This is a genomic window from Cognatundibacterium curvum (assembly GCF_014284235.1).
Lineage (GTDB): Bacteria > Pseudomonadota > Gammaproteobacteria > Burkholderiales > Burkholderiaceae_D > Undibacterium > Undibacterium curvum.
On the sequence record NZ_JACOGD010000005.1, the window covers coordinates 57,672 to 288,357 of the forward strand.

General features: G+C 52.5%; 212 protein-coding genes (2 of these 212 only partly in view). 124 read left to right on the forward strand and 88 right to left on the reverse strand.

Going from position 1 to position 230,686, the window contains the following annotated elements; translation table 11 throughout:
• From H8K43_RS10450 to H8K43_RS10465, 4 genes are all read left to right on the forward strand, one after another.
• Positions 1 to 406 carry the 3' portion of a LemA family protein gene (locus H8K43_RS10450; protein WP_222611010.1) on the forward strand. The gene continues 188 nt to the left of window position 1, outside the view, so 406 of the gene's 594 nt are visible here — the last part of the coding sequence; its start codon lies beyond the left edge, outside the window; the stop codon is at positions 404 to 406.
• 29 nt (positions 407 to 435) lie between these two features.
• On the forward strand, positions 436 to 2,415 hold the full coding sequence (locus tag H8K43_RS10455; protein WP_186903791.1) for a M48 family metallopeptidase: 1,980 nt from the start codon (positions 436 to 438) through the stop codon (positions 2,413 to 2,415).
• A 250-nt stretch (positions 2,416 to 2,665) separates the two neighbouring features.
• Entirely contained in the window at positions 2,666 to 2,968 is a 303-nt protein-coding gene (locus H8K43_RS10460; protein ID WP_186903792.1) for a hypothetical protein, read from the forward strand.
• Between the two features lie 15 nt (positions 2,969 to 2,983).
• Positions 2,984 to 5,191: a TonB-dependent receptor plug domain-containing protein gene (locus tag H8K43_RS10465; RefSeq protein ID WP_186903793.1), complete on the forward strand. Its 2,208-nt coding sequence runs from the start codon at positions 2,984 to 2,986 to the stop codon at positions 5,189 to 5,191.
• 57 nt (positions 5,192 to 5,248) lie between these two features.
• On the opposite strand, the gene H8K43_RS10470 is transcribed toward H8K43_RS10465, so the two are convergent.
• From H8K43_RS10470 to H8K43_RS10490, 5 genes are all read right to left on the reverse strand, one after another.
• Positions 5,249 to 5,674 (reverse strand): BLUF domain-containing protein, encoded by a 426-nt coding sequence (locus tag H8K43_RS10470; protein ID WP_186903794.1) that lies wholly within the window; start codon positions 5,672 to 5,674, stop codon positions 5,249 to 5,251.
• 72 nt (positions 5,675 to 5,746) lie between these two features.
• Entirely contained in the window at positions 5,747 to 6,472 is a 726-nt protein-coding gene (folE, locus tag H8K43_RS10475; RefSeq protein ID WP_162019117.1) for a GTP cyclohydrolase I, read from the reverse strand.
• 52 nt (positions 6,473 to 6,524) lie between these two features.
• A complete protein-coding gene (locus H8K43_RS10480) occupies positions 6,525 to 6,767 on the reverse strand; it encodes a cysteine-rich CWC family protein (protein WP_186903795.1) in 243 nt (80 codons plus the stop codon).
• Entirely contained in the window at positions 6,764 to 6,976 is a 213-nt protein-coding gene (locus H8K43_RS10485) for a zf-HC2 domain-containing protein (protein ID WP_230403861.1), read from the reverse strand. The genes H8K43_RS10480 and H8K43_RS10485 overlap by 4 nt, the downstream gene beginning before the upstream one ends.
• Before the next feature lie 67 nt (positions 6,977 to 7,043).
• Positions 7,044 to 7,604, reverse strand: coding sequence for a sigma-70 family RNA polymerase sigma factor (locus H8K43_RS10490; RefSeq protein ID WP_186903796.1), 561 nt, complete (start codon positions 7,602 to 7,604; stop codon positions 7,044 to 7,046).
• A 133-nt stretch (positions 7,605 to 7,737) separates the two neighbouring features.
• On the opposite strand from H8K43_RS10490, the gene argB reads away from it, so the two are divergent.
• The 5 genes from argB (at position 7,738) to H8K43_RS10515 (ending at position 12,124) form a co-directional block, all read left to right on the forward strand.
• Positions 7,738 to 8,670, forward strand: coding sequence for an acetylglutamate kinase (argB, locus tag H8K43_RS10495; RefSeq protein WP_230403863.1), 933 nt, complete (start codon positions 7,738 to 7,740; stop codon positions 8,668 to 8,670).
• A gap of 3 nt (positions 8,671 to 8,673) precedes the next feature.
• Complete coding sequence (locus H8K43_RS10500; protein WP_186903797.1) at positions 8,674 to 9,414, forward strand: pyrimidine 5'-nucleotidase; 741 nt, start codon at positions 8,674 to 8,676, stop codon at positions 9,412 to 9,414.
• A 390-nt stretch (positions 9,415 to 9,804) separates the two neighbouring features.
• On the forward strand, positions 9,805 to 10,647 hold the full coding sequence (locus H8K43_RS10505; RefSeq protein WP_186903798.1) for a PhnD/SsuA/transferrin family substrate-binding protein: 843 nt from the start codon (positions 9,805 to 9,807) through the stop codon (positions 10,645 to 10,647).
• Positions 10,648 to 10,919: 272 nt separating this feature from the next.
• The gene (gene slmA / locus H8K43_RS10510) at positions 10,920 to 11,495 is read left to right on the forward strand and encodes a nucleoid occlusion factor SlmA (RefSeq protein ID WP_186903799.1); all 576 of its coding nucleotides are present in this window, start codon (positions 10,920 to 10,922) and stop codon (positions 11,493 to 11,495) included.
• Between the two features lie 173 nt (positions 11,496 to 11,668).
• Positions 11,669 to 12,124, forward strand: a complete 456-nt coding sequence (locus tag H8K43_RS10515; protein WP_186903800.1) for an Mpo1 family 2-hydroxy fatty acid dioxygenase — start codon at positions 11,669 to 11,671, stop codon at positions 12,122 to 12,124.
• Here H8K43_RS10515 and H8K43_RS10520 read toward each other — a convergent pair.
• Complete coding sequence (locus H8K43_RS10520) at positions 12,118 to 13,419, reverse strand: sensor domain-containing diguanylate cyclase (protein WP_186903801.1); 1,302 nt, start codon at positions 13,417 to 13,419, stop codon at positions 12,118 to 12,120. The two genes, H8K43_RS10515 and H8K43_RS10520, sit on opposite strands and share 7 nt — an antisense overlap.
• A 265-nt stretch (positions 13,420 to 13,684) precedes the next feature.
• Between H8K43_RS10520 and pabB the strand changes: the two genes are divergently transcribed.
• A complete protein-coding gene (gene pabB, locus H8K43_RS10525) occupies positions 13,685 to 15,544 on the forward strand; it encodes an aminodeoxychorismate synthase component I (RefSeq protein WP_186903802.1) in 1,860 nt (619 codons plus the stop codon).
• Between the two features lie 2 nt (positions 15,545 to 15,546).
• Here the strand turns inward: pabB and H8K43_RS10530 are convergent, their stop codons facing one another.
• Genes H8K43_RS10530 through gpmA form a run of 6 tightly spaced genes read right to left on the reverse strand, consistent with a single transcriptional unit; the run spans position 15,547 to position 21,431 of the window.
• Positions 15,547 to 16,335: a spermine/spermidine synthase domain-containing protein gene (locus tag H8K43_RS10530; protein WP_329604512.1), complete on the reverse strand. Its 789-nt coding sequence runs from the start codon at positions 16,333 to 16,335 to the stop codon at positions 15,547 to 15,549.
• A complete protein-coding gene (locus H8K43_RS10535; protein ID WP_186903803.1) occupies positions 16,332 to 16,979 on the reverse strand; it encodes a glutathione S-transferase family protein in 648 nt (215 codons plus the stop codon). Before H8K43_RS10535 ends, H8K43_RS10530 begins: the two co-directional genes overlap by 4 nt.
• Before the next feature lie 46 nt (positions 16,980 to 17,025).
• A complete protein-coding gene (locus H8K43_RS10540) occupies positions 17,026 to 17,787 on the reverse strand; it encodes a HesA/MoeB/ThiF family protein (RefSeq protein ID WP_186903804.1) in 762 nt (253 codons plus the stop codon).
• A 42-nt stretch (positions 17,788 to 17,829) separates the two neighbouring features.
• Complete coding sequence (locus tag H8K43_RS10545; RefSeq protein ID WP_186903805.1) at positions 17,830 to 19,326, reverse strand: S41 family peptidase; 1,497 nt, start codon at positions 19,324 to 19,326, stop codon at positions 17,830 to 17,832.
• Between the two features lie 14 nt (positions 19,327 to 19,340).
• A complete protein-coding gene (locus tag H8K43_RS10550; RefSeq protein ID WP_186903806.1) occupies positions 19,341 to 20,678 on the reverse strand; it encodes a murein hydrolase activator EnvC family protein in 1,338 nt (445 codons plus the stop codon).
• Positions 20,679 to 20,684: 6 nt separating this feature from the next.
• Entirely contained in the window at positions 20,685 to 21,431 is a 747-nt protein-coding gene (gene gpmA, locus H8K43_RS10555; RefSeq protein WP_186903807.1) for a 2,3-diphosphoglycerate-dependent phosphoglycerate mutase, read from the reverse strand.
• 211 nt (positions 21,432 to 21,642) lie between these two features.
• On the opposite strand from gpmA, the gene H8K43_RS10560 reads away from it, so the two are divergent.
• The 5 genes from H8K43_RS10560 (at position 21,643) to H8K43_RS10580 (ending at position 24,636) form a co-directional block, all read left to right on the forward strand.
• Positions 21,643 to 22,044 (forward strand): rhodanese-like domain-containing protein, encoded by a 402-nt coding sequence (locus H8K43_RS10560; RefSeq protein WP_186903808.1) that lies wholly within the window; start codon positions 21,643 to 21,645, stop codon positions 22,042 to 22,044.
• 13 nt (positions 22,045 to 22,057) lie between these two features.
• Positions 22,058 to 22,324, forward strand: coding sequence for a glutaredoxin 3 (gene grxC, locus H8K43_RS10565; RefSeq protein WP_162019102.1), 267 nt, complete (start codon positions 22,058 to 22,060; stop codon positions 22,322 to 22,324).
• 208 nt (positions 22,325 to 22,532) lie between these two features.
• Positions 22,533 to 23,006 (forward strand): protein-export chaperone SecB, encoded by a 474-nt coding sequence (secB, locus tag H8K43_RS10570; RefSeq protein ID WP_162019101.1) that lies wholly within the window; start codon positions 22,533 to 22,535, stop codon positions 23,004 to 23,006.
• A gap of 49 nt (positions 23,007 to 23,055) precedes the next feature.
• Positions 23,056 to 23,505, forward strand: a complete 450-nt coding sequence (locus H8K43_RS10575) for an SH3 domain-containing protein (RefSeq protein ID WP_186903809.1) — start codon at positions 23,056 to 23,058, stop codon at positions 23,503 to 23,505.
• 120 nt (positions 23,506 to 23,625) lie between these two features.
• Entirely contained in the window at positions 23,626 to 24,636 is a 1,011-nt protein-coding gene (locus H8K43_RS10580) for an NAD(P)H-dependent glycerol-3-phosphate dehydrogenase (protein ID WP_186903810.1), read from the forward strand.
• Here H8K43_RS10580 and H8K43_RS10585 read toward each other — a convergent pair.
• The 10 genes from H8K43_RS10585 to H8K43_RS10630 all read right to left on the reverse strand — a co-directional run bounded on the left by H8K43_RS10585 (position 24,622) and on the right by H8K43_RS10630 (position 34,403).
• Positions 24,622 to 24,840 (reverse strand): hypothetical protein, encoded by a 219-nt coding sequence (locus H8K43_RS10585; protein WP_186903811.1) that lies wholly within the window; start codon positions 24,838 to 24,840, stop codon positions 24,622 to 24,624. The genes H8K43_RS10580 and H8K43_RS10585 overlap by 15 nt on opposite strands.
• 68 nt (positions 24,841 to 24,908) lie before the next feature.
• Positions 24,909 to 25,433 carry a GAF domain-containing protein gene (locus H8K43_RS10590; RefSeq protein ID WP_186904029.1) on the reverse strand — a complete coding sequence of 175 codons (525 nt, stop codon included), beginning with the start codon at positions 25,431 to 25,433 and terminating at the stop codon, positions 24,909 to 24,911.
• Between the two features lie 215 nt (positions 25,434 to 25,648).
• On the reverse strand, positions 25,649 to 26,983 hold the full coding sequence (gene hslU, locus H8K43_RS10595; RefSeq protein WP_186903812.1) for an ATP-dependent protease ATPase subunit HslU: 1,335 nt from the start codon (positions 26,981 to 26,983) through the stop codon (positions 25,649 to 25,651).
• A 51-nt stretch (positions 26,984 to 27,034) separates the two neighbouring features.
• Entirely contained in the window at positions 27,035 to 27,571 is a 537-nt protein-coding gene (gene hslV, locus H8K43_RS10600; RefSeq protein ID WP_162019096.1) for an ATP-dependent protease subunit HslV, read from the reverse strand.
• Positions 27,572 to 27,764: 193 nt separating this feature from the next.
• Entirely contained in the window at positions 27,765 to 29,216 is a 1,452-nt protein-coding gene (locus tag H8K43_RS10605; RefSeq protein ID WP_186903813.1) for an STAS domain-containing protein, read from the reverse strand.
• A gap of 284 nt (positions 29,217 to 29,500) precedes the next feature.
• Positions 29,501 to 31,492 (reverse strand): TonB-dependent receptor, encoded by a 1,992-nt coding sequence (locus tag H8K43_RS10610; protein WP_186903814.1) that lies wholly within the window; start codon positions 31,490 to 31,492, stop codon positions 29,501 to 29,503.
• A gap of 91 nt (positions 31,493 to 31,583) precedes the next feature.
• Complete coding sequence (locus tag H8K43_RS10615; RefSeq protein ID WP_186903815.1) at positions 31,584 to 31,979, reverse strand: hypothetical protein; 396 nt, start codon at positions 31,977 to 31,979, stop codon at positions 31,584 to 31,586.
• 214 nt (positions 31,980 to 32,193) lie between these two features.
• Positions 32,194 to 32,598 (reverse strand): RNA polymerase-binding protein DksA, encoded by a 405-nt coding sequence (gene dksA / locus H8K43_RS10620; RefSeq protein WP_162019428.1) that lies wholly within the window; start codon positions 32,596 to 32,598, stop codon positions 32,194 to 32,196.
• A 207-nt stretch (positions 32,599 to 32,805) separates the two neighbouring features.
• Entirely contained in the window at positions 32,806 to 33,888 is a 1,083-nt protein-coding gene (locus H8K43_RS10625) for a CobW family GTP-binding protein (RefSeq protein WP_186903816.1), read from the reverse strand.
• A gap of 47 nt (positions 33,889 to 33,935) precedes the next feature.
• Positions 33,936 to 34,403 carry a Fur family transcriptional regulator gene (locus H8K43_RS10630; protein WP_186903817.1) on the reverse strand — a complete coding sequence of 156 codons (468 nt, stop codon included), beginning with the start codon at positions 34,401 to 34,403 and terminating at the stop codon, positions 33,936 to 33,938.
• A 253-nt stretch (positions 34,404 to 34,656) separates the two neighbouring features.
• On the opposite strand from H8K43_RS10630, the gene H8K43_RS10635 reads away from it, so the two are divergent.
• Positions 34,657 to 36,624: a PhoX family protein gene (locus tag H8K43_RS10635; protein WP_186903818.1), complete on the forward strand. Its 1,968-nt coding sequence runs from the start codon at positions 34,657 to 34,659 to the stop codon at positions 36,622 to 36,624.
• Between the two features lie 108 nt (positions 36,625 to 36,732).
• Here H8K43_RS10635 and H8K43_RS10640 read toward each other — a convergent pair whose 3' ends face one another.
• Genes H8K43_RS10640 through dapF form a run of 3 tightly spaced genes read right to left on the reverse strand, consistent with a single transcriptional unit; the run spans position 36,733 to position 39,235 of the window.
• A complete protein-coding gene (locus H8K43_RS10640; protein ID WP_186903819.1) occupies positions 36,733 to 37,671 on the reverse strand; it encodes a tyrosine recombinase XerC in 939 nt (312 codons plus the stop codon).
• Between the two features lie 6 nt (positions 37,672 to 37,677).
• Positions 37,678 to 38,337 (reverse strand): DUF484 family protein, encoded by a 660-nt coding sequence (locus H8K43_RS10645; protein WP_186903820.1) that lies wholly within the window; start codon positions 38,335 to 38,337, stop codon positions 37,678 to 37,680.
• A gap of 46 nt (positions 38,338 to 38,383) precedes the next feature.
• Positions 38,384 to 39,235 (reverse strand): diaminopimelate epimerase, encoded by an 852-nt coding sequence (gene dapF, locus H8K43_RS10650; protein WP_186903821.1) that lies wholly within the window; start codon positions 39,233 to 39,235, stop codon positions 38,384 to 38,386.
• Positions 39,236 to 39,446: 211 nt separating this feature from the next.
• Between dapF and H8K43_RS10655 the strand changes: the two genes are divergently transcribed.
• On the forward strand, positions 39,447 to 39,941 hold the full coding sequence (locus H8K43_RS10655) for a porin family protein (RefSeq protein ID WP_186903822.1): 495 nt from the start codon (positions 39,447 to 39,449) through the stop codon (positions 39,939 to 39,941).
• 77 nt (positions 39,942 to 40,018) lie between these two features.
• On the opposite strand, the gene H8K43_RS10660 is transcribed toward H8K43_RS10655, so the two are convergent.
• A complete protein-coding gene (locus H8K43_RS10660; protein WP_186903823.1) occupies positions 40,019 to 42,334 on the reverse strand; it encodes a methyl-accepting chemotaxis protein in 2,316 nt (771 codons plus the stop codon).
• A 310-nt stretch (positions 42,335 to 42,644) separates the two neighbouring features.
• Here H8K43_RS10660 and H8K43_RS10665 point away from each other — a divergent pair, with 310 nt between their 5' ends.
• The 6 genes from H8K43_RS10665 (at position 42,645) to H8K43_RS10690 (ending at position 51,650) form a co-directional block, all read left to right on the forward strand.
• Entirely contained in the window at positions 42,645 to 46,226 is a 3,582-nt protein-coding gene (locus H8K43_RS10665) for an indolepyruvate ferredoxin oxidoreductase family protein (RefSeq protein ID WP_186903824.1), read from the forward strand.
• Positions 46,227 to 46,479: 253 nt separating this feature from the next.
• Positions 46,480 to 47,949 (forward strand): peptide MFS transporter, encoded by a 1,470-nt coding sequence (locus tag H8K43_RS10670; RefSeq protein WP_222611011.1) that lies wholly within the window; start codon positions 46,480 to 46,482, stop codon positions 47,947 to 47,949.
• A gap of 73 nt (positions 47,950 to 48,022) precedes the next feature.
• Entirely contained in the window at positions 48,023 to 48,970 is a 948-nt protein-coding gene (locus H8K43_RS10675; RefSeq protein ID WP_186903825.1) for a glycosyltransferase, read from the forward strand.
• Entirely contained in the window at positions 48,967 to 49,359 is a 393-nt protein-coding gene (locus H8K43_RS10680; protein ID WP_186903826.1) for a GtrA family protein, read from the forward strand. The genes H8K43_RS10675 and H8K43_RS10680 overlap by 4 nt, the downstream gene beginning before the upstream one ends.
• A 60-nt stretch (positions 49,360 to 49,419) precedes the next feature.
• On the forward strand, positions 49,420 to 51,228 hold the full coding sequence (locus tag H8K43_RS10685) for an ArnT family glycosyltransferase (protein WP_186903827.1): 1,809 nt from the start codon (positions 49,420 to 49,422) through the stop codon (positions 51,226 to 51,228).
• Positions 51,229 to 51,263: 35 nt separating this feature from the next.
• Entirely contained in the window at positions 51,264 to 51,650 is a 387-nt protein-coding gene (locus H8K43_RS10690) for a DUF423 domain-containing protein (RefSeq protein WP_222611021.1), read from the forward strand.
• Positions 51,651 to 51,707: 57 nt separating this feature from the next.
• Here the strand turns inward: H8K43_RS10690 and H8K43_RS10695 are convergent, their stop codons facing one another.
• Positions 51,708 to 52,319, reverse strand: a complete 612-nt coding sequence (locus H8K43_RS10695) for a glutathione S-transferase family protein (RefSeq protein ID WP_186903828.1) — start codon at positions 52,317 to 52,319, stop codon at positions 51,708 to 51,710.
• Between the two features lie 230 nt (positions 52,320 to 52,549).
• Between H8K43_RS10695 and H8K43_RS10700 the strand changes: the two genes are divergently transcribed.
• Together H8K43_RS10700 and H8K43_RS10705 are read left to right on the forward strand one after the other, a co-directional pair.
• Positions 52,550 to 53,845 (forward strand): acetyl-CoA hydrolase/transferase family protein, encoded by a 1,296-nt coding sequence (locus tag H8K43_RS10700; RefSeq protein WP_408058525.1) that lies wholly within the window; start codon positions 52,550 to 52,552, stop codon positions 53,843 to 53,845.
• A 95-nt stretch (positions 53,846 to 53,940) separates the two neighbouring features.
• On the forward strand, positions 53,941 to 54,195 hold the full coding sequence (locus H8K43_RS10705) for a DUF4124 domain-containing protein (RefSeq protein WP_186903830.1): 255 nt from the start codon (positions 53,941 to 53,943) through the stop codon (positions 54,193 to 54,195).
• On the opposite strand, the gene H8K43_RS10710 is transcribed toward H8K43_RS10705, so the two are convergent.
• From H8K43_RS10710 to H8K43_RS10720, 3 genes are all read right to left on the reverse strand, one after another.
• Complete coding sequence (locus tag H8K43_RS10710) at positions 54,192 to 54,782, reverse strand: hypothetical protein (RefSeq protein ID WP_186903831.1); 591 nt, start codon at positions 54,780 to 54,782, stop codon at positions 54,192 to 54,194. The two genes, H8K43_RS10705 and H8K43_RS10710, sit on opposite strands and share 4 nt — an antisense overlap.
• A 162-nt stretch (positions 54,783 to 54,944) precedes the next feature.
• Entirely contained in the window at positions 54,945 to 55,799 is an 855-nt protein-coding gene (locus H8K43_RS10715; protein WP_186903832.1) for an AraC family transcriptional regulator, read from the reverse strand.
• 54 nt (positions 55,800 to 55,853) lie between these two features.
• Positions 55,854 to 56,288: a GyrI-like domain-containing protein gene (locus H8K43_RS10720; RefSeq protein ID WP_186903833.1), complete on the reverse strand. Its 435-nt coding sequence runs from the start codon at positions 56,286 to 56,288 to the stop codon at positions 55,854 to 55,856.
• Between the two features lie 251 nt (positions 56,289 to 56,539).
• On the opposite strand from H8K43_RS10720, the gene H8K43_RS10725 reads away from it, so the two are divergent.
• From H8K43_RS10725 to H8K43_RS10745, 5 genes are all read left to right on the forward strand, one after another.
• Positions 56,540 to 57,505: an alpha/beta fold hydrolase gene (locus H8K43_RS10725; protein WP_186903834.1), complete on the forward strand. Its 966-nt coding sequence runs from the start codon at positions 56,540 to 56,542 to the stop codon at positions 57,503 to 57,505.
• 149 nt (positions 57,506 to 57,654) lie between these two features.
• A complete protein-coding gene (locus tag H8K43_RS10730; RefSeq protein ID WP_186903835.1) occupies positions 57,655 to 60,063 on the forward strand; it encodes a TonB-dependent receptor plug domain-containing protein in 2,409 nt (802 codons plus the stop codon).
• A 177-nt stretch (positions 60,064 to 60,240) separates the two neighbouring features.
• Positions 60,241 to 60,810: a hypothetical protein gene (locus tag H8K43_RS10735; RefSeq protein WP_186903836.1), complete on the forward strand. Its 570-nt coding sequence runs from the start codon at positions 60,241 to 60,243 to the stop codon at positions 60,808 to 60,810.
• Between the two features lie 9 nt (positions 60,811 to 60,819).
• Positions 60,820 to 61,062 carry a helix-turn-helix domain-containing protein gene (locus H8K43_RS10740; protein ID WP_186903837.1) on the forward strand — a complete coding sequence of 81 codons (243 nt, stop codon included), beginning with the start codon at positions 60,820 to 60,822 and terminating at the stop codon, positions 61,060 to 61,062.
• A gap of 68 nt (positions 61,063 to 61,130) precedes the next feature.
• Positions 61,131 to 62,522 (forward strand): CoA transferase, encoded by a 1,392-nt coding sequence (locus H8K43_RS10745; protein ID WP_186903838.1) that lies wholly within the window; start codon positions 61,131 to 61,133, stop codon positions 62,520 to 62,522.
• A gap of 15 nt (positions 62,523 to 62,537) precedes the next feature.
• Here H8K43_RS10745 and H8K43_RS10750 read toward each other — a convergent pair whose 3' ends face one another.
• A complete protein-coding gene (locus tag H8K43_RS10750; protein WP_329604513.1) occupies positions 62,538 to 63,080 on the reverse strand; it encodes a DUF2726 domain-containing protein in 543 nt (180 codons plus the stop codon).
• Between the two features lie 575 nt (positions 63,081 to 63,655).
• The gene (locus tag H8K43_RS10755; RefSeq protein ID WP_230403866.1) at positions 63,656 to 64,819 is read right to left on the reverse strand and encodes an agmatine deiminase family protein; all 1,164 of its coding nucleotides are present in this window, start codon (positions 64,817 to 64,819) and stop codon (positions 63,656 to 63,658) included.
• 115 nt (positions 64,820 to 64,934) lie between these two features.
• On the opposite strand from H8K43_RS10755, the gene H8K43_RS10760 reads away from it, so the two are divergent.
• Positions 64,935 to 65,852 carry a LysR family transcriptional regulator gene (locus tag H8K43_RS10760; protein WP_186903839.1) on the forward strand — a complete coding sequence of 306 codons (918 nt, stop codon included), beginning with the start codon at positions 64,935 to 64,937 and terminating at the stop codon, positions 65,850 to 65,852.
• Here H8K43_RS10760 and H8K43_RS10765 read toward each other — a convergent pair.
• From H8K43_RS10765 to H8K43_RS10775, 3 genes are all read right to left on the reverse strand, one after another.
• Complete coding sequence (locus H8K43_RS10765; RefSeq protein WP_186903840.1) at positions 65,785 to 66,516, reverse strand: alpha/beta fold hydrolase; 732 nt, start codon at positions 66,514 to 66,516, stop codon at positions 65,785 to 65,787. The two genes, H8K43_RS10760 and H8K43_RS10765, sit on opposite strands and share 68 nt — an antisense overlap.
• An 87-nt stretch (positions 66,517 to 66,603) precedes the next feature.
• Positions 66,604 to 67,293 carry a DUF1045 domain-containing protein gene (locus H8K43_RS10770; RefSeq protein ID WP_186903841.1) on the reverse strand — a complete coding sequence of 230 codons (690 nt, stop codon included), beginning with the start codon at positions 67,291 to 67,293 and terminating at the stop codon, positions 66,604 to 66,606.
• Positions 67,293 to 68,177: an amino acid ABC transporter substrate-binding protein gene (locus tag H8K43_RS10775; protein ID WP_186903842.1), complete on the reverse strand. Its 885-nt coding sequence runs from the start codon at positions 68,175 to 68,177 to the stop codon at positions 67,293 to 67,295. The genes H8K43_RS10770 and H8K43_RS10775 overlap by 1 nt, the downstream gene beginning before the upstream one ends.
• Positions 68,178 to 68,572: 395 nt before the next feature.
• On the opposite strand from H8K43_RS10775, the gene H8K43_RS10780 reads away from it, so the two are divergent.
• Together H8K43_RS10780 and H8K43_RS10785 are read left to right on the forward strand one after the other, a co-directional pair.
• Positions 68,573 to 69,727, forward strand: a complete 1,155-nt coding sequence (locus H8K43_RS10780; RefSeq protein ID WP_186903843.1) for an alpha-D-ribose 1-methylphosphonate 5-triphosphate diphosphatase — start codon at positions 68,573 to 68,575, stop codon at positions 69,725 to 69,727.
• A gap of 140 nt (positions 69,728 to 69,867) precedes the next feature.
• Positions 69,868 to 70,428, forward strand: coding sequence for a hypothetical protein (locus H8K43_RS10785; RefSeq protein WP_186903844.1), 561 nt, complete (start codon positions 69,868 to 69,870; stop codon positions 70,426 to 70,428).
• Between the two features lie 105 nt (positions 70,429 to 70,533).
• On the opposite strand, the gene H8K43_RS10790 is transcribed toward H8K43_RS10785, so the two are convergent.
• From H8K43_RS10790 to queC, 3 genes are all read right to left on the reverse strand, one after another.
• Entirely contained in the window at positions 70,534 to 71,961 is a 1,428-nt protein-coding gene (locus H8K43_RS10790) for a bifunctional serine/threonine-protein kinase/universal stress protein (RefSeq protein ID WP_186903845.1), read from the reverse strand.
• A 2-nt stretch (positions 71,962 to 71,963) separates the two neighbouring features.
• Positions 71,964 to 72,707, reverse strand: coding sequence for a metallophosphoesterase family protein (locus H8K43_RS10795; RefSeq protein WP_186903846.1), 744 nt, complete (start codon positions 72,705 to 72,707; stop codon positions 71,964 to 71,966).
• Between the two features lie 240 nt (positions 72,708 to 72,947).
• A complete protein-coding gene (queC, locus tag H8K43_RS10800; RefSeq protein ID WP_186903847.1) occupies positions 72,948 to 73,670 on the reverse strand; it encodes a 7-cyano-7-deazaguanine synthase QueC in 723 nt (240 codons plus the stop codon).
• Between the two features lie 106 nt (positions 73,671 to 73,776).
• Between queC and H8K43_RS10805 the strand changes: the two genes are divergently transcribed.
• Positions 73,777 to 75,078, forward strand: a complete 1,302-nt coding sequence (locus tag H8K43_RS10805; RefSeq protein ID WP_186903848.1) for a lipopolysaccharide biosynthesis protein — start codon at positions 73,777 to 73,779, stop codon at positions 75,076 to 75,078.
• Here H8K43_RS10805 and H8K43_RS10810 read toward each other — a convergent pair.
• The 9 genes from H8K43_RS10810 to H8K43_RS10850 all read right to left on the reverse strand — a co-directional run bounded on the left by H8K43_RS10810 (position 75,026) and on the right by H8K43_RS10850 (position 85,360).
• On the reverse strand, positions 75,026 to 76,849 hold the full coding sequence (locus H8K43_RS10810) for a serine aminopeptidase domain-containing protein (protein ID WP_186903849.1): 1,824 nt from the start codon (positions 76,847 to 76,849) through the stop codon (positions 75,026 to 75,028). The genes H8K43_RS10805 and H8K43_RS10810 overlap by 53 nt on opposite strands.
• Positions 76,846 to 79,413, reverse strand: coding sequence for a glycoside hydrolase family 2 protein (locus H8K43_RS10815; protein WP_186903850.1), 2,568 nt, complete (start codon positions 79,411 to 79,413; stop codon positions 76,846 to 76,848). The genes H8K43_RS10810 and H8K43_RS10815 overlap by 4 nt, the downstream gene beginning before the upstream one ends.
• A complete protein-coding gene (locus H8K43_RS10820) occupies positions 79,410 to 80,405 on the reverse strand; it encodes a DUF1839 family protein (RefSeq protein ID WP_186903851.1) in 996 nt (331 codons plus the stop codon). Before H8K43_RS10820 ends, H8K43_RS10815 begins: the two co-directional genes overlap by 4 nt.
• Positions 80,402 to 81,313: an amino acid--[acyl-carrier-protein] ligase gene (locus tag H8K43_RS10825; RefSeq protein ID WP_186903852.1), complete on the reverse strand. Its 912-nt coding sequence runs from the start codon at positions 81,311 to 81,313 to the stop codon at positions 80,402 to 80,404. The genes H8K43_RS10820 and H8K43_RS10825 overlap by 4 nt, the downstream gene beginning before the upstream one ends.
• Positions 81,314 to 81,326: 13 nt before the next feature.
• Positions 81,327 to 82,490 (reverse strand): acyl-CoA dehydrogenase family protein, encoded by a 1,164-nt coding sequence (locus tag H8K43_RS10830; protein WP_186903853.1) that lies wholly within the window; start codon positions 82,488 to 82,490, stop codon positions 81,327 to 81,329.
• A gap of 2 nt (positions 82,491 to 82,492) precedes the next feature.
• Positions 82,493 to 82,732: an acyl carrier protein gene (locus H8K43_RS10835; protein WP_186903854.1), complete on the reverse strand. Its 240-nt coding sequence runs from the start codon at positions 82,730 to 82,732 to the stop codon at positions 82,493 to 82,495.
• A complete protein-coding gene (locus H8K43_RS10840; protein WP_186903855.1) occupies positions 82,729 to 83,256 on the reverse strand; it encodes a holo-ACP synthase in 528 nt (175 codons plus the stop codon). Before H8K43_RS10840 ends, H8K43_RS10835 begins: the two co-directional genes overlap by 4 nt.
• 221 nt (positions 83,257 to 83,477) lie before the next feature.
• Positions 83,478 to 84,212: a DUF3108 domain-containing protein gene (locus H8K43_RS10845; RefSeq protein ID WP_186903856.1), complete on the reverse strand. Its 735-nt coding sequence runs from the start codon at positions 84,210 to 84,212 to the stop codon at positions 83,478 to 83,480.
• Positions 84,212 to 85,360 (reverse strand): DUF3108 domain-containing protein, encoded by a 1,149-nt coding sequence (locus H8K43_RS10850; RefSeq protein ID WP_186903857.1) that lies wholly within the window; start codon positions 85,358 to 85,360, stop codon positions 84,212 to 84,214. The genes H8K43_RS10845 and H8K43_RS10850 overlap by 1 nt, the downstream gene beginning before the upstream one ends.
• Before the next feature lie 211 nt (positions 85,361 to 85,571).
• Here H8K43_RS10850 and H8K43_RS10855 point away from each other — a divergent pair, with 211 nt between their 5' ends.
• Positions 85,572 to 86,474 (forward strand): PhaM family polyhydroxyalkanoate granule multifunctional regulatory protein, encoded by a 903-nt coding sequence (locus tag H8K43_RS10855; RefSeq protein WP_186903858.1) that lies wholly within the window; start codon positions 85,572 to 85,574, stop codon positions 86,472 to 86,474.
• 99 nt (positions 86,475 to 86,573) lie between these two features.
• Here the strand turns inward: H8K43_RS10855 and H8K43_RS10860 are convergent, their stop codons facing one another.
• From H8K43_RS10860 to H8K43_RS10870, 3 genes are all read right to left on the reverse strand, one after another.
• Positions 86,574 to 87,494 (reverse strand): hypothetical protein, encoded by a 921-nt coding sequence (locus tag H8K43_RS10860; RefSeq protein WP_186903859.1) that lies wholly within the window; start codon positions 87,492 to 87,494, stop codon positions 86,574 to 86,576.
• Positions 87,495 to 87,567: 73 nt separating this feature from the next.
• Positions 87,568 to 90,417, reverse strand: coding sequence for a serine/threonine-protein kinase (locus H8K43_RS10865; protein ID WP_186903860.1), 2,850 nt, complete (start codon positions 90,415 to 90,417; stop codon positions 87,568 to 87,570).
• Between the two features lie 135 nt (positions 90,418 to 90,552).
• Positions 90,553 to 91,104 (reverse strand): ECF-type sigma factor, encoded by a 552-nt coding sequence (locus tag H8K43_RS10870; protein ID WP_186903861.1) that lies wholly within the window; start codon positions 91,102 to 91,104, stop codon positions 90,553 to 90,555.
• Between the two features lie 212 nt (positions 91,105 to 91,316).
• Here H8K43_RS10870 and H8K43_RS10875 point away from each other — a divergent pair, with 212 nt between their 5' ends.
• Entirely contained in the window at positions 91,317 to 92,132 is an 816-nt protein-coding gene (locus H8K43_RS10875; protein WP_186903862.1) for a substrate-binding periplasmic protein, read from the forward strand.
• Here H8K43_RS10875 and H8K43_RS10880 read toward each other — a convergent pair.
• Entirely contained in the window at positions 92,119 to 92,670 is a 552-nt protein-coding gene (locus tag H8K43_RS10880; protein WP_186903863.1) for a PadR family transcriptional regulator, read from the reverse strand. The genes H8K43_RS10875 and H8K43_RS10880 overlap by 14 nt on opposite strands.
• Positions 92,671 to 92,982: 312 nt before the next feature.
• Here H8K43_RS10880 and H8K43_RS10885 point away from each other — a divergent pair, with 312 nt between their 5' ends.
• On the forward strand, positions 92,983 to 94,998 hold the full coding sequence (locus tag H8K43_RS10885) for an NADPH-dependent 2,4-dienoyl-CoA reductase (protein WP_186903864.1): 2,016 nt from the start codon (positions 92,983 to 92,985) through the stop codon (positions 94,996 to 94,998).
• A gap of 103 nt (positions 94,999 to 95,101) precedes the next feature.
• Here the strand turns inward: H8K43_RS10885 and H8K43_RS10890 are convergent, their stop codons facing one another.
• From H8K43_RS10890 to H8K43_RS10925, 8 genes are all read right to left on the reverse strand, one after another.
• A complete protein-coding gene (locus H8K43_RS10890; RefSeq protein ID WP_186903865.1) occupies positions 95,102 to 96,403 on the reverse strand; it encodes an MFS transporter in 1,302 nt (433 codons plus the stop codon).
• Positions 96,404 to 96,592: 189 nt separating this feature from the next.
• Positions 96,593 to 97,024 (reverse strand): nuclear transport factor 2 family protein, encoded by a 432-nt coding sequence (locus H8K43_RS10895; protein ID WP_186903866.1) that lies wholly within the window; start codon positions 97,022 to 97,024, stop codon positions 96,593 to 96,595.
• A gap of 82 nt (positions 97,025 to 97,106) precedes the next feature.
• The gene (locus tag H8K43_RS10900; protein WP_186903867.1) at positions 97,107 to 97,874 is read right to left on the reverse strand and encodes an SDR family NAD(P)-dependent oxidoreductase; all 768 of its coding nucleotides are present in this window, start codon (positions 97,872 to 97,874) and stop codon (positions 97,107 to 97,109) included.
• The gene (locus tag H8K43_RS10905) at positions 97,871 to 98,449 is read right to left on the reverse strand and encodes a DUF3833 domain-containing protein (RefSeq protein ID WP_186903868.1); all 579 of its coding nucleotides are present in this window, start codon (positions 98,447 to 98,449) and stop codon (positions 97,871 to 97,873) included. The genes H8K43_RS10900 and H8K43_RS10905 overlap by 4 nt, the downstream gene beginning before the upstream one ends.
• A gap of 38 nt (positions 98,450 to 98,487) precedes the next feature.
• Positions 98,488 to 99,126, reverse strand: coding sequence for a chalcone isomerase family protein (locus tag H8K43_RS10910; protein WP_186903869.1), 639 nt, complete (start codon positions 99,124 to 99,126; stop codon positions 98,488 to 98,490).
• Positions 99,123 to 100,367: an SAM-dependent methyltransferase gene (locus H8K43_RS10915; RefSeq protein WP_186903870.1), complete on the reverse strand. Its 1,245-nt coding sequence runs from the start codon at positions 100,365 to 100,367 to the stop codon at positions 99,123 to 99,125. Before H8K43_RS10915 ends, H8K43_RS10910 begins: the two co-directional genes overlap by 4 nt.
• On the reverse strand, positions 100,364 to 101,203 hold the full coding sequence (locus tag H8K43_RS10920; RefSeq protein WP_186903871.1) for a DUF1365 domain-containing protein: 840 nt from the start codon (positions 101,201 to 101,203) through the stop codon (positions 100,364 to 100,366). Before H8K43_RS10920 ends, H8K43_RS10915 begins: the two co-directional genes overlap by 4 nt.
• Positions 101,204 to 101,229: 26 nt before the next feature.
• Positions 101,230 to 102,540: an NAD(P)/FAD-dependent oxidoreductase gene (locus H8K43_RS10925; protein ID WP_186903872.1), complete on the reverse strand. Its 1,311-nt coding sequence runs from the start codon at positions 102,538 to 102,540 to the stop codon at positions 101,230 to 101,232.
• A gap of 239 nt (positions 102,541 to 102,779) precedes the next feature.
• On the opposite strand from H8K43_RS10925, the gene H8K43_RS10930 reads away from it, so the two are divergent.
• Positions 102,780 to 103,403 carry a TetR/AcrR family transcriptional regulator gene (locus H8K43_RS10930; RefSeq protein ID WP_186903873.1) on the forward strand — a complete coding sequence of 208 codons (624 nt, stop codon included), beginning with the start codon at positions 102,780 to 102,782 and terminating at the stop codon, positions 103,401 to 103,403.
• 70 nt (positions 103,404 to 103,473) lie between these two features.
• Here H8K43_RS10930 and H8K43_RS10935 read toward each other — a convergent pair whose 3' ends face one another.
• On the reverse strand, positions 103,474 to 103,827 hold the full coding sequence (locus H8K43_RS10935) for a hypothetical protein (protein ID WP_186903874.1): 354 nt from the start codon (positions 103,825 to 103,827) through the stop codon (positions 103,474 to 103,476).
• Between the two features lie 199 nt (positions 103,828 to 104,026).
• On the reverse strand, positions 104,027 to 104,587 hold the full coding sequence (locus tag H8K43_RS10940) for a glutathione peroxidase (RefSeq protein ID WP_162019040.1): 561 nt from the start codon (positions 104,585 to 104,587) through the stop codon (positions 104,027 to 104,029).
• 281 nt (positions 104,588 to 104,868) lie between these two features.
• Here H8K43_RS10940 and H8K43_RS10945 point away from each other — a divergent pair, with 281 nt between their 5' ends.
• The 7 genes from H8K43_RS10945 (at position 104,869) to rfaE2 (ending at position 111,473) form a co-directional block, all read left to right on the forward strand.
• A complete protein-coding gene (locus H8K43_RS10945; RefSeq protein WP_186903875.1) occupies positions 104,869 to 105,897 on the forward strand; it encodes a sulfate ABC transporter substrate-binding protein in 1,029 nt (342 codons plus the stop codon).
• Positions 105,898 to 106,033: 136 nt separating this feature from the next.
• The gene (locus H8K43_RS10950) at positions 106,034 to 106,888 is read left to right on the forward strand and encodes an EAL domain-containing protein (RefSeq protein WP_186903876.1); all 855 of its coding nucleotides are present in this window, start codon (positions 106,034 to 106,036) and stop codon (positions 106,886 to 106,888) included.
• A gap of 135 nt (positions 106,889 to 107,023) precedes the next feature.
• Positions 107,024 to 107,884 (forward strand): sulfate ABC transporter permease subunit CysT, encoded by an 861-nt coding sequence (gene cysT / locus H8K43_RS10955; RefSeq protein ID WP_186903877.1) that lies wholly within the window; start codon positions 107,024 to 107,026, stop codon positions 107,882 to 107,884.
• The gene (cysW, locus tag H8K43_RS10960) at positions 107,881 to 108,786 is read left to right on the forward strand and encodes a sulfate ABC transporter permease subunit CysW (protein ID WP_186903878.1); all 906 of its coding nucleotides are present in this window, start codon (positions 107,881 to 107,883) and stop codon (positions 108,784 to 108,786) included. The genes cysT and cysW overlap by 4 nt, the downstream gene beginning before the upstream one ends.
• Positions 108,787 to 108,807: 21 nt before the next feature.
• On the forward strand, positions 108,808 to 109,872 hold the full coding sequence (locus H8K43_RS10965) for a sulfate/molybdate ABC transporter ATP-binding protein (protein WP_186903879.1): 1,065 nt from the start codon (positions 108,808 to 108,810) through the stop codon (positions 109,870 to 109,872).
• 86 nt (positions 109,873 to 109,958) lie between these two features.
• Positions 109,959 to 110,900 carry a CysB family HTH-type transcriptional regulator gene (locus tag H8K43_RS10970; RefSeq protein WP_162019033.1) on the forward strand — a complete coding sequence of 314 codons (942 nt, stop codon included), beginning with the start codon at positions 109,959 to 109,961 and terminating at the stop codon, positions 110,898 to 110,900.
• A gap of 81 nt (positions 110,901 to 110,981) precedes the next feature.
• Positions 110,982 to 111,473 carry a D-glycero-beta-D-manno-heptose 1-phosphate adenylyltransferase gene (rfaE2, locus tag H8K43_RS10975; RefSeq protein WP_186903880.1) on the forward strand — a complete coding sequence of 164 codons (492 nt, stop codon included), beginning with the start codon at positions 110,982 to 110,984 and terminating at the stop codon, positions 111,471 to 111,473.
• Positions 111,474 to 111,497: 24 nt separating this feature from the next.
• On the opposite strand, the gene H8K43_RS18855 is transcribed toward rfaE2, so the two are convergent.
• The 3 genes from H8K43_RS18855 to H8K43_RS10990 all read right to left on the reverse strand — a co-directional run bounded on the left by H8K43_RS18855 (position 111,498) and on the right by H8K43_RS10990 (position 115,586).
• A complete protein-coding gene (locus H8K43_RS18855) occupies positions 111,498 to 114,281 on the reverse strand; it encodes a GGDEF and EAL domain-containing protein (protein ID WP_222611012.1) in 2,784 nt (927 codons plus the stop codon).
• An 85-nt stretch (positions 114,282 to 114,366) separates the two neighbouring features.
• Positions 114,367 to 114,837, reverse strand: a complete 471-nt coding sequence (trmL, locus tag H8K43_RS10985) for a tRNA (uridine(34)/cytosine(34)/5-carboxymethylaminomethyluridine(34)-2'-O)-methyltransferase TrmL (RefSeq protein WP_186903881.1) — start codon at positions 114,835 to 114,837, stop codon at positions 114,367 to 114,369.
• An 8-nt stretch (positions 114,838 to 114,845) separates the two neighbouring features.
• A complete protein-coding gene (locus tag H8K43_RS10990; RefSeq protein ID WP_186903882.1) occupies positions 114,846 to 115,586 on the reverse strand; it encodes a ComF family protein in 741 nt (246 codons plus the stop codon).
• A 146-nt stretch (positions 115,587 to 115,732) separates the two neighbouring features.
• On the opposite strand from H8K43_RS10990, the gene H8K43_RS10995 reads away from it, so the two are divergent.
• The 7 genes from H8K43_RS10995 (at position 115,733) to H8K43_RS11020 (ending at position 121,537) form a co-directional block, all read left to right on the forward strand.
• On the forward strand, positions 115,733 to 116,644 hold the full coding sequence (locus H8K43_RS10995) for a methyltransferase domain-containing protein (protein WP_186903883.1): 912 nt from the start codon (positions 115,733 to 115,735) through the stop codon (positions 116,642 to 116,644).
• Positions 116,645 to 116,880: 236 nt separating this feature from the next.
• Positions 116,881 to 118,053, forward strand: a complete 1,173-nt coding sequence (gene coxB, locus H8K43_RS11000; RefSeq protein WP_186903884.1) for a cytochrome c oxidase subunit II — start codon at positions 116,881 to 116,883, stop codon at positions 118,051 to 118,053.
• 23 nt (positions 118,054 to 118,076) lie between these two features.
• Positions 118,077 to 119,672: a cytochrome c oxidase subunit I gene (gene ctaD / locus H8K43_RS11005; protein ID WP_162019026.1), complete on the forward strand. Its 1,596-nt coding sequence runs from the start codon at positions 118,077 to 118,079 to the stop codon at positions 119,670 to 119,672.
• Positions 119,673 to 119,710: 38 nt separating this feature from the next.
• Positions 119,711 to 119,824, forward strand: a complete 114-nt coding sequence (locus H8K43_RS18860) for a cytochrome oxidase small assembly protein (protein ID WP_408058254.1) — start codon at positions 119,711 to 119,713, stop codon at positions 119,822 to 119,824.
• A gap of 12 nt (positions 119,825 to 119,836) precedes the next feature.
• Positions 119,837 to 120,424 (forward strand): cytochrome c oxidase assembly protein, encoded by a 588-nt coding sequence (locus H8K43_RS11010; protein ID WP_186903885.1) that lies wholly within the window; start codon positions 119,837 to 119,839, stop codon positions 120,422 to 120,424.
• A gap of 7 nt (positions 120,425 to 120,431) precedes the next feature.
• On the forward strand, positions 120,432 to 120,644 hold the full coding sequence (locus tag H8K43_RS11015) for a DUF2970 domain-containing protein (RefSeq protein WP_162019024.1): 213 nt from the start codon (positions 120,432 to 120,434) through the stop codon (positions 120,642 to 120,644).
• Between the two features lie 32 nt (positions 120,645 to 120,676).
• Positions 120,677 to 121,537, forward strand: a complete 861-nt coding sequence (locus tag H8K43_RS11020) for a cytochrome c oxidase subunit 3 (protein WP_186903886.1) — start codon at positions 120,677 to 120,679, stop codon at positions 121,535 to 121,537.
• Positions 121,538 to 121,659: 122 nt separating this feature from the next.
• Here H8K43_RS11020 and H8K43_RS11025 read toward each other — a convergent pair whose 3' ends face one another.
• A complete protein-coding gene (locus tag H8K43_RS11025; RefSeq protein ID WP_186903887.1) occupies positions 121,660 to 121,860 on the reverse strand; it encodes a twin transmembrane helix small protein in 201 nt (66 codons plus the stop codon).
• A 141-nt stretch (positions 121,861 to 122,001) separates the two neighbouring features.
• Between H8K43_RS11025 and H8K43_RS11030 the strand changes: the two genes are divergently transcribed.
• The 5 genes from H8K43_RS11030 to H8K43_RS11050 are packed head-to-tail and all read left to right on the forward strand — an operon-like array spanning position 122,002 to position 125,865.
• The gene (locus tag H8K43_RS11030; RefSeq protein ID WP_186903888.1) at positions 122,002 to 122,721 is read left to right on the forward strand and encodes an SURF1 family protein; all 720 of its coding nucleotides are present in this window, start codon (positions 122,002 to 122,004) and stop codon (positions 122,719 to 122,721) included.
• Positions 122,696 to 123,298: an SCO family protein gene (locus H8K43_RS11035; protein ID WP_186903889.1), complete on the forward strand. Its 603-nt coding sequence runs from the start codon at positions 122,696 to 122,698 to the stop codon at positions 123,296 to 123,298. Before H8K43_RS11030 ends, H8K43_RS11035 begins: the two co-directional genes overlap by 26 nt.
• 2 nt (positions 123,299 to 123,300) lie before the next feature.
• Positions 123,301 to 124,389: a COX15/CtaA family protein gene (locus H8K43_RS11040; protein WP_186903890.1), complete on the forward strand. Its 1,089-nt coding sequence runs from the start codon at positions 123,301 to 123,303 to the stop codon at positions 124,387 to 124,389.
• A 4-nt stretch (positions 124,390 to 124,393) separates the two neighbouring features.
• Entirely contained in the window at positions 124,394 to 125,278 is an 885-nt protein-coding gene (gene cyoE, locus H8K43_RS11045; protein ID WP_186903891.1) for a heme o synthase, read from the forward strand.
• The gene (locus tag H8K43_RS11050) at positions 125,275 to 125,865 is read left to right on the forward strand and encodes an SCO family protein (protein ID WP_186903892.1); all 591 of its coding nucleotides are present in this window, start codon (positions 125,275 to 125,277) and stop codon (positions 125,863 to 125,865) included. Before cyoE ends, H8K43_RS11050 begins: the two co-directional genes overlap by 4 nt.
• A 90-nt stretch (positions 125,866 to 125,955) precedes the next feature.
• Here H8K43_RS11050 and H8K43_RS11055 read toward each other — a convergent pair whose 3' ends face one another.
• The 3 genes from H8K43_RS11055 to H8K43_RS11065 form a co-directional block, all read right to left on the reverse strand.
• Positions 125,956 to 126,543 carry a hypothetical protein gene (locus H8K43_RS11055; protein WP_186903893.1) on the reverse strand — a complete coding sequence of 196 codons (588 nt, stop codon included), beginning with the start codon at positions 126,541 to 126,543 and terminating at the stop codon, positions 125,956 to 125,958.
• Positions 126,540 to 127,598, reverse strand: coding sequence for a M48 family metallopeptidase (locus H8K43_RS11060; protein WP_186903894.1), 1,059 nt, complete (start codon positions 127,596 to 127,598; stop codon positions 126,540 to 126,542). The genes H8K43_RS11055 and H8K43_RS11060 overlap by 4 nt, the downstream gene beginning before the upstream one ends.
• 98 nt (positions 127,599 to 127,696) lie before the next feature.
• Positions 127,697 to 128,422: a hypothetical protein gene (locus H8K43_RS11065; RefSeq protein WP_186903895.1), complete on the reverse strand. Its 726-nt coding sequence runs from the start codon at positions 128,420 to 128,422 to the stop codon at positions 127,697 to 127,699.
• Between the two features lie 372 nt (positions 128,423 to 128,794).
• Here H8K43_RS11065 and H8K43_RS11070 point away from each other — a divergent pair, with 372 nt between their 5' ends.
• Positions 128,795 to 129,889: a patatin-like phospholipase family protein gene (locus tag H8K43_RS11070; protein WP_186903896.1), complete on the forward strand. Its 1,095-nt coding sequence runs from the start codon at positions 128,795 to 128,797 to the stop codon at positions 129,887 to 129,889.
• 107 nt (positions 129,890 to 129,996) lie between these two features.
• Here H8K43_RS11070 and rpoH read toward each other — a convergent pair whose 3' ends face one another.
• The 4 genes from rpoH to ftsY all read right to left on the reverse strand — a co-directional run bounded on the left by rpoH (position 129,997) and on the right by ftsY (position 133,941).
• Complete coding sequence (rpoH, locus tag H8K43_RS11075; protein ID WP_186903897.1) at positions 129,997 to 130,887, reverse strand: RNA polymerase sigma factor RpoH; 891 nt, start codon at positions 130,885 to 130,887, stop codon at positions 129,997 to 129,999.
• 298 nt (positions 130,888 to 131,185) lie between these two features.
• Positions 131,186 to 132,100, reverse strand: a complete 915-nt coding sequence (locus tag H8K43_RS11080) for a cell division protein FtsX (RefSeq protein WP_186903898.1) — start codon at positions 132,098 to 132,100, stop codon at positions 131,186 to 131,188.
• Between the two features lie 23 nt (positions 132,101 to 132,123).
• Positions 132,124 to 132,798 (reverse strand): cell division ATP-binding protein FtsE, encoded by a 675-nt coding sequence (locus H8K43_RS11085; RefSeq protein WP_162019013.1) that lies wholly within the window; start codon positions 132,796 to 132,798, stop codon positions 132,124 to 132,126.
• 12 nt (positions 132,799 to 132,810) lie between these two features.
• A complete protein-coding gene (gene ftsY, locus H8K43_RS11090; protein ID WP_186903899.1) occupies positions 132,811 to 133,941 on the reverse strand; it encodes a signal recognition particle-docking protein FtsY in 1,131 nt (376 codons plus the stop codon).
• 102 nt (positions 133,942 to 134,043) lie between these two features.
• On the opposite strand from ftsY, the gene rsmD reads away from it, so the two are divergent.
• From rsmD to H8K43_RS11105, 3 genes are all read left to right on the forward strand, one after another.
• Positions 134,044 to 134,712, forward strand: coding sequence for a 16S rRNA (guanine(966)-N(2))-methyltransferase RsmD (gene rsmD, locus H8K43_RS11095; RefSeq protein WP_186903900.1), 669 nt, complete (start codon positions 134,044 to 134,046; stop codon positions 134,710 to 134,712).
• A gap of 174 nt (positions 134,713 to 134,886) precedes the next feature.
• Complete coding sequence (gene coaD / locus H8K43_RS11100) at positions 134,887 to 135,381, forward strand: pantetheine-phosphate adenylyltransferase (protein ID WP_162019011.1); 495 nt, start codon at positions 134,887 to 134,889, stop codon at positions 135,379 to 135,381.
• A gap of 56 nt (positions 135,382 to 135,437) precedes the next feature.
• Positions 135,438 to 135,692 (forward strand): YfhL family 4Fe-4S dicluster ferredoxin, encoded by a 255-nt coding sequence (locus H8K43_RS11105; RefSeq protein ID WP_162019010.1) that lies wholly within the window; start codon positions 135,438 to 135,440, stop codon positions 135,690 to 135,692.
• Between the two features lie 38 nt (positions 135,693 to 135,730).
• Here H8K43_RS11105 and H8K43_RS11110 read toward each other — a convergent pair whose 3' ends face one another.
• From H8K43_RS11110 to H8K43_RS11120, 3 genes are all read right to left on the reverse strand, one after another.
• Positions 135,731 to 136,858, reverse strand: a complete 1,128-nt coding sequence (locus H8K43_RS11110; protein WP_186903901.1) for a GGDEF domain-containing protein — start codon at positions 136,856 to 136,858, stop codon at positions 135,731 to 135,733.
• 23 nt (positions 136,859 to 136,881) lie between these two features.
• Positions 136,882 to 137,727 carry an MOSC domain-containing protein gene (locus tag H8K43_RS11115; protein WP_186903902.1) on the reverse strand — a complete coding sequence of 282 codons (846 nt, stop codon included), beginning with the start codon at positions 137,725 to 137,727 and terminating at the stop codon, positions 136,882 to 136,884.
• Positions 137,728 to 137,890: 163 nt separating this feature from the next.
• Positions 137,891 to 138,889, reverse strand: a complete 999-nt coding sequence (locus H8K43_RS11120) for a GlxA family transcriptional regulator (RefSeq protein WP_186904035.1) — start codon at positions 138,887 to 138,889, stop codon at positions 137,891 to 137,893.
• A 146-nt stretch (positions 138,890 to 139,035) separates the two neighbouring features.
• Here H8K43_RS11120 and H8K43_RS11125 point away from each other — a divergent pair, with 146 nt between their 5' ends.
• The gene (locus H8K43_RS11125; RefSeq protein WP_186903903.1) at positions 139,036 to 139,680 is read left to right on the forward strand and encodes a cysteine hydrolase family protein; all 645 of its coding nucleotides are present in this window, start codon (positions 139,036 to 139,038) and stop codon (positions 139,678 to 139,680) included.
• Positions 139,681 to 140,373: 693 nt separating this feature from the next.
• On the opposite strand, the gene H8K43_RS11130 is transcribed toward H8K43_RS11125, so the two are convergent.
• From H8K43_RS11130 to H8K43_RS11145, 4 genes are all read right to left on the reverse strand, one after another.
• Positions 140,374 to 140,937: a hypothetical protein gene (locus H8K43_RS11130; RefSeq protein ID WP_186903904.1), complete on the reverse strand. Its 564-nt coding sequence runs from the start codon at positions 140,935 to 140,937 to the stop codon at positions 140,374 to 140,376.
• A gap of 366 nt (positions 140,938 to 141,303) precedes the next feature.
• Complete coding sequence (gene ychF / locus H8K43_RS11135) at positions 141,304 to 142,395, reverse strand: redox-regulated ATPase YchF (protein ID WP_162019006.1); 1,092 nt, start codon at positions 142,393 to 142,395, stop codon at positions 141,304 to 141,306.
• A gap of 23 nt (positions 142,396 to 142,418) precedes the next feature.
• Positions 142,419 to 143,819 (reverse strand): MATE family efflux transporter, encoded by a 1,401-nt coding sequence (locus H8K43_RS11140; RefSeq protein WP_186903905.1) that lies wholly within the window; start codon positions 143,817 to 143,819, stop codon positions 142,419 to 142,421.
• A gap of 100 nt (positions 143,820 to 143,919) precedes the next feature.
• Positions 143,920 to 145,632, reverse strand: a complete 1,713-nt coding sequence (locus H8K43_RS11145; RefSeq protein ID WP_186903906.1) for an SgrR family transcriptional regulator — start codon at positions 145,630 to 145,632, stop codon at positions 143,920 to 143,922.
• A gap of 213 nt (positions 145,633 to 145,845) precedes the next feature.
• Between H8K43_RS11145 and H8K43_RS11150 the strand changes: the two genes are divergently transcribed.
• The 4 genes from H8K43_RS11150 to H8K43_RS11165 all read left to right on the forward strand — a co-directional run bounded on the left by H8K43_RS11150 (position 145,846) and on the right by H8K43_RS11165 (position 148,851).
• Positions 145,846 to 147,225, forward strand: coding sequence for an MFS transporter (locus H8K43_RS11150; RefSeq protein WP_186903907.1), 1,380 nt, complete (start codon positions 145,846 to 145,848; stop codon positions 147,223 to 147,225).
• A gap of 110 nt (positions 147,226 to 147,335) precedes the next feature.
• Positions 147,336 to 148,247, forward strand: coding sequence for an SPFH domain-containing protein (locus H8K43_RS11155; protein WP_230403869.1), 912 nt, complete (start codon positions 147,336 to 147,338; stop codon positions 148,245 to 148,247).
• A gap of 80 nt (positions 148,248 to 148,327) precedes the next feature.
• Entirely contained in the window at positions 148,328 to 148,609 is a 282-nt protein-coding gene (locus tag H8K43_RS11160) for a hypothetical protein (protein ID WP_186903908.1), read from the forward strand.
• Between the two features lie 2 nt (positions 148,610 to 148,611).
• Complete coding sequence (locus H8K43_RS11165) at positions 148,612 to 148,851, forward strand: type II toxin-antitoxin system antitoxin (RefSeq protein ID WP_186904050.1); 240 nt, start codon at positions 148,612 to 148,614, stop codon at positions 148,849 to 148,851.
• A gap of 9 nt (positions 148,852 to 148,860) precedes the next feature.
• On the opposite strand, the gene H8K43_RS11170 is transcribed toward H8K43_RS11165, so the two are convergent.
• From H8K43_RS11170 to uvrA, 3 genes are read right to left on the reverse strand one after another with little or no spacing between them, the layout of a single operon-like run.
• Positions 148,861 to 149,958: a patatin-like phospholipase domain-containing protein gene (locus H8K43_RS11170; protein ID WP_186903909.1), complete on the reverse strand. Its 1,098-nt coding sequence runs from the start codon at positions 149,956 to 149,958 to the stop codon at positions 148,861 to 148,863.
• A 28-nt stretch (positions 149,959 to 149,986) separates the two neighbouring features.
• The gene (pth, locus tag H8K43_RS11175) at positions 149,987 to 150,562 is read right to left on the reverse strand and encodes an aminoacyl-tRNA hydrolase (RefSeq protein WP_162018995.1); all 576 of its coding nucleotides are present in this window, start codon (positions 150,560 to 150,562) and stop codon (positions 149,987 to 149,989) included.
• 24 nt (positions 150,563 to 150,586) lie between these two features.
• Positions 150,587 to 153,454, reverse strand: a complete 2,868-nt coding sequence (uvrA, locus tag H8K43_RS11180; protein ID WP_186904037.1) for an excinuclease ABC subunit UvrA — start codon at positions 153,452 to 153,454, stop codon at positions 150,587 to 150,589.
• A gap of 480 nt (positions 153,455 to 153,934) precedes the next feature.
• Between uvrA and H8K43_RS11185 the strand changes: the two genes are divergently transcribed.
• The 11 genes from H8K43_RS11185 to H8K43_RS11235 all read left to right on the forward strand — a co-directional run bounded on the left by H8K43_RS11185 (position 153,935) and on the right by H8K43_RS11235 (position 170,555).
• Positions 153,935 to 155,119, forward strand: a complete 1,185-nt coding sequence (locus tag H8K43_RS11185) for an MFS transporter (RefSeq protein WP_186904038.1) — start codon at positions 153,935 to 153,937, stop codon at positions 155,117 to 155,119.
• 75 nt (positions 155,120 to 155,194) lie between these two features.
• A complete protein-coding gene (gene ssb, locus H8K43_RS11190) occupies positions 155,195 to 155,686 on the forward strand; it encodes a single-stranded DNA-binding protein (RefSeq protein WP_162018994.1) in 492 nt (163 codons plus the stop codon).
• A gap of 105 nt (positions 155,687 to 155,791) precedes the next feature.
• The gene (locus tag H8K43_RS11195; RefSeq protein ID WP_186903910.1) at positions 155,792 to 156,079 is read left to right on the forward strand and encodes a hypothetical protein; all 288 of its coding nucleotides are present in this window, start codon (positions 155,792 to 155,794) and stop codon (positions 156,077 to 156,079) included.
• 14 nt (positions 156,080 to 156,093) lie between these two features.
• Entirely contained in the window at positions 156,094 to 156,561 is a 468-nt protein-coding gene (locus tag H8K43_RS11200; RefSeq protein WP_186903911.1) for a hypothetical protein, read from the forward strand.
• 547 nt (positions 156,562 to 157,108) lie between these two features.
• Positions 157,109 to 158,818 carry a S41 family peptidase gene (locus H8K43_RS11205; protein WP_186903912.1) on the forward strand — a complete coding sequence of 570 codons (1,710 nt, stop codon included), beginning with the start codon at positions 157,109 to 157,111 and terminating at the stop codon, positions 158,816 to 158,818.
• A gap of 125 nt (positions 158,819 to 158,943) precedes the next feature.
• On the forward strand, positions 158,944 to 159,177 hold the full coding sequence (locus tag H8K43_RS11210) for a hypothetical protein (protein ID WP_186903913.1): 234 nt from the start codon (positions 158,944 to 158,946) through the stop codon (positions 159,175 to 159,177).
• A 126-nt stretch (positions 159,178 to 159,303) separates the two neighbouring features.
• The gene (locus tag H8K43_RS11215; RefSeq protein ID WP_186903914.1) at positions 159,304 to 163,578 is read left to right on the forward strand and encodes a WGR and DUF4132 domain-containing protein; all 4,275 of its coding nucleotides are present in this window, start codon (positions 159,304 to 159,306) and stop codon (positions 163,576 to 163,578) included.
• The gene (locus H8K43_RS11220; protein ID WP_186903915.1) at positions 163,575 to 164,705 is read left to right on the forward strand and encodes an ATP-binding protein; all 1,131 of its coding nucleotides are present in this window, start codon (positions 163,575 to 163,577) and stop codon (positions 164,703 to 164,705) included. Before H8K43_RS11215 ends, H8K43_RS11220 begins: the two co-directional genes overlap by 4 nt.
• Positions 164,706 to 164,760: 55 nt before the next feature.
• A complete protein-coding gene (locus H8K43_RS11225) occupies positions 164,761 to 167,298 on the forward strand; it encodes a DUF5682 family protein (RefSeq protein ID WP_186903916.1) in 2,538 nt (845 codons plus the stop codon).
• Between the two features lie 70 nt (positions 167,299 to 167,368).
• Positions 167,369 to 168,493 (forward strand): VWA domain-containing protein, encoded by a 1,125-nt coding sequence (locus tag H8K43_RS11230; protein WP_186903917.1) that lies wholly within the window; start codon positions 167,369 to 167,371, stop codon positions 168,491 to 168,493.
• Between the two features lie 7 nt (positions 168,494 to 168,500).
• Positions 168,501 to 170,555, forward strand: coding sequence for an SWIM zinc finger family protein (locus tag H8K43_RS11235; RefSeq protein ID WP_186903918.1), 2,055 nt, complete (start codon positions 168,501 to 168,503; stop codon positions 170,553 to 170,555).
• 219 nt (positions 170,556 to 170,774) lie between these two features.
• On the opposite strand, the gene H8K43_RS11240 is transcribed toward H8K43_RS11235, so the two are convergent.
• On the reverse strand, positions 170,775 to 173,651 hold the full coding sequence (locus tag H8K43_RS11240) for a DUF4132 domain-containing protein (protein WP_186903919.1): 2,877 nt from the start codon (positions 173,649 to 173,651) through the stop codon (positions 170,775 to 170,777).
• Between the two features lie 402 nt (positions 173,652 to 174,053).
• Between H8K43_RS11240 and H8K43_RS11245 the strand changes: the two genes are divergently transcribed.
• Positions 174,054 to 174,461: a lysozyme inhibitor LprI family protein gene (locus tag H8K43_RS11245; protein WP_186903920.1), complete on the forward strand. Its 408-nt coding sequence runs from the start codon at positions 174,054 to 174,056 to the stop codon at positions 174,459 to 174,461.
• Positions 174,462 to 174,527: 66 nt separating this feature from the next.
• Here H8K43_RS11245 and H8K43_RS11250 read toward each other — a convergent pair whose 3' ends face one another.
• Positions 174,528 to 175,319, reverse strand: a complete 792-nt coding sequence (locus H8K43_RS11250; RefSeq protein ID WP_186903921.1) for a 4'-phosphopantetheinyl transferase family protein — start codon at positions 175,317 to 175,319, stop codon at positions 174,528 to 174,530.
• Positions 175,320 to 175,469: 150 nt separating this feature from the next.
• Here H8K43_RS11250 and H8K43_RS11255 point away from each other — a divergent pair, with 150 nt between their 5' ends.
• The 14 genes from H8K43_RS11255 to H8K43_RS11320 all read left to right on the forward strand — a co-directional run bounded on the left by H8K43_RS11255 (position 175,470) and on the right by H8K43_RS11320 (position 197,151).
• The gene (locus tag H8K43_RS11255; protein WP_186903922.1) at positions 175,470 to 177,410 is read left to right on the forward strand and encodes a TonB-dependent receptor plug domain-containing protein; all 1,941 of its coding nucleotides are present in this window, start codon (positions 175,470 to 175,472) and stop codon (positions 177,408 to 177,410) included.
• Between the two features lie 312 nt (positions 177,411 to 177,722).
• Positions 177,723 to 178,994 (forward strand): isochorismate synthase, encoded by a 1,272-nt coding sequence (locus H8K43_RS11260; protein WP_186903923.1) that lies wholly within the window; start codon positions 177,723 to 177,725, stop codon positions 178,992 to 178,994.
• Positions 178,991 to 180,658 carry a (2,3-dihydroxybenzoyl)adenylate synthase gene (locus H8K43_RS11265; RefSeq protein ID WP_186903924.1) on the forward strand — a complete coding sequence of 556 codons (1,668 nt, stop codon included), beginning with the start codon at positions 178,991 to 178,993 and terminating at the stop codon, positions 180,656 to 180,658. The genes H8K43_RS11260 and H8K43_RS11265 overlap by 4 nt, the downstream gene beginning before the upstream one ends.
• Before the next feature lie 32 nt (positions 180,659 to 180,690).
• Positions 180,691 to 181,581 (forward strand): isochorismatase family protein, encoded by an 891-nt coding sequence (locus H8K43_RS11270; protein ID WP_186903925.1) that lies wholly within the window; start codon positions 180,691 to 180,693, stop codon positions 181,579 to 181,581.
• Positions 181,582 to 181,591: 10 nt separating this feature from the next.
• Positions 181,592 to 182,425 (forward strand): 2,3-dihydro-2,3-dihydroxybenzoate dehydrogenase, encoded by an 834-nt coding sequence (dhbA, locus tag H8K43_RS11275; RefSeq protein ID WP_230403871.1) that lies wholly within the window; start codon positions 181,592 to 181,594, stop codon positions 182,423 to 182,425.
• Positions 182,426 to 182,524: 99 nt separating this feature from the next.
• Positions 182,525 to 182,803 carry a hypothetical protein gene (locus H8K43_RS11280; RefSeq protein ID WP_186903926.1) on the forward strand — a complete coding sequence of 93 codons (279 nt, stop codon included), beginning with the start codon at positions 182,525 to 182,527 and terminating at the stop codon, positions 182,801 to 182,803.
• Positions 182,793 to 183,134, forward strand: a complete 342-nt coding sequence (locus H8K43_RS11285) for a hypothetical protein (protein ID WP_186903927.1) — start codon at positions 182,793 to 182,795, stop codon at positions 183,132 to 183,134. Before H8K43_RS11280 ends, H8K43_RS11285 begins: the two co-directional genes overlap by 11 nt.
• Complete coding sequence (locus H8K43_RS11290; RefSeq protein ID WP_186903928.1) at positions 183,131 to 184,768, forward strand: PepSY-associated TM helix domain-containing protein; 1,638 nt, start codon at positions 183,131 to 183,133, stop codon at positions 184,766 to 184,768. The genes H8K43_RS11285 and H8K43_RS11290 overlap by 4 nt, the downstream gene beginning before the upstream one ends.
• The gene (gene fes, locus H8K43_RS11295) at positions 184,765 to 186,051 is read left to right on the forward strand and encodes an enterochelin esterase (RefSeq protein ID WP_186903929.1); all 1,287 of its coding nucleotides are present in this window, start codon (positions 184,765 to 184,767) and stop codon (positions 186,049 to 186,051) included. The genes H8K43_RS11290 and fes overlap by 4 nt, the downstream gene beginning before the upstream one ends.
• Before the next feature lie 60 nt (positions 186,052 to 186,111).
• A complete protein-coding gene (locus H8K43_RS11300; protein ID WP_186903930.1) occupies positions 186,112 to 186,348 on the forward strand; it encodes an MbtH family protein in 237 nt (78 codons plus the stop codon).
• A 10-nt stretch (positions 186,349 to 186,358) separates the two neighbouring features.
• Positions 186,359 to 193,894, forward strand: coding sequence for a non-ribosomal peptide synthetase (locus H8K43_RS11305; RefSeq protein WP_186903931.1), 7,536 nt, complete (start codon positions 186,359 to 186,361; stop codon positions 193,892 to 193,894).
• Between the two features lie 87 nt (positions 193,895 to 193,981).
• Entirely contained in the window at positions 193,982 to 195,220 is a 1,239-nt protein-coding gene (gene entS, locus H8K43_RS11310) for an enterobactin transporter EntS (protein WP_186903932.1), read from the forward strand.
• Positions 195,221 to 195,544: 324 nt separating this feature from the next.
• Complete coding sequence (gene phnD / locus H8K43_RS11315; RefSeq protein ID WP_186903933.1) at positions 195,545 to 196,528, forward strand: phosphate/phosphite/phosphonate ABC transporter substrate-binding protein; 984 nt, start codon at positions 195,545 to 195,547, stop codon at positions 196,526 to 196,528.
• 278 nt (positions 196,529 to 196,806) lie between these two features.
• The gene (locus tag H8K43_RS11320) at positions 196,807 to 197,151 is read left to right on the forward strand and encodes a hypothetical protein (RefSeq protein ID WP_162018976.1); all 345 of its coding nucleotides are present in this window, start codon (positions 196,807 to 196,809) and stop codon (positions 197,149 to 197,151) included.
• Positions 197,152 to 197,226: 75 nt separating this feature from the next.
• On the opposite strand, the gene H8K43_RS11325 is transcribed toward H8K43_RS11320, so the two are convergent.
• The gene (locus H8K43_RS11325) at positions 197,227 to 198,909 is read right to left on the reverse strand and encodes a methyl-accepting chemotaxis protein (RefSeq protein WP_230403872.1); all 1,683 of its coding nucleotides are present in this window, start codon (positions 198,907 to 198,909) and stop codon (positions 197,227 to 197,229) included.
• A gap of 233 nt (positions 198,910 to 199,142) precedes the next feature.
• On the opposite strand from H8K43_RS11325, the gene H8K43_RS11330 reads away from it, so the two are divergent.
• The 27 genes from H8K43_RS11330 (at position 199,143) to tatC (ending at position 223,674) form a co-directional block, all read left to right on the forward strand.
• A complete protein-coding gene (locus H8K43_RS11330) occupies positions 199,143 to 199,850 on the forward strand; it encodes a transposase (RefSeq protein ID WP_186903935.1) in 708 nt (235 codons plus the stop codon).
• Between the two features lie 190 nt (positions 199,851 to 200,040).
• On the forward strand, positions 200,041 to 204,723 hold the full coding sequence (locus H8K43_RS11335; protein WP_186903936.1) for a glutamate synthase-related protein: 4,683 nt from the start codon (positions 200,041 to 200,043) through the stop codon (positions 204,721 to 204,723).
• A gap of 116 nt (positions 204,724 to 204,839) precedes the next feature.
• Positions 204,840 to 206,303 carry a glutamate synthase subunit beta gene (locus H8K43_RS11340; protein WP_186903937.1) on the forward strand — a complete coding sequence of 488 codons (1,464 nt, stop codon included), beginning with the start codon at positions 204,840 to 204,842 and terminating at the stop codon, positions 206,301 to 206,303.
• A gap of 318 nt (positions 206,304 to 206,621) precedes the next feature.
• Positions 206,622 to 207,425, forward strand: coding sequence for an ABC transporter ATP-binding protein (locus H8K43_RS11345; RefSeq protein WP_186903938.1), 804 nt, complete (start codon positions 206,622 to 206,624; stop codon positions 207,423 to 207,425).
• Positions 207,422 to 208,192, forward strand: a complete 771-nt coding sequence (gene mlaE / locus H8K43_RS11350; RefSeq protein WP_186903939.1) for a lipid asymmetry maintenance ABC transporter permease subunit MlaE — start codon at positions 207,422 to 207,424, stop codon at positions 208,190 to 208,192. Before H8K43_RS11345 ends, mlaE begins: the two co-directional genes overlap by 4 nt.
• A gap of 114 nt (positions 208,193 to 208,306) precedes the next feature.
• Complete coding sequence (mlaD, locus tag H8K43_RS11355) at positions 208,307 to 208,783, forward strand: outer membrane lipid asymmetry maintenance protein MlaD (protein ID WP_162018969.1); 477 nt, start codon at positions 208,307 to 208,309, stop codon at positions 208,781 to 208,783.
• On the forward strand, positions 208,780 to 209,553 hold the full coding sequence (locus H8K43_RS11360) for an MlaA family lipoprotein (protein ID WP_230403874.1): 774 nt from the start codon (positions 208,780 to 208,782) through the stop codon (positions 209,551 to 209,553). The genes mlaD and H8K43_RS11360 overlap by 4 nt, the downstream gene beginning before the upstream one ends.
• Positions 209,554 to 209,639: 86 nt before the next feature.
• Positions 209,640 to 210,278, forward strand: a complete 639-nt coding sequence (locus H8K43_RS11365; protein ID WP_186903940.1) for an MlaC/ttg2D family ABC transporter substrate-binding protein — start codon at positions 209,640 to 209,642, stop codon at positions 210,276 to 210,278.
• 10 nt (positions 210,279 to 210,288) lie between these two features.
• On the forward strand, positions 210,289 to 210,576 hold the full coding sequence (locus H8K43_RS11370; protein WP_329604514.1) for an STAS domain-containing protein: 288 nt from the start codon (positions 210,289 to 210,291) through the stop codon (positions 210,574 to 210,576).
• A gap of 151 nt (positions 210,577 to 210,727) precedes the next feature.
• A complete protein-coding gene (locus H8K43_RS11375) occupies positions 210,728 to 211,648 on the forward strand; it encodes an ABC transporter ATP-binding protein (RefSeq protein WP_186903942.1) in 921 nt (306 codons plus the stop codon).
• A gap of 5 nt (positions 211,649 to 211,653) precedes the next feature.
• Positions 211,654 to 212,409, forward strand: coding sequence for an ABC transporter permease (locus H8K43_RS11380; protein WP_186904041.1), 756 nt, complete (start codon positions 211,654 to 211,656; stop codon positions 212,407 to 212,409).
• A 122-nt stretch (positions 212,410 to 212,531) separates the two neighbouring features.
• Positions 212,532 to 212,768: a BolA family protein gene (locus H8K43_RS11385; RefSeq protein WP_162019418.1), complete on the forward strand. Its 237-nt coding sequence runs from the start codon at positions 212,532 to 212,534 to the stop codon at positions 212,766 to 212,768.
• A complete protein-coding gene (gene murA, locus H8K43_RS11390; protein ID WP_186903943.1) occupies positions 212,768 to 214,018 on the forward strand; it encodes a UDP-N-acetylglucosamine 1-carboxyvinyltransferase in 1,251 nt (416 codons plus the stop codon). The genes H8K43_RS11385 and murA overlap by 1 nt, the downstream gene beginning before the upstream one ends.
• Complete coding sequence (gene hisG, locus H8K43_RS11395) at positions 214,018 to 214,671, forward strand: ATP phosphoribosyltransferase (RefSeq protein ID WP_162018964.1); 654 nt, start codon at positions 214,018 to 214,020, stop codon at positions 214,669 to 214,671. Before murA ends, hisG begins: the two co-directional genes overlap by 1 nt.
• 18 nt (positions 214,672 to 214,689) lie before the next feature.
• Positions 214,690 to 216,003 carry a histidinol dehydrogenase gene (gene hisD / locus H8K43_RS11400; RefSeq protein WP_186903944.1) on the forward strand — a complete coding sequence of 438 codons (1,314 nt, stop codon included), beginning with the start codon at positions 214,690 to 214,692 and terminating at the stop codon, positions 216,001 to 216,003.
• A gap of 16 nt (positions 216,004 to 216,019) precedes the next feature.
• On the forward strand, positions 216,020 to 216,796 hold the full coding sequence (locus H8K43_RS11405) for a DNA-methyltransferase (protein ID WP_162018962.1): 777 nt from the start codon (positions 216,020 to 216,022) through the stop codon (positions 216,794 to 216,796).
• 84 nt (positions 216,797 to 216,880) lie between these two features.
• On the forward strand, positions 216,881 to 217,966 hold the full coding sequence (gene hisC, locus H8K43_RS11410; RefSeq protein WP_230403875.1) for a histidinol-phosphate transaminase: 1,086 nt from the start codon (positions 216,881 to 216,883) through the stop codon (positions 217,964 to 217,966).
• Positions 217,963 to 218,565 carry an imidazoleglycerol-phosphate dehydratase HisB gene (hisB, locus tag H8K43_RS11415; protein WP_162018961.1) on the forward strand — a complete coding sequence of 201 codons (603 nt, stop codon included), beginning with the start codon at positions 217,963 to 217,965 and terminating at the stop codon, positions 218,563 to 218,565. The genes hisC and hisB overlap by 4 nt, the downstream gene beginning before the upstream one ends.
• 50 nt (positions 218,566 to 218,615) lie before the next feature.
• The gene (gene hisH / locus H8K43_RS11420; protein WP_186903945.1) at positions 218,616 to 219,254 is read left to right on the forward strand and encodes an imidazole glycerol phosphate synthase subunit HisH; all 639 of its coding nucleotides are present in this window, start codon (positions 218,616 to 218,618) and stop codon (positions 219,252 to 219,254) included.
• An 87-nt stretch (positions 219,255 to 219,341) separates the two neighbouring features.
• Entirely contained in the window at positions 219,342 to 220,133 is a 792-nt protein-coding gene (hisA, locus tag H8K43_RS11425) for a 1-(5-phosphoribosyl)-5-[(5-phosphoribosylamino)methylideneamino]imidazole-4-carboxamide isomerase (protein WP_186881963.1), read from the forward strand.
• A complete protein-coding gene (hisF, locus tag H8K43_RS11430) occupies positions 220,130 to 220,894 on the forward strand; it encodes an imidazole glycerol phosphate synthase subunit HisF (RefSeq protein WP_186903946.1) in 765 nt (254 codons plus the stop codon). Before hisA ends, hisF begins: the two co-directional genes overlap by 4 nt.
• The gene (gene hisI, locus H8K43_RS11435) at positions 220,891 to 221,292 is read left to right on the forward strand and encodes a phosphoribosyl-AMP cyclohydrolase (protein WP_162018957.1); all 402 of its coding nucleotides are present in this window, start codon (positions 220,891 to 220,893) and stop codon (positions 221,290 to 221,292) included. The genes hisF and hisI overlap by 4 nt, the downstream gene beginning before the upstream one ends.
• Positions 221,289 to 221,642, forward strand: coding sequence for a phosphoribosyl-ATP diphosphatase (locus tag H8K43_RS11440; protein WP_186881960.1), 354 nt, complete (start codon positions 221,289 to 221,291; stop codon positions 221,640 to 221,642). The genes hisI and H8K43_RS11440 overlap by 4 nt, the downstream gene beginning before the upstream one ends.
• A gap of 55 nt (positions 221,643 to 221,697) precedes the next feature.
• Positions 221,698 to 222,069: a histidine triad nucleotide-binding protein gene (locus tag H8K43_RS11445; protein ID WP_186903947.1), complete on the forward strand. Its 372-nt coding sequence runs from the start codon at positions 221,698 to 221,700 to the stop codon at positions 222,067 to 222,069.
• Between the two features lie 38 nt (positions 222,070 to 222,107).
• The gene (gene tatA / locus H8K43_RS11450; RefSeq protein ID WP_186903948.1) at positions 222,108 to 222,320 is read left to right on the forward strand and encodes a Sec-independent protein translocase subunit TatA; all 213 of its coding nucleotides are present in this window, start codon (positions 222,108 to 222,110) and stop codon (positions 222,318 to 222,320) included.
• Positions 222,321 to 222,356: 36 nt separating this feature from the next.
• Positions 222,357 to 222,851 (forward strand): Sec-independent protein translocase protein TatB, encoded by a 495-nt coding sequence (gene tatB, locus H8K43_RS11455; RefSeq protein WP_186903949.1) that lies wholly within the window; start codon positions 222,357 to 222,359, stop codon positions 222,849 to 222,851.
• Between the two features lie 58 nt (positions 222,852 to 222,909).
• Positions 222,910 to 223,674 carry a twin-arginine translocase subunit TatC gene (tatC, locus tag H8K43_RS11460; RefSeq protein ID WP_186903950.1) on the forward strand — a complete coding sequence of 255 codons (765 nt, stop codon included), beginning with the start codon at positions 222,910 to 222,912 and terminating at the stop codon, positions 223,672 to 223,674.
• Positions 223,675 to 223,687: 13 nt separating this feature from the next.
• Here the strand turns inward: tatC and H8K43_RS11465 are convergent, their stop codons facing one another.
• Both H8K43_RS11465 and H8K43_RS11470 read right to left on the reverse strand, forming a co-directional pair.
• A complete protein-coding gene (locus H8K43_RS11465; protein ID WP_186903951.1) occupies positions 223,688 to 224,356 on the reverse strand; it encodes a DUF2461 domain-containing protein in 669 nt (222 codons plus the stop codon).
• A gap of 3 nt (positions 224,357 to 224,359) precedes the next feature.
• A complete protein-coding gene (locus tag H8K43_RS11470; RefSeq protein WP_186903952.1) occupies positions 224,360 to 225,526 on the reverse strand; it encodes a Do family serine endopeptidase in 1,167 nt (388 codons plus the stop codon).
• Positions 225,527 to 225,535: 9 nt separating this feature from the next.
• On the opposite strand from H8K43_RS11470, the gene H8K43_RS11475 reads away from it, so the two are divergent.
• Complete coding sequence (locus tag H8K43_RS11475) at positions 225,536 to 226,303, forward strand: Nif3-like dinuclear metal center hexameric protein (protein ID WP_186903953.1); 768 nt, start codon at positions 225,536 to 225,538, stop codon at positions 226,301 to 226,303.
• Positions 226,304 to 226,394: 91 nt separating this feature from the next.
• On the opposite strand, the gene mscL is transcribed toward H8K43_RS11475, so the two are convergent.
• Complete coding sequence (gene mscL, locus H8K43_RS11480) at positions 226,395 to 226,817, reverse strand: large conductance mechanosensitive channel protein MscL (RefSeq protein WP_162018948.1); 423 nt, start codon at positions 226,815 to 226,817, stop codon at positions 226,395 to 226,397.
• 481 nt (positions 226,818 to 227,298) lie between these two features.
• Here mscL and petA point away from each other — a divergent pair, with 481 nt between their 5' ends.
• From petA to H8K43_RS11500, 4 genes are all read left to right on the forward strand, one after another.
• Positions 227,299 to 227,913: a ubiquinol-cytochrome c reductase iron-sulfur subunit gene (petA, locus tag H8K43_RS11485; RefSeq protein ID WP_162018947.1), complete on the forward strand. Its 615-nt coding sequence runs from the start codon at positions 227,299 to 227,301 to the stop codon at positions 227,911 to 227,913.
• Positions 227,913 to 229,325 (forward strand): cytochrome b, encoded by a 1,413-nt coding sequence (locus H8K43_RS11490; protein WP_186904044.1) that lies wholly within the window; start codon positions 227,913 to 227,915, stop codon positions 229,323 to 229,325. The genes petA and H8K43_RS11490 overlap by 1 nt, the downstream gene beginning before the upstream one ends.
• 25 nt (positions 229,326 to 229,350) lie before the next feature.
• A complete protein-coding gene (locus H8K43_RS11495; RefSeq protein WP_162018946.1) occupies positions 229,351 to 230,115 on the forward strand; it encodes a cytochrome c1 in 765 nt (254 codons plus the stop codon).
• Positions 230,116 to 230,263: 148 nt separating this feature from the next.
• A protein-coding gene (locus tag H8K43_RS11500; RefSeq protein ID WP_162018945.1) for a glutathione S-transferase N-terminal domain-containing protein crosses the window boundary here: on the forward strand, positions 230,264 to 230,686 show its 5' portion. Its footprint extends 189 nt past the window's final position; only the first 423 of its 612 coding nucleotides appear in the window; its start codon is at positions 230,264 to 230,266; the stop codon falls past the right edge of the window.

The window sequence follows — 230,686 nt, forward strand, 5'->3', positions numbered from 1 at the left end:
GCATGAGCGTGAAACGCTGGAAGCGGTGATCCACGCACGTAATCAGGCCGTCAGTGCCAGCAGCAAAGCGGTACTGGACCCGGCCGATGGCGCCTCAGTGCAGCAACTGGCGGCAGCGGAAGGCACACTTACGGCTTCGCTGGGTAAGATGTTTGCGCTGTCGGAAGCCTATCCTGACCTGAAGGCCAATCAGAACATGATACAGCTGACCGAAGAGCTGACCAGTACCGAAAATAAAATCGCGTTCACCCGTCAGGCATATAACGACAGCGTGATGCAGTACAACACCAGCGCTGAGCAATTCCCGGGTTCTGTGATTGCCGGTATGTTTGGCTTCCACACCGCTGAACTGTTGCAGGCAACTGAGGCACCGGAAGAGCGCAAAGCAGTCAAAGTGTCGTTCTGATCTACTCCTGACTCTTGCGCTGACAGCCTATGAATTTCTTCGAACAGCAGGATCACGCTCACCGTGAGAGTAAGAAGCTGATTTTTCTTTTTATTCTCGCGGTGATCGCCATCGTGATCACCATTAATCTGAGCCTGGCCTTGCTGTGGCAGTGGTATAGCGCCGGAACGCCGGGCGCTGGCCGCTTGCCAGCCGGTTTTTATTTGATGACTTCGGCTGCGGTATTGTTGTGCATAGGTGCCGGTACCGCGTTTGAAATGTTTCGCTTGCGCGATGGTGGCGATGCGGTGGCACAAATGGCTGGAGGTCGTCTGGTGGCACCTGATTCACGTGATATGCACGAGCGTCGTTTGCTCAACGTGGTCGAGGAAATGTCGCTCGCTGCCGGTATCGCCTGCCCGAACGTGTATCTGCTCGACGAAGAAGATGCGATCAATGCCTTCGCGGCCGGTTATCACCAGAACGAGGCAGTGGTGGCGGTCACGCGTGGCACCTTGCATCGGCTGACGCGGGATGAATTGCAGGGCGTAGTCGCGCATGAATTCAGCCATATCCTGAATGGCGATATGCGCATGAATATTCAGTTAATCGGGGTTTTATTCGGCATACAGATGCTGGCCTTGTTTGGCCGTGGGCTGATTGAATGGGGCGCACGTTTCGGTGGCTCACGCAGTCGTGATGACAAAGGGCCACCTATCGGTCTGGTGATGCTGGCGGCTGGCGTAGTGTTATTTGTGCTTGGCTATCTGGGTATTTTCTTTGGTCGCCTGATCCAGTCCGCCGTTTCACGTCAGCGTGAATTTCTGGCCGATGCCAGCGCAGTGCAGTTCACACGTAATCCTCAGGGCATAGGTGGGGCTTTGCAAAAGATAGGCGGCCTGACAGAAGAAACCGGTTGTGGCTCGCGTATCGAGAGTCAGCGTGCTGAACAGTTATCGCATTTATTCCTGGGCGCAGCCAGACCCAATTTTCTGTCTGGCCTGTTTGCCACCCATCCGCCGCTGGAAGAGCGGCTGCAACGCGTGTACGGCCGTCAGGTACGCTTTGTGCAGGCCGAAGAACTGAACGACAACGAGTTTGGTGATACACCGGCCGCCGCATCCGGTTTTGCCGCCGCAGGTTCAGCTCCAGCCTCAGCCTTCACATCTGGTAGCAACCAGGATGCGCAATGGGGACATCACGGCAGCACTACAGCCGCATCGGGTGCAGCCTATCCACAAGCTGCAGTGTCAGGCTCAGACGATATGAGTTTGCTGCAATCCGCCTGCCGTGAGCCGCAATCTGCACGTGCGCTGATGTGTGCTTTGCTGCTGGATGTGACGCAACTACAGGCGTATCAGTTGCAATGGCAATCCATACAGCAAGCAGCACCAGAACTCGCTGCGCAGGTCAAGACCTTGCAGATCGCGCTTGCCAACAACGCCAACAGCGGCAACAGTGCGCGCCTGCATTGGATCGATCTGGCCATGCCCGCACTCAAATCCTGTTCTGACCAGCAAAAAGCCAGCTTGCTACAACTGGTCGGGCAATTGACCGGTGCCGATGGCAAGCTCAGTGAAAATGAATTTGTCTTACAAACTGTGCTGGAACGTCGCTTAAGTCCGAATGCCGCGCGTGCAGTGAAAGTGCGTTATGCCGGTCTGAGCATGCTCAAAGGCGAAACCGCATTGCTGATTTCGCTGCTGCTCAGCGGCACTGCCAGTCAGCGCGCACAGGGCTTCGCTGCGGCCAGTACCGTGTTACCGGAATTGGGTTTACGAGCTACAGATTTGCGCGAATTCGTTCAGCCGGGTCAGCTCGATTATCAGGAAGTCAGGCAGGCACTGGCGCAGCTTAATCAGCTGGCGCCCCTCGCAAAACCACTGCTGATCCGCGCCATGTTGACTGCCACTCAGGCACAGCAGGGACTGGATGATCAGCGCAAGCAGGAATTATTGCGCGGCGTCTGTGCTGCTATCGATGTACCTGTCCCCGATCTGCACAGCATGCGCGATGCGCTGCTACCTTGATTGTTCTCTCACCGTCGCTGCCAGACAGCGGCGCAGTGACGGTGATGTATCTCCTCTTCCTGTATCCCTGTTACAGACATCGTGCTTAGCATGATGTTTGCAATAGGGTATTGCCATGCGCGCCAGCACGTCGCGTGAATTGCGCTATTTCAAGTAGGAATGATTAATAAAATGCAATATGATTTAATTTAGTTACTTACTTTTAAATTAATATTATTGCCTCATCGGTAATTAAACTGCAGGAGACAGCATGAAGAAAATATTGGTCGCGCTACTGTGCCTGAACTGCTTGGCAGACGTACAGGCACAAATAGACCTGACTGGCAGAAAGGCGCGTCCGCGTGCTGATTGTGAGCGTGTAGGCGAAGAGCGCATCACTGAAATATATAGCAAAAAATCCAAAGTGCTGATTCAGATCCGTGCCGATATCGATGCCGAAAAAGACGCTGGCAAATTAAAAATTCTGAAAGAAAAAGAAAAGAAAGAGTTGGACAAAATTGCGGAACGTGCGCGTGAAGATGCGATAGATATTTGCTCAGAAAATCCGGAATAAACCAGGAGCAGGAGCATGACAGGTGTGAAAGTCGTTCCGGCGCTGGCTGGTGTGCTTGGTTTGTCCTTCGTCAGTGTTGCTTATGCGCAGACTGCAGTACCGGCGCCGAGTGGCACACAGCAGGTTGTGGTCAATGCGGCGCAGGATGAAGCCAGTCGTGATTTTGCTGCGGCAAAAATCATTATCGGTCGCAAGCAGATCGTGGACAGCGGTGTGCAGAATGTGAATGAGCTGTTAAAAAAAGAGCCTGCGGTCACGATAGGTAAAGATGGCAAGCCGGGTTTGTTGGGTTTGCCTGGCTACACCCAGATATTGGTAAATGGTTTGCCACCGTCCGGCAGGGATGTGATGTCGCTCGACCTCAGTGAAGTCGAGCGCATAGAAATCAGCAAATCCACCACGGCTGAGAATGGGCCATTCAGTATTGCGGGAACGATCAATGTCGTGTTGCGCCAGCATGTGCGCCAACAGCAGCAAACTGCCTCGCTACAAATGCGTGCCGATGGTGCTTCGCCGGGGCTGAACGGATCGTGGACACTTAGTCAATCTGAAGCAGCCAGTCCATTCAGCAGTACGCTCAATCTGACTGCAGGACAAAGCGAGCGGCGTAGCAGCGGCAATGAGCAGCAAGTGCTGAGCAATGGCAGCGGCGTACTCCCGCAATATCAGGCTCAGCGTACGCGTTGGGATCGCAATCAGTATGTCAGCTTAAGCACGGAAATGGTGCTGCAGCTGGAGCATGGCAGCGCCAGCTTCAAACCCAATTTCGGGCATGTGCAGACCTGGAACGATAAAGAGGAAGCGCGGCAATGGCAAAACGGACGTCACTGGCAAGTGCAGGGACAGGCTAGCTCTGGCTTGTCCGGTCTGATGTTGCCCCTGAACTGGCAGCGTGAAGATGAAGACTGGGGTGAGTCGGAATTCAATCTGCGCTGGTCGCGGAATGTGATCAGTAATGAGCAGCGCAGGCTGGAGCAGGAAAGCATCACCAGCAATAACGGTAGCAATAACGGCAGCAGCGCCTTGCGTGAACAAAGTGCGCAAGAGATCAATTATGACTGGTTGTTGTCGCTGACCCAGCGCAAAACACTGCGTGGTGGACATCGCCTGCGTGCGGGGCTGGAGTTGCAGCAAAATCACCGCGAGCCTGTGACGCTGTACCGCCTGAATGGTTTGCCCGATACCAGCCTGGTGGCATTGGGCAGCCAAATCAGCCAATGGACGCAAAAGCGGCGCGTGTTTGTGCAGGATGACTGGCGCGTGTCCCCTTTGCTGGCGCTGAATGCCGGCGTGTCGCTGGCGGATCAGTTGAGTGAGGCGCAGGAAGTTTCAGGTGCCAGTCAGTCGCGCTATCGCGTGCTTTCTCCCTCGTTACACCTGGCAAAAAAACTGGAGCATGACCCAAAGAGCCAGTTTCGCATATCGCTGGCGCGCAGTTTCCGTGAACCGGATGCGGATGCCTTGCTGTTAAAGCCATCTGTGAATCCACTGGCCGCCTGCACACCCGCCAGCGGTTGCGCTGGCAATAGCATCGATACGGCGGACAGTAGCGGCAATCCAGCCTTGCGTCCGGAACGTGCACTGGCGCTGAATGTCAGCTATGAGCAGCATCTGAAAGGTGACAGTAAGCTGACGCTGGAAGCCTATCAGCGTCAGATTCATGGCAAAACCGGCACGGAGTTGTTATTGCTGCCAGTCGCTTGGGCAAATGTGCCACGCTGGGTACAACGGCCAGCCAATCTGGGCGACGCCGATGTGACCGGCGTGAATCTGGATTGGCGCCTGGGCCTGAAAGACTGGCAGGCCGACGCGCCGAAACTTGAAGTACGTGGCAATCTGGGCTGGGCCCGTTCTGAATTGAAAGACTGGCCGGGACCAGATAACCGGGTCGATGGCAGCCTGCCATGGCGCGCCAAGCTGGGCCTGAGCTATAACGCTGCCAGCCTGCCCTTGCGGCTGGATCTGGATGCGAGCTGGCTGCCGGGTGACTGGTTGCGCAATAACCTCAGCCGCACGACCTACACCTCACATCAGACTTCGCTCGCCATGACCGCCGCCTGGACTGTGAACCGCAATGCCAAGCTGGTTCTGAATCTGGATAATCTGCTGGCGCAGGACAGGACCGGCATTAGCCGTTACCAGACCAGTGCAGGGACGCTGGAGACGCGCAGCCTGAGCAGCAGCCATCTGCGTTTGAGTCTGCGTGGCGAGTTCCGTTTGTAATTCGCTTAAAAAAACAGGCTGCCCGCAGGCAGCCTTGTTGACTATGTTTGAAGAAACTCAGGTACGCCCGACGATAGACGCTGTCGCCATCAATTCATCGATCAGCGATAACAGCATTTTGCCGGACATGGTGTACGGGTCCAGCACCGGCAGTGGCGAGTATTTGAGCACGGTAGATGGATTGATACGCGCCATATTGGCCTGACCCATAGTCCAGCTTGGGTAGCGGCGCTCCTGGATTTCTTCATAATCGAGCAGCATAACATCTTTGTGGCGAGTGTCTTTCAGAATCTGGCCGTACAGCGCGTTGACCGCTTCGCGGCCGCCTTCCAATACCTGAATAAATACCTGATCGGTATGGCATAGCACGCCGGTGATGCCATGCGCCGGATTATGGGTGCGTGAAGCTTGCAAGATCGATTGCACCAGGTCGCAGGGACTGGTTTCGGTCGGACGGCTGGCGTATAACAAACGGACTAGCATGATAATTCCCTGTCTGGTTGAGCGTGGAATAGAGTGGATCAGCGCATAAGTACGGTATCAGGCGCAACAGATTCAGCGTTTGATCAGCGATAAGAATTCACGGCGCAGATTCGGGTCTTTCAGGAAGGAACCGTGCATCACGCTGTTAATCATTTTGGATTCGGAATCCTTCACACCGCGCCAGTGCATGCAGAAGTGATCGGCTTCCATCACCACCGCCAGACCATCCGGCTGCATTTTTTCCTGCAGCGTGTCGGCCAGTTGCACGACTGCTTCTTCCTGAATCTGTGGACGGCTCATGATCCATTCGGCGATGCGCGCGTACTTGGACAGGCCGATCAGATTGGAATGCTCATTCGGCATCACACCTATCCAGACCTTGCCGATGATGGGGCACAGGTGATGTGAGCAGGCGCTGCGCACGGTGATCGGGCCGATGATCATCAGCTCATTCAGATGCGAGGCATTCGGAAATTCGGTGACGGATGGCATAGGCACATAGCGGCCACCGAACACTTCATTGATAAACATTTTGGCGACACGGCGTCCGGTATCCTGAGTGTTGTGATCGCTTTCGGTATCGATCACCAGGCTTTGCAGCACGGCGCGCATTTTTTCTTCTACCTCTGCCTGCAGTTCAGCCAGTTCGCCAGCCTCGATGAAGCGCGCGATATTGTCGTTGGCGTGAAAGCGCGTATTGCTGGCGACGATGCGCTCGCGTATGCGCTGCGACACAGGGATATTGACCGCTTTATAAGCGATCGTTGCGTTGGGAGCGATGGGGGTCTCGTTAGACATACTGAATTCCTATCAGGAAGGCCGATTTGCCAGAGCGCGTATGGTAACTGAATTAATCTGTTTGTGTTTTTTCCGCTTGCGCTTTCTGTTGTTGCTGCATTTCCTGCTGTTCTTTCAACTCCTGCAGCAGCTGTGGCAGACAGCGCGGACACAGGCAACTGCTGAGGCCACGTGCCGCCAGAATTTGCAGGCTGTCGGCATCGATGGCGGGCAGGCTCACACACCAGCAATCCTGCCCGGTCTGGTCGGCCATGGCGCAGGTGAACGGCTCAGCACAACGTGCACACTGGCTCATGGCGGATCCTGACGCTGATCAGCGCCCAGATGTTTGGGCAATTCGCGCATGGCATGCCTTAAGCTTTGCATCTGTTGATTGAAATTGGTACATGCCTTGCACATAGACAGATGGAGCTGCAGGCGGGTACGTGCGGAAAACGGCAGACGCCGGTCCATGCCTTCAGACACCAATTGATGCGCTTGTTTGCAACTGAGCAGGATACGCATGGCTTGCTTATCTTTTGTTAGTAGTTAGGGACGAGTGAATAATCTATGCAATGTTGAGGGCTGCGCTTTAGCTGGCGTACCAGTTCAGATCCAGGCATTCACGCAGGCGCAGCCGGGCGCGATACAGCACTACCCACAGATTAGACGCAGTTAAGCCCAATTCCTTACAAATTTCTTCGGTATCGAGTTCCAGCCACTCGCGCATCATGAAAACTCTGGCCGTTTTTTCCGGCAGTTTTTCCAGGCAGGCTTCCAGCACGCGGAAAAAATCCTTCTGTTCCAGCTCGCTGTCGGGGCGTGCCCAGGCTTGCGGCTGCGATACCGTATGTCCGTTGGCCAGAAACAGCTGGTCGATCAGATCGCTGTCATCCGCGTCTTCATTGGTCTCCAGCCGGTTTTCCTTCTGTAAGGCGCGTAAATGGTCGATGATCTTAAATTTCAGGATGCCGGTCACATAGGTGCGCAGACTGGATTGTCCGGCATAGCTGTGCGGTTTTTCCAGTACCGCGAGCAGCGCTTCCTGCACCGCATCTTCGGCGGCGGCTTCCTGTCGCAATTGTAAAAAAGCAAAGCGCAGCAAGGCCGGACGTAATTCTTCTAATTGTTGATGCAGACGGGTCAGAGGCATGATGGCGGCGATTTCAGAATTTGCGTCAGGTTAAGCAGAAGTTTCCTGTAAAATTCGGGGCGAACAAGAACTCGTATCAGGCTACCCGGTCAACAGAGTTCCTACCCTTCATGATATTCAGGATACCGTCATTATGAGCGATTTGAACCCAAACGCGGCTGCACCCAACGCACCTATCGATAAATTAGCTGGTGTTGAACCTGCTATTAAAGCAGAAATTCTGGCAGAAGCGCTGCCGTATATCCGTAAATTCCACGGTAAAACTATCGTCGTGAAATACGGTGGCAACGCCATGACAGAAGAGCGTCTGAAGCATGGCTTTGCACGTGATGTGATTTTGCTCAAGCTGGTCGGTATGAATCCGGTAGTGGTGCATGGCGGCGGCCCACAGATCGACAATGCGCTCAAAAAGATGGGTAAGCAAGGAACCTTTATTCAGGGCATGCGTATCACCGACGAAGAAACCATGGAAGTGGTGGAATGGGTACTGGGCGGTGAAGTGCAGCAGGATATCGTGATGCTGATCAATCATTACGGCGGCCAGGCAGTAGGTCTGACCGGTAAGGATGGCGGCCTGATCCGTGCACGTAAGATGATGATGCCTGACCGTGAAAATCCGGGTGAAATGCTCGATATCGGTTATGTCGGTGAAATCGACGCGATCAATCCGGCCGTTGTCAAAGCGCTGCAGGATGATGCCTTCATTCCTATTATTTCCCCTATCGGTTTCGGTGAAGACGGTCAGGCATATAACATCAATGCCGATCTGGTGGCCGGTAAGATCGCGGAAATCCTGAAGGCAGAAAAACTGATCATGATGACCAATATCCCTGGCGTGCTGGATAAACAGGGTAATCTGGTAACGGATTTGTCTGCGCGTGAAATCGATGAGATGTTCGCTGACGGTACCATTTCCGGTGGCATGCTGCCTAAGATTTCCTCGGCACTGGATGCCGCCAAATCCGGCGTGAACACAGTCCACATTATCGATGGCCGTATCGAGCACTCACTGTTGCTGGAAGTATTGACCGAACAGGCGTTCGGTACCATGATCCGCAGCCACTAAGCCATGCTGGTAGTCCGGCAAGCGGCCTTGCGCAGCACAGGATCTGCGCGGCGCCGCATCTGGTTATTCGATCTGGACAATACGCTGCACAATGCCTCGCATGCGATTTTCCCGCAGATTAACCGTAATATGAATGCCTGCATCGCCCGTGTACTGGGCGCTGCCGGCCAGCCGGACGACGAAGCCAGTGTCAACGCCTTACGCCAGTTGTATTACCAGCGCTATGGCGTGACCATGCTGGGCATGGTCAGACATTATGGCGTCAGGGCCGAAGAGTTTTTACAGCAAGCCCATCAGTTCGATGATCTGCCTGCCATGATCCGTGCCGAACGTGGGCTGGCGCGCCGCCTGCGTGCGCTGCCTGGCCACAAAATCCTGCTGACCAATGGGCCGCAGCAGTATGCGCGTCAGGTGCTGCAGCATTTGAAGCTGCATAAGCATTTTTCTCACCATATCGCGGTCGAGTCCATGCGTGTGCATGGCAAGCTGCAACCCAAGCCATCCCGCCCTTTTTTACGTCGTTTGCTGGCCAGACATCGCTGGTCTGCGCGTGACTGCATCCTGGTCGAAGACAGTGTCGACAATCTGCGTGCCGCCAAGCGCGAGGGGCTGAAGACAGTGCTGTTGCATGGCTATGTGCCGCGGCAGCAGCAACAGCGCCCGCCTGCCAAGCATCGCGCTGCCTGTATTGATTACCGCTATGCGTCGGTCCGGCATTTACTACGTGCTGTGGGGCGCATGTAGTATTATTTTTTAATGTCTTGTCAGAAATGACACTGATAACATTTGTTACAGTCATACACTAAGCTTATAACAGACATGTGACAATAAAATGCTTAAATTTTGAGCAGAAGCTTGATTTATCCCTTAAAATCCCTGCTGTAAGTTTCCATGTGGAAATATCAAATTCAGACTGGACAGACGCAAATTTGTTCCGGCAAGGAAAAACCAAGCACGGACGACCCCTGGCCTCAACATCGTTGTCGTGTTACTGCGGCTGTCCTCAGAATCACCTAGCTGCAAATTGCAGACCCGCTGTACGCCTACGCGCAAAACGCTGATTCTCCTGATTATCCGACCTCGCCCGGTATTCCTGACCGGGCGTGGCCCATTTTTTTTAAATTTATTGAGACGATGAAATTAAACTTAATTAAATCCCTGTCCGCCAGCCTGTTAGTTCTGTGTGCCTCCGTACCTTTACTGGTCAATGCGGCACCGGCACTGCGCATGGTGGTGCAGGAAGGTACTTCAAGCAGTGGCGATTCCGATTACAGCACACGTAAATACCAGCAACTGGCCAGCGTGTTGAGCACTTATCTGAAACGCGAAGTTCAGGTATCTGGTTTGTCGCCATCCCGTCAGTATGATGCGGATCCTCTGCGCCAGGCTGATATCCTGATTGCGCGTCCGAATGCAGTAGCGGGTATGGCGATACAGACGCTGGGCTATACCACCGTGGTTGGTCTGGATTCCGGCATAAAAAGTCAGACTGTACTGATAGGACCTGCCAGTCTGAAGAAGCATTTTAAGTCGCCCGAAGAATTAAAGAAGCTGCGTTTCGCGATGCCACCAGCCGATAGTGAAATCTCGCGTGAAGCGCTGCGCATGTTGAGCGCGATGGGCGTTAACCCGGAAGCATTGACCGTGTATAACGTGAATTTGCAGGCAACTATTCCTTTTGCGCTCGACAATAAAATGGCCGATGTTGGTGTAGTCAGAACCGACGCAACAGTGTTTGCCAAATTGACCGCCGCTGGCAACGTGGTATTGGCCGATGGCGAAAAAACCGCTCCTTGGGTGATGTTAGCCAATAAGAAAATGGGTGATGAGCAGGTGGATCAGTTACGCATGGCAGTCATGAGTATGATGAATAATGCAGAACACAAAGCCGTGTTGCAGAATATCCGTGTTCAGAATGTAGTGGATGTGGATCCTAAGCTGTACGTCAATGCTTACCGTCGCTACAGCCTGCGCTAAGCTAAGTCTGAAGGTGGCACGCTGAAAATTTGCCGGATCTGGCGGTATTCTGCGCTGTCAAGTGCCGCAGGAAAATTAAAGTTTGCAAGATTGCTTCACACAGACCGTGGGTTTCACATAGAATCTGGAACCCTGCTTGATTCATGCTGCCAGCTACAGATGGCAGCACCGGTTGCCGGAGCAAGTAGCGGAGCAGCTGAACATGCATGCATCTTAACGGTGCATGCATGTTCTTCGTACATTTAGTACCCAGTTAAACAGATCAGAGAAAAATGGCTAGTACCAAACCCGGCGAGCGTAAACTACAGATTTTGCAGACGCTGGCAGCAATGTTGGAAAATCCGAAAGGCGAGAAAATCACTACGGCGGCCTTAGCTGCCCGGGTGGCGGTGTCGGAAGCGGCACTGTATCGCCATTTCGCGAGTAAGGCCCAGATGTTTGAAGGCCTGATTGAATTCATCGAAGCTTCGGTGTTTGGACTCATCAATCAGATTACTGAACAGCAGGAAGAGGGCATTCTGCAGGCACAGGCAATTGCCCAGATGTTGCTGAACTTTGCAGAAAAAAATCCGGGCATGACCCGGGTGCTGACCGGTGATGCGCTGGTCAATGAAGATGAGCGTTTGCAGGCCAGGATGAATCAGTTTGCAGACCGCATAGAAATGGCATTCCGCCAGGCTTTGCGGATTGCCGTCAGCCAGGGCAAGATCGCTGATGCAGAAGCTGCTGCGCGTGCCAGCATGCTGACCAGCCTGGTGTTCGGACGCTGGTTACGCTACGCCAAAACTGGCTTTAAACACTCCCCGACCGAGGGCGCTGCATTACAGATCGCCATCTTATTACACTGAGTTTCAGCCGCAGACACAAAGCTGGTCCTGCTTTGTGTCATGTTGCGTTGCATGAAATCTTTTCTCCCTGTAGTTTCCGATTCCCCAGTATGATCGTGCACATTGCCTGAAAAACAGGCAATGTTTCGTATTTCAAGATCAAACCTGCACAGACGGGCATATCAGGAGACAACATGGAAACCACAGGACTACCCGCCAAACGGCGTCAAATCGATGTACTGCTCAGCAAATACGCAGAGAGTCATCTGCATCCCACCAATGAATTAATACACTGTGTCTGCGTACCGGCTATCGTATTTTCCTTGCTGGGCCTGATCTGGGCGCTGCATCCGCTCGCAGCCTATGCGATGGTGATGACCAGCCTGATTTACTACTTTTCTTTATCTACCCATTTTGCGCTGGGGATGTTGCTGATGTCGGCTGTGATGCTGGCTGTATTGCAGCAATTGCCGCAGCAGGGCGTCTGGCAAATTTCACTCGCCGTCTTTGTGCTGGCCTGGATCGGACAGTTTATCGGTCATCGTATAGAAGGAAAAAAACCTTCGTTTTTCGATGACCTGCGGTTTTTGCTGGTGGGTCCCTTGTTTGTACTGGGATTGTTGTACCGTCGTCTCGGTATCAGTTATTGAGCTGTTTCTCCGTCTGGCAGCGTGCTGTTCGGGTCATACAGGCGCCAGGTATTGCGGCCGGCAGCTTTTGCTGCCTGCAATGCCAGGTCAGTATTGCGCAGGAACAGACGCTGTTCATGTGCATGTAAAGGGCAGCAGGAAATACCGATACTGCCTGTGATCAGCAGTGAACTGCCATTCAGTATCAGTGGCCGGCGCAAGGCCTGCAGCAGACGTTCCGCCAGCTGACGCACGGTATCCAGCGGGCCAGCAGCTGGCAAAATCACTGCGAATTCATCAGCCCCGACCCGGCACAGGGTATCGGTATTACGCAACACCTCCATCAGACGCTCAGACATGGCAATCAATACCTGATCACAGACGTCATATCCGAGCTTATCCGAAATCGTTTTGAACTGATCAAGGTCGATAAACATCAGCGCCATCATCTCATTATTGCTGATCGCTTCTTCCACGCAATTGGTAATCAGTTTGTGGAAATAATGCCGGTTGGGCAGCTTGGTCAGGCTGTCGTGATTCTCAAGGATGCTGATACGGTTTTCCATATCGCGTCTTTCTCTGGCTTCCGCATGCTGATCGGATTCCCAGCTTTCCATCCTTGCCAGCATCAGGTTGCAATGGGTATGCAAGCTGCCAAAGTCGCGTATCCGGTCGGCCGGTGCGCGCAGGCTGTAGTCATTCAGTGTGGCAGATTTTTCTAAGACTGAGGCCAGATCGGCGACGGGTTGCAAGGCCTGCAGATGTTTTTTGGTCAGCAGATAAGCAGCACCCAAAGCGCTGGCCAATGCAAACGGCAGGCCGGCCAGCAGGATCAGCAGCAGATGCAGGTAGAGTGCTGTCTGACTGATTTCGACATACAGGTGGCCGCGTACATCGACCGAATCCTGTACCGGGGTGCGTATCGTCATGGTCGTCAGCTGAGCCGACAATTCGCTCTCTGTACTCAGCTCCACGGTCTTCATCCCATCCGGGTTCAGCAGATTGCCCTTGTCCCACGCGACGATGGCGGCACCGTCTCTATTGAAGACGGCGATCGACAGCATGCGCTTATCATGGGCGGCATTCAGCGTCAGATTCTGTACCCCGCGCAAATCACCGGTAATGATGCTGTCAGACAGATTGCTGGCCAGCGTTTTCGCAGTTAACAGAAATTCTTCCCGCATATGCTGCTGCATCAAAGCGGCACTGACCAGGCTGATACTGAACAATGCGGCCAGCGCTGCGCTGATGGTATAGATCAGATTGTAGCGGAGTAGCTTCTGTCCGACTGGTAATCCGAAGGGAAGTATATTCATGTGAAACTCTGGTAGGGCGGTAACTGTATTATGGCTGTTAAGCAATGCGCTGATTTGGCAATTGCGTGCGCAATATACCTTGCTGTGGTTTCTCTGTCACATGATCATTTGTAAAAATGACCTCACTCCGTAGTTTCCCTTATCGGATTGGCGTCAAATTCTCGCTGACGGATGCCGCCGGCAGCGCTGCACAATCGGCCAACTGCAGGTAAACTGCGTACCACTTTTCAGATTTTTCTTAGCCGTGACCACCACTAGCCTCCCCATGAATCCTGTGTTAGCTGCCGTTTCTGCCTCCAGCTGTTTTGCTTTGCTCGATGATGCGCAATCTGCACAAGCAGATTCCCGTTTGTATCACACACTGCATAGCGTGCTTGAATGCCGCGACCCGGCCAGCTGGCCGCTGTTTCTGCAGCAGCTGGAGCAGGCTTTGCAGCAGGGCTTGTATGCGGTCAGTCTGCTGTCGTACGAAACCGGCGCAGAATTACACGGTATCGCCGCACGCGAACAGGCACCACTGTCGCGCATCCTGCTGTTTTCCGCTTGTCTGCGCCTGACCTCACAACAAGTGCAGGATTGGCTGCAGCAACAGCCGGAAAGCCGCGATGTGGCGGGGATCGCGGGAATCCGCGCTAATGTGGACGAGGCCAGCTTTAGCGCAGCCATTGCGCAGGTGCAGGATTACATTCGTGCCGGTGACACCTATCAGGTGAATTACACTTACCGCCTGCATTTTGACAGTTTTGGTGAGCCGCTGGCGCTGTATCAGCGGCTACGTGCACGCCAGCCGGTACCGTACGGCGCGCTGATACGCTTGCCCGATGGCGGTGCGATCTTATCGATGTCGCCGGAACTGTTTATCCGCCATCAGGAGGGCCAATTGCTGGCACGTCCTATGAAGGGCACTGCTGCAGCGACGGGGGACGCGACGCGCGATGCGCAGATTGCCGCTGAACTCGCAGCGGACAGCAAAAACCGCGCTGAAAATCTGATGATCGTGGATTTGCTGCGTAATGATTTGGGTCGTATCGCAGAAACCGGCAGCGTAACTGTACCGCGTTTGTTTGAAGTGAACCGCTTTTCCAGCGTGTTGCAGATGACGTCCACCATACAGGCACAGCTGCGCAGCGGGCTTGCGCTGACTGAAGTGCTGACAGCTTTATTCCCTTGCGGCTCCATCACCGGCGCCCCCAAACGTCGCACCATGCAGATTATCCGCGAACTGGAAACGGAGGCACGCGGCATCTACACTGGTGCGATAGGCTGGTTTGATCCACCCTCAGCCAGCCAGGCAATCGGTGACTTCTGCCTGTCGGTACCTATTCGCACGCTCCAGCTTGCGCCGCCTGAACTGCAGCAGGGCAGGCAGATACGGCGCAGTGTGATGGGCGTGGGCGCAGGTATTGTGTATGACAGCGTGGCGACTGAGGAATTTGCCGAATGCCAGCTCAAGGCACGTTTCCTGACCGGTTTGCAGGCACCGCTGGCGCTGTTCGAAACCATGCATGCCACGCGCGAGCAGGGCATACGTCATCTGCAACGGCATCTGCAGCGCTTACAACATTCCGCAGCTTACTTTGGTATCGCACAGGATCTGGCCGGCTGGCAGCAGGCGCTGGAACAGGCTTGCGCCGGGTTGGCGCCTGCCTGTGCACACAGGGTCAAATTCCAGTTACAGCCGGATGGCAGCTGGAGTATCAACAGCGCAGCGCTGAGTCCCTTGCCAGACGCGCCTAAGGTCTTAATTTCGCCCCATGTGATGCAGTCGGATCAGTTACTGCTCAGGCATAAAACCAGCTGCCGCGAGATTTATGATCAGGCCTGGCAGGCGGCAGAAGCGCAGGGTGCGTTTGATATGCTGTTTTTTAACCAGCATGGTCACCTGACCGAAGGCGGGCGCAGCAATGTGTTCTTGTGTATCGATGGTCAGTGGCTGACGCCACCGTTACAGGATGGCCTCTTACCCGGCGTGATGCGCAGTGTATTGTTGGAGGACGTGCAGCTGGCGGCGCGTGAACAAACGCTGACACGCGCTGATCTGCAGCGCGCCACGCATATTATGCTGTGTAATGCCTTGCGCGGTGCATTCAGTGTGCAGTTGATATCGGCAGAAGTTCAGCACTGAAGTTAAGCACTGACGTCGGCCATCCAGGCTTGCAAGCCTTTGACCCATTTGGCGGCTGGCAGCTTAGTCTGCATACGGATCTCGAGTGCACGTTCATACAGAGCGTCGAAATCCACCACCGGCGCCTGTTTGAATGCAAGTGCAATGGTATTGGCATCATGCACGATAGGCAGCCAGACCACCGCATCAAAGGCCTGTTCCAAGGCCGCGATATTGGCATCGCAGTTTTGCCGGTAATTGCGCGGATTACCAAACAGATTGACAGTCAGCATACCGTCTGCACTCAGGGTATCGGCACAGGCTTGATAAAAGGCCGGGCTGGATAAGGCAGGTGCTTCCGCTGCCGCATCGTATAAATCCACTTGCAGGATATCGACACTGCCCGCATGAGCAGGATCGCTCACGTAATCCAGCGCATTCATGTTCAGTACCTGCAGCCGTTCATCATCTGGCGGCAAACGGAAATGCTGGCGGCAGGCTGTGATGACGGCTGGATTCAGTTCCACCGCTGTGACCCGGCTAAGCGGGAACTGGTGATAACAGAATTTAGTCAGCGCCGCGGCTCCCAGTCCCAGTTGTACAACATGGGCAGCCTGCTCGCGAAACAGCAGCCACATCATCATTTGCTGCACATATTCCAGCTCTATCTGATTCGGCATAGCGAGCCGCATTGCACCTTGTATCGCATCCGATGACAGATGCAAGGTGCGTACGCCTAAGTGTTCCTGGATGGTGACGGCCGGTGCGGATTCCAGCTGCTCCTGCCGGTAAGCTTGTTCAGCGCCGCTCACGACTGAAGGTCCCTGGGCCAGGGATCAACCGCTTCAATTTCCATCATGCGCTGCCAGGCAGGGCGCTGTACCACACGTGCAGTCAGTGCGCGTAAAGCTGGCCATTCTGTCGCAGGATGCGGCATATTGCGCGACCAGCGCATCAGCATGGTCAGATACAGATCGGCGCTAGTGAATTGCTCGCCGAGTAAATACGGACCCTGCTGGCTCAAATGCTGGTCGAGCTGATCCCAGATGCGCGCGATTTTTTTTTGTATCGCCTGACTCAGCACTTCCGGATGGCTGGCATGGCCCAGCTCTTGCGGATAAAACCAAAGCCGGAAACTGGCTTGCAGATTATGGCTGAGCGACAGCATCCACTGACGCCATAAATCATAGGCGACCGTGCCGCGCACCGGTGCCAAACCACTTTCAGGGTGGCGCTCTGCCAGTAGCATGGCGATTGCTGCAGCTTCGGTATATGGCTGTTCATCCAGCACCAGAGTCGGTACTACCCCGTTGGGATTCAGACGCAGATAGGCCGGATCTTTTTGCTGCTGTTTGTCGATATCGACCAGCTGTAAACGATGCGCCGCACCGGTTTCCAGCAGCATCAGGTGGACCAGCATGCTGGCAGTGCCGGGGCTGTAGTACAAGGTGTACATGATGTTCCTTTCGTGTGAGCGAATTTGTGGTGGCGGATCTGCAGTCTTAATCTTTGCGGTGTCTGGCATCGCATACGCAGCATTCGGGGTCGCGCTGCATACTGATGCTATTCCATTGCATGCTCATGGCATCGAGCAATAGCAATCGCCCCTGCAAAGTCTGCCCTATCTGTAACAGCAGTTTCAATGCTTCAGCGGCTTGCATGGTGCCTATGATGCCGACCAGCGGTGCGAATACACCCATTTGTGAACACAGCACTTCTTCAAATTGCTGGTCAGGCGGAAAGACGCAGGCATAGCAGGGCGATGCCGGGAGCGCTGGCTGGTACACGCTGATCTGGCCATCAAAGCCTATTGCCGCGCCCGACACCAGCGCCACGCCATGCTGTACGCAAGCCTGATTCACCGCATGACGGGTCGCGAAATTATCACTGCAATCGAGTACTACGTCAGCGGCAGCAATCAGTTCAGACAGGCGTGCTGCGTCTGCTTTTTCCTGTAATGCGGAAACCTGAATATCGGGATTAATTTGCTGCAGGCTGAGACGGGCTGATTCCACTTTGGGCATGCCGACGCGCGCTGTGCTGTGCAGTATCTGTCTTTGCAGATTAGTCAGATCGACTTCGTCATGATCGACGATGCTGATGTGGCCTACGCCCGCGCTGGCCAGATACAGTGCGGCCGGTGAACCCAGACCACCGGCACCGATGATCAGTGCATGCGCATTTAATAGTCGTTGTTGCCCTTCTATGCCTATCTGCTCAAGCAGAATATGGCGCGAGTAGCGCAGCAGTTGTTGGTCATTCATAGGATAAAAAAAGGCCGCACCGGGCGGCCTGATTGAAGCGGATTATTTTTTCTTCGTGTCGGTTTTTGCGTCTTTAGCTGACTTGTCAGCTTTATCGGATTTATCTGATTTATCTGATTTATCCGCCGCCTTGTCACCGTCTTTGCTGTCTTTCGGTTCGGTGACTTTAACTGGCAAACCTTTCAGATGATTCAGTGCCTGCGCTAACTGGAAGTCTTCCTTGCTGCCGTATTCCAGCGGTTTGACTTTTTTCGCGAGCGCGATCAGACGTTGCTCTTCTTCCAGCTCATCGACCTTAGGACGGGTGTTTTCTTTTTCCTTGTCATTGCTCAGATGCTTTTGCAGATCGGCTTCGCGTGAGCGGAAGCTGTTCAGGCCATCGCCTTCTGCGGTTTCTTCCACGTTCAGATCCGGCACGATGCCTTTGGCCTGAATAGAGCGGCCATTCGGTGTGTAATAACGTGCGGTGGTCAGCTTGACTGCAGTGTCAGCAGAAATCTGGCGTATGGTTTGTACCGAGCCCTTACCGAAGCTTTGTGTACCGATGACGGTCGCGCGCTTGTAATCCTGCAGGGCGCCAGCCACGATTTCAGACGCCGACGCAGAGCCGGTATTGATCAGCACCACCATAGGCACTTGTTTGATCGCGTCCGGCAGTTTGGCTAAAGGATCAGAAGCTGTGCGGCCAGCGTAGAATTCACGTTTTGCATAATAGGTCGCTTTCTGATCAGCCAGCTGACCATTGGTGGATACTACCGCCACGTCTTTAGGCAGGAAGGCGGCTGAAACACCAATCGCACCTGGCAGCACGCCGCCCGGGTCATTGCGCAAATCGAGGATCAGACCTTTAATATGCGGGTTTTGCGCATACAAGGCCTGGATTTTTTTAGACATGTCTTCGACCGTTGGTTCCTGGAACTGTGCGATACGCACCCAGGCGTAATCCGGTTCCACCAGTTTGGCTTTGACACTCTGTTGTTTGATGAGCTCGCGCGTAATGGTGACGACGATAGGTTTATCTTCGCCTTTGCGTGCAATGGTCAGCGTGATCTTGGTATTGGGTTCGCCGCGCATTTTTTTAACGGCTTCATCCAGCGTCAGTCCTTTGACCGTTTGTGAATCGAGGCGGGTAATCAGATCGCCTGGTTTCAGGCCAGCGCGGTAAGCCGGTGAGTCTTCAATTGGCGACACGATTTTGACATAGCCATCTTCCATCCCTACTTCGATACCCAGTCCGACGAATTTGCCCTGGGTGCCTTCTTTTAATTCCTTGAATGCTTTCTTGTCCAGATAAGCTGAGTGCGGGTCTAGCGAGGCGACCATGCCGGAAATGGCCTCAGTCAGCAGTTTATTGTCGCTGACCGGTTCCACATAGTCGGTTTTGATGAGGCCGAACACATCGGCCAGCTGGCGCATTTCTTCCACAGGAAGTGGGCTTCCCGCATTTTTTTGTGCCAATGCGGAGAATTGCATGGAGACGGCTACGCCAGCTACCATGCCCAGGCCGATAAGACCGAAATTCTTAAATTTGCTGCCCATGTTTCACCTAAAGCCTATTTAACGACGATCCAGTTCAGCGGATCAAATGCCCGTCCCTGATGACGGATCTCAAAGTATAAACCTGATTCTTCATTACCGCCGCTGTTACCTGCGCTGGCAATCACATCGCCAGCCTTCACGGTATCACCAACGTGTTTTAATACGGACTGATTGCTGCCATAGATACTCATATAGGAATCACCGTGGTCGACGATCACCATATTGCCATAGCCTTTATACCAATCGGCAAAAATCACTTTACCCGGTGCTACGGCGCGCACTTCTGCGCCTTCGCCAGCCTTGATGAATAAGCCTTTCCAGCTAGGTCCATCACCGCGGCGGCTGCCAAATTTCGCCAGAATATCGCCTTTGACCGGCAGGCGCATTTGTCCTTTGAGCCTGTCAAATTCACCGGCTGGCGGCAGATTAGACTTAGCCTGCTTGGGCGGCTCTTCCGGTTCAGCCGGTTTCACTACGACTGGTTTACCGGTTTTTTTGCTCTCCAGCGCAGCGAGTCTGGCTTTTTCTTTTTGTGCTGCGATTCTTTCCTGGCGCTGTTTTTCTTCCTGCTCGGCGCGCGCTTTTTCAGCTTTGGCCTGTTCTTCAATTAACTGATTCAGACGTGAGACCAGATTGCTGAGCCTTTGTTCATCTTTTTGCAGGCTGTCCGCCTGTTTTTTTTGTGCGTGTAATTTATCCGACAACTGAACGACCAGGCCGGCATGTTTTTTCTTTTGTTTTTCCAGCGCCGCTTTATGTTCTTTTTCTTCTTCGGCGATTTCGTCCAGCTCTTGTTTCGCCTGTTGTGCTTCCTTGGTATTCTGCTCAACTGCTTTCATACTGCTGCGCAGGCTTTCTATCATTTTGGCCTGAGTTTGCGACACATAGCCCATGTATTGCAGATCGCGGTTGATGCGGTTGGGATTGTCGCCGGACAGCAGCAGTTTCAGGCGATCACTGTCGCCATGCATATACTGACGTTTGAGGAAGCTGGACAACTGCTCTTTTTGCCGCGTGACTTGCGCCTGTAGAGCTTGCTGCTGCTCTGTCAGTTGTTTCAATCTGGTTTCAGTGTCGGCTTGTTCCTGCTGCAGATCGCGCAAGGAACGATTCGCTTCGGAAATCGCCTTTTCGGATTCAGCCAGTGCATCTTCTGCGTGATCTTTGGCATTTTCCGTTTTGTTGATATCGGTTTTCAGTGCCTTGAGCTGCTGCTGTAATTCTGCACGATCCGCTTCAGCTTTTGATTTTTGCTGCGCGCGCGTCGGCGTTGCCGCCGACACGGATGCGCTGCCGCCTGCCAGTGACAGGCACAGCAACGCACAAGCCCATAAAAGTGTGGTCTGACGCATCCGTACTTACTTGGCTTTACCCTGGCTGGCAACGGCATTCAGCGCTGCTTCAATTGCAGACTGGTCGCCCAGATAGTAGTGGCGTATCGGTTTCAGATCTGCGTCGAGTTCATAGACCAGTGGCTGTCCGTTCGGAATATTCAGATTGACGATGTCATCATCGCTGATACCGTCCAGCATTTTGATCAGTGCACGCAGGCTGTTGCCATGGGCAGAAATCAGGATCTTTTTACCGGCGCGGATGGCGGGTGCAATGCTGTCGTCCCAGGCTGGCATCACGCGTGCGACGGTGTCTTTCAGGCACTCAGTCAGCGGGATTTGAGCACGGCCCAGGCCTGCATAACGTGGGTCATGGAAAGAGGTGCGCGCATCATCAGCGGCCAGTGGGTTAGGCGGTGTGTCATAGCTGCGGCGCCATACCAGCACTTGCTCATCGCCATACTGGGCAGCTGTTTCAGCTTTGTTCAGACCTTGCAGGGCGCCGTAGTGACGCTCATTCAGACGCCAGTCATTGACCACAGGCAGCCACATCATGTCCATTGCATCGAGTGTGCCCCACAGGGTGCGGATCGCACGTTTCAGTACCGAAGTGTAAGCCAGATCGAAAGTGTAACCCGCTTCCTTAAGCAGTTTGCCAGCCTGGGCAGCTTCTGCCACGCCTTTTGGTGTCAGATCAACGTCGGTCCAGCCGGTGAAACGGTTTTCCAGATTCCAGGTGGATTCGCCATGGCGCATGAGAACAATTTTGTACATGATGTCAGTGAGTGAAAGTTCGTCAAATAATAAAAAAGAAAAGCATCACGAAAAAAGCCTGTGCTCAGCCCGGTGGCAGGGGCGGTTCAGCTTGATGAGCCGAACTGGAATCAGGCGCTGTTTTCGTGATGCATATCTGGAATAATATGCAGCGTCGCCATCTATTTTATAATGACGCGCTTCTGATAACCATTTTTACTACTGGAAACCTGTGAAATTCATTATTGATAATATTTTTCTGATTGGCATCGCCCTGATTTCCGGTGGCGCTTTGTTTTTTCCTATGTTGCAGCGCCGTGGTGCAAAAGTAACACAGCTGCAGGCGACGCAGTACATCAATCAGGGTAAAACGCTGATACTGGATGTCAGAAATGCTGAAGAATTTGCGGCTGGTCATTTGCCGAATGCGAAGCATATTCCTTTGCCTGATCTGGCTAATCGCCTGAAAGAGATAGAAAAATCTAAGAATCAGGTGGTGATCACTGTCTGCGCTTCCGGTGTGCGTTCAGCCAGCGCAGCCTCCGTATTGGCAAAAGCAGGTTTTACCCAGGTATTCAGCCTGGAAGGTGGCACGAATGCCTGGCGTGAGCAGGGCTTGCCTATCACTAAATGATCTGGAGAATACTGTGAAACCTCAAGTCACTATGTACAGCACTGCAGTTTGCCCTTACTGCACCATGGCAGAACGTCTGCTTAAATCCAAGGGCGTGGATGACATCGAAAAAATCCGGGTTGATCTTGATCCGGCAGTACGTGAAGCGATGATGCAGAAGACCGGACGTCGCACTGTGCCGCAGATTTACATCGGCGACACCCATGTGGGTGGCTTTGACGACTTGTCCGCACTCGACCGCGCGGGTAAATTGGATGGTTTGCTGAATCCTGCGACTTAAAAAGCAGTTTTTGCAAGATTTTCTTCATGTTTGTACTGCAAATTGCTGAATTTGCAGTCTACTTGCTACAATAGCTGCGCGCGATCTTGAAATGGTCGGAAACGGCCTTATCTGTGGCTCGTTGGGAAGAGATGGAGATCAAGCTTTTCAACAGACCTAGGCGTCTCGCTGTTCATTATTAATCTTTTAGAAATTAAGAAAGTCTCACATGTCTGACGAAAATCTGCAGCCCGTATTCCAAATTCAACGCGTTTATCTGAAAGATTTGTCGCTTGAGCAGCCTAACTCTCCAGCTATTTTCCTGGAACAGCAAAACCCAGGCATCGAAGTTTCCCTCGATGTAGGCTCTGAAAAACTGGCTGATGGCATCTACGAAGCCACAGTTACAGTCACAGTCACTGCAAAAATTGGCGAAAAAGTAGCATTCCTGGTTGAAGGCAAACAGGCTGGTATTTTCGAAGCACGCAATATCCCTGAAGATCAGCTCGATCCTCTGCTGGGTATCGGTTGCCCGAACATCATCTATCCTTACCTGCGTTCCAACGTAGCGGATGCGATCACACGTGCCGGTTTCCCACCGATCCACCTGTCTGAAATCAATTTCGAATCGTTCTACGCACAACGTCTGCAAATTGCTGCAGAACAAGCCAACGCTGCTGAAGCACCGGCAACTATCCAGTAATCGCTGTTTTGAGCCTGGTCTGACCAGGCTCAATTGTTTGAAGCCTGCTATGTCTGCACACATTCCCCGTTACCTGATCGCTTTGACCGCGCTGCTGTCTGTTGGACTGGCGCATGCGCTGGAATTCCGTTCCGTGGGTGCGGCTCCGGTGGTGATGTATGATGCGCCCTCGGTTAAAGGCGGGAAACTGGCGGTCGCTCCGCGTGGTATGCCAGTTGAAGTCGTGTTCACGTCGGGTGCCTGGAGTAAGGTGCGTGATGCATCCGGTGAGTTGAGCTGGATAGAAAGCAAAGATTTAATCGCACGTCGTCATCTGGTGATACGGGTCGCGAATGCGAAAGTGCGTGCTGCAGCCGATGAGAGCGCTGCGCTGGTATTCAGCGCAGATAAGCACGTATTGTTGGAAATGGCTGAACCTGCCACTGCCGGCTGGGTGAAAGTCAAACATCGCGATGGTCAGCTGGGATTTGTTAAAGTCAGCGAGGTCTGGGGTTTATAATTCCGGGACTGTTCGCAAACCCGTCCAGGCGGTGTGTAGCAGATAAAAAAGGACAGCATGCTGTCCTTTTTTTATCTGCCTCATGTCCCCGGACATCATTATTTTTCATTTGGATAGCACATGAATATCAGCGTTTTAGGTGCCGGTGCCTGGGGAACTGCGGTCGCGATTGCGCTGACCGCGAAAAATCAGGTTCTGATGTGGGGCAGAAGTCCGCAAGCCATGCAAACCATGCTGGAGCAGCGCGAGAATACCCATTATCTGCGCGGCTATCCATTGCCGGAGTCTTTACAGCTGACCGCTGATTTTGATGCGGCAATCGCGCATGCCAGCGGGCCGGATGGCTTGTTGATCATCGCGACTTCGGTTTCAGGTCTGCGTCCCACGCTGGAGGCATGCAAGCTGCACCGGCCGCAGCGTGTGGTCTGGTTATGTAAAGGCTTTGAGGAAGGCACGCAGTTGTTGCCGCATCAGGTGGCGGAACAGATACTGGGTCAGGAATGTCAGTTGGGTGCCTTGTCTGGCCCCTCGTTTGCGCAGGAAGTAGCACAGGGCTTGCCATGTGCGCTCACGATTGCGTCCAAATCACAGGATTTGTGTCAGCGTGTGGTGCAGGCTTTGCATGTGAATGCGATGCGGGTGTATTCCAGTGATGATTTGGTCGGCGTTGAAGTTGGTGGTGCCGTCAAAAATATACTGGCGATTGCTACCGGTGTGGCCGATGGCCTGGGGCTGGGGCTGAATGCGCGTGCTGCACTGATTACCCGCGGTCTGGCGGAAATTACCCGGCTCGGCGTGGCACTCGGTGCGCGTTCGGAAACCCTGGTTGGTCTGACCGGCCTGGGCGACCTGATACTGACTTGCACTGGCGATTTGTCACGCAATCGCAAAGTCGGGCTCGCTCTGGCACAGGGCAAAAGCCTGGCTGTGATCGTTGAAGAGCTGGGACATGTGGCGGAAGGTGTGCGTTGCGCACAGGCAGTGCGTACATTGGCAGCCAGTCTGGCGATAGAGATGCCAATTACCAATGCGGTTGCCAGTGTCTTGTTTGATCAGGTTCCGGCGCAGCAAATGATACGTCAGTTAATGGCGCGTGACGCCAAACATGAGATCAGTTCAAAACCGGTGTGAGACCCTGGCAGCGGGTAGTAGCAGTACCCGGCTGATGACCGCTTCCGGTATCGCTTGCCGGCGCAGAAACACGGCCGCCAGTTCGGTGCCGAGTATGCTTGCATAATGAATCCCGATATCGACCAGCATACGTGTGGTGATATCGCGCCGTCTCAGTGGCTGCAGATGTTTTCTGCGGGTTTTGCGGTGTCGGCATCCGGGCATGGCTTCCTCCTGCAAGCAGTGTAGAAGTCAGCCCGGGAAAATTCCAGTGCTGTTTGTCGCAATCGGACTCAGACGGATGGCAGTGAACTGAAGTCGGTTGCTGCTACGAACGCAGCCAGCATGCTTTCCAGACCTGCCTGATCTTCTGCATTGAAGCGTGCCAGACGCGGGCTGTCGATATCGAGTACGCCATACAGCTTGCCATCTTTAATCACAGGAATCACGATCTCTGAGTTTGATGCGGAATCACAGGCAATATGGCCAGGAAATGCGTGCACGTCCGGTACCAGGAAAGTCTTGCGTTCTTGCGCTGCCGAGCCACACACACCGCGACCGAAAGGAATGCGTACACAGGCTACCTTGCCCTGGAAAGCGCCGAGTAATAAATCACAGGGCTTTTCCTGAGTTGGAGTTTTGGCTTCGCTGCAGAAATAAAAGCCTGCCCAGTTCAGATCGCTGATGCTGTTAAAAATCAGCGCAGAAAATTGCGCAGCATTCGTCATCAGTGCGCGTTCGCCTTCCAGTATGCTGGCAAGCTGTTTGTTCAGCAGGTCGTAGTCAGGTTGGTCACTGGCTGCGGAGGTTTCAAACATAGGTATCCCGGTAGTGGAAGATGTTGAATGAAATGTCGTCAGCAAGGCAGTTAACTTACCGACGGTTTTAGGTACTAAGCGTGTTGCTGCGGGATGGCTTTTCTGCGCTGGCCGCGCCACATGGTGACGCGGCGCCAGCTGAGACGGCTCAACCCTGTGCCGCATTCTCTGACGCGTTGCCAGCGCCTTATTGGCCATCCTGTTCTGCCTGAAGCTTATAACACATAGCGGGACAAGTCTTCATCAACCGACAAGGCGCCCAGCCGCGCTTCGACATAAGCTGCGTCAATGCTGATGGTTGTGCCGGAATTCTGATGTGCATCAAAAGAAATCTCTTCCAGCAGCTTTTCCATCACAGTGTATAAACGGCGCGCACCAATGTTTTCCGTGGTTTCATTGACGGAAAAGGCGATGCCTGCGAGACGTTCCACACCTTCCGGCGTAAATTCTATTTGCACATCCTCGGTGGCCAGCAGGGCTTGATACTGACGGGTCAGGCAGGCATCCGTACTGGTCAGTATGCGTTCAAAGTCCGCGATGGATAAGGATTCCAGCTCAACCCGGATAGGGAAGCGCCCCTGCAACTCTGGTATCAGATCTGAGGGTTTGGCCAGATGGAAGGCACCGGAGGCGATGAACAGAATATGGTCGGTTTTGATCATACCGTACTTGGTATTGACCGTAGTTCCTTCCACCAGCGGCAGCAAATCACGCTGTACGCCGGCGCGCGATACTTCACCACCGCCAGTTTCCGAGCGTGAAGCGATCTTATCGATTTCATCCAGGAATACGATGCCGTTCTGTTCCACATTACGGATGGCTTCCTGTTTCAGCTCTTCTTCATTGACCAGTTTGGCTGCTTCTTCCTCAATCAGCAGTTTGAAGGCTTCTTTGATCTTGAGTTTGCGTGCTTTTTTTCGACCACTGCCCATGCCGGAAAACATGGTTTTAATCTGTTCGGTCATTTCTTCCATACCAGGTGGCGCCATGATTTCCATTTGCGCTGCCGGTTCTGCTACTTCCAGCTCGATTTCTTTGTCGTCCAGTGCGCCTTCACGCAGACGTTTACGGAAAGTCTGACGGGTGCTGTTATCGCCAGCATTCTGTTCACCTTCCGGATGGATGCCGAAATCACGTGCCGGTGGCAGCAGGATGTCGAGAATGCGGTCTTCTGCCGCGTCTTCTGCGCGCAGGCGGACTTTGCGGGTTGCAGATTCGCGGGTTTGTTTGATGCCGATATCGACCAGATCGCGGATGATGGTGTCCACATCGCGGCCCACGTAGCCGACTTCGGTAAATTTAGTGGCTTCGATTTTGATGAACGGTGCATCTGCCAGCTTGGCCAGACGACGTGCGATCTCGGTTTTGCCGACGCCGGTCGGGCCTATCATCAGGATATTTTTTGGTGTGATTTCGTGGCGCAGCGGCTCTTGCACCTGCTGACGACGCCAGCGGTTACGCAAGGCGATGGCAACTGCACGTTTGGCCTTGCCCTGTCCGACGACATGTTTATCCAGTTCGGACACGATTTCCTGTGGTGTCATATTCATGTTTTTTCCTGTCTGCTTCTCTGTCAGCCTGCGTTACGTTGCAGGCGAGGATTATTCCAAGGTTTCTATGGTGTGCGACAAATTGGTATAAATGCACAGTTCACCGGCAATCGTCAGTGATTTCTTGACGATGTCTACCGGTGATAAATCGGTATTTTCGAACAAGGCAATCGCAGCCGATTGGGCGAAACTGCCACCGGAACCGATCGCGCCTATGCCCTGATTCGGTTCCAGTACATCGCCATTACCGGTAATGACCAGAGTCGTGTCTTTATCTGCTACCAGCAACATCGCTTCCAGACGGCGCAGCATGCGGTCGGTACGCCAGTCCTTCGCCAGCTCAACGGAGGCACGCATCAGGTGACCCTGGTGTTTTTCCAATTTGGATTCAAAGCGTTCTATCAGGGTGAATGCATCAGCCGTGCCGCCAGCAAAACCTGCCAGCACTTTGTTGTGATACAGCTTACGTACTTTACGCGCCGTGCCTTTCATGACGATATTGCCCAGCGTGACTTGTCCGTCGCCACCGAGGGCAACGACATTACCGCGCCGCACGGTCAGTATGGTGGTACCGTGAAATTGTTCCATATGAACCTCTCAAAAGGGGAAAGGCATTCGTTACACAAGGAATGCCACAGGAAGCGAACTTCCGAATTGCTAGAAAATGGGGGGGAACTGCAGAATTACAAGAAGTGTAGGGCAGGTATCTGCTGTTTGCAGGGCTAATTCCGGTCAACTTTGTGCTGACATGCAAGAAAGGGCAGTGGGAATTGTGCCGAAATTAATGTTTACGCAAGCTGATGCTGGCGATGTTTTTGAGGCCCATGGCGTTGAATAGCATCATGACCAGGTAATTCACCTCGGTAAACTGGATGGACATACCAGGTTTGCCCGCGATGGGTGCCAAACCATTGAGTAATTCGGCCGTTGCACTGAATTCCACCCGTTCCAGGCGCGAGCAATCGAGTATCAGAGGATTGGTGTGATTGGCCTGATCGGCAATTTTTTTGAGCAAGCCATCCATTTTCCCCTGTATGAAGGCTGGCATCGTGAAGCGGTCAGAGCGAGCGGCCTCTTCCTCGTGGTCTTCCTTTAGCGTGATTTCCGGGAAGGCACTGGTAATATTGTTTTTTGGTGCTTCAAAAGAAGGCGGCGACACCTCAAAGGTGACGCAGTAATCCATGCTGACTTCTTCAAACGCGCGTTCAAAGTGCAGCAATTGCAGTATTTCCAGCAGCAACAACCATGGTGCTTCGGTTTCGTCACGGCGGCCAACTTGCAAAATACCGCGTATGCGGTCCGCCAGATCCTGTGCTCCCGCCAGCATCAGGTCGTGATCGGATTTTTTTAAATTCTTCAAACAGCGCAACAACAGGCCGCAGCCTACCGGATCGACTTCTTTGATACGTCCAAAGTCCAGTTTCAGACTCTGGCTTCTGACACCCTGAGTGTTAATTTTTTCGATGACTTTGATAATGCCGGCATCGAGCTTGGCTGGAAACAGAATGGTCGGAGTTGCAACGTTGCTCTCCTGGCTGACTTCCTGGTCCGCCGGGCTGCCGAGTTCTGGCCAAAGCGGTGGCGATGTTTCAAACTTATTGGCATAGTCCAGCGACAGGCTTTCAAACATGTGCTGGTTATTGGTCAGGCGATACAGGTCGAACAGCATTTGCCAGCCGATTTCAGTCGCACTGCCGAGATTCTGGTGATGGACCGCTGCCTGCAACATATGCTCAGCGACCTCATTCTGGCCATTGGCGAACAGTATGGCGGCCTCTTCCAATACCGGTACCGACTCACTGTAGGCAATCGCATTACCGTGAATTTCAGTGTGCCCGCCGAGCAGATAATCAGACGGCATCGTCATAGGCAGGGTCGTCTGGAAATCCATGACGGAGGCGCGTTTCTCTATCGGCAGGGTATTTGCGGTGAGCGTTACCTCACCAGTCACCGTGCCGTTGCCAGACTTGTTCAAATCGATTTTAGTCGCAACCGGTGGACGAGTTTTCACGATGTCGCGTGACATCTCGAACTCTATTGCGTCAATTTTTCTTTCGGTGGCACGTGCAATATGGCGTTGTGCAATGATGGAATTGGTAAACAGTTCACTATCCTGGAAGCCTGTGATCACAGTATTTCCAGTTTTAGCGCGGGTTTTTTTAGATGTACTGCGCTCTGAGGCGCGCTCATCTTTTTTTCCACCCTTTTTACCGAACAGAGAAAAAATCCCCACTTTGATCCCGAAAAATTGTAGCTGAACTGTAGCTGTTAAACGACAAAATATTTACCGAGGTTCAAGTATATTCTGATTTAGAAGTGAAATGTAATCAGACTCCAAGCCTGTCAGAGATTTTTAACTAAAGTTAAAAGTTGTTTTATGGAAATAAACAGCAGTTAGGAGACAATCCTGTTGATTTCCCGCAAATTGGGGCGGTTTTTCACGCCCCAATTCGATTTCAGGGTTTACGGCAATGTACTGGAATTACAATTCGTAACAAAAAGCTGGGTAGTCCTCACTTAAAAGCTGGTCCTGACACCTGCAATGAAGTGGCGCCCTGGCTGAGGCACGCTGTCACGCAAAACCGAAGTTGAGATGCGTATATCCTGATTCAGCAGATTTTTCGCCATCACAAACCAGGTCAGTTGCGCCCCTGAATAGAGCTGGGTATAGCTGAGGTCCAGATCGACTTTAGTATAGGAGGGTGTCACATAATTTTCAAAGCTGGCCAGTCTGTCCTGTTTCTGAGCGTGCAAAACTTTGACTGAACCACGCCAGGCGCCTTCGCGATAGCCGAGATCAAAGCCGGTACGGATCGCTGGTTGCAGTGGCAGATTGCCGGCATTTTCCAAACGTCCGCGTGACATGTCTGCAAATGCACGCGCAGAAAAGCCTTCACCCGTCTGATTAAAGCTCAGTTCAGCTTCTGCGCCATGGATATTAGCGCGCGCTTGTGACCAGTAACGGCGGCTGAATTCAGCGTCATCGGCTGGATTGCCTTCTTCATCCACTTTCACGCCATCGGTGTGCCCGTAGACGTAATTTTGCACCTGGTTGTAGAAAGCATTGATTTTCCAGCGTACCAGGCCGTTTGTTTTCTGCAGACTTAATTCCAGATTGCGTGATTTTTCTTTTTGCATATTGGGATTGCCAATATCAAAAGTCGCTGTGGATTCATGCGGTCCATTGGAGTACAGCTCTTCGGTAGCCGGTGCGCGTTGGGCCAGCGAGTAGCTGAGGCCAGCAGCGTAGCCTGGCGTGAATTGCCAGAGTCCGCCTAATGATGCCGAGTACAGGTCAAACTGACGCGCCGGCAAGCTGGCGATGGCCTCAGGTGTGCGTTTGACGTTTTCCAGACGCAGCCCGGCACTGGTCAAGACTTCGCCGATTTGCTTTTGTTCGACCACGAAGGCAGCTACAGAATTCGATTTTGTCACGGGAACCGTATCAGCGCGCCCGGTGGCAGCGGATAAGGCAGAGAATTTGACTGTTTCAAATTGCATTCCCCAACTGCCCTGCCAACCTTGCCAGGCGTGGTGATTCAGGACCAGGCGTCCTTCTGTGGACTGGTTTTTGAAGTTGGTGTTAGCGATGCCTTGCTCGGTTTTTTCCGTGTGCTGATAATCGGTTGTACTCAGTTTCATACTGAGTGACTCAAAACCTGCCCAAGGTGCCAGCACTTTGCTGTCCAGATCCAAGCGGTTCTGCCGCATGTCGATAAAGGATTTTTCTGCGGTCGGAATGCCGTAATGATCGTTCAGCGTTTGCACTGCAGCGCCGACATATCCCCATTTCTGAATATACGAGCCGCCGAGCGTCAAGCTGTGTTCACGGGTAAAACTGGATGGCAGTCTGCCTCTTGCAGTATCCGGGTTGCCCGGGTTTGCCTTGCCGGGAATTGCGTAGTTATCAGTCTGACGGGCATTGCCATCAATATGCCAGGCCAGCGCACCACTGGATCCGTCAAGGCCAAACGAGCCGCTTTTTTCCTGATTCCCGCTGCCGACGCGTAATTCCGCTTCGCCGCTTACTTGTTTGCTCAGGGTGGCAGGGATACGTCCGTCGATCACATTCACCAGGCCGCCTATCGCGCCGCTGCCATACAGTAGTGCCGCCGGACCGCGCAGAATTTCTATTTGCTGGGCGGTTGCACTTTCACTGGCCACCGCATGGTCATTCGACAGACTGGAGACATCTGCGACGCCCATGCCGTTTTGCAGAATTTTGATGCGTGGTCCTTCCAGGCCGCGAATGATAGGGCGCGAGGCACCGGCACCAAAGCCTGACGCCGACACACCAAGCTCACCGCCCAGCGTATCGCCCAAAGAAGTACTGATTTTATTGCGTAATTCCGGGCCGGCCAGCACCTTGGCAGGTGTCAGCACTTGCATATCCTCGCCCTTACCCAAAGGATTTGAGGTGACGGTAACAGTGGAGATGGTTTCTGCAAAAGTTGGGCAGGCGAAGGCACTGAGGACTGCCGCGGCAGCCAGACGAAGTTGGTAAGACATAGATTTTCCTGAAACACGAATACGAAATGATGGCGCGCGGCGCTGTACGCAGACAGGCGCGCTCCTGAGGTGGCAACAGCCACCCGCTAGCTCAGATGAGGGTATTTCGTGTGACAGGTGGTGCGCGGGAAGCGAATGCCAGCAGCAACTGTGCCAGCCAATCGGGTTTGGCAAGCTGAGCAAGCGCAGGCGGCTGCACATTTAACAGCGGCACAACCGGTGGTATGAAAGTCAGATAGTCGGCGCAGGTACTGGCATCGGTCAATGCGCAGGAGTGCAGCAGACTGTCATCGGATTGGCTTTCAGTGATATTCCAGACTGAATACGCCTGGCTGATCAGTTGTAATTGCGGTTTACCACCTATCCAGTTCGCATGGGCGAGCCGGTGCGACAAGCCCGTCCACTGAGCCAGCAATAATGCGGGCAGCAGACACCAAAGCAGCCACAGGCGGCGTTGGTGGTGGGGACGTGCATGCGGTAAAGACATGTTCAGTGTGATTCAGTCAGAGTCGGGTTCCGTTATTAGCGCTAACAACAAACGCTTATATCAATACAATCCTGGCGTCCTGGATGAGACGCCTGCATTGGGTCAAAGTTCCGCTACTTGCGAAAGATATGCAACAAAGTTGCGGTATCTGCCCAGAAAAAAGCGTGTATTGAATACACGCTTTTTATTATCCCGGTCAAAAATGACGCTAAGATTAATCGCCGTACAGTTTTTGTTTCATTTCGCGTCTTTGCTGCGCTTCCAGTGACAAGGTCGCTGTCGGGCGTGCCAGCAGACGCGGAATGCCGATCGGTTCACCGGTTTCTTCGCACCAGCCGTAATCACCTTCATCGATGCTGGCGATGGCTTGCTGAACTTTTTTCAGCAGCTTGCGTTCACGGTCGCGGGTACGCAACTCTAACGCGTGTTCCTCTTCTATCGTGGCACGATCTGCCGGATCGGGAACAAGCACGGTTTCGCGAAGATGCTCGGTCGTTTCGTCGGCATTCTTCAATAAATCCTTTTCAAGCTGCTGCAAACGGGCCTTGAAAAATGCCAGTTGAGCAGCGTTCATATAATCCTGCTCTCCCATCGCGAGGATTTGTTCCTCGGTGAGCAGAGCTTCGGGGGCGCTGACTGTAGCAGTCGATTTAGTTGATTTGGTTGCCACTTCGCTTACTTTCGATACAACGGGTTAGTACATAGGACACGCTGAACACAGTGTTGCTTCAGCAGGAATATCCTCCCCTTACCAAACAGGCAGACGCATTTTGCAGCATCTGTCACTTGCAGTCCAGACAAGAATCGCTATTGGTAGCCCGTTAGTTTATACCAAACACTGCTGCAATCCTTGAATAAATATCTCTTTTGGTAGATTTTTGCCAATAAATACCATTTTGCTTTGCTTAATTTCACCTTCCGCCCACTTCATGCCGACATCTGTGCCCATGATTTGATGTACTCCCTGGAAAATGACTTTGCGGTCGGCGTTTTGCATATACAACACCCCTTTATAACGCAGCATACGCGGGCCAAAAACTTGCACCAGGCCGCCCAGAAATTCATCCAGCTGACCAGTGTTGAACGGCCGCTCGCTGGTAAATACGAAGGCTGCAATATCGTCTGAGTGATGGCTATGATGGTGGTCATGTGCGCTACTTGTATGCCCGGCCTCATGCGTATGATGGTGATGCTCATGGCTGCAGTGTTCGTTGCAATCCGCATGTTCGTGCGTATGTTCGTGCGCTTCTTCGGCTTTCAGAAAGTCGGGGTCCAGCTCCAGTTTGGCATTCAAATGAAAGCCCTTAAGATCCAGCACTTCTTTGATGGCGACCTGACCGAAATGGACTTCGCTGACGGTAGCGCGCGGATTCATGCGCAACAGCCGTGCGCGTAAAGCGGACACCGTGTCAGCGTCGACCAGATCCGTTTTAGAGAGCAGGATTTTATCGGCGAATCCGACCTGGCGCTGGGCTTCTTCATGCTCATCAAGTTGCTGCATGGCATGTCGCGCATCTACCACAGTGACGACCGCATCGAGCATGTAATGCATGCCAACTTCTTCATCAACAAAAAAAGTCTGGGCGACCGGACCCGGATTGGCCAGACCCGTGGTTTCTATCACCACATGATCAAAATCGATCTTGCCTGCCTGTTTTTGTTCTATCAGTCTGGCCAGCGCGACGATCAGATCGCCACGCACAGTGCAGCAAATGCAACCGTTGTTCATTTCTATGATCTGCTCATTACTGTCTTGCAGCAGAATTTCATTGTCGATATTTTCCTGACCAAATTCATTTTCAATCACAGCGATGCGCAAGCCATGCTCTTCCTGCAGGATGCGGTTGAGCAGGGTCGTTTTACCAGCGCCGAGGAAACCAGTCAGTATCGTAGTGGGAATAAGTGCCATACAGTCTTTCTGCTTAATTTTTGCTTAATGATTCAGGAATAGGGTCATCAGGTCTGCGCACAGGATGCACACCAGCCTTTGATCGTCAGTTCAATTTCGTGACTCTGAAAGCCATTGCCCAGGGTGGCTTGCAGGCTATGTTGTAATTGCTTTTGTACCGCCAGTGGCGCCTCGGTTCCGGTCAGACAGAACACACGGGTACAACGGGTACATTTGAAATGTCCATGCTGATGCTGTTGCGGCGCACCTTGCACCTGTGCCTCATGGCTGGCGCTGTAGCGGAACACGCGGTCATCGCCAGAAATTTTATGGATCAGACCCGCCTCGGTCAGACAGTCCAGCGTGCGGTACAAAGTCACTCTGTCCATAGACGGAAAATCTTCCTGTACTTCCAGATGTGTCAAGGCGCGGCTGGCACCCAGCAGCATGCTCAGTACATTGCGCCGGGCATCGGTGTTGCGGATACCGCTGGTTTCCAGCAGGTGTTGCGCCAGTTGGAGAGGTGAGTGCTTCATAGTACAGCTCGAATTCAGAGAGGAGGTCTATTATGCCTCAAAATGCAATTGAGTTGCAAAATTGAAGCCTGCTCATGTACTGTGCGCAGACTCCAAATAATCAAACCAGCCTTGTCAATTCATGAACTTGTCATATTGGCTTCTTATACTCTGCGGCGACTTCTCCTGTTCCGGATATCCATATTTCCATATTTCCGGACAATTTCTTTATTAACCGCGTTCTGACGCTTGAGTGCTTTTTTTGGGTTGAATCATGTCTGATCAAATGAAAGCTGGCCGTCGCCAGGCATTAAAATTTCTCGCTGGTGCCCCTTTGTTTCCATTGGGTGCTATCTCTGCATCTTCTTTGCTGACCGCATGTGGCGGCGGTACCGATTTGCCTGCTGGCTCCGTGGTGCCTGTGCCGACTTTTGCATCCGCTGAGTTTGCCCCTATGGCTGCGCCAAGTCTGGCGAATGCAGCAGCGATGGCAACGACTACTGTGACGTCTGCATTAAACGTCAAGTTCAGCGACAATTCCGTACAGACTTACAAACTCGCTTACCAGCCTTTCTTCCTGACCGGTGACATGGTACCAGGCACTTCCGGTGCTAATGTGCTGGCGGGCGGTTATTACGATATTAATAACAAACCAATTATCGACAAAACGGTCGCCGGTAAAGAACGTCAGTTCTTTTCAGATTCGCCAGATGGTACTTCTTTGCTGAGCGTTGCTAATCCTACGGTCACTGGCATTAAAGGTAAGGCTGTGTTTGCCGTGGTTCAGTTTGAGTACACCACCTGGGCGCAGGATGGAAAAACCGATATGTACGGTGCATTGCCTTCCCCGATTGCGGTACTGACACTGGATCAGGATCAGACGACCGGTAAGCTGAGCCTGGTTAAGTATCACAATGTGGATACATCGAAAGTGAATGGACTGTGGATTACTTGCGGTGCCAGCCTGTCTCCCTGGGGTACACACCTGTCGAGTGAAGAGTATGAGCCGGATGCATTTACCATCGCCAGCAACACCATGTTCAGCGCCTACAGTACCAATCTGTACGGTGACGCGACTAAGGCCAATCCATACAATTACGGACATTTGCCAGAAGTGACGGTTAATCCGGACGGTACCGGCACCATCAAGAAGCACTACTGCCTGGGCCGTATATCGCATGAGTTGATACAGGTAATGCCGGATAACCGTACCGCACTGATGGGTGATGATGCGACTAACGGCGCTTTGTTTATGTTCGTGGCTGACAAGGAAAAAGACCTGTCTTCCGGCAGTCTGTACGTAGCAAAAGTTGGTGCCGGATTCTCATTAGATGTGACGGCTGCCGGTGCGCCACTGAGCTGGATCAAATTAGGTTCCGCCACCAGTGCGGAAATCGAAGCATTGGCGCAGACCGTCAAGGCAACGGATATCATGGATGTACGCACTTCCGATCCGGCAGATGCGACATTCACTAAGATCAATTTCAGTGGCAAAGTACAATGGGTACGTTTGAAAGCTGGCATGGAAAAAGCGGCTGCTTTCCTGGAAACGCATCGCTACGCAGCATTGATGGGCGGCAGTATGGCTTTCACTAAGATGGAAGGTACGACCGTTAATGCGAAAGACAAGATCGCTTACTCTGCCCTGCAAAACATGCAAAGCTCTATGGTGCGTGGCAATGCAGCATGGAATGAAGCGCATGGTGTGACCATAGACAAAGCCTTGAATGCGGGCGGTATTCTGGCGCATACCCTGGCTGGTTCTCAAAAGGACACGAAAGGTGCAGCGATCAACAGCGACTGGGTACCTACAGTCACCAAGACCTTGCTGATCGGTGAAGACATCACTGCGGATGCACTGGGTAATACGGCGAATCCGGACAAAATCGGTGCGCCGGATAATCTGAAATTCTCGGAAAAACTGCGTACCCTGTTTATTGGTGAAGACAGCAGCTATCATGTCAATAACTTCCTGTGGGCCTATAACGTTGATACCAAGCTCTTATCACGCGTTGCGTCGATGCCAGCTGGTGCGGAAGCAACTGGCTTGTCCGTGGTCGATGATCTGAATGGCTGGACTTACATCACCAGCAATTTCCAACATCCGGGTGACTGGGGTAGCATCCATAAAGTGGTACAGCCTACGCTGGATCCTTTGGTACGTGCTAACTACAAAGACCGCTTTGCCGCAGCGGTTGGTTATTTGACTGCAGATATTAGCAGTGTGAAGTTAAACAAATAATTAAATCTTGGTATTGCTTTGAATCCGGTGTTGGAGATATTGGCTCCGGATTCAATTTGATAATTTAAGTTAAAAAATGGGGAACTAAGTTCCCCATTTTTTTTGCATTCAGGTGTCGGAAGACTTTTTTGCTCTGGGATGTGCCTGATCGTAGACCTTGGCTAAATGCTGAAAGTCCAGTGCGGTATACACTTGCGTCGCAGCCAGTGAGCTGTGTCCCAGCATTTCCTGAACTGCGCGGATATCGCCGGAAGATTGAAGCACGTGCGCCGCAAATGAATGTCTGAGCATATGCGGATGCACATTGGCAGGAATATCCAGTGACTGCGCATGCGCCTTGATTCTGAGCTGTACCAGCCGGGCTGACATGCGGGTGCCGCGTTCAGTCAGGAATAAGGGATGCGGATCGGCTTTTAACAATGCGCCGCGCACAGCAATCCATGCACGCAGCGCTGTCAGCGCATGGCTGCCCACCGGTACGATGCGCTGTTTATTCCCCTTACCGGTTACATGTACTTCGGCTTGCTCCAGATCGACATAGGCTGCAGACTGGTAATTCCCTTCGTGCACAGCCTCTATATCCAGACTGACCAGTTCTGACACACGCAAGCCACTGGAGTACAGTAATTCAAACATGGCACGATTGGCATACGCGGTGGGACTATCCTTGCTTTGTTGTGATACCAGGCGCGATGCATCATCCGGCCCCAGCGCCTCAGGCAAAGGTGCGCTTTTTTTGGGAGCACGCAGGCCCTGCAGAGGGTTGATCGTTATTTTCTGCTGTTCACACAGCCATTGAAAATAACCACGCCAGCTCGATAGCTTGCGTGCAATGCTGCGCGGATTCAGGCCGGTGCCATGCAATTTCGCCGTGATGCGGCGTAATTGCGTGGTGGTCAGTGTGGCGACAGGGTGGGGCTGAGCGAGAGCTGCTAATTCCTTCAGATCCAGTGCGTAACTGTCCAAAGTGTGTGCAGACAAGCGGCGCTGACTATGCAGGATATCCAGATAAGCGGAGATATCTGCTGCAGACTCAGCTTCGCTCATGGCAGATCACTGCTGTATCAGGCAAGCCAGCGCCGCGCTGGTGGTGTCAGCAATCTGCACCAGGAAATCCGTTGCCATTTCTTTGGTATAGCGTGCCGGATCGGGAGAACCCAATACCAGCAAACCAAACACTGTGGCACCGGCCTGCGTGCGCAGCGGCAGCATTGCGATGGATTTCACCGCGGCGTCGCTTTCTATCCAGTTGGCGGCTTCAAATTCCTGATTCGCGCCGCAAAATGGTGCTTGCAAGCCTTTGGCGAACAGACGTGCATCGTCATTGACGGATTCTGCAAACCAGGTATGGGCAAATTCCGGTGCCACATTCCACAAACGTAAGGTCGCATGCGGCAAATCGAAGATATCCTGCAAGCCACGGGTCAGAATATGCGGCAGATCAACGTCATTACGCGCCATTAGCAGTTCCCGCGTCCAGCGTTGGAATTTCCTGGTGATGTCGTGATTTTCTTCAGCGTTGCGCATCAGATCAGACAATTTCAATTCCAGCGTACGGTATTTTTCACGCACCACTTCCATCTGTCTTTCCTGCAACGAGATGGCACGACCCATCACCGGGCTGGTTAGTTTGATGGCACTCAGTAATTCAGCATGTTCTTCGAAAAATTGCGGATGCTGGATAAGATAGGTTGCGATATCAGTTGGATTCATGGGCTATAGCTATACACAGAGTTGCGACAGGCAAAACGCTGCCATCTTACAGATTAATTTCACCTTCAAATACGGTCACAGCAGGACCACTGAGCATGACCGGCTGCTCAGGTCCGGCCCAGGCGATCGACAGTTCACCACCACGTGCCGAGACCCGGACCGGGCTATCCAGCAGGCCGCGCCGGATGCCAGCAACCACCGCAGCACAGGCACCGGTGCCACAGGCCAGGGTTTCACCTGCACCACGTTCAAATACGCGCAGCCGGATATGATGGTGGTTCATGATTTGCATGAAACCGGCATTGATACGTTTCGGGAAGCGTTCATGGTTTTCGATTAGCGGACCATCCTGACTGACCGGCGCATTGTCTATATCGTCCACCACCTGCACTGCATGGGGATTTCCCATCGACACCAGCGAGAACAGCGTGGTCTTGCCGTGTATCTGCATTGGCCATAACAGATCATCACCCTGTGGCGTGGCAACTAAGCCATTGACATCAGCCGGGACCCTGGCTGGCTCAAGTACAGGTGCACCCATATCCACGGTGATGCTGCCATCGGCTTCCAGGCGTGGTTCTATCACACCGGACATGGTTTCTACACGTATGCTGGATTTGTCAGTCAGTTTCTTGTCTGTGACAAAGCGTACAAAAGCGCGCGAGCCGTTACCGCATTGCTCAACTTCTCCGCCATCGGCATTAAATATACGATAGCGAAAATCGACGTCAGGCGTGGAGCTGGCCTCGACCACCAGGATTTGGTCAGCACCGATGCCAAAACGGCGATCACCAATATGCCGGCATAGTTCTGTGCTCAGCGGTATGTTCTGGTTGATGGCGTCAATGACGACAAAGTCGTTGCCTGCGCCATGCATTTTCGTGAATTTGAGTTTCATGCCTTCATTATATCCCGTGAAACTGTACTCAACGGGAGACGCTCATGCATTTTCCAGCCCGTCAATTCAGGGATCCGGAACAAGCTGCATGAGTGTGTAAATAAAACAACGTATAATTGTTTAAAATTGTGACTTTTTTTATGCTTTAGCTGTAGAATCGACGCCTGTCATTTTTATGTGATTGTTTTGTTAATAATTGTTAGGGTAAAAAATGTTGAAAAAATTGAGTATCGCTGCAGCTATCGCTGTTTTGTCTATTTCCGCACAGGCACAGACAGCTAATGCTTTTTACGTTGGTTCGGATATCGGTTCCACTAAAGTTGACGGTTTGGTTGACAACAAAGTTAGCTATGGTGCATTCGGTGGTTATAAATTCAACGAGAATGTTGCTGTTGAATTGGCTTACCGTCAATTGTTCAAAACAGATATCGGTCCTGTATCCGTAGACGGAACACAGACCGCAGTATCCGTTCTGGGTATCGTGCCAGTGAGCAAAGAATTCCAGGTAATTGGCCGCCTGGGTTACAACCAATTGAAAGCCAATGCGTCTTATCGTGGCAGCTCTGGTTCGGGTTCCCAAAACGGTACATTTGTTGGCGTTGGCGTTCAGTACCAGTTCACAGCGAACATCGGTGCACGTCTGGAATTCCAAAAGCCAGCTAGCGACACCAAAAACTTCAGCGCTGGCGTAACTTACTCGTTCTAAGAGCCAGTTCTTCAGTCTGGGTTTGGTCAAAAAACGGCTACTGTACTTCAGTAGCCGTTTTTTTTGCTCTATCCTGTTCAGTGTTTATATACACCGCAGCCAATGACCAGATCTTCGCTTACCCGCTCGATGTAAGAAGTTTTGTGCTCGACTTTCTGAGTCAGAGGATTGATGATGCTGTAATCCACCCAGCCGCCTTTGGCGGGCAAGGCAAACGCATCCTGTACCAGCTGGCGCCCGTTCAGTCCGGGGACATTGAATAAATTGACCTTCAGTTTTTCAGCGTTGCCACCAAAGGCGCGGTACTGACCCTGGCGGTCAAACGCAAACACATACATATCGCGATCGGCAAACTGCCGTTGCTGGTTGGCGGTTATCAGTGACAAGGCTGTCTGGGATTTGTCACGATATAAGGCAACCGCAATTTTCACCATTTGCAATGCTTCATCAGCGGTGCCCTGACGCAGGGTAAAGGTGGATACCGACCTGGCCAGCAAGCCAGCCCGCTCTTCCAGCTCCATTGCATTAAACTTGGCATGATCTGCCATCTGGCCATTGCTTTGTGTGATTTCGTCCAGATGATGTAAGGCTTCTGAAATCTGTGCCAGCCCATTACTCTGCTCGACAGAAGCGACCGAGATTACATTGATATTACTGGCCAGTTCGCGGATACCGGTCACGATATCGGTCAGAGTTTGATTGACCTGATTGATTTGTGCCACGCCCTGTTTAACCTGATGAACAGATTCTTCTATCAGCTGCCGGATCTGACGCGAGGAATCTGCACTGCGTTGCGCCAGGCCGCGTACCTCTGAGGCGACCACAGCAAAACCGCGTCCCTGTTCACCGGCTCTGGCGGCCTCAACAGCTGCATTGAGCGCAAGGATGTTGGTCTGGAACGCGATGCCATCAATGATGCTGATGATATCCTGTACTTTCAATGCACTGCTCTGTATGCCTTGCATAGACAGCACCGCTTCCTGCATGGTGCTGCCGCTGGACTCTGCAATAGCCTGCACTTTTGAGGCTAAATGGTCGACTGCGGTCGCGCTGTCGGCATTTTTGCGTACGGTATCTGCCAGATCTTCCACGCTGGCAGATGTCTGTTCCAGACTGGACGCCTGCTGCTCTGTGCGTGCAGATAATTCGCTGATACCGGAAGCGAGGTCTTCGCCGAGTTGCGAAACCATGCAGGAGTTACTACGCACATTGGCTACCAGTGTCGATAACTGATCATTCATGCTTTCTAAATTGCCGCCAGTCAGCGCCAGTTCATCTTTGCCATTGATATGTATGCGTTGGGTCAGGTCGCCCGTTGCCACTGCCTGCGCCGAGATATTGAGTGATCGTAATGCCGACATAAAGCCGCTATAAAATGCCATCAGTGCGTAGATCGCCGCGATAAAACTGAGCGTAGTTGTGATCACGATAGTATTGCGGCTGAATTGCAAATCGCTGACGCGCTCGCTGAGTAAGCCAGTCAGCCTGTCTTCCAGCTTTTCCTGTAGTGCCAATGCCAGTTCTATGGTTTTAGTACCTTGTGCAAAGTAAGCCTTGGCATCACCATTTACCTCTTCTGCAAGCAGTGATTTGGTTGCCAATGCAATATAGGTTTCACTTGCTTCAAATGCGTCTTTGCGATTTTCCAGAATAGTCTCGCCAGCACGTTGTAGCGGCCCGTCGAGGCTGGCCAGTGCCTTCATCGCTGCGCGCAACGCGTCGATTCGCGAATAGGTAGCTGCTTTATCGACGAATTCCATTTTACCGGAGCGGATATAGCCTGCACCCAAGCCACGCAGCAAGGCCAGATGCTCGGTCCAGACCGGGATTTTTAAGATCGTCGCATCCATCAGAAAATAGGTATTGGCTGCAGGATCAAGCAGCAAACCGCTTTGCTCAGCGACCAGGGTGGAAAATTCCAGAATACGGCTGACTAAGGCATTGTGTTGACGGATGCTGTCAGCAGCAGTTGCGGCGATCTGGCCGTTGGCGAGCTGGGTCAGTTCAGTGTGCAATGCGGCCCAGTCTTTATCCAGACTCCAATCCGGATGCTGACTGACATCCTGACTGATGGATTTCAGGCTGGCAGAGAGTTGCGAGCGGGTGGCACTCAGCGCATCATCGACCGGTTCAGCTGCGAATTTCAAATTCACCAGACCACGGTGCTTCTGGGTTTGTATCACCAGCGTCATGATATGACGGCTCACTGCGACGCCCATGTGTTCGTTTTCTGCCACACTGAGTTCGGCATTGATTTTGCCCAGTATGAACAGACTGAGACCGAATATGGGAATGATCAGAATGGCGAACATGCCCAATAATTTCACGCGCAGACTGAGATGGCTCATCAGGGCAACTGCGGGTGCGAGCAGACGACGTAACAGCGTGGACATCAAATCCTCCTGTTGTGTACAGAGTAGCGCGGGTTGCTAATTGTTACATATTTCAATGTGGAAAGGCGCATAGTGACAAAAAACAACATGCCTGAAATTTAAGCAGTTGATCCATGCTGCAAGACCAGTACACTTTCATAGAGTGTCAGTCATACTGTACTGGTCATTTTCTGGGTACCTGTACATGGGGATGGCTGAAACAGCATGTTAATGTGCGCGCGGACTGAACAGGATATGATGCACCCACAAGGTGATTCTGCAGCAGGGCGAAGACCATTCGCCACTAAATATATAAAAGCACGGAGACCCCATGAACGCACCCCACCAAGCCGAGCAGCAGGCGCTGATCGACAATTCTATTTCCCTGGACGACAAATACACGCTGGAGCGCGGACACGCGTTCATGACGGGCACGCAGGCCTTGATACGCCTGATGATGTTGCAACGTCAGGCGGATGAAAAAGCGGGTTTGAATACCGCTGGCTTTATCAGTGGTTATCGCGGTTCACCGCTAGGAAATGTCGATCTGACCGCAGCCAAAGCGAAAAAACATTTAGGCAAATATCACGTCAAATTTCACCCTGGTGTGAATGAAGATCTGGCCGCTACTTCAGTCTGGGGTACGCAGCAGGTCAATATGTTCCCCGACGCGAAATACGATGGCGTATTTGCGATGTGGTACGGTAAGGGCCCAGGGGTTGACCGCTGTGGTGACGTGTTCAAACATGCGAATCTGGCGGGCACGTCCAAACATGGTGGCGTATTGGTGGTGGCGGGCGATGACCATGCTGCTAAATCCTCGACTGCAGCGCATCAGTCTGAGCATATTTTGAAAGCCTGCGGCATACCGGTGTTATATCCGTCTACCGTACAGGAATACCTGGACTACGGTCTGCATGGTATCGCTTTATCGCGCTATACAGGCTTGTGGGTCTCGATGAAATGCGTGACCGACATCGTGGAATCCGGCTCTGTGGTGGAAATCAATCCTGACCGCGTACAGCCTGTGATTCCTGAAGATTTTGTATTACCTGCTGACGGCGTCAATATCCGTACCCCGGACCCTGTGCTGGCACAGGAAGTCCGCATGAATAACTATAAATGGTATGCCGCGCTGGCCTATGCGCGCGCCAATAAACTGAACCAGATTATTTGGGACAGCCCGCATGCCAAGATCGGTATTATCACGGCCGGTAAATCTTATCTCGACACCCGCGAAGCGCTGGCAGATCTGGGCATCGATGAGCAAATCGCCAAAGACATAGGCATCCGTCTGTATAAGATAGGCATGACCTGGCCGCTGGAGTCGGAAGGTGTGCGTGAATTTGCTCAGGGCCTGGAAGAAATTCTGGTGGTCGAAGAAAAACGACAGATTTTGGAGTATGCGCTCAAAGAAGAATTGTATAACTGGGCCGATGAAGTCCGTCCACGCGTAGTCGGCAAATTTGATGACAGCGGTGAATGGAGCAATCTGCATGGTTCCGGCCATGGCGAATGGCTGCTGCCAGCGACCTATGAACTGAGCCCGGCTCAGATTGCGCGTGCGATTGCTTCGCGCGTCACCCGCTATTTCGCCGGTCATCCGGTTGAACAAAGCGTTAAGAAGCGCGTTGCCTTCCTGGAAGCCAAAGAAGCGGCGCTGGCGAATGTTGGTAAGCCTGATCCTATGAAGGATCGCGTACCTCATTTCTGTTCCGGTTGTCCGCACAATACCTCGACCCGTGTACCGGAAGGCAGCCGCGCGCTGGCTGGTATCGGTTGCCATTACATGGTGACCTGGATGGACAGGGAAACCTCCACCTTCACCCACATGGGCGGCGAAGGTGTGACCTGGGTCGGTGCGGCGCCGTTCACCAATGAAAAGCACGTGTTCTGTAATCTGGGTGACGGAACTTACTATCACTCCGGTTTGCTGGCGATCCGCGCTGCGGTATCCGGCGAAGTCAACATCACCTATAAAATCCTGTTCAATGATGCAGTCGCCATGACAGGTGGCCAGGAATTCGATGGCCCACTGGACCCAGGCATGATCTCGCGTCAGATCGCTGCTGAAGGTGTGAACCCGATTATCGTGGTCACCGACGAACCGGAAAAATATCCGGCGGGTTATCCTTGGGCGGCCGGTGTGACGGTACGTCACCGTTCAGAACTCGATGCGGTACAGCGCGAACTGCGTGAATGCAAGGGCGTGTCGGCCATGATTTACGATCAGACCTGCGCTTCCGAAAAACGCCGCCGCCGCAAAAAAATCGACAAAGATGGCAAGCCTGGTTTTCCTGACCCGGCCAAACGTGCCGTCATCAATGAAGCCGTATGCGAAGGCTGCGGCGATTGCTCAGTACAGTCTAACTGCTTGTCAGTCGAGCCGCTGGAGACCGAATTTGGCCGTAAGCGCCAGATCAATCAGTCTTCCTGTAACAAGGATTTCTCTTGCGTGAATGGTTTTTGCCCTAGCTTTGTTACGGTGGAAGGCGGCAAGCTGAAAAAGCCAGCCAAGCTGAAAATTGAAGCTGGCAATGCGCTCGATGTGAAAACCTTGCCATATCCGTCACTGCCATCGACAGCCACGCCGTTTGGGGTATTGGTGACTGGCGTGGGTGGTACCGGTGTGATCACAATTGGTCAGATCATGGCGATGGCTGCGCATTTGCAAGGTAAAGCCTGCTCCGTGCTGGACATGACAGGTTTGGCGCAAAAGGGTGGCGCGGTGATGTCCCATGTGCGTCTGGCAGATAAAGCCAGCGATATTCAGTCGACCCGGGTTGGTACTGGCATGGCGGATCTGGTTATCGGTTGCGATCTGATCGTGACAGCTGGCAAAGATGCCTTGTCACGTATGGGTGAGGGCCGTACTTTCGCCGCCATCAATGCGAATGGCACGCCGACCTCGACCTTCATTAAAAATCCTAACTGGCAGTTCCCGGGTGAATCGGCAGAAAACGATATCCGCAAAGCCTGCGGTGCTGATCGCGTGGATCTGATTGATGCAGCCTCGATTGCGACGGCCTTGATGGGCGATAACATCGCGACCAATATGTTCATCCTTGGTTATGCCTGGCAAAAAGGCTGGGTACCGCTGGAAGAAGTCGCGCTGATGCGTGCCATCGAACTCAATGGCGTTTCTATCGACTTCAATAAACAGGCATTCAACTGGGGACGTCTGGCAGCGCATGATCTGGCGGCTGTCAAACGTCTGGCGACACCGACGCAAGTGGTGGAAATCAAACGTCAGCCTACGCTGAATGAAGTCATAGAAAAACGCCTGGCCTTCCTGACTGATTATCAGAATGCCGACTACGCAGCAATGTACAAAAACTTTGTTGAGCAGGTCAAAGCGGCGGAAGAAAAAGTCGTGGCAGGTGCACCATTACGTCTGACGGAAGCCGTGGCGAAATATCTGTTCAAACTGATGGCGTACAAAGATGAATATGAAGTCGCACGTCTGTACACCGATGGTAAGTTTCAGAAAAAAGTGGCCGATATGTTTGAAGGTGATTACCAGTTGAATTTCCATCTGGCGCCACCGATGTTTGCCAAGCGCGATGCCAAGGGTAATCTGCTCAAGAAACAATATGGCCCCTGGATGATGAAAATGTTCGGTCTTCTGGCAACGATGAAGTCTTTGCGCGGTACTAAGCTGGATGTGTTTGGCTATACCGAAGAGCGTCGCACAGAGCGCGAGTTGCCAGTCGCGTACCGTCAAACCATCATGCAGTTACTGCCTTTGCTGAATGCAGATAATCTGGCCAAAGCTGTGGCGATTGCTGCGATACCGGAAGATATCCGTGGTTATGGTCACGTGAAGGAACGTCATCTGGCAGCGGCGAAAAACAAAGAAGCGGGCTTGCTGGCTGAGTTTCACAGCGCTGGACAGCAACAGCGCGCAGCCTGATGCTTAGGGCGTCCGGGATGTGCAGTCCCGGACGCGCGTGCAACAGTATCTGTGTTAAGCATCAAAATAATTTAACTTCAAAAGGTCAGCCATGCTGACCTTTTTTTCGTCCAGGCTGGCATGATCAGGCTGGAAATAATAAGTATAAAAACCACACTGTCTGAATACGCATGGCCGCCGCAGTGCTTTACAATGCTGCGCAGCTATAGCGCGGGCTGACACGCGTACGCAAAGACATTTTCAGGAGACCAACTTGTCTATCGCCAAATTTAAACAAGCATCGATACCGGAAGGTTCGGCAGCCTTATTTTTTATTCAGATTTTCGCAACGCTGGGTTTCGCCGTTCTGTATTCGACGCTGGTCTTATATGCGACCAAAAAACTCAGTTTCAGCGTGAAGGACGCAACTGCCATCATGGGCGTGTTTGGCGCCTTCAATTATGGCTTGCACTTGTTTGGCGGTTATCTGGGGGGACGCTTCATCAGTAATCGCAATCTGTTTGTCGGTGGCATGTTGTTGCAGGTGTTGGGCTGTGGCTGCATTTCCCTCGGTAGTGCGGAGCAGTTGTATTGGGGGCTGGGCTTATTTCTGACCGGCAGTGGCCTGAATGTGACTTGTATCAATATGATGCTCACACAGCGCTTCAAGCCTGAGGACGACCGACGTGAAAGCGCGTTTTTGTGGAATTATGCGGGCATGAATCTGGGCTTTTTTGTCGGCTTTACCGCAGCTGGTCATTTCCAGTTGCAGGAAAATTATTCAGGCCTGTTTATTTTTGCGACCATAGGCAATTTCATGGCGATCGTGCTGGCACTGGCTAACTGGCGGCGCCTGAAAGACTTGAATACGCCTTTGCTGGAAGCAGGAAAAGAAGAGTTCAATAAACGTTTGCTGGTCGGCCTGGCCGTGTTGGTTGGTCTGGTGCCGGTGATTTATTTCATGCTGCACAAAGCGGAGCTGACCGGTAATCTGGTGCTGATCATCAGCATTATGATAGGCCTGATCCTGGTGTTCCTGACAGCGAAGCATGAAGACCAGCGTGAACAGCGCAATATGATTGCCTACCTGTTGCTGACGCTGGGTTCGCTGGTATTCTGGACTTTGTATCAGATGGCACCGATGGGCTTGCAGCTGTTCGCCGTCAACAATGTGGACCGCATGGTGTGGGGTGTCGAAGTCGCACCGCAATGGATACAGAATATCAACAGCTTTGTGATCATGGTTGGTGGTCCACTGATGGCGATGTTGTTTCAGTCGCTGAGGAAAAAAGGCTGGAATGTGGATGTGCCTGCACAGTTCTCGACTTCACTGATCCTGATCGGCATAGGCTTTCTGGTGTTACCGCTGGGGATTACGTTTGCCGCCCAAAACGGTATGGTCGCTTTCAAATGGATCTTCATCAGCTACCTGTTACAAAGTGTCGCCGAGTTACTGATTTCCCCTGTTGGTTACGCCATGATAGGTAAGCTCGCACCAGCCCGTTATCAGGGCGTGATGATGGGAACCTGGATGCTGACTACCGGTACCGCGTCGATACTGGCCAGTTATTTCTCCGGTCTGATCCCTGAAGCTGGCGAAGGCATGGCGGTGGCGACCAATCCGACTTACCACCATATCTTCTCTATGCTGGGCTGGGGCAGTGTCGGCGTTGGCGTACTGATGGTGGTGGTGATTCCTTTCCTGCGTAAGTTGATCAGCGCTCATGAAGTGCGGACAAACTGAAGCTATAAAGGGACATCTCTAAAGTATGGGGAGCTTGTCTCCTGAAAAGTTTGATTTTTAAAATGGATTAACGATGAAACAATGTGAGCCACGTGTAGCGATTTTGATTCCTTGCTACAACGAGGAGGTTGCGATCCCTAAAGTGATAGCAGATTTTCGTTTGGCAGTGCCGGATGCGATGATTTATGTTTTTGATAATAACTCAACCGATCAAACGGCAAAGGTTGCTATTGAAGCCGGAGCTAAGGTTATCCTGGCACCCTATCAGGGAAAAGGCAATGTGGTCAGACGTATGTTTGCGGATGTTGAGGCCGATGTATACGTCATGGTGGATGGAGATGCAACCTATGATGCAGGAGCGGTCAAAAAGCTGATTCAGGAATTAATACAGCAGGATCTGGATATGGTTGTCGGTTGCAGGGTTGACCATGGCGAAGCGGCTAATTACAGGCGCGGACATCGTTGGGGAAACAGGATGTTAACCTCCGCTGTATCTCACATTTTTGGTGGAAAGTTTACCGATATGCTATCGGGTTACCGTGCATTTTCACGTCGTTTTGTAAAATCCTTTCCAGCCTTAACCCGCGGATTTGAAATAGAAACGGAACTCACCATTCATGCCTTGGAACTTCGTATGCCTTACGGAGAGATACTGACTCAGTACGGTTCCCGTCCTGAAGGGTCGGAAAGTAAGTTGTCTACGTTCAAAGATGGCTTCCGTATTTTGAAGACCATCATACGTTTTTACATGACGGAACGACCAATAGGTTTTTTTGGAATACTGGCATTTTTATTGATGCTGACAGGATGTGTGTTGTTTTTTCCGGTATTGGAGCAGTATTTAATGACGGGCCTGGTGCCACGATTGCCAACAGCAATACTGAGTCTGGGATTGATATTGACGGCATTTTTATCAATGACATGCGGCTTAATACTGGACACAGTAACCAGAGGGAGACATGAGGTCAAAAGACTGGCTTACTTGTCGATTCCCAGATATCAGAGTGAAAAAAACAAATGATTTCTTCTCAATTTGCCCGGTTTGCCTTTACCGGAGTAATTGGATTTTTGGTCGACGCAGGCTTCTTGATGCTGCTTAAAGGGCCGTTAGGCTATTTCGGCGGAAGAGCCTGTTCTTTTTTTCTGGCTGTCTCTGTGACCTGGATTTTCAATCGTTACCTGACATTCCACAATTTTAAATCTGAAAAAAGTCTGTTCAGAGAATACCTGCACTATTTCTCTTTGGCGATGACAGGGGGGCTGGTCAATTATTTTGTATATACGATATTCATCATAAATTTTCTGAGTTGCAGGACGTATCCTGTCCTCGCGGTCGCTGCTGGCAGCATAGCAGGCATGCTATGTAATTATGCGGCATTAAAGTACGTATTGTTTGTGCACAAAAAATAGTCCGGCAAAAATTGGCCGCTTCCTCATCTTGCTTATTTAAGATACCTCTGTGTGGTATACATGCAAATCATTTATTACATTATCAGTTATTTTTTAGTATTTCTTTTCTTGTTCAGCTGTTATGGTCTGGGTCGGAAAATCCTGACTTTTCATAAAGACATAACATGCCTGCCCTACGATTTCCGATTGTTATCAGCAGTCGTTTTGGGAATAGGTATGCATATTCTGGGCTTGCAGTTACTGGGGATGTGTCGCTTATTTCAGCCTCTGTATATTGCAGGTTTTTGCGCAATAACATTTTGTATTGCAATGGTTCAATACAAGGGTATCTGTAGCGAATTCGGGAATCTGGCAAAACTGTATCGGCATTCGTTCAAAGATGTGCACTGGACACTTAAGCTGATCTTACTTCTTGTCAGCTTGGAATTGATTCTTAGGCCATTGCAGCTACCTTTATCATTTGATGAAGTGATGTATCACTTGCCACATGTGAAACATTGGTTGAATGATGGGCAGGTGGGTATCAATCCATGGTTACGCTACCCGTATTTTCCCTATAATTTTAACTTGTTGTATGCGTTAGGCCTGGCGGCAAATAATGAAGTTCTTCCACATCTGATTCATGCTGCAGCCGGATGGCTGGTACTGTTCGGACTGATCGCCCTGGGGCGTGCCTGGGCTAAGCAAGAAGTCGGCTTACTCGCGGCATTTATATTTGCAATTCTTAACTTCAATCAGTTCGGGACAGCAACTATCGATTTGGGAGTGACTCTCTTCATTTTTTATGCGGCTGCACTTTTTATTTTCTGGTGGAAATTCTCGGATAATACACTGTTGCTGAATGCTGTATTTTGTTTTGGTGTTGCAGCCGGGATTAAATATCAGGCCTTGATTTTCGCTCCTTTGTTACTGCTCACTACCTTAATCAAAGAGCGTCGTCCCAAGTGGATCGCTCTTTGTGTAGTCGTTGTGTGTCTGCCTTCAGCATTTTGGTACTTACGAAACTATCTGTTGACCGGTAATCCGGTAGCGCCCATGCTGCCAAAATTTTTTGGTGCGGCAGACTGGAACGCGGCAGATATGGCTGCGCAATTTGCCGATATACAAACCCACAAGGACTGGCCTAGTTTGTTATTTGTCCCAGCGATATTGAGTTTGTATGTGTGGTATCGCAAGCGGGAAAATCCATGGTTGTCTGGAGCAATCATTTTTTCTTTGTACGGCTTCATTACCTGGCTAGTCAGCTCTCATTACTCAAGATACTTCATGCCTGTAGAGCCCATGGTTGCGATCTTATCGGCTTACTCCCTGGCGCACTGCTATCAGTTCGTGATTGGCGACAAAAAATATGAGAAACCTGCGCGCTTTGCTGTAAATGTCCTGGGCATATTAATGTCTTGTCTGCTCAGCTTGGCGCTGGTTAAGTCGTTTCCTGAGAATTTGAAAAAAATGCATACAGATGTTGAAGCAAAGGCAACCTACTTAAGGACTCAGGTGCGGTCTTATGATGTCGGACAGTTTTTGCAGCAACATCCCGAAATAAGAATTGTGCATTTTGATTTTACGTCGGACGTCTATTATTTGCCCACGTCTGCTATTGGTGATGTGTTTGGTCCGGGCAGGGCGAAGAATTTCACAGACCTATCCACCGCCTCCTTAGTTTGCAAATTAAGGTCTGTCGGGGCAAATTCTTTACTTTTTGCCGGACATCAAAGAGAAATTGCAAAGCGTCGCGGTTATCCGGTTCAGGCAGTTTCTGACAGCTTATTAGCGAGGCCTGATTTTGCAGATTTTTTTCATCTCACCTATAGCACGCCTGAGGCCGATTTATATACAGCCAATCCGGCTGCGCCCGGACTATGTAATTAACCTCAATTGGCCTTGTATTGATCGGAACAATGATGTTGAAAGTAGAGAAAGTTGTTTTCCTCGCTGCATTGACTATGCTGATCGCGGTTGCAGCAGGTGCGTTTGGTGCACATGGCCTGAAAGCTGTCTTAAGCGCAGAGATGTTGGCTATCTGGCAGACCGCAGTGCAGTATCAGATGGTGCATGGGCTGGGTTTGCTGGCAGTTGGCATACTGATGCAGCAATGGCCGCAGGCAAAAAGGCTGGCGTGGGTAGCGACCGCCTTCGCCGTTGGCATATTCCTGTTCAGCGGCAGTCTGTATGTGCTGGCGCTGAGCGGCATACGCTGGCTGGGTGCGGTCACGCCGCTGGGCGGGGTGGCTTTTCTGGCGGGTTGGTTGCTGCTGGCAATCAGCGCCTGGCAGCACCCTGCAAAGGAATAAAAAAACCGGCCTGGCCGGTTTTTTTATGTAGGTATCAGATATTTGCCGGGATGGCGTTTACTCGCCGTTCTTCGCCACTGCACGCTGATAGGCAGGTCTGGCCTCGATCAGTTCTGTGAAGCGGGTCAGGTTAGGGAATTTGTCCTTACCCACGGTACGTACGATGGATTGGATGGCAAAAGACAATTGGATGTCGGCGCCGGTCAGATGATCGCCGACAAAGAAATCACGCCCTTGCAGTTCCGCATTCAAATAACCGAAGTGATTCGCGATTTCGCTGTGTATGCGCGGATGTAAAGGGGTGCCGGCTTCACCCAGACGACCTACATACAGGTTGAGCAGCAGTGGCAGCATGGCGGAGCCTTCCGCATAGTGCATGAATTGCAGATAGCGATAGTAATCCGGGGTACCGGCTGGTGGTGCAAACTGGGCGCGTCCATAAGTGTTGATCAGGTATTCCAGTATCGCACCGGATTCAATCAGTACCAGCCCTTGATCTGCCAGCACTGGCGCTTTGCCGAGTGGATGTATCTGCTTCAGTTCAGGCGGTGCCAGCCGGGTTGTCGGATCACGGTCATAGCTGATGACAAGGTAATCCAGGCCCAGTTCTTCCAGCATCCAGGTAATGCGGCGTGAGCGGGATTGTTTCAGGTGATGGACTTCTATCATGGATGGTCTCCGGTTCTGTCAGGCAGGATTTGTATTATGCCCATAAAGCGCAATGCTTGCTGAGTGGAAAACATTTCGTCTTTGATGCGACTTCAGACTCATGGCGCACAGTTGCGCTTGCGATACAACAAAGCCAGTGCAGAAATGTCGTTGAACTGACTGCGCCATATCCCGATGCGTCTTAGCATATCTCATCCTATCCAATACCCATACAATCAGGAGGAGCTATGTTGTCAGTACAGCAGCAGTACACAGAAAAGCATTGCATGCCGGAGGAGGCTTTACAGGTCTTGCATAATGGTGACTGGATCGTAGTACCGACTGGTGTGGGTGAGCCGCCAGCCTTATTGACTGCCTTGTCAGAGCAGCGACGGCATTTTCAGAATATCCGTGTGGCACAGATACTGGCGGTACGCAAATACGGCTATTTCGATCCAGCCACCGAGCAGCATGTACGGCATGTAGCTTATTTTTTTGGTGCGGCTTCGCGTCCGGGTGGACAGGCCGGGCAGATCGATTTTATCCCCAGCTATTTTTCTGAAATGCCGATGCTGATAGAGCGCGGGCTGATGCCGGTCGATGTGGTATTCGCAATGGCTTCACCGATGAATGAAGAGGGCTATTTCTCGCTGAGTCTGGCGGCTGATTACACTATGGCAGCAATCGCGAAAGCGCGTGCAGTCGTGCTGGAAGTCAATCCTAATGTGCCTTTCGCTTACGGCAATTGCCATGTCCATATTTCTCAGGTGACGCGCCTGATTGAAAGCACAGAACCGGTCACTGAAGTCGGCTTGCCGGTGATCGGTACTGTGCAACAAGCCATAGGTCAGTATGTGGCGGAGATGATAGAGGATGGATCGACTTTACAAATCGGTTATGGCGGGATACCGGATGCCGTAGTCATGCAGCTGGTACAGAAAAAAGATCTGGGCATCCATACCGAAATGATAGGCGATGGCATTTTGAAGCTGATAGAAAGCGGCGCGGTCACTAACCGGCGTAAGAATTATTTGCCCGGAAAAACCGTGGCAACCTTCGCACTGGGTTCGCGCAAACTGTACGACTACATGCATCAGAATCCTGCGCTCGAAATGCATCCGGTTGACTTTACCAATGACCCGTATCTGGCCGCAAAAAATGATCATCTGGTAGCGATTAACGCTACGCTGCAAATCGATTTATTGGGGCAATGTGGTTCTGAAAGTCTGGGACATCTGCCGTATTCCGGTACCGGTGGTCAGGTCGATTTTGTGCGCGCAGCCAACCGTTCGCGTGGTGGCAAAGCCTTTATTGTGTTGCCGTCCACGGCTAAAAATGACAGCATCAGCCGTATCGTGTCCACACTGACGCCAGGCACGCATGTCACCACTGGCAAGAACGATATCAATTATGTGGTCAGTGAATATGGCGTGGCCCAGCTCAGAGGTAAATCAGCACGTCAGCGTGTGTTGGAAATGATCGCTATCGCCCATCCTGACTTCCGGGCAGAGTTGCGTGATCAGGCGCGTCATCTGCAGTTGCTGTAAAAAAAACCACAAAATATGGCAAATTCAGGCACAATCGCAGCGGTGCTGCCTGTACACACAGGCGCGATTGATCAGCGTAAAACTAAAGGCAGATAATGGAAAAAATCATCGGTTGCGGTTTGTTTTTGCTGGCTGCTGTTGCTCACGCGCAGACGCCGGTGTTCAAATGCGAATCAGGTGGCAAAGTCACCTGGTCAGACAAACCTTGCGGTAGCAATAGTAAGGTGGTCAAGGTCAAGCCCTTAGGATCGGGCGAGCATAAGAACCCCGCTGCTGGTAAATATACACCACAGCCAGTCACCACCCCATCTCCGCAGCAGCCGGCACGGCCTGCTGGCGGTAAGTCTTAAGCCGTATTCACACTATGCATCTGGCGTGCCAGCAGCGCCGCCAGTATCAGTAAGCGCAAGGGCGATTCCGGGGCCAGCCCGGGATTTAATTCCAGCAGATAGGCATGGTGGTGATTGCGCAATTCCTGCGGTAGTGACCATGGATTATCCGACACACAGGCCAGTTCCTGGCCATTCTGCACAAAGCGGTACAAAAAATTGTCCTGGTCGCTGTGCAGTTCCCCGATAAAGCGTTCATCCGGATCGAGGATACGAAAACTGCCAGTTCGCTGGCGCATGCGCTGGCAATACCCAACCAGCCCGCCATTGCCATCATAAATAGCAATTTTGACTGCCAGTAAGGAAAAACATTTCTGCAAACGCAGTACGCGTTTGCCTTCCGGTGTACGCAGTTCCGCATGCAAAGGACGCAATGCCTCCCAGTTCAGGATGCGTAATAGCCGCGTGAAGTGCCTGTGTTCTAATTCTCTGCATTCGATAATCGGTTGCTGAGTCAGCGGATCAAAGATGTCAAAATGCTTGCCCATCTCCAGCAAACCCAGTTGTTGCTGAACAAAAAATTGGTTTTTGCGTAAAACGGCATGCATGGAAACGGAGACTTTGCGCTGAAAGGCGCAAAGATAGCCGCGTTCAGCAGCAGGCATCAAGTAAGAAAATGTAAGTTAACCGCATCAAACATGACAAGGTGTGAGAGTCATGTCTGAACGCCCGGGAACAGGACCGCAAGCCTCAGAGCGCAGGTATCAGGTTCAGCGCAGTGGCAGGTAGATGTCGGTCAGTAAATCGGCTGGCGCCGTACAGCGCGGATTGTTCAGATAGTCTTCAAATGGTGGCGCATCGGCCGCTTCCAGTCCCGACGCGGGCAGCCACTGGCCACAGAACCATTGGTAGACCGCTTGCATAGCCGAGTACGGCCCCTGATAACGCAATACGGCGTATTTACCGCCCGCCAGACGCTGCTGCGTAAAAGGCGCTTCCACCGCATCCTGCCAACCGGCCGGCAGAGAAATACAGGCGAAAGAACGTAGCTCCGCTTCCGGTGTCACCACCGGATCGTCCAGAAAAATCCCCAGCCAGCGTGTTTCCACATTCATCCAGCCGCGTGCACCCGCATGGCTGTTGAGCAGATCAAATGACTGGCTGATGCCCATATAGCTGCCACGATGGGCGAGTTGTAAAACAGGGATGGCGTCTATTTCGCGGATACTGACCGGATATGCTGCGAGCTCGGGCGCAGTTGTCGGTAAAGTCATGGTCACTCCTTGTTGACGAAAGCGGGCGGGTGGCAAACCGTAACTCTGTGAAAAAGTACGGGTGAAGGATTGCAGATTCGGATAACCAACCTGTGCTGCGATCTGGCTGATGCGCAGGTCGCTGCGCAATAGCAAGGCAGCTGCCTTTTGCAGGCGCAGACGTTTGACGGTGGCAATCACACTTTCACCATGCACGCCCTGATAAATCCTGTGCCAGTGATAGACCGACATGCAGGCCAGATCAGCCAGTTGTTGCAGATCTAAAGGCTGATCCAGATGTTCATGCAGATAGGTGGTCACGCGCGCTAATCGGCGCTCGTAACTTTGCTGCAGCGGACTGAGCGATGTCATGGAATGCGGTTCTCCGGAGTTTGCAGGTGCATTGGATCTTGGCACTGCCAGTTATCACAGGCTGCGCGGTTTGATGCCTATGTAAATCATGCCAGATTCAGGCCCCAGGTATTCTTCAAAATCTGTGCCATAGGCACGCTCATACTCGTGCTGGTGCGCAAAGTGTTCCCATATCGTCTGCCATGTCTGGATAATCGCGTCAGGCATGGCACCTTGTGCAGGAAAAGCCAGATAGCTGCCGCTTTGTATATGAACCCCTGGCTGCGTATCTGTGCCAGCCTTGACGCCTGCTGTGACATTGAATTCGCCATGCAGGTCCGATTCATAATGCGAATACACGCCATACATTCTCTGGCTGAGGTCGGGCTGGCTGGCAAAGAAGCTGCCCCATAAGCCCGGGATGCGGCCACCAGGGCCGGTCTCGGCCGCGTTGCTGGTGCGGACACAGGCGCCACTGACATAAAATCCTGCTATCTGTTGTTGTTTCATTGTTCTGCACTCCGTTTTTTGATGTTATCCGGTGTAGTCAGTGACTAAGCCCGGATGCTTGTGGTTGCAGCGTACGGCTCAGGACTTACCAGTTCTTCTGGCTGCATCAACACTGCGTAAAAAAAGCATAGCACGCCATGATTTCACAAATCTTGCGGAGTTTTTTGCTAAGGATACTGTTTCCTGTGTGAATAGCATGGGAAAATAGCAGCCGCTGCCAGTTCTGGCCTGTTTCCCTGAAAGTAAGTTGCATGAGTGTTCGTTTTCGTTTGCCTGTCGTGATGGCAGGTATTGCTGCTGTATTTGCGTTGTGTGTAGTCGCTGGTATCGCCTGGAACTGGGCGCCTGACCGCCCACTGCAGGACCTGACACAGCAATGGGCACCACCTCCTTCCCGTTTCATCGACGTAAATGGCTTATCCGTTCACATCCGCGATGAAGGGATTGCCGATGACCCTGTGCCGGTCTTGCTGATACACGGTACCTCATCCAGTCTGCATACCTGGGAAGGCTGGGTCAGTATTTTGAAAAAAGACCGGCGTGTGATCAGCATGGATTTACCCGGCTTTGGCCTGACCGGGCCGAATGCGGAACAGGACTACAGCAACGCCGCTTATACCCGCTTTATGCTGGATCTGATGGATCAGTTACATATTCGTAAGGCCGTCCTGGCTGGCAATTCGCTGGGCGGTGAAATCGCCTGGAACGTGGCGGTGGCGGCACCGCAGCGCGTCGATAAACTGATACTGGTGGATGCAGCGGGTTATGCGTTTAAACCAATCTCGATTCCTGCCGGATTCCAGATTGCACGCATTCCGATTTTATCCTGGTTCATGGACCATACCTTGCCCGCTTCCATGCTCGAAGAAAGCGTCAAAGATGTGTATGGCAATCCGGAAAAAGTCAGTCCCGCACTGCTGGCGCGTTACCGTGCGATGACGGTGCGCGCCGGTAACCGTGCCGCTTTGCGCAAGCGTATCCGTACCCTGAATCTGGGTGAAAATGCGGCCGATATTCAACGTATCCATGTGCCTACGCTGATACTCTGGGGTGGCAAAGACAAACTGATCCCGCCTGAAAATGCAGCCTGGTTCGCACGTGATATCGTGCAGTCAAAACTCATCATGTTTGATGAACTGGGCCATGTGCCGCAAGAAGAAGCGCCATTCGTGACTGCCGCCGCCGCCAGAATTTTCCTGGCACGCGACACGCGCTGAACACGTAACAGCTTATATCTTTTAACTATGTCGACATAAAAATAAGGTCGTTTGCAGACCACATCTGTGCCCGTATGATCTGTTATCCCTCATGCCTTGAAGCGCATGGCAACACAGATTCCATACTTAAATTTCAGCAGAAAGCACAGATGAAGCCAGATACAACGACCCGCGTTACGACCGACGCCATTCCATTTTCCCGCTTGCAGTTATCGAGTCTGATTGCGACCCTGTTTATCACTGGCCTGAGCCCGGCCGCTTTCGCTCAGGTCAGCGCAGACAACGATGCAGCACAGGTGATTGTGACCGGTACCCGCAGCGTTAAACGCACCGTGTCTGATTCCGAAGCGCCGATTGATGTACTGAGCAATAAAGATTTGCAGAATACCGGTAGCCTGGAATTAGGAACCGCGCTCACTAAACTCTTGCCTTCACTGAATTTCCCGCGTCCGGCTGTCGCCGACGGTACTTCTTCTAACCGTCCGGCTCAGTTGCGCGGTTTGTCGCCGGATCAGACGCTGGTGCTGGTCAATGGCAAACGCTGGCATACTACAGCGGTAGTCAACGTGAATGGCACCGCCGGACGCGGTTCGGCACCGGCTGATCTGAATACTATCCCGGTATCGGCGATTGAGCGGGTCGAAGTATTGCGTGATGGCGCTGCTGCGCAATACGGCTCGGATGCGATTGCTGGCGTGATTAATATCATCCTCAAAAAAGGCGCACAAGGTGGTGAAATCCAGCTCGGTGGCGGACGTACCAGTCAGGGCGATGGCAATCAGCGCAGTATCAGCGCCAACTTTGGCACGCAGCTGGGCGACAAGGGCTGGGCACGCTGGACTGTGGAACAAAAACACCAGGGTGATACCAACCGCGCTGGTCCCGATTTGCGCAATCCTCTTGAACCCTTGTATGGCCGCGTGAATCAGAAACAGGGTGATCCTGATCTCGAGCAAATCCAGTTCGGCGTGAATGCAGGTCTGGCATTAAGTGACGATCTGGAGTTATATGGCTTCCTGCAATACAGCCAGCGCAAGACCGATGCCGCCGCTACCTGGCGCACTGCTTACAGCAGCGGCACCACACTGCGTTCGCCTTTGTACCCGCAAGGATTTTTGCCGAATCTGGCGGCTAATAATGAAGACGTATCTGCGGTATTGGGTTTAAAAGGTAAGACCGCAGGCTGGCGCTGGGATACCAGCCTCAATAGCGGCAGCAATAGTTTCAGTCTGGATGTGAACAACACTGCAAACCTGAGTTTAGGTGCCGCCAGCCCGACCAGTTTTTACGCCGGTAAGCTGAAAAATACCCAGACTCTGCTGAATCTGGATGCGGCCACCGATCTCGATATTCCTGGTTTGTCGAACCCGGCCACGCTGGCGCTGGGCACGGAATACCGGCGTGATCAGTATGCGATTTCTGCCGGTGAAGCGAATTCCTACAGCGGTAGCGGCGCCCAGGGTTTTTCTGGTTTTCAGCCTTCGAATGCAGGTAATTTCCAGCGCCATAACCTGTCCTTCTATGCGAATCTGGAAGCAGAAATTTCGCGCCAGCTCAGCGCCTCGGTGGCAGTCCGTCATGAAAACTACAGTGATTTTGGTAATGTGACTTCGGGCAAATTATCGGCGCGCTATGTCGTAGTGCCTGAACTGGCTTTCCGTGCCGCCGTGTCTAACGGCTTCCGCGCACCTTCACTGGCGCAGCAGAATTACACGATTTCCACCACCAATCTGATCACCATTAATGGCAGCTCGCAGCTGGTTGATACCGGTACGTTTGGTGTCGCCACGGCTGCTGCTAAAGCGCTGGGTGCGAAACCCTTGCAGGCTGAAACCTCGCGCAATCTGAGTCTGGGTGCTGTGTGGCAACCAGCGCGTCAGGCTTCTTTGAGTGTGGATGCCTACCAGATAGATATCGATAAACGCATCCTGTATTCAGGTAATCTGGTGTTACCAGCCAGCCTGCAATCGGTACTCGCCAAGCAGGGCGTGCTGGTCGGCGCCGCGCGGTATTTTGCGAATGCTTTTGATACCCGCACCCGTGGCGTGGATGTAGTCGGCACCTATCAATGGCAACTGGCGGATAAAGACAGTCTGGGCCTGACCTTTGGCTATAACCGCAACACGACCAGCGTCAGCGGCGTCGTTGCCAACCCTGATATCCTGACCCAAAATAATCTGACTCTGATCGATAAGCAAACTATAGAACGTGCCACCCTGAGCAGCCCGAAAGACAAACTCAGCCTGAGTGCTGACTATGCCAGCGGTGCCTGGAGCCTGCACACTCAGGTTACACGTTATGGAAGCTTTGTGTCGCCGCAAAATAATCCTGCACTGGACCAGACTTACAGCGCGAACATTGTGGCCGATATCGCCGTCAGCTATCGTACCGGCCGCTGGAAACTCAGCGCGGGTATCGATAATCTGAACGACAAATATCCGGATAAAGTCACGTCCAACGGCAACCTGAACACCGGCGGCACATTGCCTTACAGCACCTTCTCTCCGTATGGTTTTAATGGCCGCTATCTGTACGCCAAAGCCAGCTACGCTTGGTAAGCCGTAGCTGCGATAACGTCAGAAAAAAGCCGCTGATGCGGCTTTTTTCTTTACTGCTCTGCAACAGAAGATATTTAGTAGATTTAAAAATTATCGATAAACAGTAAATTTATATTGAATTGCATATTTACTTTGCTAATATGACTCCATTTATTACATATAAATGGAGTTTGGCTCATGTCTCTTACTTCTCGCCCTAAAGCGGCACATATCCGTCAATTAAGCCGCTATTTCCTGTGGCTCACTACACTGGTGATCTGTCTCGTGCCGCTGAGCACTTTAGGGTTTGTCGTGCAAATCTGGACGGCACCGCAAGGACAGCAAGGCATACTCAGTTTTCTCTCTCAAATCAGTCATTTTAAGGAAGTGATGGACCTGACACGGCAAGGGATAGCGCAGGAAGACCGATGGATGGCGACGACGTTTGTTTTGCTAAGCAGTGCCTGCCTGGTCTGGATTTTCATACAGATCAACAACATGCTGAGTTTTTTCTATCAGGGTGAAATATTTAACCGACAGGCACTGCGTTGTGCACAGACTGGATTCTGGGTGTATCTCGCCTTGACTTTGTGTGTCTATAGCTTGCAATTGATTGCGATTATTTCGACGAGCGGGTCAGCGCAACTATGGACAGACTTTGCAGATGCATTGTTTTCTGAGCTGGTGATTTTGGGTATCGCTAAGCTGCTTGTTTGGGCTTTAGAAATCGGAACAGAGCTGAATGAAGATGCAGCACTGGTCATTTGAGGAACAGTAATGGCGATAATTGTGAATCTGGACGTGGTACTTGCTCAACGTAAAATGCGACTCAATACACTGGCTGAAGCTGTGCAAATTACGCCGCAGAATCTATCGGTCTTAAAAACGGGCAAGGCTAAAGCGATACGCTTTGATACCCTGGAAAAAATTTGTGAAGTTTTGCAGTGCCAGCCAGGCGATATCCTGGCTTATAGTCCGTCAGCATCAGACCATGAGAATTCAGACCCTAAAGAAAACTGATCTGTATTCAGTAGCTTCATTTATGCGATCATCAATACTCACAGCTTTTTATCTTCACGGAGGATGGTATGGCGCGCGCATTGCTGGAGCAGTTGTGGACACAGGCAGGAGCGGATGTTGATTTTTGTCAGCGCCTGCAATTCACTGGAAGTGATATCCAGTTACCGTCGACTTTTGCGGTTGGTACGCTGGCTTCGGCCAGTATTGCGGCACAGGCACTGGCGGCGCAGCAGCTATGGGAAACGCGTGGCGGTGTAGAGCAGCAAATCCGTGTCGACCAGCGTCATGCTTTGGCGATGTTTCGTAGCGAACGCTATCTGCGTATCGATGGCCAGGTGCCTGAGGATACCTGGAGTCCGCTGACCGGCTACTATCCGACCGGTGATGGTCGCTGGATACAGCTGCATACTAACTTTCCGCATCACAGCGCCGGCGTTTTGCAGATATTGGACAGTGCTGCGACACGGGAAGCGGTGGCGGCTGCCATTTTGCGCTGGAAGGCAGAGGAATTGGAAGCGGTGTTAGCGCAGGCGGGTATGTGCGCTGCCATGATACGCACTGAGCAAGAATGGGCGCAGCATCCGCAGGCGCAGGCCATTGCAGCTTTACCCGTAGTTGAAATTCGCCGTATCGGCGATGCGCCAGTACAGCGTTTGCCATCTGCCACCCGCCCTTTGTTGGGGATTCGGGTACTGGATTTATCACGTGTGATTGCGGCACCGGTGGCAGCCCGTACGCTGGCGCAGCATGGTGCCGATGTGCTCGCGGTCGGTGCTGCCCATTTGCCGGAAATTCCCTTGCTGGTGATGGATACCGGGCGCGGTAAACTTAATACCCGCATCGATTTACGCAGCACACCAGGACTGCAGCAAATGGCACAGCTGATGCAACATGCCGACGTATTCCTGCAAGCTTATCGTCCAGGTGCACTGGCACAGTTTGGATTAGATGCAGAAACCCTGGCGGCACGTTATCCCGGCATCGTGGTGGTTGGTTTGTCGGCCTATGGACAGCAGGGGCCATGGTCGCACAGACGTGGTTTTGACAGTCTGGTGCAGTCGGCCAGCGGGATCGCGGATACGGAGGGGCAGGCTGCACCTCTGAGCGGACCTGGCAAGCTGCCATGTCAGGCACTGGATCATGCGACTGGTTATCTGGCAGCATTCGCTACGATGATCGCTTTACAGCGCAGAGCGACCGAGGGCGGCAGCTGGCAGGTCCGTGTATCACTGGCCCAGACCGGGCAATTGCTGCAATCCCTGCCCAGACAGACCCTGAACACTCAAGACGCCGAGTTATCGGCCGCAGAGATTGCTGCGTATTCTGAAATCACTACATCTGGCTTCGGTCAGATGCAGGCGATCCGACCGGTGGAACACATGCCGGCTTGTCAGCCTTACTTTTTCCTGCCAGCGATGCCACGTGGTACCCACTTACCAAAATGGGGGCAGGGTATATAAAGTAGCGGGTCTGGCCTAATGGATGTGGGCCACGATCTGTTTGAATTCGCGGTCTATCTGTTCGGGGTGGGCGCTGCGTGTGATCACAGGTTCAGAAAAGGCAGCGCGGATTGCAGCTTCATCGGGCAAGAGTTTGACGTGCCAGTGTATCAGTCGCAGGCCTGCATCTTTACAGGCCTTGGTTTTTTGAAAGTCAGTTTCGTGACGATGTGCATTGCCGTTGCCATCATTCAGTTCTATGACTGCCAGCACAGAAAAATCTTTTTTGCAGATCACGTAGTCAAAACTCAGCTGATTAATACGCTGATGCCATTCCAGCAAATTAGCCCCCTTTTTCACACCAAGTATGCGTGACATCTGTACCTGGGTCAGCACGATATGCTCGGGTAAAGCAGTCGTCAGGCGGTGAAATAAAATCTGTTCTGCGGCACCAAGCGGACGCCGTACGTAATAAGGCCAGTTCGTATCAGCAAGCTCAGGTTGCTCTTGTTTGCGCAGCAGACGGCTGGCTATCCACATCAACAGCAGCAGCGTCAGGGTAAAAGCAAGGTATTTCACAATACACTCCAATCCCGAGTTAGTTAAATAAAAGACATTTGATGCATATTGAACTATTGCTAACTAATTGGCAATGTCAATATTGCAATAATCTCTATTTTTCAAAAAAATATTTCAACTTTTCTTTTGAATATTTGTTTTTTATGAGGTTTTTAAGGAATGGATATGACTGTTTGCCATATTTAATACGTATTTATGCGTATTTCAGGGTGGTTGTGAATTTGTGGTGAAAATGATAAAAAGATAATTTTATCTGCTTGATTCAGAAGGAGGATTGCTGAATATGAGCGGTGTGCGATCAGGGAAAATCCAGAGCCAGACGCAAACTTCGCTGTGTGCCCCGGTGCAGCCGGGACCACATATCAGCCTATGCAGTATGGAGAGGAGGTGAATTGCTGTGTTACACAAAGATAAGACCAGTTAACACTTGGTGCAGGGTAGTATGCAGGCTCCGGAGCTAAATAAATCCAGCGACAACTGCTTGTGCGTTCTGCTTGTCCGGGGGCTGACATATGGCCGTAATTATCCGTAAGGTGGCAGACTGCATGCATTGCTGCAGTCTGCACATGTCAGTTTCAGCTTGCTATTTCGTGTTGTGTCGCGCAATGGATACCGCCACCACCCCAGGCGATAGGATCGATATTGAGCATGACGATTTTTCTCTCAGGATACAGGCCTGCCAGCGCAGAACGTGCAGCCTCATCCGCGCTACGGTCACCGAATTCCGGACACAGGACCGCACCGTTGAGCAGGTAGAAATTGATATAGCCTGCCGCAAAATCCTTACTGGAAAACTCAGGCCGTATCTGCGCCGGTGGACTCAGGGTTGTGATTTGCAAACGCTGATTATTCACATCGGTCGCATTGCGCAGTATATCCAGATGACGGCGCGTGAGGGCATAATCATAGTGCGCAGTATCTTGTTCCAGATTGGCGACTACCACCCCGGGCCGTATGAAACGTGCATAAAAATCGGTGTGGCCATCGGTGATGTCTTTACCCGCTATGCCAGGCAGCCAGATCACTTTACGTATGCCTAGCGTGGCCAGCAATTCAGCTTCGGCTTCTGCTTTGCTCCAGCCGGGATTGCGGTTGGAATTCAATACACAGCTCTCAGTAATGATAGCCGTGCCCTGACCATCCACTTCTATGCCGCCACCTTCGAGCACTAATCTGCTGCGTAGCATAGGTAACTGACTGTTACTGCTCATGGTGGCAGCGACGGTCGCATCCTGCTCATGACGCTGCTTATTGCCCCAGCCATTAAAATTGAAACTGATTGCACGTCGCTGACCCTTGCGATTGCGCACAGTCAGGCAGCCTGTATCCCGTATCCACAAATCATCCGATGCGGCGATGACTAATTGTATGCGTGGGTCAAGTTTAGCCTTTGCTGCAGCCAGATTCGCAGGGCTGACGATGACTTTGAGTGCTTCGAACTGGATGATGGCATTCGCAATTCTGGCTAAGGCATCCTGTACCGGCGTCAGCATACGGCTACCCCAGATATCTGCAGAAACATTGAAACTCATCCAGCTGCACAGGTGTCTGTCTCCTTCGTCCGGCAGCAGCCAGTCTGGCTGTATTGCGACAGGCTGCTGCGGGTCCGGTGTTGCTGCGGCCGCGTCACTGCCACCACCACAGGCGCTGAGTGCAGCGGGCGCAATGGCGCTGCTTGCCAGCATTGAAATAAAGCGCATGAATTGACGGCGGGTAGGGGGTTGGTAAATTGTTGGCATAAGAAAGTGCAGAGAAAGTTATCGATACGCTGAAGAACCTAAAAAGGATATTCGATTTGATATTTGAAGAAAATTGATATTAACTGCAGCTATTAATCAGTTTTATTCATGAATTATGAGCAGATTACCTTCCTTACGTTTGCTGACTGGATTTGAGGCAGCTGCCAGACTGGGAAATTTTTCCCGTGCTGCCGAAGAACTGAGCTTGTCGCAATCAGCCATCAGTCATCAGATACAACAGCTGGAACAGCAATTGGGACAGCCATTGTTTCACCGGGTCGGACGCGGCGTGGAGTTGACGGTGGCAGGTGTGGCTTTACTGAAAACAGTACAGACTTCTTTGCGTAACCTGCACCAGGGGATTACGCGGATTTCCACTTATCTGGAACCCGGCATCGTCACCGTGGTTTGCCCTTCCGGTTTAGCGCAAGGCTGGCTGCAATCCCAACTATCAGCACTGCAGGCAGACATACCGGATTTATTGCCCATCATTTCTGTCGATGAGACAGCGCGCTATATCGATGAACTGGATGTGGATATGGTCATCAGTGAGCTGCCCTTGCAGCAGCCAAATTTGCATGAACAAAAACTGTTTGATGAGGTCTGGCTGATGGTAGCAGCGACAGCTCACAGCAGACAGTGGCGATGTGATGACGCCGCTCAGTTACGTCGCGTAGCACCGCTCATTTGTCTGGAACAGAGTTTTGCGGATGAATATACGGCCAGTTTTCTGATGCAGGAATTGGCAGGCTGCCGCCGTCTTGCCATCTATGATGATGCCAGTCTGGTGTTGCAAGGCATACTGCGCGAACCGGCGATGGCTTGCCTTCCGCTGAGTGTGGTGTGGCACAGCCTGCAAACAGGTGTATTGCAGGTACTGCCTGGTTTTCCGCAGATAGCGGGAAAGTCCTGGTGGATTTCCCGCATGCAGGGTGATACCAGGGATGTGCGTGTGCTGAAGGTGTTTACTGCCTTGCTGAGGTCGGCGCCGCAGTTGAAGAGCGTGTCAGAAAATCCAGCAATAACTGACTGACGCGCTCAGCTTGTTCGAGTACCGACATATGGCCGCAATCATCCAGAATGTGGCAGACCGCATGCGGTGCTGCGGCTTGCATATTGTAAGTTTCCTGCAGCGTGCGCATTTGATCGTTGCGGCTGGCGAGCAGCAGCAAAGGGCAGCGCAGTGCCGCCAGCTCGGCATGGCCGTCGGCACGAATGACACTGAGTTGCTGACGGAATCGCTCAACGCCTAAATCGAGTGACATGGTCTGCAATAAATCCAGTAAAGCTTCGCGCTCAGGATGGGCCGGATGGACCGCGCGTTGCAATGCAGTGCGGGTTTGCCCACGATATGGAAAAGTCAGCAGCATACGGATTTGCTGCTGATTGCGTTGTACTTCTTCCACACTCGAAGCGCGCGCCGAGGTATTGAGCAGACTCAGGCTGCGCACCCGCTGTGGTGCGATAGCGGCTAAATGACGCGCTACATAGCCGCCCATAGAAAATGCTATCAGGTGACATTGCTCAGGTAATTGCGGCAGTAGCTGCTGTGCCATCGCCTCTATGCTGTCGCCCTGCAGTGGTTCGCAAAGTATGAGTGGACTGATTGTGGAGAGCGCTGGCTGTACCGCATGCCAAAGACGCCCGTCACACATGAAACCGGGTATCAGGACCAGAGGCAGGGAGGTAGCAGTCATCAGTAAAATCAGGGCCGGGCGCAGAAAAACGGCTATTGTAACCGCAGCCTGTACAGGTCAGACTGACAGCAGCGTGACTCACTTTGCTTAGTCTGCAGCGAATGGAAATTGTTGCAGCAAGATAAAGGGCGCGCCAGCTTCGCTTTCATAGCATAGCGAAATACCTTCTATGCGCAGCGGTTCTGTGAGTGCGAAATGCCGTAGCGCTGCCTGATAAATCGCACTGGCAGAATCCGTGTTATCGAGCGCATCGGTCAGGGTCAGATGAAAGCGAAATTCTTCTTCGGTATAGGGATAACCCCAGTGCGATAACAGCCGTAACTGGCGCGCACTCAATTGCTGTTGCTGCCGTTTTGCCAGTTCTTCCGGTCGCAGTGGTGCACGCAGATGATCGAACTCACGCACACTGTGCATGGCCAGGGCATTGATCTGGCTTTCATCTCCTTGCGGCCGTAAGGCCAGAAACTGACCCATACGGCTGACCTGAGGCGAGGGAATGGTGATAGCACTGCGGCTGGCACAGAAGGCTTGCAGCGCCTGTTCCAGATCGGCACGCTGATATCCTTCAGCCAGCCGGAAAGGCGCTTTCAGCGTGGCGTGAAAGCCATAGCGTCTGGCATCACGCGTCAGGGTATGCAAGACCTTGGGTGCGACATCTGTTACGCGCAGTTGCTGTCCCTCCCGCATATCACGGATATCGCGACCCAGCCACAGATTACCGGCTTGCAGCCAGGCCGGGTTGGATACGGGGGAAAAGTAAAGCGCGTACCTGGCCATTAATCACCTACCTGATCACTTGGAAAGCGCAATGAATCGCGCAATAAAAAACTCATAGGCATGGACAGATTCGCGCCTTTGGGCGGAATTGCGCGCATGAACCAGCGTTCGTAAATCTTATAAATTTCACCGTCGTGGATGATGCGCAGCATTTCCGTATCCACGATTTTTTTAAAGGCCAGATCATCTTTTCGCATCATGATGGAATACGGTTCTATCGATAAAGGATCGCCGATCACCATGAAATCCGCAGGCTTTTTCGCTTCGGCTTTCAGGCTATAGAGCAAGACATCGTCCATAGGAAAAGCATCGGCTTTGCGCTCCTCCACCATACGGAAAGATTCCTGATCACTATTGCCTTCGATCAGGCGGATATTGAGAGAGTTGATGTCGTTATGCTGGGCCAGCAATTGCACGGTAGTCGTGCTTTTGGTGGTCACGATAGTCCGGTTACGGAATTGATTCCAGTTTTTGATGCCGCTGTCGGTGCGTACCAGTGCTTTGACTGAAGAAAAGAAATGCGGAATCGTGAAGCCGTATTTTTTGCGCCGCTCGGCATTATTGGTGGTGCTGCCACATTCCAGATCGATTTTATCTTCCGTCAGCGCACTGAAGCGGGTAGTCGAATCGACGGGTACATAAAGTACTTTCAGATTGGGCAGCTTTAATTCTTTTTTCAGCGCATCTGCGACTTTATTGCACAGCTCTATCGCATAGCCATTCGCCTGCTGATTGCTGTCGGTGAAAGCAAACGGCGGCGTCTCGCGCACGCCTATGCTCAGGGTCTGGGTTTTGCGGATTTTACTGACGGTGTCTGCAGCATACGTTAAGCCGCCAGCGAGCAGGGTGCTGAGTAAGACTGCGATGTATAGAGAGCGTTGCATACTATATCCTTGTGAACAGCTTAAGCGTTGTACAAACAGGTATGCGCAGTGTCATCGAATTTCCGTGTTGGACCTTTGATACAGCTCAGTGAAGTTCTGGCCAATACCAGCTATAAGCAGACGTAACTGGTACAGACTGCGCGTATTCTTGCTGCCATTCGCGCCCGCCCTGCATCTTCCCAAAGTTATCAGCCATTACAAGAAATAATTCACGAAAAAAATGCACAAAGCACAGTAAAAATTCTGCGGATAAAGATACCAGTCATTAAGAATTATTAGACTGACATTTACAAATATTACAATATTTGCAAATATAAACAATATTCATTCATAGACATATTTCCGTCAGGAAAATATGTTAGTGTTTTTTGCGATAAATTTTAGATAGGCGTGCTATGCAGACTCTTTCGCTACCCGATATTGCGATACGGAACGCCCGTATTGTGACTGCGACTCAGGCCATCACGGGCAGTCTCTTAGTCAGCCAGGGTAAGTTTGCTGACATCCATGCTGGCAATGCGGGCCTGAGCGGGGAAGACTGGTATGGAGACTATTTATTGCCGGGGCTGATAGAGCTGCATACCGACAATATGGAAAAGCATCTGATGCCGCGCCCCAAGGTTAACTGGCCGGTGTTGCCAGCGATTATTGCGCATGATGCGCAGATCGTCGCAGCCGGCATTACCACCGTACTTGACGCCATTGCGGTTGGTGATATCGAACCGGACAGCCTGCGCACCCAGACCTTACACAGTTGCGTTCAGGGCTTGAGCAAGGCGGCGCAGGCTGGTGTGTTGCGTGCAGACCACTTGCTGCATCTGAGACTGGAACTGGCTGAGCCGGAGCTGCTGCAATTGTTTACGCCTTTCCTGGATGATGCGCGTTTGCGGCTGGTGTCGCTGATGGATCATACGCCGGGTCAGCGTCAATGGACGGACCTCGATCATTACCGCACCCATGTGACTGGTAAGCGTGGCTGGAGCCATGAAAAAGTCGATCAGATGCTGACGCTGTCATTGCAGCGGCAACAGCGTCATGTGGCGGCAAACCGGCAACAGATCGTGCAGTTATGCCGCCAGTCGGCGTCCCGTATTCCGCTCGCTTCACACGATGATACGACGCTCGCGCATGTGCTGGAAGGTGTGGCCGATGGTGTCACGATTTCCGAATTTCCGACTTCGCTGGAAGCGGCACAGGCAGCCCGTGCACATGGTTTAGCGATCGTCATGGGCGGGCCAAATTGCGTGCGGGGCGGCTCGCATTCCGGCAACGTGTCGGCTATGGAGCTGGCCAGACTGGGCTTACTCGATATTTTCTCTTCCGATTATGTGCCCGCCAGCTTGCTGCAGGCGGCGTTCCAATTGCAAAATGCGGATTACCGCCTGCCCGCTGCAATCGCCACCGTCAGCCGCAATCCGGCCCAAAAGCTAGGGCTCACGGATCGCGGTGAAATTGCACCTGGCTTACGTGCCGACTTCCTGCGGGTACGCCTGATCGATGGCATGCCAGTTGTGCTCGGCGTCTGGAAACAGGGCCAGAAGTTGTTTTGAGTTGCGAAAGCAGCAGTGCTGTTATTTCTGGTTTATTTTGCATAAAATAGTGCGATTGTATTAATTTTAATCATTGAACGAAGCTGATTGATGCAGAAATTTGTAGCACCACATTTCAACTATTGAGCGGAGGAGAAAAAATGAAAATCATCGCAGGTACTATTGTCGCTGCATCTTTACTGCTGTCAGCCTGTTCCACGACTACGTACTCCAACCTGAATGCGGAGACGCAGCCAGTTGCAGGTATGGGCTATATCGGTGGTGAATTCGTTTCACAAAAAAGCAATTTCAATCCAACGCTGGTACTGATACGACAGGGTACCCAAGAAGAAATTCCGGTACATTTTTCCACTGCTCTACCGACTGAATTACGGCATACGGAAGTGGGCCTGATGCGTTTGCAGCCAGGTAGGTATAAGGTTAAAGGCTGGGTGCCAATGGCAGGGAATAATGACAGAGTAGTCGGCAAGGTTTTTTCTGATACATTATTCCAAAAAGAAATTGAAATCCGTGCGGATACCGTCGTTTATTTAGGTAAATTCTTTACCACATCAAAATGGACACCTTCTTATCCTCAGGAAGTGATCTCGGTCCGGGTGGAAGCTGAAAAACTCAGCACTGAAAATGCTCACAATAAGCTGAGTCAGGAATTTCCAAAACTCGCAGCTTACAATTTCGACTGTCTGCTCTGCGCTAAATAGACCTGCAGTACTGCGCTGACTGTTGCCATGGTTCGCAGTCAGCGCTAGTTCAATACCGATACCCCGCAGATATGCGGCTGTTGGGGCAAAAATGCCCTGAACGCCTTATTTATCGCTGTTCTTCACTACCGTGACCGTGCAATTAGCTTCCGCCACCACCTGGGCCGATACGCTGCCCAGATAGCGCCGCAAAGCTGAACTGCCGCGTGAACCTATGATGATGTGGTCGACATCATTGTTATGCGCATACTCGATGATGGCAGTCGCCGGGTCGGGCGCTTCCAGCACGTGAAAAGTGATTTTGTCGGCCGCCATCTGCAAAGGCCGCGCCCAGTGTTTCAGATCAACCAGTTGTTTGACATGGATATTCTGACCTTGTTGGATCAGGCTTTCATCCATACCTATGCGGCTGGTCTTGCGTATGGTGAGGCAGGCCAGTCGCGCGCCGGGTTCGGTTTGCAGCATGCGGCGCGTGATCTGGCGCAGCTGTTCAGCCAGCGCCTCTGAGCCATGGGTCAGATCGAGTGCGGCCACGATGATGGGGGCCTTGGCTAATTGTTCCGATACCGTGTGCTGCAACAGCGGTTCCGAGCCGGCCACCTTTAAGCGCCGTTTAAACATCGCCAGATAGCCATCCTGTTGCTGCTTGCCAGCGCGTGCGGTCAGGGTCAGCTGATCGGGATTCTGCAACAGAAAGCCGAGCTGCGCAGCAGTATCAAAGCGGTCCTGAGGATTGACTTCCAGACAGCGCAGGATAATTTCCTGTAGCCAGGCCGGCAGGTCGGGGCGATGCTGACGCGGCGGAACAGGATCGCGGTACAGCCGTTTCTTCAGTCCAGCCACCGAGGTCGGATGACCGTAAGGACGTTCGCCGGTCGCCAGGTGATACAGCAGTACGCCAAGTGAAAACAGGTCACTGCGTGGTTCATTGCGTACGCCCAGTACTTGCTCGGGCGAGATATACGGCCCGGTTCCCATCGGCAGGCGGAATTCTTCATCAAGCAAATCAGGCAGACGGTCGTGACGCGATAAACCAAAATCGATCAGCACTGCCAGGCCGTTGCGGAACATGATGTTGCTGGGCTTGATATCAAGATGGATCACATGCTGGCGATGCAAATCATGCAGCGCATACGCAATCCGTATGCCGGCGCTGACCACTTCTTCTATCGGTAACGGCGCCTGTTCAAAGCGGCTGCGCAGCGATTCGCCTGCGATCTGCTCCATCACGATATAGGGCTGGGCATCAAAGTCACCGGAGCCGAAATAGCGCGGCACATGCGGCCCTTTGAGTTTGGGCATAATCATCTGCTCAACTTCAAAGGCCACAATTGCGGTCGGATCATCGCTGGAATACAGCAGTGGTACCTTCATGATCAGTGGTGGCACACCCTGTTCCAACCCGGGTTTGCCAAGATGGCGTGCACGCAGATCGGTGATACGCCATAACGCTGCCATGCCGCCGGTATGGAGTTTTTCTTCCAGCCGGTAGCCGTCGAATTCCATCCCTGCCTGCAGGCTGCGTGCGTTCATGCCTAATTTCCTGTCAGTAAACGGTTCGCCAATGCTGCCGGTAAGCCAGCTGCCAGCACTTTTTGCGCCGCGCTGTCGTGGTCATAGGGTACGCGGAAAAAAGTCAGCTCCTGGGTTTCGGTATCAAAGCTGGCATAGCAAGCAGCCGGATTGCCATCACGTGGCTGCCCGACTGAGCCAGGGATGGCCAGCCAGCGCCGCTGACGCGACAGCGGGATACTGTTTTCCGGCGTAGGCAGAAATTCGCCAGTCTTGCCGGTCATGGTCATGTGATACAGGGTAGGTGCATGCACATGGCCGCAGAAGGTGATCTGGGCTTTGCACGCATGCATACTGCGCATCGCTTCCATCACGCCATCGATGTATTCCCATTTATCAGGTGCCCAGGCATTTGCATGCACCAGCAAGACTTCGTCCAGCTCTACCCGGTAAGGCAGGGCGCGCAGGAAATCGAGTTGTGGCTGGCTGAGCTGAGAGCGGGTCCATTCGACTACCTGACGCGCGACCGGATTCATGCCTTGCCGCTCTTCCTGAAACAGACCCGCATCATGATTGCCCATGACTACCCATGCCCCGCGTTTTGTATACTCCATCACGGTTTGTACCACCCAGCCCGGGTCTGCGCCATAGCCGACCAGATCACCTAAAAACGCATATTGGGATACGCCTTGCTGTTGCGCATGCGCGAGGCAGGCTTCCAGCGCTTCGCGGTTGGCATGGAGATCTGTCATTAAGGCAAGCAGCATGGTGATCCGTCAAAAAAGTGATAAAAACCAGAGTCTGTCAGTCTGCTCACTATGCATTCTGCAGACTGATACAGCTTCTTCTTAGGACTGACGCAAAATTGTCCCGGCAAGGCATGGCGACGCAGGCAGTACGCAGTGTACGACAAGGAGCCATAACGCAGCTGGGGCGGTTTTGCGTCAGTCCTACCTTAGGCATCAGTGTAGCGGCGCAGCCTAACACCAGACTTACATGGTGTTTGGTCAGGCGGCGCTGTATTGCTGATAACCGCGCGCACGTAATTCACAGGCCGGGCAAGTGCCGCAGCCATATCCCCAGTCATGCAGCGCGCCGCGTTCACCCAGGTAGCAGGTATGGGTATCTTGCCGTATCAGATCCACCAGCGGCTGACCGCCAAGCTGCGCAGCCAGTGACCAGGTTTGGGCTTTATTAATCCACATCAGCGGTGTTTCCAGTTTCAGGCGGGTCGCCATGCCCAGGTTCAGCGCGACCTGCAGCGCTTTCATGGTGTCATCGCGGCAGTCGGGATAGCCGGAAAAATCAGTTTCGCACATGCCGCCGACCAGCACATTCAGACCACGGCGGTAAGCCAGGGTCGCTGCCACCATCATGAACATCAGGTTACGGCCTGGTACAAAGGTATTCGGTAAACCGTTTTCCTGCATCTCGATCGCGATATCTTCCGTCATCGCGGTGTGGGATAGCTGGGAAATCAGGGCGAGATCGATCATATGGTCTTCGCCCAGCCGTTCACGCCATTCGGGCTGGATGTCACGAATACGCGACAATAACTGCGGTCTGACCGTGAGTTCTATCGCATGACGCTGACCATAATCAAAGCCTATGGTCTCCACCCGCGCATAGCGCTCCAGCGCCCAGGCGAGGCAGGTGGTCGAATCCTGACCACCACTGAATAAAACCAGTGCGCGATCAGACTTGTGATGAGAAATAAGCAAATTATTCATGTCGTAAAGTAAAAAACCGGCAAGGAGTGTAAAAGATCGAAACTTACTTCACAGCACCCTTGCTGAATGTTATGGTGAGCGTTGAGACCAATGTTAACGCAAGCCCATGAGTTTTCATAAAAAATTTCTTTCTTCCTCCATCTTATCTGTCATTGATCAGGGCCTGCTCAGCGCACTCAATTTTCTGATTGGCGCCTTATTAATCCGTTTAGTAGCCAAAGAAGACTACGGCTTATATGGACAGCTGTATGCGGGTGGTTTGCTGGCAGGTTTGCTGGTGGACTCCTGGATTGCCGGGCCGCTGACCACAGTGACCAGTGTGGTCAGCGAAAACACGCGTCGCCATTTGCTGCGTACTTTCTGGATGCGCCAGATTATCTGGACTTTAGTGATGGCGGTGATCGCCTTTGTGGTCGTCGAATTTATTCCTGCAGCCACCCATTATGGTGAAAAAAGCTGGGGGCTGGGCGCAGCATTTGGCCTGTACGTGATCGGCAATGGCTTGCGTGAATACGGCCGCACTGTCGGCTTTATCCAGTCTGCGATTCCTCAGGTGCTGCGTCAGGATGTGGTGTATGTCTTGCTGGTGCTGACCGGTCTGACCGGCTTACTTCACTTTGAATGCCTGGCGTTGCTGCCCTTGTTTCTGGTCTTGTCCGCGGCCTCCCTGCTGGCTGCTTTATACGGACGCGGCGCACTGATGCAGCTGACAGCGACCCAGGTAGCGATCGAAACGCATGACCAGGAAACCCTGCGTGCGCATCAGGAAACGATACGTAGTCATGGACGCTGGGCGGTCGCCGGTGCGCTGGTGGGATGGCTGTCCAATTACAGTTATGTTTATTTGTCTGGCGCCATACTCGGTGCGGCAGCGATTGCGGATCTGAATGCCTCGCGTCTGTTGCTGATGCCGATTCCGCTGGCAGTGGCAGCCTGGACCCGGGTAGCCCGGCCGGAAGCCGGGCGTCTGATGCAGGAGCATAACTGGGCAGGCTTGCGTAAGCTGACTTTGATGTCGGTGGTCGGTATTGAGTTGGTGGTATGCAGTTTTGTGATTGTGCTTTTGTTGGCATTACCCTGGTTGCACGAGCATTTCATTGATAAAAACAAATACGCCGGACTGGATTTGCTGATCATGTTGTGGGGAGTCTATTTTGCGGTGAATGCAGTACGTACTATCGGCACTTCATGGCTGATGAGTGGCGGCGCATTCCGCTCCATGTTCAAGCTGGGCATGGTGACGCTGGTACTGGTGATTGCGATCACTACGCTGACCATGCCTTACTGGGCCAGCGCGGGTGCGATTGTGGCCTTAATCTGCGTCGAGGTGTTTGAGACGGTGGTGGTGTGGCGCTTTATTCTGCCTTCGTTGCGGAGGCAGGCAGAAAACGCGCTTGCAAATGGCTGACCAGCAGATCGCTCACATATTGTTGCGCCCATAGCGGTGTGAACGTGTGGTCTGCGCCTTTGAATATGCTTAGACGTATCCGCTCACTGTCACCCAGCAAAGCGCCATGTCGCCCCAGATTTTCTGTCATCAGGTCGACACTGGCGTCACCCGCATCCATAATCAGCATGATTTCCACGCCGCGCGCATCGAGCTGGCGGAACTGACGCGCCACCTTGCCTAAAAAATGGTGATTCTGGACTAGTTTCCCGATCAAAGCCTGAGAAATGTTACTCAGGCGTTTGGCCACTCTTGCACTGAGTTTGCGCATGATCTGACGCAGTTTGATTTCACCTTTAAACAAGCGCTTCCAGGTATGCAGATTGCGTACTGCCTTTACATAGAAATGGGTGGATTTGATCGATTCCTGTTTGCGCGCCGTAATGGTGTCGCCCTCATGCCATTCAAACACCAGCTGATTCATCAGCACGACACCACGCACCCTGACATCCTTGAGTGCACTCAGATACGCGAAGTAGGCCCCCGAGCATAAACCAGCCACCACAAAGCCTTCGCAATACACGCTGTTTTCCATGAAGTGCATGGCATGTTGGATATCATCAACGCCGCTATCGGCATACACATCGTTTTCCCGGTCTTGCGGCGTGGGCTTGCTGTAGCCGATGCCGGCTTTATCAAAACGCAGCACCGGAAAGCCAGCCTGGGCCAGGGCACGCGCAAAGCGCACGTACAGCCTATGCGTTCCAACCCGGTGATTGGCGCCTATATTACACAGTAAAACCGCAGGCAAGTGCGGCGTGATCGCCTGCACAGGCAGCGTTAACACGCCGCTGTAGCCAGAAAAAAACACCAACTTTTCTTCGATCTGTACCTGCCCTGTATTTAAAATTTTCCGGGTCTCTTTGGGGACACTGGGCATGACTGTTTTACTGCCTATCGGAAAAGCAGGGCTGAGCCAGGACACGATTTCGTGCAGGATCTCATCCGGCAGCACGCTTTCATAGGCATCACCCGGCATCATGGCGGCATAACCCGGCGTGCTGCTCAGGGTGACAGGTACGCCGGCATCCTGCCAGTGTGCGCACAGTTTTTCTTCCTGAGCGCTCACATCATCACGTGCGATCAGCAATACCGGACAGGCCGGAACCGTCATGTTCATCATGTCCAGTTTACCCAGACTGGCACGCATATCGGCATCGAATATATAGCCGGTCAGCTCATCTTCGCTCACTTGCCGCGTACTGTCCGTCTCTGTTGCACTGCTGGTCGCACCCATGGTGCGCAATACCCGTAATTCACGGCTGTAGGCGCGGCCTGAAATGACCGGTGCCAATCCTATGAATGCGCTGGCCTTGCAATCCTGCGTAACGCTGGCAGCCAATAAGGCGCCCAGTCTTAAACCAAACAGTGCAATCTGACTGACCTGCGCTATGTCACGCAAGGTCTGACTGGCAGTGCAAATATCCTGCTGCCACTGTAGTATGCGGTTACCAGCCTGATCGGCCGCATCGCCGGTATTGCGGTAATCAAAAAACAGCACATCGAAGCCAGCCCGTGCCAGCCGTTCCGCCAGATGGCGGTAGCTGCGGTAAGCCACCATATACTCATGCCCAAATGGTGCGCATAGCACCACGCCGCACTTCCGGCTGCCCCCCGCTTCACGCTGATGCGCGGGATGGTACCAGCCCATCAGTGGCGCTTCCGGATCGCCGAACCAGAAAGCTTCTGGTCTGCACAGAATTTGCTGGCTTGGAAATTGTTGCGAATTCAAACCTGGCTCCCATTGTGTGCGTGATGAATCGAGGTACTTGTTTCAGCCGGTGGCCGCAGCCGCTGGACTGACAGCAGATTCATCGCCTGCAGTTGTACTTTGACCTGCCCGGGCGCGGCATGCAGGCGCAGTCTGACGGTATAGACGACACCCGGACTCAAATGAAAATAATTATCCAACGCATCCGCACCACTGACTTGTAGCTGCACCCCATGTAAGAAGCGGCGGCAGCTTAAATGCAGACGCAGCATGCCATTGCCTTCCGGCTGCCAACCGGCATCCAGTCCGGCATCGCTTTCCATACCGGCTAAGCGCGCCGCCGGAAAATGATGATCATGGCTGCAGGCTGTGCTTTCACCATCCCGTGTCAGATGGACGCTGGCCAGATGATGGCCGGGCGGGCCGAAACGGTAGGCATAGCTGGTATCCATGAAATGCGGCAGCAAGGCATCGGCACGTAACATGATGCTGCTGTGCGGCGCTACCTGAACTGGCACGCTGATGTCCGCGATGTTGGTATCGGCATGACGTGTCAGACGCAGATGCAGACTGCCATGCAGGCTGCTGGCCGCATCATTTCTGACGTGGATGGCCAGACCGTTCAGGCCTTCATCCGTGAAGAATACCAGCTGCGCTGCCATTGCCCGTTTGACGAAGTAATAGGCTGCTTTCGGCTGGCCCGATGCATCGACCAGACCCCAGCCTGCACCAGCCCACAGATCGCGCCAGAACCAGATCAGCGCACCATGACAAGCGGAACCGTGACGACGCCATTCATGCAGAGCCTGTGCCATGACTTCACCGCTAGTCAGGCGTGACAGTGCGATGTAGCGTTCACGTTCGGCATAGCGCAGCCGCGCCGGGTCTAATCCATATAATTGCTGCAAATAGTGATCGCGTACATCTTCAAAATCCCAGCCTGTGCCATGGTCACGTGGCACGGCTTTTTTCCAGGATGGATGCAGACCTGGGAAGTCGCCCTGTCCAGACATGCTGTCGAGCAGACTATCTTCCGGCATATTGGAAAAACCCAGGCATTCGGAAGTGAAGCGTACACCGCTGCGACGTGCGTCATCCAGCGGGCGCAAATAGGCGCCAACGCCAAAATAATGCGCCACGCCGCTGTCGACCTGAAATGGCATCACGCCGCCGCTGGGGCTGGAGGGCCAATAAATACAGTCAGGCCGCAGCTCCTGACAAATTTGCGGCAAGCTTTCACTGAAAAATGGATTGCTCCAGTTTTCACGTGGCTGGCCCAGCATGGCGGCCTGTTGTTCGATTTCGCTATTGCCGCATAAGACGGCGAGACAGGCAGAAGTTTGGGTGCGGCTTAAAAAAGATTTTGCTTCCTGACAGACTTGCAAACCGAAAGCGAGGTCGGCTACAGGATAGTCCATATTGGCAAACATAAAGTCTTGCCAGACCAGGATGCCGAGTTCATCGCACAGCCGGTAAAAGTGCGCGTTTTCATACACCATGGTACCGACTACGCGCAGCATATTCATACCGGCGTCACGCGCCAGTGTCAGCATCTGACGCTGCTTTTCTTCGCTTGCATTCAAAGACAGCAGATCGGCTGGTGTCCAGCAGGCACCGCGACAGAAAACCGGTACATCATTCACATGCAGTGAGAAATTGCCATCGCGGGTATCAACATGGATGTGGCGGAAACCAAGCTCGCCGAGTGCAATCAGGCTTTGTCCGCGTGCCGTGGTCAGTGCCAGGCAGGCGGTATATAACTGTGGTCTGCCATGCGTATGAGGCCACCATAACTGCGGTGAGGGAAACAGCAATTCGCCTTGTATAGCTGTGCCGCAGTCGCTCGTCTGGTGCAGATCCAGTTGCTGGGTATAGCTGCCTACATGCAGACTGGCTTGCAGCAGCGGCTCATCGCTGACACAGCGAGCAGAAAAACTGACCACGCCATCCTGCGCTGACAGCCGCGTCTGCAGTTGCACTTCGCTCAGGCGTACAGGTGCCGCATACTCTATCCAGATATCGCGGTAGGGTCCGACCGGTGGCACCGGTGGCGACCAGCCCGGCATACGCCCCAGCAGACTGGTGCGTAACCAGCGCAATTGCTGTTGTTCGACCAGGCGGGTTTTCCAGCGCGGACGCGGGCGTTTTTTTGCCAGTTCAGCATTCAATGCGCAGCAACGTATGGCCAGCGTACCCTGACCATGTACCTCGAGTTCTTGCAAATTCAGCGTATAGCGCAGGAACATATTATCGGTACGCAGCAGCAGTCTGTCATTCCAGAAAATTTCTGTATGCGTGGCTAAACCATCGAAATGCAGAAACTGCGCCTCAGCTGGCAAATCCAGCTGGCAGCGGAACCAGACATCCTTATCATCCAGCTGTAAATCCTGAAACTGAAACTCACCCGCCTGTGCCAGTGCTGACAGGGCGGTACACGGAAGCTGTACCGGATAGCCATTCAAAAATTCCTGTTCCGCCTCACTGGCCAGCGCATAGCGTCCGGCATGGACGATCGCCATTTGCCACGCTGCCTGCAGCGCTTGCAGGCTAGGCGCAGCGGTGGCTGAAGTGTAATGCCCGTTCATGTGGAAGTTAACTGATCCAGACTATGTTGTAAGGCGTGCATACCCTGATCCCAGTGCTCTGCCATCTGGCTGACCAGCGGCGCTAAATCAACTGCGCGCTTGCCCATGACGGCTCTGGCAGTTTTCAGCAGCAGGGTTTTACAGCTTTCGGAAATCGCCTGAAACTCCTGTGCTGCCACACTGAAATCGTTACCGGTACTGGCTTGCAGCCAGTGCAAATGCTGGCTGCCGAGGCTGAAGCCGGCACCCAGCTGGCGCAGGGTGGCAAATGCATACGCATGATAAGCTGCCATGCCCTGTTCTTTGAGCGCTTCCACATCCTGTACAAAAACCGGCAGGAATGCAGAAACCGGGTTGCCGTGTGGACGGCGCGCCAGATGTTTGCGCAGCAGTTGCAATGCGATCGCGGCAAGCTCAGGCTCGGTTTTGATTTGTACCCGGTCCAGGCGCACGAACTCAGCAAACAAAGGCATAAAAGCCGGATCATAGGGCTTGCCGAGGCGGAAGGTCTCAATGAAATCCTCGCCCTGCAATTCATGGTAACTGCTATTGTGGAAATAGCCCATGCGCTGCTGCTCCAGGTCGATTTCCTGTATTGCTATCGTGGTTTTGACGTGATTGCTGCGATAGTCAGTACCGGCCGTATCCGGAAGATAAAACGAATCGGTTTCGGTCAGCACCAGCCGCCCGCGTCTGAGCTGCTCACTTGCATTGGGCAGCAAACCGCGCCAGACATTGAGCTCCTGTACATCGATGCCGTATAGCGCAAACAAATCTTCATGCGGTGGCTTGTAAAACGTCCACTGGTCACCGTCGAAATCATTCGCAAATACCATAGACAAACAGGCCAGCGGATTGAGGCCTTGCGCATGCAAAACCTCAACCCAGACATCGATGTAGCAATTGGTTTCCGCCCAGTCGCGATCCGGACCGTGCAGACTGTGCTGGCGGTACTCGCTCAGTACGATAGGGGGCAGGGCGTGCAGAGTCATAAGCCTAAAATATCGCGTGTCGCTGCAGGCCAGCCAGCGGTATCCATACCATGGGTTTTAAACAAGGCCATCACGATGCGTTCCAGACCAAAACCCAGGCAGGCGGTATGCGCCACTTCACCATCGGCAGTCTGAATTTCAAACAATTTGCCGAAATGATCCTGATGGTAATTGAAGGAGCATACTGCGGTCGGTTTTTCCTGAGAGATGACAGGAATCACGACTTCAAATTTCAATTGCTGTTCACGCTGATTCGCTGCCAGCATACGGCCACCACGGCCAAAGAAAGGATCAGAAGCGACTTCAGAGTGCGCAGGCAGTCCCAGCGATTGCAGGATATCGAGGCCACGTTGCAGCCACAGATCACGCCATGCCACCACCATATCCGGCGTACCTACGCGCACAAACTCGCGCACACGGAAGGATTGCATACGGGTTGGTTCCGGCGAGGGTTCATTGCGGAATACCCAGTTTTGCATATCGACCAGACGACCGCCTTCGGGCAGGGTGCCGGTGAAGCTTGGATATACCGGATAGCAGGCCGCTGGCGTCAGGCAGACGCCGGTCATGGTTTGCAGATGGGTCCAGGGACGGCCTTCATGCACATTTTCTATCAGTTCCTTGTGCTGGGCTTCATTGCCGGTAAAGCTGAATATGGTGCCCGCCAGCTGCGGGAAGGAGTCCAGATATTCGCTGCGTTCCAGCACTTTGCGGTCGAGGCAAGGCGGGAAGGACATGCGTGTTGCCTGATCGGCTGCCGCGACGCGCGAGACATAATCATCAAAGCGGCGCAGCACTTCTTCAAATACGGGGCCGCGGCCAAATATGCCTTGTACGCCGACAGGAATAATATGACCGGCTGCAATCAGGTCATTGCTCAGTACTTCAGGAGAAAAATCGATAGACATGGCGCTTCCTTTATCAGTCGTCTTTGAGAACCAGCAACAGGTTGGCATTAGTCGCCAGTATTCTGTCATTACCCACCATCAGCGCGGCAGACAGGCCGTCACGCAGATGACGGCTCATGCTGAATTTGCTGTCATTTTTATAGGCCAGGATGCCGCAGATGGACAGCGCTTTAATCACGATTTGTGGCAAGGCCTGGGTCGCGTCCACTTTCAGATTATTCATTTTGAGCGAATACGCAATCGAAGAAAGCGGGCCGGTAGCGGCATCGCTGGCAGCGGATAATTGTTCGTATTCAGTCAGGCAAGCCTGTACTGAAGTGCGCAGGCTTTGCAACATGCTGACTAATTCCGCCAGTCGCAGCGCCGTTGGCGGCACGGTGCCGGGATTGGATCTCGCTTGTCCGCGTACAAAGCTGCGTGCCTTGTTGACCGCCGCAGTGGCGCAGCCCAGCCAGCAACCGCCCCACAGCAGATGCGATACCGGCACTACAGTACGCGCAGACATGTCACCGAAAGGCACTTCCATAATCTGATCGCGATGGCCGCTGGCTGTCATCAGGAAGGGCGGGCTGCAAGTGCCACGCATACCCATGGTATCCCAGTTTCCTTTTTGCTCCAGCGTGTAATCTGCTTTGCGCACCAGAATCAGCGACTGATCGCTGTTGGCAGCGTCAGCATGGCGGCGTGCCGTAACCATCAAATCATCAGCCTGGGCACCATAGGAAATCGTGGTCGCATCTTTCACCAGACTGAATTGATCGCCATTGAGCTCGACTGCGCAACGGCTGCGGCGCATTTCGCCACCGACACCGACTTCCGAGGTCACCGAAGCAATCAGATACTGATGCTTCACCAAGTCCTGCAGATATTGTCGGTACCAGGGGTGATCGGCAGCATGTTCGACCAGGGTGATGACCTGAATCTGATGCATCGCGAATATCATGGCGGTGGCGGCACACTGACGCCCCAGAATTTCACAGATCTCCACTAATTCACTCAGGCTGGCACCTGCGCCACCGAGTTCAACCGGTATATAGGCGCTCAGCAATTTTTCTTGCTTTAATGCGTCTATCGCTGCTTGTGGAAAACGTGCATCACGATCCACTGCATCCGCATGGGGTGCAGCAAAGTCTTTGGCTATCAGGCGCGCTGTTTGAATGAGTGAAGAGGTTTGCATGATCAGGCGCTCAATTCTTCAACTGCAGCATGAATCGCATTGATACTTTCAAATACGCTGCGTTTCAGCATACGGTCAGGGAATTCCAGATCGAAAGCGTCTTCGAGCGCCAGCATCACATTCACGCTGGCGTGTGAAGTCATGCCAGCTTCATACAAATCTGCATCATCAGACAGACTGTCGATGTCAGTGCTGAATTTACCTTGTTCTTTAAGAACCTGACGGATTTTTTCTTTACTCATGGTGTAACCTTTTTAGCGTTGAAATGGGAGGGGCGATAAACTTGACGCGGTCTGCGACCTTGAGTCTGCCTGGTTTGCCGGGTTGCAATTACCGTGGCTAACGCATATTCGTGCTCGTGACTCAGGCTGAGCGAGCAATGCAGGATGCCTGCCTGTCTGGCGAACAGAGATGCCGGTGGGTGCAAGCGGATAGAAGGAGACTTTCCTGCTGGACGTATTACTTCAATTGCACGCCACGGGAGTGCGCTGTTTTTGTCCAGACCCAGGATTTTCATCACGGCTTCTTTTGCAGCAAAACGCGCTGCGAGACTGGCGTTGCGGCGTTCTGGTATGCCCGCACAGTCGTTTAATTCAGCGGCGCTGAAAACCTTGTCCAGGTAGCGTTGGCCGAACTGAGAAATGGCCTTGCCGACCTCAGGTATCCATACCAGATCGTTTCCTACCAGCAAACTATCATCCCGCTTGGCCTGTACATTACGGCAACAGCGAATTGAAAAATTGGAGAAAACCGGAGCGCTGTACATGGCAGCCTGCGAAAGTGTAACTGAAAGTAATAGGATAGCCGAATAGCAATTTCTTTTAGTTAAAAAATGTCAAGTTTTAATAAAAAAAAGACGAATTAATTCTAATAAGAAATTAACTCGTCTTTGTTTTTTGTTGACTCAGGCAGTGCATTCGCTTTTTATTTCCATGTGGAAATTAATTGTGCCCAGCGCGGAATAAGTTTGCTCCGCTGCCTTCCGTTTCAGAGCTTGTTGACGCTCTCCAGCAACTGATCCACAAAATCCCCATCCGCATCATTAAAGCGCAGCCGCACCGGATACCAGTTGAGTCCAGGTGCGAGCCAGATATCGAGTTGCTGATCTTTGGAGTCATGCGGTGGCGCCTTGCTGATATGGATGCACTGGTATTCTCCGAGTGCTGTGCGGATGGTTTCTGTACCAATAACTTTGAAGGTCCAGGTTTCTGCATCGCGGCGGCCGGCAACAAACATTTTCCATTCGCTGCCTGTCGTGAAGCGCGCACTGGCGGCCCTGGCCTGAGCCACCAGTTGCCAGGTCGCGCTGCTGCGATCCTGTTCCCCGCCTTTAATCGGATAGGTTTCAGCTGAAGCGCTGAATTTTATTTTTTTATTCTGGCGTTCAAAGACAGTCTGGGTTTCGGGCTTACCGAAGCGTTTCTCTGTGAACAGTTCCGGTGCCAGACCCTGTTCATCTATGCTACCCTGACTGCTGGTGTTGAGGATTTTTCCAACCAGTACCGCACGGGTTTCGCTCTGTATGCTGTATTTTCCATCTTGCTGTTGCCAGCGCACCAGCGCTGAGCCGCCTATGTTTAAGCCGCTTTGTCTGGCCTTAATGCTGTATTGAAGTTCTGCCGCAGGTGCCAGCTGGGTGGCTGGAAAACTGTCTGCTGCTAACGCTGCCAGACTTTGCCAAAGACATATACCAAGCAGACTGCGGATGATTGCGTGAGACATCAGGAACTTCCTTTCTCGGGGTTGAGGATGGCGGTCACATATTGACTGGTGACCGTACCATTCGATTCAGTATTACGGATTTGCACCGGATACCATTGCCAGCCTGGAGCCAGCCAGATTTCCAGCGTGGAATTATATTTTCCGGCGCGCGGCGGACGGATGATATGCCAGGTCTCCAGCTCGCCCATGCGGGTTTTCAAGACTTCTTTGGCCTGTACCTGAAACAGGAATTCCTGCGCCTCGCGGTCTTCAGCCACCTGTACCCGCAATTGCTGTCCAGCCTGAAATAACTGCGGTGAACCTTTACCAAGTGCACTCAGTTGCAGGAAAATACTGGCACGGTCTTGCGCGCCAGCCTGTAAAGCGGTGCTGCGGTTGCTGGATGAGAAACTGATGGTCTGGCTGTCGTGTTGAAAATGGGTGGCGGTCTCGCTGCGGTTACGCCGTTTCTCACTCATGGTCTGCGGCTGTAAACCAAATTCTGTCCAGTTTCCCTCGCTTTGCATCTGATACAAATTTAATGTAGTGAGCAACAAATCAAGCCCGGCCTGGACTTTCACCTGATAACGGCCATTCTGAATATGAAACGCAATTTCACCCACCCCATAAACCGGATTTTTTCCCGGACTTTCGCTGACCAGCTTAGTCTTTAATACGGCGCTGTCCGGTGCTATCGCCGCATAGCCATGTAAGCTCAGACTTTGATCAGATTCGGTCAGTGGTGTCAGCACCGTGACCGGATCGAGCGTGATACTGCTGCTGAGCTCATTGAGTTGATGGAGCGAACCGGTTTGCGCACTTGCTTCCGATACCGTACTTGCAGCGCCGATATTCTCGCTCAAGCTGATAATGGCCGCAGGTGGTGCAGGCATGGCCTGACTGCGCGCTGTGATCTGGGGCTGTTTACTTTCACCTGCAGGTGCACGTGGTGGTGGAGTCGGCGCAGCCCTTGCTGTAACTGTTGGCTTGACAGTCAGTTGCACCGTCACTGGTGCCAGCTTAGGGCTGACCGCTGGCGCAGGCCGTATGGCTGGTGCACCCCATTGCCACAGCAGCAGATGGCCCGCCAGCGCCAGGCCGGCAAACCACAGGTAGTACATGCATCCGGGCGGCGTCGCGCTCATCATCTGGCTGGGTGTGAAAGACATACGCGCAGTGTAAACCGAGTTAGTTCTGATCGCGATCAGAATTTTCCTGAGACTTCATGATGGCGCGTCAGGGTGCATGACATGCTCCCGACTTGAGCTTTCATAGTTGACGGACTGTCATTGCTGGTGCAAGATGAAATCTGCTCTTATGTCTGCTGCAGTGCTGTACTCCGCTGTATGCGGCTATCCATGATACTAACCGGAGTAATCCATGCAAAATCCTTTTACCGGCGCAGAAGCGCCTGGCCTGTCTCAGATGGCTGACCCGCTGGGTTTTATTAAAAAGCTGTGGGGCAGTATGCAGGTACCTGGCATGGTCACGCCACCGATGTCGCTCGATGAACTGGATAAGAAAATTCAGGATTTGAAGACAGTGGAATCCTGGCTGAATGTGAACATGAATATGCTGCGCGGTACCATACAGACGCTGGAAGTGCAGCGCGCCACGCTTGCTGCCTTACAGTCTCTGGGTGATAGTTTTGTACAGCAAACGCGAGAGGCGCAGCAGGCTGCCGCAGAAACCGCCGCTGCGGCCAGTGCCGGAGCTACATTTTCGAACGCAGGCTGGCCGATGTCAGCGGCCAGTGACAAGAATGCTGAAGCAGCCAGTGACAGCAGCAATGAGGCATCGCCTGCCGCAGCCGCAAAAGCAGCCGATGCCGCTAATGCAGCGGATGGAACGCACGCAGCAGACACCGCAGCCAGCCGGGAAACATCTACAGCTGAAGAGTCCGCCAACGCATTTTCTAATCCTGCGGTCTGGTGGAATTTGCTGCAGGATCAGTTTAAGCAGGCTGTCAGTAAGGCGATGCAAGCTGAATCCGTTAGCAGCGAAAGCAATGCAGCAGAAGCGCAGCCGGAAGCTGAAAAAAAATCGCCCTCAGTCAAACCAGCCGTTAAGCCCGCCAGCACGAAGAGTGCGAACACTGCCAGGCCAGCTGCGGGCAAAACGGCGGCGCGTGCAAAAGTCAGTAAAGCCAGTTCAGCAAAACCTGCATCAGCAAGCAAAAAGAGCGGCGCCGCCGCCCCGAAAAAAACGCAGAGCCGTTCCGCTGCCAGCACCCAGATTAAAACCAGAGTACCGCTCAAGACTAAGAAGCAGTCTGTGAAATAATCAAATAAGCAGCTCAGCAGATCAGCGAACGGCTGATTAGACATGGAAAAAACGCTGGTTTAGCTCAGCATGCGCTATCCAGCGTTTTTTGTATCTGCTTCAGTTCTGTGCTGCGCTCAGTGCCGCTTTCAGATCGCTGTCAGTCCAGTTCAGCGTACGGCTTTCTTTCGTCGCTTCACAAGTAATGGTCAGCTGGCTCAGGCTGATCAGTTGTACGCTCACATTCACACAGGCTGTGCTGCTGCCACCGACGGCGACATTGTATTTACCGGCGGTAGGACGGGTCGTCATGCCATTGGATTCAGAACCAAATACGATATTGCCCAGATTGACCACACGATTTGCCGCGCCATTATTACGGGTATAGAAAAACCCATTGGCGATGCTCAGACTGCTGCCAGTATTGCTGGCATTGCCTGCTACTGCGGTCATACTGTAATTGCCAGTGCCCAGGCTGAAGCTGGCAACACCGCTGCCGATCTGGGTCACATCTTTACTGCTGTCGCTGGTGTCATCGGTGGCGGTGAAGCTGGCGCTGCTGATCTGGTATTGGGTCACCGCCAGATTGTCACCGACATTCACCTTGATCGCGCCGCTGCTTTGGAAGTTAAGCATTTTAATGCTGCCGATCTGATTAGGCACACCGCTGAAGGCACCCTGATACGCGTTATCGGCCGGGAAGCGGCGTATGCAATTGTTCATGCTGGTGGTGCCACCGGCATAGCTGACGCTGCCACCCTTAGGGCAATTACCGGTGTTGCCGGCAATGACGGCAAAATCATGCAGGCCTGCGACCATTTGTGATGCAGTCCAGCTCTCAGCAAACACTTTCAATGCCTCGGTCAAACCCGCAGAGCTGCCTGCACCCGAACTGCCGCCAGAGCTGCCACCTGAGCTGCTGCCGCTGGAACCGCTGCTGTTGCTGCTGGCATTTCCTGCATTGTCACTGCCGCCGCCACAAGCGCTCAGTGCAGCGATCAGACTCAGAATAAGCAGGCTGGATGGAATACTTTTTTTCATACTGTCCTCGTTGTGAATGAATCAGAAATAATGGGTCTTCATTCGCTAAGACGGTGTAGCGAGAAAAAAAGCGTCACAGGCTCTGATTTTTTTCCAAGGCTTGCTGTAATGCTGTGCGGGTTTGCTGTTGCCAGACACTGTCGGCAGGATCATCCATACCTGCACGCATTTGTAATGCGAGCCTGAAAGCAGCGATGGCTTGTGGATATTGCGCACGCTGCAAATAAATCCATCCCAGCGCTTCTTGCAAATTCACGCTTTGACCACGCCAGTAGTCAGCTTGCTGCGGTGTTTGCAAATCCTGATAGTCAGCCTGGATGCGTCGTAAGTCTTCATCTGTTTTGCTGACGGGCAGGCGTGCCAGTTCGCGCCAGGCCAGACTGCGCGAATAATCAGCACGGTTGTTTGCATAGCTGATGCTCTGGCGATAGAGTTGAGCGGCCAGTGCAAAATCCCGCTTGCGCAGTGCAAGCTCACCCTGTACCAGCAGACCGCCAAGTGCGCGTTTTTTTTGATCTGGCCAGTATTGTTCACGTAATTGCTGGCTGTGGCGCACATGTTGTTGTGCGAGTTCAGTCTCGCCCTGCATGGCCCAGGCTATGCCACAGTGATCGGCTGCCATTAAACGCAGTCGCGGATAACTGATGGTTGCCTGCATATCGATGTTGCGGCAGACTTGCAGCATCTGTGCCAGATTACCTGTTCTGAGCAAAAGCCGTAAATAACCGACCTGTGCGCTCTCCAGATAGTCGGGTTTTTGGGTGCGCCATTCTGGTAGCAATACAATGTCATAAGCGGTGCGCGCCTGTTGCAGCGCCTCGGATCTGCGCGTTGAATCGGCCAGTACATTCGCGATATACAGTCTGGCTTCCGATACGCGGTAATGATGTTTGCCCCAGACCTGTTCCATATTGTGCATGGCCTGGATCGCGACCTGGCTGGATTCGGCCGGGCGTCCGAGTTTATCCAGACAGATCGCCACGCCCTGACGCGCTTCCGCAGTTTGCCAGTTATTTTCGCCGAATTCCAGCAGCCGCACTTGTAAGGCTTCCTGATACGCGGCCAGTGCCTTGTCGGTCTGGTCAGAATTCAAATAGGCCATCGCCATACTGACCAGTGCATAGCCCAGCTCATTCCGGTTTGCACTGTTGCGTGCCAGTGTGATGGCCTGTTCCAGATGCTGGAAAATCCGTGGGTCATTCGCTGCATATAATTTGCTCGCACATTGCCCGGCCTTTCTGTGGGCTTGCGCCAGTTGCTCGCCGCTGGCTGCTGCATGCCGGAATATAGCCAGTGCCTGCGTAGTTTGCTGACACGCGCGCTGATGCTGACCGACACTGGCCAGCCAGTCCACGCTGTCGATCAGTGCATTCGCATACTCACTGCTTTGCTCTCCATACACCTGTTTTGCCAGTGCCAGATTATGCTCATATAGGGTGCTGGCTGCGTCGCTCAGACCAAGCTGAATAGCGAGTTGGCCCAGATCATGAGTCAGCTTGCTACTTTCGGTAGGCAGTGCAGAAAAATCCCTGACGGCGTTTTGTATGCCGGTTGCGACCAGATCTTTCAGACTCAGATCGCGTCTGGCCAGGTCAGGGTCCGGTTTTTGTTCAGGATTAAAAATACGCAGCACGAATTGATACATGGCTTGCGCACGATCCGCCTCCTGCCGTGCCTTATTCGCCTGAAACAGCGCGATTGCACCGGTGCTGAGTACCACGCTGAGTAACAGCACACTCAAGGCAGTCAGCGCGCGATAACGCTGTACAAAACAGCTACTGCGATACCAGAAATTGTCTGGCCGCGCACTGACGGGTTCCCGGTTCAGATAGCGGCGCAAATCGCTGGCCAGCGCATGCGCAGTCGGATAGCGCAGCTCAGGCGATTTTTGCAGCGCTTTATGCAGGATGGCGTCCAGATCCCCCTGCAATTGCTGACGCAGTTTACGGTCATTCGCACGGCTGGACGCAGACGCAGCCGGCTGCTGCAAAATGGCATACTCGAGCGCGCGTCGTGAACGGTCTTCCGGCTGATATGGACTATGTCCAGTCAGCAGTTCGTAGAGCACCACACCGAGTGAGTACACATCGGTGGTAATACCGACTTCTTCGCCGCGCAGCTGCTCCGGCGACGCATAGCGCCAGGTCACGGGCTTGCCCTGAATTGCTTTGATACCTGTCAGTGCCTGTGGTTCGTCACTGTGATCTGCCTGCAAAATATGGGCAATCCCAAAATCCAGCAGACGTACATACCCTTCGCTGGTGACCAGAATATTGGAGGGTTTCAGATCGCGGTGTACCACCAGACGCGAGTGAGCGTACTGCACAGCAGAACAGGCCTGCACCATCAGTCTGACCCTTGCAGCTGTATCCAGCCCCTGGCTGTGACACCAATCCTGGATATGCATGCCTGCTACATATTCGAGTGCGAGCCAGCTTTGCTGAGCGTTATCCATACCGGCATCGTACAGACGTGCAATATGCGGATGTACCAGTTGCGCCAGGATGTCGCGTTCGCGCGCAAAGCGCTCCACTACCCGTTCTGACAGCGTATCGGCATGCGGTAATTTTAAGGCGACTTCGCGCCGGAACTCGCCTTCTTTGACTGCCAGCCAGACGCTGGCCATGCCGCCTTCACCGAGTTTGCGCAGCAGGCGCCAGGGGCCGATCTGGCTGTCAGGCTGGTAATTGCGGCGCAGGCTCAGGCTGCCGTCATCCGTCAGCGTGATTTTCGGAATCGTCGACATGAAATCGTCTTGTTCCGCTTGCCAGTGTGCCTGTGCCAGGCTGTACAGACGCGCGCGCAAGTGTTGCTGTGGCGGCGGCAGATGTTGCAGGAATTCGCGCTGCTGATCTGCGGAGAGTTCCAGCAGTTCATCGAGCAGGGCAGAGAGGATGTGCCAGTCTTGCGTCTGGGTGCTCAAGGCTGAACTCCGCTTAGTTTCCGTTGTGTCTGGATTTGCATATGGCTCATAACGCACTGACCTGCAAAAAAGCGCCATCGCGTGAAAAAAAAGAGCATGGGCGACGAAGATAGGCTAACAGTTTGGGCAGATGGCTTAGCGGCGCAAAGCTTCATACAGCCAGGCACGTGCTTTCAGCCAGTCACGTTGCACAGTACGTCTGGCGATGCCAAGGAATTCAGCTGCTTCTTCCTCAGTGAGACCGGCGAAATAGCGCAATTCGACCAGCTGGGCCAGCCGTGGTTCCAGTTGTTCCAGTTCAGACAAGGCTTCATGGACACGCAATAGTTCAGAGGTATCGGGATGGCTGATGATCAGCTCTTCATCGAGCGAAATATGATCCACGTCACCGCCATGCCGCTGCGCCTGACGTTTGCGTACATAATCGATGACTATTGTACGCATCGCTTTGGCGGCATAGGCCAGAAAAAAATGACGCTGAGCGCCTGGTAATTGCTGCAGATTCTGTAAACGCAGCCATAACTCAGCGATCAGTTCCGTGGTGTTGAGCAAGGTCAGATGACCGCTACGGCGCAGACGTGATTTCGCGAGCTGACGCAAATCCGGATAAATCATTTGCATCAGGCGCCCGGTCGCGTCAGGATCACCCAGACGTGCTTGTTGGAATACCGTGGCAAAGTCCTGCATAGCGTGTAAGCAGATTAATAAAATGGCTATTGTATCGGACTTCACTGTCTGATCTCATATTCTGCGCGCCGGCTGTGGTACATCCTGCACGTTTGGCCCCAGGTCTGACCTGAGATTTGGTGAATCTGCGCAAATAAGGTATGTTCACGCACAATATGGCGTTACCCGGATAGAGCGATATAAGCGGGCTTAATTTACACCTTAGACGAACAATGAAAATCAGACTGATACCGCCTTTATTTAGTCGTATTCTGTTGCCAGCGTTTGTAATGCTGTTTGTGCTGCTGACTGTTATCAGCGGAAGTGCCCGCGCACAGACGAAGCCGGTAGCGCTGTTTTTGCAGGAAAATCTGGATATCCATGGAACGCAGTTACCCATCGATAAAGACCTGGAAAGAATCCTCATTTATTTCGAACGCGAATCGGGCTTGCGTTTTGACTGGCGTATGTTGCCCTGGAACCGCGCCCAGATGTTGGGTCGCAATGGCGATGGCATCGTATTCGGACTATCCAAATCACCGGAACGGCTTAAGTATTTTCAGTTTTCCCAGCCTGTCGTGAGTGAAAAAATCTGGGCCGTTACCTATGGTGAACCACGTCAGAATTTCCGTACGCTGGAAGACTTACGAGGCAAAGTGGTGAGCATAGGCCGGGGTTTCAGTCATGGGATGGATTTTGAAAAAGCCAGGAATGTAGTTTTTACGGTGCAGGAGGATTCGGCTTCGTCTGGTGCGCGCTTCAAAAAGCTCATGAATAAACGCAGTGATCTGATGCTGTGGCCAGTCCGCCAGCTGAATACTGCGGCGCAGGTCGAGGATTATCTGAACAATAAACTGATCCCTGGTTTCAATGATCCGGAATTGAAGGGCAAGCGTTTTCATGTGTCGCAAAAGCCTGTGTTCTACGATACCGTGCATTTTGCGGTCGCTCAGGGCCAGTATCAGGAAGAATTAGCCCGGCTCAATGAAGTAATACGGCGCGGTACTGAGAGTGGCGAGCTGCCGAAGCTGATGGCTAAGTTTTATTAGTAGCTTGAGCTAGCTGCTGCAAAGTCTGTAAGGCCTCTTTGGTCCAGGCAATGCGGCCTTCTTCATAGGCGATACCGGCTTTCAGGATCAGATAATGAATCTGCGCTTCGCGCCCGGCTTCGAGTGCGCTGAAATCGCGCTGTTCAATAGCGCGGTAAGTGGCTAATTCCTGCTCATGTAATTGCAGTCGTTTTTCCAGTTCTTCCAGCATGCCCAGTGGCCCAACCGCCGCATCTGCCCTGAGTTTCAGCATCAGTTCATCCCGCAGGCGCAGTGGCGCGCTGCTCTCGGCAGCCCAGCGTTGTAATTCAGCACGCCCGGCTGGCAGCACATCAAATTGCTTTTTACCGGCGCGACCACCTTCGACTTCACTGGACGAAACCCAGCCCTGCTGCTCCATCCGTGCCAGCTCACGGTAAATCTGCTGATGCGTGGCATGCCAGAAATAGCCTATCGACTTATCAAAGCGACGCGCCAGCTCATAGCCTGAGCAAGGCTTTTCTATGATCGAGGTCAGCAGGGCGTGTTGTAAAGACATGGATGGACCTTAGAGTAAGTCTTCGAGGTGGTGTGGCTACATTTTATATGCAACTGGTTGCATAAACAAAATTTGTTCGCTATTCTGCCATCCACAGTCAGAATACTTCGCTCTATCGTTCATACCAGCTCGGCAGGTGTCGCTCATCAGCGCAACATCCGCTGCGGTATTCGTTCTGACCGTATTAACCCTTCGCGCTGTCGCCATAGCGATACGGTACCTGGAATGATTGCAGAGCGGCTGCGCATGCCGCCTGCATCCTCCTGCTGCCATAAGACTGTGGCTGTGGCCCAGACTCATTGAGGAAAACCCATGGCATTCTATCCCCACCTGACCAAACCGCTGGACCTTGGCTTTACGACTTTACCGAATCGCTTACTGATGGGCTCCATGCACGTGGGGCTGGAAGAAGTGGACAATGGCTTCGAACGCATGGCCGCCTTTTATGCCGAGCGTGCACGTGGTGGTGTGTCGCTGATCGTCACTGGCGGTATCGCACCGAATGAGCGTGCGCGTCCTATGCATGGCGGCGCCATGCTGACCACGGAAGAAGAAGCCAGTCATCATAAAATCGTGACTGAAGCGGTGCATCAGGCCGGTGGCCGCATCGCTATGCAGATCCTGCACTTTGGCCGCTATTCTTATCAGCCTTCACTGGTGGCACCAAGCGCCCTGAAAGCGCCGATCAATCCTTTCACACCGCATGCACTGAGTACTGCCGAAGTTGAAGAAACCATCAGTGACTTCGTCCGTTGCGCCGGTCTGGCGCAGTTCGCTGGCTATGATGGCGTCGAAGTCATGGGTTCCGAGGGTTACCTGATCAATGAATTCATCGCTGCGCGTACCAATCAGCGCGATGATGAATGGGGTGGCGCATATGAAAACCGTATCCGCTTCCCGGTAGAAATCGTGCGCCGTATCCGTGAAAAAGTCGGCCCGGAATTCATCATCATTTACCGCCTGTCCATGCTGGATCTGGTGGAAGGCGGCTCGACGCTGGAAGAGGTGATACAACTGGCGCAAGCGATAGAAGCGGCCGGTGCCACCATCATCAATACCGGTATAGGCTGGCATGAAGCGCGTATCCCGACGATTGCGACCAAAGTACCGCGCGCAGCGTTTGCCTGGGTCACCAAAAAACTCAAAGGCCATGTCTCGATTCCGCTGGTCGCGACTAACCGTATCAATACGCCGGAAGTGGCTGAGCAATTGCTGGCAGACGATTATTGCGACATGGTGTCGATGGCGCGTCCGCTGCTGGCTGATCCACTGTTCCTGCGTAAGGCCGAGCAAGGCCGTGCCGATGAAATCAATACCTGTATCGGCTGTAATCAGGCCTGCCTCGATCATACCTTCGGCGGTAAACTGACATCCTGCCTGGTCAATCCACGTGCCTGCCATGAAACCGAAATCATTGATGCGCCTGTGACACAGGTTAAACGCATCGCGGTAGTCGGTGCAGGACCGGCCGGACTGTCGTTTGCAACTACAGCCGCCAAGCGCGGACACAGCGTCACTCTGTTTGATGCTGCATCCGAAATCGGCGGACAATTCAATATCGCTAAACAAGTACCGGGCAAGGAAGAATTTTACGAAACCCTGCGCTATTTCGGTAAGCAAATAGAACTGACCGGCGTACAACTCAAACTCAACACTAAAGTCAGTGCAGATGATTTGCGTGACTTTGATGAAGTGGTGCTGGCAACTGGCATCACCCCGCGTGTACCTCCTATTCCGGGTATCGATCATCCTAAGGTACTCAGCTATCTGGATGTATTGCGCGATAAAAAAGCCGTTGGTAAATCGGTCGCGATTATCGGTGCTGGCGGTATCGGCTTTGATGTGGCGGAATACCTGAGCCACAGCGGTACCAGCCCTAGTCTTGATCCGGCCAAGTTCTTTGCTGAATGGGGTGTGGACACCAGCTATCAGCAGGTAGGTGGTCTGACCACGCCACATCTGGAAGCACCTGCGCGTCAGCTGTTCCTGTTGCAGCGTAAAACATCTAAAGTCGGTGACGGTCTGGGTAAAACCACAGGCTGGATACATCGCACCGGTTTGAAAAACCGTCAGGTGCATATGATCGCCGGTGTGTCCTATGACTGCATCGACGATGCTGGTTTGCATGTGACGGTCAATGGTGAACAAAAGCTGATCCCGGTCGATAACGTGGTGCTGTGTGCTGGTCAGGAACCTAAGCGTGATTTGCAGGCCGGTCTGGAAGCGCTGGACAAGAAGGTGCATCTGATTGGCGGTGCGGACGTGGCGGCAGAACTGGACGCCAAACGCGCGATTAACCAGGGTACACGTTTAGCTGCTGTGATCTGAGTCGCGTATTTATCATCCGCTAAACACGTAACAAAAAAGGGAGCGCAACAGCGCTCCTTTTTTTTCATGCCGGACTTTTGCTGTCCTGACCGCATGCCTTTACTCAGGCATTGGCTGCTGCTTTTTTATCGCGTATCAGCAGATATACACCGATCAGGAAACCCAGTACGCTCAGGCTACATACATAATAAGCCGGAGCAAATCTCTCGGTTTTCAGCCACAGCGAGACCATCATCGGCGTCAGACCACCGAAGATCGCATAGGCCACGTTATACGAAAACGACAGACCGGTAAAACGCACGGTGGCCGGAAAAGCATTCACCATCACATAGGGTACCGCACCGACCAGACCAACTGAAAAACCAGCCAGTGCATAGGCGCCGTACAACGTGGACGGGTCTTGCAATACCGTAGAGTAGAAATAGTAAATCACCGTGCCAAGCAGGCTGCTGCCCAGAATAAAGGTCCAGCCGCCTCCGATTTTATCGATCAGCCGTCCCGCCAGTATGCAACCCAGTGTGAGTGCAATTGTGGCCAGCGAGTTCGCCTGCAAGGTCACGGCCGGTGCCAGTCCCAGCTGCTTTTGCAGATAGGCTGGTGTCATCAGTATCACCACCACTATCGCGGCCGATAACAGCCAGGTCAGCAACATCGATAAGACGACGGCGCTTTTATGATCCCTGAGTACGGTTTTGAGCGGGAACTCTGCTGCCAGCGCTTTTTTCTCTTGCAGTTCTTTGAACACCGGCGTTTCATGCAGCCAGCGGCGCAGATACATCGCGATAAAGCCAAACACACCGCCGACGATGAAAGGAATACGCCAGGCCCAGGCTTCGATCTCAGCCGGGCTGTAGCTGGTGTTAATCAGTGTCGCTACGATAGAGCCCAGCAAGATACCGGCCGTCAGTCCGGCAGTCAGCGTGCCGCAAGCATAGCCGGTATGCTGACGCGGCACATGCTCTGCCACAAACACCCAGGCACCCGGTACTTCACCACCGATCGCAGCACCCTGCAGAATGCGCAAAGCCAGCAAAGCCAGCGGCGCTGCGATGCCTATCGTTGCATAGGTCGGCAGCAGACCCATGGCAAAAGTGGGTAAGGCCATCAGGATGATACTCAGGGTGAACATCTTTTTACGCCCCAACAAATCACCGAAGTGGGCCATGATGATGCCACCCAGCGGACGTGCCAGATAGCCGGCTGCAAAAATACCGAAAGTCTGGAACTGACGTAACCATTCCGGCATATCAGGCGGGAAAAACAGCTTGCCGATGACGACAGTAAAAAAGACGAAAATAATGAAGTCGTAAAACTCCAGCGCGCCGCCCAGTGCAGCTAATGCCAGTGTTTTCATATCCTGTCGGTTCAGTGGCCGTGCGGCCTGAGAGGTACTGCTGATTGCCATTGCATGTCTCCTGGTTGGAATGGCTGCGCTTGGGCAGACAGACCATCAGCAGCGTATTGCAGCCTCAGGTGTGCCTTGCGCAGTGTCGTATTGGCAAAGCAGCATAACGAGGCTGACCCAGAATTGCAATCGTGGATACATGCAAGATTTTCACGCCAGCCAGTGCTGCACCAGGCGTCATCGACAAATTTATTGATTCGCCGCTTTTTTCAGCAGGCGCATCAGGCCACCAAGAACCGGTAATTTTTCATACAATTCTTCAGCCGCATCCCAATAATCGCGGTGCATTTCAACCTGACCCTGCGCATTGAAGCGTACGTGAGTCGCACCGCGTATGCATTGCTCTGCGCGGTCAAATCGCTTCATACGGAAATAAAATTCCCAGCACAAGAAGGCCGTATTGTCCTGTAATACGGTGCTAGTGACTTTAAAGCGCGGCTGATCGACTTGCACAAACATGTGCTCAAAAATGCGCGTGATGGCCGGCAGGCCACGCACTTCATTGAACGGGTCTTTAAAACTTGCATCCGCACTGTAAATCACAGTGAGCTGACTCACCGTCGCCGGGCTGATGTGTTCAAAAAACTGTACCAGGTTATGCAGACTGGTCTGATAAGACATGTGCTACTCCGGGAAAAATGGACATGTGTAAGGCAAATTGCTTCAGCGCTGAGATCTGTCGGCTGAGAACCCTGCGCATAGCTTAAAGTCCTGTGACTTTATGCACCAGATAAAAATAACTACGGTACGGCAGTATGCGTGCCAGCCGCAACCAGTTGGTGAAACGGTGAGGAAAATGGATATGAAAATCACCGCGTTCCATGCCCTGTACAATCGCACTGGCCGCCTGAGGCGCCGTCATCAGCGCGGGCATCGCAAAGTCGTTGTTGGCGGTCAGCGGGGTATCGACAAAGCCGGGATTAATCATATACACCGCGATATTTTTAGGACGCAAATCCAGAAACAGGGACTCACATAAATTGATCACCGCCGCCTTGCTCGGACCATAGGCCAGCGCCTTAGGCAGACCCGACAGACCAGCGACTGAACCAACTATGCCTATGCCGCCTGATTGCTGTCTGAGCAGCTCAGGCAACACCACATCGAGGCAATGATAAACCCCGCGAATATTGATATCGAGAATGCGGTTAGCCGCACCCAGATCAAAGCTGTCTGCCCGCATTTCATTGTAGGCACCAGCCACAACCAGCACCAGATCGATGCCCTGCCATTGCTGCATCAGACGCGCATGTACCGCGCTGACACTGGCTGCATCGGTGATGTCCAGCGGTGCCACACAGGCAGCGGAAAACGGTGCCGCCAGCAATTGCAGTGCAGCTTCGTTGCGCGCTGATACGGCGACCCGCGCGCCACGCTGTAGCAACAGGCGTGCGGTTTCAGCACCGATACCGGTTGAGGCACCGATAATCCAGATGCGCTTTCCCTGCCAGTCGTGGATGCGCGGGTTCATGGCCGTGGTCCGTCGCGTTTAGTGAAAGACAGGGTCACGCTGCCCAGATGCACACCGAACTTACTCATTTGTGCGCGGTTCAGCATCACCTTGTCGTCCATCTGCACCATCAGATCATCAAAATCGACGTTGATGATGCGTCCATCCACCGGTAAGGCCAGCACATAATTCCAGTGCAGAGTATTACCGGAAACGATGCCTTGTGCTTCACCCACGACGTCAGGCGCAGTGCCAGTGAAGCGGCCAGGTCCGGTTTTTTTCAGCGTCCAGATGCGGGTTTGTTTGCTGCCATCGGAATAGCTGAAATCTTCATGCAGGGTGCCGGTATCACCTTGCCAGTCGCATTGCATGACGACGGTAAAGCGTTTCACGATTTCGCCTGAGCGGTTTTGAAACATGCCCCAGGCATCCAGCTTGCCATTGAAGTAGCGCTGTAAGTCCAGCACTGGCTGTTCCTTCGCATACAGCGCGGGATCATAAGTGCTGGCGCAGGAGCTCAGCAAAACGGCCAGCGTCAGTGCGCCAGCCAGCTTCAGGCCGGGCAGCGCCCATGTGCGTTGCGGACGTGTTTTCATGTGCGTTTCCTTCAGCCAGTCAGTGAGCGTGTTCAGAATCAGGGTGTAGTGCCAGCGTTGTTGCCATTACCGGCCAGTAATTGCTTGCGTAAGGCCGGTGCGGAGGTATTTGTATGCAGCCAGATCGCAAAGAAAGCCTGTGCAAATTCGCTGTCTTTGACTTCAGCGAGCAGTTTTCCATCCAGATAAAAACGTGCGCCATTTGGACCATCATAGATGCCGGTGATACGCGTGCCTTCTTTCACATCCGGGAAGATTTGCTGCATAGTGCTCAGCCATTGTTGCCGTTTTTCCGGTGTGCCGACCTGCAGTTTTTCCATTTCATCCAGACTGGCTTGCGCAATCTTTTTACCGACCAGACTACGCGCATAGCGCAAATCCAGCGCATAGCGTTTCAAATCGGGACGCCAGCCTTCCGGGCCTGTCCACAGACTGGCCTGATAGATCGCCAGTCCAAACCAGCGGTAGCTGCCGCTACCGGACAGCCGCGCCTTGCCTAACTCTTGCTGGATATGGGATGGTACGCTTTCGCTCTGGGTCTGCGCTGTAGCCGGAGTTTGCCCCTGAGTCTGACTGCTGGCATGCAGCGGACTGAAGCAGCTAAGCAGCAGCAAGCCAGTTGGCAGCCAGCGTCGCAGCAAGGCTGGCCGATGAGTGTGTATGGGTTGCGGTTTCATCGTTTGCGCAGTGTGAATTGAGCGACATCGATATTCCCGGCGCGGAAGCCGGCTTCGCAATAGACCAGATAAAATTCCCAGGTTCGCAGGAAGGCCTGATCAAAACCCTGAGCCCGGATTTCCGGCAATTTTTCGAGGAAGGCCAGCCGCCATTCCTGTAAGGTTCTGGCGTAATCCAGCCCGAAGGTAAAGGTGTCTTCCACCTCCAGACCGTATTCCTTCGCCAGTGCGTGGAAGCGTGCGATGGAAGGCAGCATGCCGCCCGGGAAAATATATTGCTGGATGAAGTCAGTGCCGTTGCGATAGCGTGTAAACAAATCGTCGGCAATCGTAATGCTTTGTATGCAGGCGCGGCCGCCACGCTTCAGGTTACGCTGCAGGCAGGCGAAATACGAAGGCCAGTATTGTTCGCCGACCGCTTCAAACATTTCTATCGAGGCGATTGCATCAAACTCGCCGCGTGCATCGCGGTAATCAAGTATTTGCAGATCGCTTTGCGCATGCAGTCCGGCACGCTGCAGCCGCTCGCGCGCAAAATGCAATTGCTCGGTAGAGAGTGTCAGCCCGGTCACGTGGGCACCTGCTTCACGCGTCGCCATTTCAGCAAAACCACCCCAGCCACAGCCAATTTCCAATACCTTGGCGGAAGCTGGCAATTGCAGCTGATTCAGGATGCGCCGGTATTTCATGAGTTGTGCATCATGCAGATTGCCGACCTGATCGCCATCGAACAAGGCACTGGAATAGGTCATGGAAGGATCCAGCCACAGCCGGTAAAAATCATTTCCTATATCGTAATGCGCATGAATATTTTTCTTGCTGCCGGTGCGTGAATTACGGTTGAACAGATGCTTGATGCGATACAGCAGGCTGCCCCACCAGGTGCCGTAAATCACCGATTCCAGCTGCGTCCGGTTGCGTGTGATCAGCTCGATCAGGCCGACCAGGTTTGGGCTGTTCCAGTGCCCGGCGATAAAGCTTTCGGCAAAACCGATATCGCCAGACTTCAGTACAGAACGTATCATTTGCCAGTCATGCATATGCAGCTGCACATGACGGTTGCCATCATCGGCACGTCCAAAACAGGCACTTTGCCCGTCGGGAAAATGCAGGGTCAGGCTACCGTGCTCCAGCTTGCTCAACAGGTTCAGTACGATACGCATTTCAGCCGGAAAGTGGCTGGTATCCAAATGGGCGATGGCCTGGTTTGCGCTGGACAGGGTGGGGTGTAGACTGCTCATCGGCTGACCTCTTGTTGGGGTGGACTGGGTTTAGTAAAAAAAGGAACGCGCTTGATCCACAGACGCAAAGCCTGCCAGTGGATACGCCACATGACAGCTAAAGTCATCAGGGGATAGCGCAGCATGACAAAGGCGATGTGGCGGTCACTGAGTGGCCCGGCCTGCCCGGATACGCTGGTGAGTAATAAAGGACCGGCGGCATCGTCGTAATCGATTTTCGCCAGATAGCGCGCTGCGGTTTGCGTTGAATCTGCAGCCTGCATTTGCTGTGTTGCTTGACGGTGCAGGAAACGGAAACGATAGCGTCCCTGCACTTCGCAGAATGGCGACACATGGAATACTTTTTCAGCCTGACTTTCCTGACCATTTGTCAGCGCGGCATCCTGCGCCAGTAAATACACATGCTTTTCACCGAAGGTATTATTCACCTCGCACAGAATCGCGCGCAATGCACCGTCCTGACGGTGACAAAACCAGAATGAGACTGGGTTAAACACATAACCGAAAACACGCGGAAAGCATTGCAGCACGATCTCACCATCGGCATCATGTATGCCATGCGCATGCAGTAATTGCTGCGCCCAGGTCAGCAAGGCACCCTGACCATCGCCGTGATCGCGGCTGTAAAACGACAGGCAATTCCAGCTGTTGAGTGAGAACAGGCGACAGCCGGTATCTGCGCTTTGTTGTTCCAGATTTTGCAGTGGTATGCGCAGAAAAAACACGCCGTAACGGAAGGCATGCACGGCAGGACGCAAGCGCTGATGGATTACCACGCCGCGGCACAGTTCTATCTGACTCGCGCCGCGATTGGCTGTGGTGTGCGAGTTATCCATAGTCGCTCTGGCTTCCATATTCAGATTCAGGCTGCGGCCGACCAGGTGTCGCCAGTTTCAGAAGAAGCGACACGCGCCAGGATGTTTTTCGCCACATATAGTCCCGATTTCAGGCCATCTTCGTGGAAGCCATAACCTGTCCAGGCACCGGCAAACCAGGCTTGCCGCTGGCCTTGTAATTGCGTCAGTGCCTGTTGTGCAGCAACGGCTTTGCTGTCAAATACCGGATGCGCATAGTCGTAGCGTGCCAGTACCTTATCTGCTGCCGGTTCACGGATAGGATTGAGCGTCACGATAATCGGCGTCTCACAAGGCAACGGTTGCAATTGATTGATCAGATAGTGCACACAGACACGTGGTTCAGCCCCATTTTCGCTTTCATAATTCCAGGCCGACCAGGCTTTGCGGCGCGTCGGCAGGAAGCTCGCATCGGTGTGCAGTACCGCGTGATTTGGCTGATAGCCAACCGCCGACAACACGCTGCGCTCTGCGCTGCTGGCATCTTTCAGCAAGGCCAGGGTCTGGTCGCTGTGGCAGGCGAAGACGACCTGATCAAAGCTTTCCATACCGCGTGTTGATTCAACGATCCAGCTGCGCTGCGCATTTTGATACACCGCATGGACCGGCGTTTTCAGATAGCTGTTGCTGATCACAGGCAGCATTTTTTCTACATACTGGCGCGCACCGCCTTTGACGGTTTGCCATTGCGGCCTGTCATTCACTTGCAGCAAACCGTGGTTATGGCAGAAATTGACAAAGGAGGACAAGGGAAACGCCATCATGGTTTCGGTGGGGCAGGACCAGATGCAGGCCGCCATAGGCAGCAGATACCAGTTTCGGAATTCGTCGCTATAGCGATGCTGATCGAGGAATTGTCCCAACGGTGTGTGGAATTCTTGCTGGCTGGCCGACTGGGCGAGTGCAGTCGTCTGTTGATTGAAGCGCAGAATATCGCGCAACATGCGCAGAAAGCCGGGATTGAACAGATTTCTGCGTTGTGCAAACACGGTATCCAGATTGGCTCCGGCCCACTCCAGCAAGCGTCTGCCTTGCGGCATTTTGACCGAGAACGACATATCGGTTGCCACAGTCTCTATCTGCAAATCCTGAAACAGCCGCACCAGATTCGGATAGGTTTTGTGATTAAACACCAGGAAGCCGGTATCGACGCCGAAGGTTTTGCCTTCCAGATTGACATCGACAGTATGCGTATGTCCGCCAAAATAATCGTTTGCCTCAAACAGGCTCACCTCAGGTTTGACTGCAAGTTTTGCCTTGGACAATTCGTAGGCGCAAGACAAGCCGGAGATGCCGGAACCGATGACAGCGATTTTCATAGGGGCAGAGATCGTTGTTGAAGTTTCATTATCACACCTTGATGTGACGCTTAGTTTGCATTGCTGTTATTTCTTGCAGGAACGTTGTTATTCGCGCCTGACGCCATCATTTTTTGTGTTTTACCCCGGATTTCCTGTGCATCTTGCTATGCTGGAGTAAAATATGACTATTAATTTCAAAACGTGACTCATCAGTCACAAAATATACTACAAAGTTTTATTTTGTGCAGAAAAATATCATGCAGATAAAAATTCCCTTTAAAAAACAACAGTTTGATGCGCGTGAAGAGGCCATCATCGATGCCGTGAACCGGCTGTTATCGGAAAAAGGCTATGACCTGATGACCATGGATGATGTGGCCGATGCGGTGGGAATTGCCAAAGGCAGCCTGTATAAGCATTTTTCTTCAAAAGAAAAACTGGCTGCCGCAGCGCTGACCCGATTGTTGAATGCCATCGTGGCCGAGCTCGATGGTCTGTCCGCCGACTTGCCAGCGCTGGCGCAGATACGGCATATCCTGGCCTGGTCACTCAGACTGCGGCTGCAGGGCGGCGTGCCGCATTTACCTTCGACCAGCCTGACTTTGCAGCGCAGTCTGATGTTGAACCTGGAATACGTGATGGTGGCGCTGAAAGTGCATAAGCGCTTTCATGCCATGGTGGCGCGTGCGCGCGAACAGGGCGCACTGACGCCATTGGTGCCGGATGATGTGCTGGTCTACACCCTGTATTCACGCGCCTGTGATCCGACCATGGAATTCCTGCTCAGGGATAAAAAATTCAGCCATGAACAAATCGTAGATGCGATGGTGCATGCGACCATAGGTGGATTTTTATCAGAACAGGCGCGTGCGCAGTTTTGACTTGTGTCTGAATAAATTTGGTGAGCAGGCTAAGTCGAAAAAATGAATGTGAAAAGCTGACAGTGCTTAGCTAATGACCATTAAAAAAATGTTCTATTTTCCCTTGGCGGCATTGAGGACATTCGATGCCGGCATAAAGAGCAGATTGAAGTGGGCCTTGTCCACAGCGTGTACAGTGCGTTTGCGATAAATCCAGTTCCTTGGGTAGAGATGTAACAAGCCAGTGTTTATCATCACAATACTGATTTGTTTTTAGCCAATAAAAGCTTGCAAGTCTTTTGCCCTTTGGCTTCACCTTGCGCAGGAAATAAATAAAATTCTCAGCAGGTGGCCCATAGGGATGAGCTGCCAGGTGAATTTCACCGCAGTGGCAGCAAACACACATTTCTCCCCAAAGCGCCGTAGCAGATGCATCACCTACCATATATCGATCAGCCCAAACCTGAAGCCAAAAGTTACATGCTGAGCAGGAAAATACGAAGTGCGGGAGACTCATCGCTGAGAAGACAAATTCTTGAATTGGCTGAAAAGGGGGGGAGTCTCCCAAGTGTACAAAAACTGACCTGTCTCGACATAGCGTCTGAATCATGGGCCAGTCTTTTTCAATTGGAAATCAGTTTCTCTTACTGCGCCAGCGCCTTTTCAATATCGGCCACCAGTTTCTTATCATCCGGTGTCGTCATGCTGGAGTAAGCCGCGACCACATTGCCTTTGCGGTCGATCAGGTATTTATAGAAATTCCATTTCGGGGTGGTGCCGGTGGCTTTGACCAGTTCGGCATAGAAGGGATTGATATCCTTGCCGCTGACTGCGGTTTTGGCAAACATGGGGAATTTCACGCCATAGGTGTTAAAGCAGAAATCGGCGATTTCCTTGCTATTACCCGGTTCCTGTTTGCCGAAATCATTCGATGGGAAACCCAGCACCACCAGACCCTTATCGCTGTATTTGGCAAACATCTTTTCCAGACCTTCATATTGCTTGGTGAAGCCGCAATAACTGGCGGTATTCACGACCAGTGCTACTTTGCCTTTGTACTGGCATAAGTCCTGTGGCGCGTCATCCTGCAAGCGGTTAAAACTGTGTTTCAGCACTGCCGGGCAGGCATCCTGTGCGCTGGCATAGCCACTCGCCAGACTGAGTCCGGCAAAACTGATAGCAAGCAACTGTGTACGTAGCAACATGGCGAACTCCTGGATAAAGATGTATGACCGCAAGCGCGGTCTTATGGTTCCTGCTTGCCAGCCAGACCAGATGCGAAGTGCACAAGCTGAATATGGCTTCGATGTGGATAGAAAATCAAAAACGGCTTAGTGTAGCCGAGCCATGGATTTTGTGCTGTGTGTTCCTTTATGTGAAATTTGAATATTGAAAATCAAAAATCTTAGTTTTCAAATATATAGCCTGACTTTAAGCTGGATTTATTGATGATTCAACCCTTAAAGACGAAATGGAAGGTTTAAGCATGATCACTACTCGATTTTCCTGGGCAATACTGGCAACTGGTGTCGTACTGAGTTCAGCACTGGGGCTGAGTGCGACTGCGCAGGCCGCCGATATCTCGTTGTTGAACGTCTCCTATGATCCCACCCGCGAGTTGTATCAGGACATCAATCAGGGATTTGCCAAACAATGGCAGGCGAAAACCGGCGATAAAGTCACCATCAAACAATCGCATGGCGGTTCCGGCAAACAGGCGCGCGCCGTGATAGACGGGCTCAATGCCGATGTCGCCACGCTGGCACTGGCCTATGACACCGATGCGCTGGCAGAAAAAAATCTGCTCGATAAAAACTGGCAAAAACGTTTGCCGCACAATGCCTCGCCTTACGCCTCTACCATCGTATTCCTGGTGCGTAAAGGGAATCCAAAAGCAATTAAAGACTGGAATGACGTGGTGAAACCGGGTGTGGCAGTCATCACGCCTAATCCTAAGACTTCCGGCGGCGCGCGCTGGAATCATCTGGCAGCCTGGGGCTATGCTTTGAAACAGCCGGGTGGCTCCGAAGCGAGTGCTAAAGAATTTCTGAGCAAGCTGTACAAAAACGTACCGGTACTCGACTCTGGCGCACGTGGTGCGACCACCACCTTCGTAGAACGCGGCATCGGTGATGTGCTGCTGGCCTGGGAAAATGAAGCGCTGTTAGCGATCAAAGAACTGGGCCCGGACAAGGTGGAAATCGTGGTGCCATCTACCAGTATTCTGGCTGAACCGGCGGTATCCGTAGTGGATAAAGTGGTTGACCGGCGCGGTACCCGCAAAGTCGCAGAAGCTTATCTGCAGTATCTGTACAGTGATGAAGGTCAGGACGCAATTGCTAAACACTACTATCGTCCGACCACAGAAAAAGCGACGAAAAAATATGCAGCGCAATTCCCGAGTGTGAAGTTGTTCACGATTGACGATGTGTTCGGCGGCTGGACCAAAGCGCAGAAAACCCATTTCGCAGATGGCGGTATTTTCGATCAGATTTATCAGCCAGGTAAGCGTTAATCGCAATAGGACTGACGCAAAACCGCCCCAGCGGCGTTATGGCTCCCCTTCGGATGCGCCTGGTACAGCTTGTACTGCCTGAGTCCTCTCATGCAAAGTGACTGCCTGTGATACGGCACAATCAGGAGAAAAATTTATGCATTATCCAACCCTGCAACATTATTTGAGCCGTTTGCAAAGCGCGCTGTCGAATTCCCAGTTGTGGCTGGATGAACAGGGACGCGCGCGCGGACGCTATTTCAATGCCAGCCTGAGCACTGCTTTTCAGGCGATACGCAGCGGCCAGGATCAGCAAGTGATTGCTTACGAAGCCTATGCACGCAGTTTCGATCCAACTGACCAGGGCTTAAATGTATGGCGCTTGCTGGAGTTTGTCGCGAATGATGAAGAGTCGGTTGAGCTGGATCGTTTGTGCCGCTTACTGCATACCATGAATTTTTATCGTCAGTCCGGGGTGCGTCAGCTGGATCTGTATCTGAGTGTGCATAGCCGTTTGCTGGCGGCGATAGAGGGCAATCACGGCATGGCATTCCGCCGTATTCTGGATGTGCTGGAATTGCCGCATCAGCACATCATATTGCAGATGCCTGCCGCCACCGCCAGCCAGCGTTGGGTGCTCGCGCATGTAGTGGAAAACTACCGCCGCAATGGCTTCCGGGTCGGGGTAAATGCGGCCAATCTGGAGCAGGCCATCGATTTACTGCAAAGGGTCAGACCAGATGCGATCAAGATCGATATTTATGCAGCGAACCGGCCTGAATTACAGATCAGTTTGCTGGAACAGGCTGAGCGTGCGCAATGCCAGGTCATCTTCAAACGCATAGAGCAGCAAGAAAAATTCGACGCACTGCAAAACAGCCATGGCACAGCCAGCCCCTACCTGGTACAAGGTTTTTTATTCGATATCCCGGCCGCGGAACTGCCGGTCACATACAGCTTTACCCAGCCCTTGCCCAGAGCGGTATATGCACAAGCCAGACCATTGGCCTGAGGATGCAGAGGCAGCTCGCTCAAATACGGGCTTATGCATTATTAGTCTAAAGAAATAACAAAAAATTCGTTTTTCATATATGAGATTACTGAGAAGATTCGCCATCTTTAGTTAAATCAGTAATAAAGGCTGACTATGGCATTCCTGGCATTGAGTACGCAGGCCAGAGGAAAGCGGGTCATCCCAGGGTTTCATCTGTCTCTGGGATTTACCCTGTTTTACCTCGGACTGATCGTCCTGATCCCGCTTTCCGCGGTGTTTCTCAAAACTTTTACCATGAGCTGGGCGGATTTCGTCAATACCGTGACGTCAGATCGCGTGCTGGCGTCTTATCGGCTCACGTTTGGTGCATCTTTCCTGGCAGCGCTGATCAATGTGGTGTTCGGCGGCATTGTGGCCTGGGTGCTGGTGCGCTACTCATTTCCGGGTAAGCGCTTTATCGATGCGCTGGTCGATTTGCCGTTCGCTTTGCCGACGGCAGTGGCCGGCATCACGCTGGCGACTTTGTATGCGCCGAATGGCTGGATCGGTAAGCTGCTCACGCCGCTAGGCATCAAGGTGGCATTCACGCCGCTGGGTGTGCTGGTGGCGCTGACCTTTATCGGTTTGCCGTTTGTTGTGCGCACCGTGCAACCTGTGCTGGAAGAAGCAGAAAAAGAATTAGAAGAAGCCGCCCTGAGTCTGGGGGCGAGTCATTGGCAGACCTTTGCCAGAGTGATCTTCCCGACGATTTTGCCGGCCTTGCTGACCGGCTTTGCACTCGCATTTGCCAGAGCTACCGGTGAATACGGTTCTGTGATTTTTATCGCAGGCAATATGCCTATGGTGTCGGAAATTACACCGCTGTTTATGATCACCAAGCTCGAACAGTATGACTACGCAGGTGCTACCGCGATTGCCGTGGTGATGCTGATCCTGTCGTTTGTGATGTTATTGACGATTAATGCCTTACAAGCCTGGACGCGTCGCCGTCAGCATGCCGGGAGAGAAGAATGAGTGCGACTGTGAGCCATCTGCAAAACCCTGTTGCGCGCCGCGCAGAACCTGCGATTCAGCCTGCTGCCACTACTGAGGCACGCTGGATACGGATAGTGCTGACGCTGACTGCACTGGGCTTTCTGACTTTATTTTTGTTTGTTCCGCTGGCTGCGGTTTTTGCTGAAGCCCTCAAGAAAGGCTGGAGCCTGTATCTGGACGCGATCCTGGAACCGGATGCCTTGTCGGCGATACGGCTGACCCTGATCGCGGCCGGCATTGCGGTGCCATTGAATCTGGTGTTCGGTGTGGCTGCTGCCTGGACCATCGCAAAGTTTGAATTCCGTGGCAAAAGCATTTTGCTGACGCTGATCGATTTGCCGTTTTCAGTGTCGCCAGTGATTTCCGGTCTGATCTATGTGCTGTTGTTCGGCGCACAGGGCTGGTTTGGCGAATGGCTGCGTGAACACGACATCAAAATTCTGTTCGCAGTGCCGGGCATCGTGCTGGCCACTATTTTTGTCACTTTTCCGTTTGTTGCGCGTGAGCTGATCCCGCTGATGCAGGCGCAAGGCAGTGAAGAGGAAGAGGCCGCGCTGGTACTCGGCGCGTCCGGCTGGCAAACTTTCTGGCATGTGACTTTACCCAATATTAAATGGGGTCTGCTGTATGGCGTGATCTTGTGTAATGCACGTGCCATGGGTGAATTCGGCGCGGTGTCGGTGGTGTCCGGTCATATCCGTGGTGAGACCAATACCATGCCCTTACAAGTCGAAATTTTATACAACGAGTACAACTTTGTTGCCGCGTTTGCAGTCGCTTCCTTGCTGACTTTGCTGGCGTTGCTGACACTGGCTTTGAAGACCCTGGTGGAATGGCGCAGTCATGAACAGCGTCGTCATCAGGCTGATCAGGCCGCTTAATTCAGGCAGGAGTAAAAGAGCATGAGTATCGCAGTCAAAGAATTACACAAACGTTTCGGCAACTTCACCGCGCTTGATAACGTATCGCTGGATTTTCCAAATGGCGAATTAACCGCTTTGTTAGGACCATCTGGCTGTGGCAAAACCACTTTGTTACGCATCATCGCGGGTCTTGAATATGCGGATCGTGGCCAGGTCTTGCTGGACGGGCAGGATGCTTCGCAACAGCATGTGCGCGAACGTCAGGTGGGCTTTGTGTTTCAGCATTATGCGCTGTTCAAACACATGACGATTTTTGAAAACATCGCGTTCGGACTGCGGGTGAAACCGCGTGCAGTACGCCCATCAGAAACTGAAATCCGCGAGAAAGTCACGCGCCTGCTGGAGCTGGTGCAACTGGACTGGCTGGCTGACCGTTATCCGCCACAGTTATCCGGTGGTCAGCGTCAGCGTATCGCACTGGCGCGTGCACTGGCAGTCGAGCCACGTGTGCTGTTGCTGGATGAGCCTTTTGGCGCACTCGATGCCAAGGTCAGAAAAGAATTACGGCGCTGGTTAAGACGTTTGCATGATGAATTACATGTGACCAGTATTTTTGTCACGCATGATCAGGAAGAGGCATTAGAAGTCGCGGATCAGATCGTGTTGATGAATCATGGTGTGGTCGAGCAGGTCGGCGCACCGGCTGAGGTATATCAGCATCCGGCCACGCCTTTCGTTTATGGCTTCCTCGGGAATGTAAATCTGTTCCATGGTCGCGTACATGAAGGAATTTTGGATGCCGGTGGCGTGCAGTTCTCTGCACCTGGCCATGCAGATACCAAAGATGCAGTCGGTACCGGCTATGTGCGTCCGCATGAATTCGATATCGACCGTTATTCGCCGGGTGCGGAAGGCCTGGTGGTGCAACTGCGTCGGGTACACAGCATAGGTCCGCTGGCGCAGCTGGAGCTGGAACGCGATGACAATGGCGATCTGGTGGAAGCCATGATTTCCAGCGAACGCTATCAGTATCTGAATCTGAAAGTTGGCGAGGCACTGGTACTGCGTCCACGTCGCTTGCATGTCTTTGTCAACGCACAATAAACAAGGAAGGACTGACGAAAAATTGTCCCGGCAAGGCGCCAGAACGCCGCCGGTGTGGTTTTGCGTAAGTTCTGAAGGAAGATACTATGAATTTCCAACAATTACGTTCTATCCGTGAGGCGTCGCGGCGCGGTTTTAATCTGACCGAAGTCGCGAATGTGCTGTTCACTTCTCAGCCTGGTGTGAGCCGCCAGATCCGCGAACTGGAAGAGGAGCTGGGCGTCGATATTTTCGAGCGCAATGGTAAGCGCCTGACCGGTCTGACTGAGCCGGGTAAAGGCATACTGCCGATTATCGAAAGGCTGTTACGCGAAGCTGAAAATTTGCAAAAAGCCGGCAATGAATTTTCCGACCAGACCCGCGGTACGCTGTCTATTGCGACCACCCATACCCAGGCGCGTTATGTACTGCCGGAAGTGGTGCAAAAATTCCGTCTGGCCTATCCGGATGTACGTATCGCCTTACAGCAAAGCAGTCCGGAACATATCGCGGAATGGGTAATTTCAGGCAAAGCCGATATCGGTATCGCAACCGAAGGTTTATCGCAATTCAAAGACCTGGTCTCGTTCGCCTGCTATGAATGGAATCACATGATCGTGGTGCCGGATGGTCATCCTTTGCTGAATCAGTCACTGCTGACGCTGGAAGAATTATCGAAATATCCTATCATCACTTACGACCGTGGTTTCACGGGGCGCAGCCACATTGATGCGGCATTTGAACAGGCTGGTTTGCAGGCAGATATCGTACTGACCGCGATGGACTCTGACGTGATTCAGCAGTATGTGAGCCTGGGTCTGGGCGTGGGTATCGTTGCCTCGATGGCGGTGGAAGCCAGCCGTGGTCAGGGCTTGCGTACCCTGTATGGCAAGCATTTATTCACGCCGAATGTGACGCGGCTGGCAGTACGCCGTGGCGCATATTTGCGCAGCTACACCTATGACTTCATCCGCGAATTCGCACCGGCATTGAGTAAGGAAGAAATTCACCGCGTGCTGAGCGAAGCCAGTCAGGCCGATCCAGGCTAAAGCTATCCGGGCTGAGACGGCGACTGCAGGGAGCAGAGCGTGTAAAATACGCGTTCTGCTCCTTTTCCTTTTGCACGCTTTATGGCCTCCTTCGAAGACAAAGTCTGTTCCCGCGCACAACTCGCATCACGTGTCGCTGCCTTGGCAAAACCAGTGGTGATGACCAATGGCGTATTCGATATTCTGCACCGTGGCCATGTCACCTATCTGGCGCAGGCCAGGGCGCTTGGTGCTTCGCTGGTAGTAGCGGTGAATACTGATGCTTCAGTGCGGCGTCTGGGTAAAGGCGATGACCGGCCTGTGAATACAGCGGCTGATCGTATGGCTGTACTGGCTGCGCTGGAAGCAGTCAGTCTGGTGGTGGAGTTTGATGAAGATACTGCCTTAGAGGCGGTCATTGCAGCGCATCCGGACATCTATGTCAAAGGCGGTGACTATGACATGCGGGCAATTCCCGAAGGACAGGCGGTGCTGGCTTATGGTGGACAGGTCGCTGCGATCGACTTTGAGCATGACCGCTCGACCAGCAAATTGCTCGCCAAGGTGCGCGCAACTTCAGCAGCAGACGCATAAGTCAAAACGAACATCACTGTCGGCTCACAACTTGCCGGCAGCCTGGTGCAGGAAGTGGTCGAAATCGCTGGCCGGCAGCGGTTTCGAATACAGATAGCCCTGCACAAAATCACATTTTGCGCTGCGCAGTAGCTGTTCCTGTTCCGCGTTTTCGACGCCCTCGGCCACTACCTGCAGACCCAGTTTGTGCGCCATCATAATGATCGCTTCACACAAGGCCATATCGCTGCTGTCATCGCGCAGATTGCGTACAAAGGACTGATCGATTTTCAGATAATCGATATCGAATTTTTTCAGATAAGACAATGCAGAATAGCCGGTGCCGAAATCATCTATCGCTACCTGTATGCCTGCATCGCGAAAGCCGATGAGGCGCGAGGCAACCTTGTTGTCCGCGTCCAGCAACAGGCCTTCAGTGATTTCTATATTAATCGCCTGGCCCGGCAATCCTTGTTGTTCCAGATAGCTGATCCAGCCAGTGTAAGGACTGTTCTCATTCTGGAATTCCACCGGTGACTGATTGATGCTGATCTGGAAGTCAGGATGTATGGTTTTGCGCCACTGACTGACCCAGCGTACTGACTCCTGAAACACCAGTTCACCGATCGCATGGATCTGGCCGCTGCTTTCAGCAATCGGGATAAACTCCAGCGGACTGATCCAGCCCTTGTGGGGGTGGTACCAGCGTATCAGCGCTTCGGCTTTGCGTATGACGCCACTATCGGTTTCTACAATAGGCTGGAAGTAGACCTGCAATTGCTTGTCACTGATGGCGCTGCGTAAGTCATTATTCAGACGCAATCTGGCCAGCGCCGCAGTTTGCAGATTCGGCGTGAAATAGCTGAAGCGGTTACGGCCTGCGGCTTTGGCCGCATACATGGCCTGATCCGCATGCTTGATCAGATCGGCCAGATTGTCTGCATCGCGCGGATAGATTGTGATACCTATGCTGGCCGATAAATAAATTTCTTCACCGGCCACATGGAAGGGGGAGGCGAGTTGTTCTATGATTTTGCGCGCTATTTGCTCGACCTGCACCGTATCGCTCTGGTCTGGCAATGACACCGTGAATTCATCGCCACCCAGACGGGCTACGGTATCGGTTTCGCGCACACACAGGCGCAGACGTCTGGCAGCTTCGACCAGCAGGCTGTCACCAGTTGCATGTCCGAGCGTATCGTTGACTTCTTTGAAAAAATCCAGATCGATGAACAATACTGCCAGCATGGTATGCCTGCGTTTGCTTTGACGCAGGTTTTGTTCCAGCCTGTCGTAAAACATGCGGCGGTTGGGTAAGCCTGTGAGTGGATCAATATTGGCTTGCTGCCAGATGATGGCTTCCGATTGCTTACGCGCTGTAATATCAAGTACCGTTCCCAACATCCGCAAGGGATTGCCCTGATCATCCCATTCGACCAGCGCACCGACCGATAAGATCCAGACCCAGCTGCCATTCGCGTGTTTTTGCCGGAACTCAGCGCGGTATTCTGGCGCTTTACCATTGATGTAATCGCGGAACGCGCGTTCCGACAGCGCCAGGTCTTCCGGGTGTAAGCGGCGTAACCAGTTTTGTCGGTTTTCAGAAAACTGTTCCAGTGCATAGCCCAGCATTAAGGCGTAGTCGGCATTGACGATAGCCATGCCGGTCTGCACATTCAGATCGTATAAGCCCTGATGCGTCGCCGATAAGGCCATGCGCAGGCGCTCTTCGCTGTCGCGCACATCGGCTTCGGCTTGCTTGCGTTCAGAAATATCGGTATGCGTGCCGACCACCCTGACAGGTTCGCCATGCATATCGCGCTCAATGACAGTACCGCGCGTCAGTATCCATTTCCAGCGCCCGTCTTTACACTGTACCCGGTGTTCATTGATGTAGGTCGGTGTCAGACCGTCAAAGTGTGCCTGCCGGTCAGCTTGCATCTGCTCCAGATCATCCGGATGGGTGCGCCGGTCCAGCTCATCGGATAAATCCTCGATTTCATTCGGTCCGTAGCCATAGATCGCTTTCAAACGGTCTGACAGAATTTCTATGCCGGTTTGCGGATACCAGTCCCACACCCCGTCACCTGAACTTTCCAGCGCCAGTTGCCAGCGTTCCTCGCTTTGCCTGAGCTGCTGTGTCAGTTCGGCATACACGGTGACATCGTGCATGATCATGTACCAACTGCGTTTACCGGTCAGTGCTGCTGTTGATTCCTGGCATTCGACAGCGAGCTCGCGCCGCTGATGCTGTTGTTGATTGTGTGAGATGTGTAGCGTGATGCTCTGCGGCTGGCGTCCTGCCATGCTTGCATCTAACAGTCTGTGCAAGCGGCTGGCATTGTCTGCCTCAAACAGCGCGCTCAGGTCTTGCTCTTGTCCAGATGCGACGGCACCGGTCAGCCATTGCCGCAAGGTTTGATTGATAAACAAAATGCCCGCTTCAGCATTGACTTCGAGTATGCCGATGGGCAGTGCATGTAATAGTTGTTCGGGATGGCTGGTCTGGGAGTAGGGCAGCCATTCTGCACTGCCCTCTATGATTTGCGCATCACCCTGTAATACTTCAGCGACGACGCGCACACAGCCTGGCTGCTGAGCCGAACGCAGGCTTAACTGACATTCCAGCCCGGTTTGCTGTACCAGCATCTGCTGTAAAGCCTGTTCCCAGGCCTGAGCAGATGCAGGCGTGAGCAAGTCAGCGATCACATCGAAAGCTAAACTGGATGCCTGATGCGGAATGCCAATGAGCGCACACATGCCTGCTGACCACTGCATTTCTCTGGTGCTGGCATACCATCTCCATAAGCCGACTCTGCTCAATTGCATAGACTCCTGTGCGGTTTGCGCCGTGTAGACGTAATGCAATATTGTGTCTTAAATCACCTTTTTAGTAAAAGTGAATTGAGACTGTTCAGCTGCCACCGGCAAAATCATGTTGGCGCCAAGCCTCATACACCACAACGGCGACCGTATTCGATAAATTCAGACTGCGGTTATCGGGCCGCATAGGCAGGCGTATGCGCTGGCTGGTCGGGAAAGAGTTGCGTAATTCCGGTGCCAGACCACGGGTTTCTGCACCAAATACAAAGTAATCACCCGGTGCAAAGGCGAGTTTGGCAAAACCGGTTGAGCCATGGGTAGTCATGGCAAACATGCGGCTGCGGTCGGGTTGTTCCTGTTCCAGAAAAGCTTCCCAGTTTTTATGAACTTTCATGCTCGCATAATCATGATAATCCAGTCCGGCGCGCTTCATTTTGCTGTCATCCAGCGGAAAACCCAGGGGTTCGATCAAATGTAGCTGGACGCCGGTATTGGCACACAGACGGATAATATTGCCGGTATTCGGAGGGATTTCTGGTTCAACCAGGACGACATGAAACATGGACTTCCTTATTCAAAATGAGGCGGTGTGCGGGCAAACACATAATTGCTGACCTGCTTAGCACCATAGCGTTTCAGCATTGTAGCGATTTCATGCAAGGTCATGCCAGTGGTAATCACATCATCCACGATGGCGATATGCCTGCCCTGTAGTTGAGGCAGATAGTCCGCCGCCGGACTAAAGGCCTTGGCAATATTCCTGCGCCGGTCGGCCGGTGCCAGCATGGCCTGTTGCTGGGTATGCCTGACTCTGTGTATCGCATACGGCAGACAAGCCACGCCCAGCATGGCTGCCAGCGGACGTGCGATTTCCAGTGCCTGATTAAACCCCCGTTCCTGCAAGCGCTGCGGGCTCAGCGGAACCGGGCAGATCAGATCGGGCAGAACCAGCCCGGGCTGGCGCAGTATCGCATCGCGGATAGCGCGCGCCAGCAGCACAGCCAATGGCAACTGGTGCGCAAATTTTAAGGCCAGCACCAGTTGGTCCTGAGGTGGCTGATAGTCGGTGGCACAGATGGTGATGTCAAATGCAGGCGGATGTTGCAGGCATGCGCCGCAGCGCTGACCGGCTGTGCTCAATGCAATCCCGCATTGCAGACAGGCTTTGCCGCTGCGCGGCAGCGAACTTTGCAGACAGGCTGCACACACCGCTTCCGGGCTGGCCTGACGGCACAACAGGCAACTGCAGGCTGCGATTTGCGACAGTCCGCTAAGGGCGCGCAGCAGAACGGGTGGCAGACGGGTATTCATGCTTATTCAGCAGCTAATGACGCAAGCGTGTAAACTCTGGCCTTTACTGTAGCAGATTCTCTACGCCACACAGCCAGCATTCGTGCTCTGCTCGTTGACTGGTGTGGCCGTATAGCTACCCCTGAACTGTTTTTTTTCTTCGTCTTATGCAAAGCGCTCCCATCGATCTCCAGCTGGTCCCTCGTCTGTTCTCTGATCCTGCAAAAATAGCTGCATCGGACTTTTTACGACGTGAAATCGCTGCGCGCATGCGTGACAAGCTGGAACTGGTGCGTATCAGTCCGGCGCATGTACTCGACGCGGGTTGTGGCACTGGCGCGGATTTGCAGGAATTGCAAAAACTCTATCCTGAGGCACAACTGAGCGGCATGGATAGCTCTGAGGCCATGCTGCAACAAGTCAGGGAACAACAGGCACAGGCCAGGACCGTATTGGGTAAATTGCTGGGAAAGTGGACGCCGGTCGCTTTGCGCGGCGCGCCTGAAGCCAGTTTGCTGTGTGAAGATTTTGCCGCCACCAGCCTAGCGCCACAAAGTCTGGACCTGATCTGGTCGAATCTGGCGCTGCACTGGCATCCTGAACCCGACCGCGTCTTCAACGAATGGCGCCGCCTGCTCAGAACCGAAGGTTTACTGATGTTTTCCTGCTTTGGGCCGGATACCTTCGTCGAGTTACGCGATGTGTTTGCGGCAATCGACAACTGGCCCCATACCTTGCCCTTCGTCGATATGCATGATTTTGGCGATATGCTGGTTAATGCCGGATTCTCTACTCCGGTCATGGATATGGAGAAGCTGACCCTGACTTACGACAGTCCGCATAAGTTATTGCAGGATGTACGTGCGCTGGGCGGCAATCCGCTGGCGACCCGTGAGCGTGGTTTGTTTGGCCGTCAACGCTATCAGCGCCTGTTGGCATTACTGGAAAAACAACGCGGCGCAGATGGGCGTATTGCGCTCAGCATAGAAGTGGTGTACGGACATGCGTTTAAACCCGTCAATACCCGTACCGCCGCAGGAGAATCCATCGTACGCTTTGATTTGCCACGCAAAAAATAGTCATTTTTTTCAGAGAAATTTCACAGTTTTTCTGAAAAACGACAACATATTTGATGTGAATTCTCATTTTGTTTGCGTTGCATCATAGAAATTGCGGAAGTATTCTGCTTGATGTGCGTTTAAATTCCGCCTTATACTCATGCCGTTGTAGAAGTTGCCAGCACGCACTTTGTAACAATATCTCCGCGTTCTGGTGATCAATTCATAAGAATTCTAATCAGGGTTTTGGGGAAATCATGAGACACGCAAAGCGATACAAATCGTTCATGCTGAGTGCTGCACTTCTGGCAACAGGAATGCCTGCCTGGGCTGTGGTCGACAGTCAGGGCGGTCCGGCAGTCCGTCAGCTGAACTTGCAAACACCGGCAACACAGATTGCCGAACAGATCTACTCCTTACACAACTTAATGTTGGTTATCTGCCTGGCGATTTTCGTCGCTGTGTTCGGGGTGATGTTTTATTCCATTCTCAAACACAGAAAATCCCTGGGTCACAAAGCCGCGACTTTCCATGAAAGTACCTCGGTTGAGATCGCCTGGACGGTGGTGCCTTTCATCATCGTGATCCTGATGGCCTTGCCTGCGACCAAAACCGTAGTGGCCATGAAAGATACCTCCAATGCCGATATCACGATTAAGGTGACCGGCATGCAATGGAAATGGGGCTACGATTACCTCAAAGGCGAGGGCGAAGGCATTTCCTTCTTATCCACGCTGGCAACGCCACGTACCCAGATCGGTGCGCCTGGTGTAGAGCCGACAGAAGCGCGCGGCGATAACTACCTGTTGGAAGTCGATAATCAGGTCGTGGTGCCGGTCAATAAAAAAGTCCGCATGATCACCACTGCCAATGACGTGATTCACTCCTGGACTATCCCAGCCTTCGGTGTCAAACAAGATGCAATTCCTGGCTTCGTACGCGACACCTGGTTTAAAGCCGACAAAATCGGTGTTTATCGCGGACAGTGCGTGGAATTGTGCGGCAAAGAACATGCGTTCATGCCTATCGTTGTGAATGTGGTGTCGGAAGACGACTACAAAAAATGGGTAGACGTCAAAAAGAAAGAAATGGCTGCCAAAGCGGACGATCCGGCTAAGGTCTGGACTGTAGACGAACTCAAACAACGCGGTGAAAAAGTGTATGCAGCTAACTGCGTTGCCTGCCATCAGGCGACGGGTAAAGGCGTACCGGGTGCCTTCCCGGCACTGGATGGATCAGCGGTCGTGACTGGTGAAAAAGGCGCACAGATCGGTATCCTGCTGAACGGTAAAAATGCGATGCCAGCCTGGAAATCCACTTTGTCTGATACAGAAATTGCGGCGGTCATTACCTATACCCGCAACAGCTGGTCAAACAAAGCGGCAGAAAACATCGTCCAGCCAGCCGAAGTTCTGGCTGCGCGTAAGTAACCACAGGAATAACAGGAGACAAGATGAGCACTACTACCGTTGATCACGCTCACGATCACTCTCATGACCACGCGCACGACCATCCGCATGGTTTCCGTCGCTGGTTATTTGCCACCAACCATAAGGATATCGGCAGCCTCTACCTGTGGTTTGCCTTCACCATGTTATTGACCGGCGGTGTACTGGCGCTTGGCATTCGCAGTGAATTATTCCAGCCAGGTTTGCAACTCATGCAGCCGGAATTCTTTAACCAGCTGACCACGATGCATGGTCTGATTATGGTGTTCGGCGCGATCATGCCGGCCTTTGTTGGTTTCGCAAACTGGATGATCCCGCTGCAAATCGGTGCTTCCGATATGGCATTCGCGCGCATGAATAATTTTTCATTCTGGCTGATGCCACCGGCTGCTTTGCTGCTGGCGGGCTCCTTCTGGGTGCCGGGCGGCGCCACCGCTGCAGGCTGGACCCTGTATGCGCCGCTGTCTACGCAAATGGGACCGGGTATGGATATGGCGATTTTTGCCGTCCACATCATGGGTGCATCATCCATCATGGGTTCCATCAATATCATCACGACCATCCTGAACATGCGCGCGCCTGGCATGACGCTGATGAAAATGCCGATGTTTTGCTGGACCTGGCTGATCACTGCCTATCTGTTGATTGCGGTGATGCCGGTACTGGCCGGTGCGATTACCATGACGCTGACTGATCGTCACTTCGGTACTTCTTTCTTCAATGCAGCTGGTGGCGGTGATCCTGTGATGTACCAACACATTTTCTGGTTCTTCGGACATCCAGAGGTGTACATCATGATTTTGCCTGCTTTCGGTATCGTGTCCCAGATCGTGCCTGCATTCGCCCGTAAGCCTTTGTTTGGCTATGCATCGATGGTGTATGCAACCGCCTCCATCGCTATTCTGTCTTTCATCGTGTGGGCGCATCATATGTTCACCACCGGTATGCCAGTCACCGCGCAACTGTTCTTCATGTATGCAACCATGCTGATCTCGGTTCCTACCGGCGTCAAAGTGTTTAACTGGGTAGCGACCATGTGGAAGGGCTCGATGACTTTTGAGACACCGATGCTGTTCGCAGTCGGCTTCATCTTCGTCTTCACTATGGGTGGATTCACCGGCCTGATTCTGGCGGTCACACCTATCGATATCCAGTTGCAGGATACTTATTACGTAGTGGCGCATTTCCACTATGTGCTGGTGGCTGGTTCGCTGTTCTCGCTGTTCGCCGGTTACTACTACTGGGGACCAAAGTGGACAGGTTTCATGTACAACGAAACACGCGGCAAAATCCATTTCTGGGGTTCGCTGATTACTTTCAATATCACTTTCTTCCCTATGCATTTCCTGGGCCTGGCCGGTATGCCGCGTCGTTATGCGGATTATCCGGCGCAGTTCACGGACTGGAATATGGTGGCGACAGTCGGTGCGTTTGGCTTCGGTCTGATGCAGGTTTACTTCATCCTGGCGGTGGTGATTCCATCGATCCGAGGCGGTCAGCCGGCAGCAGCTAAACCATGGGAAGGCGCGGAAGGTCTGGAATGGACAGTACCAAGTCCGGCACCTTTCCATACCTTTGAAGAACCACCTGTCTTTAAATGAGACCTTGAGGGCAGTGCAGGTCGTGAGGCCTGTGCTGCATGATGATGAATAATGAAAAAAAGCCCAACAATCTCAGAACGGCGCTGATCCTGGCCTCGGTCGCACTGGTGTTTTTTATCGGTGTATTTATCAAGCAGGGAATACTGCGTTAAGCGGGCTCAGGCATGGATGAACATACCGATCAGGCACAGGGCAATGTAGGCTTGAACCGCCGCATGTTAGGCAAATTGCTGGTGATTGCCGTCATGATGTTTGGCTTTGGTTATGCCTTAGTCCCGATTTATAAACAGATCTGCGAATTGACAGGTGTGAATATCCTGACGCCTAAAGATATTTCCCTGAAAGAGATATCGAATAGCCAGGTGGATCTTAGCCGCGAAGTGACTGTGGAATTTGATGCCAATACCCAGGGGCCTTGGCGATTTCGTCCTGTGGTGTCAAGCATGAAAGTGCATCCGGGTGAAATGGCGCAGATCGTATATGAAGTCGTTAATAAACAGGCTGTGAAGATGGATGCACAGGCGATACCCAGCTATGCGCCGCAGCAGGCAGCCAATTATTTTAAAAAAATGGAGTGTTTCTGTTTTAAACAACAGACGCTGGAAGCCAATGAAGCACGGCAAATGCCGGTGGTGTTTTACATAGATCCTGCCATTCCCAAAGACGTGAAGACGATTACTTTGTCCTATACTTTCTTTGAGGTCGGTGGCAAAACCCAGTCGCTTGCCATGGCAGCGCAGGAACAGAAATGAGTCATGAATGAGTGATTTAAAAGAAGCGGCGCAACGCAAAATGTCGTTTGTAGCGACGATGAAAGCGGTGTTCTGGTCGTTTCTGGGTATCCGCAAAAAAGGAGATTATGAACAGGATGCAGCCCAGCTCAATCCTGTTCATGTGATCATCGCAGGCATCATCGGCGCTGTGCTGTTTGTCATGACGCTGATATTTATCGTTAAACAGGTCGTCGCATAATAACAATCCGAGATACGTTTCAGGAGATGGAAATGAGTTCTTCAAAAGCAGCAGCACCTTATTACTTTGTGCCCGGCCCTTCGAAATGGCCTGTCCTCGCCGGCGCATCTTTATTGCTGACGATGATAGGCGCATCCGCCTGGGTCAATAGTGTGAGCTGGGGTTCTTATGCGAACTTTGCCGGCATCATCCTGACGCTGGTCGTTTTATACAACTGGTTCGGTGATGCGATTGCGGAGTCAGAAGGCGGCAAATACAGCGCGCGTATCGACGTGTCTTACCGCTGGAGTATGAGCTGGTTTATTTTTTCTGAAGTGATGTTCTTCGGTGCCTTCTTCGGTGCCTTATTCTATGCGCGCAGCATCACCATGCCATGGCTGGGTGATCTTGATCACAAGGTCTTGTGGCCGGATTTCGCAGCGCAATGGGGGAACACGGGTCCGGCCGGTACGGTCGATGCGTTTAAGACTATGGGACCATTTCCTATCCCGACTATCAATACCGCTTTGCTGCTGACTTCAGGTGTCACGCTGACCCTGTCTCACCATGCACTGCGTGCCGGCCAACGCGGAAAAACGGCGCGCTGGCTGTTCGCCACGGTTTTGCTGGGTGCGGTGTTCATGGGCTTTCAGGCTTACGAATACATGCATGCTTACAGCGAACTGAATCTGAAACTGACTTCAGGCATTTATGGTTCGACTTTCTTCATGCTGACCGGCTTCCATGGCTTCCATGTGACGATGGGCGCAATCATGCTGTCTGTGGTGCTGTATCGCGTACTCAAAGGCCATTTCACACCGGAACAGCATTTTGCGTTTGAAGGTGCGGCCTGGTACTGGCACTTTGTAGACGTGGTCTGGCTGGGACTGTATGTCGTGGTGTACTGGTTGTAAGCATTGCCAGGTTTGACGACGGGCAGGCATTTCGTATCGTCGTCAAACTACGCAGCACAGGCCGCAGGTTTGCTGCGGCTTTTTTCTGTCTGCTGTATTCTGTTTTGGTTTTCTCGTGACGTTCAGCGTATGCCGGTTGGCTGTATCCAGCCCATCTTGTTAGCGAACAGGATCAACAGGAACAGGGTGATGGAAAAGCCGACCCGGAATGCCAGTGCCTGCACCGTGCGATTACTTTTTCCCTTATCTTTCATCAGATAAACCAGTGCGGAACCCATGCTGACAATGATCAGAAAAAAAGCGATGGCGACAAGAATTTTCATAGTGAATCAGACGTTGCCGTCCCGTGAATTGAAGGATGGTTGACGCCATTGAACCGTGCTGTCAACGCGTGTGCAGAAGAGTTTGCGGCCTGGCCGGACGACATCCATCTGCCTTGTACATATTTTGAATTGTAATACTGAATGTCACTTTCTTTTCAATTTCGTCTGATCCCCAGTATCGCAGCCTTGCTGCTGATTTGCACGGGCTTGTCGCTGGCACAGTGGCAGACTCGGCGTGCCGAACAACGTGAGCAAGTTGCCCTGCAGCGTGAGCAGGCACAACGGGTTATCATGCCGCTCAATTCGAATCTGCATGCAGCGATCGAACCCTATACCCAATTGCGGGTACGTGGCGAGTTCGTGGCAGACTGGCCCCTATATCTCGATAACCGCCCACTGCATGGTGTGTCTGGCCGCTATTTGCTAATGCCTTTCCACATCGCAGACAGCAATCAGTATTTGCTGGTGGCGCGTGGCTGGCAGGCAAGGGACCCGCAAGACAGGCTGAAGCTGGCACCCGTGCCGCTGCCTCAGGGGGAAATAGAGATTATAGGGACGGCGCGCAGCGGCTTCGATCATGTGATGCAACTGGGGCAGCCTGAGCAAGTGCGGCCCGGCGCGCTGGTGCAGAACATCAGCGCAGCCGAAGTCGCGCAGGCCAGCGGAAAGCAGTTTTTATCCATCATGCTGGAACAGACTTCCGATAGCGCAGATGGATTGCAGCGTGACTGGGCTAAAGCCAGCAGTGGTGCGGAAAAAAACCGCGCCTATGCTTTTCAATGGCTGGCTTTATCGCTAATGGTTTTTATCTTTTATGTCGTGACAGGAATACGCCGTGGACAACAAGCAGCAAACAACTAAGGGACGCTGGAAATTATTACTGGTGCTGGCAGTATGTGCCGCACCGATGATTTTTTCGTATCTGTCGTATTACGTGATTAAGCCTGAGGGCAGAACCAACTACGGAACGATACTTGATCCGCGTCAGTATCCTATTCCCGATTTGCAGTCGCATCGTCTGGGCGATACGCCAAGCTCAGCGCAGACAGGATTGCGCGACTATGCCGGAAAATGGCTGTTAGTCACGATCAGCAGTGCCGACTGCGATGCTGCCTGTGAAAAGCGGTTGCATAATTTGCGACAGTTACGGCTGGCACAGGGCAAGGAAATGGAGCGCATAGAGCGGGTCTGGCTGCTGACCGATCAGGCGCCGGTAGAAACCCGTTTGTTGCGTGAATATGATGGCATGCGCGTGTTGCAGGTTGATCGTGCGCGCCTGGCCGCCTGGTTGCCGGTAGCTGCAGACACCACGCTGAGCGAGCATATCTATGTGATTGATCCTCTGGGCAATCTGATGATGCGCTACCCTAAAAATGCGGATCCGAATAAGATCAAAAAAGACCTCTCTAAACTGTTACGTGCTTCGGCGATAGGTTGATTATGTGGTTGCAACTTGCATTGATTGCGCTGGCGGTGGCGACCATACCGCTGTGTATTATCCTGTTTTCTTCCGATTCCGATAAACACCGCAAGCTGCTGGCGGTCACGCTGGCACTGACCTTTGAGCTGATCATGTTCGGCGCGTTCACCCGCCTGACTGATTCCGGTCTCGGCTGCCCCGACTGGCCCGGCTGTTATGGCGAATCCAATCCTTTCCAGGCGCACAGCGATATCAAGGCGGCGGAAGCTGTGATGCCGGATGGCCCGGTCACTGTGGCCAAGGCCTGGATAGAAATGATACATCGCTACCTGGCCATGAGTGTTGGTCTGCTGTGTATTGCGCAAGTCGTCATGGCCTTGCGCGCACGGCGGCGCGGCTATCCGCTGAGTCTGGCCATCGCCTGCCTGCTCATGGTCTGTGTACAAGGCGCATTTGGTCTCTGGACTGTCACGCTGAAATTACAGCCTGTGATCGTGACTACCCATCTGTTGTTAGGCATGGGCTTGCTGGCCTTGCTGGCAGCGAGTCTGGAACAATATCAGTGCTTTGCCGGTTCATCCAGGATCAGCACTCAGCCTCAGTTGCAGCCTCGATCTCTGCCGTGGCTGGCGGGCGTGGCACTGTTGTTTGTGTTTTTTCAGATAGCTTTGGGTGGCTGGGTTAGTACCAACTACGCAGCTATGGCTTGCCAGGATTATCCTCTCTGTCATGGTGAACTCATTCCTGAGATGGATTTTCAGCATGGCTTCAGCCTCTGGCGCCAGTTAGGGCTGACGGTGGGTGGCGATTACATCACTTATCAGGCCTTAGTCGCGATACACTGGGTGCACAGAAATTTTGCCTTGCTGGTGGTGTTGGTGGTGGGCTGGGCGGCCTGGCGCGCAATGCAATTGGAAGCCTATCGCCAACTGGGGAAGGCGATATTGTTCGCCGTACTGGCACAAGTGGTGTTGGGCATATCTACGGTCTTGTTATCCTGGCCATTGTTGCTGGCTGTTTTGCACAACGGGATGGCGGCGGCGCTGGTGCTGTTGCTGACCATGTTAAACTACCGCATCCTGCACGCGCGCCGTGCTGCTGTAAATTGAATCCATGACCACACTCACTCTTCCCTCCAACCGTATTGCCCAGTATTGGGCACTTACCAAGCCGCGCGTGACTCAGCTCGCGGTATTCTGTGCCGTGATCGGCATGTTTCTTGCGACGCCGGACTTACCTGACTGGCGCATACTGGTGGCAGCAACCATCGGTATCTGGCTGCTGGCCGGTGCGGCGTTTGCGGTTAACTGTCTGGTTGAACGTGAAATTGATGCGCGTATGGCGCGCACCGCGCGCCGTGCTACTGCCCAAGGTGAAATCACCGCACCGCAAACGCTGGTGTTTTCCGGCGTGATCGGTGGCATGGGCATGTGGGTGCTGTATAACTTTGTGAATCCGCTCACGATGTGGCTGACTTTCGTCACCTTTGTTGGCTATGCGATTATTTACACCATCATCCTGAAACCGGCCACGCCACAGAATATTGTGATCGGCGGCTTGTCGGGCGCGATGCCGCCTGCACTGGGCTGGGCAGCTGTCGCCAATGAAGTGCCTATGCAGGCCTGGCTGCTGGTGATGATTATTTTTGTCTGGACCCCGCCGCACTTCTGGGCGCTGGCGATGTACCGCCGTGATGACTATGCGCGCTCCGGCTTGCCTATGCTGCCAGTGACACATGGCCCCAAAATCACTTGCCTGCATATCTGGTTGTACACGATCGCTTTGTTTGCCACCAGCCTGTTGCCATTCGCGGTACACATGAGCGGTCTGATTTATCTCGGCAGTGCCATCATGTTAGGTGCGGTATTCCTTTGGTATGCATGGAAAATGTACACCGACTATAACGATCTGCTGGCACGCAAAACCTTTGCCTATTCGATTATTTATTTGTCTCTGCTGTTTGCGGCCCTATTGGTCGATCACTATATCAAATTATGAAATTACTCTCGACATTGGCAGCCTGTTGTCTGGCACTCGGCCTGATCGCCTGCAGCCCACCTGCTGAAAAATTCACGAATACCGATCTGACTGGTCTGGATTATGCGAAAGACTTCAAGCTGACCGACCACAATGGCAAGCCCAGAACCCTGGCTGATTTCAAAGGCAAGCTGGTATTGATCTTTTTTGGTTACACCCAGTGTCCGGATGTCTGCCCGACCACCATGGTGGAAATGGCGAATGTGATGCAAAAGCTGGGGCCGGATGCAGATAAGACCCAGGTCTTGTTCGCCACCATAGACCCTGAGCGCGATACCCAGGCCTTGTTAGCCGCGTATGTACCGAATTTCGATGCCCGTTTCCTGGGTTTATATGGCGATGCCGCGGCGACTGCCCAGGTTGCCAAGGACTTTAAAGTGTATTACCAAAAAGTGCCGGGTAAAACACCGGGCAGCTACACCATGGATCATACGGCCGGTACCTATGTCTTCGACCAGCAGGGCCGCATACGGCTGTTCCTGCGTCATGGACAAGGCCCTGATCCTATCGTGCATGATTTGAAGCTGTTGTTAGGAAAAGCCAGCTGAACATGGTCATCATGTTCAGCTTAGCTGGCCGGAATTTACTTCCGGCCTGACTGGTTCACTGCCCGCCGTAGCAAAACGCGGGAGCCGCAGTTAAGAGATGCGTGCGCTTTGCATGATCTGATTCACACGCTCGATATGACGCGAGTAAAACACCAGCTTAGGTGCCTGATACACCATGGCATACAGTTGATTGCGGCTGATGGCCACGTTGGCCGTGCCCAGAATTTCCACATTGTCGATTTTTCTGATCACCGCATATTCAAAATGAAAGCCTTTGACGCCACCAAACAGTGTGGGTTGCAGTTTCAATAGTTTGAAGGTGGAGCCATCGCGTGTCAGCGATCCCTCGAACAGCGCAACAATTTGCTCAGGCTGTAAGCTGGCTTTGAACACATAGTTTTTCTTATCCCGGGCAGCATCCGAACCCGGATGTATGGTTTCGTTTTCATTTAAGCCTGAATAGATGTTCAGCTTGTCGATGGCCAGGCCTTCCATAGTCCAGGTCTCGGCATGCGGACCATTCATGCCAGAGACGTTGATCTGATTCCAGGCGCCACTTAAATTCAATTGCAAATGTTCACCGATGTTCCTGGGGCCAGCGTCTATCTTAGTGGTCGTGACGCAGGCAGTTGTGAGCAAGATTGCGGAAAGTACGACGCATTTCTTAAAGATATTCATGAATTGGATTCCTCTAAATAATTTTTAACCATCAGCGCATCGGATGCGTCCGGTGCTAATTCCAGGTAACGGGAAAAACTCGCTGATGCCAGTTTTTGTTGGTTTTGACCACGGAATACGATGCCAAGGCCACGATGGGTTTCAGCCGGTTCACGGCCAATAACGATTGCAGCCTGAAAATCCGCGATCGCCTTGTCCGCATCACCAGGTTGATTGCGCAGTCGGAAAATATCGCCTCTGGCCCACAGATATTCAGCCTCAGTCGGAAAACGTGCTGACAGGCGTGACAGCAAGACGACAGATTCTTCATGGCAGCCGCGTTTGATTTCATCTTCCAGCCATCCGTGCAAAAACGGCTTGGTCTGTTTCCGCCACTCTTGCTCGTTCAGCTGGCCACCCGCCGGGAGCTGGTTTGCCAATTGGATTAATGTGTCTTTTCTCTCTACGCTGGCCGGATGGGTCGCAAACAGCATGCTGTTTTTTGAAGGGTCACGCTCCGCGGATGCGTTGCTTTCCTCAATCAGATTGGCCCAGACTTTGGCGGCTTCGGCTGGATCATAGCCAGCCTGGCTCATCAGCGTCAGTCCGAATTCATCAGCCTGACGTTCCTGATCGCGGGAAAAGGAAAAAGAGCTGGCGACCACACTCAGTGCGCCTATCAGTCCTGGCAAGCCAAAGATACTTAAAAACTGCCCAAATGCCGCTTTGGACTTGGCATCACGTAAGCGATTGACGGTATGGCGTTCCATATAATGAGCCAGTTCATGGCCCAGAATAGCGGAAAATTGCGCTTCATTTTCCACCCTCAGCATCAGTCCACTCCAGACCTGCATCATGCCATTTGGTGCCATGTTGGCATTGAAGTAGCGATTTCGCACCAGATGTACCCTTACGTCCGCGCAATGATTGCCAGCAAGCTTACAGGCAATGTCCTGGATGTACGCTTGTAAAGCCGCGTCACGCAATGCAAACGGACTGCGACGCAAGCGGGTTTCTTCTCTGTCCATCATGGCCCATAAGCCGCCTTCATCGCTGGTGATGTCTGGCTTGCTCATACGCTCGGGTATTTTCCATGGCGTGTTTGCGAATGCGCTACGCGTCAACAGCAGGCTTGCGGCCAGCGCTGAGCCTGAACGCAAAAAGTAGCGGCGCTTCATTGCGGTGTTGGGAATTTATTGAGCAGGGAATCTACCGTGTCCTTCGCTTTATCTTCTTCGCGCAAATCGCCGGTAGAGCTGATCAGTCGGTTAAACCAGACCACTTGGCCGGTGCGTAAATCAACCAGTGAGGCATAGCCCAGCTGTGTGCCACCGGTCAGACCAACGCCCAGAAAGGCCATCGCAAGCATAGCGGCCTTACGTTCCGCGCTGGCGTAACTGTCACGTACCCAGGTGAACAGCGCATAATCAGCTTGCGTTTTTTCCTGTATTGGTTTGACGGCCTCTCCCATCGACCAGTCTAATTTGCCTTCTTTGGTTGGCAGGTTGAAACCAGAGTGACCAAAGTGATGGGTATTAATGGCTTGCGCAACGGCGGCGTGTAATGCACTGATATCACTGAAGCTATCTGCTTCCTCAGAGGCCAGGTCCAGGCTGACCAAACCCAGTGCCTTACGTTTTTTGAGCAAGGCTTGGTTAAAGTGTTTCGTGGCAGCTTCAGTCCAGTCTGCGCGTGGTTCATTCATCCCGCCCGCACTCATAGAAAACAGCTCTACGTCGGTTGGCATCAGGACCACTTTTTCGCCTTTTTTCAGGCCTCCAAATCCCGCTGCAATTTGCTCAACGGCTGCTGCCGGTCCTGCGCTGACCAGCGTGAATGCGATCAATAAAACGCAACTACTCAGTATCTGTAAATGACGCCTGGAATACGAAAAACTCATGGACTGCCTCATATGATTTGATTGTTCATGCAAAATCGCGCGGTGATTTATTTCACTACCACTGACGTGTTTTCCTATAGCGTTAGCAAGCATGTCGGATGCTGAGTCTGTGCATGCGTAACGGTGTTGATTGTATAACTTATCTGTAAGGTAATGATCAAAATTATTGCATTTTTATATTGAAGAAGTGCTTAGTTTGAATTCGTTCAGCCGTGGACTTAACGCAATCCCAGTGCCACGGTCTGCTAGTTATGATGATCAGTGTAAGCTGGGTTATGATCGGATTTCTGGCGCGCCGGATGAAGATAACTTTCCATCTGATGTTGCCTCAATGCGCCTTAATCTGAGTGATGAAGACTCCGGGAAGATGGTATGTCACAACAAAAAACAGTATTGATACTGCAGGGGGGCGGAGCCTTAGGCGCCTATCAGGCAGGGGTTTTTCAGACTTTGCATGAACAAGGAACAGACCTGGATTGGGTGATAGGAACTTCTATCGGTGCGATCAACAGTGCTTTGATCGCAGGCAACCCACCGGAACAGCGGCTCGCGCAATTACAGGCATTTTGGAACAGCCTGGCCCCGGATGCTTTGCACAGAGAGCAGTTCTGGCCCTGGAGCGGGATGCTGAAAAATCTCAGTACCATGGGTATTTTGCTCAATGGCGTGAATGGCTTTTTCAAGCCACGACCCGGTGCAGCCTGGGATATGCAGCGCACCGTTCCCTTGTCTGAAGCTGGCTTTTATGACACTTCAGAGTTGAAAACGACACTGCATCAGTATGTCGATTTTGAATACCTCAACCAGGGACATATGCGGCTCAGCATCTGTGCGGTGGATCTGGATGATGGGCAAAGTGTGGTGTTTGATAATACGAAACAAGTCATCACTGCCGAACACATTATGGCTAGCGGTGCCTTGCCGCCTGGCTTCCCGCCTGTGCTGATTGATGGTCGTGCCTATTGGGATGGCGGGGTGTATTCGAATTCGCCGCTGAGTATTTTTCTTGAAGAGGAAGAAAACGAAGATGCCCTGTGCTTTATGGTGGACTTGTGGGACCCGACTGAAAGCAGGCCAGCCTCGATTGCAGAGGTGATGACGCGCTATAAAAACATACAGTATGCCAGCCGCTCACGGGAATTATTGATGATGCATCAGAAAATGCAGAATATGCAGCGTGCAATTCGTACGCTTACTAAGCATTTACCCGCGTCGGCACGCCAGGATAAGCAATTGCAGCCGCTGATGAAAATGGGCTGCGATCATACGGTGAATGTGGTGCATCTGATTATGAAGGCGCTGCCGGATGAACATTATTTTAAAGACGTAGACTTTAGTGCCAGTACCATCCAGACCCGCTGGCAGGCAGGTGTGCATGACTGTGAGCGTGCATTGCGGCACAAGTCCTGGCTACAGCCTTTACCGCCCCATGCCGGACTGGTCATACACGAGCTGCCTCAGGAATAAAGTACAAAGCAGGTCTGCCAGCAGCGAAATGTACAGCATACAAAAAAGGCACTCATCAGAGTGCCTTTTAGCATGAAAGGAGCAGTAAGCAACTTAGTGAAAACTGCTTAATTAAAGCTGCTGAGGGCACCCTTCATTTTTTTCAGTGCCGCACTTTCGATCTGGCGGATACGTTCTGCAGATACGCCATATTCATCGGCCAGTTCATGCAAGGTGGCGCCGGAGCCATCGTCGTTTTTCAACCAGCGCGATTCGATAATATGACGTGAACGCGGGTCCAGTTTGGCCAATGCTGATTCCAGTCCTTCGCTTTGCAATCTGTCGTACTGACGGGTTTCCAGTACGCGCGTCGGTTCTTCAGACTCGGTTTTCAGATAGGCGATAGGTGCAAATTTGTCGTCATCATCATCGCCAGGTGCATCCAGTGCAATATCGTGGCCGGACAAACGCATTTCCATCTCGATCACTTCCTCGCGTTTGACGTCCAGCGATTTAGCCAGCGCATCGATTTGCTTAGGCGACATCGCTTCCAGGCCTTCTTTATGGCTGCGCAGATTAAAGAACAGCTTGCGCTGTGCTTTAGTGGTGGCCACTTTGACCAGACGCCAGTTTTTCAGAATGTATTCATGCATCTCGGCTTTGATCCAGTGCATCGCATAAGACACCAGACGCACACCCTGATCGGGATCGAAACGTTTGACGGCTTTCATCAGGCCGATATTGCCTTCCTGAATCAGGTCAGCATGCGGCAATCCATAGCCCAGATAGCCACGGGCAATAGAAACCACCAGGCGTAAGTGAGACAACACCAGTTGCTGCGCTGCAGCCAGATCATTCTGGTTACGCAAACGCGTTGCGAGGTCGATTTCTTCTTCGTGGGTCAGCATAGGCAGCCTGTTAACAGCAGAGATATAGGCGTCAATATTACCGAGCGTGCCACTGAAACCCAGTGTCAGCGCGTGGCTGTCAGTTGCCGGGATAAGTTGTGTCGATGTCATTACTATTGTTCCTCCTCATTGCTGCCTGAGTCCAAGCACTCAGATCAAACAGGTCAAGTACCTATATTAGCACTCTCTGACAAAGAGTGCTAACAATCTGAAAAAATGCTTCAAGGCAATTAATTTTTGCCTGCATGAGCGATTTTCCAGACACAGTCAGTACTGCTTAGTGCAGACACAATAGACTAAGAAAAAGGTGAAAAGTTGCATTGCAATAGAAAATTACAATGGAGAGTTGTTGTTCTGAGGAATACAAAGAGGGATGCCGGGCTGTGTTGGTGCAGCCCGGCATACGAACTCAGCTGGCGCGTGCGAGTTGCCTGCGTACTGACAGATAAGCGCCGATCAGGCCCAGACAGACACTGGCACCGAGCAAGGCCAGGCTGGGTAACAGGCCGAGCGGCAGCAGTCGGAATTCTGAGGCATACAGCTTGGCAAATTCTGCGATGGCCTGATTCAGCGGCTGCAGACTGGCTGCAATCACGCCCAGCGCAATCGCGCCTGCCAGTATGCCCAGAAAGGCACCCGTGTAGTAATAAGGCCGGTGAATAAAGGTATTGGTGGCACCCAGCAGTCGTGTCACGGAAATTTCAGCCTGATGAGAAATGACTTGCAAGCGGGTTGCATTAAACACCACTACGACCACCACTACGCCGAGTGTAATCGCCATAAACAGCAAGCCCATCTGGAAAATCTGCACCAGCGCCGCCAGTCGTTTGACCCAGGCGGAGTCTACCTGCACCACGTCCACATCCGGCAGTGTGCGCAGTTGTTCCACTAATTTTTCCAGCTTATCGGTATCCTGATTTGATAAAGACAGTACATAGGCATCTGGCAGCGGATTGCCGCCCAGCGTGGACAGGACTTCGGCGATGCTGGAGGCATCCTGCATCGCGGCCAGCGCTTTTTCTTTGGGGGTGAAACTGAGTTTAGCGCTGATGTTCTGGTCTTTCAGCAGCTTTTTGATCGGTATGGACAGGGCAGTCGCGCTGCTACGTTGCGTATCTGGCGTCAGGAAAATACTGATTTCCGGTTCTATCGACAGTTGTGCTGACACCGGGCGTATATTTTCTATCAGGGTCAGACCGGCAATCGGCAAGGCCAGCGCGATTGCAACCACCAACACATTAAATAAAAAATTCCCAGGAGCGGCACGTAAATGGGTCAGTGCGCTTTTGATCGCAAACAGATGTTCTCTCAACCAGATGGTCATGTCATTTCCTTGCAGGCTAAGGTTCAGGCGGCGACAGCGGCTTGCCAGGAGTCGGCTACCTGTCCGTGACGCAGGTAAATCACGCGGCTGGCCTGATCCAGAAATTGTTCATCATGGCTGGAAATCACGCAGGTCACACCGGCACTCTGAAAAATCTTGAGCGCGCTGAGTACCTTATTCGCATTATCGCGGTCCAGGAAAGCGGTTGGTTCATCGGCCAGAATAATTTTGGGCCGGTTCACAATCGCACGCGCAATCGCCACCCGCTGTTGTTCGCCGCCCGACAATTCCATAGGCATGGCCTGTGCCTTATCTGGCAGGCCGACCTTGTCGAGCGCAATGCGTGCGCGTGATTCGGCTTCGCTGGCGGAGGCGCCGGTCACAATCAGCGGTAACATCACATTGGCCAGCACATGGCGGTCAGACAGCAGTTTCTGATCCTGCAGTATAAGCCCCAGCTTGCGCCGCAGATAGGGCAGACTGCCTGCTTTGAGTTTGCTGATGTCCTGGCCATTAACGATCACACGGCCACTGCTGGGTTTTTCTATACCAGCGATCATTTTCAATAAAGTCGATTTCCCCGCACCGGAAGCACCGGCCAGAAAAATCAGCTCTCCATCGGGGATAGAGAGCGACACATCGCGCAGCGCATAGGCATCGCGGGAATACTGCTTACTGACATTATCAAATTCGATCATGGTAGCTCGCTTTTAATTGAGCAGGGCGTCAACAAATTCCTGGGCATTGAAAGGCTGCAAATCCTCTATCTGTTCACCGATGCCGATGAAATAGACCGGTATCGGGCGAGTTTTAGCAATCGCTGCCAGCACACCGCCTTTGGCTGTGCCATCGAGTTTGGTGATCACCAGTCCGGTGAGTTGCAGTGCATCGTCAAATGCCTTGACCTGGGCCAGCGCATTCTGGCCAGTATTGCCATCGATGATTAACAGCACTTCCTGAGGTGCGCCATCCATACCCTTGGCAATCACGCGCTTAATCTTTTTCAGCTCTTCCATCAGATGCAGCTGAGTCGGCAAACGGCCTGCGGTATCCACCATCACCACATCGGTACCGCGCGCTTTGGCTGAAGCAACCGCGTCAAAAGCGACCGCGGCCGGATCACCGGATTCCTGAGCAATCACGGTCACGTCATTACGTTCGCCCCAAATCGTCAGCTGTTCACGCGCCGCAGCACGGAAAGTATCGCCTGCCGCCAGTACTACCGATTGCTGGTGGGTCTGCATATGTTTCGCCAGCTTGCCTATGGTGGTGGTTTTACCCGCACCATTGACGCCCGCGATCATCATGACCAGAGGCTGATACTGGCCCAGCACTAAGGGCTTTTGCAGTGGTGTCAGCAAATCGATCAGTAAGGTTTTGAGCGCAGCTTTGACCTGTACTGCTTCTGTCAGCTTTTCTTCTTTGACTTTCTTTTTCAGTGCATCGAGCAAAAACAGGGTTGCTTCCACGCCTGCGTCTGAAGTCAGCAAGGCCGCTTCCAGCTCATCGTATAAGTCATCGTCGATGCGCGCACCGATGAACAGCGTGGTCAGATTGGACGAGGTTTTAGCAAGTCCTGCTTTCAGGCGGCTCAGCCAGGAGCGCTTTTGTTCCGGCGCAGGCGCGGGTGCTGCGACGATTTCTGCGGGCTGCGCTGCGCTAGCCGGTACTTCTTGCACGTCCTGGGCTGGCGGTGTGGCCACTGCAGGCGTAACAGACGCAGGGGCCGGGCTAGTGGTCAAGGGGGCGGCTGGCGCTGGCGCCGGTGCTGCCGGAGCACTGGCTGGCTGTTCCGGCACGGGCGCCGGTTCTTTGGGTTTTCGTTTGAAAAAGCTAAACATCGGGGATGAATTTGTCGAGTGCGGGAAGGTATACCTCACTTCCCTGGATTAGAATGCTGCCATTCTAACAGACAGCGCTGGGTAAAATGACTTACCCATGTCATGCAAACAATGAAAACAACTGGCAAAAAAAATGTCGCGCCCAAACGAGCCACTCATCAGATACGCATCATAGGCGGTCAGTGGAAGCGCAGTGTGCTGAACGTGATTGAGGCGGAGGGCTTGCGTCCTACCCCCGACCGTGTGCGTGAAACGGCGTTTAACTGGCTCAATCACTTGTTTGATGCCTACTGGGCACAACGTCAGTGTCTGGATCTGTTTGCGGGCAGCGGTGCACTCGGTTTCGAAGCTGCCAGTCGTGGTGCGCAGAGCGTGACGATGGTGGAAAACCATACTCAGGCCTACCAGCAGTTAGCTGAGGTCAAAAGTAAGCTGGGTGCTGAGCAATGCCAGTTACTGCGCAGTGATGCGCAAAAAGCAACAGCACAACTGATCACTCAGGGAAAACAGTATGATTTGATTTTCCTGGACCCGCCGTTTGGCAAAGACTGGCTGCATAAAATGTTGCCATTTTGCCTAACACTACTGCAGCCTAAGGGCGTATTGTATGTTGAGGCGGAATTTGCACTGAATCCCGAAGCGGATGATGTCCACATGCAGGAATTGTTGCGAGGTTGGCAGGTGTTGCGGGCCGATAAGGCAGGAAGTGTGTATTTTCACCTTCTGCAGCGCAGCAATTTGGCGCATGAGGCGCACGAAATTGAGGCATAATGCCGTTTCAAATTGTTTAGGACTGTCGCACAGGCGCCCCAGCGACCTTATGGTTCCTTGCCGTACAAATGTACTGTCTGCGTGACCATAGCTTACCGGCAAAATGTTGTGTCAGTCCTATTGTTAAGTCTTGGTGCAAACCCTGTACGATAAGTGAAAAAAAAGGGAGTGAAGATGGTCACAGCCGTTTATCCGGGAACATTCGATCCTTTGACCCGTGGTCATGAGGATTTGGTACGTCGCGCCTCAGGCTTATTCGATACGCTGGTGGTGGGCGTTGCCGACAGTAAGAGCAAACGCCCTTTTTTCTCACTGGAAGAGCGCCTGAGTATCGCCAATGAGGTTTTGGGGCATTATCCGAATGTGCGGGTAGAGAGCTTTTCCGGCTTGTTAAAAGACTTTGTACGAAAAAACGACGCCCGTGTGATCGTGCGCGGTTTGCGTGCTGTGTCGGATTTTGAATATGAGTTTCAGATGGCAGGCATGAACCGCTATTTGCTGCCGGATGTAGAGACCTTGTTTCTGACGCCGTCGGATCAGTATCAGTTCATCTCCGGCACCATCGTGCGTGAAATTGCAATGTTTGGCGGCGATGTCTCCAAATTTGTATTCCCTTCAGTAGACCGTTGGCTCAAGCAGAAAGTCGCTGCGCTCAACGAAAATAAGTAAGCTGTACCACACCCTGCCGGACACGCAGGCAGGGTGGTTTTCAGAAAGAGATAGACATGGCGTTAATGATTACAGACGATTGCATTAATTGCGACGTTTGCGAACCCGAGTGCCCCAATGATGCCATCTTCATGGGCCCGGAAATTTATGAAATCGATGCGCACAAATGCACCGAATGCGTAGGTCACTACAAAGAGCCGCAATGCAAGCAGGTTTGTCCGGTCAACTGTATTCCGTTTAATCCTGAATGGCGTGAGACGCCAGCTCAGCTGCAAGCCAAATACGAGCGGCTGCAGGCGGAACAGAAATAACTAACTTCGTATATACAGCAGCGCTTCCTGCGCTGTGCTTACTGATAGCAGACGCGGTTACGGCCACCATGTTTGGCTGCATATAAAGCGTGGTCAGCACGCGCCAGCATCTCGCGAGCAACATGGTTAGCATCGCCGAAATTCTCTTGTAATCCGACCACCGTGAGGCCGATGGAAATACTGGTCTTGCACTGTCCGCCATCAGTCAGTGCAAACGGGCTGGATGCGATACTGCGCCGTATGCGTTCGGCCACCAGCGCAGCATCGTGCAGGCTGGTATTGATGAGCAAGACCACAAACTCTTCGCCGCCAAAACGTCCCAGCGTATCACTGAGCCGCAGCTCGGCCTTGATGCGGCGCGCTACTTCACACAGCACATCATCACCACCCTGATGACCGCACTGGTCATTGATGTTTTTGAAGTAGTCGATATCCAGATACATGCAGGCGATGCTGTAATTCTGGCGTCTGGCACGTGCAATTTCTTCCAGCATGCGCTGTTCCACATAGCGCCGGTTGCTGACCTGAGTCAGCGGGTCGGTCAGGCCGATATAGACCAGACGCTCATTATTGAGCACGTTTTCCAGACAGATCGCAATGATGGAACCCAGGCGTTCAATAAAGTCGGTCGCCATACTGTGTTGAAAACGATCTGCCTGCAGGCTGCCCAGATTCAGATAACCGATCAGCTTATTTTGACGCAGCAGCGGTATCACAGCCACGCTGCGTGGCTTTTTGTGACAGCAGCGGAACAGGCGTGCATGGTGCAGGTCTTGATAAGGCCCCAGTACAGGCTTGAGTAAAGGCAGGCTGTGGATCTGTAATTCTTTACTGTGGCGTATGAAATGCAGATGCGGAAATGAAGACAGATCGATACGCAGATCCGCCAGCATTTTTTGCAGGTCTGTGCGCGCATCGAGTAAGATCAGCGTCACCATATCAAGCTCGGATGTAATCGCGAGCGCACTGAAAATATGACTGATCAGTTCTTCAAAATGGCTGGCACCAATGATCTTCAGATCGAAGTGCTGATGCCGCTCCATGATGTTCTGATTGCGGTGCGCCTGCTCCAGGATATCTTGCAGACGTGTACGCAGCAGGAGATTTTCCTGACGCATTTGCTCGAGCTGATGCTGGATATGGGCCGGATGCAGAGTGTGGTTCATGGTGATCTGATGGCTTCCCGGTCTCAGAATGCGATTTCTATGTCCAGCAGCGCACCGACTTGCAGTGTCTTGCCCAGCCCTTGTGCCACCACCAGATTCACACCAAAGGTAGTTTCACCGTCGACCTTGGGATTGGACCGATAGCTTTGCAGTATATCGACCGGATTCCATCCGGCTACCCCGCTGGCCTGATCGACCGCTGGCATAGGGCAGCGCGTGCAGGGTTTGACAGCACGTAATTCCACGCCATCACTGAAAACAAAATGCGCTGCATAATCTTCTTCAAACGCAGGACTGTCTGCGATCACCAGATTGGGCCGGAAGCGATTGATGGGAACGGCTGCATGGCCTTGCGCGACAGCGCGCTGATTCAGATCGTCCAGCGAGGATTGTGCCGCCAGCAGAAAAGGATAGCCGTCGGCGAACAGCGTGCGCACGCCAGGCTCACCGGTCCATTTGAGGCTGGCTGTACGTTGCGCGTGTGGCGCAACTTTCACCAGGCGGCAGTCCAATCCCAGCGCAGCAGAAAACCATGCAGCTATCGTATCGCCCGCATCCAGCGCAGGCAGCGTATCGTCCCATACCGTCACCGCTAATTCACGCTGCCAGACGATGTCAGGTGGCAGCAGTACATCTGGCTGGCCGCTCCAGCTGACGCGCAGCACGCCATCCTCGATCTGGGTGCGCAGGCGCGCCATCTGTGGCTGGCTGCGTTGTGTCAGGAACTGACCATCAGGCGTGACCAGCATCCATTCACGGTCACGTACACCCTGATACTCCAGTCCGCTCTCACCGATGACTGCACTGCTCAGGCTGATACCGGCACAGGATTTAATCGGGTAGAGATTGAGCTCGCTGAGATAGGGCATGCGGATTCCGGCAAAAGAAAATACTGAAGCAGATATTGTAGAACGGTTGTGTTCAGTCAGTGTTACACTTTTTCTGCACCTTGCTTTTTTATGTCATCTTGCAACGACAAACGCTCTGCTTCGTTCACTTCGTGGGCGCAACACAGCGACAGCCTGAGCGCAGTCAGGCCGGCTCAGCAGTGCGGAATTGCTGGCGGTAAGAAGACGGTGAAATCTGTAATTCCCGCGCGAAGTAACGCCGCATCATCAGCGCCGAGCCAAAGCCGCTTTGCAGTGCGATCTGTTCTATGCCCAGCTCACTGCTTTCCAATGCGCGCTGTGCATGGTTCAGCCGCTGATACAGCAGCCATTTGCCGGGGCTGCTGCCGGTTTGCTGCTGAAAATGGCGGGTGAAGCTGCGCCGGCTCATACAGGCACGCGATGCCAGTTCATCGACAGACGGCGTTTCACACAAGTGCGCCAGCATCCAGTCCATCACCTGCGTCAGCCGCTGGTCGCTGGCGGACTCCGGCAGTGGCCGCTCTATGTACTGCGCCTGACCACCTTGCCGGTGCGGTGCCACCACCAGTTTGCGTGCTACTTGTGCCGCCGCTTCGGGGCCGCATTGTGTGCGCAGAATATGCAGGCAGCAGTCAATCGCCGCTGCGGTGCCTGCCGAAGTCATCACGTCAGCATGCGCGACATACAGCACATCCGGCGCCAGAATCACCTCTGGAAAACGCAGCGCAAATTCGTTCGCTGCAGCCCAATGTGTGGTTGCGGTGCGCCCTTGCAGTAAGCCGCATTGTGCCAGTACGAATGCGCCCAGACACAGGCCGACCATCATTGCTCCAGCCGCATGGGCTTTCCTCAGTTGTGTCAGTAATTCGGGTGAGGCAGGGCGCAGATCCTGGTGCCAGGACGGAATGATCACGATATTGGCCTCACGCAGCGTGCGATAACCATAGCGCGGCTCTATGTAAAAACCAGCGCTGCTGCGCAGTTTGCGGCTGCCACGCCGGGTTTCTGCAGCACAGACTCTGACTTCAAATGCAGCTTGTTCAGCGGTCTGGACTGACTCGCCAAACACCAGGCTGGGGACCGATAAATGAAACGGGCTGATGCCATCAAAGGCAAGCACCGCAACCTGTACTGGCGTAGAAGAAAGGGCAGATGTCGTCATGGCCTGATTGTATCGGTAAATGGCAATCGGGTCACTCTGCAGATGCAGCGAATTCATCCACAATCCCACTCCATGCAGTTCAACTCTGCTGCCCGTCCTGAATCTGACTGTACTAAACAGCCTTGACCAAACCGAAAGGAAATCCTATGTCCACATTGAACCAGACTGCAGCGGCACCGCGTCGCGCCCTGATAGTGATCGACGTCCAGAATGAATATTTCAGCGGCCAGATGCGTATCAGCTACCCCGATCCACAAACCTCCCTGCAACAGATAGGCCGCGCCATGGACGCCGCCCATCAGGCTGGCATACCAGTCTTCGTGATTCAGCATTCGGCACCGGAAAATTCACCCATATTCGCACGCGGTTCTGCCAGCTGGACTTTGCATGAAGAAGTCGCACGCCGTCCATCGACCGCACAGATAGAAAAGACAATGGCGAGTTCATTCACCGGAACCACGCTGGACGCACAATTGCAGGCCTTGCAGATCGATACCCTGAGCATCGTTGGCTATATGACGCATAACTGCAATGCCAGCACTATATTTGAAGCGGCCCATCGCGGCTATCAGGTCGAAATCTTAAGCGATGCCAGTGGTTCTCTGCCTTACCGCAATGCGGCTGGTGCTGCCAGCGCAGAAGAAATCCACCGCGTCTTTCAGGTGGTATTCCATTCCAATTTCGCGAGTTCTTGCAGCACGGATCAGTGGTTAGCCGCACTTGCTCAACAAGTCTCGCTCAGCCACAGCAATGTGTATGTATCGCATCAGGATGCGCTTAGCAAACCGTAAGCAAGCCCTAAGCGCTGATGCCAATAAAAAAGCGGAGCGTGGTATGGGCTCCGCTTTTTAGCGTACAGTCAGGTCTTACCAGATAGGATTTTAGGTATTAGCTTTTAGTTATTGAGTAATTAATGTGACTTTAAAGTAGTAAATAATTGGATTTGTATATCTGTATCCATTTCTATGTTTATTTCTTCGAAGCTTGTGACACATTCATGTTCGGTGAAGGAGTAGTTTGTGTTTCATCGTAGATTTTATCTGGCGTTTTCTTTTAAAAATTTTCGCAGAAACGAGTAGCTGTTTTTCATGAAAAGAGCGGGGAACGGGATTGCTGAAATTTTGGGTGAGTGCGTATTTGCAATCTAGGTACCGTCAATTTTCACAAAAAAAAACCAGAAATTCTCTACTGCAAACAGCAGCTAGTTTTCAGCATCGCTTGCCACAATTTGTTGCGTGAAAATTCCCTCATAGGATGCCATTCAATAGTGGTTGTGCGCCATGCTATTGAGTCCGGTTTAAATGTATTGTTACGCACCAAATTGATTGGTCTGATACACCCCGACCAATAATTTTCCAGACTCGGCACATAGCTGAGGGTCAAAAATAGTCAAAAAAGCGGCAGGGCTAATCTTCTAAGAATCACTCATTCACGGTGTGTTTCTCGATAGTTTGGACGGAAAGATTGCCTGGTAATGGTTCAGGTTACTCAGATACGATGCGCTTGAAATAGTGGAAAGGAAACCAAGTGCCAACATAGATCCAGCCTTCAGTCTCCATTTGGGTCCGTTTGCTCGTTATTTTGAATGAATACAATCGGCAATGTTCCCATATTTTATTGGAGGCCATGACTGTGAGAAATAATGGGCCAAAACCAATTAGGTGATAGCCGTTTTTTTCTTCCACCTTGAGAATATCCATCTCATTTAAAGCGGTAGCCCCAGAAATGCGTTTAGTATTATCCGCAGGCAACTCAGGAAAGTCTTCGGGGGCAAAACGCTGCTGTGCCGCTTGACGAGTAATACCCATGACTGAGCCAATTTCCGACCACGGAATGTCTGATCGACGAGCCTGGAGTACTGCAGTGCGTTGTAGTTTTCCGCAAAGTTCAACCGATTCGCTGGTGGCATCAACCAAACGGAGCAAAAAAGCGGGATCAGTTTCCGAACTCTTTGATAGACCCGCGTGTTTCAGGATAGCCTTTTCTATGTCATTACGTAAACCAGTATGGCCGAGGGACTCGCCAACACTGTGGGTGGGTTTCATCATTTTCTCCTTAAATTGGCGTCAATAAAGTATTGACTAGTCAAGAGTAGATTGATGACTTTGATTTGTCAATAGTTTATTGACGTTGAAAACTGAGGTGTGCATGGCAGCACTAAGGTTAAGTTCAGAGAAAGTTTTTAAGTTGTGGTTTTGTAGAATACTTTTGCGTAGAAGATCTACGAAACCGCGACTTAAAAACGGTCCGATGCAAAGCCTAGTTCGGATGTACGTTAAAAGTGAAGTAACTTGTAAATGAAATGAAACGTCACCGGCAACAAAAAAGCCGCGAATCATCGCGGCTTTTTTGCATCCAGGTCTATTCAGATTTTTCGTAACTTCATAAAACCGATTGAAACCTGCTTAGCAGGTTTATACATTGAACAGGAAGTTCAGTACGTCACCGTCTTTGACGATGTACTCTTTACCTTCAGCGCGCATTTTGCCTGCTTCTTTGGCACCGGCTTCGCCTTTGAACTGGATGTAGTCATCAAATGCGATGGTTTGGGCGCGGATGAAGCCGCGTTCGAAGTCGGTGTGGATCACGCCGGCTGCCTGTGGTGCAGTGTCACCAACGTGGATAGTCCAGGCGCGTACTTCTTTGACGCCGGCGGTGAAGTAAGTTTGCAGACCCAATAATTTGAAACCAGCGCGGATCAGGCGATCCAGGCCTGGCTCTTCCATGCCCATATCGGCCAGGAAGTCGGCTTTATCGGCATCATCCAGGTCAGCGATTTCCGCTTCTATCGCTGCGCAGATAGAGACGATAGGCGCGTTCTGGGATTTAGCGTATTCGGTCAGCTGGTCCAGCAAAGGATTATTAGTGAAGCCGTCGTCTGCCACATTGGCGACATACATCGCTGGTTTAGCAGTGATCAGGCACAGTGGCTTGAGCAAGGCCATTTCTTCGGCATCCAGACCCAGTGCGCGTACTGGCTTGGCATCGTTCAGCGCCGGCATGAGGCGCTCTAACAAGGCAACCAGCTTGGCGGCGTCTTTGTCGCCGGAGCGGGCTTTTTTGTTTTCGCGATGGATCGCTTTTTCCACGCTGCCCATGTCGGCCAATGCCAGTTCGGTCTGTATCACTTCGATGTCATCGAGCGGGCTGACTTTACCGGCGACGTGGATCACGTTCGGGTCTTCAAAGCAGCGTACTACGTTGACGATCGCATCGGTTTCGCGGATGTGTGCCAGGAACTGATTGCCCAGGCCTTCACCTTTGGATGCACCGGCCACCAGACCTGCGATGTCAACGAACTCCACGATGGCGTTCTGGACGCGCTCAGGTTTCACGATCTCAGACAGCTGTTTCAGGCGTGGATCAGGAACTTCCACCACACCGACGTTAGGCTCAATGGTGCAGAAAGGGTAGTTTTCTGCCGGGATGCCCGCTTTAGTCAGTGCATTGAATAAGGTGGATTTGCCGACGTTAGGCAGGCCGACGATGCCGCATTTGAGACTCATGATATTTTGCCAGTAAGATGGAATTAACCCGCTATTTTACCGGAATTAGCCGTCAATCTGATCCTGCCTTGACTGATCCTGTGCAAATAAGCGAGTAACAGGATGCCAGCCACGGTCAGACCGGATACCAGACCTATCCAGAAACCTGCTGCCGCCATCGGCGTTTGTGGTCGCCAAGGCAACCAGTCTGGTGCTATCCCCAGACCTAACAGGCAGCCGATAGGCAGCGCAAAGCCGTAAAAGGCCATCAGGTGGATCAGCATAGGGGTGCGTGTGATTTTGTAACCCCGGATTGCACAGGACGTGGTGACCTGGGCGGCATCCGATAACTGGAATATCGCTGCGAATAACAATAAGTCCGCAGTCAGACGCTGTACCGCCGGGTCCGAGGTGTAAGCGGCAGCGATCAGGTCACGGAATATCGTGATCAGGCTGGCCGACAGTACAGAAAAAATCACCCCCAGACTGACGCCGACCCAGGAAACAAATCGTGCGCGCTCTGCATCGCCTTCCCCCAGACTTTGTCCGACCCGGGTGGTGAGGGCGATGCCTATGCTCATCGGCACCATAAACACCAGCGAAGAGAAATTCAATGCGATCTGGTTGGATGAGACTTCGATCACACCAAAGCGCGCGATCAGCAGGCCGACTGCAGAAAATGCCGAGACTTCAGCAAAATAAGTCACGCCTATCGGCAGACCCAGCTTCAGCATGGAGCGGATTTCCGGCCAGTGTGGCGCTTCTGACTGATGGAAAGGATAGGTCTCCCGATACACCGGCGAACGCCGCATCCACCACAGCATCGCTCCCAGCATCAGCCAGATACCCAGTCCGGTCGCCAGTGCACAGCCGCTGGCGCCCAGTTGAGGCAAGCCAAAGCGGCCATAGATGAACAGCCAGTTAATGATGATATTGAATACCAGTCCGGCGACTGCGATCAGCATCACGGGTTTGGTTTGATTCAGGCTGGTGGTATAGCCATACAGCGCACGGTATATCGCGAATGCTGGCATGCCTATGCTGATGATATGCACAAAGCGCGCGGCTTTTTCCTGTACCTGTGGCTCCAGCATCAGATAGTCAAACACCAGGGTGGACGCATTCAGTAACACGCAACCGGCCAGGCCTATGCCCATCCCCATCCACATCGACTGCCGAACCACATGCGGCACGCGCTGGGTTTGCCCGGCGCCGACTTCATGTGACACCACAGCATTGACCGCCATCATCACACCCATCGCGGTCACCAGCACGATAGTCCAGAGTGAGGTGCCAAGCGATACCGCAGCCAGTTCTTCGGCACTGAAGTGGCCGGTCATGGCGACGTCCGCCACGCCCATGCCTACGGTGGCGAGTTGTCCTATTAATACTGGCCAGGCTAAATGCCATAGTGCGGCGGCTTCGGTGCGGATGCGGGTTTTCATGACGAGACTAGTGAAATGCTATTACAGCTGGACCCGCATCTTACCTTATCTGAGCGTATGCACTCAAATGGTGCTGTCCGCTAAAGCTGTCTGAGCTGCGCTACATTGCTGGCATATGCTGAGCTTCTGGTGTGTCCTTCAGCCACAGTTCGCAGAACGACACAAAGCCCAGCGGCGTCATGCGCACTCCGGCTACATGTGGTGCCACGCTGACGAAATGATTTTCGTGGGACACCGGTATCAGCCATCCGTCTTCGACTAATTGCTGACCGATACGCGCGTAGGCAGGCATTCTGCTGGCGCTGTCAGGCTCAGCCTGTATGTGCCGCAATTGCTGATCGATTTGCTGCCATACCGCTTCCGGCATCCAGCGCCGGTACAGGGTGTCGGCGCTAAACCATTCAAAGCAGCCAAAGTCCTGATCATCGTGCATGATTTCTCTGGCGAGATATAAGTCGCATTCCTGCATCCAGTCGCGGCTCATCTGTTCCTTGAAGTTGACAGTGCGCCATTCGACTTCCAGTCCGGCAGCCTGTAGCCTGGCTTGTATCAATGCACCGAGGTGCAGAATTTCATTCGATTGTCCGGTCACAAAACGCAGCTTGCTGCCACGCCGGAAAGCAGGGCATTCGCCCGCACGCGCGACGCGGTGGGTCCAGCCCGGCAGTAAGCCCGCTGCCGGTTTGCGCGCCGGGTCATCGGATGGAAACAGAGTTTCCGGTGCCAGCCAGTCGGCCCAGGCCAGCCTTTGTTGTGTGCTGCGGAACAGAGGATGGGCGGGATTGCAGATCAGATGCGTACAGCCGGACTCTGCAATCATGGTGCTTTGCTGTTTTCTGGCGTTTGCCGGATCATAGCCGAACTGTAAATCGAAGCCTGCCTGTTCCGCACTGGGCTGCATCACCCACAGATCGATTTCATCCAGCAAAGCGCCTTCGCGATAATACGATTTAAACGCCTGCAGACTGAGCTGGTAGGGATTATTGCGTATCACTTTAAACGCACCGCAGCCAACCGGAAACTGCGCGAAATTGCGCGCACGCTGGCGTGGCACGATAGAGGACATAGCGGTCGCCAGACAATGCGGCCATAAGTAGTCGCTGTGCTGTAAGTAAAAGCTGATACGTTGATTTGGTCCCAGCTCTATGCGCTTAATATGACGGTACAGGTTTTGATAAATTGAATACTGATCGCGCAGTCGTAAGAACGTCGCTTTCACGTCTTCCGGTCCCAGTTCACTGCCATCATGAAAACTCAGTCCGGGGCGTAACCAGAAGTGCCAGACGCGCGCCTCATCTTCGCTTTCCCAGTGATGCGCAAGTACCGGACGCAGGCTACGCTGCTGATGATCAAAGGTCAGCAGCCTTGAAAAAATCTGACGGATCAGATGCGCTTCCAGTCTTCCGTATGCATGTAAAGGATCGAGGCTGGCAATGGGCCGGTACAGCGGCATGCGTAACAGCTGTTGCTTACCATCGGATAAGCCCAGATAGGCGGGTAAGCGGCTCGCCAGTTGCTTGCGCTGCGCGCGCCCCAGACTCGCAAAAGCCTGTTCCAGATCGCCGCGTGCGAGCAAGCCCGATAAGTGATCCAGGGCCAGTGCGTCCGGCGTTTTCAATAGCTGCAATTGCGAATGATGGCCACGTCCGCGTGCCGCTGTCCACTGCAGCCAGCCTTGCTCCTGCATTTTGGCCAGCAGATGACGCATATTCCTTTCGCTGCAATGCATGGCCTCTGCCAGCGCAGGCAAACCGGGTTGCTGCCTGCCTTGCATGAGTTCATAGAGCTTGGTGTATTGGTCGCGCAGTTTCATACTTAGGGGCCAGTGAGCATAGACTTATATTCCATCATTGAGACTGAATTATGCAAGCTTAAAACAATCAGAAAAGCGGAAATAAAAATATTTTCTTCTTCCATTTTTTTTGTCTGCTTTTATACGGATACTGATTCCATTCCTGCCGCGAGCCTGGTTGGCGCCGGAGCTGCGCAGCAGTTCAATGTATATTTTTCGCTATTGGGGTCAGCCATGAAATCAGCCAGCTCTGTCATTCGTAACCGCCCGAGTCGTTTGCTTCGTCTTGTGCCGGGCATGCGTTCAGGTCTGCAGCATGATGCATCGGCGTTTCCTGCACCGGTGCGGCGTTTGCTGGCCAGCTCCTTCATCTTCGTCATCGGGCGCGCATTTGCATTGCCGGTGATGGTGCTGTTTTTGACCCGGCAATTCGGGCTGAGCCAGCATGCGATAGGCTGGATACTGGGCGGCAGTATGCTGGTCGCAACAGCGTCCGGTGTGTTTTCCGGTTATCTGGCTGATCGTATGCCTAAACCACGTTTAATGGCCTGGGCTTGTGTGCTGGTGGCGCTGAGTTCGGTGTTACTCAGTCTGGCCGCCTATGCCTGGCTGGCCTTCCTGATGCTGGCGCTGATTGAATCTGCGCTGGTACTACGCAGTATTGCTCTGAAATCTATGCTGGCAGATTATTTGTCGCCAGCTGAGCGTGCGCGCGCTTTTTCGATGAATTATTTGTTGATCAATCTGGCATTCGCACTCGGCCCTTTGTTTGGTACCTGGCTGTTTGGCTGGAATATGGCAGCCCCCTTATGGATAGCCGCCGGCTTTGCTTTGCTGGCGTCCTGGCTGGTTCAGAATCTGGCGGTGGCTGTGCCAGCAGACGCGGCATTGCAAAGGTCTGCGGCTGTCACACCGGCGCGCTTTAGTGACACCTTGCGGGATTTGCGGCAAGACCGGCGCTTGCTGTTATTCACGATTGCCAGCATGCTGACTTCCTTTGTATTCGGACGTTTTATTACTGGTTATCTGTCGCAGTATCTGATTAGCAGCCGGGGTGTGCCGGCGGCGGCTGAACTACTGCCAGCGATGCTGATGGTGAATACCATCGGTGTAGTCGGCCTGCAGTATCTGATCGGCAAACGCATACAGGCACAAAGCTTCCTGCGCTGGATCAGTTTGGGAATAGCGATGTACATCCTGGGGCTGGCGGGCTTTATGTTTGCGGATCAGCGCTGGCAGTGGATGCTGGCGACGGCCTTGTTTACTGTGGGTGAAGTGATTGTGATTCCCTGTGAATTCCTGTGTATCGATATGATCGCACCGCCTGCACAGCGTGGCAGCTATTACGGCGTACAAAGTCTGGCAACGCTGGGGACCGCACTGAATCCCGTCGTCAGCGGATATTTGCTCACCCATTTTTCTGCGCATAGCATGTTTATGGCCCTGATCAGCGCTGCGCTGGCAGGTCTGCTGTGTTATGTGCTGGGGATGCGTGCACAGTCACGTTGTGCTGCTAAGCCAGCAGCGGCCAGCGAAACACTGAGCTCAGCCCGTCCTCGCGCGGCACAGCGCATGGCCGGTACTGCTGTGCGTACCCTGCGTGGCTTTTTTTGACGGTCAGCATCTACGGTAAAAAAATATCAAAATTACCCTTGCTAGCTGAACTATCTTCTACTAAAGTGATATCACTTTGATTTCAATGGTGAAATCATTCAGGAGGTAAAATGAAAACTGAACAACAAGTTATTGCACGCAATGTCACGCAGGAACGTCAGTTGCAGTCATCCGATGGTTATTTGATGGTTGGTCTTGCTGTACTGCTGATTGCAGGGGGCGTATACAGTTTTGTGAGTATGCCTTTCGGTACCGGGATTGCTGGCGTATTTGCGCGGGTTATACCTGTCGCGCTGGGTGCGTTTTTATTTGCCGGGCTGTATATGCTGCAGCCGAACGAGGCAGCGCTGCTGTCCTTATTTGGTAAATACAAGGGAACTGATCGCAGCGAAGGACTGCGCTGGGTGAATCCGCTGTACAGCAAGCGCAAGCTCAGTCTGCGTGCACGCACACTCAACACCGCACCGCTGAAGGTCAATGATAAACGCGGTAATCCGGTGGAGATCGGTGCAGCCATCGTCTGGCGGGTACGTGACAGTGCGCTGGCGATTTTTAATGTGGATGATTTCGAACGCTATGTGAATGTGCAGGCTGAAGCCGCTTTGCGCCACATCGCTTCTTTGTATGCGTATGACGATGGTGAGGATTTAGCGGAAGGTGAAACCACCTTGCGCGCCGGGATGGAAGTGGTTGCCAGTGCGATGCGTGCTGAGTTACAAAGCCGTTTCGCAGCAGCCGGGATCGATGTGGAAGATGCCAAACTGACCCATCTCGCCTATGCCGCAGAAATCGCACAAGTCATGTTGCGCCGTCAGCAGGCCGAAGCAATTATCAGTGCGCGTAAAAAAATCGTCCATGGCGCGGTCAGTATGGTGGAAGCCGCTTTGCAGGGCTTGTCTGAGCGTCAGATCGTGGAACTCGACGATGAGCGCAAAGCAGCGATGGTCAGCAATTTGCTGGTGGTGCTGTGCTCGGATAAAGAAACCCAGCCCGTGATCAATACCGGGACTTTGTATAATTGATAGATAGGCCGGTGCGGACGCTCAGCTCTGCTCCGGCTTCTGTTTTTGTAACTGCCGTTTTTCTGATAAGCGAGCGCTTTATGCCTGCCGTCCTGGCCAGACTGTGTCTGTTTTTATTACTGAGTTGTGCTGTGGAGTTGTTCATGGATGAGCCTGGCCTGGGCTTTACCGGTTTGCACATGGTGACAACGGGAGCCGTTATTCAAGTGTTGATGCCTGCAGCGGGCATGCCTGATCCTGCATCCTGGCTGGCACGCTTTGGCAATGGTGCACAGCTATGGAAACGTGCGCGTCAGCTCATGCCGCGCTGGCATGCTGATCTGGGCCAGCCCCAGTCATTCACTTATATGTCTCAGGGATAGCGATGGCCAGTCCAGGTAAAAAATCCTTCCCGTTGCGTATAGATCCAGCCCTGTGGATTGAGATAGAAAGGCTGGCTGCGCAGGAATTACGCAGCGCGAATGCACAGGTCGAGTACATGTTGCGTCAGTCCTTGCAGCAACGCGGACTGGCACGCAGCAAGCCCCTTGCACAATCGCGTCAGGCGGATGTGACGGATGCGGCTGACGCAGACTTAGCAGATAAAGCGGATAAAAAATCCTGAACAGCGCGCTCAGAACAAGCGTACGGAGCGCATATCCGGCCGTGCGATGAAGGCTGCCAGATCATCACGCATACGCTGGCTCTCGGTCATCGCCAGCCGCCACTGGCTGATACGTTGCGCATGCTGCAGACCATAATAGGCAAAGTCTTTGCGATCCGGCAGTTTGGCGCGAGGCAGACTGCGTATGAAATCGCGTGAAGGTGCCACCATCACCACATTGTCCAGCCAGGGCGCAAAATGGCCACGTGCGGCGCGTCGCCATGGCAACGCCTTATCCAGCCAGCCCGGTATGATCTGATCACTGAAATGCGGATACAACACCAGTTCGCTGCGCGTGTTGCTCAGCAGACGCGAGTAGGGAAACGCCAGGTGATAATCGATGATGCCACCATCCCAATAGTAACCAGCCGGTGCCTGCGCGACAGCGCGGACTTCCTGCATGATCAGCGGCAGTGTGCCGGAAGCCAGTAATGCGCTTTGCAGATTGGTGCTGCTGAGTGCACAAAACTGGCTGCTGAACGCGTCAAATGGCGTTTTCAGCCAGTGCAGCGCATCGCGGCTATCACTCATCACCACCCGTTCCAGATGTTTCGCCAGATGTTCACGGCCGCGCAGATTCGCCAGTGCTGCCGCGACAAAGCCAGCCTTCGCCGCTTTCATATTGGCCGGTGCGCTGAGGCCGCGCTGACCACGATTGATCAGGATATGCAAACGCTGGTAAGGGTGTTGCAGTATTTCCTGTTCATAGCCGCCGATGAAGCGCTGTAGCATGCCTTGAATCTCAGTCGTGACATATTCGGCACTGGGTTTGTCCGGATAAGTCTGTTCGCAATACAAATCTCCAAGGCGTGCAAAGGCAGCAGCCGGATCTGCGCAGGCCGCAGCAGCCATACGCCAGGAGCCTATCGACGCGCCGATCAGGCTGCGTTCACGCGGTGCAGCGGCCAGCCAGTCACCAAACAGCCATTGATCCATCGCCTGCAAAATCAGGCCTTTGGGACCGCCAGCCGCAGCCGGAATCACTGCGATATCAGCTGCTTGCAGGCCATGCTGCCGGATGTGGCGATAAGCAGTTTGGCCGGCAAAAATCTGGATAGAAGAGGACATGAGGACTCCGCTGGTGCTTAATTGATGCCTACTTTGCGCTGGTATGCAAACGCGTCATCGCTTCTGCGAATTCGCCATCGACCATCAGCGGCAATACATCCATACTTTTCGCAATCGCTTCATCGATCAGCGGCTGTTCTTCCTTGCGTGGACGGTGCAATACAAAATCGGCCACGCCCTGATTCAGATTCAGCGTGCGCGGATGACCGATGCCGATACGCAGCCGCCAGTAATCCTGAGTGCCGAGCGCGGCGGTGATGTCTTTGAGTCCGTTATGGCCGCCGGACGAGCCGCCTTTTTTGAGCTTGGCGACACCGGGCAGCATGTCCAGCTCATCATGCACCACCAGAATCTGATCCGGGGTGATTTTATAAAAGCGACAGATTGCACCGACCGACTGGCCCGAACGATTCATAAAAGTCTGGGGTTGCAGCAGCCAGACTTCCTGACCCGCGATACGGGTTTTCCCAACCAGCGCATTAAAATTTTTGTCGCGCTGCAGGCTGACCGGAAACTGATCCAGCAGCCAGAAGCCTGCGTTGTGACGGGTTTGTTCATACTCGGGCCCCGGATTACCAAGGCCGACGATCAGACGGATAGACATACAAATTTAAGATAAATATAAAGCTTATTTTTTGTGTTTATTTAGCAGTGGCAGCAGGTATTTACCCGTCACGCTGTCGGGGTTGGCCGCCACTTGTTCCGGTGTACCGGTAGCGATAATTCTGCCGCCACCCGCACCGCCTTCCGGTCCCAGATCAATCAGCCAGTCGGCGGTCTTGATCACATCCAGATTGTGTTCGATGATGACCAGCGTATTGCCCTGATCACGCAGGCGGTGTATGACTTTGAGCAGCAGCGCAATATCGTGGAAATGCAGACCGGTGGTCGGCTCATCCAGGATGTACAAGGTGCGGCCGGTATCACGCTTCGATAATTCCAGCGACAGCTTCACCCTTTGTGCTTCACCACCTGACAGCGTGGTGGCGCTCTGACCCAGGCGGATATAGCCAAGGCCGACATCCAGCAAGGTCTGCAGCTTACGTGCGATCACCGGCACCGGTTTGAAGAATTCGTGCGCATCCTCGACCGTCATTTCCAGCACTTCGTGGATATTCTTGCCCTTGTACTGGACTTCCAGGGTTTCGCGGTTATAGCGTTTGCCATGGCAGACATCGCAGGGAACGTAGACATCCGGCAGGAAGTGCATTTCGACTTTAATCACGCCATCGCCCTGACAGGCTTCGCAGCGGCCACCTTTCACGTTGAACGAGAAGCGGCCAGCGCTGTAGCCACGTTCTTTAGCGGTCGGTACCGTAGAAAACAAATCGCGGATAGGCGTGAATAAACCGGTATAGGTGGCTGGGTTAGAGCGCGGTGTGCGGCCTATCGGTGCCTGATCGACAGAAATCACTTTATCAAAATGCTCGAGTCCGCTCACATGATCAAACGCAGCAGGCTCGGTCTGTGAGCCATACAAATGGCGGGCCGCCACATGGTAGAGCGTGTCATTCACCAGCGTGGATTTACCCGAGCCGGATACGCCGGTCACGCAAGTCAGCAAGCCGACCGGCAGCGTCATATCCTGATTTTTCAGATTATTGCCACGCGCACCCGCAATCAGCAATTGCTTATCGGGATCGGCGGCGGTACGTTGCTTCGGTACGCTGATTTCCAGCTCGCCGCTCAGATACTTCGCCGTCAGCGAACGCGGGTTTTGCATAATGTCATCCAGCGCACCCTGGGCAATCACTTCACCACCATGCACGCCAGCGCCTATGCCCATATCGACCACGAAGTCGGCGCAGCGTATCGCATCTTCGTCATGCTCCACCACCAGCACGCTGTTGCCGATATCGCGCAAATGCTTGAGCGTGTCGATCAGACGGTCGTTGTCACGCTGATGCAGACCGATAGATGGTTCATCCAGCACATACATCACGCCGGTCAGGCCCGAGCCGATTTGCGAAGCGAGGCGGATACGCTGTGCTTCACCACCCGACAACGTATCTGCACTGCGTTCCAGCGACAGATAATCGAGTCCCACGTTGTTCAGGAAAGTCAGGCGTGCCGTGATTTCCTTGATGATGCGGTCGGCAATATCGCGTTTTGCGCCATGCAATTGCAGATGCTCGAAGAAATGCAGGGTTGCGCGCAGCGGCATTGCGCTGATATCAAATATCGCTTTTTCCTGCTCGCCACTGCCCACCTTCACATAGCGTGCCTCTATGCGCAAACGTGCGCCATCGCAGGATGGGCAGGTTTTTTCATTAATGAATTTCGCCAGCTCTTCTTTGACCGCCATCGAATCGGTTTCGCGGTAGCGGCGCTGCAGATTCGTGACCACACCTTCAAAGCTGTGTTCCTTAACGACGGTACGGCCTTTTTCATTGATGTAGGTGAACGGGATTTGCTGCTTACCCGAGCCATACAGAATGACTTGCTGTGCAGATTCCGGCAATTGCTCAAAGGGCGTGTCGATATCGAATTCATAGAATGCCGCCAGATTCGACAGCATCTGGAAGTAAAACTGATTGCGGCGATCCCAGCCTTTGACGGCACCACTGGCCAGCGACAAATTAGGAAAGGCGACGATACGTTTTGGGTCAAAGAATTCGATATGACCGAGTCCGTCACATTCGGGGCAGGCACCCATAGGGTTATTGAACGAGAACAGACGTGGCTCCAGCTCCTGCAGCGAATAGCCGCATACCGGACAGGCAAATTTATTTGAAAACAGTTGTTCATGGCCGCTGTCCATATTCACCACCAGCGCACGGCCATTCGCAATGCGCAGACAGGTTTCAAAGGATTCCGCCAGCCGCTGCTTGATATCCTCTCGTACTTTGACGCGATCGACCACGACGTCGATGGTATGCTTTTCAGTCTTTTTCAGTTTAGGCAAATCATCTGCTTCAACGATGCGCGCTTCCTGGGTACCGCTCTGCACGCGGAAGCGTACGAAGCCCTGAGCCTGCATCTGTTCAAACAGATCCACATGTTCGCCTTTGCGGTTAGACACGACCGGCGCCAGTATCATCAGCTTGCTGTCTTCCGGCATGGCCAGTACCGCATCCACCATTTGCGATACCGATTGTGCGGCCAGCGGGTTTTCCGGATGATCCGGGCAATACGGCGTACCTACCCGTGCGTACAGCAGACGCAGATAATCATGAATTTCAGTGACAGTGCCGACGGTAGAGCGCGGATTATGCGAGGTCGCCTTCTGTTCGATAGAAATCGCTGGTGACAGGCCTTCAATCAGATCCACATCCGGTTTTTCCATCAGTTGCAGGAACTGACGCGCATAGGCCGATAAAGATTCGACATAGCGGCGCTGTCCTTCCGCATACAAGGTATCAAAGGCCAGCGAGGATTTGCCTGAGCCGGACAAACCGGTGATCACCACCAGCTTATTGCGCGGCAGGTCCAGATTGATGTTTTTCAGATTATGCGTACGTGCGCCTCTGACGCGGATCAACTCGCGTTTTTGCATACGTGCTATATCATCGGCGTCGAATTCGATTTCGGCGGGTTTTGGTGCTTTTGCGGCTTTTGATCGTGTCGTCATGGTATCAACTGAATTTTGGCGGAGGCAAGCAACCTGCTACTATAACGGGTTTTTCAAATTTACCGCGGGCCAGAGCCTGTAAACATTTAAATTGCGAGATGCGTTCAAGCCAAAACGTGGGCTGACAAGGCACACAACGCAGTCCAGCGCGCGTTTTGGCTTGAACCCGGAGGGAAAGAGGTAAAACAGCCGCATGGCGTTGTTGCATCCCGCTGACAGTGATCACACTGCTGCGCGGGCTGCGCCTGGCCCTGCAACTGTTTTCCCCCTTTCGCACACGTAATTTAAATATTTACAGGCCCTAGTCCCTGCTTTCCGCATTTTAGGCCACACACCAGCGTTATTCATATGACTATTGCAACAGATTTCGACCACGCCAGGCAGCCAGAGGCGGAACCAGCGGGCATGAGTCGCACTGAGCTGCGCGCCAGTGCCTCACTGGCATCCGTGTTCGCTTTGCGCATGCTGGGTTTGTTCATGCTGTCGCCGGTATTTGCGATTTATGCCAAGAGCCTGAGCGGCGGCAATAATGCACTGATGGTTGGGCTGGCGCTGGGTATGTTCAGCCTGGTACAGGCGTTTTGCCAGATTCCTTTTGGCATGGCTTCTGACCGTTTTGGCCGTAAGCCTGTGATCGTGACGGGGCTGATCCTGTTTATCGTGGGCGCTATTATTTGTGCTGCCTCGACCAGCCTCAGCGGCATCATGCTGGGACGCGGCATACAAGGGCTGGGCGCGATCTCGGCCGCCATTACCGCCATGATTGCGGATACCACACGCGAAGAGCACCGCACCAAGGCGATGGCCATGGTGGGCGGCTCCATCGGCCTGACCTTTGCACTGGCCATGGTGATTTCTCCGGTGCTGTTTGAGAGCATAGGCATGCCCGGCATGTTTGCCATGATCGCGGTAATGGGTGTGGCAGCCATCGCTGTGGTGTTGCGTGTGACGCCAGATGCGCCGCCCCAGCAGCACGTGCCGGTACCGTTTTCGGTGGTACTCAGGAACAAAGAATTAATGCGCCTGAATCTGGGCGTGTTTGTATTGCATTTTGCGCAGATGGCGATGTTTGTAGTGGTGCCGGGCGCGCTGGTGCAGGTGGCAGGTATGCCGGTCGCGAGTCACTGGAAAATCTATCTGCCAGTGATGCTAGTCTCGTTTGTTGCCATGTTGCCCGCTATTTTTGTGGGCGAAAAATATGGAAAAATGAAGCAGGTGTTTATTGGTGCCATCGCTTTATTACTGGTGGTGCAAATCGGCTTCTGGCAATTACTGCAGCAACCGCTGGCGCTGGTCGCCTTGCTGTTCGCGTTTTTTATGGCCTTTAACACACTGGAAGCCAGTCAGCCTTCGCTGGTGTCACGCATCGCACCACCCGCCGCCAAAGGCGCAGCGCTGGGCGTGTATAACACCTTGCAGGCCTTCGGCATTGCCTGTGGCGCCGCAGCCGGTGGCTGGCTGACCCAGTTTGCAGGTGGTGCAGCAATCTTCGCGCTCTGTGCGGTATTGACGCTTATCTGGCTTATAATCGCAGTCAACATGCCGGAAGTAGCGCGCCGTGCAGGCAAGAACAAGCCCGAAGCAGTTTGATCGCTATCGATACAACTGGAAATAGACGGCACAATTCGGGAAAATACAGGAAGTAATAGGAAATCAGGAGAAAATATGGCATCTGTGAATAAAGTGATTATCGTCGGCAATTTGGGCCGCGATCCGGAAACCCGTTATATGCCTAACGGTGATGCCATGACCAGCATTACTGTGGCGACCACTGATACGTGGAAAGACAAAGCGACAGGCGAAAAGAAAGAACAGACCGAATGGCACCGCATTACCTTTTTCGGTAAGCTGGCTGAAATCGCTGGCCAATACCTCAAAAAAGGTTCCCAGGTCTACGTCGAGGGCTCCCTGCGTACCCGCAAATACACCGATAAAGACGGTGTGGAAAAGTATGCAACTGACATCAAAGCAGATTCCATGCAGATGTTAGGCAGCCGCCAGGGTATGGGCGGCGGCATGGGTGGCGGCGCAGGCATGGACGACGGCTACGGCGCACCGGCCCCAGCCCAACGCCCGGCAGCCCCGGCCCAACGCCCAGCCCCGGTATCCCGCCCAGCCCCGAATTTCTCGGATATGGATGACGATATTCCGTTTTAAAAAGCGCCATAGTATTTTTTGTTAATTTTCACTCTAAAGCCCTGATTTTTCAGGGCTTTTTTGTTTTCTTGGAAAAATAAATGTTAAATTTTATTTAAAAGACATTTGCTAAATGAATACCTTGGTGAAGGTAAAATTTTTGTTTTAGAAGGAGTTTATTTATTTGGTTTTGCTCAAGTCAGATCCCTGAGTTCAACACTAGCTAGCTTTCTTTCGTTTCGTGCTGTAACGGTAGCCTTTTGTGTATTGTGGATACGCTTGGATGACCTTGATATTGGATTTGGTTTTAGTATTGCAAGCCAATTTAAAATTGATTTAATGATAGATGGCTCATCAGCTATTTGTTTTAATATTTTTGCTTTAGCAATGATATTTTTTTTGGATGTTGGGTAACTTATGAGAGAGAAATGAAAATTTCAGACAATATTCCCCATGGCTCATTTTTATGGCAAGTTAGGATTGTCAGAGTTTTTTCTGGATTATTTTTAATCGCCGCTATTGTTAATCAGAAATATTTCGTGGATTTAATCGCATTTTCTGCTATTTCTTTATTTGTTTCGTTTGTGATGTTAGCGCGTAAATCGAATTTTCTTTTAGAGCTTTATGATTGCAAGGAATTTTTGAGGCTTAAGCTAGATCACGAGGAAATTACGGTTAATTTTTCAGAGATGGAGAAAGTGGAAATTCGAGATGGAAAGGACGGATTGGATTGGATTATTGTTTATTTAAAATTTGAAGGTCCATTCGGTAAAGTTATTCAATGTTATCCAAATATGACTAATATTCCATTGGCTCGCCTTGATATTTGGGCTTCGGAAATGAATGAAAGGATTTCAAAATCTGCGCTTATAGTGAATGTTGATCGCAGTTTTTGATGTACCAAACAAGGGAAGTTTGAGGCGCACTGTTAATAGTGGATGCCTAGTTTCAAATTGCCATCACTTGTTTGCTAAAGGTCTCAGCGAACCGTGCTGGGATACATAACCAAGACGCGAATGGCGTCACTGGCGGTTATAGAAGATTTTTATGTAATCCTTGATCGATGATTTCGGATTGGCACGCGTGATGTTCCTCTGATGGCGATTCTGCTGTGCATCATAATTAAGAGCTGGAGACAGGAATCTGCTTAGTCCGGGCTAGGCTTACTGGTCGAACATTCAAAAAAGTGAAGACGACTTTTGATGTTGATGTTTATTGTTTTGCGTCGCAAGCCTTGAATGCGAAAAAGTAGTTTTTCTTTATTGTAAATAACAAATTACATTTGTATTTTGAAAATACAACTTCACTACACTTAGCAAGAAATCATATAATTAAATCATTTCTTAGAGGTGATTTTCGAACTTGGCTAGCATTAGCAGAGTGTTGAAATTTCGTCGTTTTTTGTCAGCAGTTCAATTCTCGCTTCCCTAAATTTTATTAAAAATGATGACTCGTTCAAGCCGCACATTTACCAGGTTGGCAGGAATATTTATATTCTCAAAGCTCACATTATTTTCTTATGCTGGTGCGTACGCTCAGGAGCCTCAACAAGCTGCTGTGCAATGGGCAATCAGTGCAACAGAAAATGAGCTTCTGGGGTTGAAAGCACTGCGTGGCAATGATCCAGTCACGGCATTAAAGTATTTTGAAAAAACGTATGAGATCGATCCCTCTATGGGGAGTGCGGCTTTTTATGCGGCGCTATCGTCGGCCAAGTCAGGCCATGTTGATACTGCGTTTTCATGGCTGGAAAAAGCACTGCAGGCCAAATACACCGGTGTGAATAAAATCAAAAACAGTAAAGACCTTGATGTATTACATGGGGATAAGCGCTGGAATCCGTTGTTGCTGCAGTTCGAAGCTATCGTCAAAGCAGATGCTGATTTTTGGGATGGCAGTACCTGGAAAACACCTTACAAAACAGTGCTGACTGAAGATGAGCGTATCGCAGGACTATCCAGGGTATGGTCTGAAGTTAAATACAATTTTGTGTTTGTAGACAAATTGGTCTCTCTGGATTGGGACGGTGTTTATTTTCGATACTTACCAAAAATTCGTGCTGCGACATCTAATGACGAGTACTACAAACTTCTTGCAGAGATGGTCGCTTTGTTGGGAGATGGACATACCAACGTCTATCCATCGCAAGAAGATTATGAGAAATATTATACAAAGCCCTTAATTTATACCGAGCTCATGGAAGGACGGGTCATACTCAGATGGGTGGGTGACCCAGCGATGTTAAAAGAAGGCATAGCCAGAGGTGACGAGGTAATTTCGGTTAACGGTATCCCGGTACGGGAGTACATGGAGAAAAGTTTAGGCCATCTTATTTCTGCAGGTACAACGCAAGATAAAAACGTCAGATTGTACCAATATCAGTTTTTGAGCGGCCCCATTGATGAAAAGCTTGTGCTGGTATGCAGGGATAAAAATGGCGTTGAAAAATCAGTCAAAATTGGACGCGTGACTAATAAAGAAAGAAATGAAATTCTTACATGGTCACAATATGATTTTCAGATGATTGAAGGCAATATTGCGCTCGTAAAATTAAATAGCTTTGCCGACATGGAGATTGCTAAATTTTTTCTGAGCGATTTTGAGAAAATAGCGAAGGCTAAAGCACTCATTCTTGATGTTCGTGAAAACGGTGGTGGTAATGCAAATGTGGGCTTCGAAATTTTGAGGACTTTGACACCCGAGGCATTTCCGACTTCGCGTGCAAGCGTTCGTCATTACCGGTCCGCATCGCGCATCCAATATGGATTGAATACAGAATTCACCTATCCAACTTATCGAATTTCACCGAGTAAACAATATCAGTTTGCGGGGCCTGTCATTGTCTTGACAGCTGCACAAACCTTTTCTGCAGCCGAAGATTTTGTCGTCGCTTTCAAAAATATGAAGCGTGGCTTAGTCGTTGGTGGTTATACCGCCGGCAGTACGGGGCAGCCGCTCTCATTCGATTTACCAGGAGGTGGATCAGCGCGGGTATGCAGCAAGAAAGATACTTTCCCAGATGGAGTCGAATTTGTAGGAAAAGGAGTAGCTCCAGATATCGAGGTATATCGGATGGTGAAAGACTTCAGAACTAAGCGGGACACCGTGTTACAGGCTGCTATCGCAGAATTGACGCGACCAGCAGGAAAGTAATTCGATTTGCTTGCTGAGATAAGTATCAACACCAGTCTGTAGAACAGTACAAGCTTGCGCATTTTCCATTCACCAAGCAGGAAAAAAGCGCCTGAAAATGAAAAAAATCAACATTAACGAAGTCTGTGTTTGCCGCCGTTTTTGCCTTGTTTGGTAATGTGGCGTGGGCAGCGCAAAACGTGGCGGTATGTGCAAATAGCGAAGATACGGTGGAGCTCACGGCGTGCATGAATGGGCAGCTTGAGTTGAAGATTGCGAAGTTTCAGAAATATTTTCTGGCTGCGCAGAAGCAGGACAGTGTGGTCTGGGGCAGCGCGCGCTTTCTATTTTTCCGCCTTTCGCAGCCAGTTGTTGGCTAATTGCTTAGTTAATTGGGCGTCATTGCCAATAAAACTGATCGATAATGCAGCCGACATCATCGTAAATACGCATGATCCCCAGGCTAAACCGATCGCCCCAAGATGTTTCCATAATGGAAGGATAAAATGCGTCATTTTGAATACACTGATACCGTTTCCGCCAAGTTTTGGCAAGTTGAACAGGAGCAGGCGAATCTACATATCTGCTGGGGACGTATTGGTACCAAAGGCCAGAGCCAGACGAAGAGTTTTAATGATGCAGCAAAGGCGACTGCTGCGATGCTGAAACTGGTGGCAGAGAAGACTGGCAAGGGCTACCAGGAAGTGGTACTTGAAGGCACTACGAGTGTTACTGATGCTCAGAACGTCGCTGCTGTGACATCTTCACTTGTAAAGAGCGTGTCGATGCCTAAACCGATGCCGAAACCGGTGGCGAGCGCACCCGATACAACAAAAAAAGAAATAGCTAGCGCGACTAGGTCCGATCAGGGCGCGATTATTATTCCCGAAGTTGTAGCAGAAACCGTAGATGAAGAAATAGAACGCGCCTTTATCGAAATTTGTGGCCAAATTTCCAGGGGTAGTTTGGTGGAGCCGCCGGGTGGTTTGACCGTTGCCAAAATCCGTCGATTGCAAAATATTAGCGAGATTGCTGCTAACGAGGTGTATAAACAGCTGAGCAGAATTGGCTTGATATATTCCTACAATGGGAAGTTTCGTCATGATGCGCAATCGTTCGCAGTCAGACTTCTTCCCGTATTGTTTTCGCGCACCGTTTGCGCATTGACGAAATCGCCATCATCGTCCGCAATTGATGCGCTTGATGCCTCACAACGTGATGCGATTGCGCCCTGGTTCAGAAATGGCGAACCTCTGTATATCAGTGCTAGCGTTGGTTTTGGTATCCATACCCATGCACTAGCCACGCGGCGCTTTCCGCGCCGGATCAATAAAGTCGAGCCGCTGCAAGCATGGTTGGAATTGCGCGACTTGATTTCATTGGATGTTAATCCAGACTTCGCTTCAACCGATAGCAGTTTGCGAGAGGTTTTTCAAGCCGCATACAAGACTTTGGAGAGCCTTGAACTAAACGGCAACATGCAGACTGACGTTATTCTCCTTGTCCTTTGTTTGAATCAGCAGGGCTTCAGTAAGAAAAGAGTTGGCACTTTATTTGTGAACTATCTGGTCGCACGCCATGGTTTGCTATACGTGGTCGATGCTTTGCTGGAGGCCGAGAAAATCGAAGTGGTGCAAGATAAAAGCTGTTTGCACTTGAGCACGGAAGTTAGCACGCTTTTGAACAACCGCTACGGCACTCTGAGCGACGGCGAATGGACTCTACGCGAGCATCTCGCTGCTGCGCCGCAGCCAGAGTACGAGGCATGCATTGCCAAAATACGGGCTGGCTTGCCTCAGGTGCCTGCTCTACGTCAACCTATTCTGGCCTTACTCTTACCGGATGTACCTGAAATCAGCAACGAATTAGTCCATAGCTTATGCGCCCCCGATGCCATGTCCCCGCACACGGTGCATTGGTTGCAGGCGACCGCGACGGATCCTGTTGCATTGGCCTTAGCTGCTAAGGTGAAGAATGAGGGGATTTTCTGGGATCGCCCCGATTTGGTCAACACGATCTTATTAGAGCATGGTGTTGATGCTGTCTTATGGTTGGCGCCGGGCGCAACGCACGACGAAGCCGGTGAAGCGCTCACTTGCATAGGCACACCGGATGCGGTAGCGGCCCTGGCACGTGTCGCCAGTAGTTCTAAGCATGCCTTAGCGCGTTTACATTTGGTGGTGAAACGTTGGCCGGCTGCTGCCATGTTCGCGCTCACCCGCCTGCTCAGTAGCAACAGTAAGGATCAGAGTTTGCTTAGCCCCACCCTCATCCAACTATTGCGTGAGCATCCCGAATTGCCAGATCAATTGCGCCCCTGGATGGAGCCAGCGAGTCTTGTGCTAATCGATAAAATGCTAACTAGGTTGGCAGCACCAGTGGACATTGCTGAGGCTGGCGATTTACCTGAAGTCATGGTTAGCGTGCCATGGTTACAAGCGAAAAAAAAGCTGCGGCCGACTCTGCAACTCATGCCCATTGAAATAATGCCAGTAGAGCAGTGGGATGCCGGAAAAAGAGAGCAAATGATGCGTACATCCAGTAACACCTCAGCGTGGTACTGGGAAAGCTTACAAAAAGCTGAGGCGGATCCCGATGTCATGATAGTAGAAATTTGTCGTTTACGGTATCAAACAGCTTCCGAGCATGCGTCTGAGCGCCAGCGCGCCAGTGCAGCCATTAAGGACGGAAACGTCGCGGAATTTATCGATGCGATGCGCGCTATCATCGTGGCGCTAAAAAAAGACGATCCGAAATTATCCTATTTTTCGTATTTTGATGCGCTACCTTTTTCCCGCTTGCCGCCTGAGCTGGGTATCCCATGTTGGAATGCGATAGCCGGCGAGTTTCCCTGGACGCATATGGATGCGATTGCTGGCGCTTGGGGCTTGGCTGCCCTGCCTGGCCTGGCAGTGAATATCAACAAAGAGCCTAGTAACTATATCGATCTGTCACAGTATTTCGGGGCGGTCGAACTGGCAGCAATTGCAGCACGTGTTTTTGCTAAACTTAAAACCTTACGCGGATGGGGACGCTATTGGTTACGTAAGTTTCCTGAACACGCAATTGCTGGGCTTATTCCACCTGCGCTGGGAAAAGCGGGAGAAGCACGTGACAATGCAGCACTAGCCTTACGCTGGCTGGCTCGGAATGGTCATGCGCAATTACTCGATCAGATCGCTGCACGCTACGAACAAGCTGAAGTCCTCACAGCCTTGCATGCAATGCTCAATGAAAATCCTTTGGAACGCTATCCGAACAAACGCGCCAGCTTGCCCGATTTTTGGAATCCGAGCGGCTGGTGCCGACCATTGCTGCATAACGGCAAGGCCTTGTCGGACGAAGCGCTCGATGTATTGGGCACCATGATGACTTTCCCCACAAACGATGAAGTGTATGCCGGCCTGCATCAAGTCAAGACGGCATGCACAACGCAGAGTCTGGCCGACTTTGCATGGGATTGTTTCTCTGCCTGGCTAAATGCAGGGGCTCCAGCCAAGGAAGGCTGGGTGCTCACTAGCCTGGGTGTACTGGGCAACGATGAGGTGGCGCGCAAGCTGACGCCTTATATTCGTTCCTGGCCGGGCGAAGGGGCGCATGCGCGGGCGGTCACTGCTTTGGACGTCCTTGCCGATATTGGAACGGATGTCGCTTTGATGCTGTTGAACGGTATCGCCAAGAAAATTAAATATAAACCTTTGCAAGACAAAGCTACTAAGAAAATTCAGGATATCGCAGAAGCCCGAGGTCTGACGCCCGAGGAATTGGAGGATAGACTCGCACCAGATCTGGGGTTGAGCGAACAAGGTAGTTTAGTGCTCGATTTTGGGAAACGTGCATTTCAAGTCGGATTTGATGAAAGCTTAAAACCCTATGTACGTGAGTGGCTCGATAACAAGGCTGGTGCACGTTTGCCCGACCTTCCAAAACCAAAACAGACAGACGATGAAGCGCTCGCCAAAGAAGCGACCGAGCGTTACAAATCTTTGAAAAAGGATGTCCGCACGATTGCCAGTCAACAGCTATTACGTTTGGAAGTGGCGATGTGTACTCGTCGTCGCTGGAGTGCTGAGGTGTTCGCGTTATTTCTTGCAACACATCCGCTAGTGCGGCATTTAGTGCGCCGTCTGGTGTGGGGTGTGTATCTGATGAGCACTGAACAGAGTGGCGATGGTGAAGACCAGGAAATAAGCGTAGCGAGTTACGGTGGTCAATTGCAGAGCTGCTTCCGAGTTTCGGAGGATGGTAGTTACACTACGGCGCAGGACGACATTTTCGATCTGCCCGTTGGCCCCCAATACAAAATCGGACTGCCACATGCTTTGGAATTGTCAGCAAGCGAAGCGGCTGAGTTCGCTCAGTTACTGACGGATTACGAATTGCTGCAACCTTTCCCGCAGCTTGGACGTGACACTTATACCCTGACGGAAGAAGAGCAATCCAAGAGCAATCTTGACCGTTGGAAGGGCATCAAAGTAGCGAGTAGAAAAGTACATGGCCTCAGCGCTAAAGGTTGGTATCGTACCGATGGTGATGGCGGTGTTATTTCGGATTTTAGTAAAGCGGCAGGTGACGGGCGCATTCTTGAGCTGTATTTTGAGCCCGGTATTTATGTCGGTGATGTAGACGAATCCCCTGAGCAAACTTTGGGTGAACTGCGGCTCTACAATCCATCAGATTCATTAAATCAGGATGCTGACGCTTCCAAATTTATTTTTTCCTCGGTTGATAATATTTTGGTCAGCGAACTAATTCGCGACTTGGAGCGCCTACGAAAATGAGTACTTCCAGCACCAAAAACAAAATAGTAAAAACTGGTCATTCAAATTTGCAACGCCCTCCTGCGGAAATCTTGTACGCGGCGCAATTAGCCCAACTGCAAGCACAGGATATGGATATCAAACCGCCCGGTTGGGCACTGAGTATGAAAGCTGCCCGAAGTTTTATATTGGGAGATCCTTCGTTGAATATTCCAGCCAAGATCGTGGCATCCGCTTCCAGTATAGAGCGGATGTTAGTGACCCTGGCGACTGGCCGTGGTTTGATGTTGGTCGGCGAACCAGGTACCGCCAAATCTTTGCTGTCGGAATTGCTAGCCTGTGCGTTGTCGGGCATATCCACCTTGACCATACAAGGTGGTGCCGCGATTACCGAAGATCGAATTAAGTATGGCTGGAATTACGCGCTGCTCATTAACGAAGGGCCTTCTCCGCGTGCACTGGTGCCCGCGCCGCTTTTCCTCGGTATGCAGCAAGGGAAAATAGTACGTTTTGAGGAAATCACGCGCGCACCACTGGAGGTACAAGACTGCTTGTTAGGGATGTTGTCTGACCGTGTCATGGCTATCCCTGAACTCAGCGATGAGCATGGGATGTTATATGCGCGTGAGGGCTTCAATATTATCGCCACCGCGAATACGCGGGATCGTGGTGTCAACGAAATGAGTGCGGCGTTGAAGCGCAGGTTTGATTTTGAGACGGTATTTCCTATTTTGGATTTTGAACGCGAACTGCAACTGGTGGCTGATAGTGCGGCGCGGCTACTGGAGCGTAGCGGCATTCCTAAAACGATTCCACCTCAGGTATTGGAATTATTGGTAAGCACCTTTCGAGACTTACGTGGAGTCACTGACGGTAAATCTGTGCCGGGCGAGGCAATGGATAGGCTCAATGCGGTCATGTCCACTGCTGAGGCAGTGAACGTGGCACATGCAGTGGGAGTGCGCGCATGGTTTCTCGAACAACGCGAGGGAAATCCAGCTGATGTCGTCGACTGTATTGCCGGCACAGTTGTGAAAGATAACGCTGATGATCATGCCAAATTACGCCGTTATTTTGAGCAAAGGGTAGCGAAACGCACTGAGGCACACTGGCGTGCCTTTTACGAAGCGCGCCACCGCCTGCCATGAGATGCGCGATGCGATTGATTAAGTTATTGTTTGAGATATTGTTTAGCGTTACCACATGAATGCCGAACCGCATATTATCGGAGTGCGTCATCACAGCCCAGCCTGCGCACGCTTGGTGGCCGCCCGCATACGCGCCCTCAAACCGGCTTTTGTTTTGATAGAAGGTCCTGCCGATTTCAATCACCGGCTTGATGAACTGGCGTTACCGCACCGATTGCCAGTCGCGATTTATAGCTATGTGTCTGGTCGTTTGGAACACCATGATGGTGTAGATGAACCAGAGTACCCGGTAAGCCAAACCGAAGTGCATCATGGATCCTGGACACCCTTCGCGGAGCACTCGCCCGAGTGGCAAGCTTTAAGTGTTGGGCGCGCTGTTGGAGCAGCACTTCGTTTTATCGATTTGCCTGCATGGCATGCATCCTTTTCCAATAAAGCCAACCGTTATGCGGATGAAGATGGTGAGCGTCAGGAGCAACGTGCTGATGGGTATTTGCGCGGGCTGGCGACACGCCTTTGTATAGAGTCGTCTGATGCTTTATGGGATCAGTTATTTGAGGATGAAACGGATTTAGTCACACTGGCCGAAAACCTCCGCACGCATTTTTTTCACTTGCGCAATCAAGATCCGGGATCCATCGGTAATCAGGCGCGTGAAGCAAAGATGGCCGATTGGATCGCTTGGGCGATGGCGCAAGATTTGGGTCCCGTGTTGGTCGTATGTGGTGGTTACCATGCGCCAGCCCTGGATAGTTTATGGTACGCCCGAGTTTCGCAATTTGCGAAGAATGGTGAGGAACCCGTAACGCCCTCCCCACAAATTTATGCACCCACCACTTGCGTAGCCCCAGATGATGCGGCAAGCGGATTGAACGGGTTAAGAAGTTTATTAAATCACGAGCCAGGCCTGCGCTACGGTTCATTTTTGGTTCCCTATACATTTAAGCGCTTGGATGCCTTTGCCGGTTATGCTTCTGGCATGCCTTCACCAGCCTACTACCAATCGGTATGGAACTATGGAAATGATGGTGCCGGCCGCCAGATGTTGAAAGAGGTATTGACGCGTCTGCGGGGGAAAAAACTCCCTGCGTCTACTGCCGATCTGATGGCGATGCAAGTGCGTGCGCATGGTCTGGCACGATTGCGTGGACATCGCCAGCCTTTGCGCAGTGATTGGTTAGATGCCTTGGCGGGTGCCTTGTTGAAAGATGCGCTGGACGCGCCTCTTCCCTGGAGCTATCGTGGTCCACTTCGCCCGGGTACCGATCCCATCTTAGTGGAAACCATGGATGTGCTCGCTGGTGATCAAGCCGGTAAATTGGCCGCTGCGACCCCACAGCCCCCGCTCGTCGCGGCGCTCTGGTTGGAGCTGGAAGCAGCTGGCCTGGTCATAAGCTCACAGCCAATAAATGTCACATTAGATTTGCTAACACCGATGGGGCGCTTGCGAAGCCAGCTGTTACATCGGGCGAGTCTGTTGGAGTTGCCAGGTTTTATCCGTCGGAGCGGACCGAAACTGGCGCTATCTGGGGAATGCAAAGAGTTATGGATACTCAATCGACCGCCTGAGCAAATCGCTGCATTAATTGAGGCCGGTGCCTGGGGGGCTACGCTACTTGATGCGGCGCGGGCCAAATTAGAAGATACATTACGCCGTGCGAACGGCCGTATTATTAATTTAGCTGACGGACTCAATCGCGCTGCGTTTGCCGGTTTGTCGGGACTCAGCCAAGCTGTCATGGCAGACTTGCAAATAGCCGTCGCTCAGGAGCCGCAATTTGAATCCTTGGCGCCAGCCTTAGGGATGTTGTTGACCCTGCTACGCCATGGTCAAGCGCTAGGCATGGCGGGCGCCCCTGTGTTGCAAGTCATGATCGAAGCGGGTGTGGATCGCGCGCTGTGGCTATTAGAGCCGCCAGCTGCCGTTCCTTTGGCATCGATGACAGCGCATCTTCAGGGTTTTAGCGCACTACGCCAAATCGCTGCGGATGTGTTGAGTATGCAGCACCCCGGGTATTCGCTTGCTGACGGACAGGAACAGACTGGTAATAGCCAAGCATTAGCGTTAGAGATTCCGCGTATGTTCGCGGTGTTTCAGCGAAAAGCGTCGTGTGGCAATTCGGCAGCAGTGAGTCGCGGGGCGGCCTTGGGTGCCATGATCAGTTTACACGCACATTTAGCCCCAGAAACATCAGACCATACGACGATACGGGACGAGGCATTGACTGTGATGACTAGCTTGCCAGCAGAAAAATTAGGCGACGCTGTCTGCGGCTTGCTCGCCTTAGCTCGTGAGCAGGTAATGCATGACCCTCAATTCGTCGCAGGCATCGATGCCTGTATACAAGGCTTAGACGACCATGATTTTTTGATTGCCCTACCGGCCTTGCGTGGTGCGTTTGCCTGGTTACCAACGCGAGAACGTGGCAATCTGGCAGAGCACGTACTTGGTTTGTACCAGGGGCAGCATTTGTCGCGCCGCTATTTGACGGATCACGTTAGCACATGGACGCAGCAAGCGATTGCTGAACACCAATTGGCAGAAAAGCAGGCTATCGCGCGCCTGGCTGAGTGGGGAATCGCATGGAAATGAAGTTTCATCTCAAATTGCCGCATCAGGGAATTCATGAAGCTGGTGGCCAGGCTATGATCCGGAAAAGAAGATGACACTACAGATACCTTCTCAATTGGAACGCTGGCGCTTGATGTTGGGTGAAGCTGCGGCAGGTGCCTGTGGTAGCCTCAGCGATCAGGCTTTGGCAGCTGATGCCGCGCTTGAGTGGTTGTATGGTCGCGACCCACAACGTGTTGAGCGTGATGAGCGTGGCGCCGGTCTCGGTGTTTCAGAATTGAGCACACCAGACTGGATTAATAGTATTCACAGCTTGTTTCCCAAAGAAGTTATTGAACGTCTTGAGCAAGATGCGGTAGAACGTTTCGGTATCGATGAAGTCGTGACGAATCTGGAGGTGCTGGAACGTATAGAACCATCCGAAGCCTTGCTGCGTGCGGTGTTACAGACCAAGCACTTGATGAACCCGCAGGTACTCGCAGCAGCACGAAAACTCGTGGCCGAGGTGGTGCGTCGTATTATGGAGAAATTGCAAACCGAAGTGCGTCAGGCGTTTAGTGGTAGCCGTGATCGCAGGCGGCGCAGTCAAATGAAAGTCGCCAGTAATTTCGATTTTAAAAAAACGGTAGCGGAGAATTTGCATCGTTGGCATCCGCAACGCCAGCGTCTGTATCTGGAGCGTCCCGTGTTTATGAGTCGCAGCCAGCGTCATGTACAAGCCTGGGATGTGATCTTATTGATCGATCAAAGTGGCTCTATGGTCGATTCGGTCATACATAGCGCGGTGATGGCGGCGTGCCTGTGGAACATACCCGGCATGCGAACACGCCTGGTCGCGTTTGACACCGCGGTGGTCGAACTGACTTCGGATATTGCAGATCCTGTCGAGCTATTGATGAAGGTACAGTTAGGCGGCGGCACTGATATTGCCAAAGCGGTAGCGTATGCGCAGGGTCTAATTCAAAATCCCAGTCGTAGCGTGGTCGTCTTAGTGAGCGATTTCTGTGAAGGCGGCAGCGAATACGAATTGGTTCGTCGCGTAAAAACATTAGTGCAAGGTGGCACCAGGGTGCTGGGCTTAGCAGCTCTCGATAGTCAAGCCAATCCCGCCTATGACAGGGCAATGGCAGAGCGTTTAGTCAATGCTGGTGCGCAGGTAGGGGCAATGACCCCTGGTGAATTAGCCACCTGGCTTGCAGAGAAATTACGCACATGAGATTACAATGAATTTACGTCAGGATCTACTTGAGTTAAGGCCCGAGGCGCTGACGGCACTGGCCAATCCTGGCTTTGTTAAACGCGGCCAAAAAGATGTCGCAGCCGGACAACTTCCAAACTTAAGCCAAGATGTTGATGGCACGGTGCATGCTCTGTTTGAAGATGGTATACGAACCCAGATCGGACTCAGTGAGTCTTTGCGTGACGCCGCCTGTACCTGTATCGCCAGCGGTATGTGCCGACATCGTGTCACCTTGGTATTGGCTTATCAGGCATTGTATGGGAACGCAGCCGGCAAACCTGCGCACGCAGAAGTGGCTGAGGACGACTGGAGCCCGGCGCAATTCGATGATGAGGCCGTTGCCGCCGTATTTTCACCGACGGTAATTGAACAAGCGCGCAAACTCGCGTTGACCCGTCCACTTGCCACAGTAATTTCCGGATCTGCCAGCGCCCCCAAAGTACTTGGCGTCAGTCTGGCTATGAGCAACGTTCGTTTTTTTTCACGTAGTAATCTGGCGCATGCGCGTTGCGACTGTCAGCAAGGAGTAGGCTGTGTCCATGTGGTGTTGGCGATCTGGGCTTGTCGACTGGCGCAGCAATTACAAACTGATGGCGCTGATCGTGTTGAAAGTGCTGAGGTCAACCTGGAAATTACGCCGTTTGGCCAAATTGAGTTGCAAGTGCAATTAGCTGGCACTATGCAAACTCCAGCCGATATTGCATTAGTGACGCAGCTGCATGCATGGTTAAGTTTGATATGGAACGAAGGATCAGCGCAGCCGTTATTGGGTCTTGAAGCGCATTATGCGAGCTTACAGGCAGATTTGGCGCAGCGGGGCTGGACGTGGGTAATGGCGGAACTGGAATCAGTTTGGCACATGTTGCAAGCACAAGAACGGCGCTCCAATCGCTTCGATAGCGTCGATTTGCTCAACTCGTTAGCAGAACTCTGGGGGCGCTTGCAGGCAGCAAGCCGTGCTGGCAGCGTGATTAATCCGCGGCTACCGGCAAGCCAGATACTAGGGATAGGCCAGAAAGGTGAAGTAACACTCGATTTGCTGCGCTTGATTTCGCTGGGTACTGAGCTTTGGCGCGACGATGTAAGCGAAGGAGCAAGCCTGGTATTTGCCGATCCCGACACGCAATCTGTCTTGGTACTTGAGCGTTCCTGGCCGCGTCTCACTGATGCTTCGAATAGTCCTGACAGTTTGCTAAACCGTCGGCTTTCAGGACAGTCTCTCAAATCATTGGCGAGCAGCCAATTAGTCACAAAAGCGGCCAAACGGCGTGCCAATGCCACTCTCGAATTAGGCGGAAATGCCCGTCAAACCAGCGTATTTCCGCTCTCTCCCGCGTCATGGAATGACCTGCAGCCGCCACTTCGCTTTACACAGTTGAATGACTTGCTTCAATTTCTAGCGAATCGCCCGCCATCTTGTCTGCGGCCAGGTCAAGTTGGTAGCCATTGGCAGGTCTTGTCATTGACCGAGATGACTCTGCTAAATTGGGCTTGGGATGCCGCAAAGCAAACCCTGTTTGCACGTTGGGAGAGCTTTGATCACATCACGCTATGCTGGCATCTTCCCTACCAACACTTAACACCCGGTGCGGTCGATACGCTGGCACGAGCGCTCAGCGGCGAGTGGGGAAGTGTACTCAGTATCGCTGGCCCAGTTTGGTTGGAATCTGGTGGCGTAGGGATCCGACCCATGAGTGTAATGACACAACAGCGCGCTATCGTGCTTGCCTTTGAGGCCGGTGCACCGCAAAAAATGGCCTTGCAAGAAGTACCGCTTCCTGGAAATGCGAGGCAGTTGCTTTTACGCGAGACACAGAATTTACTGGGTCAACACTTGCGCCAGGGATTGCGCCACGCAGCGCAACCACAGCGCAAACGTTGGTATGCGCAGGCTAAGCAGGTCGGCGATGCTGGTTATCCGGAGGCTGCCGCCTTGATGAATACAATTTTCACTGATGACCTATCGTGCAGAAACACCCGCAATATCGAAGCATTGGCTGCGCTCAGCTTATTGCTGGGTGAACTGCTGATTTGGTAATTCGTACCGCGATCGGTTATGAGAAGAAATCATTAAACAAACCACGCCAACAGATGCAGTTTGAGCTGCACCTTACTCAGAGTGATGTTTTCGATCTGTGTTAATTGCTGCTCCTTGCTCTTCAAGCATATACACCGAATCGGTACAACTTTTCACTCTCCTTTGGCATTGTTGATTGCCTTAGCTGTTGTTCAGGTCAGAGTGTCCGGTTTGCAGTCATCATGCGACGAACCAGGTCATGAAGTGGAGGTCCCTTTGGATTTCGCTATAGGAAATTGCGTCCAGCTGCGCCATTTTTTGCTGTGGATTACTCAAGCCTATCCGTCGAATTTGCATCACTTCTTTGCCATCAGCTGGAGTGCCAACGAACCACTCGCCTTCGAACTGACAAACCATGCTCGACTCATCGATAAGCTGTTTGCTTAAGCTATCAATGATGCCATCCTCACCGACGCTGCGCTTCCAACCGCGTTGTTCCAAGCCAAGCAGGCTGGCTATCCTGACACTGCGCCCTACCCATTCAGATAATTCACTTTTCGCCGCGTCTTTTTGATCGAGCAGATAGCTTTCCCGTGTCAGTTGAATGAAGGGCGGTAGAATTTGGTAATCGCTCAACCGTTGTCCAAAAGCTGATCTTGCATGTGACGTCAGTTCCAGCGTATGCGCAATCCCCATGCTACAGTTTTCAGGCAATTGATAATCATCGTCTTCGCTGTCGCTTAAGCTAAAATCTTCTGCTACCCGGCAAGCGGCAATTAGCTGATTTTCCTCGTTATACACGCCCCAGATTAGCCCTTGGGCCACATGTTGAAGCAATGGATGGCGCACAAATAAAGTCATGAATTCTTCGGTGCTCCAACGTCTTTGTGCACACATGGCAGCCTCCAGGCGTTGCAGCTGATGGCTGGCGATACTCTTGAGTTGTTTCTTTAAATCTTTGTACAGTGCGGCTGCTTCTTTCGATAATGCGGGGTCGTCTTTCGAATTAGGTTTTGGTAAATCTTTGAGTATTTTTCCATCCCCATCCTTAATATTAGGCATCAGGCGCTGATCTACACTTAGCGAAAACTGTCTGGTGCCAAAATCAAGATTAAGCTTACCATTCCTGTCCAGGCCTAAATCTGGCACGGTGCGATCTGCCAACTGTTCCAGACTCAAGCCACGCTGCTCGCCGACACCACGCAACAGATCCGCAGCACGCCCTTTCAAATCATTAAAACGGGTTTGCTGGCTCAGGGTATGCAAGTACATCAAGGCTACATCGCTACCGATTTGCGCTAACATATTCATCGCGTCATAGGCACGAATTCGGCTCAATGCTGCACGCCACTGACGCAGTGCGATGTAGAGTTGACGTGCCGTTTCATCATTACCTAGCACGCCCTGGGCATCGAAGATCCAGCGGTCCTTGGGAGGATTGCCATTGTCTTGCCACCATTTGAATAAGGCTTGGCCGAAACGGGCAAATGATTCTGGCGTGATGCTTTCCAGTAGTGTGCTCAGTCCGGCATAGGGTTCATCGGTTTTACTTAGCATCAAACACATCACAACATCTGGCAAGGAAGTGGTGGGGATAGCATGTCCACTATCTTTCAAAATTAAACGTGGCAGGCCAGCGAGATGAAGGTTTTTCGGCGCAGCAGGAAGTTTTTCTGGAAGTATCTCTTCAGGTGCCACGGATAATAAACTTGTGAGCGCATCAACCGTGGCGGTACCATAACGGTTCGCCTGTGAAATCATGCTTTCACCATGTCCATTTGCGCAAAGCCAACGCAAGGCGTATTGGGCTGTTTCTCGCGACGTGACATCGGCGCCAAATGCAAACGGCAACAGACCACGTGCCGCAGTTGCCGGATAACGCGAGAGCCAGACGCGCGCCGAGGGTTTTGCCCACTTGTTTTTAACTAACAAGCATGCCATAGCTAAGGCCAGATCATCAGACTCGACTTCAAGGAACTGCGGTAATTGACGGGTCGATTGCATGGTGCCTGCCACCCGCCCTATTGGTGAAATAAACCTGTCCTCAAAATGATTCAGTAAGGAATACCACGAATCACCCCAGCTTGACAAAACATACTCGAAAATATTGCGTACCTTTGCGTACCGAAACACCTTGTCCGCAACCGGTTTGGGTAAAACAAATAAGGCTGAAAAGCAAGTCAAATCGTGGAGTCCATAGGGGGGGTAGGCGAAATCATCTGAGCTCGCGCTAGCTCCAGTCAATAGTCGTTCCAGTGCATCTGGTTTGCCCCCTAAGGCAAACAGCGCCTTGTGCGCAAGCGACCAGTTGTGGCACCCCTCAGGATTGTGACGAGCAAGAAAAGCAGGCATTTTCTTTTCGAGTTCCTCGACTATCTGAGTCGCTTCATCCGCTAAACGATGTCGAGCAAGTTCAGAATAGTGCGGAGAAAAAACTTGCATCTTATCGTGCAGTGGATCAAGTGCTAATTGCGCTACTTTTGGTAATGCACGCCTATTGCGCCAATAGGGATTGCGGAGAATTTCAGGCAATTCCTCGAGCGTAGCCTCTGACATCGCTTCTGGTTCTAAAAGGCGTTGCAGTGTTTTTAATTGTGTCTCGTCACACTTCGCTTGCAGTGGTGCCAGCCAGTCTGGATGCGTTAGGATTAATTCCACCACCAAGTTTGCTGTTGCCTGATGGCGCGTAGGATGAGTCGAAATTAATTTTGCCAAGATGAAGAGCGGCCATTGTGCAACCTGCTTAAGCAGAGCCCCTTTAATTGCCGGCAACTTGGAGTAGGGCAGCAAGGCATCCGTTACGCGTTCGTCATGGACTTGAAGTAACAGATCCAGGCCCAATTCGGAGATGTACTTTTTTTCCAAGACTGATTTGAGAACGGAATCCAAAGCGTCTAGGCCATGCCATTGCAGCAAGCGGGCTTGCACAGGCGTCCAATCGTAGTAAGCAAGCATTTCAGTTTGCAACACCGCGCAGTTTTGGATGTAGCTAGCATCCTCGTTTAAAAGTGTTGAGGGAATTCCGGTCAGCGGCTTCTGACATAAGTCGATCATGCTGGGAGACCAATGTATCGCGCTATCTGGCACCGCATTCAGGTTTTCGACTTTTTTTGCCATTGAACACACTCTCTTTTGTTTATCACGTCATGAATTTATTTTTTACTTCGGATGGAAGTATAAAAGCCGCCGTTAGCAATATTATCACAATGACATGAGTAGAAAAAACGAAGGTACTCTATGAGCAAGCACTTATTTGAGACGGCGACAGGGGGGAGCTCCCGTAAAAGCAAGCCATACATAGCCAGAGTCGCTGCGTAAAGAAACTATTTTTGTGTTGATTGATAATATTGAAAATATTTTGTGTTAAGTTGCATTGTTGGTATATTTATATGATCTAATATTAACTCATGGAAAAAGAAATGCATTCCATCCATGTGCAAATCGCTCTCAGAAAATTGAGTTTCAAAATAACTTCAACCACAAATTTCCTCTCTGAAAATGAAAAAATCAACATTAACGATGTCTGTGTTTGCCGCCGTTTTTGCCTTGTTTGGTAATGTGGCGTGGGCAGCGCAAAACGTGGCGGTATGTGCGAATAGCAAAGATACGGTGGAGCTCACAGCGTGCATGAATGGGCAGCTTGAGTTGAAGATTGCGAAGTTTCAGAAATATTTTCTGGCTGCGCAGAAGCAGGACAGTGTGGTCTGGGGCAGCGCTAAAGAATTAATCAAAACTCAGGAAGCCTGGGAAAAGTATCTGCGTCAGCATTGTGATTCTCTGTATAGCCGCGAGCAGGGCAGTGCGCGTTTTTATGAGACTGCTGCCTGTCAGTTGCGAATGTACGATGATCGCATCCATGAAATCTGGATGTCCCATCTGACTTATCGCGATGCCACACCGCCGCTACTGCCTGATCCTCAACAATAAAGTCCGTGCCATTGTGCTTGAGATGGCGCGTGAAAAATGAGCCGACCCTGGTGTGCCTGACGCAGGCTAAGCGGACTGCATGGCTGTGTCCTGAAGCGCTTTGGGATCGCTGAACTTATAGCGTTCACTCAGTTTACCAAGCTCACCAAGCTCATTGAGCTCTCCAAGTTCAATCAGCCTGATGCGCGTGGCTGTAGAGTGGGCAGGGAGTGCGATGGCGACGTGGTGCGCATCCCGTATGCGATGCATGACTTGCCAATGCTGTTCCTGCAGGCTGCAGCTGTAAGTCTGATCGCCTATGCGCTTCAGTCGCAAGCTGTTGAGGGGAAGGGACAGGCCGAATCCTGCACACTTGCTGACGGCCTCCTTCATGCTCCAGAGCGCGATGAAGCGGGTCGCTGTGGAACCTTCCTGCCATGCCAGATCATCGTGAGGATGCGCGACAGACGGCAGCAGGCTTAGATAATCTAGCGGCTTGCTTTGCTCAACATCGATGCCGACTGCATGCGTATGACAGAAGGCGAGGGCGACCCAATCGCCGCTATGCGAGATATTGAACTGTAAGTTCTCCCCGCTCAGACCGGGCTTGCCGTTGGAATTTGTTTGAAATTTCAGCTGTGCGGGGGCTTTGTTGAGCAGCTTAGCCAGGATCTCGCGTTTCAGACTATGTGCGAGTAAGTGCCTTTGTTTGTCCGCCGCAAACACATAGGCATGATAGCGGGTTTGCTCTGCCTCATCTAAGTAGGCCAGCTTCATCTGTGCTGCCAACTGACGTCTGGCCAGCACCACGAGAACTTCATCTTTGCCGATGTGCAGTTTGCCAGGCAGCTGTCGCATTGCGAAGGCGGTGACTGGCATATTCTTATCCTCCCTCTGTTTCATGCTTAAAGCACGCATGCGGTTGACCTTGTTTCTGGGAACAATTAATTATTTCACAAAGTATTTGCAAACACAAATGAGAATCAGTATCATTTGCGTTTATTGATCTTATTGTTACCGAGGAAAGAAATGTCATTTGCAAAGAAAATCCTGGCCCTGGCAATTGCAAGTATAGGGACGCAATCCGCGCTGGCAGTTGAGGCTGCAGATTCAGCAGACGGTTCTGTGGTGGTGGTCACGGCGACCTTGCGTGCCCATACCATAGCGGCGGCGCCAGCATTTACCACCGTCGTGACCGAGGATGATATTGCCAAGTCACCGGTGAACAGTCTGGCTGACCTGTTACGTGAAACGGTGGGCGTGAATAACATGACCGACGGCACTGGCCGCGATGAAATTCAGATCCGTGGCCTGGGTGGCAAATACACGCTGATGCTGCTCAATGGCAGACGGGTTTCTTCTTCCGGTGTGTTGTGGCGTGGCGGTGATTTCGATTTCAGTTCTATTCCTTTGAACAGCATCAAGCGCGTGGAAATTGTGCGTGGTCCTATGGCTGCGCTGTACGGCTCGGATGCGATCGGTGGTGTGGTCAACATCATTACCAAAGAACCGGGCAAGCAATGGATAGGCAGTGTCAGCAGCGAATACCGTCGCATCGCCTCGGGTACAAATGGGGATCAGTATCGTCTTGGTGCTTCCACCTCTGGTGCCATCAATGACAAGCTGAGCCTGTCCATCAGTGGCGAAATGTATGATCGTCAGCCTTGGTTTTCTGATGCCGATCCAATTCACGCACCACGTCTTGAGCAAAAACGTTCGCAGAATCTGATGACGACCGCCACCTGGAAATTGTCGGAAACGCAGACCCTGGATATCGACTTTGGCTACAACAAAGACAAACGTCCGTATGGCATGTACTACTACGCCTATTTCCCGCAATGGAACTATGAAGCTAAGGATTACCGTGAGCAGGAAATCACCCGCAATACCTACGGTCTGAACCACAAGGCCAGTTGGGACTGGGGTACGACCACGGCCTATGTCAGTCGTGAATCTGCCAGCATTGATGATTTCAATTCACGCTATAACAAGCCGCAGCAACGATTCATCAAAGAAGAAAATACTTACGCCAAGCTGTATGCCAATACCAATTTTGGCATCAATGCGATGACCGTCGGTTTTGATTTCCGCGATCAGAAAATTTCTGACATGGTCTATAAAAGCGGTGGTGTCAGTACCCGTACTTCTGCCTTGTTTGCCGAAGATGAAATCAATTTGCTCAAGGGCCTGAACCTGACACTGGGCGGACGTTTTGATAAGAACGATGCGTTTGGCAATCACTTCTCACCTAAGACTTACCTGACCTATCAGGCCAACGATGCAGTCACGGTCAAAGGCGGTATCACCAAAGGTTTTAAAGCACCGGATGCGTATCAAATCACGAAAGAATACAGCGTGGTCAGTTGTGGCGGTAAATGCTTCCTGGCCGGTAATCCAAACTTGTCGCCGGAAAAAAGCACCAACTATGAAATCGGTGTGGAAGTGCATCAGAAAGCCTGGAACTTCACCGCTGTCGTGTTTAAAAATGAACTCGATAACATGATCGTCTCTCTCTATGATGCCGCTGGTCCTTCGCGCAAATGGGCGAATGTGGCCAAAGCCAAGACCCGTGGGCTGGAATTGCAGGCGGATGTGGAGCTGGGTTCCGGTGTGTCGGTGGCGGGCAATCTGACGCATCTGAAGGCGGAATACATCGATGAAAACGGCAAGCTCAGCAAGCTCGATAATCGTCCGGAAAACATGCTCAACGTCAGCCTGAATTGGAAAGCGACGGATAATCTGCAAACCACGCTGGCTGCCAATTACGTGGGTAAGCAATACTTCGAGGGCAATGACTTGCCAGCTTATACGCGCTATGACGCGACCTTCGCCGCTAAGCTCAACAAGAACACGACCTTGCGTTTTGGTGTGAAAAATCTGACTAATGTCAGCCTGGAAGAGAAAAACAAAAACTTCCAGACCTTTGAACTGGGCCGCAATTACTACGTCAGCGCGACCTATGCATTCTAAAAACGTATAAGCCAGCGGTGGCGGTGTGCTGCACATGCGCGCGCTGCCACCGCCTTAGCCACATCAAGTCATCATCGTCAACATCGTAACAAGTGGTCAGGACATGGAGCAATTCACTCCACAGTCCTGACTGCCAATAATTTGCTAACTCCATCACACACCAACAGCCACAGGCTGAAGGCGACTGAGGAGCAGGACTATCCCGCAAAACGCGGAGCGAGCCAGCGTAGCGCCAGCCAATGAAATGCTTAGATTTTCAGTGTGAGCACTGAGAGCGTAGCGATATTTTTTAAGGCTAGTGAGGATATGAGCATGCTTGCATTTCCATCCGGCGCACGCAAAGACGAACACGGCGCCAATACAGAATCAGCGGTATTTCAATTCATGTCAGCGCATCGCTGTGTGCGCGCGACTGGCGTAGCAGAATGGATCACCATGCCAGCCCGGGCTGAGGGGCGTGAACCCGCGCAGTTTCAGGCTCATGTCCAGGCCGCACTGGAACGTGCCCGTAGCAGGGGTATAGCACATCCCATCGTGATCGGTGCGCTTCCATTTGATCTGAGGCAGCCTGTCAGTCTGGCCATTCCACAGACGGTTGAATTTTTTAAACGTCAGGATCAGCCTGCTGTTGCACAGTCAACGCAGACAAATTTGCCGCAAGCGACTTACGCACGCAGCGTGCCGGAAGAAATCCGCTTCCGGCAAGGCGTGCAACAGGCGATTGCAAACTTTCATTTCAGCGATATCCGTAAAGTGGTGCTGTCACGCCTGCTCGAAGTCGGACTGGCGGAGAATATCGATCCGGCTCAGCTCTTTGCGCGTTTGTTAGCGCAAAATCCGGTCGGCTATCAATTCCGTATGCGCACAGCGAACGGCGCTGAACTGATCGGTGCGAGTCCGGAACTACTGCTCAGGAAGCATGCGGGCCGTATTTATTCCAATCCGCTGGCGGGCTCGGCACGGCGTCAGGCCACGCCCGCGCTGGATCAACAAGTCAGCCAGGATTTGCTGCACTCAGACAAAGACTTGTATGAGCACAGCCTGGTCATCGAAGACCTGCAGCGCGTTATGCAAACTCTGTGCAGTGAGCTGACGGTGCCAGCGACACCATCCTTAATCAGCACCGCGTCGATGTGGCATTTGTCGACAGCAATTGAAGGCATTCCGGCCGATCCCGCCATGTCAGTGCTGGAACTCGCCTGTCAGCTACATCCTACGCCCGCCCTGTGTGGCTATCCAACCCAGCTGGCACGCAAACTGATCAGCCTGGTTGAACCGTTTGAACGTGGTTTGTTTGGCGGCATGGTGGGTTGGTGTGATGCTGAGGGCGAGGGCGAGTGGGCGGTCAGCATACGTTGTGGACTGGTGCAGGAAAAGCAGGTGCAGTTATTTGCCGGTGCCGGCATCGTGGCCGCATCCTGTCCTGAATCTGAATGGGCAGAAACGCAGGCGAAATTGCAAACCATGCTCAATGCTTTAGGCATAGACATACAGCCGGCAGAAAAGCACAGCGCAGCACAACAACAAACTCAGCAACAAACTCAGCAACAGCAGCCGCAAGCGGCGGATGAGGTGCTGGTATGAGTGCAGAGATTTCCCGCAAACCGCTGCTTCCTTTCAGCCGCTGGCCCAGTGATCTGGCCAGACATTATCGGCAACAGGCTTACTGGCTGGACCTGCCATTGACCGACATCCTGCAGCGTCAGGCGGCGTCACAGCCTGAGCATATCGCCGTCATTTGCGGTGAGCGCCAATATAGCTATCGTCAACTCAACGATGATGCGGAACGACTTGCACGTGTCCTGCATCAACGCGGACTTGGCCCCGGCGATACCGCCCTGGTGCAATTACCCAATGTGGCAGAGTTTTACATCGTCTTTTTTGCGCTGCTCAAGGCAGGCATTGCACCGGTCAATGCCTTATTCAGCCATCAGCGACTTGAGCTTTCTTCTTATGCCAGTCAATTACAACCCAGCTTGCTGATTGCCTCAGCGCGGCATCAGTTGTTTACCGATGCTGGATTCAGCAATGAACTGCGGACCGAGATACCGGCATTGCGCAATATCGTGATACTGGGCGCGACGGACTATGCGGAAGATTTAGCCGACCTGATCAGTCAGCAGAGTGACACCGTTAACGCCATGCAGACGACGCCTGCGGATGAAGTTGCATTTTTCCAGCTATCAGGTGGCAGCACTGGTACGCCTAAGCTGATACCGCGTACTCACAATGACTACTATTACAGTGTGCGGCGCAGTGCCGAAATCTGCGCACTCAGCCCTGCCACACGCTATCTGTGCGCGCTGCCAGCCGGGCACAATTATTTGCTCAGTTCGCCCGGCAGTCTGGGGGTGTTCTATGTCGGAGGTACTGTGGTACTGGCATTGGACCCGGAGCCAGTGCGCTGCTTCGCGCTGATCGCACAGCATCAGGTCAACATGGCAGCACTGGTGCCATCCGCAGTGATTTTATGGCTGCAGGCCGCAGCGGGCAGGCAACAGCAATTGCGGTCTTTGCGCTTACTGCAAGTCGGTGGCGCCAGCTTTGCAGAAGCCCTGGCCAGACGTGTTCCGGCTGAACTGGGCTGTCAGCTGCAACAGGTGTTTGGCATGGCAGAAGGCTTGGTGAATTACACCAGACTGGATGACAGCGAAGACAAAATTTTTACCAGCCAGGGCCGTCCTATGTGCCCGGATGACGAAGTGTTGGTGGTGGATCAGGATGGCGTAGCGGTGGCTGATGGCGAAACAGGGCTGTTGCTGACGCGTGGCCCCTACACCTTCCGTGGCTACTATCAGGCACCCGAACACAATCTGCAAGTCATCAATGCCAATGGCTTTTATGCGTCCGGTGATCTGGTGCAAAAAACGGCGGACGGCTATTTGCGCGTGGTTGGCCGCGTCAAGGATCAGATTAATCGTGGCGGTGAAAAAATCGCTGCTGAAGAAATCGAGAATTTACTACTGAAGCATCCCGCAATTGTGCAAGCCGCTTTGATCTCGATTCCGGATGCTGCACTCGGTGAAAAAAGCTGCGCCTGCATCGTGGTCAGCGACAGCACGCTGCGTGCCGTCAGTTTGCGCCAGTATCTGCGCGAGCAAGGCGTGGCCGATTTCAAATTGCCTGACCGTTTTCAAATTCTTGAACGTTTGCCGCTGACGGCGGTAGGAAAGACCGATAAACAAAGCCTGCGTGCGCATCTGCACGCAGGATTAGCACAGGGCAAAGCCCTTGCCGCCCAGGTCTGAACTGAACTGAATTTATACCCAAAGAGCTAGCCATGTCGATTCCAGTGATACCGTTTTACACCCTGCCATCTGCCCATGATTTACCTGCAAACCGTGTGCAGTGGAAACCAGATGCCACGCGGGCAGTTTTGCTGATCCATGATATGCAGGAATATTTTCTGCGCTTTTATGGCACAGATAATCCACTGGTACATGAACTGATTGCGAATATCAGCGCCATCCGGCGTTGGGCCAAAGCGGCGGGTATTCCTGTCGTGTACACCGCTCAGCCTGCAGAACAAAATCCACTAGACCGCGCGCTGCTGAATGATATGTGGGGACCTGGCCTGACGAAGGCTGATCCGGCCCTGAAAGCGGTGGTCGCTGCGCTCCAGCCTGAGGCTGACGATACCGTCCTGGTCAAGTGGCGCTATAGCGCATTTCAACGCTCATCCCTGCAGCAACTGATGCAGGAGTGGCAGCGTGACCAGTTACTGATCGTCGGCGTGTATGCACACATCGGCTGTATGACGACTGCGCTCGATGCATTCATGCGTGATATCCAGCCCTTTATGATCAGCGACGGCGTGGCCGATTTCACAGAACAGGAACATCACATGGCATTGAGTTATGTGGCGGGCCGATGTGGTGCTGTGCTCAGCATGGCGCAGCTACTGGACACCTCTGTGTCAACAGCCTCGCCTGCGCACCCTGTGATGAATCGCGAACAGCTCAGACAACTCTTGCTCAGCTATATCGATGAAGGCGAAAGTGAATTCGCGGATGATGACAATCTGATGGACTACGGTCTGGACTCAGTGCAGGTGATGAGTCTGGTGGCGGAATGGGAGAAATATGGCATCAAGGTGACATTTGAAGAGTTAGCCAGAAAGCCTAGCCTGAACGCATGGTGGACGCTTTACTCGCAAAAGCAGGCAGCGTGAGGAGCTTACTATGATGCGTGCAACGCCGGAGCAGGTGGCCAAGGCTCCGCTTCCCAAGCAGGCACCGCCGCCGCGTCTGCAGTTTGAGGGCCAGCAAGTCTGGGTCACCGGTGCCGGGCGGGGTATAGGCTATCAGATCGCCATGACCTTCCGTCAGCTGGGTGCGAGGGTGGTCGGTCTGGATCGTCATTTCGAAAGTGAACTGGGTACACAGGAGGGCAAGCGTTATCCGTTTAAAACAGTGGTGCTGGATATTACGGATCGCGTCGAGGTCGCGCGTGTCTGTCAACAGCTATTGCTGGAAATGCCGCGTCTGGATGTACTGGTCAATGCCGCTGGCATCTTGCGTCTGGGCTTGCTGGAAACCCTGACGCTGGATGACTGGAAGAGCAGTTTCGATATCAATGTCAGCGGTGTGTTTTATCTGCTGTCTCAACTCATGCCGCAATTTAAGCAGCAAGCGTCCGGTTGTATTGTGAACCTCGCTTCCAATGCTGCCCATGTGCCGCGTATGAATATGAGTGCCTATTGTGCGTCCAAATCCGCCCTGGTCAGCCTCAGTCATTGCGTTGCGCTGGAGCTGGCTGAATATGGAGTGCGCTGCAATCTGGTCTCTCCCGGATCGACCGACACGCCCATGCTGCGCGCCATGCTGCCCAGCGAAGCGAGTATGCAGCGAACCATAGAGGGTTTGCCTGAGCAATACAAGCTGGGCATTCCTTTAAAAAAAATTGCGACCCCCAGAGAAATCGCCAACACCGTGGTTTTCCTTGCCTCCGATCTGGCCAGTCATATCACCATGCAGGATCTGGTGGTGGATGGCGGTGCGACGCTGGCTGCGTGATGCAGGAACAGATGACTCAGTGAATTGCGAGCAGCTGGTTCTGGCGCTTTATCACCCGTGCCGTATTGGATAACAAATTTTCGTTTTAGTACCTGGATCATGAAACTACTCTTTTTACTCCTCACCGTGACGGCTTGTGCGCTACTGTATCTGAGCCATCGTCATCAGGCATGGTTAGCGCAACCTTTGCCGCCGACACCCTGGCGCTATGCAGGCATTGCTCTGTTATTGCTGGCACCCGTGGTGGGTGCGCAGGCTTATAGCACCGCTGCCTCGGTGTTTGCCTGGCTGGTCATCAGTATGCTGACACTCAGCTTGCTGCCATTTTTTTCTCTGATTTTTTTACTGTTTGCGAAGAAGGCTGAACATGGATGCTAATGCCAGCCCGGCTGCAGTCAAGCCGCAAAAAAAGCCCGCTATCCATCCTGACTGGTGGAGCAAAACCTTAGCTGGTGCAGTGTTGGGGCTGACACTGGCATTCGCTGTCTGCGGGTTGTTTGCCTGGTGGGGGCCAGGCGGTATCAGCGCACCGAACAAGGTTCAGTTCGTGATGTGGATGATCACGCCGCTATGGCTGGTGATCTTTAGTCTGGTCTATCTGTTTCGCACGGGTATGCTGGCCGTACTTTGGCTGCTGGCGGCCAATCTGCTTGCTTACCTGTTGTTGTGGATCTCCCGTGGAATGCCTGTTCTCTTGTCTTTATCATGAAAATTCGTAGCGATATTCTTCGTATCTATCAGTCCTTACATACCTGGGTCGGTATCACGACCGGTATGTTGTTATTCATCGGTTTTTTTGCCGGTGCCCTGACCATGTTCAAGCAACCACTGGATCGCTGGATCAGCCCGCCAGCCAGCCATGGCGCGTCCGCGCCGGTTGCGATGAATCCTGCCCAACTGGATGAACTGGTGCGCGCTATGCTGCAACAGCGTCCGGAAGCACGTCAGGAATTTACTTTGCATCTGACGCAGCAGGAAAACATCGCTGCGCCACTGAGCTGGACTGGCAGCGAAAGCGGGCATGAGCTGGATTTGTCCGCGCAACGCTGGCTGGGCACGCTGAATGAAGTGGGGCAATTCACTGCGCGTGCCGAAACACCTTCGCTGCTGGCCGAGCTGATCGATATGCTGCATCGTACTGCCGGTATCCCCGGAACACTGGGCGATGAGTATCTGGGTACCTATCTGATGGGTATCGCCGGTGCCATGTATTTTCTGGCGCTGGTGTCAGGTGTGATCTTGTTATTGCCTACCCTGGTCAAGGATTTTTTTGCGCTGCGACCCGGCAAAAACCGCAAGCGCTTCTGGCTGGATGCCCACAACATCATAGGCATACTCAGCCTGCCGTTTCATGTACTGATCAGTATCACGGTCGTGGTCTTTGCTTTTCATGATTTGTTTTACGGCAGTCTGTCGCGCGTGGTGTATGGCGATACGCCGATGTTTACCCGGCCAGCTGTCCATACCAGTGAGACGCACAATGTCGCGAACATGTTGCCGGTCAGCGCATTGATAGAAAAGCTGCAGCAGGCAGCACCGGATGCCCGTCTGCAGGAAATCCTGTTCATGGGGCTGGAGGGGCCACGCCCTGTGGCGCGCGCCGCCCTGCTGAGTCCTGAATATTTGGTACAGGGGCCGCAGGCCGCCTATGTACTGATACAGCCTTACACTGGACAAGTGATCGATACCAGCATGTTACCGGGTCAGGGCAATGTCTGGAGTGCGCTGACTATTCCATTCTTTTCCCTGCATTTCGGCAGCTTCGGTGGTGACCTGATGCGCTGGGTGTACTTTGTGTTTGGTCTCAGCGGTGCGTTTCTGTTCTATTCCGGAAATTTGCTGTGGGTGGAAAAACGTCGCAAAAACCAACAAGCTAAGCAGCAATCTAACCAGCAAGCGAATCAGCCTGCTGTGATCCAGTCGCGCGCTACACGATGGATGGCTGCGGCAACGGTAGGTGTGTGCCTGGGCGCGATAGCAGCTGTGTGTTTCACCATGGTTGCCGGCAAGCTGATGCATGCCTGGGTCAGCCATATCAACCATGCTTATCTGGCCGTGTATTACAGCGTTTTTGTGGCGGCACTGAGTTGGGGATTCTGGCGCGGTGCGGCGCGTGCAGCGGTGGATTTGCTGGCTGTGTGCAGCATCGCCGCGCTGGCGATACCGCTGACCAGCCTGATGGCATGGCTGCTGCCCGGTTCCGGCGTGTGGATGCATCTGAGTCTGGCCAGCCTCAGCGTTGATCTGGTCGGTTTTGTGGCTGCGCTGATGTTTGCCTGGGCATGCTGGCTGACTGCGCGTCGTGTGCGACATGGCCCCAAAGACAGCGTGTGGGCAGCATGAGGCCGATATCACCAGCGCTGCCCAGACATCCTCTGCTGCAGCGCGCCGATCTGGGCAGTCCGGCCTGGTGGCAGGCGGTGCAGCAGACCGGTACGCCTTTGATTCAGTCTATGGATGAAGCGAGCGATCAAGTCATTTTTTTGTGGCGAGATCCGCAGGGTGGGCCACAAAACTCTGCATGCCAGCAGGTCTACATCGACGTGTATTCGCATACGCCACATCCGCTGCAACAGCTGAGTTCCTTGCAGCGCATAGGGCAGAGCGATGTCTGGTGCTGGCAGACGGTGCTGCCTAAGGACTGGTGTGGCAGTTATTTTCTGCTACCTGCAGAAAAGCAGCATCTGCCGCCATCGGGTGCAACACGCGCGCAAATGCGGCAATGGTGGACAGAGCTGATGGTGGCGCGGGCACAGTCTGACAGCTTGAATCCGCTACCCACACATAGCAATGGCTCGGGCGTCTCCTTGTCCCGTCTAAGTTTGTCACAGGCAGTCAAGCATGCTGTCTGGCAGCAGCTTGAATCTGGTTTAGAAACCGATTCACGAAATAGCCCGGCACTGCGCGGACAATTGCAAACTTTACGCTGGAACAGCAGTCGCCTGCACACCGATCGCAATGTCTGGCTGTACCGCACGCAAGGGAAAAACGCAGACACAGTCGACAGCAATTTGCCGCTGGTGTTGTTACTGGATGGTCAGTACTGGGCGCAGCACATGCCCCTGTTTCCGGCTTTGGATGAATTGAGTGCGCGCGGCGATTTGCCTGCTGCGGTCTATCTGTTCATCGATGCGATGAACCACACCCAGCGTGCCAGCGATCTGACTTGTAATGCGGATTTTTGGCTCGCTGTGCAGCAAGAGTTACTGCCGCAAGCCTGTGCCTTACAAGCCTTCAGCGCTGATCCCCGGCGTAGCCTGGTGGCTGGCCAAAGTTACGGCGGACTGGCTGCCATGTATGCCGCCTGGCATTGGCCACAACGCTTTGGTCTGGTGCTAAGCCAATCCGGTTCGTTTTGGTGGCCAGATGCCAATGAGACTGGTGATCAGGGCTGGCTGACCCGGCAAGTCCGCAGCGGCTCAGTACCTCCCGGCAGCTTGCGCGTCTGGATGGAAGTCGGTTGCTATGAGACCGACATGACTGGCGTCAATCAAGCCATGTGTGCTGCTCTGAAGTCAGCCGGACATCCGATTTCTTATCGCGAATTTCGCGGTGGTCATGACTGGATATGCTGGCGCAATGGCTTACTGAGCGGGCTTTGCGATTTGCTGTCAGCGCTGGCCTGAACGCTCACACATTTCATTCTATTTTTTTGCGACATTCAATCAGGGAAGCGATATTTCATCATGAGTCACGACAACTACCTCAATCCTTTCGACGACGAACAATTGCAATTCAGTGTGCTGGTCAATGTGCGCAAAGAATACAGTTTATGGCCAGTGTTTGCGGCACAGCCTGTTGGTTGGGAATGTGCATTCGGCCCTGCCTCTCGCAAGGAATGTCTGGACTACATAACGCTGCACTGGACCAGCATTAATCCTTTCATTAATCCTTTCATTAATCCTTTCAATAACGCAGCCTGAGGAGCGCAGCATGCAACAGCTATCCGCACTTCCTGAGCTGCAGATTTCCAATGACAGCCAGTTCCGGGATGTGCCCTTAACCGGCACCCAGCAAGGTATCTGGCTGGCCGATCAGGTATCTGAGCATAAAAATCTTTATGTGATATCGCATTACATCGCGCTGGATGCAGCCGTGCAGATCAATGTCTTGCAACAGGCGATACGGCAGGGGCTGGCTGAAGCCGATACCGTCACGGCGGTCTATACTGTCTCAGAGGCGCAGTCTACATCCGATGTGCAGTTACCGCTGCAACGCATACGGCAAGCGCTAACTGCAGACGATATCTCTGTGCCGGAAGTCTATGATTTTCGCAGTCTGAGCGACAGTAAGGCACAGGCTTTGCAATGGATGTGGACCGATACCCAGGCCGGGCTGATTGCAGACGGGACGCAGCCTTTGTACCGGCAAGCGCTGTTCATGGTGAGCGATGGCGCTAAGTCCGAAGTGCTGTGGTATCAGCGCTACCATCACATCATGCTGGATGGGTATAGTTTTACTGCGCTGACACGCCGTATTGCAGCGATTTACAGTGCGCTGCTCAGCGCGAACCCTGACGCGCTACCAGCTTCGCCCTTCATCGCGGTGGATGCCGTCATCGCAGAACACGCGGCTTATCAGCAATCAGCGCAATTCGAAACAGACCGCGCATTCTGGCAAGCATACTGCAGCGATTTGCCGGTACCGCTGAGTCTGTCCCGTCATCCTGGCGCTATGCAAGGTACTGCGGATCTGGTGCTGCATCAGATCCGGCTACCAGCACCGGTGCTGACTGCCTTACAGAGGCTAATCGCCAGTCTGCATGCCAGACTGACGCTGGCGGATCTCTTATATGGCCTGCTGGCGGTGTATCTGTATCGTATGACCGGACAGGCGCAGCAAAGCATAGGTGTGCCATGGATGCGGCGTATGGGTTCGGTCGCGATAGATGCTGTCGCACCGGTAGTCAATGTGCTGCCCTTAAAGCTGCAAATGCATGCGGCGATGAGCTGGCTGGATGTGGCGGCGCAAGTCAGACAGGCGATGGCGCAAGTGCGTAAGCATCAGCGTTACGATGCAGAGCGCATACAGCGTGATTTGGGATGGGTCGGTTCAGCACAAAAGCTGTATGGCGCGCTGATCAATTACAAGATGTTTGACTACAGGCTGGACTTTGCCGGTCTGACTGGTGTTACCCATCATCTCGCAACCGGGCCGATAGATGATATTGAGTTTGGCATCGTCATGCACCAAGAGCAGCTGACACTGGAATTACGTGCCGACAGCGCGCGCTATCAGCATCAGGAATTATGTGACCATGCGAACCGCATACTTCAGTTGCTGGAAAACTGTCTGCAAGCACCGGATAGCGCACTTGCCCGTATCAGCTTGCTGACTGCCCAAGACCAGTCGAATCTGGCAGTGTACGCGCAAGGTCCAGTCATTGCGCATCCCGCAGATACGGCAAATACGGCAGAGCCGGAAGCCTCAGCGCAGCTGTGCAGTATCGCAGAAATTTTCTTCCGCCAGGCAGCGCAAACACCGCAAGCCATCGCATTGATTTGCGGCGATCAGCGTCTGACTTTTTCCGAACTGGCGATGCAGGTGGCGCGCCTGACACGCTTGTTGCAACAGCATGGTGCTGGCCGTGGCAAGGCGGTGGCCGTAGCGCTACCCCGTTGTGCCGATGCGCTGATTGCCATGCTGGCTGTGTTGTCTTCCGGTGCCAGCTACTTGCCGCTGGACCTGGATTATCCATCCGAACGCATTGCGCTGATGTGTGAAGATGCTTGTCCTTTGCTGGTGCTGAGCCAGTGTGCGGTGGCGACGGAATTACCTGCCGCTATTCCACGTCTTGATATGGATAGTGCTGCGCTGCGCGCTTCGCTGGCCGCGCTGCCCGGCCATGCCGTCTGCTTCAGCCGCGACAGCAGACTTGCTGCGGACGATGTCGCCTATGTTATTTTTACCTCAGGCAGTACCGGCAGACCCAAGGGCGTGATGAATACGCACGGGGCTTTGCTGAATTTGTTTCTGTCCCATCAGTCCAGTGTGTATCAGCCAGCGATGGATGCGGTGCGGCGTACCAGCCCGGGCCGGATGCTGCGCGCGGCGCATACGCATTCGTTTTCTTTCGACTCGTCCTGGCTGCAGATATTCTGGCTCTTGCATGGACAAGAGCTGATCGTGTTCGATGAAGAAGTCAGGCGGGATGCGTATCAACTGGTGCAGGAAGTCGATCGCTGGCAGATAGACGCGATGGATTTGCCGCCGTCCTTTCTGGCGCAAATGCTGAACAATGGTTTGATGGCGGAAGGGCGTCACGCGCTGACGCTGATACTGATCGGTGGTGAAGCGGCACCTGCTGCTTTGTGGCAGCAATTGCGTGCTTTCCCACATTTGCAGGCGCATAACATGTATGGACCCACCGAATACACGGTAGATACCTTGCGCGCACCGCTCGCTGCGAGTGCATCGCAGGTCATCGGACGGCCGATAGGCAATACCACGGTGCATGTGCTGGATGCCTGCCTGCAGCCGGTGCCGCTGGGCGTGGTCGGTGAATTGTATGTGTCCGGACAGGGGCTGGCGCAGGGCTATCTTGCACGCGCTGACTTAAGCGCGACCCGCTTCGTTGCCAATCCATTTATTCAGCCCGAAGTGGGGACGGCAAATACAGGTGCGCGTATGTACCGCAGCGGCGATCTGGTACGCTGGAATGAAGCCGGGTATCTGGAGTTCATAGGCCGCGTCGATGATCAGATTAAGGTACGCGGCTATCGGGTGGAAATCGGTGAAGTGGAAAATGCCTTGTCGCTGTTGCCCGGTGTGGAAAGCGCAGTGGTGCTTGCAGAGTCCCTCAATCATAGCCATCGTCTGATTGCGTATTGTGTGGTGCCTGATACTGACATGGCTGAACATGCTCAACATAGCGCAGACCGGGATGCGATCCGCAGTCAGATCAGCCAGAAACTGCTAAGTGAGCTGCGCAGCACTTTACCTGATTATATGGTGCCATCTGCTCTCGTCGTGCTGCCTGAATTTCCGCGCAATGTCAGCGGCAAAGTCGACAGAAAGCGGCTGCCTTCGCCAAACGCACACATGCACTTGCTCAGCAGCGACAGCGCTGCCAGTAGCGAGCAGGAAAAGCTGCTTTGCCAATTGATGGCTAAGGTGTTGAAATTACCGCACACCGGTGTCGATGACGATTTCTTTGCCTTAGGGGGCGACAGTATTTCCGCCATTATCCTGTGCTCAGAACTGCGTCAGGCCGGTTTTGAACTACGCCCCAGTGCAGTGTTTTCACAACGAACTCCACGTCAGATGGCAGATAAACTGGGCGCTGTGCGTAGCAGGCAAGCTGTTCCTGAACTGACCCGGAATGCCTGGGCTTTACCGGCTCAGCAACTGGCGGATTTACAGCAGCGTTATGGCGGTTTTGCCGATGCAGTCCCTGTGTTACCGCTGCAAAAAGGGATGCTGTTCCATGCCCAGATGGGGGATCAGGCCAGTAGCTATAACGCCTACACACGGCTGCATTTCACAGGTGTGATGGATGGCGCCCGTTTGCATCGTGCACTGAACGCCACCTTGTCGCGCTATCCGCAGTTATGCGGCCTGTTTGATATGGAAACGGGTGATGAACCGGTATTCCTGCTTCCAGAGGAAGGGACAGCAGCAGCCAGCAACTGGCCCTGGCAGGAAATAGATTTGTCTGGGATCAGTGAAACGGAGCAGATGCTGCAACTGAGCGCAATAGAGCAGCAGCTGTTGCAGCGCCATCATTCCGGCCCGGAGTTTGGCGGCCTGATACAAGCGGCATTGGTACATCTGCATGCCAGTCAACATGTGCTGATACTGGTGATACATCATCTGGTGATCGATGGCTGGTCTACACCGCTATTACTGCGCGATGTGTTTGAGGCCTATCGCCATCAACTGCCACAACTGCCTGCATTGCCGACCAGTTATGCATCACTGATGCGGCAACTGACGCAACGCGATATGCAGGCCAGCTGGGCAAAGTGGCGCGCCAGTTTGCAGCAAGTCCAGCCCACGCTCTTGTTTGAACATGTGAAGCCGCAGGCGCAGGTCGATGAGTGCCTGGTCCGGCTGCCTGCAGAGTTGACACAGCAATTGATGATGGAGCTCAGACAGCGTGGACTGACTCTGAATGTGCTGATGCAAGGTATCTGGGCTATGGTGTTGAGCAGTCTGGCCGGACGCGATGAAGTGGTGTTTGGCAGCCCGGTAGCAGGGCGCAGCGCGTCCATCCACGGCATAGACGAACAGGTCGGTTTATTCCTGAATACCTTGCCAGTCAGGGTGACTTTACAAGCCCATCGTTCTCTGTGGGAGCAATTGCCAGCCATGCAGCAACAGCATAGTGAGCTGATGGAGCATGATGGCCTGGGACTGGCGGAAATCCTGCGCATCGCCGCTGAAGCCGGAGCGGGCGGCAGTGGTATTCCTCATACCGGAAACCGGAATTTGTTTGATACTTTGCTGGTAGTGGAAAACTACCCTGATCATGCTTATCTCGCACAAGAGCTGGATGGGTGTGAGGGCAATAGTCTGACAGTCAGCGAGATTCACAATCGTGGCTACAGCCATTATCCGCTGGCGCTGCTGGTGATTCCCGGTGAGGAGTTACAACTGCTGGTAGAAAACCGGGGCGCGTTAAAAGATAGCGCTGCCCTGGCGCAGCGTGTGCTTATGCTGCTGCGTAGCTTGTTGGCGCAGCCGGATTTGCCGCTATCGCGCTTTAGCTTACAAACGGCACAGGAAATCGCCTGGCTACAACAGATCAATGCCACACAACATGCGCTGGCACCGGCGACGCTGCGCAGTGCGCTGGCGGCGCAAGCCTTGCGTTCGCCGCAGGCGATTGCGCTGGTTGATGCGCAGCATCAGTTGTCCTATGCAGAAACGCGGTATCAGGTCATGAACCTGGCCTGGGACATATTGCGCACCGGTGTGCAACCCGGTGATATTGTCGCTATCGCTTTGCCGCGCTCGGTACAACTGAGCATCGCTATCATGGCGGTGATTGAAGCCGGAGCCGCTTACCTGCCACTGGATACCGGCTATCCAGATGAGCGTCTGGCCTATATGCTCGACAACGCATCGGCCCGGCTGCTGATCACAGACGGCGCATGCCATCCGCGTTTCGCGACGATGAAGTATGCAGCCCAGATACTGGTGTTTGATCAGCTCGCGGCCATCACGGAGCCATCTGCACTTCCAGCCATCGAACTGGCGCTGACACCCGCGCATCCGGCTTACCTCATTTATACCTCAGGCACCACGGGAAAACCCAAAGGCGTACTGGTATCGCACCACGCCATCATCAACCGGCTGGAGTGGATGCAGCACGCTTATCAGCTCAGTACAGACGATGTAGTGTTGCAAAAGACACCCTGCAGTTTTGACGTGTCAGTCTGGGAGTTTTTCTGGCCGCTGATGGTCGGTGCGCGCTTAGTGATGGCGGCGCCGGATGCGCATCGTGACCCGGCCATGCTGCTGCGTAGCATAGAACAGCATGGCGTCACTTGTATGCATTTTGTACCCTCTATGCTGGCCATGTTTGTGCGTGCCGTTCAGGAAATGCGTGGCCTGGATCAGCAGCAAAAAGCAATATGCAGTAGTTTGCGGCTAGTGTTCTGCAGCGGCGAAGCGCTCAGCAAGAGCCTGGCGCAGGAATTTGCGGGCTGCTTCAAGGCAGGCTTACATAATTTGTATGGCCCGACCGAAGCCGCAGTGGATGTGACTTACCGGCCTGCCTGTGGTGATCTGGGTGAGGGTGGGGCAGGCGTGCCTATCGGACGGCCAGTCTGGAATACGCAATTACGCGTGCTGGATCAGTATCTGCGTCCGGTGCCGCCTGGCAGTCAGGGCGAACTGTATTTATGTGGCGCTCAGCTGGCCATGGGCTACCTGGGGCGGGCCGATCTGAGCGCCAGCCGCTTCGTAGCCGACCCCTACGCCGACCAGCTTGATGGCGGGCAGCGTATGTATCGTACAGGTGACGTGGTGCGCTGGCTGGACAGCGGTGAAATTGAATACCTGGGACGTGCTGATGATCAGATTAAGATCCGTGGACTACGCATAGAACTGGGTGAAATTGAATCCCTGTTACTGACCTTGCCAGATGTGAATGCAGCGGTGGTACATGCCATGACGCTCAACAATACGTCAGCCGCCACGGGCAATGAAGATCAGCGCCAACTGGTCGCTTATCTGGTGATGGCACAAGGTGCTGAACTGGACAGTCTGCGCATACAGACCTATTTGCAGCAACATTTGCCGCTTCATATGGTACCGGTGGCTTTTGTCGCACTGCCCCAGCTTCCCTTAAGTGCGAATGGCAAATTAGACCGTAAAGCCTTAGCCCAGCCAGCGTTGGTACGTGCTGCTTTATCTGAAGATCAGGAACGCCAGGGCAGCTTACCGGCACCTGGTCTGGAGATGCGTCTGGCGCAGATTTTTGCCAGGGTGTTGAATCTGGATCAGGTCTACGTCGATGAAAATTTCTTCCATATCGGTGGCCATTCGCTACTCGCGATGCGTCTGGCGTCAGAGATACGCCGGGACTTACAGCGTCCGGTAACAGTAGGCCAGATCATGGCAGCACCGACCGTGGCAAAGCTGGCCGCCCAATTGAATCAGGATGTGATGCTGAATGATTTCGGTAATCAGGGTTTCGATCATCTGCTGTATCTGCGCGAAGCACAGGGTACGCCTTTGTTTTGCTTCTATCCGGGCTCAGGTTTTGCGTGGCAATACAGTGTCTTGTCACGTTATCTGAACAGTGGACAAGCCATCATCGGTTTGCAATCACCGCGCCCCGGTGGCTTGATTGCCAGCAGCCCTACGATGCAAGTGCTGATCGATGCACAGCTCGACATCATACGTAAGGTGCAGGCGCAGGGGCCTTATTTCCTGCTCGGCTATTCTCTGGGTGGCACCGTGGCGTATGGGGTGGCGGCCAGATTACGCGCGCTGGGTGAAACCGTCAGCTTCCTTGGATTGCTGGATACCTATCCGGCCGAAGTCCACGACTGGTCCGATCCTCAGGGTGCTGAAGCGGCAATCGGGGCAGAACGTGAGCAGACGGCATTGCTGAACGAGGCTTATGCCGGTCAGACAGCGGTAGCAGAGGCAGCAGAGGATGCCTTGTTACGGCAGGAAAAAGAAGCCATGCTGAGCCAGATTTTCGCTAATTACAAGGATGCGGTGAGACTGTTGTCCGGCACGCAGACGCCGGTCTACGACGGTGCCGTCACCCTGTTTGTGGCTGAACAATCGCTACCCGCCTACATCCAGCCGGAAAGCAGCTGGCAACCTTATGTGCAGCAGTTACAGCTTCATCGTCTGCCTGACTGTTCACATGAAAATATCCTGTCACCTGCCTCACTGGAAACGCTGGGGCCGCTGCTGGATCAATTGCTGACAGCGGCTATACGCCATCCTGCCCAAGCTGTGCCTGGTGTTGAATCCGGTCCGGCAAAAGCAATGCATTCAATGTGACAGCCATTTTCAGGACTGAAGCGAAACCGCAGCGCGGATTTTTTCTTCAGTCCTGATTTTTAACAATTCAGAAATACAGACATGAAGATGACTTCTCTTTTCCTCGATTTTGGTTTGCTCAAGCGCAATCCGGCTTTTTGCAGTGTGTTCATTGCACGCACGATTTCCCTGCTCGGTCTGGGCATGTTATCAGTGGCGATACCCATGCAGATTTATGCCTTGACGAACGATACTTTCCATGTGGCGCTGGCTATGGCGCTGGAAGGTACGGGCATGTTTGTTGGTCTGCTGCTGGGCGGAGTCTTGGCGGACCGGTATGAGCGCAAACAGCTGATCCTGTTCGCACGTGCGGTGTGCGGGCTGGGCTTTCTGGGACTGGCGATTAATGCCTGGCTACCTGTACCTTCGCTATGGGCGATCTATCTGTTGTCGGTATGGGATGGCTTTTTCGGTGCGCTTGGTGTCACCGCACTGATGGCCTGTATGCCGTTTATCGTGGGTCGCGAAAACATACTGCAGGCGCGCGCCATCAGTATGGTGACGGTCAGGCTGGCTACTGTGATTTCACCCGCTTTGGGCGGTATCATCATCGCTGCCAGCGATGTAGGCTGGAATTATCTGATCGCCGCGCTGGGGACCGCTTGCACCTTGCTGCCTTTGTTACGCTTGCCCGTAATGCAGCCGCAGTGTGATGATAGCCAACATCCTCTGCAGGCACTGGCCGACGGTTTCCGCTTCATGATCAGCAATACTGTGGTCGCCAGCGCCACCTTGATCGGCACTCTGGTGACGTTGACCACTGCAATCCGGGTACTGTTCCCGGCGTTGGCAGAATCGGCTTTCAATGGTGCAGCGTTTGAAGTCGGCCTGATGTACTCGGCAGTGCCGCTGGGTGCGACACTAGGCGCTGTCATCAGTGGCTGGGCACATCAGCTCAAGCGTCCGGGGCTGGTCATGATGCTGGTCAGTCTGGCGGCTTTTCTGGTGATGATTTTACTGGGTGTGAACCGTAGTTTTATTGCTGCTTTGCTGTTGCTGGCCTTGTTCGGTTATCTGGTTTCCATCGCCTCCTTGCTGCAATATGCTTTAGTACAGAACTACACTCCGGATCAGTATCTGGGCCGCATCAATGGATTGTGGTCGGCACAGGATGCAGCCGGGGATTCACTGGGTACAGTTGGTATCGGCGTGCTCGGAAAGTTTATGTCGTCCTTGGGCAGCGTTTTGGTATTCGGTAGCGCCGCGATGGGACTGGGGCTGTGTATGTTGGGTATTTTTAAAACCCTGCGTCAGGCCGCCATGGTGGCGGAATCGGCTGAGTCTTAGCAGCCGCTGAATGCGGTTTTTATACTGGTTTGGACTGCTGGTCAGCGCAGAAATCCAAGGGTTTCTGTGCTGAGCTTCATTAGCTGGAAAACAGCATCTTCTTCCATGGAAAATTTGCTGTGACGCAATAAATGGTATAATTCTGCGTAAAAATTCATCACCGCAGGCGGAAAGTTGTCATATCAACCCCCTGTCTCAGAATCACCGTCGATCTCATTTGTAAGGGCAGCGCCATGGTTATGTCAGGGCTGCGCTGTTGTCGCTTCTTGTATTGACGATAAAGCAAACTACACTTCTCTTCATTCATTTCTCAGTGAGTCTACTATGTCTATCAAAAAATTTGGCCTGGCCCTGATGCTCAGCCAGACGCTTTTATCTGTTGCGGTGGCGGCAGAAAAATTAACTGTGGGTCTGATTGCACCGACCAATCCTGAAGATACCCGCAAACGCTGGCAGCCTTTGCTGGACGATCTGGCTAAGAGCACAGGCATGGAAGTGCAGGCGCTGGTATCGGCAAATTACAAAGATATACTGGACGGTTTTAAAAACAATACAGTGCAGGTGGCCTGGCTCAGCAGCAAAGTGGCGCTCGAAGCGGTAGAAGGTGGTAAAGCCAGTGTATTTGCACAAATGATTAAATCGGATGGTTCGCGTGGTTATACCTCGGTGCTGATCGTTCCAGCTGCCAGCCCACTCCGCAACTTTGATCAGATTACTGCTAAGCCGGGTACTTACCGCTTCGCCGATGGTGATCCGAATTCAACTTCCGGTTATCTGGTGCCTGCGTATTATTTGTTCTCGAAAAATAAAGTTGAACCGGCCAAAGTCTTCAAACAAGTCATCGTTGGTAATCATCAGGCGAATCTGGCTGCGATTTTGCGCGGGGAAGTGGACGTGGCGACGTTTAATTCGGAAGAAATGGACAGACTGAAGAAAGAAGCACCGGATCAGTTGAAGAAGATACGCGCAATCTGGACCTCGCCTTTGGTACCGAATGATCCGATTTTATATAGAAAAGACATGTCGGCCGGTACAAAAAACCGTATTGAAGATTTCTTCATCAATTACGGCAAGGGTAAAAATCCTGCTCAGCGCGAGACGCTGAAAAATATTCTGAATTTGTCTGGCTTTCAGCGTTCGAATGACGCGCAGCTGAAACCGATTGCAGATCTGGCGCTGTTTAGTATTTTGCGTACCAATATGAACGATACGACGCTCACCAATGAGCAAAAACAAAAGAAATTTGACGAAGTCAGTGCACGTTTCGGTAAGCTCAGCTTTATTCTTGAATCTGCCCGCCTGAACTGAGGGTATCCTGTTAGCTGCCTGTGCAAACGGGCGCCCCAGCCTGCCTGGCATCAAGGCAGGCTTTTTTTTGGAGTAAAAATTCTTTGATCCTGTTGAAAATATCTATTTATATTAAAAATATGATATTTTTCCGATGAAAAAATCGACATTTTTTGAATTTTTTTTGGTTTTTGTAACTTTCTTTGTCAACCTGTACGCCGGATCCCACGTTTCTGTAGATAAATATCGTCTTTGCCCATACTGGATTAGCGCGAAGACGCCACTCAAGGAGTCTGAAAATGATCTACGAAATTCTGGTTCGTGCTGCTGAAAGCAAAAAGATGACATCTGATCATCTGATTTGGATAGAAAGTGATTTGCCATCCCGCTCCTTTGAAAAATGGTTGCGTGATCGTGCCTTGCTGGATACCAGTGCTCAATCGCCGGTGGTACGCTGGAGTATCGTACAGACGCAGCGTCCAGCCCATTTCAAGCTGGCTACTCAGGCCAAAGCACTGAAAACCCGTATTTCGGAATTGATGAGCGGTATGCCGGAAGTGTTGGCTGTACCCGACGCATCGAAAGCATTGAGTGCCTTCCGTTTGAAAGCAAAAACACCGGAACTGGCTGGCGCTTATCTCTGAGTCACTGTAGTCGGTCTGAAAGCAAAAAAGGAGCCTTGGGCTCCTTTTTGTTGTTTAAATGCCTGCTATGGCAGATTAAAACTCTTCCCAATCCTGTTCATCACTTTTCCGGGGCGCAGGGCGGCTTAACTGCGCTGGACGGATCAGTGGGCTTTTCACATTAGGGCTGGTACGCGCTGGTGCTGTACGTGGTGCGGGTGTATTACTTGCCGGATTTTGGTTGGTGACGCGGAACTGCTCGACCACGTGCGACAGTTTTTCTGACTGATCACGCATGCTCTCTGCGGCAGCAGCAGCTTGTTCGACCAGTGCTGCGTTTTGTTGCGTCATTTCATCCATTTGGTTGATGGCAAGATTAACTTGCTCGATGCCGGAACTTTGCTCCTGACTGGCAGAGCTGATCTCGGCCATAATATCGGCCACATGCTGCACGCTATTCACAATATCTGCCATGGTTTTACCAGCAGTGTCTACTAACTTACTGCCGTGTTCGACCTTGCCCACGGAGTCATCAATCAGTGCTTTGATTTCTTTCGCAGCAGAAGCACTGCGTTGTGCCAGGTTACGCACTTCGGATGCCACTACCGCAAAACCACGGCCCTGTTCACCGGCACGAGCCGCTTCAACAGCCGCATTTAGCGCCAGAATATTGGTCTGGAATGCGATACCGTCGATGACCGCAATGATATCGACGATCTTGTTTGAGCTTTCTTTGATCGAGCCCATAGTTTCAACGACTTGCCCGACCACTTCACCACCCTTAACTGCAACACCGCTGGCGGAAACCACCAGTTGATTTGCCTGGCGCGCATTGTCAGCATTTTGTTTGACGGTCGAAGTCAGCTCTTCCATCGAGGATGCGGTTTCTTCCAGCGAGCTGGCCTGATTTTCTGTGCGCGACGATAAGTCAGCATTGCCAGAGGCGATTTCCGAGGCGGCCACGTTGATCGCCTGAGTGCCTTCCCTGACGTCGGCAATCACGTGGCTTAGGCCGGCACTGATGCCATTGATGGCATTCATCAACATACCGATTTCATCGCTGCGTGTCACTTCTATATGATCGCGCAGATCGCCCTGTGCCATTTTTTGTGCAACTTCTGTTGCTTCATGCAGAGGCCGGGTAATGGAATTCGTCATCAGCCAGGCGCAGATGATCGCAAACAGAGAGGATAACAATATCAACACAATCAGTAAGATGCGGCTGTTTTCATAGCTTTTTTGAATGTCTGCTGCGGTTTCATCAATTTGCAGGCGCTGCTCTTTCAGGATTTCTTCGACTTTTTTAACGTAGGCGGTGGAAGTCGGTACGAATTTCTGATCGAGCAAAGCATTCGCTTCGTCAGCCTGGCCTTCTTTTTTGAGTGCTACGATCTTATTGCGCGCTGCCAGATAGGCTTCGCGTAATTCGCTGACTTCTTTCAGCAGTTTTTGCTCTTTATCGGTCTCCATTCTGAGCGAAATTTCTTTGAGCAACTCTGCTGAAGTTCTCGACGATTCAGCCTGGTCTGCTTCAAAAAAGCTTGCCAGCGATGGGTCACTGCTCTTTGCGATTGCTGCCGTTCTGCGTATCCCGGTGTGAATATTGCGGTACCAGTCGCTCATCAGACGTTCCGTTGCGAGAGGCTCTTGCAGCAGTTTGCGGGTCGCAGATGCAACGGAATTAAGTTGCGTCAGGCCAACCAGGGTAGAGCAAATCGATAACAACAGGATCAGGGCAAAGCCCAGACCAAGTCGTTTACCAACGGAAAGTTGTTTCATGAGGTTATTCATAATCAAATTAGGACACGCGAAATTTTGGGGGGAAGGAACTTTCAACGCTGCACAAATTTGAAAAATTCCCACAGTGCAACATTATAAGTGCTACATAAGTGTGCATAGATGAAAGCTATTCACTTATTTAGTGCAGGTATAACTCAACTAGCATAACCGAGTATCGACGCAGTGATGTTGATTTACTTTACACTGCAATTATTTCTTTATTCAGATTTCTTATGGCCAGGTTACCGCGGCTGGTGATTCCATCAGCCTTGCATCATGTGGTTCAGCGCTGTCACGAAGGCGTGCAACTGTTTCGGGATGAGCAGGATTATCTGCAGTTTCTGAGCTGGTTGCGTCAGGGCGCGCACCAATTCCACGTGGCAATTCATGCCTACGTGCTCATGCCAGATCATGTGCATTTTTTATTGACGCCAGCAGATGCTGAAGGCTTGGGCAGGTTGTTGCAATGGCTGGGGCGTTACTATGTTCCTTATTACAATCGCAAGTATCTGCGCACGGGGAGTTTGTGGCAAGGACGCTACAAAGCAACTGTGCTGGAAGCGGAAAATTACTTTTTGCCATGCAGTATATTTGTGGAGTCCAATCCAGTCAGGGCTGGCTTAGTAGAAGATGCGGCTGCCTATCCCTGGTCCAGTTACCAGCATCATGCGGGTCAGCGTATCGATCCCGTCTTGTCTGATCATCCGATTTTCTGGGCTTTAGGTAATACGCCGTTTCAACGAGAAGCGAATTACAAAGAACTGATGGCGCTGTCTTTGAGTAAGTCCGTGATGGATCAGTTGCGCCATGCGACACAGCATGCCTGGGCGCTGGGTAGTAAGACCTATGTGGACGCACTAAGCAAGGATGCAACGCGTCGCCTGGTGCCAGGCAAGCGGGGGCGGCCACGTAAGCAGCCCGTTGAGGTGCCAGCCGATTAAGTAGCTTGTGCCTGAAATGTTGCGGCAATTGAGTCGATGTCTCTAAATATATACTCTGACCCCAATTAAGATGCAGTGAAAAAATGTAGTGTTTTTAATGACACTGACCCCATTTTATTTCGATTGATGTTTCTATTGCGCTGCACTATTCTCTTTTCCAGACAGTCCATTTTGCCTTCTGGAGATAGTGATGCAAGCTCAAGGTTTATACGATCCTAGCAACGAACATGATGCCTGTGGTGTGGGTTTTGTCGCCCATATCAAAGGTAAGAAAAGCCACGCGATCATTGATCAGGGCTTGTTAATTCTGAAAAATCTCGACCACCGCGGCGCGGTCGGTGCCGATGCCCTGATGGGCGATGGTGCCGGTATTCTGATACAGATACCGGATGCGTTTTACCGTGCAGAAATGCTCAAGCAAGGCGTTAGCCTGCCACCGCCGGGTGAATACGGCGTCGGCATGATCTTTTTGCCGAAAGAACATGCATCCCGTCTGGCCTGTGAGCAAGAGATAGAACGTGCCGTGCGTGCCGAAGGCCAGGTAGTACTGGGCTGGCGCGATGTACCGGTCGATCGTGACATGCCTATGTCGCCGACAGTACGTGAAAAAGAACCGGTGATCCGCCAGATTTTCATTGGCCGTGGCCCGGATATCATGGTGACCGATGCACTGGAGCGTAAGTTATATGTGATCCGTAAATCGGCGGTTCACGCAATCGAAGCGCTTAAGCTGTTGCATGGTAAAGAATACTTTGTACCATCGATGTCGGCTCGTACCGTGGTCTATAAAGGCTTATTGCTGGCTGATCAGGTCGGTGTGTATTACAAGGATTTGCAGGACAGCGCCTGCGTATCGGCACTGGCGCTGGTACATCAGCGCTTTTCCACCAATACTTTCCCCGAATGGCCACTCGCGCATCCTTATCGCATGATTGCGCATAACGGCGAAATTAATACCGTCAAAGGCAACTTCAACTGGATGCGGGCGCGCGAAGGCGTGATGAAATCGGCGGTGCTCGGCGATGATCTGCAAAAGCTGTATCCCTTGATTTTTGAAGGCCAGTCTGACACGGCCAGCTTTGACAATGCGCTGGAATTGCTGGTGATGGCGGGCTATCCGATTGCACAAGCCATGATGATGATGATTCCTGAAGCCTGGGAAAATCACAGCATGATGGATGACAATCGTCGTGCCTTCTACGAATATCATGCAGCGATGATGGAGCCTTGGGATGGCCCGGCAGCGATGGCATTTACCGATGGCCGTCAGATCGGCGGCACGCTGGATCGTAATGGTCTGCGTCCTGCGCGTTACATCGTGACCGATGATGATTTGGTGGTGATGGCCTCTGAGTCTGGCGTATTGCCTATTCCAGAGTCAAAAATCATCAAGAAATGGCGTCTGCAACCTGGCAAAATGTTCCTGATCGATCTGGAAGCCGGTCGCATTATCGACGACAAAGAAATCAAAGATACCTATGCCAATGCCAAGCCTTACAAGCAATGGATACAATCGGTCCGTATCAAACTCGATGGCCTCAAAGGTCAGGCCGCTGAGCAGGTAGAAAGCGCAAGTCTGCTCGACCGTCAGCAAGCCTTTGGCTATACCCAGGAGGACGTGAAATTCCTGCTGACACCGATGGCACTTAGCGCTGAAGAAGCGATAGGCTCTATGGGCAACGATGCTTCATTGGCGGTGATGTCGAACAAACTCAAGCCGCTGTATAACTACTTCAAACAGTTGTTTGCGCAGGTCACCAATCCGCCTATCGATCCGATTCGTGAAGCGATGGTGATGTCGCTGGTTTCCTTCATAGGCCCGAAACCGAATCTGCTCGATACCAATAACATTAATCCACCGATGCGGCTGGAAGTCGCGCAGCCTGTATTGGATTTTGACGATATCGCCAAGCTGCGCAATATCAGTGCCAATACTGGCGGCAAATTCAAATCCTATGAGCTGGATATCTGCTATCCGGTCGCCTGGGGCAAGGATGGTATTGAGGCGCGCCTGGCTTCTATCTGTGCTGAAGTGGTGGATGCGGTCAAATCCGGTCACAACATCATGATCATTACTGACCGTAAGATGGATGCCAATAATGTCGCGATTCCTGCGTTGCTGGCGACCTCTACTGTGCATCAGCATCTGGTCAGCAAGGGTTTGCGTACTACGACAGGCCTGGTAGTCGAAACCGGTTCAGCGCGCGAAACGCATCACTTTGCCTTGTTGGCTGGTTATGGCGCGGAGGCAGTGCATCCCTATCTGGCGATGCAGACGCTGGCCGATATGGTGAAAGATTTGCCCGGTGATCTGAGTGCTGAAAAAGCCATCTACAACTATACCAAGGCGATAGGTAAGGGCCTGATGAAGGTCATGTCTAAGATGGGTATTTCGACTTATATGTCGTATTGTGGCGCGCAGATATTCGAGGCTATTGGCCTGAACAAATCGCTGGTCGACAAATACTTCCGTGGTACCGCATCCAATGTTGAAGGCATAGGCGTGTTTGAAGTGGCAGAGGAAGCCCTGCGCCTGCATCAGGCCGCCTTCGGTCAGGACCCGGTATTGGCTAATGCGCTGGATGCCGGCGGTGAGTATGCATTCCGGATACGTGGTGAAGACCATATGTGGACGCCTGATGCGATCGCAAAACTGCAGCATTCCACCCGCGCCAATAACTACAACTCTTACAAGGAATATGCGCAGATCATCAATGATCAGTCCAAGCGTCATATGACTTTGCGCGGCTTGTTTGAATTTAAGATAGATCCGTCTAAGGCAATCCCATTGGAACAGGTCGAGCCAGCCAAGGAAATCGTAAAGCGCTTTGCGACGGGTGCGATGTCTCTGGGCTCTATCAGTACTGAGGCGCATGCCACACTGGCGATTGCGATGAACCGTATCGGCGGTAAATCTAATACCGGCGAAGGTGGTGAAGATCCTGCACGCTATCAGCAAGAACTCAAAGGCATCCCGATTCGCAATGGCGAGACACTGGCATCGGTGATCGGTAAAGAACAGATAGAAGTGGATATTCCACTGCAGGATGGTGACTCGCTGCGCTCCCGTATCAAGCAGGTGGCCTCTGGCCGCTTTGGTGTGACTGCTGAATACCTGAGCTCTGCGGATCAGATACAGATCAAAATGGCGCAAGGTGCTAAACCTGGTGAAGGTGGTCAGTTACCAGGACACAAAGTTTCCGAATATATTGCAAAGTTACGTTTCTCTGTGCCTGGTGTAGGCCTGATTTCGCCACCGCCGCATCACGATATTTATTCTATCGAAGATCTGGCGCAGCTGATTCATGATCTGAAAAACGTGAATCCTCAGGCATCGATTTCGGTCAAGCTGGTCTCTGAAGTCGGTGTGGGCACGATTGCAGCAGGTGTGTCTAAAGCCAAGGCCGATCACGTGGTGATCGCCGGACATGATGGCGGCACCGGCGCGTCGCCGCTGTCCTCGATTAAGCATGCCGGTACACCTTGGGAATTGGGGCTGTCTGAAACTCAGCAGACGCTGGTACTCAATGGCTTGCGTGGACGGGTCAGGGTGCAGGCTGATGGTCAGATGAAAACCGGACGTGACGTCGCCATTGCCGCCATGCTGGGTGCCGATGAAATCGGTTTTGCTACTGCGCCGCTGGTGGTTGAGGGCTGCATTATGATGCGTAAATGTCACCTCAATACCTGCCCGGTCGGTGTCGCGACGCAGGATCCGGTTTTGCGTGCCAAATTCTCTGGTAAGCCTGAATATGTCGTGAACTACTTCTTCTTTGTGGCAGAAGAAGTGCGTCAGATCATGGCCCAGCTGGGTGTGCGTACTTATGATGAATTGATAGGCCGCGTCGATTTGCTGGATAAATCCAAGGCGGTCGCGCACTGGAAAGCCAAAGGTCTGGACTTTGCGCGCATCTTCCATCAGCCACAAGCCGGCGCCGATGCTGCGATCCGCCATGTGGATGTGCAGGATCACGGTCTCGATAAGGCATTGGACAACAAGCTGATCGCGCAAGCCAGACTGGCGCTTGATACTGGTGAAAAAGTATCGTTCATTCAGCCAGTTAAAAATCTGAACCGCACGGTAGGCGCGATGCTGTCGGGTGAAGTGGCGAAACGTTATGGTCACGCTGGTCTGCCGGACGACACCATTCATGTGCAGTTGCAGGGTACTGCAGGCCAGTCGGCTGGTGCCTTCCTCGCGCATGGCGTGACGCTGGATCTGGTCGGCGAAGGCAATGACTACGTCGGCAAGGGTCTGTCCGGTGGTCGCATCATTATTCGTCCAAATACCGAATTCCGTGGCTGGGCGGTCGATAACATCATTTGCGGCAATACCGTGTTGTATGGTGCGATTGCCGGTGAAGCCTTCATCAATGGCGTGGCCGGCGAGCGCTTTGCGGTGCGTAACTCTGGTGCAGTGGCAGTTGTCGAGGGCACCGGTGATCATGGCTGCGAATACATGACTGGCGGTACGGTGATCGTATTAGGTCAGACTGGACGTAATTTTGCAGCGGGTATGTCGGGCGGTATCGCCTATGTGTATGACCCGGATGGCGAATTCGAAGCGAAATGCAATCTGGCCATGGTCAGTCTGGAGCCGGTATTGGCAGGCGACGTGCAAGCGGCGACGGTGGATTCCTCGGTTTGGCACAGCATACTGCGCGGTGGCGAAGGTGAAACTGATGAGGCTATTTTACGCAGCCTGATTGAGCGTCATTTCAAACATACCGGCAGCACCCGCGCCCGCAACATACTGGATGACTGGGCCCGTAGCCGCGCTAAGTTCATCAAGGTATTCCCGAATGAATACAAGCGAGCACTGGCTGAAATGGCAGCAGCGAAACAGGCGCCTGTCAGTGCCAAAGCTGCCTGACACGAACTGGCATATCGATGCGGCGCGCATCACTGCTATGCAGAATGTCTGTACGCAGTGATGCCGCTTAACAGGATTTCAGGGCGATCAGCCCCTTACGAATTAGAGGTTTTATCATGGGAAAAGTCACCGGGTTTATGGAGTATCAGCGACTGCAGGAAGCCAGCGAGGCACCGCAGTCACGTAAAAAACATTACAAAGAATTTTTAGTCCATCTGGATGATGCGCAGGCGAAAACTCAGGCTGCGCGGTGCATGGATTGCGGCATTCCGTTTTGTAACAACGGCTGCCCGGTCAATAACATCATCCCTGACTGGAATGATCTGGTTTACACCGGAAATTTGAAACTCGCACTCGACACACTGCATTCCACCAACAATTTTCCGGAATTCACCGGGCGCATCTGTCCCGCTCCATGCGAGTCGGCCTGTACGCTGGGGATTAACGATGACGCCGTTGGTATCAAGTCGATAGAGCACTACATTATCGACAAGGGCTGGGAAAATGGCTGGGTCACGCCACAGCCGGCCAGTGTGAAGACCGGGAAAAAAGTGGCGATTGTTGGTTCAGGCCCAGCCGGGTTAGCAACAGCTCAGCAATTGGCGCGCGCAGGGCATGAGGTGACAGTATTTGAAAAGAATGACCGTGCCGGTGGTTTGCTGCGCTATGGTATTCCCGACTTCAAACTGGAAAAAAGCCACATCGACCGTCGTATAGAACAGATGCAGGCTGAAGGCGTGGTGTTCCGCACTGGCGTCCTGGTCGGTAAAGATTTTCCTGCCAATATCACTAACTGGTCGAAAGAAATCATCAGTCCTGAGCAATTGCAAAAAGACTTTGATGCAGTGGTGATTGCCGGTGGTGCCGAAGTGCCACGTGACTTGCCGGTGCCGGGTCGCGACCTCAAAGGCGTGCATTTTGCGATGGAGTTCCTGCCAGCACAGAATAAGGTCAATGCCGGAGATAAGCTAAAAGATCAGATCCTGGCTGCAGGCAAGCACGTGGTCGTGATCGGTGGTGGCGACACGGGTTCTGACTGCGTCGGCACCTCGAATCGTCATGGTGCTAAGTCGGTGACTCAGTTCGAATTACTGCCTCAGCCACCTGAGCAAGAAAACAAGGCATTGGTCTGGCCTTACTGGCCAACTAAGTTGCGTACTTCGTCTTCGCATGAAGAAGGTTGCGAGCGCGACTGGGCGGTTGCCACCAAGCGGCTGGAAGGCAAGGCGGGTAAAGTCGATAAGCTGATCGCGTGCCGGGTTGAATGGAAAGACGGCAAAATGCAGGAAGTGCCGGATTCTGAATTTGAACTGAAAGCCGATCTGGTTTTGCTGGCCATGGGTTTTGTCTCGCCTGTACAACAGGTACTGGATGCATTCGGTGTCGACAAAGATGCGCGTGGCAATGCCAGAGCGAGTACAGAAGGCGCAGGCTGTTATCAGACCAATGTGCCTAAGGTCTATGTGGCAGGTGATATGCGTCGCGGTCAGTCGCTGGTGGTGTGGGCTATACGTGAAGGGCGTCAGTGTGCGCGTGAGGTTGATCTGGCCTTGATGGGCGCTTCGGTACTGCCACGTTAATCGCTGGCTGAACAATGTCTATGCGAACAGGATTCCCGTAGTAATGCAGGGAATCCTGTGAAAAAAAAGGAACAATCAAAGTTTAAATTGGGTCATTTTTCTTAATTAATGACCCAATATTCATTAATTTCTATAGTATTTCTACTACTGTTTTTAAATAAAATTCCGTCATTCAATTGAATTGTTAATGATTATTTTGTTGATAATTGTTTATTTGAATAAATATGAGTTTTGTTGCAAAAAAAATCATTTTCAACTCCCCACCTTCATGAGTGTTCTGCATTACAATCTGGTTTTTGCAAAACACTATTGATTACTGTGTCCAATCTTGTCGAAATTCGCGATATCCAATTCGGATATGGAAGCAGGACTATTTTGTCCGGGCTAAGCATGGATTTCCCCCGTGGTAAGGTCATTGCCGTCATGGGCGGTTCCGGCTCGGGGAAAACTACGATACTGCGTCTGATCGGCGGACAAATTCAGCCTCAGCAAGGCAGCGTTAACGTGAATGGTCAGGCGGTGCACACCTTGGACTCAGCAGGTTTGTACGCCATACGGCGCAAAATGGGCATGTTGTTCCAACACGGCGCATTGTTCACTGATCTGAGTGTGTTTGATAACGTGGCTTTTCCTATGCGTGAACACACCAATTACTCTGATACGGTGATTCGTGACCTGGTCATGCTGAAATTACAGGCTGTCGGTTTACGAAATGCTGCGCATCTGATGCCAGCTGAGATTTCCGGCGGCATGGCGCGCCGGGTCGCACTGGCACGCGCTGTGGCGCTCGACCCGCAACTGATTATGTATGACGAACCCTTTGCAGGTCTGGATCCGATTTCTATGGGCGTGACTGCGAATCTGATCCGTAACCTGAATGACGCATTGGGATCGACCTCGATACTGGTGTCACATGATGTACATGAATCCTTTGCCATTGCTGATTATGTGTATTTCCTTTCGCAGGGAAAGATTGTGGCGCATGGAACTCCGGAACAGATGCGTGACTCCGAGGATCCGTATGTGAAGCAGTTTGTGCATGCAGAAGCCGATGGGCCGGTGCCATTTCATTATCCCGGTAAGTCACTCGTGGATGATCTGGGTTTGAAGGGGAACGCATGATGTTTGAATGGATAGGCCGTCATATACGGGAGGGAGCAGCGGATCTGGGCTATGCCACGCGCTGTTTTTTCTCGATATTGTTCAGCGTTGGCGGATTATGGCGCCGGCCACGGCTGGTGACCGACCAGATTCACTTTATCGGTAATTATTCGCTGGTGATTATTGCTATCTCCGGTTTGTTTGTTGGCTTTGTACTTGGATACCAGGGTTACTACACGCTGAATCGCTATGGCTCAGAAGAGGCGCTGGGCTTGCTGGTTGCTTTGTCGCTCACGCGCGAACTGGGGCCGGTCGTTACAGCCTTGCTGTTTGCCGGTCGTGCCGGTACCTCACTGACTGCAGAAATAGGCCTGATGAAGGCGGGTGAGCAATTGGCTGCGATGGAAATGATGGCGGTCAATCCGGTGCAAAGGGTACTGGCACCACGTTTTGTCGCCGGGCTGATTGCGATGCCAATACTGACAGCGATTTTCAATGCGATGGGGATCATCGGTGGCTATATTGTTGGTGTGAAGCTGATCGGTGTGGATAATGGTTCGTTCTGGTCGCAGATGCAGGCAGGTGTTGAAATCTGGCAGGATATCGGTAATGGCGTGGTTAAGAGCATAGTTTTTGGATTTGCTGTGACCTTTGTGGCGCTGTTCCAGGGCTATGAAGCGCAGGCTACCCCTGAAGGTGTAGCGCGTGCGACCACCCGTACCGTTGTTGTCTCCTCACTGCTGGTGTTGTGGCTGGATTTCCTGCTGACCGCCTGGATGTTTCAGTAAGACAGGGCTGCAGTCTGGCGCCCGGTAACATAAAGATACTTAAAGAATTAATTCTCGTGCTATTCGATGGCAAACTTCCGGGTAGAGATGGAAGGTGCCGCGTAAGGAAAAAAAATGCAAAAAAAATCTCTGGATTTCTGGGTGGGTTTATTTGTGGTGCTCGGTGCAGCAGCATTGCTGTTTCTGGCACTCAAAGCTGGAAATATGAGCGCACTTTCTCTGGAAAAAACCTATGATGTAGTGACGCGTTTTGACAATATTGGTGGTTTAAAGCCGCGTGCAGCAGTCAAGAGTGCAGGTGTGGTCGTTGGCCGCGTGTCCGATATCCGTTTTGATGACAAGACTTTTCAGGCTACCGTGACGCTGCAGTTACAGTCGCGTTATCAGTTTCCGAAGGACAGTTCTGCCAAAATCCTGACGGCCGGTTTGTTAGGTGAACAATACATAGGCCTGGAACCTGGTGGTGATACCCAGAATCTGGCTGCCGGTGACCGTATCAAGATGACCCAGTCTGCAGTGGTACTGGAAAATCTGATTAGCCAATTTTTATTCAGTAAAGCTGCAGACAGCAGTTCGGAACAAAAGAAATGAACGCGAAATTATCTCTCCCGGGTTCTTCCCGTTTGATGGCTCTGTTGGTACTTATGCTGAGCATGATGCTTAGTGCATGCAGTACTGTGAAAATGGACCAGATCAAAGCCAAGGCTGATCAGACGCTTGATACTATCAGCACTAAAACCAATATCGGTAAAAATCCACGTGATCCGCTCGAAGGCTTTAACCGCGTCATGTTTAACTTCAATGACAATGTGGATCAGGCTGTGTTGCAACCTGTCTCACGTGTCTATCGTGATGTGACGCCGGGCTTTGTGCAGACAGGGGTAGGCAATTTTTTCAGCAACATCGGTGATGTCTGGAACGCAGTCAACAATCTGTTGCAAGGCAAAGTAGGTGACAGTGCCTCCGACTTCATGCGTTTTGCATTGAATACCACCTTTGGTCTGGGCGGCTTTCTGGATATCGGCTCTCCTGCTGGTCTTACTAAGCACAAAGAAGATTTTGGTCAGACGCTGGGGCGCTGGGGAGTACCGTCCGGCCCTTACTTAGTACTTCCGGTATTTGGATCCTCTACTTTGCGTGACACGGTTGCCTTGCCGGTCGATATGAAGGCAGACTTGTGGTCGTATAAAGAGCCACTTTATATCCGCAATACCGGCACGGTGATACGCCTGGTGGATAAGCGTGCATCGGTATTGGATGCGGGTTCACTGATAGAAGAGGCCGCTTTGGATAAATATGTGTTTATCCGCGATGCTTATCTTCAAAGGCGTGCAGGGCAAATCAACCCTGAGCAGGATTAAGAACTGCAGCTGACTATTAACTCAAGCACCTGAAGCGCATCGATGCACGTGTGCAGATGAACACTACAGGTTGATAAGGAATACATATGAAATCACTTTTTTCCCGCTTTGTTATCGCTTTGATGGCAAGTCTTAGCATAGGCAGTGCTGCGATGGCACAGGAAGCACCAGATCAATTAGTTAAACGTCTGAGCCAGGAAATCCTGGATCTGGCTAAAAACGATAAGGACATCCAGGCAGGTAATCAAAAGCGCGTATATGACATGGTAGAAAATAAAATTCTGCCTTATATCGACTTCCCTAGAATGACTTCGTTGGCCGCCGGTAAAAGCTGGCGCGAAGCCACGCCTGAGCAACAAAAGCAGCTGACTAACGAATTCCGCACCTTGCTGGTATTTACGTATTCCGGCGCGATTTCCCAGATTAAGGATCAGCGTGTGGAATTCAAACCTTTACGTGCTGCTCCGGAAGATACCGAAGTTGAAGTTCGTTCCCAGGTGATTCAATCCCGTGGTGAGCCGATTCAGTTAAACTATCGGCTCGAAAAGCTGGCTACAGGCTGGAAGATCTATGACATCAATGTACTGGGAGCCTGGCTGGTTGAAACGTACAAAGGCAGTTTTTCTGCTGAAATCAGCAAATCTGGTATCGATGGTTTGATCAAAACTCTGGTTGAAAAGAATAAAAAACTGGCGGCAGCTTCGGCTAAATCTGGTTCAAAATAATAGGTGATCTGTGTTTACTGTCGGTCAGGAACTCACTCAGGACAACGCGATGCAAGTCATTGCTGCAGGTAAGGCAGCGATACTCGCAGGAGAAACTGAGTTTGATTTCTCCGGACTTTCCCGTCTGGATTCTTCTGCGGTCGCAGCCATGATAGAGTGGCAGCGACAATTATTGACGAAAAGTCAGCAAATTACTTGTCTTCAAGTTCCTGCCGGGCTGGAAAGCCTGATCCGCCTTTACGGGCTCAGCGAGCAATTCGCTACCCACGCCTCTGTACAAACACCTGAGCGACATTGACGCTCACGGCTACGAGCCACTGGCCTGAACGAAGTTTCAGGTCAGTCCGGTTCTCTCTCTGAAAATCCCCTATAATCAAAGGTTTCGCCACTGAAAATTGGCGCTCACCTTAAATCCACTTTCTGAATGCACTTAAGTGCAAGCACGCCACATGGCAGCCATACAAATTAGCAATATTCAAAAGCGTTACCAGTCTTTACAGGCTTTGGGTGGCGTATCACTCTCGATAGAGGAAGGTGAATTTTTCGGTCTGCTCGGCCCGAACGGCGCTGGTAAAACTACGCTCATTTCTATCCTGGCCGGCCTGAATCGTGCTGACGCTGGCAATATCAGCGTACAGGGGCACGATGTAGTCAGCGATTATCGCAATGCGCGTCGTAATCTGGGCGTGGTGCCGCAAGAGCTGGTATTTGATCCTTTTTTCACGGTGCGCGAGACTTTGCGCATGCAATCCGGTTATTTTGGTATTAAGAATAACGACAAGTGGATTGATGAAATCATGGAGAACCTGGATCTGACCAATAAGGCAGATGCCAATATGCGCTCGTTGTCAGGCGGCATGAAGCGCCGGGTTCTGGTGGCACAGGCGCTGGTACACAAGCCACCGGTGATCGTGCTGGATGAGCCGACCGCGGGTGTTGACGTGGAGTTGCGTCAGACCTTGTGGAAGTTTATTTCCAGACTGAACCGCGATGGTCATACTATCGTGCTGACTACCCACTATCTGGAAGAAGCTCAGGCGCTGTGCAATCGCATAGCGATGCTCAAGTCGGGTAAGGTCGTTGCGCTCGACAGTACTGCCGCACTGATACAAAGGATATCCGGTTCGCAGTTACGCATAACGGTTGCAGCCAGCGGAAATACCCAGTTGCCACCTGCGCTCAGCGATAAAATCATCAGTCATGAAGTGACCGCGGATCCGCGTCAGTTTGTGTTGCGTGTCACCGATTTCAATCAGGTTGAATCCATACTGGCGGCTTTCCGTCAGGCGGGTTGTGTGATTGAAGATATGCAGTTGTTACAGGCCGATCTGGAAGATGTCTTCCTGCAGATTATGGAGGGCAAACAATGAGCAATATGACTGGCTTTAACACCTTGTTGTACAAGGAAGTGCTGCGCTTCTGGAAGGTTGCGACGCAGACCATTACTGCACCGGTGATGACAGCTTTACTGTATCTGCTGATTTTTGGCCACGTGCTGGAAGAGCATGTGCAGGTCTATCCGGGTGTGCGCTATACCGCCTTTCTGGTGCCGGGTCTGGTGATGATGAGTGTGCTGCAGAATTCCTTTGCCAACTCATCTTCCTCGCTGATTCAATCCAAGATCACCGGCAATCTGGTGTTTGTCTTGTTACCGCCTTTGTCGCATTGGGAGATTTTTGGTGCTTACGTGCTGGCCGCTATTTTGCGCGGGCTGACGGTGGGTGCGGGTGTGTTTATTGTGACCGCCTGGTTCGCTGATTTGCATTTCGTCGCGCCGCTGTGGATCGCCTTGTTCGCCTTGCTTGGCGCAGCAATGTTGGGAACCATGGGGCTGATTGCGGGTATCTGGGCAGAAAAGTTTGACCAGTTAGCGGCATTCCAGAACTTCCTGATCATGCCAGCCACTTTCTTATCCGGGGTGTTTTACTCGATACATTCCTTGCCCCCGTTCTGGCAGGGCTTGTCTCGCTTTAATCCTTTCTTTTACATGATAGATGGCTTCCGCTTTGGATTTTTTGGCAAATCGGATGTCGATCCTGTATTTAGCTTATTGATCGTTACCGTCTTCTTCCTGCTGCTGGCAGGGCTGGCGGTACAAATGCTGCAGCGTGGTTATAAGTTGCGCCACTAATTTTGAGATATGAAAATAAGGACTTTCACTGCCGCTACGATCAGCCGTCAGGCGTCAGCAGGCGGCTAAAACGGTAAGTGTAAGTCCTGCTAACCAGAAACCAGATAGCCAGAAAGATGAACGTGTTACCTACTCCACAACAGATTCAAGACTATATCGCCGCTGGCCTCGACTGCACGCATTTGAGCGTGGAAGGCGATGGCCAGCATTTTCAGGCGGTCATCGTCTGTGCAGCTTTTCAGGGGAAGCGCCTGATCCAGCGTCACCAGATGGTGTATGCGGTATTGGGTGACCGCATGCGCGAAGAGATTCACGCCTTATCGATGAAAACACTGACTCCCGAAGAGTACCAGGCATAATGGATAAATTATTGATTACAGGTGGTCACCGCCTACAAGGTGATATTCGTATTTCCGGCGCGAAGAACGCAGCCTTGCCGATATTGTGCGCGGGTTTGCTGAGTGCTGAAGATGTGACTCTGCATAATGTCCCTTCGCTGCAGGACGTGAATACCATGTTGAAGCTGTTGCGTCAGATGGGTTTGCAGGTTACTCAGGAAAACGGCGTCACCGTCCTCAATGGTGCGCAGATCGACAAACTGGAAGCGCCTTACGACCTGGTGAAAACCATGCGTGCATCGATACTGGTGCTGGGGCCTTTGCTGGCACGCTTCGGTGAAGCTAAGGTATCACTGCCTGGTGGCTGCGCGATAGGCTCACGTCCGGTCGATCAGCATATCAAGGGCTTGCAGGCGATGGGTGCTGAAATCACTATCGAAGCTGGCTATATCCATGCGAAAGCCAAGCGCCTCAAGGGTGCGCGCATCGTGACCGATATGATTACAGTCACCGGTACCGAAAATCTGTTGATGGCGGCAACGCTGGCCGAAGGCGAAACCGTGCTGGAAAACGCAGCACGCGAACCTGAAGTGACCGACCTGGCGAATTTGCTGGTCGCTATGGGTGCAAAAATTGAAGGTATAGGTACTGACCGTCTGGTGATTCAGGGTGTCACTGCCTTGCATGGCGCCAGCCATGCTGTGATTGCAGACCGTATCGAGACTGCGACTTTCCTGTGTGCGGTGGCAGCGACCGGTGGTGACATCACGCTGACCCATACCCGCAGCGACATCCTCGATGTGGCACTCGATAAGTTGCGTGAAGCGGGCGTGATACTGACCACAGGTCCGGACTGGATACGGGCCCAGATGAGCAGCCGCCCTAAGGCAGTTGGCTTCCGCACCACCGAATATCCGGGTTTTCCTACCGATATGCAGGCGCAGTTCATGGCGTTGAACTGTATCGCTCAAGGCACCAGCCGCGTCACTGAAACGATTTTTGAAAACCGTTTCATGCATGTGCAGGAAATGAACCGCTTAGGTGCAAAGATAGAAATCGACGGACACACCGCGATCGTGAATGGCGTCGACAAATTGTTGGGCGCACCAGTGATGGCCACTGATTTACGCGCATCTGCCTCGCTGGTGATTGCCGCTATGGTGGCCGAAGGTGAAACACTGATAGACCGCATTTACCATCTGGATCGTGGCTACGACAGAATGGAAGTGAAATTATCGGCAGTCGGCGCACAGATACAACGGATCAAATAATGGGATCACAATTAACGCTTGCGCTCTCCAAAGGGCGGATTTTTGAAGAAACCCTGCCCTTACTTGAAGAGGCAGGTATACGCGTCACCGAAGACCCCGAAAAATCCCGCAAACTGATCCTGGCCACCAGCGATCCTGATGTGCGCGTGATCATCGTGCGGGCCTCCGATGTGCCAACTTATGTACAGTATGGCGCGGCCGACTTCGGTGTCGCCGGTAAGGATGTGCTGCATGAGCATGGCGGTGAAGGCCTGTATCAGCCTATCGATCTGCACATCGCGAAATGCCGCGTTTCTGTTGCGGTGTCGGCCGGTTTTGATTACGAGAATGCGGTACGTCAGGGCGCACGTCTGCGCGTGGCGACAAAATATACCGAAACCGCGCGTCAGCATTTCGCCAGCAAAGGCGTGCACGTAGACCTGATCAAGTTGTACGGCTCTATGGAGTTAGCGCCGCTGGTGGGGCTGGCCGACGCCATCGTTGATCTGGTGAGTACCGGCAGTACACTGCGAGCCAATAATCTGGTCGAGGTCGAGCATATTATGGACATCTCCTCGCGCCTGGTCGTGAATCAGGCAGCGTTGAAATTAAAGCGTGAACGTCTGCAACCTATCCTGGCTGCATTTGAGCGCGCATCTTTGTCTAAAGCATAAAATCTGAAGAGAATTTTCATGGCATCACTGATTACCCGACTCGACGCATCGGCCCCGGATTTTGCAAGCCGCCTGTCTTCTCTGCTCGCCTTTGAGGCTAGCGAAGACGAGGCCATAGACCGCGCTGCGGCGCAGATACTGGCCAGCGTGAAAGCCAGTGGCGACACCGCGGTATTGGAAGCGACCAATCGCTTTGACCGCTTGCAGGCCAGCAGTGTGGCTGATCTGGAACTGAGTCAGCAGGCTTTGCAGCAGGCACTGGACTCACTGACACCGGAGCGCCGGCTGGCGCTGGAAACAGCCGCGCAGCGGGTACGTGCTTACCATGAGCGCCAAAAACAGGAATGTGGTTCTGCCGGGTTTAGCTATACCGAGGCGGATGGCACAGTGCTGGGCCAGAAAGTTACGCCACTTGATCGCGTCGGTATCTATGTGCCGGGCGGTAAAGCGGCTTACCCTTCTTCGGTATTGATGAATGCGATTCCAGCCAAAGTGGCCGGAGTCGGCGAAATCATCATGGTGGTGCCGACCCCGGATGGCGTACAAAATCCACTGGTGCTGGCTGCAGCCGCGATTGCCGGTGTCGACCGCGTATTCACTATTGGTGGTGCGCAGGCAGTTGGCGCGCTGGCCTATGGTACGGCGACCATTCCTCAGGTCGATAAAATCGTCGGTCCTGGCAACGCCTATGTGGCGGCTGCCAAGCGTCGGGTATTTGGCACGGTCGGTATTGATATGATCGCTGGCCCATCGGAAATCCTGGTGTTATGCGATGGCAGTACTGATCCTGACTGGGTGGCGATGGATTTATTTTCTCAGGCTGAGCATGATGAACTGGCGCAGTCCATCCTGTTATGTCCGGACGAGGCTTACATCGAAGCGGTGCAGGCCAGCATCATCAAGCTGTTACCACAGATGCCGCGTCAGGAAGTGATCCGTACTTCGCTCGCGAATCGTGGTGCCCTGATTAAAGTCGAGGATATGCAGCAGGCGTGCGAGATCGCCAACAGCATCGCGGCTGAGCATCTGGAAATCTCGGCGGAGCAGCCTCAGCAATGGGCCGATCAGATACGTCATGCCGGTGCGATGTTCCTGGGCCGCTACTCATCCGAAGCGCTGGGTGATTATTGCGCCGGGCCGAATCATGTGTTGCCGACTTCGCGTACTGCACGCTTCTCGTCGCCACTGGGCGTCTATGATTTCCAGAAGCGTTCATCCATGATTTATGTGAGTGAACAGGGTGCGCAGACCTTGGGCAAAGTGGCAGCAGAACTGGCTTACGGCGAGGGATTGCAGGCGCATGCCCGCAGTGCCGAACTGCGTCTGAAGTGAAGCGCCGGAATATTTCATGACTGAGACCTGGCGTAACCGGATTTTTTGCGAAGATGCCCTGCAGGGCATGGCACGCATCCCCGATGCCAGCGTGGATTTGCTGCTGGCTGATCCTCCTTATGGACTGGGCAAGGACTATGGCAATGATTCTGATAAGCTGGAGTCAGCCGCCTATCTGGACTGGATGACGCAATGGGTGGATGCGGCACTGCCTAAGCTGAAACCGAATGGCAGCCTGTATATTTTTCTGACCTGGCGTTATTCGCCGGAAGTGTTCGTGATGCTCAAGCAGCGTATGACCATGCTCAATGAAATCATCTGGGACCGGCGTGTACCCTCTATGGGTGGTACAGTCAGGAAGTATTCTTCGGTGCATGACACCATCGGTTTTTTTGCGAAGGCAAAAGACTATTATTTTGACCTGGATGCGATCCGGATTCCTTACGATGCCGCCACCAAAAAAGCGCGGAGCCGTAAGATTTTCGAGGGTGCAAAATGGCTGGAACTGGGATTTAATCCTAAAGATGTATGGAGTGTGTCGCGTTTGCATCGCGAGCATGCAGAACGGGAAGACCATCCCACCCAAAAACCGCTCGAAATCATAGAGCGTATGATCAAGGCTTCTTGCCCACCCGGCGGTGTAGTCTTCGATCCCTTCATGGGCAGCGGCACGACTGCCGTTGCGGCACAACGTTGTGGGCGTGATTATGTCGGTTTTGAGTTAAATCCTGACTATTGCGCAATGATAGAGAAGCGTCTGGCTGCCGGTATGGCGCATGAACTGTCTGCCTGAGACGGAGCGTGATTGCGGCTATACCCGTCGCGCCTGATGCACTGTAAATGTCTTAATGTATGCCTGTATGAGTTGGAGTCGAGATTGAGCGCTTTCCCTGCGGCGGATGTGATCCGTCCTGAAATTGCTGCCCTGGCAGCCTACCATGTTCCTGATGCAGAAGGCTTTCTGAAGCTTGATGCGATGGAAAACCCGTTTACTTTACCGCCCGCTTTGCAGCAAGAGCTGGCGCAGCATTTATCGCAAGTCGCATTGAATCGCTACCCGGTACCGTCTTATCAGCAATTGAAGCAGCTGATCGCTGACAAATTGGGCGTACCGGCTGGACGTCCTGTCGTGCTGGGTAATGGCTCGGACGAATTGATTGCGATGATGTCGGTCGCGTGCGCGCATCCTGGCGCCAAGGTCTTGGCTCCTGTGCCTGGCTTTGTGATGTATGCGATGTCGGCCAAATTAGCCGGGATGGAGTTTATCGGCGTGCCATGTCATGCTGATCTGACGCTGGATGTCAGCGCGATGCTGGAAGCGATACAGCTGCATCGTCCGGCCATCACGTATCTGGCCTATCCGAATAATCCTACCGGCACTTTGTTCGATACTGCCCAGATGGAGCAGATACTGCGCGCAGTGGGTGATACCGGCATCGTGGTGGTGGATGAGGCTTATCAGCCATTTGCACCTGCCACATTTATGTCCAGACTGGATGAGTTCCCGAATCTGGTCGTCATGCGCACAGTCTCCAAGCTGGGACTGGCTGGCATACGGCTAGGCTATATGACCGGACACCCGCAACTGATGCAGGAATTCGAAAAAGTCCGTCCACCCTACAATATCAATGTGCTGAGCCAGGCGGCAGCCGAATTTGTGCTGCGCCATGTGGAGGTGCTGGAAGATCAGGCCGCCATACTGCGCGAGCAGCGCAGCGCGCTGGCGGCTGCATTAGCTGCCTTGCCTGGTGTGCAAGTATTTCCTTCTGCCGCGAATTTTTTGCTGATCCGTGTTGCGAATGCTGAACAAGTGTTCGCGAAATTAGTCCAACAAAAAGTTTTAGTGAAAAATGTAGGTAAAATGCATAATCTGCTGCACGACTGCTTACGGGTAACCGTCAGCTCTGCAGAAGAAAATGCTTCATTTCTCGCTGCATTTGCAGCATCTCTTGAAACAACATGACTAAGCCAACAGAACGCATTGCGGCGCTTACCCGCAATACCAATGAGACCCAGATCCGTGTCGCCATCAATCTCGACGGCAGCGGTAAGCAGAATCTGCACACTGGTGTTCCTTTCCTCGATCATATGCTGGACCAGATCGCCAGACATGGTCTGATTGATCTGGATATCGAAGCCACCGGTGATTTGCATATCGATGCGCATCATACGGTCGAGGATGTCGGCATTACTCTGGGCATGGCGTTTGCAAAAGCAGTCGGCGACAAAAAAGGCATACGTCGTTACGGCCATTCGTATGTGCCGCTGGACGAAGCTTTATCGCGAGTGGTGGTCGATTTTTCTGGCCGTCCCGGTCTCAGTTATCACATCCCATTCACCCGTGCCATGATAGGTCAGTTTGATGTCGACCTGACCCGTGAGTTTTTCCAGGGTTTCGTGAATCATGCACTGGTTACGCTGCATATCGATAATCTGCGCGGAGATAATGCGCATCATCAGTGTGAAACCGTGTTCAAGGCGTTTGGCCGTGCGCTGCGCATGGCCACAGAGCTTGATGAACGCGCTGCTGGTACTATCCCATCCACCAAGGGTACTCTCTGACATCAGGACTCAATACCGGTTTTCCGGCTGGATAAAACCGGTCCATCATTATGAATAAAATTGTTGTAGTTGATTATGGTATGGGCAATTTGCGCTCGGTGGCGCAAGCCCTGCGCGCAGTTGCTCCCGAAGCTGAGGTCCTGATTTCCGGTGCAGTCGCCGATATCCGCAGTGCCGATCGTATCGTGTTGCCCGGTCAGGGCGCGATGCCGGATTGTATGCAAAGCCTGCGTGATTCCGGTGTGCAGGAGGCGGTATTGGAAGCCAGTCGCAGCAAACCGCTGTTTGGTGTCTGCGTTGGCGAACAAATGCTGTTTGACCTGAGCGAGGAAGGAAACACGCCGGGTCTGGGATTATTGCCGGGTAAAGTGGTACGCTTCCAGCTCGATGGACGTCTGCAGGCAGATGGTTCGCGCTTTAAGGTGCCACAAATGGGTTGGAATCGTGTTGCGCAGTCCCAGCCTCACCCGCTGTGGCAGGATATTCCTGATCAGAGCTATTTCTATTTCGTGCATAGTTATTTTGCGCAGCCTGAAGTTGCGGCGCACACGGTGGGTGTGACTGACTATGGACAGGCTTTTACCTGTGCCGTGGCACGTGACAATCTGTTCGCCACCCAGTTCCATCCGGAAAAGAGTGCGGCAGCAGGCTTGCAACTGTACAAGAATTTTGTACACTGGAAGCCCTGAGCCTCAGAACAGTCTGCATTTTATTATCTGAATCATTTCTAAATTTTTAGTCTTTTACAGTCTTTTAGACGCCTACTTTTTTACATCATGCTGCTCATTCCTGCTATCGACCTCAAAGACGGTCACTGCGTACGCCTCAAACAAGGTGATATGGACCAAGCCACTGTGTTTTCCGAAGACCCGGCCGAAATGGCCAGGCATTGGCTGAAACAAGGTGCGCGCCGCCTGCATCTGGTCGACCTGAACGGCGCATTTGCCGGTAAGCCTAAGAACGAAGGCGCAGTGAAGGCAATACTGCAGGCTGTGCGTGACTATGCCGAAGAAACCGATACCGAAGAAATTCCGGTGCAGCTGGGCGGCGGTATCCGCGATCTCGACACCATAGAACGCTATCTGGATGATGGCCTGTCTTACATCATCATCGGTACAGCGGCAGTGAAGAATCCAGGTTTCCTGGCTGATGCCTGCAGTGCCTTCCCGGGACAGATCATCGTTGGTATCGACGCCAAGGATGGTAAGGTTGCCACCGATGGCTGGAGTAAATTATCCGGCCATGAAGTGATTGATCTGGCGCAGAAATTTGAAGGCTATGGCGTAGAAGCCATTATTTACACCGATATCGGACGCGATGGCATGATGGGTGGCGTAAATATCGATGCGACCGTTAAGCTGGCGCAGGCCGTCTCTATCCCGGTGATTGCATCCGGTGGTGTGCACAATCTGGCCGATGTCGAAGCCCTGTGCGCGGTACAGGACGAAGGCATAGAAGGTGTGATCTGTGGCCGCTCGATTTACGAGGGCACGCTGGATCTGGAATCGGCACAATTACGCGCCGACGAATTAAGCGGCGATTTGCCGGAAGAAGATGAGGCCGAATGACGCTCGCCAAACGTATTATTCCATGTCTGGATGTGACGGCCGGACGCGTAGTCAAAGGGATTAATTTTCAGGAATTACGCGATGCCGGTGATCCGGTCGAAATCGCGCGTCGCTATGATCAGCAAGGCGCGGATGAAATCACCTTTCTCGATATCACAGCTTCTTCCGATGACCGTGACCTGATCCTGCCGATTATTGAAGCGGTTGCTTCTCAGGTATTTATTCCTTTAACGGTAGGCGGCGGCGTGCGCTCCGTCGCCGATGTCAGACGCCTGCTGAATGCCGGTGCGGACAAGGTCGGCATTAATACGTCTGCCGTGACCAATCCGCAACTGGTGGCCGATGCCGCGCATAAATACGGTTCGCAATGCATCGTCGTGGCGATTGATGCCAAACGCATCGCTGACGGCAAATGGGAAGTATTCACCCATGGCGGCCGCAATGCGACCGGACTCGATGCGGTGCAATGGGCACAGAAGATGGCGGAACTCGGTGCCGGTGAAATTCTGCTGACCAGCATGGATAAAGACGGCACACGCTCTGGCTTCGATCTGGGCCTGACCCGCGCTGTATCGGATGCCGTGTCGATACCTGTGATTGCTTCGGGCGGCGTTGGTGGTTTGCAGGACTTAGCCGATGGCATCAAGCTGGGCGGCGCCGATGCGGTGCTTGCCGCCAGTATTTTCCATTATGGTCAGCATACAGTAGGCGAAGCCAAGCAGTTTATGGCGGCGCAGGGTATTCCTATGAGGTTGTTATGAGTGCAGCAAAATGGCTCAATAAAGTACGCTGGGACGATCAGGGGCTGGTGCCTGTGATCGCTCAGGAAGCAAGCAGTAATGATGTGTTGATGTTCGCCTGGATGAATCGCGAAGCCTTGTCGCGTACCGTGGAACTGGGGGAGGCCGTGTATTGGAGCCGCTCCCGTAAAAAACTGTGGCACAAGGGCGAAGAGTCTGGCCATGTGCAGAAAGTGCTGGAAATCCGTCTCGATTGTGATGAAGACGTGGTGCTGCTGAAGATAGAACAGGTCGACAGTATCGCCTGTCATACCGGCAGACATTCCTGTTTTTTTCAGAAATTTGAAGGCACTTTACATGATGGTGACTGGCAGGCTGTCGATCCTGTCCTGAAAGATCCGGAAAGCATATACAAATGAGCGTAGTACAACAAAGCATACTGGAGCGTCTGGCCGACATCATCGAGAGCCGCAAGCTGGCCAACGGTGGTGATCCGGCGAGTTCCTATGTCGCTAAATTATTCAGCAAAGGCGATGACGCCATCCTGAAAAAAATCGGCGAAGAAGCCACAGAAACCGTGATGGCCGCCAAGGATGCGCGCGTTTCCGGTGATGCCAGCCAGGTTTTATATGAATGTGCTGACCTCTGGTTTCATTCTCTTGTCATGTTAGCCCAGTATGATTTGCGCCCTCAGCAGGTATTAGATGAGCTGGCGCGGCGTGAGGGATTATCGGGTTTAGAGGAAAAAGCATCCCGTCAGGATGCCTGAGTCTTTAAACGATCAGCTTGCATAGCTACATTCAACTCATCTGACCAGGAAAATCGTGGATAACTGTATTTTTTGCAAAATCGTTGCTAAACAAATTCCATCCAGCATCGTGTATGAAGATGAAGACTTACTGGCATTTAAGGACATCCGTCCGGCCGCGCCTGTGCATCTTCTGGTGATTCCTAAGCGTCATATAGGCACTTTATCCGATGCAAAGCCCGAAGATACTGTCCTGCTGGGGAAATTGCTGGCTTTGGCACCAAAGCTGGCAGCAGAGCATGGCTGTGCTCCCGTACTGCAGGCAGATGGCAGTCTGCAGGGAGGTTACAAAACCTTGATCAATACTGGTCCGGATGGTGGCCAGGAAGTGTATCATTTGCATCTACACGTCATTGGTGGTCCGCACCCCTGGCGTGGACAGCATTAATTTTTTCACGAGAGTGTGACTCTCAATAGGAGCAGGTAATGGGTTCATTCAGTATTTGGCATTGGGTTATTGTTCTGGTGGTGGTGATCCTGGTATTCGGCACCAAAAAACTTGGCAATGTGGGCGCTGATCTGGGCAAGGCGGTCAAAGGTTTTAAAGATGGCGTCAAGGGTGAAGATGATAAATCTGCCACTCAGCAGACTGCGCAATCGACCATCGACGTCGATGCCAAAGAAAAAACCAAGCAGTAAAGTGTCAGCTTACGTACATTTACCCGGAGACTATGCATGATAGATCTGGGTATCAGCAAATTAGCATTGATAGGCGTGGTTGCGCTGATCGTGATCGGCCCGGAAAAACTCCCTAAGGTGGCCCGCATGGCGGGTACCTTGCTGGGAAGGGCGCAACGCTATATCAATGATGTGAAAGCGGAAGTCAGCAAAGAGATAGAGCTCGAGGAGTTGCGCAAGATGCAGCAACATGTCGAGCAAGCTGCGCAGCAGGTTGAGCAGACTGTGCAGCAATCCTGGTCTGAGGCTGAGACGGGTTTGCGCAATCTGGAAGAGCCGGAAGAGCTCGCACAAATTGCGCCCGCGGCCACGCTCAGTCATGCCCGTCAGGATGCCAAGATCAAGGATTTTCGTCGCAAGCGCCTGGCCAAAACTACTGCTTTGCCAGCCTGGTACAAACACAGGCATGGTCAGCGTAACCACATCAGCTCCGGTGCTGCGCGTATGGCACGCCATCGTGCGCAACCCCGTCCGCCTGCCAGCTTTTTCTGAGCGGTTTTTTCCTACGTGATTTTATGACAGACGAAATGAATTTATCCATGGTGGGTGCATGACTGAGCAGCAAGAACAGGGCGCGGAAGAGAGCTTTATTTCTCATCTGGTTGAACTGCGTGACCGCCTGGTAAAAGCAGCGTATGGCTTGCTGGCCGCCTGCGTGGTTCTGATGGTATGGCCCGGGCCTTCAGCTATCTATGATTTTCTGGCGCAGCCTATGCTGGCATCCTTGCCAGCCGGTTCCAAAATGATAGCAACCGGTGTGATCGCTCCCTTCCTGGTGCCCATGAAAGTAACGCTGCTGATCGCGTTCATGCTGGCATTGCCGTGGATACTGTATCAAGCCTGGGCTTTTATTGCGCCTGGCTTGTATACGCATGAAAAGCGCCTGGTGGCACCCTTGGTGATCTCGTCTTCACTGCTGTTTCTGGCAGGGGTCGCGTTTTGCTATTTCCTGGTGTTTGGCCGCGTTTTCAAATTCATTAACGAGTTCGCGCCAGCGTCCATTAATGTGGCACCCGATATAGAAAACTATCTCGACTTCATTATGTCTATGTGTCTGGCCTTCGGTGTGACCTTTGAAGTGCCGGTGGTGGTGGTGGTGCTGGTCAGAATGGGGCTGGTACCAGTAGAAAAACTCAAGGCAATCCGCCCTTATGTGATCGTCGGTGCATTCGTTATCGCAGCGATTGTGACGCCACCCGACATCGTCAGCCAGTTCTCACTGGCCGTGCCGATGTGTTTGCTGTATGAGCTGGGGCTGTTGATTGCGCCCTTATTTGTGCGGGTTACGCAGGCGCCTGACGCTGCTGAACAATAAATGAAACGCTGGTTCAGGCTGCGCGTAACCACTGCACCAGCGGTTGCGCGCTTTGAAATGCCTTGAGCAGCGTGGACTGGACTTGGGCGCCGTCCCAGCCTTCGATCTGAACTTCAGTCCAGACCATAAAATTCTTAAATTTGATGTATTCAATCAGCGCATGGCTGGCATCAAAGCCCTTAGGCGGGCGTTGCAGTTTCCCTTCTTCCTGCAAGCTGCCGAATTCCCGTTTGAGTTTCTTATCGGCCAGGACTGCCTGGAAACCCGCACTGTCATTCAGGATATGTGTACGTATTGCTTTCAGGCGGTCAGACGGTGGCATGTATTCGCCACAGGCAAAGAACAGACGCCCATTCCCGTCTAACTGAAAATAATAGGCCGGACCACCGCCTTCGCTGGGTTTTTTTCTGCCATTTGGAACGATGGAAGAAGAGAAGGTGGTTTTGTAAGGCGACTTATCGTGCGAAAAGCGCATGTCGCGGTTAATCCGGAATAGCGCTTTCTTAGGATCGCAGCCCGCAATGGCAGGGTCAAAGCGTGCAATTTCGGTAATCAGTGCGCTCACTAACTGAACGAATTCAGCGCGCAGTATGTCGTAGCGCGGCTTATTCATGACAAACCATGCGCGGTTATTATTCTCTGCCAGTTCGCTCAGAAAAGCTTTCAGATCGATCAGATGCATACATTATTCTTCGCGGTTAAGGACAGGACGTTTGCCGATGGCGATATCCAGCGTGGGCTCGGAACTGCTCCTTAATACTTTGACTTTTGCGTGGTTACCTGGTTTTAACTGTGCGACCAGATTGAGTAGTTCTGTAGTGCTGGACACGTTTTTACCTTCTACCGTCAGCAGAATATCGCCGGGTTTCATACCGGCTTTAAAGGCCGGGCCATCGCGTACCACGCCGGTGATAATTGCACCGGACTTCATTTTTAAGCCAAAACTGTCGGCCAGCTCAGGCGTAATGTCCTGCAGCTCTACCCCTATCCAGCCACGGACTACCTGGCCCTGACTGATGATGGACTCCATCACTTGTCGTGCGATGGAAATAGGAATCGCAAAGCCTATCCCTACCGAGCCTCCGTTTTGCGAATAAATTGCAGTGTTAATGCCGAGCAGATTGCCATTGGCATCCACCAGCGCACCGCCGGAATTACCTGGGTTGACCGCCGCATCGGTCTGGATGAAATTCTGGAATGCACTGTCGGCCAGGTTGGTGCGTCCCAGTGCGGAAACGATACCCATGGTCACGGTTTGTCCTACACCAAAAGGATTGCCGATCGCGAGTACCACATCGCCAACCTGAGCCTGATCGGAATTGCCGAGGGTGATGACAGGTAAGTTGGTCATATCGATTTTGATGACAGCCAGATCAGTCTCAGGATCGGTGCCCACAACTTTTGCGCGCGCTTTTCTGCCATCGGTGAGCGCTACTTCAATTTCATCAGCGGATTCAACCACGTGATTGTTAGTCAGAATATAGCCTTCAGCGCTGACGATGACACCAGAACCAAGACTGGACTGGCGCTCCGTACGTTGTCCTTGCTGATCGCCGAAAAAACGGCGCAGGAAGGGGTCATTCAGCAAGGGATTGCCAGAGCGTCTGGCTTCTTTTGATGTGTAAATATTGACCACAGAAGGCATCGCTTTGCCCGCAGCACCACGATAGGAATTCTGTGCCGGTGTCTGGCTGACCAGCGCTTCTTTGAGCGTTACGCCGGCACCAAGCCGGGTTTGTAAAGCAGGATTGAAACCGGAACGCACCCACTCAGGTTTGAGCGTGGTTACAATAAACCAGATCGCCAGACCAACAGTCACAGTCTGAGCAAACAACAACCAAAGACGTCGCATAAGGAAGATATGGAAAAGAAAAGTGTGAATCGGGATGAACTGGCCAGAACCTTGGAAAATGAGCTGCAAGTTAATCGTTTCCGTGATTATTGCCCAAATGGCTTGCAGGTGGAAGGGCGAACTGAAATCCGGCACCTGGTGAGCGGCGTGACAGCCAGCCTGGCCTTGCTGGAGCGTGCGCTGGAGCTGGGTGCCGATGCGGTGCTGGTACATCACGGTTACTTCTGGCGTGGTGAAGATATGCGGCTGATAGGCCATAAATACAAGCGTCTGGCCGTATTGTTGAAAAATGATATCAATCTGTTTGCCTACCACTTGCCGCTGGACAGTCATCCTGAATTGGGAAATAACGCGCAACTGGCGCGTCTGTTGAACTTCACGCCTGCCGGACGCTTTGGTGATGACGATATAGGCTGGCTGGGACAGCTTACCAATACTGCGCTACGCACCGTGGGTGACTTGCAGAACCACATCGCTACTGTGCTTGGCCGTACCCCCTTGTTAATTGGCGACCCGGAACAGGCATTGGGGCAAATTGCCTGGTGCAGCGGCGCAGCCCACAGTATGCTGGACCGCGCAGTTGCTGCGGGCGCCAGTGTTTATCTGTCCGGTGAAATTTCAGAGCCTACTGTGCATCTGGCGCGTGAGACTGGCGTGGCTTACCTGGCCTGTGGCCACCATGCGACCGAGCGTTATGGGGTACAGGCGCTGGGAAATTGGATCGCGCAGCAGTTTGGCATTACCCATCAGTTTATTGATATCGACAATCCGGTCTGAGGTGCGGGACTTAATTTACAAACCACAAAAAGCAACAGCCAGCGATGAAATGCGCTGGCTGTTGCTTGGCAGAGACAAAACGGAGGCAGACTTATTTTTTCAATGCGTCGCGAATTTCGCGTAACAACAACACATCTTCCGGTGTCACAACCGGAGCTGGTGCAGCAACCGGTTCATCCTTTTTCATTTTATTGAACAGGCGAACCATCTGGAAAATCACAAAAGCCAGGATCAGGAAATTCACGGTGACTGTGATGAAATTGCCGTAAGCAATAACGCCACCTAATTTCTTGGCTTCTGCCAGTGCCAGCTGTGTGCTCTGGCCATTCAGCGGCAGGTAATAGTTAGAAAAATCGAGGCCGCCACCTAATAAACGGGTGATTGCCGGCATCACGATATCACCGACCAGCGAGTCCACAATCTTGCCAAATGCGGCACCGATGATCACACCAACCGCCAGATCGATCACATTGCCTTTGGCAGCAAATGCCTTAAATTCTTGCATCATACTCATAAAAAAACTCCCTTTTTCCATTAATAGTTATGCCACGATTTTCTTGACGGATGTATTCTAATGCGCAAGCCAGAAAATTGGCGCAAAGACATTGTTAATGATGTTTTCCAGAAAATACCGAATAAACACATTTTTCGCATTTTTGCATCCAAATATGTCAAAAAACAGTGAAAATGTTTAAAAAATCGCGTATTTTTGTTGTTTGGGGATCTTTTGCTTTAAAACCATATTCCGCTACTTTATAATTTAAGGTTGCTAGAAGTTAGAGCTTATTTCATCCGTAGCTGTGGGTGCGGATAGGGCAATTCGGGGCGCTTGTAACTGTGGTTCGCGGTGTTGGCCAAAACCTGATTGCCTGACAATACAGCACAGGTTTGTGCTGATGCATGTATTGTCAGTTCCCGGAGGTATGACCTCCGACTCGTATTGATGAAATGAGTTCTAGTCGTCGGGTTTTGACTTTTGACAGATTGGGGTTGGTATGAGTAACGAAAAGCAGGTCGATTCTGGCCGCCGCGGTTTGCTCGTCGCCACTTGCGCGGCAGGTGGCGTGGCGGGCTTGGCTACGGCGGGAGCATTGGTAAGCACGTTCCAGCCATCAGAGCGCGCGAAAGCGGCTGGTGCGCCGGTAGAAGTGGATATTTCCGCTTTGAAAACCGGTGAAATGACAACGGTGGAGTGGCGTGGTAAGCCAGTCTGGATTTTGAAGCGGACACCGGAAATGTTGGCCAGTCTGGCCAAGACCGAAGATAAAGTTGCTGATCCGCAATCCAATAAACCTTACACCATGGATATGCCGGAGTATTGCGATAAGCAAAGCCGCTCCCGCAAAGAACATCCGGAAATTCTGGTGACAGTCGGTATTTGTTCCCACCTCGGTTGTTCCCCAAGTTCTAAGTTCCAGGCCGGTGCCCAGGCTTCTTTGCCAGATGACTGGCAGGGTGGCTTCTTATGCCCATGCCATGGTTCTACTTTCGATCTGGCTGGTCGCGTATTCAAAAATAAACCAGCACCGCAAAATCTGGATGTGCCGCGCCATATGTTCCTGTCGGACACCAAGATACTGATTGGTAAAGATGAGAAAGGTGAGGCGTAATCATGGCATTTGTTGAGAAAAAACTGCCTGCAGACGCGTCTGCAGCTGAGCACGCATTGAACTGGGTAGATTCCCGCTTCCCGTTGACCAAGCTGTGGAATGATCAGTGGGGTAAATACTACGCACCGAAAAATTTCAATTTCTGGTACATCTTCGGCTCGCTCGCGATGCTGGTGCTGGTGATCCAGATCGTGACCGGTATCTTCCTGGTCATGCATTACAAACCAGATGCGAATCTGGCATTTGCATCGGTGGAATACATCATGCGTGATGTGCCCTGGGGCTGGTTAGTGCGCTATATGCACTCTACCGGTGCTTCGGCTTTCTTCATCGTGGTCTACCTGCATATGGCCCGTGCCTTCATGTATGGTTCCTACCGTAAGCCACGTGAACTGATCTGGTTGTTTGGTTTCGCGATTTTCCTGTGCCTGATGGCAGAGGCGTTCTTCGGTTACCTGTTACCTTGGGGCCAGATGTCCTACTGGGGCGCACAGGTGATTGTGAATCTGTTTGGTGCAATTCCTTTCATCGGCCCTGATCTGTCTTTGTGGATCCGTGGTGATTATGTGGTATCGGATGCAACGCTGAACCGTTTCTTCTCTTTCCACGTGATTGCGATTCCTTTGGTCTTGCTGGGCCTGGTTGCAGCGCATCTGATCGCTCTGCATGAAGTTGGCTCTAACAATCCTGACGGTATTGAAATCAAGGATAACATTGGTGCTGATGGTCATCCGGTGGATGGCATCCCATCACATCCTTATTATTCGTCGAAAGACATCTTCGGTGTGACGGTATTCCTGACCCTGTTCAGTGCAGTTGTATTCTTTGCGCCAGAAATGGGTGGTTACTTCCTCGAGTACAACAACTTTATCCCGGCTGATTCGCTGAAAACGCCGCCACATATTGCGCCGACCTGGTATTTCACGCCTTTCTACTCGATCTTGCGTGCAACGACTTCGGAATTCCTGTACGTAGTGCAGGCTGGTATCGCAGCTTATGTCGCGTTCATTTACATCAAAACCAAGCTGCCTACCATCATCAAAATGGCGATTGCAGGCATTGCACTGGTCGCGATTGCTGGCATGATGCCTGGCGCACTGGATGCGAAATTCTGGGGCGTGGTCTTGTTCGGCGGCTCTGTCGTGATCCTGGCTTTCCTGCCTTGGCTGGATTTGTCGCCAGTGAAATCGATACGCTACCGCCCTGACTGGCACAAATATGTGTACATCATTTTTGCGATTGCTTTTGTGATCCTGGGCTATCTCGGTGTACAGGCGCCGTCACCGACAGGCGAACGTGTGTCGCAGGTCTGTGCAGTGATTTACTACGGCTTCTTCCTGTTGATGCCATGGTGGAGTGCGATGGGTACATTCAAGCCTGTACCGAAGCGTGTGACTTTCAGCGCTCACTAAGTCAACTAAGCGAGGACGAATTAGCATGAAATTACTTAAAAAACTGATCGCTGCTGTTGCTTTGGTTCCAGCATTAGCGCTCGCAAGCGGTGCCACCCATCCTTTGGATAAGGCACCGGACCGTACAACGGATATGGCAGCACTGCAAAACGGTGCCAAACTGTTTGTTAACTACTGCCTCAATTGCCACTCTGCGTCCGCAATGCGTTACAATCGCCTGCGCGATATCGGGCTGACAGAAGATCAGATCAAGCAAAATCTCTTGTTCACAGGAGAAAAAGTGGGTGATCTGATGAAAAACACTTTGTCAGCCAAGGACGCAAAGGCCTGGTTCGGTGCAGTACCGCCAGACTTGTCCGTGATTGCAAGAGCGAAAGCATCTGAAGCAGGAACCGGTGCAGATTGGTTGTATACTTATCTGCGCACTTACTACAAAGATGAGTCCCGTCCTACCGGCTGGAATAATCTGGTCTTCCCGAATGTGGGTATGCCACATGTGTTATGGGAATTGCAAGGTGTTCGTACTGCGAAATTTGTGGAAGAAAAAGATGCGCATGATGCATCTAAATCGGTACACAAATTCAGTGGTTTTGAAACTGTTGCTGCTGGTAAGTTAAGCGCTGCCGAATATGACAATGCTGTCGGTGATCTGGTTGCATATTTGCAATGGATGGGCGAGCCTGCCCAAAATACCCGCAAGCGTCTTGGTGTAATAGTCTTGATTTTCATGGCAGTTTTAGCGACACTTGCATGGCGTTTGAACGCTTCCATCTGGAAAGAGGTCAAATAATTGCATGTATCTTGTTGATGTGGAGAGCTTCACATCTGACAGGAATTTTTCAGATCGTCCGTTTTTCTCCGTCGTAAGCGGACGAGTAATCCCAAGGGTGAGGTGCGTCAAGGTGCCTCGCCCTGATCGTTTTTAAGGAACTATAAAAATGATGGTTCTCTATTCGGGCACAACTTGCCCATTTTCTCAGCGTTGCCGTCTGGTGTTGTTTGAAAAAGGTATGGATTTCGAAATCCGTGATGTTGATTTGTTCAACAAACCGGAAGATATTTCGACCATGAATCCTTATGGTCAGGTGCCTATCCTGGTCGAACGTGAATTGATCTTGTATGAATCCAATATCATCAATGAATATATTGATGAGCGTTTCCCGCATCCGCAACTGATGCCGGCTGATCCGCTGCAACGTGCACGTGCGCGTTTGATGTTGTTCAACTTCGAAAAAGAGTTGTTCGTTCATGTGCATACGCTGGAAAACGACAAGAGCACGACATCTGCCAAAGCACAGGACAAAGCACGTGCCGAGATTCGTGACCGTCTGACTCAGCTCGCTCCACTGTTTATCAAAAAT

Coding starts and splice junctions, on each gene's coding strand:
- H8K43_RS10455 (WP_186903791.1), top strand. CDS start 436: ATGAATTTCTTCGAACAGCAGGATCACGCTCACCGTGAGAGTAAGAAG.
- H8K43_RS10460 (WP_186903792.1), top strand. CDS start 2,666: ATGAAGAAAATATTGGTCGCGCTACTGTGCCTGAACTGCTTGGCAGAC.
- H8K43_RS10465 (WP_186903793.1), top strand. CDS start 2,984: ATGACAGGTGTGAAAGTCGTTCCGGCGCTGGCTGGTGTGCTTGGTTTG.
- H8K43_RS10470 (WP_186903794.1), bottom strand. CDS start 5,674: ATGCTAGTCCGTTTGTTATACGCCAGCCGTCCGACCGAAACCAGTCCC.
- folE (WP_162019117.1), bottom strand. CDS start 6,472: ATGTCTAACGAGACCCCCATCGCTCCCAACGCAACGATCGCTTATAAA.
- H8K43_RS10480 (WP_186903795.1), bottom strand. CDS start 6,767: ATGAGCCAGTGTGCACGTTGTGCTGAGCCGTTCACCTGCGCCATGGCC.
- H8K43_RS10485 (WP_230403861.1), bottom strand. CDS start 6,976: ATGCGTATCCTGCTCAGTTGCAAACAAGCGCATCAATTGGTGTCTGAA.
- H8K43_RS10490 (WP_186903796.1), bottom strand. CDS start 7,604: ATGCCTCTGACCCGTCTGCATCAACAATTAGAAGAATTACGTCCGGCC.
- argB (WP_230403863.1), top strand. CDS start 7,738: ATGAGCGATTTGAACCCAAACGCGGCTGCACCCAACGCACCTATCGAT.
- H8K43_RS10500 (WP_186903797.1), top strand. CDS start 8,674: ATGCTGGTAGTCCGGCAAGCGGCCTTGCGCAGCACAGGATCTGCGCGG.
- H8K43_RS10505 (WP_186903798.1), top strand. CDS start 9,805: ATGAAATTAAACTTAATTAAATCCCTGTCCGCCAGCCTGTTAGTTCTG.
- slmA (WP_186903799.1), top strand. CDS start 10,920: ATGGCTAGTACCAAACCCGGCGAGCGTAAACTACAGATTTTGCAGACG.
- H8K43_RS10515 (WP_186903800.1), top strand. CDS start 11,669: ATGGAAACCACAGGACTACCCGCCAAACGGCGTCAAATCGATGTACTG.
- H8K43_RS10520 (WP_186903801.1), bottom strand. CDS start 13,419: ATGAATATACTTCCCTTCGGATTACCAGTCGGACAGAAGCTACTCCGC.
- pabB (WP_186903802.1), top strand. CDS start 13,685: ATGAATCCTGTGTTAGCTGCCGTTTCTGCCTCCAGCTGTTTTGCTTTG.
- H8K43_RS10535 (WP_186903803.1), bottom strand. CDS start 16,979: ATGTACACCTTGTACTACAGCCCCGGCACTGCCAGCATGCTGGTCCAC.
- H8K43_RS10540 (WP_186903804.1), bottom strand. CDS start 17,787: ATGAATGACCAACAACTGCTGCGCTACTCGCGCCATATTCTGCTTGAG.
- H8K43_RS10545 (WP_186903805.1), bottom strand. CDS start 19,326: ATGGGCAGCAAATTTAAGAATTTCGGTCTTATCGGCCTGGGCATGGTA.
- H8K43_RS10550 (WP_186903806.1), bottom strand. CDS start 20,678: ATGCGTCAGACCACACTTTTATGGGCTTGTGCGTTGCTGTGCCTGTCA.
- gpmA (WP_186903807.1), bottom strand. CDS start 21,431: ATGTACAAAATTGTTCTCATGCGCCATGGCGAATCCACCTGGAATCTG.
- secB (WP_162019101.1), top strand. CDS start 22,533: ATGTCTGACGAAAATCTGCAGCCCGTATTCCAAATTCAACGCGTTTAT.
- H8K43_RS10575 (WP_186903809.1), top strand. CDS start 23,056: ATGTCTGCACACATTCCCCGTTACCTGATCGCTTTGACCGCGCTGCTG.
- H8K43_RS10580 (WP_186903810.1), top strand. CDS start 23,626: ATGAATATCAGCGTTTTAGGTGCCGGTGCCTGGGGAACTGCGGTCGCG.
- H8K43_RS10585 (WP_186903811.1), bottom strand. CDS start 24,840: ATGCCCGGATGCCGACACCGCAAAACCCGCAGAAAACATCTGCAGCCA.
- H8K43_RS10590 (WP_186904029.1), bottom strand. CDS start 25,433: ATGTTTGAAACCTCCGCAGCCAGTGACCAACCTGACTACGACCTGCTG.
- hslU (WP_186903812.1), bottom strand. CDS start 26,983: ATGAATATGACACCACAGGAAATCGTGTCCGAACTGGATAAACATGTC.
- hslV (WP_162019096.1), bottom strand. CDS start 27,571: ATGGAACAATTTCACGGTACCACCATACTGACCGTGCGGCGCGGTAAT.
- H8K43_RS10610 (WP_186903814.1), bottom strand. CDS start 31,492: ATGTCTTACCAACTTCGTCTGGCTGCCGCGGCAGTCCTCAGTGCCTTC.
- H8K43_RS10615 (WP_186903815.1), bottom strand. CDS start 31,979: ATGTCTTTACCGCATGCACGTCCCCACCACCAACGCCGCCTGTGGCTG.
- H8K43_RS10625 (WP_186903816.1), bottom strand. CDS start 33,888: ATGGCACTTATTCCCACTACGATACTGACTGGTTTCCTCGGCGCTGGT.
- H8K43_RS10630 (WP_186903817.1), bottom strand. CDS start 34,403: ATGAAGCACTCACCTCTCCAACTGGCGCAACACCTGCTGGAAACCAGC.
- H8K43_RS10635 (WP_186903818.1), top strand. CDS start 34,657: ATGTCTGATCAAATGAAAGCTGGCCGTCGCCAGGCATTAAAATTTCTC.
- H8K43_RS10640 (WP_186903819.1), bottom strand. CDS start 37,671: ATGAGCGAAGCTGAGTCTGCAGCAGATATCTCCGCTTATCTGGATATC.
- H8K43_RS10645 (WP_186903820.1), bottom strand. CDS start 38,337: ATGAATCCAACTGATATCGCAACCTATCTTATCCAGCATCCGCAATTT.
- dapF (WP_186903821.1), bottom strand. CDS start 39,235: ATGAAACTCAAATTCACGAAAATGCATGGCGCAGGCAACGACTTTGTC.
- H8K43_RS10655 (WP_186903822.1), top strand. CDS start 39,447: ATGTTGAAAAAATTGAGTATCGCTGCAGCTATCGCTGTTTTGTCTATT.
- H8K43_RS10660 (WP_186903823.1), bottom strand. CDS start 42,334: ATGTCCACGCTGTTACGTCGTCTGCTCGCACCCGCAGTTGCCCTGATG.
- H8K43_RS10665 (WP_186903824.1), top strand. CDS start 42,645: ATGAACGCACCCCACCAAGCCGAGCAGCAGGCGCTGATCGACAATTCT.
- H8K43_RS10675 (WP_186903825.1), top strand. CDS start 48,023: ATGAAACAATGTGAGCCACGTGTAGCGATTTTGATTCCTTGCTACAAC.
- H8K43_RS10680 (WP_186903826.1), top strand. CDS start 48,967: ATGATTTCTTCTCAATTTGCCCGGTTTGCCTTTACCGGAGTAATTGGA.
- H8K43_RS10685 (WP_186903827.1), top strand. CDS start 49,420: ATGCAAATCATTTATTACATTATCAGTTATTTTTTAGTATTTCTTTTC.
- H8K43_RS10695 (WP_186903828.1), bottom strand. CDS start 52,319: ATGATAGAAGTCCATCACCTGAAACAATCCCGCTCACGCCGCATTACC.
- H8K43_RS10705 (WP_186903830.1), top strand. CDS start 53,941: ATGGAAAAAATCATCGGTTGCGGTTTGTTTTTGCTGGCTGCTGTTGCT.
- H8K43_RS10710 (WP_186903831.1), bottom strand. CDS start 54,782: ATGCATGCCGTTTTACGCAAAAACCAATTTTTTGTTCAGCAACAACTG.
- H8K43_RS10715 (WP_186903832.1), bottom strand. CDS start 55,799: ATGACATCGCTCAGTCCGCTGCAGCAAAGTTACGAGCGCCGATTAGCG.
- H8K43_RS10720 (WP_186903833.1), bottom strand. CDS start 56,288: ATGAAACAACAACAGATAGCAGGATTTTATGTCAGTGGCGCCTGTGTC.
- H8K43_RS10725 (WP_186903834.1), top strand. CDS start 56,540: ATGAGTGTTCGTTTTCGTTTGCCTGTCGTGATGGCAGGTATTGCTGCT.
- H8K43_RS10730 (WP_186903835.1), top strand. CDS start 57,655: ATGAAGCCAGATACAACGACCCGCGTTACGACCGACGCCATTCCATTT.
- H8K43_RS10735 (WP_186903836.1), top strand. CDS start 60,241: ATGTCTCTTACTTCTCGCCCTAAAGCGGCACATATCCGTCAATTAAGC.
- H8K43_RS10740 (WP_186903837.1), top strand. CDS start 60,820: ATGGCGATAATTGTGAATCTGGACGTGGTACTTGCTCAACGTAAAATG.
- H8K43_RS10745 (WP_186903838.1), top strand. CDS start 61,131: ATGGCGCGCGCATTGCTGGAGCAGTTGTGGACACAGGCAGGAGCGGAT.
- H8K43_RS10755 (WP_230403866.1), bottom strand. CDS start 64,819: ATGCCAACAATTTACCAACCCCCTACCCGCCGTCAATTCATGCGCTTT.
- H8K43_RS10760 (WP_186903839.1), top strand. CDS start 64,935: ATGAGCAGATTACCTTCCTTACGTTTGCTGACTGGATTTGAGGCAGCT.
- H8K43_RS10765 (WP_186903840.1), bottom strand. CDS start 66,516: ATGACTGCTACCTCCCTGCCTCTGGTCCTGATACCCGGTTTCATGTGT.
- H8K43_RS10770 (WP_186903841.1), bottom strand. CDS start 67,293: ATGGCCAGGTACGCGCTTTACTTTTCCCCCGTATCCAACCCGGCCTGG.
- H8K43_RS10775 (WP_186903842.1), bottom strand. CDS start 68,177: ATGCAACGCTCTCTATACATCGCAGTCTTACTCAGCACCCTGCTCGCT.
- H8K43_RS10780 (WP_186903843.1), top strand. CDS start 68,573: ATGCAGACTCTTTCGCTACCCGATATTGCGATACGGAACGCCCGTATT.
- H8K43_RS10785 (WP_186903844.1), top strand. CDS start 69,868: ATGAAAATCATCGCAGGTACTATTGTCGCTGCATCTTTACTGCTGTCA.
- H8K43_RS10790 (WP_186903845.1), bottom strand. CDS start 71,961: ATGAACGCACGCAGCCTGCAGGCAGGGATGGAATTCGACGGCTACCGG.
- H8K43_RS10795 (WP_186903846.1), bottom strand. CDS start 72,707: ATGCTGCTTGCCTTAATGACAGATCTCCATGCCAACCGCGAAGCGCTG.
- queC (WP_186903847.1), bottom strand. CDS start 73,670: ATGAATAATTTGCTTATTTCTCATCACAAGTCTGATCGCGCACTGGTT.
- H8K43_RS10805 (WP_186903848.1), top strand. CDS start 73,777: ATGAGTTTTCATAAAAAATTTCTTTCTTCCTCCATCTTATCTGTCATT.
- H8K43_RS10815 (WP_186903850.1), bottom strand. CDS start 79,413: ATGAACGGGCATTACACTTCAGCCACCGCTGCGCCTAGCCTGCAAGCG.
- H8K43_RS10820 (WP_186903851.1), bottom strand. CDS start 80,405: ATGACTCTGCACGCCCTGCCCCCTATCGTACTGAGCGAGTACCGCCAG.
- H8K43_RS10825 (WP_186903852.1), bottom strand. CDS start 81,313: ATGTCTATCGATTTTTCTCCTGAAGTACTGAGCAATGACCTGATTGCA.
- H8K43_RS10830 (WP_186903853.1), bottom strand. CDS start 82,490: ATGCAAACCTCTTCACTCATTCAAACAGCGCGCCTGATAGCCAAAGAC.
- H8K43_RS10835 (WP_186903854.1), bottom strand. CDS start 82,732: ATGAGTAAAGAAAAAATCCGTCAGGTTCTTAAAGAACAAGGTAAATTC.
- H8K43_RS10840 (WP_186903855.1), bottom strand. CDS start 83,256: ATGTACAGCGCTCCGGTTTTCTCCAATTTTTCAATTCGCTGTTGCCGT.
- H8K43_RS10845 (WP_186903856.1), bottom strand. CDS start 84,212: ATGTCTCACGCAATCATCCGCAGTCTGCTTGGTATATGTCTTTGGCAA.
- H8K43_RS10850 (WP_186903857.1), bottom strand. CDS start 85,360: ATGTCTTTCACACCCAGCCAGATGATGAGCGCGACGCCGCCCGGATGC.
- H8K43_RS10855 (WP_186903858.1), top strand. CDS start 85,572: ATGCAAAATCCTTTTACCGGCGCAGAAGCGCCTGGCCTGTCTCAGATG.
- H8K43_RS10860 (WP_186903859.1), bottom strand. CDS start 87,494: ATGAAAAAAAGTATTCCATCCAGCCTGCTTATTCTGAGTCTGATCGCT.
- H8K43_RS10870 (WP_186903861.1), bottom strand. CDS start 91,104: ATGCAGGACTTTGCCACGGTATTCCAACAAGCACGTCTGGGTGATCCT.
- H8K43_RS10875 (WP_186903862.1), top strand. CDS start 91,317: ATGAAAATCAGACTGATACCGCCTTTATTTAGTCGTATTCTGTTGCCA.
- H8K43_RS10880 (WP_186903863.1), bottom strand. CDS start 92,670: ATGTCTTTACAACACGCCCTGCTGACCTCGATCATAGAAAAGCCTTGC.
- H8K43_RS10885 (WP_186903864.1), top strand. CDS start 92,983: ATGGCATTCTATCCCCACCTGACCAAACCGCTGGACCTTGGCTTTACG.
- H8K43_RS10890 (WP_186903865.1), bottom strand. CDS start 96,403: ATGGCAATCAGCAGTACCTCTCAGGCCGCACGGCCACTGAACCGACAG.
- H8K43_RS10895 (WP_186903866.1), bottom strand. CDS start 97,024: ATGTCTTATCAGACCAGTCTGCATAACCTGGTACAGTTTTTTGAACAC.
- H8K43_RS10900 (WP_186903867.1), bottom strand. CDS start 97,874: ATGAACCCGCGCATCCACGACTGGCAGGGAAAGCGCATCTGGATTATC.
- H8K43_RS10905 (WP_186903868.1), bottom strand. CDS start 98,449: ATGAAAACACGTCCGCAACGCACATGGGCGCTGCCCGGCCTGAAGCTG.
- H8K43_RS10910 (WP_186903869.1), bottom strand. CDS start 99,126: ATGAAACCGCAACCCATACACACTCATCGGCCAGCCTTGCTGCGACGC.
- H8K43_RS10915 (WP_186903870.1), bottom strand. CDS start 100,367: ATGAGCAGTCTACACCCCACCCTGTCCAGCGCAAACCAGGCCATCGCC.
- H8K43_RS10920 (WP_186903871.1), bottom strand. CDS start 101,203: ATGGATAACTCGCACACCACAGCCAATCGCGGCGCGAGTCAGATAGAA.
- H8K43_RS10925 (WP_186903872.1), bottom strand. CDS start 102,540: ATGAAAATCGCTGTCATCGGTTCCGGCATCTCCGGCTTGTCTTGCGCC.
- H8K43_RS10930 (WP_186903873.1), top strand. CDS start 102,780: ATGCAGATAAAAATTCCCTTTAAAAAACAACAGTTTGATGCGCGTGAA.
- H8K43_RS10935 (WP_186903874.1), bottom strand. CDS start 103,827: ATGGTAGGTGATGCATCTGCTACGGCGCTTTGGGGAGAAATGTGTGTT.
- H8K43_RS10940 (WP_162019040.1), bottom strand. CDS start 104,587: ATGTTGCTACGTACACAGTTGCTTGCTATCAGTTTTGCCGGACTCAGT.
- H8K43_RS10945 (WP_186903875.1), top strand. CDS start 104,869: ATGATCACTACTCGATTTTCCTGGGCAATACTGGCAACTGGTGTCGTA.
- H8K43_RS10950 (WP_186903876.1), top strand. CDS start 106,034: ATGCATTATCCAACCCTGCAACATTATTTGAGCCGTTTGCAAAGCGCG.
- cysT (WP_186903877.1), top strand. CDS start 107,024: ATGGCATTCCTGGCATTGAGTACGCAGGCCAGAGGAAAGCGGGTCATC.
- cysW (WP_186903878.1), top strand. CDS start 107,881: ATGAGTGCGACTGTGAGCCATCTGCAAAACCCTGTTGCGCGCCGCGCA.
- H8K43_RS10965 (WP_186903879.1), top strand. CDS start 108,808: ATGAGTATCGCAGTCAAAGAATTACACAAACGTTTCGGCAACTTCACC.
- H8K43_RS10970 (WP_162019033.1), top strand. CDS start 109,959: ATGAATTTCCAACAATTACGTTCTATCCGTGAGGCGTCGCGGCGCGGT.
- rfaE2 (WP_186903880.1), top strand. CDS start 110,982: ATGGCCTCCTTCGAAGACAAAGTCTGTTCCCGCGCACAACTCGCATCA.
- H8K43_RS18855 (WP_222611012.1), bottom strand. CDS start 114,281: ATGCAATTGAGCAGAGTCGGCTTATGGAGATGGTATGCCAGCACCAGA.
- trmL (WP_186903881.1), bottom strand. CDS start 114,837: ATGTTTCATGTCGTCCTGGTTGAACCAGAAATCCCTCCGAATACCGGC.
- H8K43_RS10990 (WP_186903882.1), bottom strand. CDS start 115,586: ATGAATACCCGTCTGCCACCCGTTCTGCTGCGCGCCCTTAGCGGACTG.
- H8K43_RS10995 (WP_186903883.1), top strand. CDS start 115,733: ATGCAAAGCGCTCCCATCGATCTCCAGCTGGTCCCTCGTCTGTTCTCT.
- coxB (WP_186903884.1), top strand. CDS start 116,881: ATGAGACACGCAAAGCGATACAAATCGTTCATGCTGAGTGCTGCACTT.
- ctaD (WP_162019026.1), top strand. CDS start 118,077: ATGAGCACTACTACCGTTGATCACGCTCACGATCACTCTCATGACCAC.
- H8K43_RS18860 (WP_408058254.1), top strand. CDS start 119,711: ATGATGATGAATAATGAAAAAAAGCCCAACAATCTCAGAACGGCGCTG.
- H8K43_RS11010 (WP_186903885.1), top strand. CDS start 119,837: ATGGATGAACATACCGATCAGGCACAGGGCAATGTAGGCTTGAACCGC.
- H8K43_RS11015 (WP_162019024.1), top strand. CDS start 120,432: ATGAGTGATTTAAAAGAAGCGGCGCAACGCAAAATGTCGTTTGTAGCG.
- H8K43_RS11020 (WP_186903886.1), top strand. CDS start 120,677: ATGAGTTCTTCAAAAGCAGCAGCACCTTATTACTTTGTGCCCGGCCCT.
- H8K43_RS11025 (WP_186903887.1), bottom strand. CDS start 121,860: ATGAAAATTCTTGTCGCCATCGCTTTTTTTCTGATCATTGTCAGCATG.
- H8K43_RS11030 (WP_186903888.1), top strand. CDS start 122,002: ATGTCACTTTCTTTTCAATTTCGTCTGATCCCCAGTATCGCAGCCTTG.
- H8K43_RS11040 (WP_186903890.1), top strand. CDS start 123,301: ATGTGGTTGCAACTTGCATTGATTGCGCTGGCGGTGGCGACCATACCG.
- cyoE (WP_186903891.1), top strand. CDS start 124,394: ATGACCACACTCACTCTTCCCTCCAACCGTATTGCCCAGTATTGGGCA.
- H8K43_RS11050 (WP_186903892.1), top strand. CDS start 125,275: ATGAAATTACTCTCGACATTGGCAGCCTGTTGTCTGGCACTCGGCCTG.
- H8K43_RS11055 (WP_186903893.1), bottom strand. CDS start 126,543: ATGAATATCTTTAAGAAATGCGTCGTACTTTCCGCAATCTTGCTCACA.
- H8K43_RS11060 (WP_186903894.1), bottom strand. CDS start 127,598: ATGAGCAAGCCAGACATCACCAGCGATGAAGGCGGCTTATGGGCCATG.
- H8K43_RS11065 (WP_186903895.1), bottom strand. CDS start 128,422: ATGAGTTTTTCGTATTCCAGGCGTCATTTACAGATACTGAGTAGTTGC.
- H8K43_RS11070 (WP_186903896.1), top strand. CDS start 128,795: ATGTCACAACAAAAAACAGTATTGATACTGCAGGGGGGCGGAGCCTTA.
- rpoH (WP_186903897.1), bottom strand. CDS start 130,887: ATGACATCGACACAACTTATCCCGGCAACTGACAGCCACGCGCTGACA.
- H8K43_RS11080 (WP_186903898.1), bottom strand. CDS start 132,100: ATGACCATCTGGTTGAGAGAACATCTGTTTGCGATCAAAAGCGCACTG.
- H8K43_RS11085 (WP_162019013.1), bottom strand. CDS start 132,798: ATGATCGAATTTGATAATGTCAGTAAGCAGTATTCCCGCGATGCCTAT.
- ftsY (WP_186903899.1), bottom strand. CDS start 133,941: ATGTTTAGCTTTTTCAAACGAAAACCCAAAGAACCGGCGCCCGTGCCG.
- rsmD (WP_186903900.1), top strand. CDS start 134,044: ATGCAAACAATGAAAACAACTGGCAAAAAAAATGTCGCGCCCAAACGA.
- coaD (WP_162019011.1), top strand. CDS start 134,887: ATGGTCACAGCCGTTTATCCGGGAACATTCGATCCTTTGACCCGTGGT.
- H8K43_RS11105 (WP_162019010.1), top strand. CDS start 135,438: ATGGCGTTAATGATTACAGACGATTGCATTAATTGCGACGTTTGCGAA.
- H8K43_RS11110 (WP_186903901.1), bottom strand. CDS start 136,858: ATGAACCACACTCTGCATCCGGCCCATATCCAGCATCAGCTCGAGCAA.
- H8K43_RS11115 (WP_186903902.1), bottom strand. CDS start 137,727: ATGCCCTATCTCAGCGAGCTCAATCTCTACCCGATTAAATCCTGTGCC.
- H8K43_RS11120 (WP_186904035.1), bottom strand. CDS start 138,889: ATGACGACATCTGCCCTTTCTTCTACGCCAGTACAGGTTGCGGTGCTT.
- H8K43_RS11125 (WP_186903903.1), top strand. CDS start 139,036: ATGTCCACATTGAACCAGACTGCAGCGGCACCGCGTCGCGCCCTGATA.
- H8K43_RS11130 (WP_186903904.1), bottom strand. CDS start 140,937: ATGATGAAACCCACCCACAGTGTTGGCGAGTCCCTCGGCCATACTGGT.
- ychF (WP_162019006.1), bottom strand. CDS start 142,395: ATGAGTCTCAAATGCGGCATCGTCGGCCTGCCTAACGTCGGCAAATCC.
- H8K43_RS11140 (WP_186903905.1), bottom strand. CDS start 143,819: ATGAAAACCCGCATCCGCACCGAAGCCGCCGCACTATGGCATTTAGCC.
- H8K43_RS11145 (WP_186903906.1), bottom strand. CDS start 145,632: ATGAAACTGCGCGACCAATACACCAAGCTCTATGAACTCATGCAAGGC.
- H8K43_RS11150 (WP_186903907.1), top strand. CDS start 145,846: ATGAAATCAGCCAGCTCTGTCATTCGTAACCGCCCGAGTCGTTTGCTT.
- H8K43_RS11155 (WP_230403869.1), top strand. CDS start 147,336: ATGAAAACTGAACAACAAGTTATTGCACGCAATGTCACGCAGGAACGT.
- H8K43_RS11160 (WP_186903908.1), top strand. CDS start 148,328: ATGCCTGCCGTCCTGGCCAGACTGTGTCTGTTTTTATTACTGAGTTGT.
- H8K43_RS11165 (WP_186904050.1), top strand. CDS start 148,612: ATGGCCAGTCCAGGTAAAAAATCCTTCCCGTTGCGTATAGATCCAGCC.
- H8K43_RS11170 (WP_186903909.1), bottom strand. CDS start 149,958: ATGTCCTCTTCTATCCAGATTTTTGCCGGCCAAACTGCTTATCGCCAC.
- pth (WP_162018995.1), bottom strand. CDS start 150,562: ATGTCTATCCGTCTGATCGTCGGCCTTGGTAATCCGGGGCCCGAGTAT.
- uvrA (WP_186904037.1), bottom strand. CDS start 153,454: ATGCAAAAACGCGAGTTGATCCGCGTCAGAGGCGCACGTACGCATAAT.
- H8K43_RS11185 (WP_186904038.1), top strand. CDS start 153,935: ATGAGTCGCACTGAGCTGCGCGCCAGTGCCTCACTGGCATCCGTGTTC.
- ssb (WP_162018994.1), top strand. CDS start 155,195: ATGGCATCTGTGAATAAAGTGATTATCGTCGGCAATTTGGGCCGCGAT.
- H8K43_RS11200 (WP_186903911.1), top strand. CDS start 156,094: ATGAAAATTTCAGACAATATTCCCCATGGCTCATTTTTATGGCAAGTT.
- H8K43_RS11205 (WP_186903912.1), top strand. CDS start 157,109: ATGATGACTCGTTCAAGCCGCACATTTACCAGGTTGGCAGGAATATTT.
- H8K43_RS11215 (WP_186903914.1), top strand. CDS start 159,304: ATGCGTCATTTTGAATACACTGATACCGTTTCCGCCAAGTTTTGGCAA.
- H8K43_RS11220 (WP_186903915.1), top strand. CDS start 163,575: ATGAGTACTTCCAGCACCAAAAACAAAATAGTAAAAACTGGTCATTCA.
- H8K43_RS11225 (WP_186903916.1), top strand. CDS start 164,761: ATGAATGCCGAACCGCATATTATCGGAGTGCGTCATCACAGCCCAGCC.
- H8K43_RS11230 (WP_186903917.1), top strand. CDS start 167,369: ATGACACTACAGATACCTTCTCAATTGGAACGCTGGCGCTTGATGTTG.
- H8K43_RS11235 (WP_186903918.1), top strand. CDS start 168,501: ATGAATTTACGTCAGGATCTACTTGAGTTAAGGCCCGAGGCGCTGACG.
- H8K43_RS11240 (WP_186903919.1), bottom strand. CDS start 173,651: ATGGCAAAAAAAGTCGAAAACCTGAATGCGGTGCCAGATAGCGCGATA.
- H8K43_RS11245 (WP_186903920.1), top strand. CDS start 174,054: ATGTCTGTGTTTGCCGCCGTTTTTGCCTTGTTTGGTAATGTGGCGTGG.
- H8K43_RS11250 (WP_186903921.1), bottom strand. CDS start 175,319: ATGCCAGTCACCGCCTTCGCAATGCGACAGCTGCCTGGCAAACTGCAC.
- H8K43_RS11255 (WP_186903922.1), top strand. CDS start 175,470: ATGTCATTTGCAAAGAAAATCCTGGCCCTGGCAATTGCAAGTATAGGG.
- H8K43_RS11260 (WP_186903923.1), top strand. CDS start 177,723: ATGCTTGCATTTCCATCCGGCGCACGCAAAGACGAACACGGCGCCAAT.
- H8K43_RS11265 (WP_186903924.1), top strand. CDS start 178,991: ATGAGTGCAGAGATTTCCCGCAAACCGCTGCTTCCTTTCAGCCGCTGG.
- H8K43_RS11270 (WP_186903925.1), top strand. CDS start 180,691: ATGTCGATTCCAGTGATACCGTTTTACACCCTGCCATCTGCCCATGAT.
- dhbA (WP_230403871.1), top strand. CDS start 181,592: ATGATGCGTGCAACGCCGGAGCAGGTGGCCAAGGCTCCGCTTCCCAAG.
- H8K43_RS11280 (WP_186903926.1), top strand. CDS start 182,525: ATGAAACTACTCTTTTTACTCCTCACCGTGACGGCTTGTGCGCTACTG.
- H8K43_RS11285 (WP_186903927.1), top strand. CDS start 182,793: ATGGATGCTAATGCCAGCCCGGCTGCAGTCAAGCCGCAAAAAAAGCCC.
- H8K43_RS11290 (WP_186903928.1), top strand. CDS start 183,131: ATGAAAATTCGTAGCGATATTCTTCGTATCTATCAGTCCTTACATACC.
- fes (WP_186903929.1), top strand. CDS start 184,765: ATGAGGCCGATATCACCAGCGCTGCCCAGACATCCTCTGCTGCAGCGC.
- H8K43_RS11300 (WP_186903930.1), top strand. CDS start 186,112: ATGAGTCACGACAACTACCTCAATCCTTTCGACGACGAACAATTGCAA.
- H8K43_RS11305 (WP_186903931.1), top strand. CDS start 186,359: ATGCAACAGCTATCCGCACTTCCTGAGCTGCAGATTTCCAATGACAGC.
- entS (WP_186903932.1), top strand. CDS start 193,982: ATGACTTCTCTTTTCCTCGATTTTGGTTTGCTCAAGCGCAATCCGGCT.
- phnD (WP_186903933.1), top strand. CDS start 195,545: ATGTCTATCAAAAAATTTGGCCTGGCCCTGATGCTCAGCCAGACGCTT.
- H8K43_RS11320 (WP_162018976.1), top strand. CDS start 196,807: ATGATCTACGAAATTCTGGTTCGTGCTGCTGAAAGCAAAAAGATGACA.
- H8K43_RS11325 (WP_230403872.1), bottom strand. CDS start 198,909: ATGAAACAACTTTCCGTTGGTAAACGACTTGGTCTGGGCTTTGCCCTG.
- H8K43_RS11330 (WP_186903935.1), top strand. CDS start 199,143: ATGGCCAGGTTACCGCGGCTGGTGATTCCATCAGCCTTGCATCATGTG.
- H8K43_RS11335 (WP_186903936.1), top strand. CDS start 200,041: ATGCAAGCTCAAGGTTTATACGATCCTAGCAACGAACATGATGCCTGT.
- H8K43_RS11340 (WP_186903937.1), top strand. CDS start 204,840: ATGGGAAAAGTCACCGGGTTTATGGAGTATCAGCGACTGCAGGAAGCC.
- mlaE (WP_186903939.1), top strand. CDS start 207,422: ATGATGTTTGAATGGATAGGCCGTCATATACGGGAGGGAGCAGCGGAT.
- mlaD (WP_162018969.1), top strand. CDS start 208,307: ATGCAAAAAAAATCTCTGGATTTCTGGGTGGGTTTATTTGTGGTGCTC.
- H8K43_RS11360 (WP_230403874.1), top strand. CDS start 208,780: ATGAACGCGAAATTATCTCTCCCGGGTTCTTCCCGTTTGATGGCTCTG.
- H8K43_RS11365 (WP_186903940.1), top strand. CDS start 209,640: ATGAAATCACTTTTTTCCCGCTTTGTTATCGCTTTGATGGCAAGTCTT.
- H8K43_RS11375 (WP_186903942.1), top strand. CDS start 210,728: ATGGCAGCCATACAAATTAGCAATATTCAAAAGCGTTACCAGTCTTTA.
- H8K43_RS11380 (WP_186904041.1), top strand. CDS start 211,654: ATGACTGGCTTTAACACCTTGTTGTACAAGGAAGTGCTGCGCTTCTGG.
- murA (WP_186903943.1), top strand. CDS start 212,768: ATGGATAAATTATTGATTACAGGTGGTCACCGCCTACAAGGTGATATT.
- hisG (WP_162018964.1), top strand. CDS start 214,018: ATGGGATCACAATTAACGCTTGCGCTCTCCAAAGGGCGGATTTTTGAA.
- hisD (WP_186903944.1), top strand. CDS start 214,690: ATGGCATCACTGATTACCCGACTCGACGCATCGGCCCCGGATTTTGCA.
- H8K43_RS11405 (WP_162018962.1), top strand. CDS start 216,020: ATGACTGAGACCTGGCGTAACCGGATTTTTTGCGAAGATGCCCTGCAG.
- hisB (WP_162018961.1), top strand. CDS start 217,963: ATGACTAAGCCAACAGAACGCATTGCGGCGCTTACCCGCAATACCAAT.
- hisH (WP_186903945.1), top strand. CDS start 218,616: ATGAATAAAATTGTTGTAGTTGATTATGGTATGGGCAATTTGCGCTCG.
- hisA (WP_186881963.1), top strand. CDS start 219,342: ATGCTGCTCATTCCTGCTATCGACCTCAAAGACGGTCACTGCGTACGC.
- hisF (WP_186903946.1), top strand. CDS start 220,130: ATGACGCTCGCCAAACGTATTATTCCATGTCTGGATGTGACGGCCGGA.
- hisI (WP_162018957.1), top strand. CDS start 220,891: ATGAGTGCAGCAAAATGGCTCAATAAAGTACGCTGGGACGATCAGGGG.
- H8K43_RS11440 (WP_186881960.1), top strand. CDS start 221,289: ATGAGCGTAGTACAACAAAGCATACTGGAGCGTCTGGCCGACATCATC.
- tatA (WP_186903948.1), top strand. CDS start 222,108: ATGGGTTCATTCAGTATTTGGCATTGGGTTATTGTTCTGGTGGTGGTG.
- tatB (WP_186903949.1), top strand. CDS start 222,357: ATGATAGATCTGGGTATCAGCAAATTAGCATTGATAGGCGTGGTTGCG.
- tatC (WP_186903950.1), top strand. CDS start 222,910: ATGACTGAGCAGCAAGAACAGGGCGCGGAAGAGAGCTTTATTTCTCAT.
- H8K43_RS11465 (WP_186903951.1), bottom strand. CDS start 224,356: ATGCATCTGATCGATCTGAAAGCTTTTCTGAGCGAACTGGCAGAGAAT.
- H8K43_RS11470 (WP_186903952.1), bottom strand. CDS start 225,526: ATGCGACGTCTTTGGTTGTTGTTTGCTCAGACTGTGACTGTTGGTCTG.
- H8K43_RS11475 (WP_186903953.1), top strand. CDS start 225,536: ATGGAAAAGAAAAGTGTGAATCGGGATGAACTGGCCAGAACCTTGGAA.
- mscL (WP_162018948.1), bottom strand. CDS start 226,817: ATGAGTATGATGCAAGAATTTAAGGCATTTGCTGCCAAAGGCAATGTG.
- petA (WP_162018947.1), top strand. CDS start 227,299: ATGAGTAACGAAAAGCAGGTCGATTCTGGCCGCCGCGGTTTGCTCGTC.
- H8K43_RS11495 (WP_162018946.1), top strand. CDS start 229,351: ATGAAATTACTTAAAAAACTGATCGCTGCTGTTGCTTTGGTTCCAGCA.